The 228,928-nt window shown below is 66.6% G+C and carries 199 protein-coding genes, 1 tRNA gene and 1 pseudogene (2 of these 201 running past the window's edge); 107 read left to right on the plus strand and 94 right to left on the minus strand.

Features of this window, described 5'->3' with window-relative positions:
* Window positions 1–484, minus strand: the 5' end (the start) of a protein-coding gene (locus E6C72_RS14075; protein WP_158280231.1) for an EAL domain-containing protein. It extends 2,006 nt beyond the left edge of the window; only the first 484 of its 2,490 coding nucleotides appear in the window; its start codon is at window positions 482–484; its stop codon lies beyond the left edge, outside the window.
* Window positions 485–1,023: 539 nt separating this feature from the next.
* Window positions 1,024–1,116, minus strand: a tRNA-Ser gene (locus tag E6C72_RS14080).
* A gap of 282 nt (window positions 1,117–1,398) precedes the next feature.
* Between E6C72_RS14080 and E6C72_RS14085 the strand changes: the two genes are divergently transcribed.
* A complete protein-coding gene (locus tag E6C72_RS14085; RefSeq protein ID WP_014188024.1) occupies window positions 1,399–1,635 on the plus strand; it encodes a hypothetical protein in 237 nt (78 codons plus the stop codon).
* Between the two features lie 42 nt (window positions 1,636–1,677).
* Here the strand turns inward: E6C72_RS14085 and E6C72_RS14090 are convergent, their stop codons facing one another.
* Together E6C72_RS14090 and gatB are read right to left on the minus strand one after the other, a co-directional pair.
* Complete coding sequence (locus E6C72_RS14090; protein ID WP_109443808.1) at window positions 1,678–3,474, minus strand: PAS domain-containing sensor histidine kinase; 1,797 nt, start codon at window positions 3,472–3,474, stop codon at window positions 1,678–1,680.
* A 176-nt stretch (window positions 3,475–3,650) separates the two neighbouring features.
* Window positions 3,651–5,102 (minus strand): Asp-tRNA(Asn)/Glu-tRNA(Gln) amidotransferase subunit GatB, encoded by a 1,452-nt coding sequence (gene gatB / locus E6C72_RS14095; protein ID WP_109443807.1) that lies wholly within the window; start codon window positions 5,100–5,102, stop codon window positions 3,651–3,653.
* A 276-nt stretch (window positions 5,103–5,378) separates the two neighbouring features.
* Here gatB and E6C72_RS14100 point away from each other — a divergent pair, with 276 nt between their 5' ends.
* Complete coding sequence (locus E6C72_RS14100; RefSeq protein WP_247876032.1) at window positions 5,379–6,092, plus strand: hypothetical protein; 714 nt, start codon at window positions 5,379–5,381, stop codon at window positions 6,090–6,092.
* On the opposite strand, the gene E6C72_RS14105 is transcribed toward E6C72_RS14100, so the two are convergent.
* Window positions 6,073–7,332: a diaminopropionate ammonia-lyase gene (locus E6C72_RS14105; RefSeq protein WP_109443817.1), complete on the minus strand. Its 1,260-nt coding sequence runs from the start codon at window positions 7,330–7,332 to the stop codon at window positions 6,073–6,075. The genes E6C72_RS14100 and E6C72_RS14105 overlap by 20 nt on opposite strands.
* 149 nt (window positions 7,333–7,481) lie before the next feature.
* Window positions 7,482–7,784, minus strand: coding sequence for a flagellar motor switch protein FliN (gene fliN, locus E6C72_RS14110; RefSeq protein WP_109443806.1), 303 nt, complete (start codon window positions 7,782–7,784; stop codon window positions 7,482–7,484).
* A 239-nt stretch (window positions 7,785–8,023) separates the two neighbouring features.
* On the opposite strand from fliN, the gene E6C72_RS14115 reads away from it, so the two are divergent.
* Window positions 8,024–8,866 carry a sulfurtransferase gene (locus tag E6C72_RS14115; protein ID WP_109443805.1) on the plus strand — a complete coding sequence of 281 codons (843 nt, stop codon included), beginning with the start codon at window positions 8,024–8,026 and terminating at the stop codon, window positions 8,864–8,866.
* A 1-nt stretch (window position 8,867) separates the two neighbouring features.
* Here E6C72_RS14115 and murJ read toward each other — a convergent pair whose 3' ends face one another.
* Window positions 8,868–10,418 carry a murein biosynthesis integral membrane protein MurJ gene (gene murJ / locus E6C72_RS14120; RefSeq protein WP_109443804.1) on the minus strand — a complete coding sequence of 517 codons (1,551 nt, stop codon included), beginning with the start codon at window positions 10,416–10,418 and terminating at the stop codon, window positions 8,868–8,870.
* Between the two features lie 131 nt (window positions 10,419–10,549).
* Between murJ and E6C72_RS14125 the strand changes: the two genes are divergently transcribed.
* Both E6C72_RS14125 and eno read left to right on the plus strand, forming a co-directional pair.
* On the plus strand, window positions 10,550–11,335 hold the full coding sequence (locus tag E6C72_RS14125) for an alpha/beta fold hydrolase (protein WP_109443803.1): 786 nt from the start codon (window positions 10,550–10,552) through the stop codon (window positions 11,333–11,335).
* Between the two features lie 147 nt (window positions 11,336–11,482).
* On the plus strand, window positions 11,483–12,760 hold the full coding sequence (eno, locus tag E6C72_RS14130; RefSeq protein ID WP_136700761.1) for a phosphopyruvate hydratase: 1,278 nt from the start codon (window positions 11,483–11,485) through the stop codon (window positions 12,758–12,760).
* A 72-nt stretch (window positions 12,761–12,832) separates the two neighbouring features.
* On the opposite strand, the gene E6C72_RS14135 is transcribed toward eno, so the two are convergent.
* From E6C72_RS14135 to E6C72_RS14145, 3 genes are all read right to left on the minus strand, one after another.
* Complete coding sequence (locus E6C72_RS14135; RefSeq protein ID WP_109443854.1) at window positions 12,833–13,897, minus strand: plasmid partitioning protein; 1,065 nt, start codon at window positions 13,895–13,897, stop codon at window positions 12,833–12,835.
* Between the two features lie 8 nt (window positions 13,898–13,905).
* Complete coding sequence (locus tag E6C72_RS14140) at window positions 13,906–14,853, minus strand: PHB depolymerase family esterase (RefSeq protein WP_247882140.1); 948 nt, start codon at window positions 14,851–14,853, stop codon at window positions 13,906–13,908.
* 332 nt (window positions 14,854–15,185) lie between these two features.
* Window positions 15,186–15,713, minus strand: coding sequence for a peroxiredoxin (locus E6C72_RS14145; protein WP_109443856.1), 528 nt, complete (start codon window positions 15,711–15,713; stop codon window positions 15,186–15,188).
* Between the two features lie 296 nt (window positions 15,714–16,009).
* Between E6C72_RS14145 and E6C72_RS14150 the strand changes: the two genes are divergently transcribed.
* Window positions 16,010–17,779, plus strand: a complete 1,770-nt coding sequence (locus tag E6C72_RS14150) for a type I secretion system permease/ATPase (RefSeq protein WP_247876040.1) — start codon at window positions 16,010–16,012, stop codon at window positions 17,777–17,779.
* 70 nt (window positions 17,780–17,849) lie between these two features.
* The gene (locus E6C72_RS14155) at window positions 17,850–19,265 is read left to right on the plus strand and encodes an HlyD family type I secretion periplasmic adaptor subunit (protein ID WP_109443858.1); all 1,416 of its coding nucleotides are present in this window, start codon (window positions 17,850–17,852) and stop codon (window positions 19,263–19,265) included.
* Between the two features lie 93 nt (window positions 19,266–19,358).
* Here E6C72_RS14155 and E6C72_RS14160 read toward each other — a convergent pair whose 3' ends face one another.
* A complete protein-coding gene (locus tag E6C72_RS14160; RefSeq protein WP_247876041.1) occupies window positions 19,359–19,649 on the minus strand; it encodes a hypothetical protein in 291 nt (96 codons plus the stop codon).
* Between the two features lie 437 nt (window positions 19,650–20,086).
* Between E6C72_RS14160 and E6C72_RS14165 the strand changes: the two genes are divergently transcribed.
* From E6C72_RS14165 to E6C72_RS14180, 4 genes are all read left to right on the plus strand, one after another.
* Complete coding sequence (locus E6C72_RS14165) at window positions 20,087–21,922, plus strand: alpha/beta hydrolase (protein WP_109443859.1); 1,836 nt, start codon at window positions 20,087–20,089, stop codon at window positions 21,920–21,922.
* 169 nt (window positions 21,923–22,091) lie between these two features.
* The gene (locus E6C72_RS14170; protein ID WP_247876042.1) at window positions 22,092–24,137 is read left to right on the plus strand and encodes a serine/threonine protein kinase; all 2,046 of its coding nucleotides are present in this window, start codon (window positions 22,092–22,094) and stop codon (window positions 24,135–24,137) included.
* A gap of 20 nt (window positions 24,138–24,157) precedes the next feature.
* Window positions 24,158–24,649, plus strand: coding sequence for a hypothetical protein (locus E6C72_RS14175; RefSeq protein ID WP_109443861.1), 492 nt, complete (start codon window positions 24,158–24,160; stop codon window positions 24,647–24,649).
* A 91-nt stretch (window positions 24,650–24,740) separates the two neighbouring features.
* On the plus strand, window positions 24,741–24,929 hold the full coding sequence (locus E6C72_RS14180) for a hypothetical protein (RefSeq protein WP_109443862.1): 189 nt from the start codon (window positions 24,741–24,743) through the stop codon (window positions 24,927–24,929).
* Between the two features lie 22 nt (window positions 24,930–24,951).
* Here the strand turns inward: E6C72_RS14180 and bla are convergent, their stop codons facing one another.
* Complete coding sequence (gene bla, locus E6C72_RS14185; protein WP_109443863.1) at window positions 24,952–25,857, minus strand: class A beta-lactamase; 906 nt, start codon at window positions 25,855–25,857, stop codon at window positions 24,952–24,954.
* Window positions 25,858–26,019: 162 nt separating this feature from the next.
* Between bla and E6C72_RS14190 the strand changes: the two genes are divergently transcribed.
* Together E6C72_RS14190 and E6C72_RS14195 are read left to right on the plus strand one after the other, a co-directional pair.
* Window positions 26,020–26,256: a hypothetical protein gene (locus E6C72_RS14190; protein ID WP_109443864.1), complete on the plus strand. Its 237-nt coding sequence runs from the start codon at window positions 26,020–26,022 to the stop codon at window positions 26,254–26,256.
* A 178-nt stretch (window positions 26,257–26,434) separates the two neighbouring features.
* Window positions 26,435–27,058, plus strand: a complete 624-nt coding sequence (locus E6C72_RS14195) for a glutathione S-transferase family protein (RefSeq protein ID WP_109443865.1) — start codon at window positions 26,435–26,437, stop codon at window positions 27,056–27,058.
* A 45-nt stretch (window positions 27,059–27,103) separates the two neighbouring features.
* Here the strand turns inward: E6C72_RS14195 and E6C72_RS14200 are convergent, their stop codons facing one another.
* From E6C72_RS14200 to E6C72_RS14230, 7 genes are all read right to left on the minus strand, one after another.
* Window positions 27,104–28,333 carry a phenylacetate--CoA ligase family protein gene (locus E6C72_RS14200; RefSeq protein WP_109443866.1) on the minus strand — a complete coding sequence of 410 codons (1,230 nt, stop codon included), beginning with the start codon at window positions 28,331–28,333 and terminating at the stop codon, window positions 27,104–27,106.
* An 85-nt stretch (window positions 28,334–28,418) separates the two neighbouring features.
* The gene (locus tag E6C72_RS14205) at window positions 28,419–29,273 is read right to left on the minus strand and encodes an ABC transporter ATP-binding protein (protein WP_371298444.1); all 855 of its coding nucleotides are present in this window, start codon (window positions 29,271–29,273) and stop codon (window positions 28,419–28,421) included.
* Between the two features lie 89 nt (window positions 29,274–29,362).
* Window positions 29,363–30,655 (minus strand): ABC transporter substrate-binding protein, encoded by a 1,293-nt coding sequence (locus E6C72_RS14210; RefSeq protein WP_109443867.1) that lies wholly within the window; start codon window positions 30,653–30,655, stop codon window positions 29,363–29,365.
* A 53-nt stretch (window positions 30,656–30,708) separates the two neighbouring features.
* Window positions 30,709–31,782 (minus strand): branched-chain amino acid ABC transporter permease, encoded by a 1,074-nt coding sequence (locus tag E6C72_RS14215; RefSeq protein ID WP_109443868.1) that lies wholly within the window; start codon window positions 31,780–31,782, stop codon window positions 30,709–30,711.
* A 7-nt stretch (window positions 31,783–31,789) separates the two neighbouring features.
* On the minus strand, window positions 31,790–32,677 hold the full coding sequence (locus E6C72_RS14220; RefSeq protein WP_012975679.1) for a branched-chain amino acid ABC transporter permease: 888 nt from the start codon (window positions 32,675–32,677) through the stop codon (window positions 31,790–31,792).
* A gap of 159 nt (window positions 32,678–32,836) precedes the next feature.
* Entirely contained in the window at window positions 32,837–34,777 is a 1,941-nt protein-coding gene (locus E6C72_RS14225; RefSeq protein WP_109443869.1) for a long-chain fatty acid--CoA ligase, read from the minus strand.
* Window positions 34,777–35,673, minus strand: a complete 897-nt coding sequence (locus E6C72_RS14230) for an ABC transporter ATP-binding protein (protein ID WP_199228928.1) — start codon at window positions 35,671–35,673, stop codon at window positions 34,777–34,779. Before E6C72_RS14230 ends, E6C72_RS14225 begins: the two co-directional genes overlap by 1 nt.
* 200 nt (window positions 35,674–35,873) lie before the next feature.
* Here E6C72_RS14230 and E6C72_RS14235 point away from each other — a divergent pair, with 200 nt between their 5' ends.
* A complete protein-coding gene (locus E6C72_RS14235) occupies window positions 35,874–37,613 on the plus strand; it encodes an AMP-binding protein (RefSeq protein ID WP_247876044.1) in 1,740 nt (579 codons plus the stop codon).
* Window positions 37,614–37,697: 84 nt separating this feature from the next.
* A complete protein-coding gene (locus E6C72_RS14240) occupies window positions 37,698–38,261 on the plus strand; it encodes a TetR/AcrR family transcriptional regulator (protein ID WP_109443870.1) in 564 nt (187 codons plus the stop codon).
* 4 nt (window positions 38,262–38,265) lie between these two features.
* Here E6C72_RS14240 and E6C72_RS32625 read toward each other — a convergent pair whose 3' ends face one another.
* The 13 genes from E6C72_RS32625 to E6C72_RS14300 form a co-directional block, all read right to left on the minus strand.
* Window positions 38,266–41,232, minus strand: a complete 2,967-nt coding sequence (locus E6C72_RS32625) for a methyl-accepting chemotaxis protein (protein ID WP_109443871.1) — start codon at window positions 41,230–41,232, stop codon at window positions 38,266–38,268.
* A 274-nt stretch (window positions 41,233–41,506) separates the two neighbouring features.
* The gene (locus E6C72_RS14250) at window positions 41,507–42,001 is read right to left on the minus strand and encodes an Lrp/AsnC ligand binding domain-containing protein (protein ID WP_109443872.1); all 495 of its coding nucleotides are present in this window, start codon (window positions 41,999–42,001) and stop codon (window positions 41,507–41,509) included.
* 132 nt (window positions 42,002–42,133) lie between these two features.
* Window positions 42,134–43,768, minus strand: a complete 1,635-nt coding sequence (locus E6C72_RS14255) for a HAMP domain-containing sensor histidine kinase (protein ID WP_109443873.1) — start codon at window positions 43,766–43,768, stop codon at window positions 42,134–42,136.
* On the minus strand, window positions 43,749–44,573 hold the full coding sequence (locus E6C72_RS14260) for a response regulator transcription factor (RefSeq protein ID WP_109443874.1): 825 nt from the start codon (window positions 44,571–44,573) through the stop codon (window positions 43,749–43,751). Before E6C72_RS14260 ends, E6C72_RS14255 begins: the two co-directional genes overlap by 20 nt.
* Before the next feature lie 28 nt (window positions 44,574–44,601).
* The gene (locus E6C72_RS14265) at window positions 44,602–45,189 is read right to left on the minus strand and encodes a hypothetical protein (RefSeq protein WP_247882141.1); all 588 of its coding nucleotides are present in this window, start codon (window positions 45,187–45,189) and stop codon (window positions 44,602–44,604) included.
* The gene (locus E6C72_RS32270) at window positions 45,186–45,332 is read right to left on the minus strand and encodes a hypothetical protein (protein WP_247882142.1); all 147 of its coding nucleotides are present in this window, start codon (window positions 45,330–45,332) and stop codon (window positions 45,186–45,188) included. The genes E6C72_RS14265 and E6C72_RS32270 overlap by 4 nt, the downstream gene beginning before the upstream one ends.
* A 757-nt stretch (window positions 45,333–46,089) precedes the next feature.
* A complete protein-coding gene (locus tag E6C72_RS14270) occupies window positions 46,090–46,989 on the minus strand; it encodes a hydroxymethylglutaryl-CoA lyase (RefSeq protein ID WP_109443876.1) in 900 nt (299 codons plus the stop codon).
* A 2-nt stretch (window positions 46,990–46,991) separates the two neighbouring features.
* The gene (locus E6C72_RS14275; RefSeq protein ID WP_109443877.1) at window positions 46,992–48,995 is read right to left on the minus strand and encodes an acetyl/propionyl/methylcrotonyl-CoA carboxylase subunit alpha; all 2,004 of its coding nucleotides are present in this window, start codon (window positions 48,993–48,995) and stop codon (window positions 46,992–46,994) included.
* Between the two features lie 5 nt (window positions 48,996–49,000).
* Window positions 49,001–49,783, minus strand: a complete 783-nt coding sequence (locus E6C72_RS14280; protein WP_109443878.1) for an enoyl-CoA hydratase/isomerase family protein — start codon at window positions 49,781–49,783, stop codon at window positions 49,001–49,003.
* A gap of 11 nt (window positions 49,784–49,794) precedes the next feature.
* Window positions 49,795–51,402: a carboxyl transferase domain-containing protein gene (locus tag E6C72_RS14285; protein ID WP_109443879.1), complete on the minus strand. Its 1,608-nt coding sequence runs from the start codon at window positions 51,400–51,402 to the stop codon at window positions 49,795–49,797.
* A 42-nt stretch (window positions 51,403–51,444) separates the two neighbouring features.
* On the minus strand, window positions 51,445–52,578 hold the full coding sequence (locus E6C72_RS14290; protein WP_109443880.1) for an acyl-CoA dehydrogenase: 1,134 nt from the start codon (window positions 52,576–52,578) through the stop codon (window positions 51,445–51,447).
* Window positions 52,579–52,647: 69 nt separating this feature from the next.
* On the minus strand, window positions 52,648–53,829 hold the full coding sequence (locus E6C72_RS14295) for an acetyl-CoA C-acyltransferase (RefSeq protein WP_109443881.1): 1,182 nt from the start codon (window positions 53,827–53,829) through the stop codon (window positions 52,648–52,650).
* Window positions 53,830–53,897: 68 nt separating this feature from the next.
* A complete protein-coding gene (locus E6C72_RS14300; RefSeq protein ID WP_109443882.1) occupies window positions 53,898–55,070 on the minus strand; it encodes an isovaleryl-CoA dehydrogenase in 1,173 nt (390 codons plus the stop codon).
* Between the two features lie 300 nt (window positions 55,071–55,370).
* On the opposite strand from E6C72_RS14300, the gene E6C72_RS14305 reads away from it, so the two are divergent.
* Window positions 55,371–56,378, plus strand: a complete 1,008-nt coding sequence (locus E6C72_RS14305) for a bile acid:sodium symporter family protein (protein WP_109443883.1) — start codon at window positions 55,371–55,373, stop codon at window positions 56,376–56,378.
* A gap of 6 nt (window positions 56,379–56,384) precedes the next feature.
* Here E6C72_RS14305 and E6C72_RS14310 read toward each other — a convergent pair whose 3' ends face one another.
* Window positions 56,385–57,815 (minus strand): hypothetical protein, encoded by a 1,431-nt coding sequence (locus E6C72_RS14310; protein WP_109443884.1) that lies wholly within the window; start codon window positions 57,813–57,815, stop codon window positions 56,385–56,387.
* Complete coding sequence (locus tag E6C72_RS14315; protein ID WP_109443885.1) at window positions 57,812–58,918, minus strand: hypothetical protein; 1,107 nt, start codon at window positions 58,916–58,918, stop codon at window positions 57,812–57,814. Before E6C72_RS14315 ends, E6C72_RS14310 begins: the two co-directional genes overlap by 4 nt.
* A gap of 401 nt (window positions 58,919–59,319) precedes the next feature.
* Here E6C72_RS14315 and E6C72_RS14320 point away from each other — a divergent pair, with 401 nt between their 5' ends.
* On the plus strand, window positions 59,320–59,724 hold the full coding sequence (locus E6C72_RS14320; RefSeq protein WP_109443886.1) for a 6,7-dimethyl-8-ribityllumazine synthase: 405 nt from the start codon (window positions 59,320–59,322) through the stop codon (window positions 59,722–59,724).
* Between the two features lie 6 nt (window positions 59,725–59,730).
* Here E6C72_RS14320 and E6C72_RS14325 read toward each other — a convergent pair whose 3' ends face one another.
* A complete protein-coding gene (locus tag E6C72_RS14325) occupies window positions 59,731–60,942 on the minus strand; it encodes a benzoate/H(+) symporter BenE family transporter (RefSeq protein WP_109443887.1) in 1,212 nt (403 codons plus the stop codon).
* 95 nt (window positions 60,943–61,037) lie between these two features.
* On the opposite strand from E6C72_RS14325, the gene E6C72_RS14330 reads away from it, so the two are divergent.
* A complete protein-coding gene (locus tag E6C72_RS14330; protein WP_109443888.1) occupies window positions 61,038–61,748 on the plus strand; it encodes a GntR family transcriptional regulator in 711 nt (236 codons plus the stop codon).
* 32 nt (window positions 61,749–61,780) lie between these two features.
* Here E6C72_RS14330 and E6C72_RS14335 read toward each other — a convergent pair whose 3' ends face one another.
* Both E6C72_RS14335 and E6C72_RS14340 read right to left on the minus strand, forming a co-directional pair.
* Entirely contained in the window at window positions 61,781–64,252 is a 2,472-nt protein-coding gene (locus E6C72_RS14335) for a PAS domain-containing protein (protein WP_109443889.1), read from the minus strand.
* Window positions 64,253–64,373: 121 nt separating this feature from the next.
* Window positions 64,374–65,261: a LysR family transcriptional regulator gene (locus E6C72_RS14340; protein ID WP_109443890.1), complete on the minus strand. Its 888-nt coding sequence runs from the start codon at window positions 65,259–65,261 to the stop codon at window positions 64,374–64,376.
* 75 nt (window positions 65,262–65,336) lie between these two features.
* On the opposite strand from E6C72_RS14340, the gene E6C72_RS14345 reads away from it, so the two are divergent.
* Both E6C72_RS14345 and E6C72_RS14350 read left to right on the plus strand, forming a co-directional pair.
* A complete protein-coding gene (locus tag E6C72_RS14345; protein ID WP_109443891.1) occupies window positions 65,337–66,572 on the plus strand; it encodes an MFS transporter in 1,236 nt (411 codons plus the stop codon).
* A gap of 5 nt (window positions 66,573–66,577) precedes the next feature.
* The gene (locus E6C72_RS14350) at window positions 66,578–67,123 is read left to right on the plus strand and encodes a GNAT family N-acetyltransferase (RefSeq protein WP_109443892.1); all 546 of its coding nucleotides are present in this window, start codon (window positions 66,578–66,580) and stop codon (window positions 67,121–67,123) included.
* 35 nt (window positions 67,124–67,158) lie between these two features.
* Here E6C72_RS14350 and E6C72_RS14355 read toward each other — a convergent pair whose 3' ends face one another.
* Together E6C72_RS14355 and E6C72_RS14360 are read right to left on the minus strand one after the other, a co-directional pair.
* Window positions 67,159–67,425, minus strand: coding sequence for a hypothetical protein (locus E6C72_RS14355; protein ID WP_109443893.1), 267 nt, complete (start codon window positions 67,423–67,425; stop codon window positions 67,159–67,161).
* Between the two features lie 131 nt (window positions 67,426–67,556).
* The gene (locus tag E6C72_RS14360) at window positions 67,557–69,428 is read right to left on the minus strand and encodes a histidine kinase (protein ID WP_158280232.1); all 1,872 of its coding nucleotides are present in this window, start codon (window positions 69,426–69,428) and stop codon (window positions 67,557–67,559) included.
* Between the two features lie 166 nt (window positions 69,429–69,594).
* Here E6C72_RS14360 and E6C72_RS14365 point away from each other — a divergent pair, with 166 nt between their 5' ends.
* From E6C72_RS14365 to E6C72_RS14445, 17 genes are all read left to right on the plus strand, one after another.
* Window positions 69,595–70,254, plus strand: coding sequence for a response regulator transcription factor (locus E6C72_RS14365; protein WP_109443895.1), 660 nt, complete (start codon window positions 69,595–69,597; stop codon window positions 70,252–70,254).
* Between the two features lie 162 nt (window positions 70,255–70,416).
* The gene (locus tag E6C72_RS14370) at window positions 70,417–71,577 is read left to right on the plus strand and encodes an ABC transporter substrate-binding protein (RefSeq protein ID WP_109443896.1); all 1,161 of its coding nucleotides are present in this window, start codon (window positions 70,417–70,419) and stop codon (window positions 71,575–71,577) included.
* Window positions 71,578–71,660: 83 nt separating this feature from the next.
* A complete protein-coding gene (locus E6C72_RS14375) occupies window positions 71,661–72,536 on the plus strand; it encodes a branched-chain amino acid ABC transporter permease (RefSeq protein ID WP_109443897.1) in 876 nt (291 codons plus the stop codon).
* Complete coding sequence (locus E6C72_RS14380) at window positions 72,533–73,567, plus strand: branched-chain amino acid ABC transporter permease (protein ID WP_109443898.1); 1,035 nt, start codon at window positions 72,533–72,535, stop codon at window positions 73,565–73,567. The genes E6C72_RS14375 and E6C72_RS14380 overlap by 4 nt, the downstream gene beginning before the upstream one ends.
* On the plus strand, window positions 73,564–74,307 hold the full coding sequence (locus tag E6C72_RS14385; protein WP_109443899.1) for an ABC transporter ATP-binding protein: 744 nt from the start codon (window positions 73,564–73,566) through the stop codon (window positions 74,305–74,307). The genes E6C72_RS14380 and E6C72_RS14385 overlap by 4 nt, the downstream gene beginning before the upstream one ends.
* A gap of 14 nt (window positions 74,308–74,321) precedes the next feature.
* A complete protein-coding gene (locus tag E6C72_RS14390; RefSeq protein WP_109443900.1) occupies window positions 74,322–75,086 on the plus strand; it encodes an ABC transporter ATP-binding protein in 765 nt (254 codons plus the stop codon).
* Window positions 75,087–75,196: 110 nt separating this feature from the next.
* Entirely contained in the window at window positions 75,197–75,430 is a 234-nt protein-coding gene (locus E6C72_RS14395) for a hypothetical protein (protein ID WP_109443901.1), read from the plus strand.
* Between the two features lie 254 nt (window positions 75,431–75,684).
* Window positions 75,685–76,872, plus strand: a complete 1,188-nt coding sequence (locus E6C72_RS14400; RefSeq protein WP_169055206.1) for an MFS transporter — start codon at window positions 75,685–75,687, stop codon at window positions 76,870–76,872.
* A gap of 153 nt (window positions 76,873–77,025) precedes the next feature.
* Window positions 77,026–77,904 (plus strand): transporter, encoded by an 879-nt coding sequence (locus E6C72_RS14405; RefSeq protein ID WP_158280216.1) that lies wholly within the window; start codon window positions 77,026–77,028, stop codon window positions 77,902–77,904.
* Window positions 77,905–77,928: 24 nt separating this feature from the next.
* Complete coding sequence (locus tag E6C72_RS14410; RefSeq protein WP_109443353.1) at window positions 77,929–78,723, plus strand: SDR family NAD(P)-dependent oxidoreductase; 795 nt, start codon at window positions 77,929–77,931, stop codon at window positions 78,721–78,723.
* 25 nt (window positions 78,724–78,748) lie between these two features.
* Window positions 78,749–79,069: an NIPSNAP family protein gene (locus E6C72_RS14415; protein ID WP_109443354.1), complete on the plus strand. Its 321-nt coding sequence runs from the start codon at window positions 78,749–78,751 to the stop codon at window positions 79,067–79,069.
* A 287-nt stretch (window positions 79,070–79,356) separates the two neighbouring features.
* Entirely contained in the window at window positions 79,357–80,328 is a 972-nt protein-coding gene (locus E6C72_RS14420) for a VOC family protein (RefSeq protein WP_108548096.1), read from the plus strand.
* 88 nt (window positions 80,329–80,416) lie between these two features.
* Window positions 80,417–81,538, plus strand: a complete 1,122-nt coding sequence (locus tag E6C72_RS14425; RefSeq protein WP_109443355.1) for an FAD-dependent oxidoreductase — start codon at window positions 80,417–80,419, stop codon at window positions 81,536–81,538.
* A 33-nt stretch (window positions 81,539–81,571) separates the two neighbouring features.
* The gene (locus E6C72_RS14430) at window positions 81,572–82,576 is read left to right on the plus strand and encodes a fumarylacetoacetate hydrolase family protein (protein ID WP_109443356.1); all 1,005 of its coding nucleotides are present in this window, start codon (window positions 81,572–81,574) and stop codon (window positions 82,574–82,576) included.
* Window positions 82,573–83,529, plus strand: a complete 957-nt coding sequence (locus E6C72_RS14435) for an NAD-dependent epimerase/dehydratase family protein (protein ID WP_109443357.1) — start codon at window positions 82,573–82,575, stop codon at window positions 83,527–83,529. Before E6C72_RS14430 ends, E6C72_RS14435 begins: the two co-directional genes overlap by 4 nt.
* A gap of 18 nt (window positions 83,530–83,547) precedes the next feature.
* Window positions 83,548–84,705: a S9 family peptidase gene (locus E6C72_RS14440; RefSeq protein WP_109443358.1), complete on the plus strand. Its 1,158-nt coding sequence runs from the start codon at window positions 83,548–83,550 to the stop codon at window positions 84,703–84,705.
* Between the two features lie 14 nt (window positions 84,706–84,719).
* Complete coding sequence (locus tag E6C72_RS14445; protein WP_109443359.1) at window positions 84,720–85,238, plus strand: cupin domain-containing protein; 519 nt, start codon at window positions 84,720–84,722, stop codon at window positions 85,236–85,238.
* Window positions 85,239–85,269: 31 nt separating this feature from the next.
* Here the strand turns inward: E6C72_RS14445 and E6C72_RS14450 are convergent, their stop codons facing one another.
* The gene (locus E6C72_RS14450) at window positions 85,270–86,184 is read right to left on the minus strand and encodes a LysR family transcriptional regulator (RefSeq protein WP_109443360.1); all 915 of its coding nucleotides are present in this window, start codon (window positions 86,182–86,184) and stop codon (window positions 85,270–85,272) included.
* A 131-nt stretch (window positions 86,185–86,315) separates the two neighbouring features.
* On the opposite strand from E6C72_RS14450, the gene E6C72_RS14455 reads away from it, so the two are divergent.
* Both E6C72_RS14455 and E6C72_RS14460 read left to right on the plus strand, forming a co-directional pair.
* The gene (locus E6C72_RS14455) at window positions 86,316–87,104 is read left to right on the plus strand and encodes a cyclase family protein (RefSeq protein WP_109443361.1); all 789 of its coding nucleotides are present in this window, start codon (window positions 86,316–86,318) and stop codon (window positions 87,102–87,104) included.
* A gap of 81 nt (window positions 87,105–87,185) precedes the next feature.
* Entirely contained in the window at window positions 87,186–87,944 is a 759-nt protein-coding gene (locus E6C72_RS14460) for a hypothetical protein (protein WP_247875981.1), read from the plus strand.
* Between the two features lie 13 nt (window positions 87,945–87,957).
* Here the strand turns inward: E6C72_RS14460 and E6C72_RS14465 are convergent, their stop codons facing one another.
* The 8 genes from E6C72_RS14465 to E6C72_RS14500 all read right to left on the minus strand — a co-directional run bounded on the left by E6C72_RS14465 (window position 87,958) and on the right by E6C72_RS14500 (window position 96,278).
* The gene (locus E6C72_RS14465; protein ID WP_109443363.1) at window positions 87,958–88,770 is read right to left on the minus strand and encodes a tetratricopeptide repeat protein; all 813 of its coding nucleotides are present in this window, start codon (window positions 88,768–88,770) and stop codon (window positions 87,958–87,960) included.
* 100 nt (window positions 88,771–88,870) lie between these two features.
* Window positions 88,871–90,334, minus strand: coding sequence for an FGGY-family carbohydrate kinase (locus E6C72_RS14470; protein WP_109443364.1), 1,464 nt, complete (start codon window positions 90,332–90,334; stop codon window positions 88,871–88,873).
* Window positions 90,335–90,337: 3 nt separating this feature from the next.
* Window positions 90,338–90,679, minus strand: a complete 342-nt coding sequence (locus E6C72_RS14475; RefSeq protein WP_247875982.1) for an L-rhamnose mutarotase — start codon at window positions 90,677–90,679, stop codon at window positions 90,338–90,340.
* Window positions 90,676–91,743, minus strand: a complete 1,068-nt coding sequence (locus E6C72_RS14480) for an ABC transporter permease (protein WP_199228892.1) — start codon at window positions 91,741–91,743, stop codon at window positions 90,676–90,678. The genes E6C72_RS14475 and E6C72_RS14480 overlap by 4 nt, the downstream gene beginning before the upstream one ends.
* Window positions 91,740–92,741, minus strand: a complete 1,002-nt coding sequence (locus tag E6C72_RS14485; RefSeq protein ID WP_109443366.1) for an ABC transporter permease — start codon at window positions 92,739–92,741, stop codon at window positions 91,740–91,742. Before E6C72_RS14485 ends, E6C72_RS14480 begins: the two co-directional genes overlap by 4 nt.
* Window positions 92,738–94,219, minus strand: a complete 1,482-nt coding sequence (locus E6C72_RS14490; RefSeq protein ID WP_247875983.1) for a sugar ABC transporter ATP-binding protein — start codon at window positions 94,217–94,219, stop codon at window positions 92,738–92,740. The genes E6C72_RS14485 and E6C72_RS14490 overlap by 4 nt, the downstream gene beginning before the upstream one ends.
* Window positions 94,220–94,409: 190 nt before the next feature.
* On the minus strand, window positions 94,410–95,423 hold the full coding sequence (rhaS, locus tag E6C72_RS14495) for a rhamnose ABC transporter substrate-binding protein (RefSeq protein ID WP_109443368.1): 1,014 nt from the start codon (window positions 95,421–95,423) through the stop codon (window positions 94,410–94,412).
* Between the two features lie 45 nt (window positions 95,424–95,468).
* On the minus strand, window positions 95,469–96,278 hold the full coding sequence (locus E6C72_RS14500; protein ID WP_109443369.1) for a DeoR/GlpR family DNA-binding transcription regulator: 810 nt from the start codon (window positions 96,276–96,278) through the stop codon (window positions 95,469–95,471).
* Between the two features lie 223 nt (window positions 96,279–96,501).
* On the opposite strand from E6C72_RS14500, the gene E6C72_RS14505 reads away from it, so the two are divergent.
* The 3 genes from E6C72_RS14505 (at window position 96,502) to E6C72_RS14515 (ending at window position 101,005) form a co-directional block, all read left to right on the plus strand.
* Window positions 96,502–98,604, plus strand: a complete 2,103-nt coding sequence (locus E6C72_RS14505; RefSeq protein ID WP_109443370.1) for a bifunctional rhamnulose-1-phosphate aldolase/short-chain dehydrogenase — start codon at window positions 96,502–96,504, stop codon at window positions 98,602–98,604.
* Window positions 98,605–98,649: 45 nt separating this feature from the next.
* Window positions 98,650–99,948, plus strand: a complete 1,299-nt coding sequence (gene rhaI / locus E6C72_RS14510; protein WP_109443371.1) for an L-rhamnose catabolism isomerase — start codon at window positions 98,650–98,652, stop codon at window positions 99,946–99,948.
* Window positions 99,949–100,087: 139 nt separating this feature from the next.
* Window positions 100,088–101,005, plus strand: coding sequence for a hypothetical protein (locus E6C72_RS14515; RefSeq protein ID WP_136700763.1), 918 nt, complete (start codon window positions 100,088–100,090; stop codon window positions 101,003–101,005).
* Between the two features lie 16 nt (window positions 101,006–101,021).
* Here E6C72_RS14515 and E6C72_RS14520 read toward each other — a convergent pair whose 3' ends face one another.
* The 4 genes from E6C72_RS14520 to E6C72_RS14535 all read right to left on the minus strand — a co-directional run bounded on the left by E6C72_RS14520 (window position 101,022) and on the right by E6C72_RS14535 (window position 107,226).
* Window positions 101,022–102,410, minus strand: coding sequence for a protein kinase (locus E6C72_RS14520; RefSeq protein WP_169055207.1), 1,389 nt, complete (start codon window positions 102,408–102,410; stop codon window positions 101,022–101,024).
* Window positions 102,400–104,397: a protein phosphatase 2C domain-containing protein gene (locus E6C72_RS14525; protein WP_109443374.1), complete on the minus strand. Its 1,998-nt coding sequence runs from the start codon at window positions 104,395–104,397 to the stop codon at window positions 102,400–102,402. The genes E6C72_RS14520 and E6C72_RS14525 overlap by 11 nt, the downstream gene beginning before the upstream one ends.
* 28 nt (window positions 104,398–104,425) lie before the next feature.
* Window positions 104,426–105,061: a vWA domain-containing protein gene (locus tag E6C72_RS14530; protein ID WP_109443375.1), complete on the minus strand. Its 636-nt coding sequence runs from the start codon at window positions 105,059–105,061 to the stop codon at window positions 104,426–104,428.
* Window positions 105,062–105,156: 95 nt separating this feature from the next.
* Entirely contained in the window at window positions 105,157–107,226 is a 2,070-nt protein-coding gene (locus tag E6C72_RS14535; RefSeq protein ID WP_158280219.1) for a protein phosphatase 2C domain-containing protein, read from the minus strand.
* 441 nt (window positions 107,227–107,667) lie between these two features.
* On the opposite strand from E6C72_RS14535, the gene E6C72_RS14540 reads away from it, so the two are divergent.
* Window positions 107,668–108,507, plus strand: coding sequence for a hypothetical protein (locus E6C72_RS14540; protein WP_136700764.1), 840 nt, complete (start codon window positions 107,668–107,670; stop codon window positions 108,505–108,507).
* A 23-nt stretch (window positions 108,508–108,530) separates the two neighbouring features.
* Here E6C72_RS14540 and E6C72_RS14545 read toward each other — a convergent pair whose 3' ends face one another.
* Genes E6C72_RS14545 through E6C72_RS14555 form a run of 3 tightly spaced genes read right to left on the minus strand, consistent with a single transcriptional unit; the run spans window position 108,531 to window position 111,084 of the window.
* Entirely contained in the window at window positions 108,531–109,040 is a 510-nt protein-coding gene (locus tag E6C72_RS14545; RefSeq protein WP_109443378.1) for a hypothetical protein, read from the minus strand.
* 8 nt (window positions 109,041–109,048) lie between these two features.
* Window positions 109,049–109,807 carry a hypothetical protein gene (locus E6C72_RS14550; RefSeq protein WP_109443379.1) on the minus strand — a complete coding sequence of 253 codons (759 nt, stop codon included), beginning with the start codon at window positions 109,805–109,807 and terminating at the stop codon, window positions 109,049–109,051.
* Window positions 109,808–109,809: 2 nt separating this feature from the next.
* Complete coding sequence (locus E6C72_RS14555) at window positions 109,810–111,084, minus strand: hypothetical protein (RefSeq protein ID WP_136700765.1); 1,275 nt, start codon at window positions 111,082–111,084, stop codon at window positions 109,810–109,812.
* On the opposite strand from E6C72_RS14555, the gene E6C72_RS14560 reads away from it, so the two are divergent.
* Together E6C72_RS14560 and E6C72_RS14565 are read left to right on the plus strand one after the other, a co-directional pair.
* Window positions 111,083–111,343: a hypothetical protein gene (locus E6C72_RS14560; RefSeq protein WP_136700766.1), complete on the plus strand. Its 261-nt coding sequence runs from the start codon at window positions 111,083–111,085 to the stop codon at window positions 111,341–111,343. The genes E6C72_RS14555 and E6C72_RS14560 overlap by 2 nt on opposite strands.
* Window positions 111,344–111,946: 603 nt before the next feature.
* Window positions 111,947–114,079, plus strand: a complete 2,133-nt coding sequence (locus tag E6C72_RS14565; protein WP_109443381.1) for an ATP-binding protein — start codon at window positions 111,947–111,949, stop codon at window positions 114,077–114,079.
* A gap of 27 nt (window positions 114,080–114,106) precedes the next feature.
* On the opposite strand, the gene E6C72_RS14570 is transcribed toward E6C72_RS14565, so the two are convergent.
* The 11 genes from E6C72_RS14570 to E6C72_RS14620 all read right to left on the minus strand — a co-directional run bounded on the left by E6C72_RS14570 (window position 114,107) and on the right by E6C72_RS14620 (window position 128,976).
* The gene (locus E6C72_RS14570; protein WP_109443382.1) at window positions 114,107–114,895 is read right to left on the minus strand and encodes a YkgJ family cysteine cluster protein; all 789 of its coding nucleotides are present in this window, start codon (window positions 114,893–114,895) and stop codon (window positions 114,107–114,109) included.
* Window positions 114,896–114,911: 16 nt separating this feature from the next.
* Window positions 114,912–115,385, minus strand: a complete 474-nt coding sequence (locus E6C72_RS14575) for a YchJ family protein (RefSeq protein WP_109443383.1) — start codon at window positions 115,383–115,385, stop codon at window positions 114,912–114,914.
* Between the two features lie 112 nt (window positions 115,386–115,497).
* A complete protein-coding gene (gene flgK / locus E6C72_RS14580) occupies window positions 115,498–116,904 on the minus strand; it encodes a flagellar hook-associated protein FlgK (RefSeq protein ID WP_109443384.1) in 1,407 nt (468 codons plus the stop codon).
* Between the two features lie 58 nt (window positions 116,905–116,962).
* Complete coding sequence (locus tag E6C72_RS14585; RefSeq protein ID WP_136700767.1) at window positions 116,963–119,377, minus strand: flagellar hook-basal body complex protein; 2,415 nt, start codon at window positions 119,375–119,377, stop codon at window positions 116,963–116,965.
* Between the two features lie 25 nt (window positions 119,378–119,402).
* A complete protein-coding gene (locus E6C72_RS14590) occupies window positions 119,403–121,262 on the minus strand; it encodes a flagellin (RefSeq protein WP_136700768.1) in 1,860 nt (619 codons plus the stop codon).
* A 502-nt stretch (window positions 121,263–121,764) separates the two neighbouring features.
* The gene (locus E6C72_RS14595; RefSeq protein ID WP_109083985.1) at window positions 121,765–122,997 is read right to left on the minus strand and encodes a glycosyltransferase family 87 protein; all 1,233 of its coding nucleotides are present in this window, start codon (window positions 122,995–122,997) and stop codon (window positions 121,765–121,767) included.
* A gap of 47 nt (window positions 122,998–123,044) precedes the next feature.
* Entirely contained in the window at window positions 123,045–123,386 is a 342-nt protein-coding gene (locus tag E6C72_RS14600; RefSeq protein WP_109083984.1) for a multidrug efflux SMR transporter, read from the minus strand.
* Window positions 123,383–124,552 (minus strand): SDR family oxidoreductase, encoded by a 1,170-nt coding sequence (locus E6C72_RS14605; protein ID WP_109083983.1) that lies wholly within the window; start codon window positions 124,550–124,552, stop codon window positions 123,383–123,385. The genes E6C72_RS14600 and E6C72_RS14605 overlap by 4 nt, the downstream gene beginning before the upstream one ends.
* Window positions 124,553–124,902: 350 nt before the next feature.
* Window positions 124,903–126,132, minus strand: coding sequence for a porin (locus tag E6C72_RS14610; protein ID WP_109083982.1), 1,230 nt, complete (start codon window positions 126,130–126,132; stop codon window positions 124,903–124,905).
* A 338-nt stretch (window positions 126,133–126,470) separates the two neighbouring features.
* A complete protein-coding gene (locus tag E6C72_RS14615) occupies window positions 126,471–127,868 on the minus strand; it encodes an MFS transporter (RefSeq protein WP_247882143.1) in 1,398 nt (465 codons plus the stop codon).
* A 175-nt stretch (window positions 127,869–128,043) separates the two neighbouring features.
* Entirely contained in the window at window positions 128,044–128,976 is a 933-nt protein-coding gene (locus E6C72_RS14620; RefSeq protein WP_109083981.1) for a dihydrodipicolinate synthase family protein, read from the minus strand.
* Window positions 128,977–129,145: 169 nt separating this feature from the next.
* Between E6C72_RS14620 and E6C72_RS14625 the strand changes: the two genes are divergently transcribed.
* The 7 genes from E6C72_RS14625 (at window position 129,146) to E6C72_RS14655 (ending at window position 137,114) form a co-directional block, all read left to right on the plus strand.
* Window positions 129,146–130,201 (plus strand): LacI family DNA-binding transcriptional regulator, encoded by a 1,056-nt coding sequence (locus E6C72_RS14625; protein ID WP_109083980.1) that lies wholly within the window; start codon window positions 129,146–129,148, stop codon window positions 130,199–130,201.
* Window positions 130,202–130,513: 312 nt separating this feature from the next.
* The gene (locus E6C72_RS14630; RefSeq protein WP_109083979.1) at window positions 130,514–132,661 is read left to right on the plus strand and encodes a hypothetical protein; all 2,148 of its coding nucleotides are present in this window, start codon (window positions 130,514–130,516) and stop codon (window positions 132,659–132,661) included.
* A gap of 36 nt (window positions 132,662–132,697) precedes the next feature.
* The gene (locus tag E6C72_RS14635; RefSeq protein WP_158280100.1) at window positions 132,698–133,996 is read left to right on the plus strand and encodes a glycosyltransferase family 1 protein; all 1,299 of its coding nucleotides are present in this window, start codon (window positions 132,698–132,700) and stop codon (window positions 133,994–133,996) included.
* Entirely contained in the window at window positions 133,996–134,769 is a 774-nt protein-coding gene (locus tag E6C72_RS14640) for a methyltransferase, TIGR04325 family (protein WP_158280099.1), read from the plus strand. The genes E6C72_RS14635 and E6C72_RS14640 overlap by 1 nt, the downstream gene beginning before the upstream one ends.
* The gene (locus E6C72_RS14645) at window positions 134,766–135,197 is read left to right on the plus strand and encodes a hypothetical protein (RefSeq protein ID WP_109083976.1); all 432 of its coding nucleotides are present in this window, start codon (window positions 134,766–134,768) and stop codon (window positions 135,195–135,197) included. The genes E6C72_RS14640 and E6C72_RS14645 overlap by 4 nt, the downstream gene beginning before the upstream one ends.
* Window positions 135,198–135,231: 34 nt before the next feature.
* Window positions 135,232–136,335 carry a DegT/DnrJ/EryC1/StrS aminotransferase family protein gene (locus tag E6C72_RS14650; RefSeq protein WP_109083975.1) on the plus strand — a complete coding sequence of 368 codons (1,104 nt, stop codon included), beginning with the start codon at window positions 135,232–135,234 and terminating at the stop codon, window positions 136,333–136,335.
* Window positions 136,332–137,114 (plus strand): class I SAM-dependent methyltransferase, encoded by a 783-nt coding sequence (locus E6C72_RS14655; RefSeq protein ID WP_109083974.1) that lies wholly within the window; start codon window positions 136,332–136,334, stop codon window positions 137,112–137,114. Before E6C72_RS14650 ends, E6C72_RS14655 begins: the two co-directional genes overlap by 4 nt.
* Before the next feature lie 6 nt (window positions 137,115–137,120).
* Here the strand turns inward: E6C72_RS14655 and E6C72_RS14660 are convergent, their stop codons facing one another.
* Window positions 137,121–137,936: a sulfotransferase domain-containing protein gene (locus E6C72_RS14660; protein WP_109083973.1), complete on the minus strand. Its 816-nt coding sequence runs from the start codon at window positions 137,934–137,936 to the stop codon at window positions 137,121–137,123.
* 283 nt (window positions 137,937–138,219) lie between these two features.
* Here E6C72_RS14660 and E6C72_RS14665 point away from each other — a divergent pair, with 283 nt between their 5' ends.
* The 3 genes from E6C72_RS14665 (at window position 138,220) to E6C72_RS14675 (ending at window position 141,471) form a co-directional block, all read left to right on the plus strand.
* Window positions 138,220–139,482: a tetratricopeptide repeat protein gene (locus tag E6C72_RS14665; RefSeq protein ID WP_109083972.1), complete on the plus strand. Its 1,263-nt coding sequence runs from the start codon at window positions 138,220–138,222 to the stop codon at window positions 139,480–139,482.
* A 2-nt stretch (window positions 139,483–139,484) separates the two neighbouring features.
* On the plus strand, window positions 139,485–140,408 hold the full coding sequence (locus E6C72_RS14670; RefSeq protein ID WP_109083971.1) for a radical SAM/SPASM domain-containing protein: 924 nt from the start codon (window positions 139,485–139,487) through the stop codon (window positions 140,406–140,408).
* 169 nt (window positions 140,409–140,577) lie between these two features.
* Window positions 140,578–141,471, plus strand: coding sequence for a hypothetical protein (locus E6C72_RS14675; protein ID WP_136700769.1), 894 nt, complete (start codon window positions 140,578–140,580; stop codon window positions 141,469–141,471).
* Between the two features lie 91 nt (window positions 141,472–141,562).
* Here E6C72_RS14675 and E6C72_RS14680 read toward each other — a convergent pair whose 3' ends face one another.
* The 7 genes from E6C72_RS14680 to E6C72_RS31780 form a co-directional block, all read right to left on the minus strand.
* A complete protein-coding gene (locus E6C72_RS14680; protein WP_158280098.1) occupies window positions 141,563–142,171 on the minus strand; it encodes a phosphatase PAP2 family protein in 609 nt (202 codons plus the stop codon).
* Between the two features lie 133 nt (window positions 142,172–142,304).
* Window positions 142,305–143,672, minus strand: coding sequence for a sigma-54 dependent transcriptional regulator (locus E6C72_RS14685; RefSeq protein ID WP_109083968.1), 1,368 nt, complete (start codon window positions 143,670–143,672; stop codon window positions 142,305–142,307).
* A complete protein-coding gene (locus E6C72_RS14690) occupies window positions 143,669–145,456 on the minus strand; it encodes a HAMP domain-containing sensor histidine kinase (protein WP_109083967.1) in 1,788 nt (595 codons plus the stop codon). Before E6C72_RS14690 ends, E6C72_RS14685 begins: the two co-directional genes overlap by 4 nt.
* A complete protein-coding gene (locus E6C72_RS14695; protein WP_109083966.1) occupies window positions 145,453–146,616 on the minus strand; it encodes a GNAT family N-acetyltransferase in 1,164 nt (387 codons plus the stop codon). Before E6C72_RS14695 ends, E6C72_RS14690 begins: the two co-directional genes overlap by 4 nt.
* Window positions 146,609–147,415 carry a carboxylesterase gene (locus E6C72_RS14700; protein ID WP_247875457.1) on the minus strand — a complete coding sequence of 269 codons (807 nt, stop codon included), beginning with the start codon at window positions 147,413–147,415 and terminating at the stop codon, window positions 146,609–146,611. Before E6C72_RS14700 ends, E6C72_RS14695 begins: the two co-directional genes overlap by 8 nt.
* 56 nt (window positions 147,416–147,471) lie before the next feature.
* Window positions 147,472–148,509 carry a hypothetical protein gene (locus E6C72_RS14705; protein ID WP_247875456.1) on the minus strand — a complete coding sequence of 346 codons (1,038 nt, stop codon included), beginning with the start codon at window positions 148,507–148,509 and terminating at the stop codon, window positions 147,472–147,474.
* Window positions 148,487–149,200 (minus strand): HAD-IB family phosphatase, encoded by a 714-nt coding sequence (locus tag E6C72_RS31780; protein WP_158280097.1) that lies wholly within the window; start codon window positions 149,198–149,200, stop codon window positions 148,487–148,489. The genes E6C72_RS14705 and E6C72_RS31780 overlap by 23 nt, the downstream gene beginning before the upstream one ends.
* A gap of 426 nt (window positions 149,201–149,626) precedes the next feature.
* Here E6C72_RS31780 and E6C72_RS14715 point away from each other — a divergent pair, with 426 nt between their 5' ends.
* The 6 genes from E6C72_RS14715 (at window position 149,627) to E6C72_RS14740 (ending at window position 154,593) form a co-directional block, all read left to right on the plus strand.
* Window positions 149,627–150,970: an aspartate aminotransferase family protein gene (locus tag E6C72_RS14715; RefSeq protein WP_109083962.1), complete on the plus strand. Its 1,344-nt coding sequence runs from the start codon at window positions 149,627–149,629 to the stop codon at window positions 150,968–150,970.
* Window positions 150,967–151,782, plus strand: a complete 816-nt coding sequence (locus E6C72_RS14720) for a MipA/OmpV family protein (RefSeq protein WP_247875455.1) — start codon at window positions 150,967–150,969, stop codon at window positions 151,780–151,782. The genes E6C72_RS14715 and E6C72_RS14720 overlap by 4 nt, the downstream gene beginning before the upstream one ends.
* Before the next feature lie 25 nt (window positions 151,783–151,807).
* On the plus strand, window positions 151,808–152,161 hold the full coding sequence (locus E6C72_RS14725; protein WP_109083961.1) for an EamA family transporter: 354 nt from the start codon (window positions 151,808–151,810) through the stop codon (window positions 152,159–152,161).
* Window positions 152,161–152,544, plus strand: coding sequence for an EamA family transporter (locus tag E6C72_RS14730; RefSeq protein WP_109083960.1), 384 nt, complete (start codon window positions 152,161–152,163; stop codon window positions 152,542–152,544). Before E6C72_RS14725 ends, E6C72_RS14730 begins: the two co-directional genes overlap by 1 nt.
* A 73-nt stretch (window positions 152,545–152,617) precedes the next feature.
* Complete coding sequence (locus E6C72_RS14735; RefSeq protein ID WP_247875454.1) at window positions 152,618–153,130, plus strand: TRAP transporter small permease subunit; 513 nt, start codon at window positions 152,618–152,620, stop codon at window positions 153,128–153,130.
* Between the two features lie 2 nt (window positions 153,131–153,132).
* Entirely contained in the window at window positions 153,133–154,593 is a 1,461-nt protein-coding gene (locus E6C72_RS14740) for a TRAP transporter large permease subunit (RefSeq protein ID WP_109083959.1), read from the plus strand.
* Window positions 154,594–155,010: 417 nt separating this feature from the next.
* Here the strand turns inward: E6C72_RS14740 and E6C72_RS14750 are convergent, their stop codons facing one another.
* Window positions 155,011–155,358 carry a hypothetical protein gene (locus tag E6C72_RS14750; protein ID WP_247875453.1) on the minus strand — a complete coding sequence of 116 codons (348 nt, stop codon included), beginning with the start codon at window positions 155,356–155,358 and terminating at the stop codon, window positions 155,011–155,013.
* Between the two features lie 54 nt (window positions 155,359–155,412).
* On the opposite strand from E6C72_RS14750, the gene E6C72_RS14755 reads away from it, so the two are divergent.
* The 14 genes from E6C72_RS14755 to hpaI all read left to right on the plus strand — a co-directional run bounded on the left by E6C72_RS14755 (window position 155,413) and on the right by hpaI (window position 168,065).
* A protein-coding gene (locus tag E6C72_RS14755; protein WP_109083958.1) for an IS5 family transposase occupies window positions 155,413–156,218 on the plus strand; the annotation gives its coding sequence in 2 pieces (ribosomal slippage) (window positions 155,413–155,740 and window positions 155,740–156,218; 807 coding nt in all).
* Window positions 156,219–156,507: 289 nt separating this feature from the next.
* A complete protein-coding gene (locus tag E6C72_RS14760) occupies window positions 156,508–157,497 on the plus strand; it encodes a TRAP transporter substrate-binding protein (RefSeq protein ID WP_109083957.1) in 990 nt (329 codons plus the stop codon).
* 50 nt (window positions 157,498–157,547) lie between these two features.
* Entirely contained in the window at window positions 157,548–158,318 is a 771-nt protein-coding gene (locus tag E6C72_RS14765) for a class II aldolase/adducin family protein (protein WP_109083956.1), read from the plus strand.
* Between the two features lie 95 nt (window positions 158,319–158,413).
* The gene (locus E6C72_RS14770) at window positions 158,414–159,505 is read left to right on the plus strand and encodes an AraC family transcriptional regulator (RefSeq protein WP_109083955.1); all 1,092 of its coding nucleotides are present in this window, start codon (window positions 158,414–158,416) and stop codon (window positions 159,503–159,505) included.
* Between the two features lie 40 nt (window positions 159,506–159,545).
* Complete coding sequence (locus E6C72_RS14775) at window positions 159,546–160,532, plus strand: 2-dehydropantoate 2-reductase (RefSeq protein ID WP_109083954.1); 987 nt, start codon at window positions 159,546–159,548, stop codon at window positions 160,530–160,532.
* Between the two features lie 171 nt (window positions 160,533–160,703).
* Window positions 160,704–161,738, plus strand: coding sequence for a TRAP transporter substrate-binding protein (locus E6C72_RS14780; RefSeq protein ID WP_109083953.1), 1,035 nt, complete (start codon window positions 160,704–160,706; stop codon window positions 161,736–161,738).
* Window positions 161,739–161,760: 22 nt separating this feature from the next.
* Window positions 161,761–162,312, plus strand: coding sequence for a TRAP transporter small permease (locus E6C72_RS14785; RefSeq protein ID WP_109083952.1), 552 nt, complete (start codon window positions 161,761–161,763; stop codon window positions 162,310–162,312).
* Window positions 162,309–163,640, plus strand: a complete 1,332-nt coding sequence (locus E6C72_RS14790; RefSeq protein ID WP_109083951.1) for a TRAP transporter large permease — start codon at window positions 162,309–162,311, stop codon at window positions 163,638–163,640. Before E6C72_RS14785 ends, E6C72_RS14790 begins: the two co-directional genes overlap by 4 nt.
* 4 nt (window positions 163,641–163,644) lie before the next feature.
* Window positions 163,645–164,325: a fumarylacetoacetate hydrolase family protein gene (locus tag E6C72_RS14795; protein WP_158280096.1), complete on the plus strand. Its 681-nt coding sequence runs from the start codon at window positions 163,645–163,647 to the stop codon at window positions 164,323–164,325.
* The gene (locus tag E6C72_RS14800; protein ID WP_109083949.1) at window positions 164,322–165,095 is read left to right on the plus strand and encodes a fumarylacetoacetate hydrolase family protein; all 774 of its coding nucleotides are present in this window, start codon (window positions 164,322–164,324) and stop codon (window positions 165,093–165,095) included. Before E6C72_RS14795 ends, E6C72_RS14800 begins: the two co-directional genes overlap by 4 nt.
* 59 nt (window positions 165,096–165,154) lie before the next feature.
* Window positions 165,155–166,003, plus strand: coding sequence for a 3,4-dihydroxyphenylacetate 2,3-dioxygenase (gene hpaD / locus E6C72_RS14805; protein WP_109083948.1), 849 nt, complete (start codon window positions 165,155–165,157; stop codon window positions 166,001–166,003).
* Between the two features lie 15 nt (window positions 166,004–166,018).
* On the plus strand, window positions 166,019–166,408 hold the full coding sequence (locus tag E6C72_RS14810; RefSeq protein WP_109083947.1) for a 5-carboxymethyl-2-hydroxymuconate Delta-isomerase: 390 nt from the start codon (window positions 166,019–166,021) through the stop codon (window positions 166,406–166,408).
* A 15-nt stretch (window positions 166,409–166,423) separates the two neighbouring features.
* Complete coding sequence (gene hpaH / locus E6C72_RS14815) at window positions 166,424–167,227, plus strand: 2-oxo-hept-4-ene-1,7-dioate hydratase (RefSeq protein ID WP_109083946.1); 804 nt, start codon at window positions 166,424–166,426, stop codon at window positions 167,225–167,227.
* A gap of 19 nt (window positions 167,228–167,246) precedes the next feature.
* A complete protein-coding gene (hpaI, locus tag E6C72_RS14820) occupies window positions 167,247–168,065 on the plus strand; it encodes a 4-hydroxy-2-oxoheptanedioate aldolase (RefSeq protein ID WP_109083945.1) in 819 nt (272 codons plus the stop codon).
* 7 nt (window positions 168,066–168,072) lie between these two features.
* Here hpaI and hpaR read toward each other — a convergent pair whose 3' ends face one another.
* A complete protein-coding gene (hpaR, locus tag E6C72_RS14825) occupies window positions 168,073–168,564 on the minus strand; it encodes a homoprotocatechuate degradation operon regulator HpaR (protein WP_199228651.1) in 492 nt (163 codons plus the stop codon).
* A 284-nt stretch (window positions 168,565–168,848) separates the two neighbouring features.
* On the opposite strand from hpaR, the gene hpaE reads away from it, so the two are divergent.
* Window positions 168,849–170,372 (plus strand): 5-carboxymethyl-2-hydroxymuconate semialdehyde dehydrogenase, encoded by a 1,524-nt coding sequence (hpaE, locus tag E6C72_RS14830; RefSeq protein WP_109083943.1) that lies wholly within the window; start codon window positions 168,849–168,851, stop codon window positions 170,370–170,372.
* 161 nt (window positions 170,373–170,533) lie between these two features.
* Here hpaE and E6C72_RS14835 read toward each other — a convergent pair whose 3' ends face one another.
* The 7 genes from E6C72_RS14835 to E6C72_RS14865 form a co-directional block, all read right to left on the minus strand.
* Window positions 170,534–170,794, minus strand: coding sequence for a hypothetical protein (locus E6C72_RS14835; RefSeq protein ID WP_109083942.1), 261 nt, complete (start codon window positions 170,792–170,794; stop codon window positions 170,534–170,536).
* A gap of 136 nt (window positions 170,795–170,930) precedes the next feature.
* Window positions 170,931–171,233: a hypothetical protein gene (locus E6C72_RS14840; RefSeq protein ID WP_136700770.1), complete on the minus strand. Its 303-nt coding sequence runs from the start codon at window positions 171,231–171,233 to the stop codon at window positions 170,931–170,933.
* A 59-nt stretch (window positions 171,234–171,292) separates the two neighbouring features.
* On the minus strand, window positions 171,293–172,648 hold the full coding sequence (locus E6C72_RS14845; protein WP_109083940.1) for a cell wall metabolism sensor histidine kinase WalK: 1,356 nt from the start codon (window positions 172,646–172,648) through the stop codon (window positions 171,293–171,295).
* Window positions 172,649–172,651: 3 nt separating this feature from the next.
* On the minus strand, window positions 172,652–173,410 hold the full coding sequence (locus E6C72_RS14850) for a response regulator transcription factor (protein ID WP_109084000.1): 759 nt from the start codon (window positions 173,408–173,410) through the stop codon (window positions 172,652–172,654).
* A gap of 137 nt (window positions 173,411–173,547) precedes the next feature.
* A complete protein-coding gene (locus E6C72_RS14855) occupies window positions 173,548–176,619 on the minus strand; it encodes an efflux RND transporter permease subunit (protein ID WP_109083939.1) in 3,072 nt (1,023 codons plus the stop codon).
* Window positions 176,620–176,621: 2 nt separating this feature from the next.
* Window positions 176,622–177,836 carry an efflux RND transporter periplasmic adaptor subunit gene (locus E6C72_RS14860; protein ID WP_199228650.1) on the minus strand — a complete coding sequence of 405 codons (1,215 nt, stop codon included), beginning with the start codon at window positions 177,834–177,836 and terminating at the stop codon, window positions 176,622–176,624.
* Window positions 177,833–179,284, minus strand: a complete 1,452-nt coding sequence (locus E6C72_RS14865; protein ID WP_109083938.1) for an efflux transporter outer membrane subunit — start codon at window positions 179,282–179,284, stop codon at window positions 177,833–177,835. The genes E6C72_RS14860 and E6C72_RS14865 overlap by 4 nt, the downstream gene beginning before the upstream one ends.
* Before the next feature lie 161 nt (window positions 179,285–179,445).
* Between E6C72_RS14865 and E6C72_RS14870 the strand changes: the two genes are divergently transcribed.
* Complete coding sequence (locus E6C72_RS14870) at window positions 179,446–180,135, plus strand: response regulator (RefSeq protein ID WP_109083937.1); 690 nt, start codon at window positions 179,446–179,448, stop codon at window positions 180,133–180,135.
* A gap of 2 nt (window positions 180,136–180,137) precedes the next feature.
* On the plus strand, window positions 180,138–181,487 hold the full coding sequence (locus E6C72_RS14875; RefSeq protein WP_109083936.1) for an ATP-binding protein: 1,350 nt from the start codon (window positions 180,138–180,140) through the stop codon (window positions 181,485–181,487).
* A gap of 52 nt (window positions 181,488–181,539) precedes the next feature.
* On the opposite strand, the gene E6C72_RS14880 is transcribed toward E6C72_RS14875, so the two are convergent.
* Window positions 181,540–182,778 carry an amidohydrolase family protein gene (locus E6C72_RS14880; protein WP_109083935.1) on the minus strand — a complete coding sequence of 413 codons (1,239 nt, stop codon included), beginning with the start codon at window positions 182,776–182,778 and terminating at the stop codon, window positions 181,540–181,542.
* A gap of 81 nt (window positions 182,779–182,859) precedes the next feature.
* Between E6C72_RS14880 and E6C72_RS14885 the strand changes: the two genes are divergently transcribed.
* Window positions 182,860–183,258 (plus strand): hypothetical protein, encoded by a 399-nt coding sequence (locus E6C72_RS14885; RefSeq protein WP_109083934.1) that lies wholly within the window; start codon window positions 182,860–182,862, stop codon window positions 183,256–183,258.
* Window positions 183,259–183,291: 33 nt separating this feature from the next.
* Here E6C72_RS14885 and E6C72_RS14890 read toward each other — a convergent pair whose 3' ends face one another.
* The gene (locus E6C72_RS14890; protein WP_109083933.1) at window positions 183,292–184,008 is read right to left on the minus strand and encodes a GntR family transcriptional regulator; all 717 of its coding nucleotides are present in this window, start codon (window positions 184,006–184,008) and stop codon (window positions 183,292–183,294) included.
* 234 nt (window positions 184,009–184,242) lie between these two features.
* On the opposite strand from E6C72_RS14890, the gene E6C72_RS14895 reads away from it, so the two are divergent.
* The 4 genes from E6C72_RS14895 to E6C72_RS14910 are packed head-to-tail and all read left to right on the plus strand — an operon-like array spanning window position 184,243 to window position 188,560.
* The gene (locus E6C72_RS14895) at window positions 184,243–185,109 is read left to right on the plus strand and encodes an ABC transporter ATP-binding protein (protein ID WP_199228649.1); all 867 of its coding nucleotides are present in this window, start codon (window positions 184,243–184,245) and stop codon (window positions 185,107–185,109) included.
* 3 nt (window positions 185,110–185,112) lie between these two features.
* Window positions 185,113–185,886 carry an ABC transporter permease gene (locus tag E6C72_RS14900; protein WP_109083932.1) on the plus strand — a complete coding sequence of 258 codons (774 nt, stop codon included), beginning with the start codon at window positions 185,113–185,115 and terminating at the stop codon, window positions 185,884–185,886.
* A gap of 25 nt (window positions 185,887–185,911) precedes the next feature.
* The gene (locus tag E6C72_RS14905; RefSeq protein WP_109083931.1) at window positions 185,912–186,934 is read left to right on the plus strand and encodes an ABC transporter substrate-binding protein; all 1,023 of its coding nucleotides are present in this window, start codon (window positions 185,912–185,914) and stop codon (window positions 186,932–186,934) included.
* 60 nt (window positions 186,935–186,994) lie between these two features.
* A complete protein-coding gene (locus tag E6C72_RS14910) occupies window positions 186,995–188,560 on the plus strand; it encodes a gamma-glutamyltransferase family protein (RefSeq protein ID WP_109083930.1) in 1,566 nt (521 codons plus the stop codon).
* A gap of 66 nt (window positions 188,561–188,626) precedes the next feature.
* Here E6C72_RS14910 and E6C72_RS14915 read toward each other — a convergent pair whose 3' ends face one another.
* The 3 genes from E6C72_RS14915 to E6C72_RS14925 all read right to left on the minus strand — a co-directional run bounded on the left by E6C72_RS14915 (window position 188,627) and on the right by E6C72_RS14925 (window position 192,469).
* Window positions 188,627–189,622 (minus strand): enoyl-CoA hydratase, encoded by a 996-nt coding sequence (locus E6C72_RS14915; protein WP_109083929.1) that lies wholly within the window; start codon window positions 189,620–189,622, stop codon window positions 188,627–188,629.
* Window positions 189,623–189,660: 38 nt separating this feature from the next.
* Entirely contained in the window at window positions 189,661–191,067 is a 1,407-nt protein-coding gene (locus E6C72_RS14920; protein ID WP_109083928.1) for an L-serine ammonia-lyase, read from the minus strand.
* Window positions 191,068–191,194: 127 nt separating this feature from the next.
* A complete protein-coding gene (locus E6C72_RS14925) occupies window positions 191,195–192,469 on the minus strand; it encodes a serine/threonine transporter (RefSeq protein ID WP_109083927.1) in 1,275 nt (424 codons plus the stop codon).
* A gap of 373 nt (window positions 192,470–192,842) precedes the next feature.
* Here E6C72_RS14925 and E6C72_RS14930 point away from each other — a divergent pair, with 373 nt between their 5' ends.
* The 3 genes from E6C72_RS14930 to E6C72_RS14940 all read left to right on the plus strand — a co-directional run bounded on the left by E6C72_RS14930 (window position 192,843) and on the right by E6C72_RS14940 (window position 195,620).
* Window positions 192,843–194,537 (plus strand): sensor histidine kinase, encoded by a 1,695-nt coding sequence (locus E6C72_RS14930; RefSeq protein ID WP_109083926.1) that lies wholly within the window; start codon window positions 192,843–192,845, stop codon window positions 194,535–194,537.
* Complete coding sequence (gene btsR / locus E6C72_RS14935; protein ID WP_109083925.1) at window positions 194,534–195,253, plus strand: two-component system response regulator BtsR; 720 nt, start codon at window positions 194,534–194,536, stop codon at window positions 195,251–195,253. The genes E6C72_RS14930 and btsR overlap by 4 nt, the downstream gene beginning before the upstream one ends.
* An 82-nt stretch (window positions 195,254–195,335) precedes the next feature.
* On the plus strand, window positions 195,336–195,620 hold the full coding sequence (locus E6C72_RS14940; RefSeq protein ID WP_136700771.1) for a hypothetical protein: 285 nt from the start codon (window positions 195,336–195,338) through the stop codon (window positions 195,618–195,620).
* Between the two features lie 40 nt (window positions 195,621–195,660).
* Here the strand turns inward: E6C72_RS14940 and E6C72_RS14945 are convergent, their stop codons facing one another.
* From E6C72_RS14945 to E6C72_RS14960, 4 genes are all read right to left on the minus strand, one after another.
* Window positions 195,661–196,560, minus strand: coding sequence for a LysR family transcriptional regulator (locus E6C72_RS14945; RefSeq protein WP_109083924.1), 900 nt, complete (start codon window positions 196,558–196,560; stop codon window positions 195,661–195,663).
* 156 nt (window positions 196,561–196,716) lie between these two features.
* Window positions 196,717–196,959: a hydrogenase maturation nickel metallochaperone HypA gene (locus E6C72_RS14950; protein WP_083897092.1), complete on the minus strand. Its 243-nt coding sequence runs from the start codon at window positions 196,957–196,959 to the stop codon at window positions 196,717–196,719.
* A gap of 142 nt (window positions 196,960–197,101) precedes the next feature.
* Window positions 197,102–199,273, minus strand: a complete 2,172-nt coding sequence (fdhF, locus tag E6C72_RS14955) for a formate dehydrogenase subunit alpha (protein ID WP_109083923.1) — start codon at window positions 199,271–199,273, stop codon at window positions 197,102–197,104.
* Window positions 199,274–199,342: 69 nt separating this feature from the next.
* Complete coding sequence (locus E6C72_RS14960; protein WP_109083922.1) at window positions 199,343–199,888, minus strand: 4Fe-4S dicluster domain-containing protein; 546 nt, start codon at window positions 199,886–199,888, stop codon at window positions 199,343–199,345.
* 564 nt (window positions 199,889–200,452) lie between these two features.
* On the opposite strand from E6C72_RS14960, the gene E6C72_RS14965 reads away from it, so the two are divergent.
* Genes E6C72_RS14965 through E6C72_RS15020 form a run of 12 tightly spaced genes read left to right on the plus strand, consistent with a single transcriptional unit; the run spans window position 200,453 to window position 212,792 of the window.
* Window positions 200,453–201,046, plus strand: a complete 594-nt coding sequence (locus E6C72_RS14965; protein ID WP_042694852.1) for a 4Fe-4S dicluster domain-containing protein — start codon at window positions 200,453–200,455, stop codon at window positions 201,044–201,046.
* The gene (hyfB, locus tag E6C72_RS14970; protein ID WP_109083921.1) at window positions 201,043–203,070 is read left to right on the plus strand and encodes a hydrogenase 4 subunit B; all 2,028 of its coding nucleotides are present in this window, start codon (window positions 201,043–201,045) and stop codon (window positions 203,068–203,070) included. The genes E6C72_RS14965 and hyfB overlap by 4 nt, the downstream gene beginning before the upstream one ends.
* Before the next feature lie 12 nt (window positions 203,071–203,082).
* Entirely contained in the window at window positions 203,083–204,021 is a 939-nt protein-coding gene (locus tag E6C72_RS14975; protein WP_109083920.1) for a respiratory chain complex I subunit 1 family protein, read from the plus strand.
* A 19-nt stretch (window positions 204,022–204,040) separates the two neighbouring features.
* Window positions 204,041–205,504, plus strand: coding sequence for a hydrogenase 4 subunit D (locus E6C72_RS14980; RefSeq protein ID WP_109083919.1), 1,464 nt, complete (start codon window positions 204,041–204,043; stop codon window positions 205,502–205,504).
* Between the two features lie 14 nt (window positions 205,505–205,518).
* On the plus strand, window positions 205,519–206,172 hold the full coding sequence (hyfE, locus tag E6C72_RS14985; RefSeq protein WP_109083918.1) for a hydrogenase 4 membrane subunit: 654 nt from the start codon (window positions 205,519–205,521) through the stop codon (window positions 206,170–206,172).
* Entirely contained in the window at window positions 206,169–207,803 is a 1,635-nt protein-coding gene (locus E6C72_RS14990; RefSeq protein ID WP_109083917.1) for a hydrogenase 4 subunit F, read from the plus strand. Before hyfE ends, E6C72_RS14990 begins: the two co-directional genes overlap by 4 nt.
* Window positions 207,800–209,515, plus strand: a complete 1,716-nt coding sequence (locus E6C72_RS14995; RefSeq protein ID WP_109083916.1) for an NADH-quinone oxidoreductase subunit C — start codon at window positions 207,800–207,802, stop codon at window positions 209,513–209,515. Before E6C72_RS14990 ends, E6C72_RS14995 begins: the two co-directional genes overlap by 4 nt.
* A gap of 12 nt (window positions 209,516–209,527) precedes the next feature.
* Window positions 209,528–210,118: a formate hydrogenlyase complex iron-sulfur subunit gene (locus E6C72_RS15000; protein ID WP_109083915.1), complete on the plus strand. Its 591-nt coding sequence runs from the start codon at window positions 209,528–209,530 to the stop codon at window positions 210,116–210,118.
* Window positions 210,115–210,918 carry an NADH-quinone oxidoreductase subunit B family protein gene (locus tag E6C72_RS15005; RefSeq protein WP_136700772.1) on the plus strand — a complete coding sequence of 268 codons (804 nt, stop codon included), beginning with the start codon at window positions 210,115–210,117 and terminating at the stop codon, window positions 210,916–210,918. The genes E6C72_RS15000 and E6C72_RS15005 overlap by 4 nt, the downstream gene beginning before the upstream one ends.
* Entirely contained in the window at window positions 210,915–211,385 is a 471-nt protein-coding gene (locus E6C72_RS15010) for a formate hydrogenlyase maturation HycH family protein (RefSeq protein WP_109083914.1), read from the plus strand. Before E6C72_RS15005 ends, E6C72_RS15010 begins: the two co-directional genes overlap by 4 nt.
* Window positions 211,382–211,840 (plus strand): hydrogenase maturation peptidase HycI, encoded by a 459-nt coding sequence (gene hycI / locus E6C72_RS15015; RefSeq protein WP_109083913.1) that lies wholly within the window; start codon window positions 211,382–211,384, stop codon window positions 211,838–211,840. Before E6C72_RS15010 ends, hycI begins: the two co-directional genes overlap by 4 nt.
* 43 nt (window positions 211,841–211,883) lie before the next feature.
* Window positions 211,884–212,792, plus strand: a complete 909-nt coding sequence (locus E6C72_RS15020; RefSeq protein ID WP_109083912.1) for a formate/nitrite transporter family protein — start codon at window positions 211,884–211,886, stop codon at window positions 212,790–212,792.
* A 74-nt stretch (window positions 212,793–212,866) separates the two neighbouring features.
* On the opposite strand, the gene fdhD is transcribed toward E6C72_RS15020, so the two are convergent.
* Window positions 212,867–213,733: a formate dehydrogenase accessory sulfurtransferase FdhD gene (gene fdhD, locus E6C72_RS15025; protein ID WP_109083911.1), complete on the minus strand. Its 867-nt coding sequence runs from the start codon at window positions 213,731–213,733 to the stop codon at window positions 212,867–212,869.
* A 505-nt stretch (window positions 213,734–214,238) separates the two neighbouring features.
* Here fdhD and hypA point away from each other — a divergent pair.
* From hypA to E6C72_RS15040, 3 genes are read left to right on the plus strand one after another with little or no spacing between them, the layout of a single operon-like run.
* Window positions 214,239–214,580 carry a hydrogenase maturation nickel metallochaperone HypA gene (gene hypA / locus E6C72_RS15030; protein WP_109083910.1) on the plus strand — a complete coding sequence of 114 codons (342 nt, stop codon included), beginning with the start codon at window positions 214,239–214,241 and terminating at the stop codon, window positions 214,578–214,580.
* A 23-nt stretch (window positions 214,581–214,603) separates the two neighbouring features.
* Window positions 214,604–214,885 carry a HypC/HybG/HupF family hydrogenase formation chaperone gene (locus E6C72_RS15035; protein WP_109083909.1) on the plus strand — a complete coding sequence of 94 codons (282 nt, stop codon included), beginning with the start codon at window positions 214,604–214,606 and terminating at the stop codon, window positions 214,883–214,885.
* 43 nt (window positions 214,886–214,928) lie between these two features.
* Window positions 214,929–215,474: a HupE/UreJ family protein gene (locus E6C72_RS15040; RefSeq protein ID WP_109083908.1), complete on the plus strand. Its 546-nt coding sequence runs from the start codon at window positions 214,929–214,931 to the stop codon at window positions 215,472–215,474.
* Between the two features lie 79 nt (window positions 215,475–215,553).
* Here the strand turns inward: E6C72_RS15040 and E6C72_RS15045 are convergent.
* A pseudogene (locus tag E6C72_RS15045) lies at window positions 215,554–216,367 on the minus strand (IS3 family transposase); the annotation flags it as partial.
* Between the two features lie 765 nt (window positions 216,368–217,132).
* On the opposite strand from E6C72_RS15045, the gene E6C72_RS15050 reads away from it, so the two are divergent.
* The 6 genes from E6C72_RS15050 to E6C72_RS15075 all read left to right on the plus strand — a co-directional run.
* Complete coding sequence (locus tag E6C72_RS15050) at window positions 217,133–220,162, plus strand: BPTD_3080 family restriction endonuclease (RefSeq protein WP_109083907.1); 3,030 nt, start codon at window positions 217,133–217,135, stop codon at window positions 220,160–220,162.
* Complete coding sequence (locus tag E6C72_RS15055) at window positions 220,162–222,042, plus strand: DUF262 domain-containing protein (RefSeq protein WP_109083906.1); 1,881 nt, start codon at window positions 220,162–220,164, stop codon at window positions 222,040–222,042. Before E6C72_RS15050 ends, E6C72_RS15055 begins: the two co-directional genes overlap by 1 nt.
* Window positions 222,042–225,059: a site-specific DNA-methyltransferase gene (locus E6C72_RS15060; RefSeq protein WP_109083905.1), complete on the plus strand. Its 3,018-nt coding sequence runs from the start codon at window positions 222,042–222,044 to the stop codon at window positions 225,057–225,059. The genes E6C72_RS15055 and E6C72_RS15060 overlap by 1 nt, the downstream gene beginning before the upstream one ends.
* Window positions 225,060–225,114: 55 nt before the next feature.
* Window positions 225,115–225,822: an EcsC family protein gene (locus E6C72_RS15065; RefSeq protein WP_109083904.1), complete on the plus strand. Its 708-nt coding sequence runs from the start codon at window positions 225,115–225,117 to the stop codon at window positions 225,820–225,822.
* A 251-nt stretch (window positions 225,823–226,073) separates the two neighbouring features.
* Window positions 226,074–227,183, plus strand: a complete 1,110-nt coding sequence (locus E6C72_RS15070) for a hypothetical protein (protein WP_136700773.1) — start codon at window positions 226,074–226,076, stop codon at window positions 227,181–227,183.
* A 13-nt stretch (window positions 227,184–227,196) separates the two neighbouring features.
* On the plus strand, window positions 227,197–228,928 hold the 5' portion of the coding sequence (locus E6C72_RS15075) for a 3'-5' exonuclease (protein ID WP_109083902.1). The gene runs 368 nt beyond the window's last position; the window shows 1,732 of its 2,100 coding nt (coding positions 1–1,732); the start codon lies at window positions 227,197–227,199; its stop codon lies beyond the right edge, outside the window.

Here is a 228,928-nt window from a genome sequence, read left to right on the forward strand (position 1 = left end):
GGGTCAGGAAGATCTGGACCGGTTTGGCGGGATCCGGCGGAAGCTGGGCGTGCCCTTTCTCATACTCGATCACCCGGGCACCGAAAACGAAGGGCGTCTGCCCGACATGGACGATGCCGCCGGTCGGTTTCCCGGCGGTGCGCGCCGCCACCAGCACCTCATGCAGATCGACCACCTCCTGCGCGGCCACTTCCATATCCTCGCGCAGGGCGCCGTCCTTCGAGGCGTAGATCAGCCCGTCCCCTCCGTTCCAGGCGTAGGAACGGTCGAGTCCCCAGAGCCGCTCCGCATAGGGGCCGACATTGGCGTAGGCCCAGTCTCTGTCAAACGCGACGACCAGATGATCGACGGCGTCGTTCCACAGGCTGTATTCCTCGGCCTTCTTTCCCATAGCCGTGGTCAGATCGGCAACGGCGTCGGCGATCTCGGCCTTCGTCCGCTCGGCCGTTGCCGCATCGATCCGCCGCGCCGTCTCAAGCGTCATGAACAGCACAAACGCAACGGTAAATACAACCATGACGACAAAAAGCAGGCCGACGACATTAAGTCGACGCGCATCGCCCGTGGCGTGACAGAAGGTTCCTGGAGTTGGGGGCGAGATCATCGCGACGCTTACCAAATTCCGGATATCACAATTATTCTACCCAGCTTCCTGTTAATTTTCCGCTTATAGGAACAGTTTGCAGGCACAGCGTATCAATCTTTCCCCACCTCCGCCGCTTATCCGCTGCGGAGTCCTGCCTGTCCTTGAGTGAACACAAACAGGCAGCCGCCCCCCGGAATCCCGCGGCAATCGGAACGGTGCAAGGAAATGGCGCCGGGCTCGTCAGCGACAGGAAGCACATCCGCGGCCAACCCACCCCACGAAGCGGCGTTCAGCAGCGGGACTTGCGAAGCCAAGAGGTCGGAATGCAGACGCTCAGCCCGACAGCACGAAGCAGCCGCAAGATTGCTCTCTCGCCGCCGCAGGTCGGTGCATCAAGTTTTCATGGAATTCAATGGCTTGGCGCCCGCCAAGCAAGGTGGCGGAGGGGATGGGATTCGAACCCACGATAGGGCTTTAAACCCTATGACGGTTTAGCAAACCGTTGCCTTCAGCCACTCGGCCACCCCTCCAGCCAGTGCGGTTTCCCGTGGGTCACCGCTGGCGTGGGGAGCGTTCTAACGGCCGGCCGTACCCTTGTCAACGCTTACAAAGCCACAAATCCGCTTTTCCCGAAAATCATCGGGAAGAGACAAATCTGTATAAAATTTTAGCCTATTTTTAACGGAAGGCGGTTATGATGCCACCATGAGCAATAAAAAGCTCGGGTGACGAACGACTCGGTCGCGTGGGGGTTGAACCCGTCAGAGCCCCGCCGGTCAGTGACGCCGCACCCCGTCGCCGTGGAGGATGCCATGACCCTGTCACGCCGTTGCGCCGAAACACTGATCGACCTCGTCGAGATCAAGCTGAGCTGCCTGGAAATCACCGACCGCGAAGACCAGCGTGAAAAGGAACTGCTGCAACGCTGCGTGCAGGAACTGAACGCCGAACTGCGCGGGGAAAACGGCGCGCTCGCCAACTTCGCGGCTCCCAAGCGCCGCGGCCGTCGGCCCAAGCATCTGCAATTCCACGAACTGCACGTCGCCTGAGCGGCTTCCGGCAGGACGGCGTGGCGGGATTGCGGTCCGGCGTCAGTTCAGCGCCGGCTCGGTCGCGGTGGCCGGCTGCATCGCCGGCGCCTCGCGCGGCAGCTGGATGGTGAAGCGGGTCCCCTGCCCCGGCCAGGATTGGACGGTCACCGTGCCGCCCAGCGGACCGGTGACCGTGTTGAAAACGATATGCAAGCCCAGGCCGGAGCCACCCTGCCCGCGCTTGGTGGTGAAGAAGGGGTCGAAGACCTTCGACAGATGTTCCGGCGCGATTCCGGCGCCGTCATCGATGAAGTCGATCCGGACGCGGTCAGCCCCGTCCGCCTGCGCGGTGATCCTGATCGTGCCGATCGGCTTTTCGGCCACACGGTCGGCCACCCTGTCGCAGTCACCATAGGCATGGACGATGGCGTTGATGACCAGATTGGTCAGCACCTGCCCCAGCGCGCCGGGAAAGCTGTCCATCGTCAGATCGTCATCGCACTCCACCACCACCTTCAGGTTGGTGCGCTTCAGACGCGGACGCAGCGAGAACAGCAGCTCGTGGATATAGCTGCCCAACTCGAACACCCGCCGGTCTCCGGACGACTGATCGACCGCCACCTGCTTGAAGCTCTGCACCAACGACGCAGCGCGGTCGATGTTGGCCATCAGCAGACGGCTGCTTTCGCTCAGGCCATCCAGGAACTCCAGGAATTCCGACCGGCGCAGCGCATTGCCGGTGAAGCGCTCCCGCAGAATCTGCGCCTGTTCGCCGATGTGGCTGGCGGCGGTCAGTCCGATACCGATCGGCGTGTTGATCTCGTGCGCCACCCCCGCCACCAGCTGCCCGAGCGAGGCCATGGTCTCGGCCTGGATCAGGCTTTCCTGCGCCTCGCGCAGGTCGGCCAGCGCGCGCTCGGCCTCTTCCCTGGCCTCGATCATCGCCGATTCGGCAGCCTTGCGGTCGGTGATGTCGTAGAGCCAGGTCAGCAGCGCCGATTCGCCATCCAGCTCGATGCTGTTCCACGAGGACAGAACCCAGACGACGCTGCCGTCCAGGCGGCGGAACCGGATCTCGGCATTGCGGAAAGCGCCTTCCCGGTCGAATCGGGCGATCAACTCATCGCGATCGGCGGGGTCTGCATAGAGGTCGGCCACCGGGGTGCGCATCAGTGCTGCCCGATCACGGCCCATCAGCCGTGCCGACTGGGCGTTGCAGAACAGCCAGCGACCGTCCCGCGTGGTGACGTTCACCGCGATGGGCGCCGCCTCCATGATCTTCAGCAGCCGTTCCTCGCTGGCGCGCAGCCGCTCCTCCTGCCGACGGGCTTCGGTAATGTCGGTCATGATGCCGGCATAGCGCACCGCCCGACCACTCTCGTCACGGAAGGCACGGCCCTTGGCGGCGATCCACACCCAGCCACCGCCCTCATGGCGAAGCCGGTAGCTGTAGGCATAGGCCGGGGTCTCACCCGCCAGATGAGAGGCGATGTGGGCCAGCACCCGTTCGCGGTCCTCCGCGTGCAGCCGCCGCTCCCAGAAATCGGGGGGCATGGCCGGCCGCGTGCGATAGCCCAGCATTCGCGGAAAGGTGTCCGACCACCAGCAGGTCCCGGCCACCAGATCGGCGTCCCACACCGCGGCACCGGTCGCCTCCAGCGCCATCTCCAGCCTTTGGCCGATCTCCGGCTCATGCAGGGGGTGCGGCGGCTGGGCGTTGGCGGGATCGGCTGACTGCTGCAATGAAGGTGGCGAACGGTGGAGCGCCCGGCGACCGGCATACCGGCCCAGCAGCACCCCGAGCAGTCCGCCGACGGCACCAGCCGCCAGCGCCACCGTTACCGGCTCCGCCGCCATGGTTCCTCCACCGTTTCCAGCACTGTGACGGCGGAAACCGGGAAAATTCAACTGTGGCTTTGCCTTAGGGAGCGGCTACACCCAAGAAAAAAGCCCCTCCGCCGGGCGGAGAGGCTTTCCTCAAACATTCTTTCGGACGGGACGGAGATTTCCATCCGCCGACCGGGAAAAGCCGCTTAGCCTTTCAACTTGTTCATCAGGATTTCGTTGACCATGGCCGGGTTGGCCTTGCCCTGGGTCGCCTTCATCACCTGACCGACGAAGAAGCCGAACAGCTTGTCCTTGCCGCTGCGGAACTCCGCGACCTTGTCGGCGTTGGCGGCCAGCACGGCGTCGATCGATCCCTCGATCGCGCTGGTGTCGGTGACCTGACGCAGGCCCTTCTTTTCGACGATGTCGGCGGCCTTCTCGCCGGTCTCGAACATCGTCTCGAAGACCTCCTTGGCGATGCGGCCGGAGATGGTGTTGTCGGCGATCAGGTCGATCAGGCCGCCGAGATTCTCGGCCGACACCGGGCTCTCCTCGATCTCCTTGCCAGCCTTGTTCAGATAGCCGAACAGCTCGCCGGTAACCCAGTTGGAGGCCAGCTTCGGATCGCGGCCCTTGGCAACCGCCTCGAAATAGTCGGCCTTCGACTTCTCCGAGACCAGCACGCCGGCGTCATAGACCGACAGCTTGTAGTCCTCGATGAAGCGGGCCTTCTTGTCGTCCGGCAGTTCGGGCAGCGTCTTCTTGATGTCTTCCACCCACGCTGCGTCGAGTTCCAGCGGCAGCAGGTCGGGATCGGGGAAATAGCGGTAGTCGTGCGCCTCTTCCTTCGACCGCATGGAGCGGGTCACGAATTTGGTCGTGTCCCACAGACGGGTCTCCTGGTCGATCTTGCCGCCTTCCTCGATGATCTCGATCTGGCGGCGCGCCTCATACTCGATCGCCTGCATGACGAAGCGGATCGAGTTGACGTTCTTGATCTCGCAGCGGGTGCCGAAGGGCTCGCCCGGCTTGCGCACCGACACGTTGACGTCACAGCGCATGGAGCCTTCCTCCATGTTGCCGTCGCAGGTGCCGAGATAGCGCAGGATCGAGCGCAGCTTGCGCACATACGCGCCGGCCTCTTCCGAGCTGCGCATGTCGGGTTCCGACACGATCTCCATCAGCGCCACGCCCGACCGGTTCAGGTCGATGTAGGTCTTGGACGGGTGCTGGTCGTGCAGCGACTTGCCGGCATCCTGCTCCAGGTGCAGGCGCGTGACGCCGACCGTGCGGCTGGTGCCGTCCGGCAGGTCCAGCACGATCTCGCCCTTGCCGACAATCGGCTGCAGGAACTGGCTGATCTGGTAGCCCTGCGGCAGGTCGGCGTAGAAGTAGTTCTTGCGGTCGAAGACCGAGTGCAGGTTGATCTCGGCCTTCAGGCCCAGACCGGTGCGCACCGCCTGTTCGACACAATATTCGTTGATGACGGGCAGCATGCCGGGGAACGCGGCGTCGACGAAGCTGACCTGGCTGTTCGGCTCGGCCCCGAATTCGGTGGCGGAGCCGGAGAACAGCTTCGCGTTCGAAATCACCTGGGCATGGACCTCAAGCCCGATCACGACTTCCCAATCGCCCGTTTCACCCTGGATGTACGACATCGTTCCGCTCTTCGACGTTCACGGCACGGGACTGGACAGGCGTCGCCCTTGGAAAGGACGCCCCGGCCATACCCTTGGAATCCTGTTTCTTCTAACGCCCTTTGCGGCCGCGCGCACGCTTTATCGCGACGCGGCTTTCCCGGCCTCTTTCCCGGCCTCCTCGTACCTCCCCTCCTACCTCCCCTCCTACCTCCATTGTGCGGCCCGCCACAGACAGGCCGTTAACCCTCGGGCAAGCTTTGACCGCCACGCTGAACGGATCGGGCGCGGGAGGGTATGATGTCGGTGCAAAAGCTGCTGCGGAAGGTCGGGTTCGGGTTCGGTCTGGGTGCGCTGCTGATCGCGGGTGCAGCCCTCGGCCATGCCGCCACCCAGCCCGACGGCCTGTCGCTCAACCCGGCCAGCGCCGCGCCGGTCGCCGTCAATCCGGTGCCGGCGGCTCCCGCCTCCTCCGAGTTTCCCGATGCAGCGATGTCACGCAACGACCAGGGCGACGTCACCGTCCTGCGCCTGGACGGCATCATCACGCCTGGAGCGGAGCGCAGCTTCGTCGACACCCTGCACGCCCTGCCGGCCCGCCGCCCGCTGGTGATCGAACTGTCCAGCCCCGGCGGTTTCACCGCGGCTGGCTACCGGATGATCGACGCCGTGCTGGCCGAACGCCAGGGCGGACGGCCGGTCGCCACCCGGGTGCGCGACGGCGACTCCTGTGAAAGCATGTGCGTCGGCCTCTATCTCGCCGGTTATCCGCGCTACGCGGCGCCGCGGGCGGAATTCATGGTGCATGCCCCACGGATGGCGGAAAATGGCCGGATGACCATGCGCTCCACCCAGACGATGGTCGAGCGTCTGGTATCGCTTGGTGCCTCGCCAGCCTGGATCCGGCGCGTGACCGCCGAAGGCGGCTTCTCCGGCGCCCGCGACTATCGCGAAACCGCCGACCGCCTGACCGCCGACGGAGCCAACATCGTCACCGACCTGCTGCGCTGAGCAGTCCTTCGGCCACCATCTCAGCCGACCGGCCGACGATCCGCTCATATACTTCGGGATCGGTCGCCCCCTCCGTCCCAAACACGAGCACGCGCGCGTCGGGCACGAGGCCCAGCGCCAGCCGCACCTCCTCATGGGCGGCGGCACACAAAAGCCCAGCCAGCCCGGCGACGCCGGATTCGCCGCCCACAACCGGCCGCCCGCCATGCCCGCCTTCCGCCAGCTTGCGCATGGCGGTCACGGCGCCTTCGTCAGGGATGGTCAGGAAATCGTCGGCGCCGCGCTCCAGGATCGCCCAGGCCAGCAGCGAAACCTCGCCGCAGGCAAGCCCGGCCATCACCGTGTCGAGATCGCCCTGCGCCCTCACCGGCCGGCCGGCGACGGCGCTCTGGTACAGGCAGTCGGCGCTGTGCGGCTCCACCACCACGAAGCGTGGGCGCTGGCGGCCCCAGCTTTCCCACAGATGCCCACAGACCGCGGCGGGCAGCGCACCGACGCCCCCCTGCACGAAGACGTGGGTCGGCCGTTCGCTGGCGGGAAGCTGCGAGATCGCCTCCTCCACCATCACGGTATAGCCCTGCATGACGTCGCGGGGCACGTCCATATAGCCCGTGTAGGAGGTGTCGGAGACGACGAACCAGCCCTGTTCCGCGGCGTCGGCGGCGGCGTAGCGCACGGCATCGTCATAGGGCCCGTCCACCACCACCACCCGCGCGCCGTACGCCTCGATGGCGGCGCGGCGACCGGGCGAACAGGCGGCTGGCACATACACCACGCAATTGCAGCCGAACACCTGCGCCCCCCAGGCGACCGACCGGCCATGGTTGCCGTCGGTCGCGGTGGTGACGGTCAGCGTCCGCGTCACCTTGGCGTATCGGCCAACGACGAGGTCCAGTGCCGTCACCGGCACGCCGGGCACCCGCACCGTCACCTCCCGCGCCAGCAGCCGCAGCACGGCATAGGCCCCGCCCAGCGCCTTGAAGCTGCCGAGCGCGAAGCGGGTGCTTTCGTCCTTGTACCAGAGGCGGTCGATCCCGGCCTCCCGTGCCAGTCCGGGCAGGGAACGCAGCGGAGTGGGCGCATAGCCCGGCCAGGCGCCGATCTCCGCCATCGCCTCCTCGAAGGCGGCGCGGCTGAGGATCGCGCGTTCCGACGGGCCATAGACCCGTTCATGGTCGGCGTTGGGATTGGAGAAATGACGAGGCAGGCAGGAGGAGGGGGAGACGGCGGTGTGCGGCATGGCTTCGCTCTCCGGGCCGGCGACGCCGTCGGCGACGGCACTTCCCACGACCGCCGTCAACGAGACCAGAAGCCATCGCCCGCCGTCAAGACGCCAGCGCAAGCACGGCTGCTACCGAATGAAGCATCGATAAAGGCAAAGCGCCGGGCTCAGCGCTTCCATTCGCGGCTGGACTTGATGAAGTCGGTCAGGGTGACGCCGATCTTGTCGTCAATGATCGCCACCTCTCCGCGCGCGACCAGCACGCCTTCGACATAGACGTCGGTCGGGTCCTTCAGGTGGCGGTCGAGTTCCACCACGGCGCCGCGGCCCAGCTTCAGCAGATCGCGGACGCGGAGCATGGCGGTACCGATCACGACCTTGATCTCCACCGGCGCGTCGCCGATGGCGAAGGCCGAGGCATCGCCGTCGTTGGGATCGGGCGCGCCGAGCAGGTCGTCGATGTTGGCCATGGCTGTCCAAGCTCCCGCGCCGGAATGGGCGCCTTCTTACACGAATGGAGCATCCTACACCCCGGACGGGCTGGCCGGCAACGCCACCGACCGGTGGGGCCTTGCGACAAGATTGGGCTTTTCCCGCACCGGCGCTTCGCCCACACTGTCGGCCCGCCAACCTGCCGGCCTTTTCGTTGCTGATACGCAACAATCCCGGCAGGTCAGGGTATCGACCAACCGGAACCGGGTTCATCCTGATGACCGACAGCAGCATTTCCCCGCTTGTGGACGCTTTCTGGCTGAAAAGCCGGCTCGACAGCCCCGGCATCATTGTCCTCGACGTGCGAACCCCGCCCACTGGCGGCTTTGTTCCGGGAGCGGTTCATTCCGACTACGCAACGGCCGGCTGGCGGACTGTGGTCGGTGGCGGGGCCGGAATGCTGCCGGACTCTGGAGTTCTGGCGGGGCTGATCGGCGGCCTGGGGATCGGCAACGGCGACCATGTGGTGCTGGTTGCGGCCGGTGCCAATGCGTCCGACATGGGCAATGCCACCCGCGTCTACTGGACCTTCAGGATGCTGGGCCATGATGCGGTATCGGTGCTGGACGGCGGCTTTGCCGGCTGGATCGCGGCCGGCGGCCCGCTCGATCCGCTGCCGGCGGAGCGCAAGCCGGTGACCTTCTCCGTCCACCCCCGCACCGACCTGCGCGCCACCCTGAACGATGTCGACGCCGCCGTGAAGGCCGGTACCGTTCCGCTGCATGATGCCCGCTCGGCCGAGCAGTTCGCCGGCAAGGCCAAGAGCCCGCAGGCCCGCGCCGCCGGCACCATCCCCGGCGCGGTGAATCTCGATATCACCCCGCTCTTCTCGGCGGCCGAACATCGCTTCGCCTCGCCCGACGCGGTGAAGGCGCTGGCCGGTCGGGCCGGTTTGCCCCTGCGCGACCAGCCGATCACCTTTTGCAACACCGGCCATCTGGCGTCCGTGTCCTGGTTCGCGCTGAGCGAGATCGCGGGTGTGCCGGGCGTGCGGCTCTATGACGGCTCCATGTCGGAATGGAGCGCCGATCCGCAGCGGCCCTTGCAGACCGAAGGCTGATCTACGCCTTCGCCCGGCGGCGGCGCAGACGGCCGAGGTCGCTGCGCCGCACCAGCCCCAAGAGCACCGCGGCGACGGCATAGACGACCAGTCCGACCACCACAAGAATTGTCAGCCCGCCCAGCCGCTCGATCAGGCCGGCCGCGCCCAGCCAGGGAGAAAGCCGCTCCGTCGCCAGCCACAGGGCGCCTGCCATGGCGACGGCGGCGATGGTCATGCGCGGCAGATTGCGGGTCAGCCGCGCGTCGGCGCAGAACAGGCCGCGGCGATGCAGCAGCAACGCCAGCAGACCGGCATTGACCCAAGCGCCGACGGAGGTGGCGACCGCCAGCCCGACCTGTGACAGCGGCCCCATCAGCGCCAGCTTCAGCGCCACATTGATGCCGACCGCCGCCAGCGCGACCCGCACCGGCGTTGCCGTGTCATGACGGGCGTAGAAACCGTTGACCAGACTGCGGATCACCACGAAGGCCGGCAGCCCCAGCGCATAGGCCTGCAGGGTCACGGCGGAGGCCGCGGCGTCCGACGGGCCGAAGGCACCGCGCTGGAACAGCACCGACAGGATCGGTGTGCCCGCCACCAGGAAGGCGATGGCCGCCGGCAGGGTCAGCACCAGCGACAGCTCGATGGCGCGGTTCTGGCTGTCGACCGCGCCGGCCTCGTCACCGCTCTTGATCCGCTTGGACATTTCCGGAAGCAGAACGGTCCCGACCGCGATGCCGATCACCCCCAGCGGCAGCTGGTTCAGCCGGTCCGCATAATAGAGGTAGGACACCGCACCGGTCGGCAGGGCCGAGGCGATCAGCGTGTCGGCGAACAGGCTGATCTGCGTCAGGCCGGACCCCAGCGCCGCCGGCCCCAACACCTTGAGGAAGCGCTTCACGTCGGGCGAAAGGCGCGGCAGCACCGGCCGCAGGGTCATGTCGGCCCGCCTTGCGTCCCAGGCCAGATAGAGAAACTGCGCGATACCCGACGCCAGCACACCCCAGGACAGCGCGTGCCCGGCCGTCGGCATCAGCGGCGTGCCGACCACCAGCGCCGCGATCAGGCACAGATTCATCAGAATCGGGGCTGCGGCGGCGGAGCCGAAGCGGCTCATGCTGTTCAGCACGCCGCCATAGAGCGACACCAGCGAGATCAGCAACAGGTAGGGAAAGGTGATGCTGGTGAACAGCACCGCCAGCCGGAACTTCTCGGGCTCGTCGGCGAAGCCGGGGGCGAAGACGGTCATGAATTGCGGCATGAAGGCCAGCACCGCCAGCAGCAGCGCCAGCTGCACGATGACCAGCAGGGTCATCACCTCATCGGCGAAGCGGCGGGCGGATGCGGCGCCGTCCTGCACCAGCTTGCCGGAGAACAGGGGCACGAAGGCGGAGTTGAAGGCCCCCTCCGCGAACAGGGCGCGGAAATGGTTCGGCAGCCGGAAGGCGACGAAGAAGGCGTCAGCGACCGGCCCGGCGCCGAGCAGCGCCGCGGTCAGCACGTCGCGCAGGAAACCGAGCACCCGGCTGGCCAGGGTCAGGCCGCCGACAGACAGGATATGACGGAACACGATGGCAGGGTCGCTCTTGTGGTGCAGAATTGGCCCGGCGGCATCCTAGCGGCACGGCCGTGTTCGTCATAGGATCGCCGCCCGCATTCGTCCAGAACGCATCTCCACTCCTCACGGTCGAAGGCCCCGACATGGCGCAGCAGCAAGCCCTCCCCCTGACCTATCTGGAAGCCGGCGAAGCCAATGGCGGAACGCCGATGCTGATCCTGCACGGCCTGTTCGGATCGGCCCGCAATTGGCAGACGCTGGCCCGCCGCTTCGGCGAATCGCGTCGGGTCTATGCGCTGGATCTGCGCAACCACGGCGGCGCGCCTTGGGCCGACGGCATGAGCTATCCGGAGATGGCGGCCGACGTGCTGCGCTTCCTCGACGACCGCGGCTTCGCCCGCGCCACCATCGTCGGCCATTCGATGGGCGGCAAGACCGCCATGGCGCTGGCGCTGGCCCATCCCGACCGCGTGGAGCGGCTGGTGGTCGCCGACATCGCCCCCGTCGCCTACACCCACACCCATGCACCCTATGTCGCCGCCATGAAGGGCGCGAAGCTGGAAGGCGTCAGCCGCCGGCCGGAGGTCGAGGCCCAGCTGGCCGACGCCGTGCCGGAGGCGCCGCTGCGCTCCTTCCTGATGCAGAATCTGGTGTTGGAGAACGGCGTCTTCTCCTGGCGGATCAACCTCGACTCCATCGGGGCGAACATGGCGGGGCTGATCGGTTTCCCGGATTTCGGCGCCGCGCGCTATGACGGCCCCGCCCTGTTCATCGGCGGCGGCGCGTCGGACTACATCCGGCCGGAGCATCACGATGCCATCCGCCGCCATTTTCCCAAGGCGGAAATCCGCATGATCGAGGGGGTCGGACATTGGCTGCATGCCGAACGCCCGGCCGAATTCGCCGCGATGGTGGAGGGATTCCTGTGATGCCCGGCACCGATCCCCGCATCCGCACCGGGTTGTAAGCCGAAGCAGATATTGCATCGCCCGGACGTCGGGGCTATCAAGCCTGCGCGCCTTAAAACGCGGCCTGCGAGACAACGCGGCTGCCATTCCTCGAAGGATCGACCGATCATGAGCGTCATCACCGAGATTCACGCCCGCGAAATCCTGGACAGCCGCGGCAACCCCACCGTGGAAGTCGACGTTGCGCTGGACAGCGGCGCCTTCGGCCGCGCCGCGGTGCCGTCGGGCGCCTCCACCGGCGCCCATGAGGCGGTCGAGCTGCGCGACGGCGAGAAGAACCGCTTCGGCGGCAAGGGCGTGCTGAAGGCGGTCGAGTCCGTCAACGGCGAGATCTATGATGCGCTCGCCGGCCTGGAGGCCGACGACCAGCGCGCAATCGACCTCGCCATGATCGACCTGGACGGCACCGAGAACAAGAGCCGCCTTGGCGCCAACGCCATCCTGGGCGTGTCGCTGGCGGTCGCCCGCGCCGCCGCCGAGGATGCCGGCCTGCCGCTCTACCGCTATGTCGGCGGCGCCTTCGCCTCGCTGCTGCCGGTGCCGATGATGAACATCATCAACGGCGGCGCCCATGCCGACAACCCGATCGACATCCAGGAATTCATGATCATGCCGGTGGGTGCGGAGACCGGCGCCGACGCCATCCGCATGGGCTCGGAGATCTTCCAGTCGCTGAAGAAGAAGCTGAAGGACGCCGGCCACAACACCAATGTCGGCGACGAGGGCGGCTTCGCCCCCAACATCGGTTCGACCGACGAGGCGCTCGGCTTCGTCATGAAGGCGATCGAGGCCGCCGGCTACAAGCCGGGCGACGACGTCATGCTGGCGCTGGATGCCGCCTCCACCGAGTTCTTCAAGAACGGCAAGTATGAGCTGGCCGGCGAAGGCAAGTCGCTGTCGCCCGAGCAGATGGTCGCCTATTGGGCCGATCTGGCCGGCCGCTACCCGATCATCTCGATCGAGGACGGCATGGCCGAGGACGATTGGGAGGGCTGGAAGGCGCTGACCGACGCCATCGGCAACAAGGTGCAGCTGGTCGGCGACGACCTGTTCGTCACCAACCCCAAGCGTCTGGCCCAGGGCATCAGGCAGGGTGTGGCGAACTCCATCCTGGTGAAGGTCAACCAGATCGGCACGCTGTCGGAAACGCTGGAGGCGGTCGACATGGCGCACAAGGCCGGCTACACCGCCGTCCTGTCGCACCGCTCGGGCGAGACCGAGGACAGCACCATCGCCGATCTGGCGGTCGCCACCAACTGCGGCCAGATCAAGACCGGCTCGCTGAGCCGTTCGGACCGCCTCGCCAAGTACAACCAGCTGATCCGCATCGAGGAACAGCTCGGCGTCGCCGCGCGCTTCGCCGGTCGCGGCATCCTGAAGGCCTGATCGGTCTAATTTAAGAGAAAGCCCCTCTCCGGTCCGCCGGAGAGGGGCTTTCTCATTTTTGAAGCGCTGCCTTTATTCCCCGGCCAGCGTGCCGATCATTTTGCGGACGGCGGTCATCTGGAAGCCGCTCTTGCGGGCGAAATCGTAGCCGGTGTAGCCAAACCAGTCCCAGCAGGCCTTCGGGTTGGAGGTCGGCTTGGCGGCGCCATCGATCTGCGGGTACAGCACGACGATGTTGTTGACATCGGCCCAGCGATTGTAGCCGGCATTGACGGCGAAATGGTCGCCGATCAGGTTAGACGGCATCTGGCAGCCGTGGAAGGCGACATGGATGCGGCAGGTCTGCTGGCCGCCTTCACAGGCTTCCGGAACATAGACATAGCCGGTCTTCGCCATACCGCTGCGGCTGGTGTCGCCGACGAAGGGCGCCTGATTGAACAGCTGCGGCTGGCGGGCCGCGACGGAAGCGTTCGGGATCTTGGCGTCGGCATAGAAGAAGCGGACGATGGCGCCCGCTTGATCATACTGACAGTTGTTGATGTATTCGCTCTTCTCACCCTCCTTCGGGATGAAATCGCAGGCGGCGCCGTAGCCGTCGGTGATGTAGGCGTGGGCCGCCTTCGGCAGCTTCACATAGGAGAAATTGGCTTCCGTTACCCCCAGCGCCCGATAGAACTGCTCGGTCGCATCGGCGACCGGCCGTTTCACCGTCACATCATTGTCGCCGTTGAACAGGTAGATCTTCGACTGTGCCATGTTGGACAGCGGATCGATCTCCTTGGCCTTCTCACGCGCCTTGGCGTTGGCGACCAGGGCGCCGACATCGGGCGCGCCCATCGCCACGTCCATGCAGCGCTTCAGCGCCACGATCGCGGTGGCGACGCCGCCCGTCGACACCTCGGCGCAGTCGTAAGGCCCCCCGGCGACGAGCCCGGCCGCCTTGACCAGCCCCGAATAGGCGACCTGGAACTGCCCGGCCATGTAGGCGCCGGAGGAAATGCCCGACACCGTGGTCTGCGCCGGGTCGATCTTCAGCTTCAGATCCGACAGCTTGATTTGCGCCGCGGCGGGAAGCGGCGCCAGGACGACGAGCGCCGCCAGGGCGGCCTTCAGAATGGCTTTGTTTGAAATCATCATGAGTGGGGTCACCTTTGCCCTGCAAGGGTTGTCAACATCGCTTGGACAGCGGCGATCTGCGCCCCGCCCTTCGTCGCGTATTCCGTCCCCGTCCTGCCGACCCAGTCCCAGCAGGCCACCGGATCCGCGGAACGGCCCGGTGACAGCTGCGGGTAGAGCACGATCAGGTTGTTGTTGACCGCCCAGCGGTTGAATCCGGCGGCGGTGGTCACAGCGTCGCCGACATCCGTCGCGGACTGGCGGCATCCGTGGAAAACGATGTGCACGGCACAGGCCGCCCCGCCCGCGCAGGCCGGCGGCACATAGACATAGCCGGTGGGCGCCAGCCCCGTGCGCTCCGGATCGCCGAACGGCGTCTGGTCGAAGGGGCTGGCCGCCGGCAGGTCCGGAGCCGGCGGATTGAGGCCGCCATAGATGTGCGACAGGATTCGCCCGGCCTGGTCATAGTCGCCGCAGGCGTTGACATACGGGCTGCGGTTGGCAGTGCAGTCGTTGGAACCGCCCGGCGCGATGAAGCCGTTGCCGGCCTCCAGCCCGGTTTCCATCCGGATCTGGTTCGCCGGCACACGGGCGGCACGGTAGAAGGCCTCCGCCTCCTCCACCGCCTTGCGGTTCACCACCATGTCCGACTGACCGCTGAACAGGTAGACCTGCGCGCCCGCCAGCCGGTCGAGCGGATCGATCGCCCCGGCCATCACCAGCGGCTGCGTCGCCTCATAGAGGGACTGGCCGCGCGGCCACAGCGGATTGCCCTGCATGCAGGCGGCCGCCAACAGAGGATTCTCGGCGGCACAGAGATAGGGACCGCCGGCGACCAGACCGACGCCGGCCATCTCGGCCGAATGGGCGACATGGAACTGCATCGCCATGAAGGCGCCGGCCGCCAGCCCCGATGCCGAGGATTTCGCCAGAACGACGGTGCGCGGGACGAGCGGCGGCGCGGTGGACTGGGCCATGACCGCATCGGAGCCGAACGGCGACACCGGCGCCAGGATCACCGCGAGGCACGCAACCAGAAAACACCGGACCAGCCGACTCTTTGCCACCTGCTGAACCCCATCCACCCGAACCAGCTCGGAAGGTAGCAAGGCACAGGGGAATGTCTAACAAAAAGCCTTAAGAAAACTCTGATGCACGCGGATGCTGGACCGGCTGCAACCGCGCCCGGATCGTACCGGCCCCGGGAGCGCCAGGCGGGCATGGAAAAAGGCCGGCGGAGCCCATATCCCGCCGGCCTTTCGCCGTCAACCCGCCGACCGGCATCGGGCGGCGTGCCGAATCGGGCCGCTCAGCTCCGCAGATAGGCGAGCACGGTTTCCGGCGAGGATTCGCCATAGGGATCGCCGTTCTCGCCCTCGTCGTTGATGCCCGGCTCCTCGAACCATTTCTCGACGACGCCGTCCTTCACGACCATGGCATAGCGCCAGGACCGGAAGCCGAAGCCGAGATGATCCTTGTCGATCAGCATTCCCATGCGGCGGGTGAAATGGCCCGACCCGTCGGGGATCAGCTTCACCTTCTTCAGGTTCAGGCTCTTGCCCCACTGGTACATGACGAAGGCGTCGTTGACGCTGAGGCAATAGACCTCGTCGATGCCCAGATCCTTGAACTCGTCATGGAGACGCTCGAAGGCCGGGCACTGCTCGTTGGAGCAGGTCGGGGTGAAGGCGCCGGGCAGGGAGAACAGCACCACCCGCTTGCCCTGGAACAGCTCGTCGCTCCGCACATCCTGCCAACGGAACGGGTTGGGTCCGCCGACGCTCTCGTCGCGCACGCGGGTCTTGAACACCACCGAGGGAACCTTGCGCCCTTCCATCGTCATCTCCGGCTGTCGTTGGGAATGGACCGGCGGAACCGGCGTCCGGGCACGATAGCGGTAATGCCCAGTCCCTCCAACCGGCCATAGGTCATGCCCCTCCTGGCGGCAGCGGGCGCAGAGTCACCCATAAAGAGCAAACAATACTGAGGTAATTCAGCGCAAAAGCGGTGGCATCCGGTGGCAATCCTGTGACGTCCCTGAATATTAATGTCCCATTTACCAGGATCGCGTTCCCTGACCTCGCCTGCATCCAGTGGGCACTGCGCCGAACGGTGACAATTGGAGGGCTGTTCATGCCTATTTCAACCAAGTCCAACTCTTTGCGACAGCCCGGCAACGATAAGCCGGAAGCGTCTTTCAACCGTGGTTATTTCACCAGGGTACTTGTTAGTACATTTGTCTTCAGCGCCACCATCAACGCGCTGATGCTGGCGATGCCGCTTTATTCGCTTCAGGTGTTCAGCCGCGCCATTCCGTCCGGCAATTACGACACGCTGGCGATGCTGACCGTCATCGTGGTGATCGCGCTGACGCTGAGCGGCCTTCTGGAAATGGTGCGCTCGCGCCTGCTGGCCCGTGCCGGCAACGCGCTGGAGGTGCGGTGGCGCCGCCGGCTGACGGCCGACGCGCTCGACGCCGCCGGACGCGGACGACCGGACAATGGTCCGCTCGCCGACCTGATGGAACTGAAGGCAGCCTTCTCGCGCCCCTCGCTGCCGGCGCTGATGGATCTGCCCTGGGCCCCGCTCTACGTCATCGGCATCTACGTCATCCACCCGATGCTGGCGCTGGTGCTGGTGGTGTCGATGCTGATCATGGCGGTGATGGGCTGGATCGGCTATGTCGCGGTCAAGGACATCAACGACGAGAGCAAGCTGCCGGCCAGCCGCGCCCAGAAGCTGTTCGAGGCGCTGGCGTCGCGCTCCGACACGGTGCGCGGCCTGCGCATGGGCAACGCCTCGCTCGACGCCGTCAACCGCGACTTCCTGACCGCCAGCGCCATGCAGGGCCACGGCTACGAGCGCAGCGCCGCCATCGGCGCCGCCACCAAGTGGGTCCGCATGGTCCTGCAGATCGCCGTGACAGGCATCGGCGCTTGGCTGGTGATCGAGCAGCACCTGTCCTTCGGTGGCATGATCGCCACCTCGATGCTGGTCGGCCGCGGCCTCGCCCCGATCGAGCAGACCGCCGGCGCCTGGGGTGGGCTGGTCCGCTCCGCCCAGGCCGTCCGCCGCCTGCTGCCGCTGCTGAAGCGCCTGTCGCGGGAGCCGGAGCGTCCCTCCGTGCCCGTCGAGAGCGAGCGCCTGACCGTCGAGAACCTGCTGTTCGTCTCGCCCCGCGACCAGAAGCCGATCCTGCGCAGCGTCACCCTGTCGGTCGAGCCCGGCGAGACCGTCTGCATCGCCGGCCCCAACCGCTCGGGCAAGTCGGTGCTGGCCCGCCTGCTGGCCGGCGTCGCCCTCCCCTCGGCCGGCACGGTGCGCCTGGGCGGCCTGTCCGTCGCCACCCTGACCCCCGACAGCCCCGACCAGGGCATCGGCTACCTGCCGCAGCAGGTCGACCTGCTGCCCGGCAGCATCGCTGACAACATCGCCCGCTTCACCACCGCCACCCGCGAAGAGGTGGAGGAGGCCGCCCGCGCCGTCGGCATCCACGAGTGGATCGAAAGCCTTCCCATGGGCTACGAGACCGAGGTCAACGACCCGCTGTCCCCGATCACCGGCGCCAGCGCCCGGCTGATCGGCCTTGCCCGCGCCGCCTTCGGCCAGCCGCCACTGCTGGTGCTGGACGAGCCGACCGCCGGCCTGGACGAACTTGGCATCAAGGCGGTCCGCGCCTTCGTCGCGGCCAGCAAGGAGCGCGGGGCGACCACCATCATCATGACCCACGCCCCGATCTTCGTGGATATGTCCGACCACACCTATGTCCTGAAGAACGGCATGGCGATGGAACTGCCGCGTCCGGAGCAGCAGCAGGCCCAGCCCGGCGCCGTCAACCTCGCTCGCCTCCGCAATCTCGGCCCTCAGGGTCCGTCGACCGCCACGGCAGGGGCCGCCGGCTGACCGCCGGCACCGCCCTCGAGACCGACCATCCGGCTAACGACACCCGACCCGACAGAGCCAAGGAAGTCCCATGACCACGATGACCACGACCTTTCCCGCCCCGCTGTCTTCCGATAATGGCCCCGAAAACCCCACCGGCAAGCCGTCGCGCAAGACCGCGACCATCACCTCGATCCATGCGCTGCGGGCAACCATGCCGGAAACCGGTGTGCGCGGCCTGCTGCTGGGCGGCTTCCTGGTCCTGGCGGTCGGCTTCGGCGGCATGGCCGGCTGGGCGGCGGTGGCCCCCCTGCACAGTGCGATCAGCGCCTCCGGCTCGCTGGCGCCGGAGACCGGCCGCAAGGTGGTGAAGAACACCGAGGGCGGCGTGATCAGCGCCATCCTGGTCAATGAGGGCGACCGGGTCCAGGCCGGCCAGGTCCTGATGCAGCTGGACAGCACCGAAGCGCAGACCCGGCTGGAGATGCTGAACGCCGCCCTGTTCGACACTCTGGCCTCCGAAGCGCGCCTGTCGGCCGAGCTGTTCGAGAAGCCCGCCATCGAATGGCCGGCCGAGTTGGCCGCCCGCCGCGCCAAGGAGCCGGCGGCCGAGAACGCCATGGTGAACCAGGAGAAGCTGTTCCAGGTCCGCCGCAACCAGCTGGATACCGAAGCCAAGCTGACCCATGACCGCATCGCCACGCTGGGCGACGAGGTGCAGAGCCTGGAGAAGCAGCGCGCCTTCCTGGCCCGCGAGATCAAGCTGTCGGACGAGGACATCCAGATCACCCAGGGCCTGCTGGACCGCGGCAACTCCACCCGCACCAAGCTGGTGGCGGCGCAGAAGGAGAACGCGCAGCTCCACGCCCAGGACCATGAGCTGGAAGCCCGCATGTCGCAGTCGCGCCAGCAGGCGGTCGACGCCCAGGGCGATCTGGTCCGCCGCCGCAGCGACTTCCGCGAGAAGGTGCTGGTCGAACTGGACAAGGCCCGCGGCGACGCCCAGAAGCTGGCCGAGCAGATCCGCGACGCCAGGAACCGTCTGGACAACCGCACCATCAAGGCGCCGGACGCCGGCAACGTCGTGATGTACGGCCACCCGGCCGTCGGCGGCACCATCACCGCCAACGAGCCGGTGCTGGACGTCGTCCCCGACGACAAGGCCCTGCTGGCCGAGGTCCGCATCCAGCCGAAGGACATCAAGTCGATGGCCGTCGATCTGCCGGTGAAGGTGCAGCTGACCGCCTATGACAGCCGCGTCGTCGGCACCATCGACGGCACCGTGTCCTACGTGTCGGCCGATCGCCTGACCGACAATGCGACCCGCCAGGAATATTATCTGGCCCGCATCCGCCTGAAGGACGCCGACAGCCATGAAGTCCGCAACCTGAAGATCAAGGCCGGCATGCCGGTGGAAGCCCGCATCGTGCTGTCCGCCCGAACCCCGCTGGACTATCTGATCCAGCCGCTGCGCCAGTCCTACGTGAAGGCGTTCATCCAGGAGTGATCAGTTGGCGGGTGAATCGGTCTCCCGACCGCCGATCTCCTTACGAAAAACCCCCGACCAACCGGTCGGGGGTTTTTTCTTTGCCTGGAAGCCTCAGCTCTTGCCCGGCCGCAAATCCGGCTTGGGCGGAATCGGCAGGGGTTCCGGCACCTGGATCGCCTCCGTCTGCTCGCGCGTGCGGCGGGAGGCCGCGCGGTCCTGGGCCAGACGGTCCATCGCCTGCTGGCGCTGCGCCTCGGTGGTCAGGTCGGTCGGGCGCGGCGGCACGGTGCCGAGATTCGGGTACTCGTCATTGTTTCCGCTCATGCCGCGAACCGGCGACGAATTGTCGCTGACCGGTGATGGATCGCCCAGGACGGCACCCAGCGGACCGGTGTCGAGCATCCGGTCGCTGCAGGCCGACAGCCCGAAAACCATTGGCAACGCTACGGCAAGCGCGCCGAACGCCCGCCCGGCCCCCGCAATGCCCCGACCGTTTCCCTGACTGCCCGTCACCATCATCCTTCCCCGTGTCTGGCCGATACGCCACACTTGTGCGACGATCCGTGAAATGAAATGTTCATATCTGCGGTGTATGAGAGGTTTCGGATTTCTCCCGCACCGCACCAATAAGGCCGGACCGCCGCACGCAACCCACAGCGACATGGTGCAGACCTCCCGAATGCCCCCCTAGAGAACACCGCCCGCAAGCCTGTATAGCCGTCCGTCCGCAAGGCCCAAAGCCCAATCTGGCGCAAGCCCGATCCGGCGGACCCAAGGCGACGCAGGCAGCCCTAGACCGAGACGACGCGACACCCGCCCAAAGAAGAAGGACCGTGCTCATGGCCGAGACCAAGGCCCCCCCTCAGGCTTCCAACCCGGCTTCCCCCCAGGTGCCCGACGTCAAGCTTCCCGATCCGGTCGAGATGTCGCGGGCGATGACCCGCATCGCCGAACAGAGCCAGCGGCTGGTGTCCGAGTTCCTCGCGCGGCAGGCCGCCGACGGCGCCGGCCCGAAGAGCCCGGATCCGATGGGCGTCGGCCATGCCTTCCTCGAGATGACCACCCGCATGATGGCCGACCCGGCCAAGCTCATGCAGGCGCAGATGTCGCTGTGGCAGGACTATCTGACCCTGTGGCAGCGCACCACCCAGCGCTTCTTCGGGCAGGAGACCCAGCCGGTCATCGCCCCGGCCAAGGACGACCGCCGCTTCAAGGACGCCGCCTGGGACGAGAACACGCTGTTCGACTTCATCAAGCAGTCCTACCTGCTGAGCGCCCGGTGGATGCAGTCGACCGTCAATCAGGTCGAGGGGCTGGACGACCACACCGCCAAGAAGGTCGATTTCTACACCCGCCAGTTCGTCGACGCGATGGCGCCCTCCAACTTCGTCATGACGAACCCGGAGGTGCTGCGCGCGACCATCGAGAGCGGCGGCGAGAATCTGGTCAAGGGCCTGGAGCATCTGCTGAAGGATCTGGAGCGCGGCAAGGGCGAGCTGCGCATCTCCATGACCGACTATGACGCCTTCCAACTGGGCAAGAACATCGCGGTCACGCCGGGCAAGGTCGTCTTCCAGACCAGCCTGATGCAGCTGATCCAGTACACCCCGACCACGCCGGACGTGAACAAGCGTCCGCTGATGATCGTGCCGCCCTGGATCAACAAGTTCTACATCCTCGACCTGCGCGAGAAGAACAGCTTCATCAAATGGGCGGTCGACCAGGGCCACACCGTCTTCGTCCTATCCTGGGTCAACCCGGACGAGACGCTGGCGGCCAAGGGCTTCGAGGACTACATGGTCGAAGGCCCGCTGGCCGCGCTCGACGCCATCGAGAAGGCGACCGGTGAGAAGGACGTCAACGCCATCGGCTATTGCCTGGGTGGCACGTTGCTGGCATCGACGCTCGCCTACATGGCGGTCAAGAAGGACGACCGCATCAAGTCGGCCACCTTCTTCACCACCATGCTGGACTTCGCCGAGGCCGGCGAGCTGTCGATCTTCATCGACGAGGAGCAGCTGACCTTCATCGAAGGGCAGATGGCCGAGCAGGGCTATCTCGACGGCGCCAAGATGGCGACCACCTTCAACATGCTGCGCGCCAACGACCTGATCTGGTCGTTCGTCGTCAACAACTACCTGCTGGGCAAGGATCCCTTCCCCTTCGACCTGCTGTACTGGAACAGCGACAGCACCCGCATGCCGGCGGCGATGCACAGCTTCTATCTGCGCAACATGTACCAGAAGAACCTGCTGGCGCAGCCGGGATCGGTGACGCTGAAGGGCGTTCCGGTCGACCTGACCAAGGTCAAGGTCCCGGCGCTGTTCCTGTCGGCCCGCGAGGACCACATCGCCCCGTGGAAGAGCACCTACAGCGGCGCCCAGCTGTTCAGCGGTCCGGTCAAGTTCGTGCTGGGGGCGTCCGGCCACATCGCCGGCGTCGTCAACCCGCCGGCGGCCAACAAATACTGCTACTGGACCAGCGAGAAGCTGGCCAAGACGTCGGACGAGTGGCTGGAGAAGGCGACCCAGACCCCCGGCTCCTGGTGGCCGGAATGGAACAAGTGGGTCGGCCAGTACGCCAACGGCAAGGTTCCCGCCCGCCAGCCCGGCGACGGCGCCCTGCCCGCCTTGGAAGACGCGCCGGGCTCCTACGTCAAGGTCAAGAACGAGTAGTCGCTTCCTTCGCGCTTATCCGCACGGAAAACCCCCGCCCGTCCCGGCGGGGGTTTTCCTTTTGGGGCCAATCCGATAGTGTTACGCACGTGCGCGTTAAGGGTTTGTTTGCCCTTTTCGCGCCAGCTATCGCCTGCGCATATTCGCACGCTCCGGGGATCCGCCGTCCATGCCATCCGACGCCCAGACAGGTACGATGGGAGCCGCCACGGCAGCGATGGCGAATGCCGAACCGGTAAAGCTCGCCGAACGCTACGAGATCCAGCCGGGCGCACCGATCCCGCTGCTGAACGCCGTCGGCGGCAACGCCTTCACCGCCAAGGCGCTGCGCGAAAAGCGGATCGAGCCCTTCGCCATCATCTGCCACGCCGCGGTGCTGCCGCGGATTGACATCTGCTCCACCGTCGGCAGCCTCGACAACGCCGCCCATATGCGGCTGCTCGACTGGGGGCTGGTGGATTGGCCGCAGGATCGCGGGCGGCGCTTCTGCCTGGTTTTCGAGCGGCCGGGCGGCAAGCGGCTGATGGGGTCGCTGACCGACACGCTGGACCCGATGCCGGAAGACCAGCTGACCCGGCAGATCGTCCATCCGCTGGTGTCGGCGCTGAAGGAGCTGTCGAGCCGCGGCGTCGTTCATGGCGCGATCCGCCCGACCAACCTGTTCTACCGCGATCTCGCCTCGGGCGGGCTGATGCTGGGCGACTGCGTGTCGACCCAACCCGGCTATGGCCAGCCGGTCCTGCTGGAGACGATCGAGCGCGGCATGGCCAACCCGGCCGGGCGTGGCACCGGCACCATGGCCGACGACCTCTATTCACTCGGCGTCACCCTGCTGATCCTGGCGCTGGGCCGCAACCCGCTGGCCGGCCTCGACGACGAAGCGGTGCTGCAGGCGAAGATGGAGCGCGGGTCCTACCCGGCGCTGGTCCAGCAGCACCGGCTGCCGCTGGCGATCAACGAAGTGGTGCGCGGCCTGCTTGTCGACGACCCCAAGCAGCGCTGGACCCTGAACGACCTGGACCTCTGGGTGGCCGGCCGCCGGCTCAGCCCGAAGCAGCCGCAGATTTCACGCCGTGCCGCCCGTCCGCTGGAGTTCCAGGGCTCGGAATACTGGCATTGCCGCACGCTGGCCCGCGCCTTCGCCCGCCATGCCCCCGCCGCCGCCTCCGTGATCGAGAGCGGAGAGCTGGACAAGTGGCTGCGCCGGTCGATGGGCGACGAGGTGCGGGCGGAAGCGGTGAGCCACGCCATCCAGACCGCCTCCAGCGGCAAGGGCGGCAGCCAGGGCGACCGGCTGGTGGCGCGCGTCTGCATCGCGCTCGACCCCGCAGCACCCATCCGTTACCGCGGGCGGGCGATGATGCCGGACGGCATCGCCACCATGCTGGCCGACGCCTTCATGCGCGGCGAATCTCCCCAGGCGGTGGCGGAGGTGCTCGCCAACCAGCTGCCGATGTTCTGGGTCAACGTCCAGTCGGACTTCAAGCCGGAATTCGTGCCGCTGGTGCAGACCTTCGACCAGCTGCGCGGCTTCCTCGACCGCTCCAGCCATGGGCTGGGGGTGGAGCGCGTGCTGTACGAGATGAACCCGACCATGCCCTGCATGAGCGGGCTGGTCGCCAAACAACTGCCCACCACCCCGGCCGAGCTGCTGCGGGCGCTCGACTGGATCGCGGCAGGGGGCGAGCGGCACAAGGACCCCATCGACCGCCAGATCGCCGCCTTCCTCGGTGCCCGCCACAAGCGCGGGGATGAACTGCTCTACACCCAGCTCGGCAGCGGTGTGGAGCCGATGCGGCGCGTCATCGCCATGCTGACCATCCTGTCCGACATCCAGGCCCGCACCGGGGTGGACGGGCTGACCCATCTGGCCAGCTGGGTGGTGGCTCTGCTCGACCCCGCCTTCCGCCGCTTCCACAACCGGCCGCAGCAGCAGGAGGTCCGCAAGATGGCGGACGCCGCCGCGCACAACGGCCGGCTGACCGAACTGCTGAAGGTGGTCGACGACCCCGAATCGCTGCGCCGCGACCGGCTGGAGTTCGAGGCGGCACAGATCGCCTATCGTGAGGCCGATGCGGAGATGGACAAGATCCGCCACACCATCGCCGACCGCAACTCGATCATCGAAACGTCGGGACGGCAGGTCGCCGCCATCGTGTCCAGCCTGCTGTCGACCGTGCTGGTCGCCGGCATCATCCTGTTCTTCGCCTTCTGACCGGACAACGGGGGATCGCCATGGCGCGCAAGAAGAAGAAAAAGGGCGGTGCCCTCACGCTGATCCTGCTGATCGTGCCGGCGGCCCTGATCGTGCTGCCGACCACCATCCTGTTCGGCATTGGCATGATCCCGACCATCGTCGCCTATGTGGTCGACCGCGATCCCGACAAATCGGCGCCGATCACCGTCGGCGGGCTGAATTTCTGCGGCTGCATGCCCTTCGCCATCGATCTGTGGAAGCACCAGCACACCATCGGCGCCGCCGCCAAGGTCTTCGCCGACCCGCTGTCCTGGCTGGTGATGTACAGCGCCGCTGCCGTCGGCTGGGGCATCTATTACGGCATTCCGCCGATGGTCGCCGGCCTGGAGGTCACCCGCGCCGAAAAGCGGGTCGAGGTGCTGAAGCAGAAGAAAGTGGCACTGGTCCAGGAATGGGGCCCCGATGTCGCCGGCGATTACTTCGACGAGTCCGGCGGCATGGAGCCTGAGGCAGAAATGGAAAGCGCCTGACCAGCAAACAGACCGACCGCAGGACTTGCAACCGGGCTCCCGGCCAGGGCATGATCGGGACGAGGGCCGCCGGGTCGGCCATGAGGTTGGAATGTTCAGCGTCAGCCAGGATGAAGCCGCCGCGATCCAAAGGGCGTTTCACGAGAGCGGCGAGTGGGCGGCCGTCGTCGAGTTGCGGCGGCACTTCCACATTCAGGACAATGTGAACGCCCTGAACGCCGTTCGCTCCATCGTCCGCTGGGCCCAGCCGCCACACCCCTCGCCCATATCTCCCGTCTAGATCCTCTCCCGCCCGAACAGGCTCAGCCGATCAGGCCGGTCACCGCCCGCGCAACGTCGGCGTGGATCGCGTCCTGCTGCCTGAAGCCTTCCGCGGTCTGCGTCAGGTAGCTGGCGACCAGCAGCGGCGCACGGCCCTCCGGCCAGAGAATGGCGATGTCGTTGGCGGTGCCGTTGGTGCCGGTCCCCGTCTTGTCCCCCACGCGCCAGCCGGCCGGCAGTCCGGCGCGCAGCCGTTTGTCGCCAGTCTTGTTGGCGACCATCCAGTCGATCAGCAGCCGGCGGGAGTCCGGCCGCAGGACATCGCCGACCAGCAGACGCTGCATGCTGCGCACCATGGCAGCAGGCGTGGTGGTGTCGCGCGGATCACCGGGGATGGCGGTGTTCAGCGTCGGCTCGTTGCGGTCCAGGCGCGTGGTCCTGTCGCCGATGCCCCGCAGGAAGGCAGTGAGGCCGGCCGGGTTGCCGACGCCGGGCAGCAGCAGGTTCGCCGCGACATTGTCGCTGAGCGTCATCGCTGCCTCGCACAGTTCGGCCACCGTCGGCGGCGTGCCGTTCAGCCGCGTCTCCGAAAAGGGCGCATAAGGCACCAGATCGGCCTTGGTCACCGGGATTTGCCGGTCCAGCAGGTCCTTGCCCTGGTCCACTGTCTTGAGGACGGCAGCAGCCAATAGAAATTTGAAGGTGCTACACATCGGGAACCGTTCGTCGCCGCGCCAGCCATGCAGCCGGCCGCTACCGCTGTCGAGCATCGCAACGCCCAGCCGGCCGCCGGTGCGGCCCTCCAGATCCGCCATCCGCGCCGCGAACGCGTCGTTCCCGGCCCCTTTTGTTGCTTTGTTTTTGCTGGCTTCCGCAGCTTGCGCGCCGGCCGCCGACAGCAGCAGAACCCCGCCCGTCGCCGCCAGAAATCCCCGTCTTCCAATCATCCCATCCTCCCGTTGAGCTGTTGCGATGACCGGACGATAGAAATCCCGGCGGAGGCCGGCAAACGAGCTTTCCTCGCGGAAGACCCAAATAAAACTTATGCCTTTCCGGATGATCGCCATGGCAGGCTATGGGCCGCTGCAGATACCGGAAGGAGCAGGCCGATGCCTTTGCGTCAGGAGATGGAAACCGACCGCTTTGCGGCGACGGCCGAGGATGGCAGCGTCCATGCAGTGGTGGAACTGACCAGCTTCATCCAGATGGTGACTTTCCGCGGTCCGGCCGGCTGGGTGCCGGAGGACAAGAGCTATCGCTTGGACAACGGCGACGCGGTGGAGCAGACGCCGGACGGCGGCTTCCGCATCGCCGGGTCAGGGCTGGTGCTCAGACGGTCCGTCTAAATCGGGTCGCGTAAATCCGGAAGGGATTTGGACCGTGAATCCAATCGCCAAATTCTAAGTACACCCATGCTGAACCAGCCCGCGCTTTCCGCTGGCGCGGTCAGGGCGGTTGAGGCCATCCTCCCTGCAACAATCGGCCCCAACTCTCTTGGAGCCACAAATGAGGGAGACAGAGACCGTGACCGCGCCGTTCATCCTCTATGGCAATGTGAATTCCCAGCCTGCGACCCGCATCGCGCTGTTCTTCCGGCTGGCCGGCATCCCCTTCCAGTACCGCCATCTCGATCTGCGCGCCGGCCAGCAGAAGTCGCCGGAGTATCAGGCGATCAACCGCTTCGGCCGGGTGCCGACGCTGGTACACGGTGACCATTCGATCTCGGAATCCAGCGTGATCCTGACCTATCTGGCCGAACAAACCGGCCAGTTCGGTGGCCGCGACGAGGCCGAGAAGCTGCGCCTTGCCGAATGGCTCAGCTGGCTGGCCGACGTGCTGCTGCCGGTCCAGCGGGCGCGCGCAGTGCGCAAGTTCAACGGAGACGCCAACGCCCTGCCCTGGCTCGACGCGTCGGCGGCGAGCGGGCTGAAACTGTTCGATCAGCATCTGGCCGGTCACAGCTACGTCCAGAGCGAACGGCTGACCATCGCCGACATCTTCGCCTTCCCCTGGATCGACCTGCTGAGCGAATCCGCGGTCGATGAGAAGGACTATCCCAACGTGAAGGCCTGGGCGGATCGCATCCGCGCCCTGCCCGGCTACAAGCCGCAGTATGAGCTGATGCCTTCGGCGGACGCGGAGTGCTGACGTAACGGATAGGGTGATCGCGGCGGGCATCCCGCCGCGACGCTCTCACCCCCGCGTGTCGTCGATCACCTTGCCGTCGTTGGGCAGACTGCCCGGTGCCACGAACTCCACCGCCCCCTTCAGTTTCGTCACCGACGCCAAAGTCTCGCGGATGGCGGCGGCGAGCCCCTCGCCGGTCTCCTCCGCTTCGCAACGGAGCGTCATGGTGTCGCTGGCGTCCTGACGGCCGACGACCAGACGGGCGCGGGCGAGCTGGGGATGGCGGCGCAGCACCTCCGCGACCTGGCTCGGGTGGACGAACATGCCCTTGACCTTGGTGGTCTGGTCGGCGCGGCCCATCCAGCCCTTCAGCCGCATGTTGGTCCGGCCGCAGGGGCTGGCGCCCGGCAGCACCGCCGACAGGTCGCCGGTGGCGAAACGGATCAGCGGATAGGCCGGGTTGAAGATGGTCACGACCACCTCGCCGACCTCGCCGTCGGGGACCGGGTCACCGGTGCCGGGGCGGACGATCTCGACGATGCAGCCCTCGTTCACCACCAGCCCCGAGCGCGCCGTGGTCTCATAGGCGACGATGCCGAGATCGGCGGTGCCGTAGCACTGGTAGACTTCCAGCCCGCGCGCCTCGTAGAAGGCCCGGGCGTCGGGCAGATAGGGACCGCCCGACACGCTGGCGATGCGGATCGACGACACGTCCAGCCCCAGCGCGTCGCCCTTCTCCAGGATGACCTTCAGGAAGTCGGGCGTGCCGATATAGCCGCGCGGCTTCAGGCTGGCGACGACCTGGGCCTGCATCTCGGTGTTGCCGGTGCCGGCCGGGATGACGGCGCAGCCGAGGGCATGCGCGCCGGTCTCGAACATCGAGCCGGCGGGAGTCAGGTGATAGGCGAAGCAGTTGTGGGCGAGATCGCCGGCACGGAAGCCGGCGGCGAACAGCGCCCGGGCGCTGCGCCATGGGTCGGCGCCATGCGGCTCCGGATCATGGATCGGGCCGGGCGAGGCGAAGACGCGGGCCAGCCGGCCGACCTCCATCGCCGCCAGACCGCCGAAGGGCGGGTTGGCCTGCTGGAGCGCGATCAGGTCGGCCTTGCGCGTCACCGGCAGGGTGGCGAGCGCGTTGCGGTCGTGGATCGCCGCCGGGTCGATGTCGGCCAGCAGCTTGCGGAAATAGGGGGCCGCGTCCCTGGCATGGTGCAGATGGGCCGGCAGCGCCGCGAACTGCTCGGCATCGCGCCGGTCGGAGGAACGGGTTTCAAGGTCGTCGTAGAAATCGGTCATGGTCGCTCGTCCGTTCAGGGGTCGGCCGATCAGGTGGCGGTATCGGCGGCGCGGGCATCGCAAAAAGGACGCCCCGCCACCCCCCTCAAATCCAGCGCTTGCGGCGCTTAAAGCTCTTCAGGTTCTTGAAGCTCTTGCGCTCTTCATTGCCGCCGCCGAGGTAGAATTCCTTCACGTCCTCGTTGTTGCGCAGCTCTTCGGCGGTGCCGTCCAGCACGACCTTGCCGTTCTCCATGATGTAGCCGCGGGTCGCGGCCTGGAGCGCCATGCGGGCGTTCTGCTCCACCAGCAGGATGGTGACGCCAAGATCCTTGTTGATCTGCTGGACGATGCTGAACACCTCCTTCACCATCAGCGGCGACAGGCCCATGCTGGGCTCATCCATCAGGATCAGCTTCGGCCGTGCCATCATCGCGCGGCCGATCGCCAGCATCTGCTGCTCGCCGCCGGACAGGTAGCCGGCGAGGCCGGTGCGCTCCTTCAGCCGGGGGAAATAGCTGAAGACCATGTCCAGGTCGTCCTTCACCCCGTTGTCGCGGCGGGTGTAGGCGCCGAGACGCAGATTTTCCAGGCAGGTCATATCGGCGATGATGCGCCGGCCCTCCATCACCTGGAAGATGCCCTTGCGGACGATCTGGTCGGGGTCAATGCCGTTGATGCGCTCGCCGTTGAAGGTGATGTCGCCGCGGGTGACTTCGCCGTCCTCGGTCTTCAACAGGCCGGAGATCGCCTTCAGCGTCGTCGACTTGCCGGCGCCGTTGGCGCCCAGCAGGGCCACGATCTCACCCTCGGGCACCTCCAGGCTGAGGCCGCGGAGCACGAGGATCACGTCGTTGTAGACGACCTCGATGTTGTTGACGGACAGCATCATCCGCTTCGCAGCCGTGACGGGCGGTGCGACTGGAGCGTTGGTCGAAGCGGCCGTGGCGGTGTTCAGCATGCGGCACCTGAGCTTTTCGGAAGATGACCGGTCGAAAGAAAGGAGGCGCCCCCGCCGATACGGGACGGAGGCGCCGCGTGCTTAGGGGCTTACCAGCCCAGCCATTCCGGCTTGCGCGGGACGTCGACGGTGGTCAGCTTCTCCAGCTTGATGGTGCCGGCATTGACCAGATCGGCGACGCTGGCGCCGGTGTCGCCCGTAACCTGCGCACGGTAGATGTTGACCGCCGTCATGCCACGGTGGTCGCTGTCGGTCCAGGTCGAGGGGACACAGACGCCCTCCAGCCCGGCCGGGACCCAATCCTTCTTCTGGTACATCGCCTTGCGGATGTTCGGGCCGGTGACGCCGCCGTTCTTCGACGCCCAGTCCATCGCCTCCTTCATGTAGAAGGCGGTGCAGACGCCAGCCATGTAATGCACCGGACGATAGGCGTTGCCCGACGCGTCGGAGATCTTGGAGATGTCCTTCAGCGTCTTCATGCCCGGCACTTCGGCATTCCAGGTCACCGCGGTGCGCATCGGGAACACCACGCCGTTGGCGGCCGAGCCGGCGGCCTTGGCGGCGTTCTCGTCCATGCCCCAGACATTGCCCATGAACTGCACCTTGGCGCCGACCGTCTGGCAGGCCTTCAGCACCGAGATGTTGGACCCGGCGGTATTGCCGAGATAGGCATAGTTGGCGCCGGCCTCCTTCAGGGTCAGGCACTGGGCGGTGTAGTCGCCGGGGGTCAGCGCGAACTGCACGGCCGGCAGGACGTCAAAGCCCAGCTCCTTGGCCAGCTGCTCGCCGGCATCCTTGGGCGCGTTGGGATAGGGGTGGTTGGCGCCCATGTGGACGTATTTCGGCTTGCCCTGGCCGCCCTGCTTCTTCCAGTCCTCCGCCGCCCACATCAGCATGCCGCGCAGCGCGTCGGAATAGGAGGGACCATAGAAGAAGTTGTAGGGCGCCGGCTTGGAGCCGTGCGGGCCCTTGCCGGTCGGGTCGGTCAGGTGGCCGGAATAGGAACCGGAATAGGCCGGGATCTCGTCCTTGCCGACGAAGCCGGTCAGCGCCTCGGTATCGGCGGTGCCCCAGCCCTGGAGCGCCGCGATCTTGTCGCTGCCCGACGACCATTTCTTGTACTGGCTGATGGCGCGCGGCGCCTGATAGCCGTAGTCGACGGTGTCGACCGCCAGCTTGGTGCCGTTGATGCCGCCCTTGGAGTTGATGTAGGCCAGCGCGTCCGCGACGCCCTGCGCGTAGGGCACGCCGACGTCCGAGGTGGCGCCGGACTGGTCCGCCAGATGGCCGACCGGGATGTCGGCATAAGCGGTGGCGGAGGTCGCCAGCAGGAGGGCCCCGGTAATGGCCGAAGTCGCGAAGAGCGCGGTCTTGATCGACATGGTGCGTTTACTCCCCAGTCTGTTCTGTTTGTTGATCGGCAAAAGCGTACGCATCAGTGCGAGAAGGGATAGAGCTTCCAGTAGGCCTTGATCTGCTTCCAGCGGTGGGCCAGCCCGTCGGGCTCGAACACCAGGAACAGGATGATGACGAGGCCGATCGACATCTCGCGCAGGAAGGCGATGTTGTCCTTCAGGTTCAGCGCGGTATCGAGCGCGGTACCGCTCACCAGCTTGGTAAGCGCCTGCATCGCTTCGGGCAGGAAGACCATGAAGGCGGTGCCCATCAGCGTGCCCATGATCGAGCCCAGCCCGCCGATGATGATCATGCCCAGGAACTGGATCGAGAAGAGGATGGTGAAGCCCTCGACCGACACGAACTGGAGATAGTGGGCGTACAGCGCGCCGCCGATGCCGGCATAGAAGGCGGAGATGCCGAAGGACATCGTCCGGTACTTCGTCAGGTTGATGCCCATGATCTCGGCGGACAGATAATGGTCGCGCACCGCCACCAGGGCACGGCCGTCGCGGGTCCGCATCAGGTTGGTGGCGAGGATGTACATCACCACCAGCGCCACCAGCGCCACGTAGAAGAAGCGCTCGTCGGTGTCGAAGGCGAAGCCGAACAGGGTCAGCGGCTCGGCAATGGTGCCGGCGGTGCCGCCGGTGAACCAGTCGGCGCGGGCGAAGAAGTCCTGCAGGATGTACTGCGCCGCCAGCGTGGCGATGGCGAGATACAGGCCCTTCAGCCGCGCCGCCGGCATGCCGAACAGCAGCCCGACCAGCGTGGTGACGACGCCGGCCAGCGGGATGGCCAGCGCAACCGGAACGCCCAGGCTGTTGCTGAGCCAGGCGGAGGCGAAGGCGCCGAAACCGAAGAAGGCGGAATGGCCGATGGAGATCTGACCGGTGAAGCCGACCAGGATGTTGAGGCCGAGGGCGGCGATTCCGAGATAGCCGATCTGGATCAGCAGGCTGAGCCAGTAGCGGTCCATGAAGGCCGGACAGGCCAGCAGCAGGACCACGCCCAGGATCGCGAAGTTGCGGCTGGTCCTGGTCGGGAAGATGGTGGTGTCGGACCCGTAGGACGTCTTGTAATCGCCGCTCGGGATGATGCTGACGGATGCCATGGGGGCCTCACACGCGCTCGATGTCTTTGGTGCCGAACAGGCCGTACGGCTTGATCATCAGGATGGCGATCAGGACGTAGAAGGGCGCGATCTCGTACATGTTGCCCCAGTTCAGCCATTGGCTGTCCAGGTAGTGCGCCATGTTCTCCAGCACGCCGACGATCAGGCCGCCGACCACAGCACCGATGACGCTGTCGAGACCGCCGAGGATGACCGCCGGGAACACCTTGATGCCGAAGAAGGACAGCGCCGACGACACGCCGTTGACCACGCCCACCGTGACGCCGGCCACCGCCGACACCATGGCGGAGATCGCCCAGCTCATCGCGAACATGTGGCGGACCGAGATGCCCAGCGACTGCGCCACCTGCTGGTCGAAGGCGGTGGCCCGCATGGCGAGGCCGACCCGCGAGTATTTGAAGAACCAGCCGAAGCCCGCCATGATCAGGATCGAGATGACCAGCGACATGACGTAGACGGTCTGAACCTCCAGCCCGAACAGGTTCATGGTTGGGCTGGCGAAGATCGGCGGGAAGGGCTTGGCGAAGACGCCGAACATCCACTTCATCGCCGCCTGGAAGACGATCGACAGGCCGATCGTCACCATGATGACGGAGATGATCGGCTCGCCGATCATCGGCCGCAGCACGACGATCTGCAAGATGACGCCGAAGGCCAGCATGAAGGCCAGCGTGATCGGGAAGCCGATCCAGAAGGGCAGCTGCCAGCTGGTCAGCAGCCACCAGCAGGTCCAGGCGCCGATCAGCAGGAATTCGCCCTGCGCGAAGTTGACGATGCGGCTGGCCTTGTAGATCAGCACGAAGGACATGGCGACCACGCCATACAGCGCGCCGACGATCAGGCCGTTGACGAGAAGCTGAAACAGAAGGGTCATGGCGTGGCCTCGCCCGTGAATTTCATGCGGTTCCCTCTCCCCCCCGGGGAGAGGGTTAGGGTGAGGGGGACGCGTGGCGAGGAGCGTCCGGCGGACGGATCCCCCTCACCCATCCTCTCCCCGGGGGGGAGAGGGGCTATTCTTGTCTGCATGGGCCGATCACGCCGCAACCGGCTGCCGCGGCGCCTTGGCGGCGGGGGCCAGATCGATGACGGTCAGCGTCGTGCGGATGCGCTGCTTGGTGCCGTCCTGGAAGGCGATCGTGGTGTCCACGTCGATCTTCGGCTGGCCGGCATAGATGCTGTCGATGATGGTGCCGTACTTTTCGGCGATGACGCCGCGGCGCACCTTGCGGGTGCGGGTCAGCTCGCCGTCGTCGGCGTCCAGTTCCTTGTAGAGCAGCAGGAACTTGGAGATGCGCTGGTAATCCGGCAGCGTCTGGTTCACCCGCTCCACCTCCGCCCGCAGCAGGTCGTAGACCTCCTGCTTCGACGACAGGTCGGAGTATGTCGTAAACGCGATGCGGTTCTTCTCCGCCCATTTCGACACGATGGGGAAGCGGATGCAGATGATTGCCGACAGATAGTCGCGCTTGTCGCCCAGGATCACCGCCTCGGCCACGTAGGGGCTGAACTTCAGCTTGTTCTCGATGTATTGCGGGCTGAAGCGGTCGCCCCCGGCGGTGGTGGCGATGTCCTTGATGCGGTCGATGATGACCAGATGGCCCTTCTTGTCGAAGAAGCCGGCGTCGCCGGTGTGCATCCAGCCGTCGCGCATGTCGGCGACGGTCGCCTTCTCGTTCCGGTAATAGCCGGCGAACATGTTGGGGTGGCGGGTGACGATCTCGCCGACGCCGTTGTGGTCGGGGTCGATCACCTTCACCTCGATGCCGCTGTCGAACGGCACGCCGACCGTGTCGAAATCCACGTCGGTGCCGCGATGGACGGTGTAGGCGCCCATCGTCTCGGTCTGGCCGTAGATCTGGCGAAGCGGCACGCCCAGCGCCTGGAAGAACTTGAAGGTGTCGGGGCCGAGAGCCGCACCGCCGGTCGCCGCCGATTTCAGGTTGGTGAAACCGAGCCGGTCGCGCAGCGCCTTGAACAGGATGGCGTCGGCCATCGCCGACCGCTCCCCTTTCGCCAGCGCCTCCAGCCCCAGCTTCATGCCGAGATCGTACATCTTCTGTTTGAAAGGCGAGGCGTCCATCATGCGGGCGCGCACGTCGGCAGCGATCTGCTCCCACAGGCGCGGGGCGAACAGCACGAAGGTCGGCCCGATCTCGCGGAAGTCGTGCATCATCGTCTCGGCTTCCTCGACGAAGTTCACGCGCATCCGCGACACCATGCCCATGCCGACCGCATAGACCTGCTCCATGATCCAGGACAGCGGCAGGACGGAGACATACTCGTCCTCCGGCCCCTTGGGATCGGCGGACAGGTAGCTGGCGACATGGCGGATCAGCCGCCCGGCCGGCAGCATCGCCATCTTCGGATTCGATGTGGTGCCCGATGTGGTGCAGAGGATGGCGACCTCGTCACCCCTGGTCGCCGCGACCATGCGGTCATAGAGGTCGGGCTGCTGCGCATGCAGCGCCTCGCCCATCGCCACCAGATCGGTGACCGGCATCAGGCGGGGATCATGATATTTGCGCATGCCGCGCGGGTCGGAATAGATGATGTGCTGCAGGGTCGGCAGCCGGTCGGCGAGGTTCAGCAGCTTGTCGACCTGCTCCTCGTCCTCGGCGAACACCACCTTCACGTCGGCATAGGTGATGAGGTACGCGACCTCCTCGTCCAGCGCGTCGCGGTAGATGCCCAGGCTGTAGCCGCGCACCGCATGGGTGGCGATCTCGCCCATCACCCAGTCGGGACGGTTGTCGCCGAGAAGCCCGACCACCTCGCCCGGCACGACGCCGAGCTTGGTCATGCCGAGCGCGAAGGCGCGGACGCGGGCATGGACCTGGCTCCAGGTGAAGGTGCGCCAGATGCCGAAATCCTTCTCGCGCATGGCGATGTCGACACCATGCTCGCGGGCGTGCAGGGCCAGCAGCTTCGGCAGGGTGTCGTTGATGGCCAGATCGGGAAGAGTAGAAGCGGACATCACGCGACCTCCTTGCGGGCCGGCGGAATGGCGGCGGCCGGGGCATCCTCCTCGTCATCCTCGCCCAGATAGGCGCGGCGGACACGGGGATCGGCCAGGACCTCCTCCGGCTTGCCTTCGGCGATCTTCTTGCCGAATTCCAGCACCATCACCCGGTGTGAGATGTCCATGACCACGCCCATGTCGTGCTCGATCATGACCACAGTCATGCCGAACTCCTCGTTCAGGTCGACGATGTAACGGGCCATGTCCTCCTTCTCTTCCAGGTTCATGCCGGCCATCGGCTCGTCCAGCAGGATCAGGTCCGGCTTCAGCGCGATGGCACGGGCCAGCTCCACCCGCTTGCGCAGGCCGTAGGACAGGGTGCCGGCGGTCGCCTTGCGCACATGCTGGATTTCGAGGAAGTCGATGATCTCCTCGACCTCGCGGCGGTGAGCCAGTTCCTCCTTGCGCGCGCCGGTCAGCCAGTAGAGCGATCCGGTCAGGAAGTTGTTCTTCAGCAGGTGGTGGCGGCCGACCATGATGTTGTCGAGCACGGTCATGTGCCCGAACAGCGCCAGATTCTGGAAGGTACGGCCGATGCCGAGCGAGGCGCGATGGTTCGGGGTCATCCCCGTCACGTCGCGGCCCTTGAAATAGACCTTGCCGTCGGTCGGTCGGTAGCGGCCGGAGATGCAGTTGACCATCGAGGTCTTGCCGGCCCCGTTGGGACCGATGATCGAGAACAACTCGCCCTTACGGATGCCGAAACTGACGTCGGTCAGCGCATGGACGCCCCCGAAGCGCAGATTGACGCCCCGAGCCTCGAAGATGGTCTCCGCCTGGGTTGCGGGCGAATTTTGGCCACGGGAATTTTGGCCAGGGCCGGGGTGTGGTGCGACGGGCGCGCCGGACATTTCCTCCTCCGTTGCTGTTGGTACCGCTTCTCGGGGTCACGATCCGGCTCTTTGGCGGCCGGCGTGGTCCATATTGTGGACCGTTTCATGAGCAACTTCCGCACTATATACCGTACCCCCGTCTGTTTTCAACACTGACATTCCGTCAGCGCATGTTTTTTGTTGCGGTAAGCCGCCGCAGGGTCCATATGATGGACCTCATGAGCAGCCATGCCGACATCACTTCCCCATCAGCCGCCCCGAACGCGGCAGGCGGCACCCAGAGCCTGGAGCGCGCCATCGCCCTGCTGCGCGCCGTCGCCGACGCTGAAACCGATGGCGCGCGGCTGGCCGACCTGATGACCGGGGTCGGGCTGTCGAAGGCCACCGCCCACCGGCTGCTGATGGCGCTGGCGCGCGACGGGCTGGTGGAGCGGGACGGCCGCAGCAAGCGCTATCACCTGGGACCCGATCTAGTGACGCTGGGCGATCTTGCGGCGCTGCGGCATCGTCCGCCGGCAACGCCTCCCTCCCCTGACCTGACCCGGACGTCGGAGGAAGCGCCGCAGGCGGTGCAGCCTTCGCCACCGGTCCTGATGGTGAGGCCGTCGGCCTTCCTGCGACCGGAGTATCGCGGTCAGTCGATTGCCCTGGCGACGCTGCTGTGCGACCGCCATGCCCGCGCCGCCGACGGCGCGCGGGCGGCATTGCTGCATGAAAGCGTCGCCGGCCAGACGACGGAGCTGAGCTTTGCCCGACTGGCCCGTGATTCGGCCCGTTTCGCCAGCGTGCTGGCCGGCATGGGGGTGGGAGCCGGTGACCGGGTGGCCGTCCTGCTGCCGAAGGGGCCGGAACTGCTGATCACCGCGCTGGCGATCTGGCGGCTGGGCGGCGTCTACATGCCGCTGTTCACCACCTACACCGCCTCGGCCGTGGCCTACCGGCTGGCCGACAGCGACGCGCGGGCCATCGTCACCAACGGCTTCCTGCGCCGCAAGGTGCCGCGCGACAACAGCCGGCCGGTGGTGACGGTGGAAGGCGACGAGGCCTTCGGTCCCGATGCCGTGCCCTTCTGGTCGTCGCTGCACGAGGCCGCCGCGCTGGCAGAGGTCGCCTGCTACCGCGAAAGCGATGCCTTCGCCCTGATCTACACCTCGGAGTCGGAGCCGACGCCCCTCGGCGTCTCGCTGCCGGTCAAGGCGCTGTCGGGGATCGAGCAGTACATGCGCATCGGCCTCGACCTGCGCGACGACGACATCTACTGGAACATGGCCGACCCTGGCTGGGCTTATGGCGCCTATTACGGTCTGGTCGGGCCGCTGCTGCTGGGGCGGACGACGATCTTCTGCGATGGGCCGTACGACGTGCGGCAGGGCTATCGCATGCTGACCAAGTTCGGCGTCACCAACCTGACCGCCGCCCCGTCGCAGATCCGGGCGTGGCATGGCGCCGATCCCGGCGTGACACACCAGTTCGCCCTGCGCATCCTGTCGGTGGTGGGCGAGCCGCTGCCACCCGACCTGATCGCCTGGGCCAACCGCACGGTGAAGGTGCCGCTTCTCGACCAGTATGGCCAGCGCGAGACCGGCATCTTCATCGTCAACCGCTATGATCCCGAAGGGATCGGACGTTCCGAGTCCGAACGGTTCGATGGCGCGGATTTGGTCCAGGCGGCCAGCGGCTCGCTGGGTCGGCCGATGCCGGGCTTCCGCGTCGTCATCCTCGACCCCGACGGGGGCGAGGCGCCGGTGGGCGGGGCCGGCGAGATCGCCATCGACGTCGACCATTCCCCGCTGTTCTGGTTCGAATCCTACGCCAACAACCCGGAGCGCACCGCCCAGCGCTTCCGCCACGGCCGGCGCTATTACCTGACCGGCGACCGCGCCTTCCTGGACGCCGACGGCAACATCCATTACCGCGGCCGGGCATCCGACGCGATCCAGATGCAGCAGGGCGAATAGGCAGCAGCCCCCCTTTTCGGGTATAGATCGCCTCCGGAGCAGGACGCCCAGGATGCGGCAGCCGGAAAAGCGCGAAGGACGGGCATGGAATCCAAGACGAAGAACCGCGAATCCTGGCTGGCCGCCGCCTTCACCGCGCTGGCCGAAGGCGGTGTCGACAAGGTGCGGGTGGAGGTGCTGGCGAAGGCCCTGAAAGTCACCAAGGGCAGCTTCTACTGGCATTTCCGCGACCGCACCGACCTGATGGACGCGCTGCTGGAAAGCTGGAAGCTGGGCCGCATCGCCGCCATCAAGGAGCAGACCCGGCTGGACGGGCGCGAGCCGGCGCAGCAGCTGCGCGACATGCTGGCGCTTTATGGCGGCAGCAAGCCGCGCGGCATGGCGATCGAGCTGGCGGTGCGCGACTGGGCCCGCCGCGCCCCGGAGGCTGGAAACGTCATCGCCGAGGTCGACCGCGAACGGCTGCACAGCGTCGCAGGCCTGTTCGTGGCGCTCGGGCTGCCCTCCGATCAGGCCTTCGCCCGCGCCTACCTGTTCTACGCCTTCGCCTTCGGCCAGGGGCTGCTCGCCCCCGGCGCCGCCGCCGACCGGGCCGAGGTGGTGCGGGCGATCTGCGCCGACGTGCTCGTACCGGCGGCGCAGCCCTGAGGCGTCAGGGCATGTAGGCCAGCCGCACATTGCCCCAGTGACGGCCGCGCACCACGATCGGCGCATCGACCTCCTTCAGGCGGACCATCTGGCCGCCGCCCATGTCGCGGCGGTAGGACTGCAACAGGAACGGACGGGTGTTGCGCGCCGCGGCAAGTCCGGAGCGGTCGGCGAAGACGCGACGGTTGCGGCAATGGGCCGCGTTCCACACGGCGTCGCCTGGCCGCTGCGGTTCGGAATAGCGGCTGTTGTGGGTCGGCAGATAGCCGACGGCATTGACCGCCACGCAGAACTGGAAGCGCGGATTCGTAGCGAGCACCGGCTCCTGGATCGCCGGGAACAGACGGTCCGTCAGTTCGGTGAAGGGGGCGAGGCACTGCTCCGGTTCGGTGCCGGGAATGGTGGACAGTTCGGTGGAGAACAGCGCCTCCTCGCCGATGGTGCCGTTGGACAGCGCCCCTTCCAGCGCCTTCGCCATGGCCGCGGCGGCGTCCTGCGCGCTGCGGATGATGGCGGAATCCGCCTCGATCATCGCGTTGTAATGTTTTTCGAGCCGGTTGCTCTGCGCGTCCGACAAATCGTCGAAAGCCAGATGCAGGCCGAGATCGCTGGTTCCCGCAACGACGGCCGACAGATCGCTGACGTCGCGCAAGGTCACGGTCAGCCGCGTCTGTTCGGCAAGCTCCGGCAACCCCTTGCCATCCACCAGCAGCCCGTCCAGCGACAGGTCCAGCATGGTGACGGTGCGGCGGTCGCCGCCAACAGTGACGGTGATCGGCTCCTCGCAGGGGATGCGGTTGGAGATGCGGCGGTCGCCAGCCACCGACTGGCGCAGCGCGATGACCAGCCGGCGCTTCAGGTCGGACACCGCGGCCTGGGTGTCGGACAGGCGACGGCTGACATCGGTGGCGATGCCGGTGATCTCGTCGGTCTGGTCGCGGATATGCAGCACGCTGCCCGACACCTGGGAGGCCCCCCCGGCCGAGTTGGTGGCGCTGCGCCCGATCTCCGCATTGGCGGCGGATTGCTCCTCCACCGCGGCGGCGGTGGCGGCGGCGGCTTCGTCGATCTCCTCGATCACCGAGATGACGGTCTGGATCGCCGAGACGCTGCCGCCGACCGCCTGCTTCAGCTGCTCGATCTGGCGGGCGATGTCCTCGGTCGCGCGCGCGGTCTGGTTGGCGAGGGCCTTCACCTCGCTGGCGACGACGGCGAAGCCCTTGCCTGCTTCGCCGGCCCGCGCCGCTTCGATGGTGGCGTTCAGGGCCAGCAGGTTGGTCTGGCCGGCGATCTCGTTGATGAGGTTGGCGACCTTGGCGATCTCCTCCGTCGCGATCTCCATCTGGCCGATGGCGGAGGCGGAACCGCGGGCGCTGTCCACCGCGCGCCGCGCCACCTCGCTGGAGCGGGCCGCCTGCCGGGCAATCTCGTGGCCGGCCGAGTTCAGTTCCTCCGTCGCCGCGGCGACCGACTGGGCGTTGGAGCTGGCCTGCTCCGAGGCGGCCGACACCACCACGGTGTTCTCCCGCACCACCCCCAACGACTGCATCAGATGCTGGATGCCGTCGCCGGCCCGACGGCTCGCCAGCTCCACGCCCATCCAGGTGGAATCGAGGTCCCCTTCGATCGACTTGCAGGTTTCCAGCAGGGCTTGGCGGGTCAGAGACTTCTGGCGCAGTTCCGTCTCGTGCTTCTCATGAATGCCGTAGGCCAGCTTCGCCTTCATCGCATTCAACTCCGACGCCACCCGCCGGAACTCGGGCACACCGATGGCCGGCACCGCTTCGGTCAAGGCACCGCGGGCGATACTCTCGAAGGTGTGTTCCAGCACCGCCAGCGGCCGACGCAGGTTGCGCAGGATCGCCCAGCCGAACAGGAGGGCGAGCAGCCCGCTGAGCATCATGGCCGCCGCCACCTGGAAGACGCGGCTCGCGTAGTCCCGTTCCGCCTTCTCGAACTCCTCGCGCGCCACCCGGACCTGAAGCTCCAGCAGGGCGTCGGACACGCGGCGCAGGTCGGCGAAGACCGGACGCAGGGTGTTGCGCAGATGGGTGTCCAACCCCGCCGCGTTCTTCTCCCGCGCCAGCGCCAGCGCCGGGGTGATGCCGGTCTGGAGATAGGAGCCGACCAGCGGCTTGAACTTCTCGGCGAGGATCGCTTCCTCTGGCGTCAGGTAGGTCGCCAGATAGTCGGACAGCAGGCGCTGCATCGTTGCGACGTTGCCGACCACCTCCTTCTCGACCGCGGCCGGATCGCCAGCGCCGCTTCCGGCCCGCAGGTCGGCCGCAAGGTCGGTCAGGCGTTGCCGGCTGTCGCGGGCGAGATTCTGGATTTCGCCGATCTGATAGGCGGGAACGGTACGATCCTCATACACCGTGCGCAGGGACTGGTTGGAGTCCGCCATGCCGTCCAGCCCGAGCCAGCCCGCCAGCAGGATGGCGAGGGTCAGCAGCGCGAACACCGCGGCCATGCGCCCGGACAGGCTGGCCCAGGCCAGGGCGGCGGCACGACCGGCACGGCTGCGGCGGACGAGAGTCCCTTCCGCCAGTTTCACGGCGGCGCGGCCGTCGCGCATCTCCGCATACAGCGTCTCGGCCATCGCGATTTCCTCGCGTGACGGCTTGGAGCGGATGGAGATGTAGCCGGTGACCTCGCCATTCTCCATCACCGGCGTGACGTTGGCCCGCACCCAATAGAAGTCGCCGCTCTTGGTGCGGTTCTTCACCAGCCCTTCCCACGGGCGCCCGGCCTTCACCGTCGCCCACAGGTCGGCGAAGGCCTCCTTCGGCATGTGCGGGTGACGGACGATGTTGTGCGGGGCGCCGATCAGCTCATGTTCGTCAAAGCCGCTGATCTCGACGAAAGCCTGATTCACGAAGGTGATGCGCCCGCCGGTGTCGGTGCGCGACACCAGGGGAATCCCTTCGGTCAGATGGACCTCACGGTCGGTGATCGGTGTATTGACGCGCATGACGCGGTTCCGCTCCAGCCAAAGCCTTGAACAAGACGGTCGGGCATGGAGACGAAACGAAAGCCGCCGCATGACAGCATTGGTCGCCCCACCGGACCGGACCTTTCGCTGCAATCGGCATGCCGGTCATTTTGTCGGTAAACGAACAAGCCACGCTCAAGCTCACAACGGCGACGCGAAACACCTCGCACCATCTCGTCGCAAAATGCATCCGGAAACGCAGGCCGGTCCCAAAGTATTATGCAATTTGGAAATTCCTATGCACTCCGACCATTCAGCCTCGCAACGATCCTGCGGACAGTCCGTCCAGCGGGATGGCGGTGACGCTTTTCACCTCCTCCATCACCGCGTAGGTGTGGGTTTCCCGCACGCCGCGGGCGGTGGACAGCAATTCGCCCAGGAACAGGCGGTATTCGTTCATATCGCGCACGCGGGCCTTGACCAGATAGTCGAAGCCGCCGGCCACCATGTGGCATTCCATGATCTGCGGCATGCGCAGGACGGTGGCCTTGAAGTCGTCGAAATTGTCGGGCGTCGTGCGGTCCAACACCACCTCGACGAAGACCAGCATCCCGGCTTCCAAACGGTGCGGGTCGAGCAGCGCCACATAGCGCTGGATGATCCCGTCTGCCTGGAGGCGCTTCACCCGCTCCAGGCAGGCGGCCGGGCTGAGGTTGATGCGGCGCGCCAATTCCACATTGCTGAGGCGTCCGTCATCCTGAAGTTCGCGCAGGATCTTGATGTCGGTGGAATCGAGGCTGCGGTCCATCGGCGGCTCGGAATGCTGTTCGGCTGGTAGCCCCAATCCTAACGGAAAAAACGGGATCAGGCCATGCCGGACCATGATCGGAGCGGCCAGGACCACACGGATCCGAAGCCTGTTCGCCCGCAAGGACGTCGCTCACGCCGACAGTGGCAGGATCACCGTCATGCGCAGGCCGCCGGTCGGGCGGTTCTCGGCGCGGACACGGCCGCCGAAGGCTTCGATGTTGCGACGCACGATCCACAGCCCGATGCCGAAATGCGCCGCTCCGGCCTGATGCGCTGCCGCTTCGTCCTCCGGCATGCCGCGGCCGGGTTCGCGGTGGGAGAAGTAGCGCTCGAAGATGCGATCCAGGTTGGCGGGATCGACGCCCGGCCCTTCATCGTCCACCACCAGCTCCGCCATCGACGCCCCCGGAGAGCCGGCGCGGGCCAGGCGGACGCTGACCGTGCCGTCGGGCGGCGAGAAGCTGACGGCGTTCTCCACCAGATTCTCAACGATGGTTTCCAGCGTCTCCTCGCTGGCCCGCACCACCAGCCCGGCCTCGATGCGCGAGCGCATGTGCAGGCGGCGTTCGGCGAGCAGCCCGGTATAGCCGCCGGCCATCCGCTCCACCAGGGACGACAGGTCGACGCGGCGGCGGGCGGGGGCCAGCAGGTCGGCCGCCGCCTCGTCCATCCGGCGGGCGAAGGAGACGAGACCGTCCAGCTTGTCCAACGACTTCTCGATCATGGTCAGGGCGCGCTGGCTGCGGGCGTTCTCCGCCGGCATGGCACGGCGCAGCGGCTCCACCGACTGGCGGATCACGGCGATCGGCGTCTTGAAGGCATGGGCATTGTCCTCCGCTGCCCGGCGCAGCGACTGTGCGCTGTCACGCAGGGTGGAGACCAGCCGGTCGAAGTCCTCGGCGACGCCGGCCAGTTCCGGCACGGTGTTGCGCGCGGCGAAGGAGGCATCGCCGTTTTCCTGGTCGGGCACATCCTCGCCTCCGACGATACGGCGGGCCAGATCGCCGAAGCGGTTCAGGTTGCGCCAGATACCGGCCAGCACGGCCAGCACCAGGGCGGCCATCGCCAGATAGATCGCCGCGGCGGCCTGGACCGCCGGCGTGCTCCAGTAGGGCCGGCCGATCGAGGAGGAGATGTAGGCCTCTGTCGCGTGGCTGGTCACCAGCGCCCAGCAGCCGAAGCTGGTCTTGATCGGGGTGATGGAGGACAGCACCTCCTCCCCACCTTCGACATGGGGAACGCGCATCGCCAGCGTCGAATTGCCGGCGCAGCTCGACCCCAGGCGGTCGAGTACCCCCTGTTCGAGCAGCAGGCGCCGTTCGGCGTCGATGTCAGCAGTCGACAGGCTGGGGGCGGCGGCGACGTAGAAAAAGGGTTCCGGCCCGGCCTTGGCGCCGGACGGGGTGGTGGCGGCGGCGCCGGTGGCGGCCACCCGCGGGCGCACCAGCAGCTTCAGCCGCGTGCGGTCGTCGCCGTAGCGGGCAAGGGCGATGCTCAGGCTGGGCAAAGCCGTGCGGTCGACCCCCAGCAGTTCGGGCTCCAGCGCGCGGGCGATCAGTTCGCCCTGGCGCTGCGCACTTTTCAGCAGGAGCTGCTGGGACGCCTCGTCGGCGCGCTGGAACTGGTCATAGAGCAGGACCGGCACCGCGACGAAGACGAGGGTGAGCAGCAGCAGGCGGCTCGCCATCGAGCGCCAGAGCCAGAGCAGGCGGGCGGACGCCCGTCGGGGCGCCCGCATCGCCAGGTCAATCGGCAGCAGCGCCATCGATCAGCATATCCTCGCCCATACCATCCTCATCACGGCCCTGGTTGGCCGCGTTCTCACCCTTGCCCCAGCGATAGCCGAAGCCCGGATAGTTCTCGATGCAGGCGAAGCTGGCGTCGACCGAGCGGAACTTCTGACGGATGCGCTTGATGAAGGCGCGGACATTGGCGCGGTAGCCCGACGGGCCGTAACCGGCGACAAAGCCCTTGCCGTGGACGAGATCGTAGATCTCGCGATAGGAGACGTCCTCCTCCGGGCGGGTCGACATCAGCTTGACGATGTTGAACTCGGTCAGCGTCAGGTCGATGCGCTTGCCCTTCCAGAAGGCGCGGCTGTTGTCGAGACGCAGTTCCAGCTCGCCCAGGCGGTGGCTTGTGCCGTTGCCGCCGGCCTCCGCATCTTCCGAGCCCTTGGTCGCGTCGCCCTTGATCCCATCGAGGATCAGGCGCATGCGCTTCAGCAGGATCGACAGGCTGCGCGACTTCTCCACGAAGTCCAGGGCACCGCCAGCCAGCGCCGCCTCTTCATAAATCTGGTCGGACAGAACGGTCAGGAAGATGACCGGCGTGGCGATGCCGCGGGCGCGCATCTGGCGCAGCACGTCGATGCCGTCCAGCTTGGGCATGCGCCAGTCCAGGAGGACGATGTCGACCGACCCGCCTTCGGCGAAGAAATCGAGCGCCGGTTCGCCGCGGTCGAAGGTGATGACCTCGTAGCCCTCGTCACCGAGGTTGAGGCTGAGCGACTCACGGAACAGGTCGTCGTCGTCCACCAGAGCGATGCGGGCAATGGTCGGTTCAGTCATTGCGGACATTCCCTTGTTCGACTCCGCCTTACTGAAGCCCGGGGCGGACAGGGCGCCCTGCGTCAGCTTGAGCGAGGAGTTGGGCGAAGCATCGGTGGTCGGCGTCAGGGACATTTTGGCTGCTCTTCATGTCGTAGGAGAGGGCGCGGAAGTCCTGGGACGAGGTCATATCCATGAAGAAGAAGACCTTGAGGGTACAATCGCCCTTGGCATACCGCCAAATCTTGGCGGGAGGCGCCTCTTCCCGTGCAACGGGGGACCCCAGGAGTTTGAGAGTCTGGACTTCGTCCAGCCCGACAAGGCTGTCGGGGTCGGCGTTGGTGGTTGCGGGCGGGGTGGACATGCCCCCCATGGACGGAACCGCCGCGGCATTCGCCGAAGCAGTCGCCGTTTGGGGAACCGTATCGGGCGCGATGGCCGCCAGTTGGGTGGAGGCCTGAGGAGAATTCTGGCCGGCATTCTGGCTGACCGCCAGATCGCCGGTGGTGACCGGTGGACCCGGCTGCGGCATCGGCAGGGCCGGCGCCAGCGCGGCGGCATCGGCAATCTTGCGGACCGGCTTCTGCCTTGGCACCGGCGGGGTCGCCGTGCGGGCATTCGGATTGGCCGCCGTCACGTCCGCTCCCCCCACGGCCCGGCCGTGTTGGCCGGGCAACCGGCCAGCAGCAGGACCGCGACCAGCAGGCCCGCATGTCGGCTCCGGCCGGCGGCGTAGGCGCCATACTGCGCCACATCGCGGAGGACTGCCGGCACGGTCATGGGGGCGGGCCTTTCAAATCCAGGGGGAACGGGCATAACGGCATTAACACGGGACGAACCATTTCCATCTAGCCTGGAAGTCAACTTCGCGTGCTGGTTGGAGTTGGCCGCGTCTGATGTCTCTAAACTCAATCCAGTCTGGTTAATGGCGCGTTAAAGCCACAGCCCTTACCCCCATTTTGCGAAAGTCCATCAATATTTTCGGAGGTTTCGTTTGATTTTCGAGCAAATCCACCCGGATTCGTCGGGTTCTTTGCTCAAAAGTGGTATGAATTCCGGCCAATCCATTATACGTCGATCGCGTCCTTGATGTTATGCGGAGCACGACAGGACGTGACAGAAATGAGGCGGGAGGATGGCCCGGATGGGACGGGACTGTGGCGATTGCCCAAAAAGCACTCGGCACAAAAACAATCGGCGGCGGAGCCACCCGGGTATGGCTCCGCCGCCGTTCAGCCGGACGGGCAACAGGTCATATGGCGGCGCGCAGGTAGCGGCCGTGGGTCGTTGCCACTGGAACTCCAGCCGTGGTTCCGGCCGGCCGTCAGGCCGGTCGGCGTCGTGGGAACGCTGCGTTTTCTGCACCATCCATCACGGAAATCATGATGCGCCGACCAAGCAGGATCGTCAAGTTTGTAGTACGTACAATTTAGGATGCCGCATATCCGGAGGATGGGGGGAGAGGGAGAACCTCCCCCCAAACACGAAGGGCCGCGCCTCCTGCAGGAAGCGCGGCCCTTCGTTGCCGAAGATTCCCTCACGCACAACCACGAGCGCGGGCCACCTTCGATGCGGTTGGACGACCGATGGCGTCGCTGATGAACGCACCAGCTGTGATCAGCTTGTCCAGATCGACCCCGGTCTCGATGCCGAGACCGTTCAGCATGTACAGCACATCCTCGCTCGCCACGTTGCCGCTGGCACCCTTGGCATAAGGACAGCCGCCAAGCCCGGCGACCGAGCTGTCCACCACCGCCACCCCCATCTGCAAGGCCGCCAGGATGTTGGCCAGCGCCTGCCCGTAAGTGTCGTGGAAATGGACGGCGATTTTCTCAACCGGTACCCGCTCCGCCACCGCAGCGATCATTGCTTGCGCCTTGGTCGGGGTGCCCGTGCCGATGGTGTCGCCCAGCGAGATCTCGTAGCAACCCATGGCAAACAGCCGTTCTGCCACGTCGGCCACCGCCTTGGGCGCGATTTCCCCCTCATAGGGGCAGCCGAGCACGCAAGAGACGTATCCGCGCACCGGCACGCCCGCCGCCTTGGCCTGCGCCATGACGGGTGCGAAGCGGTCCAGACTCTCGGCGATCGAGCAGTTGATGTTCTTCTGGCTGAAGCTCTCCGAGGCGGCGCCGAACACCGCCACCTCGTCGGCCCTGGCCGCCAAGGCACCCTCCAGCCCCTTCAGGTTGGGGGTGAGGGCGGCATAACGGACGCCGGGCTTGCGGGCGATGCCGGCCAGAACCTCGGCGCTGTCGCCCATCTGCGGCACCCATTTGGGCGAGACGAAGCTGGCCGCCTCCACCACGCTCAAACCGGCGTAGGACAGGCGGTCGACCAGTTCCACCTTCACCGCCGTCGGCACCATGGACTTTTCGTTCTGGAGGCCGTCGCGCGGGCCGACCTCCACCATGCGGACGAATTTCGGCAGCTGCATCGTCAGGACTCCGCGATGTCGAGAACCAGCAGGTCGACGCCTTCCGACACCTGATCGCCCGCCGCGAAATTCACCGCGCTGACGGTGCCGGCGGCCGGAGCCTTGATGGTGTGCTCCATCTTCATCGCTTCCAGCAGCATCAGCGGCGCGCCGGCCTCGACGCTCTGGCCCGGCTCGACCAGCACGCGGACCACGGTGCCGGGCATCGGCGCGGTCAGGCGGCCGGAGCCGCCCTCCTGCTCCGCCGCGCGGGCGCTGGGGTCGTCCAGCGTCAGGCGCGACACAGCACCATCGATCAGCACGGTGATGTCCAGCCCCTGCCGCACAACGGTGGCGCGGGTGCGCATGCCGTCCAGCGTCGCGGTCAGCAGCCCGTCCAACAGGCTGACCCCGGTCACCGGCATCGGCTTGCCGCCATCCACCGCGATCTCGTAGCCATCGCTGCGGAAATGCAGCGTCACCTCGCGCGCGGTGTCGCCATCCATCAGGCGCAGGTCGTAATGGTTCTCCTCGTTCAGCCGCCAGCCATTGGCGAGCAGCCACGGAGAATAGCGGTCTGAGCGGGCGCGCAGGGCGGCCTGGGCCTCCTCCCGCCGTGTCAGCAGCACCGACAGCGCGGCCGCTGCCAGCGCCCTGTCGGCCACCGGGGCCGGCGGCGGCAGCAGGTCGGCGCGGTGGCGCTCGATGAAGCCGGTGTCGATCTCCACCGCCTTGAAGGCCGGATGGCCGGCGATGGCGCCGAGAAAGGCGACGTTGGTGGTGACGCCGACCACCTCATAGTCGGCGAGTGCAACGCGCAAGCGGCGCAGCGCGCTGTCGCGGTCCTCGTCCCAGACGATCAGCTTGGCGATCATCGGGTCGTAATACATCGTCACCGAATCGCCCTCGCGGACGCCGGTGTCGACGCGGACATGGTCGCTCTCGGCCGGCGGGCGCAGACGCACCAGCTTGCCGATCGCGGGCAGGAAGTCGCGCTGGGGATCCTCGGCATAAAGCCGCGCCTCGAAGGCATGGCCCCGGCGGGTCAGCTGCTCCTGGCGCAGCGGCAGCTCCGCCCCGGATGCCACGCGCAGCTGCCACTCGACCAGATCGAGGCCGGTGATCTTCTCCGTCACCGGATGCTCCACCTGCAGACGGGTGTTCATCTCGATGAAGTAGAAGCCGCCATCCTCATAGAGGAACTCGACGGTGCCGGCACCGACATAGTTCACCGCCTTGGCGGCGGCGACCGCCGCCTCGCCCATGCGGCGGCGGAGGTCGTCGGGAAGGTTGGGGGCCGGCGCCTCCTCGATCACCTTCTGGTGGCGGCGCTGGACCGAGCAGTCGCGCTCGAACAGATAGACGCCGTTGCCGTGGGTGTCGCAGAAGACCTGGATTTCGACATGGCGCGGCCGGCCGAGATACTTCTCCAGCAGCAGGCTGTCGTCGCCGAACGCGGCCTTGGCCTCGCGCTGGGCGCCGGCCACCGCGTCGGCCAACTCGCTGGCGGCGCGCACCACGCGCATGCCCTTGCCGCCGCCGCCGGCCGACGCCTTGACCAGCACCGGATAGCCGATGCGCGCGGCCTCCGCCGACAGGGTGGCGAAATCCTGGTCGGTGCCGTGATAGCCCGGCACCAACGGCACGTCGGCATTCGCCATCAGCCGCTTGGATTCCGCCTTGGAGCCCATGACGCGGATCGCCTCGATCGGCGGGCCGATGAAGACGACACCGGCCTCGGCACAGGCGGCGGCGAAGCCGGCATTCTCCGACAGGAAGCCGTAGCCGGGATGGATGGCCTGTGCCCCCGTGCGCTTCGCCACGTCGAGGATGACGTCGCCGCGCAGATAGCTTTCGCCGACCGGGGCCGGGCCGATGCAGACGGCTTCGTCGGCCATCTGGACATGCATGGCCTTGGCGTCGGCCTCCGAATGGACGGCGACGGTCTTGATGCCCAGGCGGCGGGCGGTGCGGATGACCCGGCAGGCGATTTCGCCGCGGTTGGCGATCAGGATCTTGTCGAACATGTGGATCAGCTCCGCCAGGACGGGGTGCGTTTGTCGAGGAAGGCGCCGACGCCCTCCTTGCCTTCGGCGCTGGCGCGCTGGCGGGCGATGCGCTCCGCCGTGTCGCGCATCACCTCTTCGGTCAGCGGCCGGCGGGCGACGGCACGGATCAGCTCCTTGGCGGCGGTGACCGCCGTCGGCGCGCTGTCCATCAGGTTCTTCACCGTCTTCGCCACCGTCTCTTCCAGCCCGTCGGCGTTGGTCAGCTCATGCAGCAGGCCGATGCGATGGGCCTCCGCCGCGCCGAAGCGCTCGCCGGTCAGGAAATAGCGCCGGCAGGCGCGCTCGCCGATTGCGGCGATGACATAGGGGCTGATGGCGGCGGGGATGATGCCCAGCCGCACCTCCGACAGGGCGAAGGTCGCCGTCTCGACGCCGATGGCGATGTCGCAGGCCGACACGAGGCCCACGCCGCCGCCGAAGGCCGGCCCCTGCACCACGGCAACCGTCGGCTTCGGGCATTCGTCCAGCGTCCGCAGCATGCTGGCGAGGCCCATGGCGTCGGCCAGATTCTCCTCGCGCGAATAGCCGGCCATCCGCTTCATCCAGGACAGATCGGCCCCGGCCGAGAAGCTCTTGCCCACCCCGCGCAGCAGCACGACGCGCACAGCCGGATCCTCGCCCACCCGGCGGAAGGCGGCGGTCAGGTCGGCGATGACCTGCTCGTTGAAGGCGTTGTGGACGTCGCCGCGGTTCATGGTGATGGTGGCGACGCCGGTGTCGGCAACCTCGATAAGGATGTCGCTCATGGTCGCCTCCCTCACATCCGGAAGACGCCGAAGGGCGTCTTCGGCACCGGGGCGTTCAGCGAGGCCGACAGGCCCAAACCCAGGACCATGCGGGTGTCCGCCGGGTCGATGATGCCGTCATCCCACAGCCGGGCGCTGGCGTAATAGGCGTGGCTCTCGCGCTCGAACTGGGCGCGGATGGGGGCCTTCAACGCCTCCTCCTCCTCGGCCGACCAGGGCTTGCCCTGGGCTTCCATGGCGTCGCGCTTGACCTGGGCCAGCACGCCGGCCGCCTGCTCGCCGCCCATGACGGAGATGCGGGCGTTCGGCCACATCCACATGAAGCGCGGGCTGTAGGCACGGCCGCACATGCCATAATTGCCGGCGCCATAGCTGCCGCCGATGATGACGGTGAATTTCGGCACCTTGGCGCAGGCGACCGCCGTGACCAGCTTGGCGCCGTCCTTGGCGATGCCGCCGGCCTCGTATTTGCGGCCGACCATGAAGCCGGTGATGTTCTGCAAAAACACCAGCGGGATGCGACGCTGGCAGCACAGCTCGACGAAATGGGCGCCCTTCAGCGCGGATTCGCTGAACAGGATGCCGTTGTTGGCGATGATGCCGACCGGATAGCCGAAGATATGGGCGAAGCCCGTCACCAGCGTCGTGCCGTAGAGCGGCTTGAACTCGTCGAAGCGCGACCCGTCGACCACCCGCGCGATCACCTCGCGCACGTCGAAGGGCTTGCGGGCGTCGCTGGGGATGACGCCGTAGAGTTCGCGCGGGTCGAAGGCCGGCTCCTCCGGCTCGCGGAGGTCGAGGTCGATGTGCTTGGCGCGGTTCAGGTTCGACACCACGCGGCGCGCCATCGCCAGGGCGTGGGCGTCGTTCATCGCATAATGGTCGGTGACGCCAGAGGTGCGGGAATGCACGTCGGCGCCGCCGAGATCCTCGGCCGACACCACCTCGCCGGTCGCCGCCTTCACCAGCGGCGGGCCGCCCAGGAAGATGGTCCCCTGGTTGCGGACGATGATCGCCTCGTCCGACATCGCCGGGACATAGGCGCCGCCGGCGGTGCAGCTGCCCATCACCACGGCGATCTGCGGGATGCCCTCGGCCGACATGTTGGCCTGGTTGTAGAAGATGCGGCCGAAATGGTCGCGGTCGGGGAAGACCTCGTCCTGGTTCGGCAGGTTGGCGCCGCCCGAATCCACCAGATAGATGCAGGGCAGGTTGTTCTGTTGGGCGATCTCCTGCGCCCGCAGGTGCTTCTTGACCGTCAGCGGGTAATAGGTTCCGCCCTTCACCGTCGCGTCGTTGGCAACGATCATGCACTCCTGCCCGGCGACGCTGCCGATGCCGGCGATGATGCCGGCCGACGGGATGTCCTCGGCATAGACGCCGTCGGCGGCCAGCTGCGACAATTCCAGGAACGGCGAGCCGACGTCGAGCAGCTGGCGGATGCGCTCGCGCGGCAGCAGCTTGCCGCGCGCGAGGTGCTTTTCACGAGCCTTCGCCCCGCCGCCCTGCTGGATGGCGGCAACCTTCCGGCGCAGATCGTCGACCAGCGCCTGCATGGCGTCGGCGTTGGCCTGGAACTCGGCGGAGCGCGCGTTCAGGGCGCTCTTCAGGACGGTCATGCCGTCTTCCTCCCGGTTTGGCGGTCTTGGTTGTTGGACGTGTTACTGGACGAGCGCGCGGCTGATGACCAGCCGCTGGATGTCGCTGGTGCCCTCGTAGATCTGGCAGACCCGGACGTCGCGATAGATGCGCTCGACCGGGAAGTCGTTGAGATAGCCATAGCCGCCATGGATCTGGATGGCGTCGGAGCAGACCTTCTCCGCGATCTCGGAGGCGAACAGCTTGGCCATCGCCGCCTCCTTCATGCAGGGCACCCCGGCATCGCGCAGGCTCGCGGCGTGCAGCACCATCTGGCGCGCGGCCTCCACGCGGGTCGCCATGTCGGCGAGGCGGAAGGCGATGGCCTGATGCTGGATGATCGGCACACCCATGCTCTGGCGTTCCTGGGCATAGCGGATGGCGTGGTCCAGCGCGGCGCGCGCCATGCCGACCGACTGCGAGGCGATGCCAATGCGCCCGCCTTCCAGATTGGCCAGCGCCACCTTGTAGCCGGCGCCCTCGGCCCCGAGCATCAAGTCGGCGGGAACACGGCAGTCCTCGAAGACGATCTGGCAGGTATCGGAGCAGTGCTGGCCCAGCTTCTCCTCGGTCCGCGCCACCTGATAGCCCGGCGTGCCGGTCGGCACGATGAAGGCGCTGAGACCCTTCTTGCCGACGGCCGGATCGGTCACGGCGAAGACGATGGCGACATCGGCCTGCGAGCCGGAGGTGATGAACTGCTTGGTGCCGTTCAGCACCCAATGGTCGCCGTCGCGGCGGGCGCGGGTCTTGATCGCCGAGGCGTCGGATCCCGCCTGCGGCTCAGTCAGGCAGAAGGCGCCCAGCATCTCGCCGCGCGCCATCGGCTTCAGGAAGCGGTCCTTCTGGGCATCCGTGCCGAACTTCAGGATCGGCATGCAGCCGACCGAGTTGTGCACGCTCATGATGGTGGAGACGGCACCGTCGCCGGCGGCGATCTCCTCGATGGCGAGCGCGTAGGCGACATGGTCGGTGGCAGCACCACCGAACTCCTCCGGCACCAGCATGCCCATCAGGCCGAGTTCCCCCATCTCGGCGAGTTCGGCCTTGGGAAAGGCACCGCTGCGGTCGCGCTCGGCGGCGGTGGGCGCGAGCCGGTCCTGCGCGAAGGCGCGGGCCATGTCGCGGACCATGGTCTGTTCTTCGGTCAGGTGCATCGGGCGTTTCCTCATTTATTTAAGATCCCCTCTCCCTGGGGGGAGAGGGGGAATAGGGGCGGGAATGCCTTACACCCGCTCCACCGCAATCGCCGTAGCCTCGCCGCCGCCGATGCAGAGCGACGCGACGCCGCGCTTCAAATCGTACTTCTCCAGCGCCGCCAGCAGCGTCACGATGATCCGCGCCCCCGACGCGCCGATCGGATGCCCGAGCGCGCAGGCGCCGCCATGGACGTTCACCTTGTCGTGCGGCAGGTCCAGATCGCGCATCGCCGCCATCGTCACCACGGCGAACGCCTCGTTGATCTCGAACAGGTCGACGTTGCGGGCGGACCAGCCCACCTTCTCGAACAGCTTCTGCATGGCACCCACCGGCGCGGTGGTGAACAGCGCCGGCTGCTGGGCGTGGTTGGAGTGGCCCTTGATCTCGGCGATCACCCGCAGGCCGAGGCGGTCGGCCTCGCTGCGGGTGGTGACGACCAGCGCCGCGCCGCCGTCGGAGATCGACGAGGCGTTCGCCGCCGTCACCGTGCCGTCCTTGGCGAAGGCCGGCTTCAGCGTCGGGATCTTCTTCGGATCGCCCTTGCCCGGCTGCTCGTCGGTGTCGACCAGCACGTCGCCCTTCCGCCCCTTCACCAGCACCGGCGCGATCTCCGCCTTGAAGGAGCCGTCCTCCACCGCCTTGCGGGCGCGGTTCAGGCTTTCGATGGCGTAATTGTCCTGCGCCTCGCGGGTGAAGTTGTAGCTGCTGGCGCATTCCTCGGCGAAGGTGCCCATCAGGCGGCCCTTCTCGTAGGCGTCCTCCAGCCCGTCGAAGAACATGTGGTCCAGCACCTTGCCGTGGCCCATGCGGTAGCCGGCGCGGGCGCGGTCCAGCAGGTAGGGGGCGTTCGACATGCTCTCCATGCCGCCGGCCACCACGATTTTGGCCGAGCCGGCCTTGATCGCGTCATGGGCGAACATCACCGCCCGCATGCCCGAGCCGCAGACCTTGGAGATGGTGGTGCAGCCGACGCCTTTCGGCAGCCCGGCGCCCAGCGCCGCCTGGCGCGCCGGGGCCTGGCCCAGACCGGCCGACAGCACGTTGCCCATGAACACCTCGTCCACCGCGTCGGTGGGCAGGCCCGAGCGCTCCAGCGCCGCCTGGATGGCGACGGCGCCCAGCTGCGGGCCGGTCAGGCCCATGAGGTCGCCCTGGAAGCCGCCCATCGGCGTGCGGACGGCGGCGGCGATGACGATGCTGTCGGTCATGGTGGTCGGTCCCTTTCCCTCGATGCTCTCTATGCTTTGCCGAACCGCTTCACGCGGTCTTCCGGCCTTCAGGCCGTTTCCTTGAACAGCTCGCGCCCGATCAGCATGCGGCGGATCTCGCTGGTGCCGGCGCCGATCTCGTAGAGCTTGGCGTCGCGCAGCAGGCGGCCGGTCGGGTATTCATTGATGTAGCCGTTGCCCCCCAGCGTTTGAATGGCCTCCAGCGCCATCCAGGTCGCCTTTTCGGCGGAGAACAGGATGGCGGCGGCGGCGTCCTTGCGGGTGGTCTCGCCGCGGTCGCAGGCCTTGCAGACGGCGTACACATAGGCCTTGGCAGCGTTCATGATCGTGTACATGTCGGCGATCTTGCCCTGCATCAGCTGGAACTCGCCGATGGACTGGCCGAACTGCTTGCGGTCGTGGACATAGGGGATCACCACGTCCATGCAGGCCTGCATGATGCCGAGCGGACCGCCGGACAGCACCGCGCGCTCGTAATCCAGGCCGGACATCAGGACGTTCACGCCGCGGCCGACGCCGCCCAGGACGTTCTCCTCCGGCACCTCGCAATCCTCGAACACCAGCTCGCCGGTGTTGGAACCGCGCATGCCCAGCTTGTCCAGCTTCTGCGCCACCGAGAAGCCCTTGAAGCCCTTCTCCACCAGGAAGGCGGTGATGCCGCGCGGGCCGGCGGCGAGGTCGGTCTTGGCGTAGATCACCAGCGTGTCGGCGTCGGGGCCGTTGGTGATCCACATCTTGGTGCCGTTCAGGACGTAGCGGTCGCCCTTCTTCTCGGCCCGCAGCTTCATCGACACCACGTCCGACCCGGCATTAGGCTCCGACATCGCCAGCGCGCCGATATGTTCGCCGGAGATCAGCTTGGGCAGATAGCGGCGCTTCTGCTCCTCGTTGCCGTTCTTGCGGATCTGGTTGACGCAGAGGTTGGAGTGGGCGCCGTAGCTGAGCCCCACCGAAGCGGAGGCGCGGGACACCTCCTCCATCGCCACGACATGCTCCAGATAGCCCATGCCGGCGCCGCCATACTCCTCCTCCACCGTGACGCCGAGGATGCCGAGGTCGCCCATCTTGCGCCACAGCTCGTTCGGGAACTCGTTGCTGTGGTCGATCTCGGCGGCGCGGGGGGCGATCTCGTTGGCGGCAAAGCTGCGGACCGAATCGCGCAGCATGTCGGCCGACTCGCCGAGGTCGAAATTCAGGCTGGGGTACTGGTTGGACAGCATGGACGTATCGCTCCCCTGGGAAATCATCCGTTCTTTGACCATACGTTACCGTATGGCAGGGCGCATGGCAAGGGGCAAGGGGAGCAGGTCAAAAACCCATTCAGCCTCAGGGAATTAGCACCCGATCGCCAGCGCGGTGTATTTCCGCATCGTGGAAAAATCGCGGGGCGTGCCGGATTTCCCCAATCTTTTCAAAGCTGCCATGCATCGTGGATACTGTATTCCAGAACCCCAACGGCGGTTATATCAGGTGGTGCCGCGTTATATCCGGCCCGCACCATCGATTTGAGGGACCAACCAATGATCCGCGTGCCGCGCCCGAACATGGACGGTTTCACCATGGCCCTGGTGGCGACCGTCGGTCTGGCGACCGTGCTACCGGTGCAGGGGCAATTCGCCCAGGGCGTGCACTGGCTGGCGGAAGCTGCCATCGCGCTGCTGTTCTTCCTGCACGGCGCCCGGCTGCCGCGGGAGGAGGTGGTGGCGGGTATCGCGCACTGGCGGCTGCACCTGCTGATCTTCTGCCTGACCTTCGTCGCCTTTCCGCTGATCGGCTGGGCGGTGGTGGAAACGCTGCCGCACAGCCTGCTGCCGCCGGCGGTGGCCATCGGCGTGCAGTTCCTCTGCCTGTTGCCCTCCACCGTCCAGTCCTCCATCGCCTTCACCTCGATGGCGCGCGGCAACGTGGCGGCGGCGGTGTGCAGTTCGACCCTGTCCAACATCTCCGGCATCCTGATGACGCCGCTGCTGGTGGCGCTGTTCCTGAAGGTGCAGGGGTCGGCGCTGTCGCTCGACACGCTGGAGACGATCGCCGCGCAGCTTCTGCTGCCCTTCGTCGCCGGACAGCTTCTGCGGCGCTGGATCGGCGCCTGGGCGGCCCGGCACAGGACGATGCTGAAATTCACCGACCGCGGCTCGATCCTGCTGGTCGTCTATCTCGCCTTCAGCGAGGCGGTGGTGAACGGCCTGTGGCATCAGGTGCCGCCGGCGGCGCTCGGCATGGTGGTGCTGATCGACGGCGCCATCCTGGCGGCCTTCCTGATCGGCACGACCCTGCTCAGCCGCCGCCTGGGTTTCTCCCGCGCCGACGAGGCGGTGATCGTCTTCTGCGGGTCGAAGAAGTCGCTGGTCAGCGGCGTGCCGATGGCCGGCGTGCTGTTCGCCCCCGCCACCGCCGGTCTGGTGCTGCTGCCCGTGATGGTGTTCCACCAGATCCAGCTGATGGTCGGCGCCGTACTCGCCCGCCGCTATGCCGACGAGAGCGCGGCGAAGGACGAAGCCAGGGACGCCCTGCCGGCGACGTCGTGAGCGGGGCTATTCCTCCTCGCCCTCCGCAAACTCTCCCGTCGCGGCCATGATGGCGGCGCGCAGTTGGTCGGCCTTGGCCGGACCGGCAACCAGCTCCAGCAAGCGCAGGGCGTAGAACAGGGTGATCTCCGCCGTTTCCGCGTCTTCCGGGTCGCCGGCGGCATTGGGATACTGCGCCAGCAGCGCATGCGCCCGCACCAGCAGCCCCTTCTCCATCGACGCCATCGCGTCCTTCAGCGGCTCGTGCAGGCCCAGCGCCTCAGCCAGCCCTTCACAGCGGCGCAGGGCGCGGGCGTGATCCTCGGCTGCCTCCTGGGCGTTCTCGTCCACCGGGGCGGGACGGCCATCCTCGGCCGGGGCCGGGACGGCGGTCAGGATGCCGGCGGGTGCGGTGTCCAGCACGGTGCCGGCCACCATGGTCCGCACCGCCGCCTTCACCGCGTCCAGCCGCTCGCGATAGACAGGATCGGCCAGGAAATCCATGACGGCGGAGGTGGTGTTGACGCTGGCGACCAGCCGCTCGGCGATGGCGATGGCTTCCTCCGGCGCCATGGCGACGGCCGCCCGGTCCGGCCCGGCGCTGTAGCCGTTGCCGTCGAGCCTAGCCGAGCGCTCCTCCAGATTGGTGACGACCAGCCCGCTCAGCTGGGCGAAGATCACAGGCTGTTCGCGGCGCGCCTTGCCAAAATCCAGATCGCTCAGCACCGTCAGCAGGTCGGCCGGGCTCGCCATGCGCGAGGCCGCGACCAGCAGCAGGTAGTAGACCAGCCCGGTCGATTGCCGCGCCACCGCCTGGGCCGCCTGTTCGATGGCGACGACATGCCGGTCCTCCAGCACAGTCAGCGGCTTCGGCGCCAGCGCGTCCTTCAATGATTCGACCGTCAGCCCCATTTCCAGGAAGGCGGCGACGTCCAGCACCTGCCGCTTCATCTCCTCGTCGCCGTTCAGCACGCGCCACAGAGCCTGCCGGCCCGCGCCCTGCTCCACCGCAGCCCGGATCGCTTGGGCGGCCATCGGCCACAGCCGGCGCCCGATGTTGCGCAGGGCGTTCAGATTGCCGGGAGCGGTTTCCTGCACCTGCCGGTCGAGCTGGTCGATCAGGGCGGTGTCGCCGCACTCCGTCACCAGCCGCCACACCGGGTCGATCACCCGCCGCTCGATGCGGCCGAGCGGCACGTCGACACCGCCGAAGCTTTCCAACACATCCTCGAACGGCATGCACAGGACACGCTTCAGCGTCGGCCGGCGGCCGGGGCGCACCTGGACCAGACGCGGACGGATGGCGGCGAAGGTCTGGCGCACGTCCGGATGGTCGCGCACCCGCTCCAGCAGCCGGACCACCTCGATGAACTTCTCCTCGGGGATGTCGAACAGCCGGTTCTCCAGCCCCGGCAGGCGGTCGACCTTGCCCCGTTCCGCCGCCGCGCGCTCGATCATGGCGCGCGCGCCTTGACCGCCTCGATCCGGCGGATGGCGTCGATGTCCATCTGGCCGGTGCGCCAGTCCTCCAGCATGCGGACGGAACGGCGATGGGCCAGTTTGACCTGCTTGGAATCCTCGACGAAGTTGCGGCTCGACTCCCTGCGCGGCAGCAGCGGCAAGATGCGGAACAGGTCGTTGACGGCGGCGGCCTGCTGGTGATGGTCTTCCGCCTGCGCCATCTCCCAGGCGCCGGTGATGTGGCTCCAGCCGTCCAGCAGCCAGGCCATGCGGGCGGCCTGGGCCCGGATGCGGACGATCTCGCTCTCCCAATCGCGCATCAGCGGCCCGATGGCGTCGATCCGGCGGTGGAAGTCACCCATCACCGCGTCGCCGATGGCGATGGTGTGCTGCGCCACCTCCGCACAGAACTCCGCCACGGGGGCGGCATCGCTCGGCACGTCGCGCGCCCAACCGGTCATGCTGTCGCGAAACCCCTTCAGATCGTTCAGCCCGCGCGTCAACCGGCCGGGCCGAGGCGAGTGCGCCAGCCCCACCGGGGCGGCGACGACAGCGATGTCGGCCAGCCGGGCATAGAGCAGCGTGGCGTCCATGCGCAGGCTTTCCGCCGCGCGCGTCATCATCTGCCGGGTCAGCCGCTGACCCTCGTCGGTGTCGATGCCGGCCTTCAGCATCTCCGGCGATTCCAGCCCGACCGCCTTCAGGATCGCCAGAATCAGCAGGTAATGGGTGAGGGTGCCCTGCTCCTCGTCCTCGTCCAGCGCCCGGCGCGCGGCCTGCGCGGCTTTCGGCCCGGCAAGCCCGCGCCGCGCCGCCCTCAACGTCGCCCGCCGGATATCGTAGGGAGAGCAGGCCTCCTCCTTCACGATCAGATTGTGCAGGTAGCGGTCGTGCATGGTCATCGACACCATGTCCGGCACCGCTTTCCAGGCGACGACATAGATGCCCATGCCCTGCGACAGGCTGGGGATCAGCACCTCGAGCTTCGACCGCTCGCCGCGGCGCACGCGGGTCTGTGACAGCAGCGGCGTGGTGAAGGCCACCGCGGCTCCCCGCTCCTCGAAGGTCGATGGCGCGTATTCGATCGCACCTTTCAACATGACTGCCGTTCCGGAATCGCCTGCTCGTTCTCCTGCCGAAACCACGTCCCCATTCTGCGGGTCGCTCATTTCGGCCACGCCCATATTATTACATAGTCGTAAGAAATACGGCGGCGACCAATTTGTTCTGAATTGTAGCGCCGTGCGACGGCCTGTCGCACTTGGCAACAGTCCACCCGACAAGCCCGGGCCTGTCCATAAGGTTTTGTCCTAAGCTTGCTTGCCCGAAGCTTGGGTATTACCGCAAAGCGGCGGAATTTATGCAGGAAACTTTATGAAGATCAGAGGAAATCTTCGAACACGCAAGCCCTGCAATGCTGCCGCGCGACAGCCCTTGCGCTTTGCGCGGCGACGCGACAGTTTGGGTGAAGGTTACACCGCCAACATGGGAGACGCAGAGGGTGAGCAACATCGGCATCGTGCTCGGACGGTTCCACCGCAAAGAGGTGGAAGAGATGCTGGACGAGGCGCGCACCGTCGCCGCCAGCCGTGGCCTCGGTATCGTGGCGGAGGTCTGGGTTCCCGGCTCGATGGAAAAGCCGCTGGCGATCAAGCGCCTGCTGATGCGCGACGACGTCGCCGGCGCGGTGGCGCTGGGCATCATCGAGCGGGGCGAGACCGAACACGGCAACGTCATGGGACATGCGGTCATCAGCAGCCTGATCGACCTCCAGCTTCAGTTCATGAAGCCGGTCGGCGTCGGCATCCTCGGGCCGGGCATCAACCCGTCGCAGATCCCGCCGCGCATCCGCCCCTACGCCGCCGCCGCGGTGAACGCCTGCGCCGACCTGATCGAGCAGGGCTGACGTTTCTTATGCTCCGGCGGGGCGCCACCGGTGCACCACATGCATCGCCCCGCCGAACAGCAGGCCCCAGAAGGCCGACCCGACCCCGAAGAAGGACAGGCCCGATGCAGTCACCAGCAGCGTGACCAGGGCGGGAATCCGCTCTTCCTCCGCCTGCACCGCCGCCAGCAGCGAGCCGCCGAAAGCGCCGATCAGCGCCAGCCCGGCCACCGCCTCGATCAGGATCGGCGGGGAGCGGGTGACCAACGTCGCGGTGATCGCCGCCAGCGCCGTCAGCGCGATGTAGCCGAAACCGCCAGTGACAGCGGCCTGCCAGCGCCGCTCCGGCCGGGGATCGGCATCGGGGCCGGCGCACATGGCCGCGGTGATTGCCGCCAGATTGACGGTCGGCGCCCCGAACGGTGCGGTCAGGGCCGAGGCGAAGCCGGTCGCCAGGAAGGCCGGCGGCACCCGCGGCGTGTAGCCGAAGGTCGCCAGCACCGCCAGGCCGGGGATGTTCTGCGACGCCATGGTGACGACGAAAAGCGGCAGGGCCAGGCCGACCAGCGCCTCCCAGGTGAAGGCCGGGGCGACCAGCGACAGCGTCGGCCAGGGATCGGCCGGCAGCGCACCAGAGACCGGCGGATTCATCGCCATCGCCGCCAGCGCCACCGCGACCGCCGCCGGCACCGCATAGAGCCGGGCGACGCGCCCGACCACCGCCCAGGTCGCCAGCACCAGCAACCCCAACCCCGGCGCCTGCCCGATCGCCATGAAGGGCGCCAGGCACAGCTTCAGCAGCAGCCCGGCCAGCATGCCGTTGGCGAGTGGCTTCGGGATCGCCCCGATCCAGCGTCCGAGCGGCCGCCACAGCCCCGCCACCATGATCAGCGCGCCCACCGTCAGGAAGGCCCCCACCGCCGCCGGAAAACCGCCGGCCACCGGGCCGGTCGCCGCCAGCAGCGCCATACCCGGCGTCGTCCAGGCGACGCTGATCGGCTTGCGCTGCGTCCAGGCCAGCCAGATCGCCGACAGCCCCATGGAGAAGCCGACGGCCACCAGCCCGGAGGTGATCTGCGCCGTATCGGCCCCGACCGCCGCCAGCCCCTGGATCACCACCGCGACCGAACTGGCATAACCGACCAGCGCCACCAGCCCGCCGGTGGCGAGCGCCGAGGGCGACAGGCCGCGGCCCGGAGCGGTGGAAACGGTCTGCTCGGCGGATGACGAGCCGGTCATGGCCGGTCCTTTCGCATGCATGGACAGGAGAGGACTCGACAGGTAAATTGGATCCAATATCCAGGCAAGCGTTTTCTCACCTCTCAGGCCGCCCTATGCCCCACTCCACCGACAGCCCCGCTCCCGACCTGACCGTGCTGATCGCGCGCAACCGGCCGCGCTTCCGCACCGCGACCGAATTCGTCGAGGCGGCGATGCGCGAGGCGATCCTTGAGGGGGCCCTTCCGGCCGGCGCCCCGTTGCGGCAGGAGGATCTCGCCGCCGCCTTCGGCGTCAGCCGCATGCCGGTGCGCGAGGCGCTACGCCAGTTGGAGGCCCGCGCCCTGGTGGAGTTCCATCCCCACCGGGGCGCCGTGGTGGCGGAGATCTCGGCGGAGGATTCGGCGGACATTGGCGCCATCCGGGCGGCGCTGGAACCAGCGGCACTGCGGCTGTCGCTGCCGCATCTGACGGCGGACGATTTCGCTCTGGCCGCCGACCTGATCACGGAGATGGATGCCGAGGCCGATCCCGGCCGGCCAGGAGAGCGGATGGGGGAATTGAATCGGCGCTTCCACATGACGCTCTACGCCCGCGCCGGCCGGCCGCGCCTGCTGGCGCTGGTGGAACAGCATCTGGCCGCCGCCGACCGCTATCTGCGCTTCCAGTTCTCGGCGCTCGGCTACCATCCGCGCTCCCAGGACGAGCATCACGCCCTGCTGGCGGCCTGCCGCGCCGGCGATACGGAGGGCGCCTGCGACATCGTGGTCCGCCATGTCATGCAGGCGGCGGAACAGCTGAGCGCCTTCCTGGACGGGCGGGGCTGAGAGGGCGGCGTGCCCCCTTCCTGCCCCGCCCTTCAGGACGCTCCCAGCAATTCGCCCAGGGCGTGGCCGAGCTGGCGCGGCGTCACCGGCTTGTGGATGATGCCCAGCCCATGGGCGGCAGCATCGCGCTCGCACTCGGGACCGGTCTCGCCGGTCAGAATCAGGCCGGGGATCGGGCCAGAGACAGAAGGATTGCCGGGGTTGTCGTACAGCGCGCGGATGCGGGCCACCGCCTCGGTGCCATAGCGGCCTTCGCGCAGGCGGTAATCGGCGACGATCAGATCCGGGCGGCGGCCCATGCGGCTCAACCCCTCCACCGCCTTCTGGGCCGAGCCGGCGACCAGCACCTCATAGCCCCATTCGCGGAAGATCGTCTCCAGCCCCAGCAGAACGATGGCGTCGTCGTCCACCACCACGGCGAAGCGCCCGCGGCCGGCGGTCGCCGCCTCCGCCGCGGTCGCCGCCAACTCGACCGCGCGGCCGACCGGCAGCGCGATGACGAAGCTGGTTCCCTGCCCCGGCTTCGAGGTGACGTCCACCGGATGGTTCAGCAGCAAGGATAGCCGCCGCACGATGGCCAATCCCAGACCGAGCCCGCGGTTGCGGTCGCGCTCCGGGTTGCCAACCTGATGGAACTCCTCCCAGATGCTCTCCAGATGATCGGGCGGAATGCCGATGCCGGTGTCGCGCACCTCGATCAGCAGCCGCCCGCCGGCCCGCCGGCATTCGATGTCGATCCGGCCGCTCTCGGTGTAGCGCAGGGCGTTTTCCACCAGATTGCGCACCATGCGGGTCAGCAGGGTGCGGTCGGTGCGGGCGGCGGCATTGCAGGAAAGAACGTGCAGTTCCAGCCCCTTGGCCGCTGCCACTGGCCGGTAGGAAGCGGCGATGTGGTCGAACAGCGGCATGATCGACACGTTTTCGATGTTCGGCTGGACCACGCCGGCATCCAGCCGCGACATGTCGAGCAGGCTGTCCAGCAGCTCCTTCAGCGCGTCCAGCCCGCGGCCCAGATGCATCAGCGCGTTGGCGCCCTGGCTACCCTGCACATGCGGCTTCAGCACGTCGACGAACAGCAGCAGCGCCTGAAGCGGCTGGCGCAGATCGTGGCTGGCGGCAGCCAGGAACTTGCCCTTGGCGAGGTCGGCAGCCTCCGCAGTCTCCTTCGCCTGCAACAACGCCTGCTGCGCCTGCCGGCGGGCGGTGATGTCGCGGAAATAGACCGAAAGGCCGTCGGAACTGGGATAGATGCTGGCCTCCACCCAGTTGCCCATGGTGGGAGACACCACCTCGATAGTCATTTCCCGGCCTTCGCGGACCGCCTGCTTCTGCGCCTCGAAAGCTTCGCTGCCCAGCACCTTGGGGAAGGCCTCCCAGACAAGGCGGCCCAGCAGGGTGTCGCGCGACCGGCCCCAGACCTGCTCGGCCTTGCGGTTGATGTAGGTGAAGCGCCACTGGTGATCGACCGCATAGAAGGCGTCGCTGATGCTTTCCAAAATCTTCACCGCCCGCTCGTGCGAGGCGCGGGCTTCCTCTTCCGCCCGCTTGCGCATGGTGATGTCGCGGAAGAAACAGCCCACCCCCTCCGGCGTCGGCAGGAAGCGGACCTCCAGCCACAGGGTGGTATCCTCGCCGTCGAACCGCTTTTCGATGGCGGTCGGCTGCCGTTCGTTCATCGTCCTGCGGCACAGCGTCTCCAGATCAGCCCCGGCGAACTGCGGCCACACCTCCCACAGCCGGCGGCCGCGCATCGCCGACAGCGACTGGTGGTCGAGCTGCTCGGCGCGACGGTTCTGGTAGATGACGCGGTAATCGCCATCCAGCGCCACCAGAGCCTCGTCGATGCTGTCCAGAATGTCGGTCGCGCGCCGCCGCGCGTCGGCGATGGCCTCCTCGATCCGCCGCTCGTCGGAGCGGTCGTGCAGGATCCACAGGAATCCCTCCTCGTCACCCTGGAGCGGCAGGATGGTCAGCGCGGCCCAGACGGTGAAGCCGTTCCGGTGGCAAAAGCTGCGCTCTTCCTGGACTCGGCCCTCGGCCAGCGCGCGAAGCCGCAGCGCGTCGGGCATGCCGGCGGCGGCCTCCTCCGGCGGAAACAGAATGTCGACCGGCTGGCCCCGCGCCTCCTCCTCCGTCCAGCCCAGGATGCGGACGGCACCGGGGTTCCAGCTGGTCATCCGGCCGTCCGGAGCCAGGGTGAGGATGGCGTGACCGACGGCGCTGTCCAGAATTGCGCGCAGCCGCCTTTCGCTGTCGGCGTGGGCGGCGCGGCTGCGCTCCAGCGCGCTGAAAGCGCTGCGCAGATCCTCGTTCAACGCCGTAACCGTCAGCAGGTCGTCGCAACTGGTGGAGGAGGCGGACAGTGCCGACTGGAGCCGGGCATTCTCCTCCTCCAATACCGCCAGCCTTGCCCGCAGCTCCGCCTCCGATTGGGCAGGCCGGTCCCACCCGTCTCCCGTTCGGTCGTCGGCGGGCTCATTCGGGACGGACTTCTGTTTGGTCATAGGCGCCCAAAGAGAAATAAAAATCTCGAACGTCGAGAGTGCGCAATGCCTAAAGCCGCTGTAAACCTTCCAAAAGCAATATTCCGGACGATTTTGATACCTCGAAATTTTACTGACTTTGCTACCGCATATCGGTGATCGCCTTCACCATCGCCCGCACGCCGACATCAAGCACTTTGTCACGCCGCAATACCAACCCAAGCGTGCGGATTAATGGCGGCGTCAAAGCTTGGACTGCGAAACGGTCACAATCCTGCGGACCGGCCACAGTGACAGATGGCAGGATCGACCGGCCAAGCCCGGCGGCGACGAGGTTCTTGATCGCCTCGACATTGCCCAGCTCCATCGCGGGACGTGGCTGGATGCCGCCGGCCATGAACCAGCCGTCGATCACCGCCCGCATGGTCCCGCCACGCTCGTAAAGGATCAACGTTTCATCCGCCAGCGCCGCCGGGGCGACGGCCGGCCTCAGTGGATCTCCATCGTCGCGGGGACCGACGCAGACCAGCTCTTCGTCACAGACCGCTTCGATCGACAGTCCAGGCCTGCCCGCCGGCAGCGTGACCAACGCCAGATCGAGCGTTCCACCCTCCACCGCATCCAGGATGTCAGGCGTGTTGCCGGTGACGACGATGATCTCCAGCCCGGGATGGGCGGTGCGCAGTGCCGTCAGGATCGGCGGCAGGCGATAGATGCAGGCGGTGGCACCGGTGCCGATGCGCACGCGCCCGACCTGCCCGGCACGGTGGCGGCCCATGGCGGCCGATGCCGCCTCCACTTCCTCGCGCAGGCGGCGGATGAAGGGCAGCAGGTCTCGCCCGGCGGCGGTCGGCAGGGCACGCTTGCCCACCCGCTCCACCAGCCGCACGCCGAAGCGCTCCTCCAGATTGCGGATCTGCATGCTGACCGCCGGCTGGGTCAGGCCGAGCCGCCCGGCCGCCTCGGTGAAGCCGCCATGCTCGACGACGGTGGCAAAGGTAATGAGCTGGTCGAGGTTCAGGCCGCGCATACCCATAGTTTTCCTTATGATTGGGATCAAATCAATAAATTTGCCTTTCCTTCGCCAGTCCGCGACGGTGTGCCCATGACGACCGCCGCCATCACCACTCCCGCCCCCGCGCCGCGCCCGATCTGGCTCGTGCTTCTGTGCGCCAGCCGCTTTGCCACATCGCTGTCATTCATGGTCTATGCCGGCGCGCTGGGGCCGGCGATGCAGGCCTGGGGCATGTCGGCGGGAGAGGCCGGCTCGATCCAGACCGCCTTCAACGTCGGTTATGCCTTGTCGCTGGTGGGCTCCTCCTGGTTCGCCGACAGCCTTGGAGCCAAGCGTGTCTTCCTATGGGCAAGCTGGGCGACGGCACTGACCGGGATCGCCTTCGCCTTCTTCGCCCGCTCGGCGGAAAGCGGGTTGCTGCTGTTCGCGCTGATGGGGCTGACCCAAGGCGGCACCTACGCCCCCTCCATCATGCTGGTGGCGCAGGGTGTACCGGCGGCGCGGCGCGGCGCGGCGGTGGGCTGGCTGTTGGCGGCCGGGTCACTCGGCTATTTCGCCTCCATCGCGCTCGCCGCCGGGCTGGCGGAGCGCATGGGCTACGAGGCCGCCTTCATCGCCTGCGGCCTGGGACCGCTGCTGGCGGCGCTGCTCGCCACGCCGGGGCTGCATGGCCGGCCCAATCTGGTTGCGGGCGGATCGACGCGGCGGCTGCGCGGCGCCTTCCGTTTCCTGGCCGACCGCCGTTCCTTCCTGCTGACCGCCGGCTACACAGCCCATTGCTGGGAGCTGCTCGGCATGTGGGCCTGGCTGCCCGCCTTCCTCAGCGCAAGTCTGGCTGGATCGGGTGGGGCCGGCGTGCGCGGTCTGTGGATCGCTGGGGCCATCCATCTCTCGGGCTTCCTGTCCTCGCTGCTGATGGGGCGCGCATCGGACCGGCTGGGCCGGCGACTGGTGCTGGTGGCGATGGGCGTGCTGGGAGCCGCCTGCTCCGTCTCCATCGGCTGGATGGACGGAATGCCGCTGGCGCTGGTGCTGGCGGTGGCGGCGCTTTACGGATTTTCCGCGCTTGGCGATTCACCCGTGCTGTCGACGGCGATGACCGAATCGGTCGAGCCGGGCAGCCTGGGGGCGGCACTCGCCGTGCGCTCCATCCTGGGTTTCGGCGCCGGCGGTGCAGCCCCTCTGGCGGTCGGTCTGGTGCTGGATCATGCCGGTGGGGCCGGCGGCTCCGGATGGGGATGGGGTTTCGCGCTTCTCGGCGTCGGCGGCGGGTTGGCGACCGTCTGCGCCCTTCTTCTTCCCGCCGACCGTCCTGACCGGAGCTGAAAATCATGGTTTCCACCGCTGGGTCCGCCATCACCGTGCGGGCGTCCGCCGATGCCGATATTCCCGCCATCACCGCGCTCTATGCCCGCCACGTGCTGCACGGCACCGCCTCCTTCGAGGAGGTTCCGCCGGACGAGGCGGAGATGGCCCGCCGCCGTGCCGACATCCTGGGACGCGGCCTGCCCTATCTGGTGGCGGAGTGCGACGGGCGGCTGGCCGGCTACGCCTATGCCGGTCCCTACCGCACCCGCAGCGCCTACCGTTTCACGCTGGAGAATTCCGTCTATGTCGCCGACGGCATGGGCCGGCGCGGCATCGGCCGGGCGCTGATGATCCCGCTGATCGAGATGTGCGAGGCGGCCGGCTACCGCCGGATGATCGCGGCGATCGGCGATAGCGCCAACCACGGTTCCATCGGCCTGCACAGCGCCTGTGGCTTCCGTCCCGTCGGCATCCTGCCGGCGGTCGGCTTCAAGTTCGGCCGCTGGCTGGACGGCGTGCTGATGGAACGCCCGCTTGGCGACGGCGGCGAAACCCCGCCGGTCGGCTGACCCGAATCATTTGGCCCGCATCATTCTCACCGGGATCAGTCCGCCCCAAGCAGCTCGTCCGGGCGCGGGCTTGGCGCCGTCGCCATCGGCACCGTCCGCGGCAACTCCACCGAGGGCAATTGCCAGTCCACCGGCACCGCCGATCCCGGCGTCGGCCGGTACTGGTCCAGCACCGCCAGCAGGGTCAGCAGCGTCAGGGCCAGCACCACCACCAGCAGCCGGCGGTCGACCCCGTCCATCAGGCCTTTCCCGTCATGTCCGGCCTTCTTGGGTCCGGCATTGTCGCGATCCAGCAGGGCCATGCTTCGTCCTTCCCCTCCTGTCGGCCTCGTCGTCAGGAACAAGCTTGATCGATGCGGCGGATCGTCACAATGCGGCTTTGCCACAGCCTGCCTTCGGCCGGGGCGAAGGCAGGCTGTCTTCCTCCCGCCTGTCAGCCCAGGTGGGGGGCGATCCCCAATGAAGCCAGTGGCATGCTGATGGTGACGCAGGTGCCCTGGCCCGGGGTGCTGTCGACGGACAGCCCGGCGTCAATCAGTTCGGCCTGCTCCCGCAGGCCAATCAGGCCGAAATGGTCGGAGGGGTTGGCCACGACGTCGAAGCCGCGCCCGTCGTCGCGGACGATCGTCACCAGTCCGCCCTCCCCGCCATTCGGGTCCATGCCGGACATCCGGTCCACGGCGACCTCGACATGGATCGTCGCCGCATCGGCATGGCGGACGGCGTTGCGCAACGCCTCCTCGATCATGCGGTAGAGGGTTTCGGCGGTCTGACCAGTCAACGCCTCCACCTCCGCCGCCACGGTAAGGACCAGCCGCGACGCCGTCCGGTCCTGAAGGAGCGAGACCAGACGGCGCAAAGCCGGCCCGAACCCGTCGTCGCGCACGGGGGAATAGCGCAACTGCGACACCGCGCTGCGGGCATGGACCAGCCCCTCCTGCGCCGCCGCCTCCGCGTGGCGGATTTCGGCGGGAAGGCGGGACGGGTCGGCCTCCGCCAGCCGGCGGATCAGGCGGATCTGGGTCAGCAGGCCCAGCAGGGTGTGGGCAACGGTGTCGTGCAGATCGCGAGAAATCCGCAGCCGCTCCCGCACCAGCGCCGCCGCCCGCGCCTCGTTGCTCAGCCGCTCGATCTCGCGCGTGCGCTCCGCCACGCGGGCGTCCAGCACCTCGTTGACGGCCGACAGATCGGCATTCGCCTGCTGCAAGGTGCCGATCAGCGAGGCGATGGACCGGCCGATCCGGCCGGCTTCGTCGCGGCTCCCGCCTTTCCCACCTGCCACGTCGTCACTGCCCGGCGCCTCGAACTGGGTTTTGCGGCCGGTCCGCAGATCGTCGGCCGCTGCGGCCACGGCGGCCAGCCGTCGCATGATCCGGCCGGTGACGAGGACGCTGACCAGCGTGGCGACCAGCCCGCCCAGCGCGATCGCGGCGAAGATCGACAGGGACGCCCGGTCGGCGGCGCGGAAGGCGAGCGCCGCCGGTTCGCGGACCATCACGCTCCACCCCAGGCCGGGAAAGTCGGCGAAGCCGGTGCTGCGTGCCAGGCCGGCCAGAAGCCCGCGGTCGACGCGGTGTGAGGTGCCGAACGGATAGGCCGACAGATCGATCTGGCTGCGGCGCGGCGTCTGCGGCGAGCCGAACAGCACGGTGCCGTCGATCCCCAGCAGCAGGATCTCGGCGCTGGGCCGGTCCCTCAGCGCGGCGAGCGTGCCCCGCTGCAAGGCTTCGATCCAGGACCAGCCCAGCGTGACCGCCAGCACGCCGCGGATGTTGCCGGCGCGGTCGAGGATCGGCGCCGACAGCTCGACGAAGCGGCGAGGTTCGCCGTTGCGCGTCGGCGGAAGCGCCTGGTCCAGCAGCAGCTCGTTCTGCACGTCGCCGATGTAGGGGCCGACAAAGGCGCCGGTATACCAGGGCCGGGAACCGACCGAGCGCCCGACCAGCAGCCCATCGGTGCCGGCGACCACCACGCCGTTCAGATCGACGATGCCGGCCCACTCCACCTCATTCAGCGCCGCCTTCAGGTCGGTCAGCGCCTGCTGGCGGTCGGGGCCGGACAGGTCGCCGTCGCGGAAGCCGACCAGCTTCGCCGATGCCGCGATCCAGTCGCGCCGCCCGGCCAGATTGGTGTCGATGGTGTCGATCAGCCGTTGCGCGTGGGTGGCGTAAAGCTGGCCGATCTCACGCTCCAGCGCTTCGCGCGCCTCGCGCATGGTCAGCAGCCCGACGACCAGCGCCACCGCCAGCGACACCAGGGCGATCGACCAGCCGACCGCCGCCGCCAGCCGCAGGCGGGGGTCCAACTCCCGCATAATCCGGACGAACACCGGCGGGGAAGACCTGGTCACAGTGACAGCCGACATGCCCACCTTCCGCCCCAATTCCTCTCGACACCACACCCAGCCCAGTCAATAAAGCGGATTGCTGCGGCTCCAAAGCAATTCCGCGCGTCCGATTTCCGGGAACCCAATGACCGTCATCCGCATCGTGATCGTCGAGGACCAGCAGTTGATCCGGCGCGCATTCGCCAGCCTGCTGTCGCTGGAGCCGGACATCGAGGTGGTCGGTCAGGCGGCCGACGGGATCGAGGCGGTGGAGATGTGCCGCCGCTTCCGCCCCGACGTCATTCTGATGGACATCCAGATGCCGCGGCTGGGCGGCATCGCCGCAACCACCCGCATCCTGGCCGAATTTCCCGGAACACAGGTGGTGATCCTGACCACCTTCGACACCGACGACCTCGTGTTCGGCGCGATCTCCGCCGGTGCCGCCGCCTATCTGCTGAAGGACGCGTCGGAAGCCGAGATCCTCGACACCATCCGCGGCGTCATGCGGGGAGAGTCGCGGATTTCCCCCAATGTCGCCCGCAAGCTCTTCGACGAACTGCGGCGGTCGCGGCCGGCCGATCCGCAGCGAGGCGACGCCCCCTGCGATCTCGCCGCGCTGACCGAGCGGGAACAGGCGATCCTCGACCTGATCGCCCAGGGCCAGAGCAACCGCCAGATCGCCGCCACGCTGTTCCTGGCCGAAGGCACGGTGAAGAACTACGTCAGCCGCATCATGGAGAAGCTGGGCGTCCAGTCGAGGACGGAACTGGCGGTCAAGGCGGTGCGGAGCGCAAGGCGCTGAGCCCCGATTGCACCGTTTCGCTGACAATTCGTTATAATGACTTTCGTCACCGCGGAAAGTGACGATCATCAGCTTTTAACAGATATCCCTTTCTCCATACTGCCCCGTCGATCAAAGCCCGTGGAAAACCGGGGAAACAAGGCAACAGGGAGGACAGAGACCATGATCACCGGGACCTTCACCGCCGCCATCGCACTCACAGCCTCAGTGGCCGCGTCGCTGCTGGCCCTTGGCGGACCGGCGCAGGCGGCCGATCCCGTCAAGCTGATCGACGTCATCGAGCTGTCCGGTCCGGGCGCCCCCGCCGGCACCAACTGGAAGAACGGCGTCGATCTGGCGGTGAAGGAGATCAACGCCAAGGGCGGCATTCTCGGCCGTCCGATCGCGGTGACCCATTACGACAGCCAGACCAATCCGGGCGCCACCCGCGCCGCCGTCCAGCGCGCGGTGGACGAGGACGCCTATGTCGTGCTCGGCCCGATCTTCTCCGGCCCGATCAGCGCGTCGATGCAGATCACCCAGCGGGCCGCCGTGCCGCAGATCGTCGGCGGCGAGGCATCGGCCTTCACCAAGCAGGGCAACCCCTACATCTTCCGCACCTCGCTGAACCAGGCCGACGCGATGCCGAAGCTGGCCAACTACCTGCGCGACGAGGTGAAGGCGAAGTCGGTCGCGGTGGTCTGGATCAACAACGACTTCGGCAAGGGCGGCCGCGACGCCATCATTCCCGAGCTTCAGAAGCGCGGGATCCAGGTCGCCGCCGACATCGCCACCGAATCCGGCCAGGCCGACTTCGCCGCCGATGCCATCAAGGTGAAGAACGCAAACGCCGACGCCGTCTTCGTCTATCTGAACGAGGAGGAAAGCGCCCGCTTCCTGCGCGCCGCGCGCCAGCAGGGCATCGCGAAGCCGATCATCGGCGAGACCACCCTGCTCGGCGCCAAGGTGATCGAGCTGGCGGGCGAAGCGGCCAACGGCGTCAAGGGCCATGTCGGGCTGCTGGTGGACGCGCCCAAGCCGGGCTTCGCCGCCTTCGGCAAGAAGTATCAGGATGCCTACGGATTCACCTCCGACCACAACGGCATCAAGGGCTACACGGCGGTCTACACGGTCAAGACCATCACCGAACGCGTCGGCAAGTTCGACCGCGAGGCCTTCGCCAAGACCCTGCACGGCGCCCGCATCGACGTGGCGCAGGAGCCGGGCATCCTGATCGACACCAAGTGGCTGGAGAACGGCGACGTCGACCGCGAGAGCTTCCTGGTCGAAGTGACCGACGGCAAGCCGGTGGTCAAGGCCACCCTGCCGATGATCAATCCGTAAGCCAGCATCCCTAAGGCGCGCGGGACGGCCCCCGGCTGGAGGGCCGTCCCCTTTTCGCCGCGCTCATTGTCCAGGAGGCTGACTTGGACCAGTTCCTTCAGCTCGTCGTCGCCGGTCTGGCGACGGGCGCCATCTATGCGCTGGCCGCCATCGGCTTCACCCTGGTCTGGCAGACCTCACAGACCATCAATTTCGCCCAGGGCGAATTCGTCATGCTGCCGGCCATCCTCGTTCTGGTCGGCACCCATGCCGGACTGCCGGTCTGGGCCGCCTTCGCGGTCGCCAGCGTCGCCTTCGTCCTGCTGTTCGGCTTCGGCTTCAAGCGCTTCCTGGTCGAGCCCATGCAGCGCCACGGCGTGCTGCCGCTGGCCATCGCCACGATGGCCCTGTCGGTTCTGGTGAAGGAGGCGGCCAAGAACGGCTTCTCCGCCGAGGCCCAGCCCTTCCCCTCGCTGGTTCCCGACGGCATGCTGTCCGTGCTGGGGGCGGCGATCTCCGCCCGCGACCTCGCCATCGTCGTCGTGGCGGTGGTCGCCATCGTCGGGCTCCAGCTGTTCATCACCCGCACCCGCACCGGCCGCACCATGCAGGCCACGGCGCAGAACCCGACGGTCGCCCGCATCCTCGGCATCCCGGTGGAGCGGATGATCCTGCTCACCTTCCTCATCAACGCGGTGCTGGCGCTGGTCGCCTCCTATCTCGTCTCGCCGGTCTATCTGGCGAAATTCTCCAACGGCGAGAGCATCGGGCTGGCCGCCTTCATCGCCGCCATCGTCGGCGGCTTCAACCAGATCCGCGGCGCGCTGGCCGGCGGCTTCCTGATCGGGCTGATCGACAACCTGACCGCCGCCTACGTGTCGAGCGCCTACCGCACGGCGGTGCCGCTGGTGGTGCTGGTCGTCGTCATCCTGGTCAAGCCGGAAGGGCTGCTGGGCCGCAAGGAGGAGCGCACGGTATGATCCGCCGCTTCGACCCCACCCTGCTGATCCTGCTGGTCGCCTTCCCGATCCTGTGGGTCCTGCCGTCCGGGCTGAAAAGCTACGGGCTCTACGTCGTCTCGCTGTGGCTGGTCATGTCGATCGCCGCGATGGGGCTGAACCTGACGCTGGGCTATGCCGGCCTCACCTCGCTGGCGCAGGGCGCCTTCCTCGGCATCGGCGCCTATGCCACCGCCATCCTGACCACCAAGGCCGGCTGGCCGTTGCCGGCGGCCTTCCTCGCCTCCAGCGGGCTGTCCTTCGCGGTCGGCGTGCTGCTGGGTTTCCCGGCCTTGCGGGTGAGGCACCATTACCTCGCCTTCGTCACGCTGGCCTTCACCGTCGTCGTCTTCCTGATCGCGCGGAACGAGCAATGGCTGACCGGCGGCGTCTTCGGCATCGCCAACATCCCCCGCCCGGTGCTGTTCGGCAGCGACCTGGGTGCGGCCCTGCCCTTCTACCGCCTGCTGCTCTGCGTCACGCTGGTGCTGGCGCTGGCGATGTGGTGGCTGCTGAAATCGCCGTGGGGACGTGCCTTCCTGGCTCTGCGCGAGAATCCGCTGCGTGCCGCCAGCCTGGGGGTGGACATCCGCGCCTACACCCTGCTGGCCTTCGCCATCGGGTCCGCCTATGGCGGCGCCGCCGGTTCGCTCTACGCGCCGCTGGTGGAGTTCATCGACCCGGCGCCCTTCGCCCTGTCCGCCTCCTTCGTCCTGCTGCTGACGGTGGTGGCCGGCGGCGCCGGGTCCTTCTTCGGCCCCTTCGTCGGCGCCTTCTTCTCCTACATGTTGCCGGAGCTGCTGCGGGCGACCGGCGGCTGGTACCTCATCATCTACGCCGCCGTGGTGCTGGTGATCGTCATGATCAGCCCGACCGGCCTGCTCGGCCTGATAGAGCGCTGGCGCGACCACCGCTCGCAGGCGAAGGCCGCGGCGGCCCGCGCCGCCGCCGCGCCGACACTGGGCACCGCCGCCGGCGGGACCGACAGCCTCGGGAAAGGGGCGACCCAATGACTCATGTTCTCGACGTCAGCGGCCTCAAGAAGCATTTCGGCGGAGTCAAGGCGGTGGACGGCGTGTCCTTCACTGTCGAGGAGGGCGAGATCCTCGGCCTGATCGGCCCCAACGGCTGCGGCAAATCCACCCTGTTCAACTGCATCCTCGGCCAGCTGACGCCGACGGAGGGCGAGGTGAAGCTGGACGGCCGCGTCGTCACCGGCCTCTACCCGGCGCAGCTGAACCGGCTGGGCGTCTCCCGCACCTTCCAGCTTCTCCAGGTCTTTCCCAACCTGTCGGTGCGGGAGAACCTGATCCTGGCGGGGCAGGAGCACAAGGGCAGCATGATCGGCCGCCTGTTCGGCGCCCGCGATGCCGGGCTGACCGCCGAGGCCGACCGGATGATCGCCTTCTTCAAGCTGGAGCATCTGGCCGACCAGAAGGCCGGCGGCCTGTCCTACGGCCAGCAGAAACTGCTCGACGCCGCGATGGCCTTCATGGCCGGACCGCGGCTGGTCCTGCTCGACGAGCCGGCGGGGGGCGTGAACCTGACGATGCTGGCGAACCTGAAGGAGCGCTTGCAGACCATCAACCGGGAGCTGGGCGCCACCTTCGTGGTGATCGAACACAACATGGATTTCGTGATGAGCCTGTGTTCGCGCGTGGTGGTGATGGCGGAAGGCAAGGTGCTGGCCGAAGGCTCGCCCGCGGCCATCCGCAGCGACCCGGCGGTGATCGAAGCCTATCTGGGCCATTGAGGGAGACGCCGACCATGAGCCCTGCCATAACCCTTGCGGACCAGCCGATCCTGACCCTGTCCGGCGTGGTTGCCGGCTATGGCCAGATGACCATCCTGAACGGCACCGCCTTCTCGGTGCCGCGCGGCTCGATCACCACGGTCATCGGCCCGAATGGCGCCGGCAAATCGACCGTCTTCAAGACCATCTTCGGCCTGCTGCCGGCGCGGGAGGGAAAAATCCTCTTCGACGGGCGCGACATCACCAACCGGACGCCGCGCGACCTGCTGGAAGCCGGCATCTGCTACATTCCCCAGGGCCGCAACATCTTCCCCGAGCTGTCGGTCCGCCACAACATCGAACTCGGCGCCGTCGCCGCCGGGCGCGGCATCACCGACATGCCGCGGCGGATCGAAGCGGCGCTGGACCGCTTCCCCGTGCTGCGCCTGAAGGCCGGCCAGCAGGCCTCCACCCTGTCGGGCGGACAGCAGAAGCAGTTGGAGATCGTCCGCGGCCTGCTGCTGGATCCCAAACTGATCCTGATCGACGAGCCCTCGATCGGCCTGTCGCCGGCGATGGTGGCGGAGACCTTCCAGATCCTGCTGGAACAGCGGGCCAGGGGCGTCTCGGTGCTGATGATCGAACAGAACGCCCGCTCGGCGCTGGCGATGTCGGACTATGGACTGGTCCTCGAACTGGGCCAGACCCGCATGTTCGACAGCGCGGCGGCAATCCTGTCCGACCCGCGCGTCGGACAGCTGTTCCTCGGCGGCAGCCTGGAAAAGACCACCGCACCCTGAGCGCCGGGTTCCGCCGCCGACCACCGTATATGGACGCTCCTTCCGGCACCCGGACACCCAGGTCCGGGCATTGGATTTTCTGCGGGAATGCGTCCATGATCACACAATCTATGACCCGGACCATCTTGGCGGGCGGCATCCTCTTCGCCGTCCTGTCCTTCGCCGTCCACGAATCCGGTTTGGCCGACATCCGGTTCCATCCGGCATCGCATCAGCCCGGTGATGCGTCGGAAATCGCCCAGCCCCTCCCCACCAACGGGAAACTGTCGGCCCGGGCCTTCGACCAGGCCCATCAGACGCTTCGCCCGGACGGCACCCGGCAGTCGCCGATGGCGTGGCCCTGATCGCACGCTGACCGGCAGCGCACCTCCCTTCCAGCCCGCTCCCAACCATCCGTCCGGGCGATAAGACGCATCGGCAGGAAAGATTTTACGCCTGACGAACTGATTTGTAGGCTGACGGTATGACGGTCGCACAACAAGACGACCGCGGAACTCCAAGAACGGCGTTTCCGCCGCTTGCCAACAACAATTGAGTTCGACCGCCATGGCCGCTGCTGCCGGCCATGCGCGGGACCGCGTCCTTGGGAGGGTGCAAGATGTCCGATGCCGTGGTGCGGGTGGTGCCGTCGCGCGCCGCCACCGCGCAATCCGTATCCTTGATTCTGCCGGTCATCCTGCCGGTTATGGCGGCGGTTCTCGTCGCTCCGGTCATTCCCGACATCAGCCGGGCCTTCGCCGCAGAGCCGAACGCCGGACTGCTTGTTCCGGTCGCCATCACGATCCCGGCGCTGATGCTGGCCCTGTTCTCGCCGCTCGCCGGGTGGCTGGCCGACCGGTTCGGGCGCAAGCGCCTGCTGGTCGCCGCCCTGCTGGTCTATGCGGTGTGCGGCGTGGCGCCGATCTGGCTCGACCATCTGCCGGCGATCATCCTGGCCCGCGCGCTGCTCGGGATTTGCGAGGCGGCGGTGATGACCTGCTCGACCACGCTGATCTGCGATCACAATCAGGGCCGCGAGCGCGAGCGCTGGCTGGCGATGCAGTCGGTGGTGGCCTCCCTGTCGGCGATTCCGCTGATCGCCGTGGGTGGCCTGCTCGGCGAACAGGGCTGGCGCACGCCCTTCGCGATCTACGGACTGGCGGCCTTCCTCGCGCCGGTCATCCTGTTCCTGGTGGAAGAGGCGCCGAAGGAGCTTCACAAAACGGTGGAGACCGCGTCCGCCCTTCCCTGGCGGCGCTTCGCCACAGTCAGCCTGCTGGTGCTGACGGCAAGCCTGCTGTTCTACATCGTGCCGATCCAGATGGGCTTTCTCCTGGCGATCCAGGGCATCGCCTCGCCTCAGATGATCGGGCTGGCGACCGCCACCGGCAGTCTCGCCATCCCCGTCGGCGCCCTGCTGTTCCGCCGCCTGTCGCGCAAATCCACGCCGCTGATGGCCGGGCTGGCCTTCGCCGGCATGGGGCTGGGGCTGCTGGTGATGGCGATGGCCGGCGATTTTCCAAGCATCGTCGCCGGTGCGGTCCTGCACGGCTTCGGCTGGGGCATCGCGCTGCCGCTGCTGCTGACGGTGGCGATGGCCGGACTGCCCTTCGATCTGCGCGGACGCGGCACCGGGCTGTTCATGGGGGCGGTGTTCATCGGCCAGTTCCTCAGCCCGCTGGGCGTGGCCGCCGTCGACCGTCTGGCGGGCGGACTGCTTCCCGCGATCGAGATCTTCGCCGTCTGCGGCCTTCTGCTTGCCGCGACCGCCACGCTGACCCTGCGCGGCACCCAGACAGGGCAGTAACAAGAGACCGGCCAACACCACGAAAAGCCGGACCGAACCGCCTCCGATCCAGAGGGGCGGCAAAAACCCGAACATTCAAAAAATGACAGGAAGGGAACGATGACTGTAATGGCGTACTCTCGCGAAAGCCGCGTTTCCGGTGGAGTTTCATCATTGGCCATCGCCGTGGCCGTGGCGGGATGGCTGGGCCTCGCAACCAGCCCCGCCGAGGCGACGGAAGGGGGAACTTCGCAGTATATCGGCGGTTCGGCGCAGTTCTACGGCGCCGGCATTCCGCCCTTTCCCGGCACCTATATATTGTCGCAGACGAACTTTTACGCGGCCAACCGCCTGAATGACGGCAATGGCAACAAGATCCCCATCGATTTTTCGCTGAAGACCTATTCCAACACCTTCCGTCTCCTGCATGTCAGCGACCTCAAGCTGGCAGGGGCGGACGTCTGGGGGCAGCTGGTGCTTCCCGTCGTCCATGGTGATCTCAGCATCATGGGCCGTGGCGACACCCAGACCTCCATCGCCGACGTGACCGGCACGGCCGGACTGGTCTGGCACATGGACGGCCATTCCCTGGTCGTCGGCCTGGACATCGCCGCCCCCACCGGCCGTTACAAGAAGGAGAACATGTTCAACATCGGGGCCAACCACTGGGCGATCCAGCCCGTGGTGGGCTACAAGTATTTCGACCCGCAAGGGCTGGATCTCTCCCTGGTGCCCCGCGTCGTTTTCAACACCAAGAACACGGCGACCGACTACACGTCCGGCAACGAGCTGTATGTCGATTACGCGGTCGGCTGGAATTTCGGCCCGACCAAGGTCGGTTTGGTCGGCTACGCCTATCAGCAGCTCACCGACGACAAGGGACGCGGCGTCGGTTCCGATGGCAACAAGGGCAAGGCCTTCGCCATCGGCCCGTCGCTGACCTACAGCTTCAGTCCCGGACTGCATGTCAGCGGATCCTGGCAGCGCGATCTGGTGGCCGAACATCGGACCCAGGGCAATAACCTGTGGGTCAATGTGGGCTTCAAGCTCTGACGGTCCCAACAAGGAAGCATCGTCATGACATCGCAGCATGAAGGGGCTGGCGGAAGCCCGCTGTTCCGCCTGGACGGTCGGGTAATGGTCGTCACCGGCGCCGGCCGGGGCATCGGGCTGGCGGTGGCGGAGCAGGCGGCGCTCGCCGGGGCGGCGGTCGTGCTGTCCAGCGAGGATGCGGCGGCCTGCGAAACCGCGGCGGCCGGGCTGCGCGACCGGGGCCTGACGGCTCTGGCCGTGGCCTGCGACGTCCGCCGGCCGGAACAGCTGTCCGCCCTGCTGTCGGCCACGCTCGACCGCTTCGGCCGCCTCGACAGCCTGGTCGCCAATGCCGGCGTCACGCTGGAGGAGGGGCCGAGCGCCCGGGTGTCGGACGATGCCTACCGGACCATGATGACGATCAACCTGGACTCCACCGTCCGGCTCTGCACGCTCGCCGCTCCCCTCATGGCGGAGCGCGGCGGTGGGTCCATCATCGTCATGTCCAGCCTCGCCGGGCTGCGCGGCAACCGCAATCTCGGCGTCTATGCGCTGACCAAGGCGGCCAACGCGCAGCTCGCCCGCAATCTGGCGGTTGAATGGGGGGCGGCGAACATCCGCGCCAACGCCGTCGCCCCCGGCCTGATCGACACCGCCTTCGCCGGGCCGCTGAAGGAGAAACCCGAGGCGCTGCGCCGCCGGCTCGACCGCACGCCGCTCGGCCGCATGGGACGGCCGGAGGAGGTGGCCGGCGCCGTCCTGTTCCTCGCCAGCCCGGCGGGCGCCTTCGTCACCGGGCAGACGCTCGTCGTCGACGGCGGTACGCTGATCGCCGATTGACCCACAGCCACCCAAAGGACCAGCCATGTTCCAACTGCGCACCTACACGCTCGCCAGCGCCGAGGCGGCGGACCGCTACCTGTCCGTCCATTGGCCGCGCCATCTCGACAGCCTGCCCGCCTTCGGCATCACCGTCCATGGCGTCTGGCGGTCGGTCGATCCCGACGCGCCGGCCCGTGTCTTCGCCCTGGTCTCCTTCGCGCCAGGGGCCGACATCGCCGCGGTGAACGCCGCCTATATGCAAAGCGACGCCTTCCGCGCCGACATGGATGGCTTCGACATCAGCGCCATCCGTGGCGTCGAGGCGCAGCTGCTCGCCACTCTGCCCGGCCTCCCGCCGCTCTGATCCGGCTGGGCCGATGCATCGTGGACGACGAGCCTTCGCCGACGATGCATCGGTCCCACCGATGCAAGACATCGCAACAGACCATTGGTCAGCGCTTCGGCCAATGTGCAGTATGAAATAACAGTCCGGCCAACGAACGATCTTCACCGACCTTTCCGACCGCCGCTTCCCGAATTCATCCCTGCTGATCCGTGCGCCGCCGCGCGCCACGCCCCCGGCTTGCCCGGACGGCGCCCCGGTTCCGGATCCCGCAAGGGCGCACGCCATCTGATCAAGAGGCTTCCATCATGGCCATCGTCGGCATCGATACCGTCCTGTATGGGGTCGAGGATCTCGATCTCAGCACCCGCTTCTTCGAGGATTTCGGCCTTCCGCTGCTGTCGCGCAGCGCGGAGGAGAGCGTCTTCCGCCTCGATGAGGGCTCCACCGTCCTGCTGCGCCCCTACGGCCATCCCAGCGTTCCGAAGGGAACCTACCAGGGCTATGGCGTCAAGGAGACCATCTGGGGCGTCGACAGCCAGGAGAGCTTCGACCGGCTGGTCCGCGACATCGGCAGCGACCGCGAGGTGACGGTTGGGCCGGACGGGGCGGCGCGCTTCCGCACCGACTGCGACCTGCCGGTCGGCCTGCGGGTCTTCAACCGCAAGAAGGTGGTCTACGCCCCCGATCCGCTGAACGCGCCGGGCCATGTCGGCCGCCTGAACCAGCACCGCAAATGGAAGCGGCGCGCCCGGCCGAAGACGCTGAACCATGTCGTCTTCGCGGTGGAGGATTACTGGAAGAGCTTCGCCTTCTTCCGCGACCGGCTGAAGTTCCGCCTGTCCGACCACCAGAAGCAGGTCGGCATCTACAGCCGCTGCGACGGCGCCAACGACCACCACAACATGTTCCTGGCCGATTGCAAGCTGCCGGGCATGCCGGGCCACCCCGCCTTCCACCACTGCAATTTCGGCGTCGAGGACATCGACGAGGTGATGGTCGGCTCCAACTACATGACGCGCCAGGGCTGGAAGCACGGCTTCCTCGGCACCGGCCGCCACCGCATCGCCTCGGCCCTGTTCTGCTACCTGCTGTGCCCGGCGGGCGGCGAGGCCGAATACGGCGCCGACAGCGACTATCTCGACGACAACTGGATCCCGCGCGAGTGGGAGTTCCGCTTCGGCACCGCGACCTGGATGCACTCCATGCCGCATTTCATGCAGGAAGAGGTGCCGTGGGACGTCGAGTTCTACAAGGAGTTCCTGCCGCCGCGGAAATGACGCGGCAACAGGCGAAGCAAGAACCGGGAAAACACGGATTGGGAAGGACCGGCGGCCGATCCGCCGGCCTTCGGAGGGAACGAGCAGCATGAAACCTGTCGAAAAGATCCTGGTGGTGGGCGGCGGCATCGGCGGACTGGGCGCCGCCATCGCGCTGCGCCGCCGCGGCTTCGCCGTCGATCTGGTGGAGGTGAAGCCGGACTGGACGGTCTACGGCGTCGGCATCATCGTGCAATGCAACGTGGTGCGGGCCATCGCCCAGCTCGGCATCCTCGACCGCTTCCTCGATTCCGCCTTCAGCTTCGACAATGTCAGCATCTACCGCACCGACGGCGGGCGCCTCGCCACCATTCCGGGGCACCGGCTGGCCGGTCCCGATTATCCGGCCAATGTCGGCGTGTCGCGCCGCGCCCTGCACAATGTGCTGGTGGCGTCGGCGGCCGAGCTGGGCGCCTCGCTGCGTCTCGGTGTCACCGTCGAAACGCTGAAGGATGATGGGGACGGGGTGGATGTCCTGTTCACCGATGGCCGGCTCGAGCGCTACGATCTGGTGATCGGCGCCGATGGGCTGTTCTCCAAGATCCGTGGCCTGTTGTGGGGCGACGCGGTGCGGCCACGCTTCACCGGCCAGTCGGTCTGGCGCTACAATTTCCGCCGCCGGCCGGAGGTCGACCACCTGATGTCCTTCACCGGGCCGGAGGCGAATGCCGGGCTGGTGCCGCTGGCCGACGACCTGATGTACATGTATGTGACCTCGGTCGAACCGGGCAATCCGCGCATGGAGACGGCGCAGCTGCCCGCTCTGATGCGCGAGCGGCTGGCCGGCTTCGGCGGCCTCATCGGTGAGCTGCGCGAGGAGATCACCGACCCCGAAGGCGTCGTCTACAAGCCGCTGGAGGTGGTCTTCACCCCGGAGCCGTGGCATCGCGGCCGTGTCGTGCTGATCGGCGACGCCGCCCACGCCACCACCCCGCATCTGGGCCAGGGCGCCGGCATGGCGATCGAGGATGTGCTGGTGCTGGCCGAGGAGCTGGAGCGCGGCGGGCCACTGGAGCGGGTCTTCACCGCCTACATGGACCGCCGCCTGCCGCGCTGCAAATACATTGCCGAGACCTCCATCCAGATCGGCGAGTGGGAGATGAACAAGGTCGACATCGACCGCTCCCCCATCGTCCGGCAGATGCTGGAACTGACCGCCCAGCCGATCTGATCCCCCCTTCCGACCGGCAGGAGGCCGGATGTCATGAAACTTGCCAGCTTGAAGAACGGGCGGCGCGACGGCCGGCTGGTCGTGGTGTCCCGCGACCTGACCCGCGCCATTGATGCCGCTCCCATCGCCGCCACCTTGCAGGACGCCGTCGAACGCTGGGCGGACTGCGAGGAGCCGCTGCGTACGCTGGCCGCCGAACTGGAGGCCGGAACGGCGGACGGCGCCTTCGCCTTCGATCCGGCGCAGGCCCATGCGCCACTGCCGCGCGGCTACCAGTGGGTCGACGGATCGGCCTTCCTCAACCATGGCCGGCTGTTGCAGCTTGCCTACAAACTGCCGCCGATCGAAGACGCCGCCACCATCCCCCTGATGTATCAGGGCGCCTCCGACGATTTCCTCGGCCCGCATGACGATCTGCCGCTGCCCGACGAGGCGCTGGGCATCGATTTCGAGGGCGAGTTCGCGGTGATGACCGACGATGTGCCGATGGGCTGCACCGCCGCCGAGGCCGCCGGCCATGTGAAGCTGGTTCTGCAACTGAACGACGTCAGCCTGCGCGCCCTCGGCCCGCGCGAGATGAAGACCGGCTTCGGCTTCCTCCAGACCAAGCCGTCGACCTCCTTCGCGCCGGTGGCGGTGACCCCGGACGAGCTTGGCCGGGCCTGGAGCGACGGACGGGTCCATCTGCCGCTGCGGGTGGACTGGAACGGCGACTGGTTCGGCCATCCCAACGGCGGCGGGATGAATTTCAGCTTCTTCGAGCTGATCGCCCATGCCGCCCGCACCCGTCGGCTGCATGCCGGAACCATCGTCGGCTCCGGCACGGTGTCGAGCGCCGAGCCCGGCGCCGGATCGGCCTGCATCGCCGAGCGCCGCGCCATCGAGACCATCGAGCATGGCGCGCCGCGCACCGGCTTCCTGCGCTTCGGCGACCGGGTGCGGATGGAGGCCAGAGGCGACGACGGCGGCCCGCTGTTCGGCGCAATCGACCAGCGTGTCGTCGCCGCCGCAGCTTCGCGGCAGGGGACTGCGCGATGAGGGTTCTCGTCACCGGTGCGGGCGGTTTCGTCGGACGGCGGCTGGTCGCCCGGCTGCTCGAAGAGGAAGCCTTGGGTGCGCTGGTCGAGCGGATCGACCTGATCGACCTGAGCTTCGACGGGCTGCCGGAGGATGCCCGGCTGCGCCGCCATCGCGGCAGCTTCGGTGACGGGGAAATGCTGGAGGCGGCACTCGCGGATGGTGGTGGGGACGTCGTCTTCCACCTCGCCAGTCTGGCTGGAGGAGCGGCGGAGGCCGATTACGAGGCGGGCCGGCGGGTCAATCTGGACGCGACGTTGGCCCTGTTCGACAGGCTGGGCCGCCGCTCCGCCGGTGGACAAGCCGCTCCGGTCGTCGTTTTCGCCAGCAGCATCGCCGTCTATGGCGCGCCGCTGACGTCGCCGGTGGATGACCGGACCCTGCCGCGCCCGGTGCTGAGCTACGGCACGCACAAGCTGGCGGCGGAGCTGGTGTTGCAGGATCTCAGCCGCATCGGCCGCATCGACGGCCGCGCGCTGCGGCTGCCCGGCATCGTCGCCCGGCCGCGCACCGCCTCCGCCGGCCTGCGCTCCGCCTTCATGAGCGAGCTGATGTGGGCCGCCGCCGCGGGAGACTCCTATGTCTGCCCGGTATCGCCCCAGGCGGTCGCCTGGTGGATGTCGGCGGACTGCTGCGTCGACAATCTGCTGCATGCCGCGCGGCTCGACCATGACGCAGTGGAAGCACAGCGCGTCTGGCCGCTGCCGGTCCTGCGCCTGACCATCGCGGAGGTGGTGGAGGCGCTGGCCCGCCGCTTCGGCGCCAGCTGCCGCGACCGCATCGCCTATGCCCCCGACGCCGGGCTGGAGGCCGTCTTCGGCAGCTTCCCGCCGCTGCTGGCGACGGCGGCGGAACGGCTGGGATTTCGCCATGACGGATCGGCCGACGCGCTGGTCCGCAACGCGATGAAATGATCAAGAAAGGGATGGGTTATGTTCCGTTACTTCCCGACCAACTATGTCTGGAACCTGTCGGTCGATCTGGCGCTGGAGATGGGCGCCAAGATCGGCGAGATCGAGGAGATGTGCGCGCCGCTGCTCGACGTGTCGAAGCAGGGTGACGACGCCGGCACCCGCCTGTTCATGCAGTCCTGGGTCGCCATGGCCGACAAGCTCTGCGAACTGGCGGCGGAGGACGAGGCGCAGGGCCGGCTGCTGTCGGCCGGCGACAAGCTGAACCGCGCCGCCAGCTACCTGATCACCGCCGAGCGGATGCAGGGGTATGGCAGCGACGGCCGCGCCGCCCTCTATGCCCGCTTCCAGGAGGTGTTCCGCAAGGGCGTCCGGCTGGCAAAGGAGAATTGCGAGCGGGTCGAGATCCCCTATGGCGACGCTCACATCGCCGGCCTCCATGTCCGGGCCGAGGGCGTTGAGGGGCCGGCGCCGATCCTGGTGCAGGTCAACGGCCTCGACAGCACCAAGGAGATGAAATACCGCGTCGGTCTGCCGCGCATGCTGGCCAAGCGCGGCATCGCCTCCCTGATCATCGACCAGCCCGGCACCGGCGAAGCGTTGCGCTTGCACGGCATGACCGCCCGCTACGACAGCGAGGTGTGGGCAAGCAAGGTCGTCGACTGGCTGGAGGGCCGGGCCGACGTCGATCCCAAGCGCATCGGGCTGGAGGGCGTGTCGCTCGGCGGCTATTACTGCCCGCGCGCCGTCGCCTTCGAGCCGCGCTTCGCCATGGGCGTGGTGTGGGGCGCCAACCACAATTGGGGCGAGGTTCAGAAGCGCCGGCTGGCCCGCGAGGGCGAACGCCCGGTGCCGCATTACTGGGACCATGTCCGCTGGGTCTGGGGCGCCAAGAACATGGACGAATTCATGACGATCGCCGAGAAGGTGACGCTGGACGGCGTGCTCGACCGCATCCGCGTGCCCTTCCTCGTCACCCATGGCGAGGCCGACAAGCAGATCCCGCTGGAATACGCCCACCGCAGCTATGAACAGCTGGTCAACAGCCCGAAGCGTGACCTGAAGATCTTCACCCCGCGCGAGGGCGGCATCCAGCACAGCAGCTTCGACAACAGCGACAACGCCGCCAACTACATCGCCGACTGGGTGGCCGAGACCCTCGGCGGCCGAACCGCCTGAACCGGGAGCATGCCGTGAGCCAGGAAGACACAGCCTATCGGGGCCGCCGCATCGTCACCGGCCATGATGCCGCCGGCGCCTCCATCGCGCTGGCGGTGGAAGCGCCGCCGCACAGCCGGACCCTGCCGGGCGCGCACTTCTACGAGATCTGGGGCACCGGCCGCAGCCCGGCGCCGATCACCTCGGTCGAGGCGGAGGAACCGACCAGCGACCGCCCGGCCATCCACCCCAGGGAAGGCGGCAGCGCCATCCGCATCATCGACTTCCTCCCCGCTGGCGGCGGCGGGGTGCGCAGCCCGATGCACCGCACCAGCACGGTGGATTACGGCATCGTGCTGGAAGGCGAGATGGTGCTGATCCTGACCGACAGCGAGGTCGCGCTGAAGGCCGGCGACGTGGTGGTCCAGCGCGGCACGGACCATGCGTGGGAGAACCGCTCCGACCGCATCGCCCGCATGGCCTTCGTGCTGCTGCACGGGGAGTTCAGCGAGGAGCTGCGCGCGAAGCTGCCCGACCTGTACCTCATGCCGTGATCGGGCGCGCCGGCCGGATCAGCAGTCCGGATCAGCCGTCCGGCCGCTCGGCGCAGGAGGCGAGCAGGTCGCGCATCCAGCGGTTGGCCGGGTCCCTGTCCTGATACTGGTGCCATTGCAGATGCTCGGCCAGCCTGGGCATCGGCAACGGCAGCGGCACCAGACGGATCGGCAGGAAGCGGGCCTGCCGGTCGGCCAGGCGGCGATGGGCGGTGACCACCCGCTCGGTGCCGATCACCAGCTGGATCGCAGAGTTGAAATCGTACGTTACCACCTCCAGCCGGCGGGCGCGGCCGCCGTTGGAGACGAACCACTCCTCGAAGGAGGGCATGCGCTTGGTGTTGCCGAACCGGGTGGTGATGTGGCCGAGCGCCAGATACTCCTCCTCGGTCAGGCTGTCGCCGACCAGTTCGTTGTCCGTCCAGACGACGCAGACGTAATCGTCCTCGAACAGCTGGCGGGAGGGATGGTCCGGCGACAGGTAGGGGTGCGGCATGATCAGGAAATCGGCCTCGCCGCGCTCCAGCAGGTCGGTCGGCTGGGCATATTGCGACAGGAACTCGCAGGTGATGCCGGGGGCGAGCTTCGCCAGCCGGGTTACGGTGGGCACGCCCAGCACCGCCAGCACATAGTCCGACGCAATGATGCGGAAATGGCGCTTGGCGGTGGCGGGATCGAAGTCCAGCCGGGTTTCCAGTGTCGCCTGGATGTCCAGCAGGATGGTGCGGATGCGGGGGCGTAGAAGCTCCGCCAGCGGGGTCGGCACCATCTTGCGGCGGACCGACACCAGCAGCTCATCGCCGAAATAGTCACGCAGTCGGGCCAGCGCGCCGCTCATCGCCGACTGGCTGAGATGCAGCCGTTCGCCGGCACGCGTGATGCTCTGTTCCTCCAGCAGGGCGTCGAGGGCAACCAGCAGATTCAGGTCCAGGCGGTTGAAATGCATGCGGTCACTGCCGGCGCTATCGATAGGAAACAGATCATCTGTATCGCCGATTGTCATGATCGTGACAATCGATTTCTCAAATGGAATCGGGTGGTTAACACTCAGCACACCACCTGTGGGGAGGAACAGCCATGGCACGACGCCTGATCGATCTTTCCATTTATCTTGAAAACGATGTCTTTTCCGATCCTCCGGGTCTGCGCCCGACGATCGAATACGAGACCCACGACGAGTCCGTCACGACCTTCGAGCGGCTGATCCCCGGCCTGAAGGGAGAGGATCTGCCGGACGGCAAGGCGGCGGCGGCGGAATGGGTGCGGCTGACCACCCACAACGGCACGCATCTCGACGCGCCCTACCATTTCCATCCGACGATGGACGCCAAGCTGGGCGAGCCCCGCCGCTCGATCACCATCGACGAGGTGCCGCTGGACTGGTGTTTCCAACCCGGCGTGAAGCTGGATTTCCGCCACCTGCCCGATGGCCATGTCGTCACCGCGGCGGAGGTGGAGGCCGAACTGGCCCGCATCGGCCATGCGCTGCAACCGCTGGAGATCGTGCTGGTCAACACCCGCGCCGGCTCGCGCTACGGCCATGACGACTTCATCAACGCCGGCTGCGGCATGGGCTATGACGCGACGATGTATCTTCTCGAACGCGGCGTGCGGGTGACCGGGACCGATGGCTGGAGCTGGGACGCCCCCTTCTCCTACACCGCGAAGAAATATGTCGAGACCGGCGACAAGAGCCTGATCTGGGAGGGGCACAAGGCCGGACGCGACATCGGCTATTGCCATCTGGAAAAGCTGCACAACCTCGAAACCCTGCCCGCCGACGGCTTCCTGGTTTCCTGCTTCCCCCACAAGATCCGCGGTGCGTCAGCCGGCTGGACCCGCGCGGTCGCCATCATCGGGGAGTGAGCCACATCGCGGGAGGCGGCGGCGCCCTCCCCTTGCATCGCCCACCATTCTGGGCTCTGCTGGGAACGAGGTTTCCGGCTTTTGCGGGAAACGGCGCCGTCACCGTCATCAGGCCCTCCGATGCGTATCGTGTTCCGCTGTGATCCTGTGCTTTCCGACCATTTGCCCCGCCCTGTCCCGGCCCGCGGCATTCTGCCGGACTGGCTGCGTTCCATGCCCGCGAAGGCGCATTCGGAAATCCATGGCCGGGAGATCCGCACGGTCAAACAGTGCCCGCCTTTCGTCGACGCCATGTCGCACGGTTTCATGATCCTGCTGCCGTGCGACGTGACCGTTCGCGATGGCGCCTTCTCCTGGGATTGGGACATCCCGGAGCCGTCAACCGAAGGCCATCCGCGCTCGCCGCTCAGCTTCCACGTCACGGAGCAGCTTGCCGGAGCGCCCTTTTCCAACGGGCTGGCGGCGGTGAAGTTCAACAGCTTCTGGACGATCGAGCTGGAAGCGGGCTGGTCCCTGTTCGCCACCCATCCGGTCAACCGCCACGAGCTTCCGTTCAGGCTGGTGACCGGCGTCGTCGATTCCGATCGCTTCACCGATGCGGGGATCAATTTCCCGGCGATCTGGTCCGATCCCGATTTCTCCGGCGTCCTGCCCAAGGGCACACCGATCGCACAGTGTTTTCCGGTGCCCCGGGCAGCCCCCGATCTGGTGTACGAACCGTTCGACGAGGCGCACAAGGCGGCCTACCAGCAAACGGTGACAGAGGTGCTCGCTGGCCCCGGCGTCTACCGCAAACGCTTCCGCGCCAAGCGCCGCCATACGCCGGCGCACACCGTCTGACCATAATCGGGTGTCAGGATTTGAGCATCCGCTTCAATGCCTCGCGGTCGAGCCACAGCTGGCCCTGCGGTGCCGAGGTCAAGGACATGGCGATCACGCCGAAGGTTTCGGGCTGCGCGCCATAGGCGGTCCGATAGGCGGCAACGGCACCATCAATGTCGTGCATGTCCTGAAGCACGATGCCCAGATTCACCGCCGCCTGGGCGTTGTCGGGTTGCAGGTCGAGCACCTTGCGGTAGGCCTCGGCCGCGCCGGACAAATCCCGCAAATCCTGCTTAACAAGGGCAAGGTCGAACCAGAGCGAGGCCGTCCGGGCGGTCGCCGGGACGGCTTCCAGCGCGGTGGCCGCATCACGCAGCAAGCCGTCTTCAAACAGCAGCCGGCCGAGGCGCGCGGCGGCCTCCGGCAAGGCGGGATTGGTGTGGTTCACCACCCGCCAAGCCTCGGCCGCCCGGCTCCGGTCGCCGGCGGCATCCAAGGTGCGGGCCTGTTCAATCAGGATTTCGAGGCTGGGGGAGACTGCGGCGGCACGACCGAGGTGACGCATGGCCCGGTCGAACGCGCCGCTGGACCGCGCGATGCGGCCTGCCAGCAAGTGAGCGGGCGCGTTGTCGGCCCTCGCCGCCAGACTGGCCTGGATATGGATGTCCGCCCTGGCCGCGTCGCCCTTGGCGAACAGAACCGCCGCGAACAGGTGGTTGAGGACCGGATCGTTCCGGCTCCGCCGCAGGCCGGTCTCGCACAGGGATACCGCCTGCTCCAAGCGTCCGGCATTGAATTCAGCCACGATCTGCCGCACCAGATCTTCGGTCGTCGCGACGCGCATGCCTCGTCCGCCTTTATCCTTGCCGCTTCGGAAGCCGGCCGGTGCAGCAGTCTTAGGGGCAGACAAATGGGCGCGCCAGACAAATTTCCGGCGTCCCGTATCACGCCGAACTGACGGGATCGAGGTCCGGCCGGCCGGCCATCCGCGAGCTTCGCTTGGCAGAGGCCCCGTCGAGCAGGCCGCGCCATCGCACTCCATAGCCCAAGATTCGCCGCGCGACATCCGGGGGTGCCGTGGTCTGGCGATAGGCAACCTCGTCCCGGCCGTGATCCGCCTCGCCGGCCGCCAGCAGCGCGGCCCCCGCACTGGTCCCTGTCGTCCCGCTGGAGGCGAGGACCGGACGGCCGGTCAGCGCGCCCAGCGCCTCCAGGAACAGGTCGTTGCGGGCGAACGGCCCCTCGACGATGGTCGGGCCGCCGGCCGCCATCGCGCCCAGCATCTCTCCCGTCATCAGCGCCAGATAGAGGCTCGCCGCCGCCGCCCGCTCGCCGGGGGACAGGCTTGCCGGATCGGCGGTCCACCGCCCGGTGTGCGAGGGAAACGGCCCGGTTCCGGGGGAGAAGGTGGGAAGCGCCATCACCGCTCCGTCCAGCACCCGCCCGGTCTCCGCCGGCGATGGGACGGCACCGCTGCGTCCGGTCAGCAGATCATACTCCCGGCCCCCCATGAAACGGGATGAGGGAACCGGCCGCCCCAGGGCATCGACATTCGCCAGCATGTCGCGCGCCGGGTCGAGCCTCGCCAAAGCCCCGCCCATTGCCCCGCCAACGGAAAGGGCGATCACCCAGGTGCCGGTCGACACCACCGACAGCGGCGCCTGCCGTCCCAGGATGTGCGGCAGCAGCGACGCGTTGGAATCGTGGATGCCGCAATGAACGGGAACCGGCCGCTCACCCAGCCCGGCCTGCGCGGCGATCTCCGGACGGAGCATGCCGACCGCGGCGAAGGCGCTGTGCAGCGGCGGGAACTTCATCCGCCAGCCGGCCCGTCGGACCAGGGAGGAGAAGGTGCCGGACGCCGGCGCCCACAGATCGGTGTGGCAGCCGAGGGAGGTGACCTCGCTCGCCGCCACGCCGGTCAGCCGCCACACCCAATATTGCGGATAGAGAAGGATATGGCGGGCCCTGGCAAAAGAGTCGGGATGGAGGCGTTCCAGCCAATACAGCTGCCGCCCGAGATTCAGGCCGCAGGGCAGCCCCGGCGAGAAGCTTTCCTCGAAGCCGGGACGCAGCCGCTCATAGTCCGGGCCGGTCTCCTCCGGCAGCGCGCTTTCGTAATCGAGGACGGGAAGAACCAGCTCCCGGTCATCGACCAGTGCGGCGCAGGCGCCGTGCGTGGTGACGGAAATCGCATCCACCCGATGCTCAGCCGCGCAGGCCGCCAGCGACGCCAGCAGGAAGGACCAGAGCCTGTCGGTGTCGTAATGGGGATAGGGGCCATCGTGGCGGACGGCGTTCGGCTCGCTGGCGACGAACAGGTCGGCCCGCTGCGCCAGATCATGCAGAACAAGCTTGGCGTTGGTCTTGCCGACGTCGAAGACGGCGATGAAGCGGGGCTCCGTCATGCGTCAGTCCATGTGGAAGAGGGTGACGAGCGGCGTGACCGCCGGCTCGTTGTCCGGCTTGGTTTCCATGATGTCGGCCATCATCGCCCACCAGCGCCGCATCACCGGATGCTGCGGCAGCGCGTCCATGCCATGGTCGCGGCGGCGCCACAGCACGCCGAACAGATGGCCGGTCTCGCGGTCGAGATGGATCGAGTAGTCGGTGACCCCGGCCTCCCGCAGCAGCTCCACCAGTTCCGGGAAGATGCGGTCATGCCGCGCCTTGTACTCCGCCTCCATCCCCGGCTTCAGGTTCATGCGGAAGGCGTATTTCTCGTGCGTGTCGCGATTCATTGTGGGGGTCATGCCGCCGGCCTCCGCAGCCGGGCCGACAGCCGGCGCAGCAGGATGGGCAGGGCGACGACGGTGATCAGCATGGCGCCGACCACGATCGACATGATGATGCCCGACACGTTCAGCAGGCCGAGCCCGAAGGTCAGCAGCCCCATGACCAGCGCCGCCAGCACGACGCCGGGGATGGTGCCGGTCCCGCCGGTGATCGCCACGCCGCCCAGCACCACCATGGTGACGATATCGAGCTCCCAGCCGGTGGCGATCGACGGCCGGGTGGACCCGAGCCGGCTGGTCAGCATGACCGAGGCGAGCCCGGCGGCCAGCCCCGCCGCCAGGAACAGCCAGAACTTCACCCGCCGGACGCGCAGCCCGGAAAACTCGGCGGCGGCCGGATTGTGGCCGATCGCCCGCACCGTCCGCCCGAAGGCGGTGCCGTGCAGCACGATGCCGGCAAGCAGTGCCAAACCGAGGAAGACGGTGAACTCGAAGGACAGCCATTCCCAGACATAGCCCTGGCCGAAATAGGCGAACTCGGCGGGATAGCGGGTGTAGGCGCCGTCGCCGAGGATGCCGTAGGCCAGCCCGCGGAACAGGCTCATGGTGCCGATGGTGGCAACGATGGAGGGCAGTTCCAGCACCGTCACCAGCACCCCATTCAGCGCGCCGCAGGCCAGCCCGGTGGCGAGCCCGACCGCGACGATGACGGCGGCCGGATGGCCGGCGGCGGCGGTCATCCCCATCATGGTGGAAGCCAGCGCGATGATCCCGGCGACCGAGATGTCGATCTCCGCCGACAGGATGACGAAGGCCAGCGCCAGGGCGACGATCGCCTTTTCCGTGAAATTGAAGGTGGCGTCCGACAGGTTCCAGATGTCGAGGAAATAGGGCGAGGCCAGACTGGCGGCGGTGACGATCGCCGCGATCAGGGCGAGCAGCAGCGTCTCCCAGCTGCGCAGCAGCGCCAGCGCCGGCGCGTCGCCGCGGTCGGGGATGAAGCGGACCGGCCGGGCGTCGCCATCCCGCTTCGCCGCGTCGTCCTGGGCGCCCGACGGCACCTTGGCGTCCAACATGGTCATGCTCCGGTCTCCTGCCCGGCGGTCAGGCGCCGGAGGATGATGCGGCCCTTGGTCCGTTCCGCCCGCGTGTTGAGGATGACGGCGGCGATGATGATCGCGCCGGAAATGCTCATCTGCCAGAAGGGCGAGATGCCGACGACCGGCAGGGCGTTCTTGATGATGCCGAGGAACAGCGCGCCGAGAACCGCGCCGCCGACCGACCCCAGCCCGCCGGAGATCGACACGCCGCCGATGACGCAGGCGGCGATCACGTCCAGCTCGAAGCCGGCGGCGATGTCGACATAGGCGACGGCGAAGCGCGACACCCAGAGATAGCCGCACAGCCCGGCCAGCAGGCCCGAGAAGCAGAAGGCGCGGAACACCGTGCGGCCGGCGTCGATCCCGGCATAGGCCGCCGCCGCCGGATTGCCGCCGACGGCGTAGAGCGCCCGTCCAGCCGCCGTACGGGTGAACAGCAGCGCCGCCAGCGCGATCACCGCCACCGCCGCCCAGGCCAGCAGCGGCAGGCCGAACAGCATCATGCGCGGCAGGTCGAGATAGGCGTGCGACATCTGGAAGGTGTTCACCCACTCGCCGCCCGACAGCACGAAGGCCAATCCGCGGAAGATGGTCAGCGTCCCCAGCGTCACGACGATGGCCGGAAGCCCGACCTTCCACACCAGCAGCCCGTTCACCGCCCCCAGCGCCAGCCCCATCGCGGCGGAGCCGAACACCAGCAGCGGCACCGGAATGCCGGGATAGGCGGCGTTCAGCATGGCGCCCGCCATGCCGGTCAGCGCGAGGTTGGCCGCCACCGACAGATCGATCGAGCGGGTCAGGATGACCGCCGTCTGGGCGATCGCCAGGATGATGAGGATGGCGCTGTCGGTGAACACCCCGGCAAGGTTGGCCGGCGTCACGAAGTCCGGCGCCCGCAGCGCGATCAGCCCCAGCAGCAGCAGTCCGACGACCAGCAGCAGCGCCTCGCGCCGCTTCGGCAGGTGAGTGAGCGGGCTCATGCCGCGACCTCCATGTTTCCGGTCGCCGCGCGCACCAGCGTCTCGGCGGACAGCCCGTCGCGGTCGTGGATGCCGGCCTGCCGGCCTTCGCGCATCACCAGCACGCGGTCGCTCATGCCCAGGATCTCCGGCAGCTCGGACGAGATCATGACGACCGCCAGCCCCTGCGCCGCCAGTTCGCTGATGAAGGCGTGGACCGCCGCCTTGGACCCGATGTCGATGCCCTTCGACGGCTCGTCGAGGATGATGACCTTCGGCCCGGTGGCCAGCCACTTGCCGATCACCACCTTCTGCTGGTTGCCGCCGGACAGCGTGCCGACCGGCTGCGACAGCGACGCCGCCCGCAGATCGAAACGGTCGGCATAGGTGCGCGCCATGGCGAATTCGGCCTTGCGGCGCAGGAAACCGCCACGGCTGACGGCGCCCAGCGACGCCAGCGTGACGTTCTCGGCGATCGGCATGGCGAGCACCGCGCCGTGCCGGCCGCGCTCCTCCGGCACATAGACCAGCCCGGCCTCGATCGCCTGACGGGGAGAGCGGATGACCACCTCGCGGCCGTCGATCGCCACCCGCCCGCGCGACGGCCGGGTGATGCCGAACAGCGACTGGCAGAACTCCGACCGGCCGGCGCCGACGAGGCCGTACAGGCCCAGGATCTCGCCCCGCCGCAGTTGGAACCCGATGCCGTCGAATTCGGTGGGATGCGAATAATCCTCGACCTCCAGCACCAGCTCACGCGGGACCACGGCGATCTTGGGGAAGGTCTGCTCGATGGGCCGGCCGACCATCAGGCGGACGATCTCCGCCTGATCGGTGCCGGCCAGCACCCCCGCCCCCACCGACCGGCCGTCGCGGAAGACGGCGTAATCGTCGGCGATGCGGAAGACCTCCTCGAACTTGTGGCTGATGAACAGGATGGCGCGGCCCTGCGCCTTCAGCGCCTCGACGATGGCGAAGAGTTCCTCCGCCTCCTTCTGGGACAGGGCGGCGGTCGGCTCGTCCATCACGATCACCCGCGCCTCGATCGACAGGGCGCGGGCCACCGCCACCAGATGGCGCTGGCCGATCGACAGATCCTTCAACCGGGTGCGCGGCCCGAACGGCGCGTCGAGCGAGCGCAGCAGCGCGGCGGCGCGCTCGTTGGCGGCCTTCCAGTCGACCAGCCCGAACCGCGTCTTCGGCGCATGGCCGAGGAAGATGTTCTCGGCGACGCTCAATTCGTCGAACAGCACCGTCTCCTGGTGGATGGCGGTGATGCCGGCGGCTTCCGCCACGGCGGGCGAGCCGAAGACGACCGGCCTGCCGTCGATCAGGATGTCGCCGCCGTCCGGCCGGTAGATGCCGGTCATGGTCTTGACCAGCGTCGATTTGCCGGCGCCATTCTCGCCGATCAGCGCGGTGACCCGCCCGGCGCGCAGGGTCAGGGTCACGTCCGACAGCGCCCGCACGCCGGGAAACAGCTTGGTGATCCCGCGCATCTCCAGAACGGGCGTATCCGGTGCGGAGGATGGTCGATCGGCTGTGGTGGGATGGAGTTGGGCAGGACGGAGGGTTGACATCGGACAAGCCTGCCTGTCGTTGAGCCGCAAAGGTCGGTCGCGGGGAGCGCGATGCAGGGGATGGCCGGCGGACCGCAGCGGGGCCCGCCGGCCGCTTCAGCGCGTCCGATCAGAAGATCTTGGCGAACTGGTCGATGTTGGAGGCGTCATAGGTGAAGGGATCGCCCATGGCCGCCTCGCCGCCCTTGCCGACGGTGATCTCGCCCATGCGGCCGGCCTTCAGCTTGGCACCTTCCGGGACCGAGGTCATCTTGCCCTTCACCAGATCGTAGGACAGCATGGTGGCGGTGTAGCCGAGGTCGATCGGGTTCCAGATGGCGAAGGATTTGCTGGCGCCCGACTTGATGGCGCCGGCCATCTCCGACGGCAGCCCGAGCCCGGTGACGTAGACCTCGCCGATCTTGCCGGCGTCCTTCACCGCCTGGGCGGCGGCGACGATGCCGACCGAGGTCGGGGCGATGATCGCCTTGACCTGGGGATAGGTCTTCAGCAGCGCCTGGGTCTCGCGATAGCTCTTGTCCGACAGGTCGTCGCCATAGACGGTGGTGACGATCTTCAGGCCGGGATAGTTGGGCAGCGCCTTCTTCATCTCCTCGATCCAGATGTTCTGGTTGGTCGAGGTGGCGGTCGCCGACAGGATGGCGGCGTCGCCCTTGCCGTCCGGCAGGGCGGCGGCGGCGAGCTTCAGGTTGATGTTGCCGATCAGCTGGTTGGACGACGGGTTCAGATGCATCAGCCGGCCCTTGGCCGACACGCCCGAATCCCACGAGATCACCTTGATGCCGCGCTGCATCGCCTTGCTCAGCGCCGGAACCAGCGCGTCGGGGTCGTTGGCGGACACGGCGATGGCGTCGACCTTCTGCGAGATCAGCGCGTTGATGACCTCGATCTGGCCTTCGGCCGAGGTGGTGGTCGGGCCGGTGTAGATGATCTCGACGCCGCCGAGCTCCTTCGCCGCCTCCTGGGCGCCCCGGTTGGCCGCCTCGAAGAAGCCGTTGCCGAGCGACTTCACCACCAGCGCGATGCGGACCTTGTCCTGCGCCGCGGCCGGAGTGATGGCGCAAACGGCGGTGAGGCCGACCGCCATCGCGACCGGCAGAAGCATTTTGCTGAACACCGACATTCTTTGTTTCCTCCCCATTTCGTGTTTGCTTGCAAGCTTGGCGGGTCAGGCGACCTCCGACGGTTCCTCCAGCGCCCTGCGGTCGGCGGGGGCGACGATCAGGCGGACGCCGGCCGCCTCGATCGTCCGGGCGGCGGCGTCGCTGATACCGTCGTCGGTGATGATGGTGTGCGCCCGCTCCAGCGGAACGATGATCATCGAGGAGCGGGCGTCGAACTTCGAGGAGTCGACCAGCACCACCAGCTCGTCGGCCTGACGCATCAGCCGCTGTTCGGACTGGATGATCAGCGGATCGCCCTCGCCGATGCCGTAGGCGGAGATGCTCTGCGCGCCCATGAACATCCGCCTTGCGCGGAAATGAGCGATTCCGTCGCTTTCGAACGGGCTCAGGATCAGCCCCTGTTCGCGGTACACCGCGCCGGCCGGCAGCAGCACCGTGCATTTCGAATGCTTGATGAGATGCTCGGCGATCATGAAGGAGTTGGTCATCACCTGCATCTGGCGGTCCGCCATGTGGTGGACCATCTGGAAGGTGGTGGTGCCGCCATTGATGACGATGGCGTCGCCGGGCTCGCACAGATCCACCGCCGCCCGGGCGATCAGGCGCTTTTCCACCTGCTTGACCGTTTCGGCCATGCGGAAAGGCCGGGCGGTGATGGTGCCGTAGGGCGACGGCGTGATCGCCTCGGCGCCGCCGCGCACCTTGCGCAGCTTCTTCTGAAGCGCCAGCGCCGCGATATCCCGGCGGATCGTCGCCTCCGACGCGCCGGTCAGCTCCGCCAGATCGCCGACCGAGGCCACCGACCGGCTCTGCACCAGCCCCAGAATGATCCGATGGCGTTCGCTTTCCAGCATTCGATCCTCCCTTTCGCAAACTGTTGCCCTAACGAACCATATCCGTCAATCATTTTCGATCATGTACGCGCAAATTTTGATCGGAGATGATTTTTTATGATCGGAATTGTTGACTTCCGACCGATCGATCGGCAATACGAATGATCAGCGGCACAGCCTATTGCCCGCCGATGTGATTGGGGCAGGCGTGATTTGGGCAGGCGTGACCAAGGAGGACTCGAACATGACCGACACGAACGGCGCCCGGCGCCTGGAGAACCTGTGGGACGACAAGGTCGCGGACGCGCTGGACGAGCCGGGGCGGCTCCTCTACCGCTCCAACCTTCTCGGATCGGACAAGCGGATCACCAATTACGGCGGCGGCAACACGTCGGGCAAGATCACCATGCCCGACCCGCTGAGCGGCGAGCCGGTGCCGGTCCTGTGGGTGAAGGGATCGGGGGGCGATGTCGGCACCATGAAGCTCGACGGCTTCTCGACGCTCTACATGGACAAGCTCCTGCGCCTGCGCGACCTGTACCGGGGCGAGGCGCACGAGGACGAGATGGTCGGCTACCTGCCCCATTGCACCTTCAACCTCAACCCGCGCGCCGCCTCGATCGACACGCCGCTGCATGCCTATCTTCCGCACCGCCATGTCGATCACATGCATCCCGACGCGGTGATCGCCATCGCCGCGACGGCCAACAGCCGCGAGATCACCTGCAAGGTCTATGGCGACGAGATCGGCTGGCTGCCCTGGCGCCGTCCGGGCTTCCAGCTCGGGCTGGAGCTGGCGAAGTTCGCCGCGGCGAATCCGGAAGCCAAGGGCGTCGTGCTGGAAGGCCACGGCCTGTTCACCTGGGGCGACAGCTCGAAGGCCTGCTACGAGACGACGCTGCGCATCATCAACGCGGCCATCGCCTGGTTCGAGCGTGAGACTGCGGGCAAGGCGGCCTTTGGCGGAGCGGTGGTGCCGACCCTGCCGCCGGCCGAACGGCAGGCCGTCGCCGCAAGGCTGATGCCGGCCATCCGCGGCCTGATCGGCGGCGACGAGAAGAAGGCCGGCCATTTCGACGACAGCGCCGCCGTGCTGGAGTTCGTCGGCTCGCGCGATCTGGCGCCGCTGGCGGCGCTCGGCACCTCCTGCCCCGACCATTTCCTGCGCACCAAGATCCGGCCGCTGGTGCTGCCCTTCGATCCGGTCGCGGGCAACCTCGACGCCGTGCTCGCCAGGCTGCCGGATGCCGTCGCCGCCTACCGCGCCGACTACGCCGCCTATTACGGGCGCTGCCGCCGTCTGGACTCGCCGGCCATGCGTGATCCGAACGCCATCGTCTATCTGGTGCCCGGCGTCGGCATGCTGACCTTCGCCCGCGACAAGGCGACCGCCCGCATCGCCGGGGAGTTCTACGTCAACGCCATCAACGTCATGCGCGGCGCCTCGTCGGTCAGCAGCTACTGCGGCCTGCCGGAACAGGAAGCCTTCGACATCGAATACTGGCTCTTGGAAGAAGCCAAACTCCAGCGCATGCCGAAGCCCAAGGCGTTGGCCGGACGCTCCGCCCTGGTGACCGGCGGCGCCGGCGGCATCGGCCGCGCCACCGCCGAGCGCATGCTGCGCGAGGGGGCCTGCGTCGTCCTCGCCGACATCGACGGACCGGCGCTGGAGGCCGCCTCGCAGGAGCTTGCCCGCGCCTACGGCAAGGATCAGGTGCGTTCCCTCCTGCTCGACGTGACCGACGAGAGTGCGGTGCGCGACGGCTTCGCCAAGGCCTGCGTCGAGTTCGGCGGCTTGGACATCCTGGTGTCGAACGCCGGCATCGCCTCCTCCGCGCCGATCGAGGCGACCGAGCTGTCGGTGTGGACGCGCAACATGGACATCCTGTCCACCGGCTATTTCCTAGTGGCGCGCGAGGCGTTCCGCCTGTTCCTCGCCCAGGGGATCGGCGGATCGGTGGTGTTCGTCGCCTCCAAGAACGGGCTCGCCGCCTCGCCGAACGCGGCGGCCTACTGCACGGCGAAGGCGGCGGAAATCCATCTGGCCCGCTGTCTGGCGCTGGAAGGCGCGCCGGCCGGCATCCGCGTCAACGTCGTCAACCCCGACGCCGTGCTGCGCGGCTCCAAGATCTGGAACGGCGAATGGCGCGAACAGCGCGCCGCCGCCTCCAACCTGTCGGTGGAACAGCTGGAAGACCATTACCGCAACCGTTCCCTGCTGAAGCGCTCGGTCTATCCGGAGGACGTCGCCGAAGCGATCTATTTCCTGGCCTCCGACGCCTCCGCCAAATCGACGGGCAACATCGTCAACGTCGACGCCGGCAATGCCCAATCCTTCACGCGCTGAGTCCGGCGATAAGGCCCGTACAAAAAATCACAAGGGACGTGCGACATGATCCAGTATCCGATCGGCCGGGATGTCATCGAACGTTCGAACGAGGCGCAGCGGGCCGCGCTGTCGGCCGATTACGCGTCGCTGGGCGAGCGTCTGGCCCGGCGCGGCGTCGACATCGACGCCGTCACCGCCCGGGCGGCGGCATTCCACGTCGCCGTCCCCTCCTGGGGGGTCGGCACCGGCGGGACGCGCTTCGCCCGCTTCCCCGGCATCGGCGAGCCGCGGACCATCTTCGAGAAGCTGGACGACTGCGCCGTCATCCAGCAGCTCGGCCGGGCGACGCCGGCGGTGTCGCTGCACATCCCCTGGGACGCCGCCGACCCGCGCGAGCTGAAGGCGAAGGCGGACAGCCTCGGCCTCGCCTTCGACGCCATGAACTCCAACACCTTCCAGGATCACCCGAAGGATCCGCGCCAGCCGCTGTCCTACAAGTACGGCTCGCTGTCGCACACCGACCGGGCGGTGCGCGATCAGGCGGTGGAACACAACATCGCCACCATCGAACTGGGCCGGGCCATCGGATCGAGCGCGCTGACGGTCTGGGTCGGCGACGGCTCCAACTTCGCCGGACAGTCCGATCTGGGCCGTGCCTTCGAGCGCTATCTCGACTCGATGAAGCGGATCGCCGCGGCATTGCCGGAGGATTGGCGCATCTTCTCCGAACACAAGATGTACGAGCCGGCCTTCTACTCCACCGTCGTGCAGGACTGGGGCACCAGCTACATGACGGCGCAGGAGTTGGGGAGCAAGGCCTTCTGCCTCGTCGATCTCGGCCATCATGCGCCGAACGTCAACATCGAGCAGATCGTGTCGCGGCTGATCCGCGCCCGCAAGCTTGGCGGTTTCCATTTCAACGACTCCAAGTACGGCGACGACGATCTCGACAGCGGCTCCATCGACCCGTTCCGCCTGTTCCTGGTCTTCAACGAACTGGTCGGCGCCGGCGAGGCGCTGGAGGCCTTGCGCCCCGCCCACATGATCGACCAGTCGCACAATGTCACCGACCCGATTGAAAGCCTGATCCGCTCGGCCAACGAAATCCGTCGCGCCTATGTCCAGGCGCTGCTGGTCGACCGGGTGGCGCTGGCGGGTCATCAGGAGGAGAACGACGCGCTGATGGCGTCGGAAACGCTGAAGCAGGCTTTCCGCACCGATGTGGAGCCGATCCTCGCCAAGGCCCGTCTCGATGCCGGCGGCGCCATCGACCCGATCGCCGCCTACCGCGCCAGCGGCTACCGCCGCAAGGTGGGGGCCGAACGCCCCGCCGCCATCGCCGGCGGCGGCGGCATCGTCTGATCGCTCCCTGATCCGCAATGGTCGACCGCGCTTGCTGACCGGAAGCTCGTAGAGATCGCGTCGACATGATTGCAGGACGTCATGCATGGGGCGATGCCGGAAACTGACTTCCACCTTTATTGCGAGTGCGATAGCCTGCATGACGCATCCCAGGATGCATCATGCGGAATGTCTTTCCCTGAAAAAGACAAGCTTTCTGGCTCTCATCTCGCTAAAGGTGGCCATGAGCGACGAAAACAAAGCCATCGAGGCACTTTATGCCGAAGCCCTTCGCATCAGGGTGAGCGCAGGGCCGCGACGGCCGTCGTCCGCTCCCAACACGGCGTCGCCAACGGCAGTTCCGCCAGTGGCCGGCCCAGCTCCGCTCCGGGTCTTCGCGACCGTCAGGCGCGCATATGGATCGGTGATTTCAGAGATCGCGGAGTTCGGCAGGCGATCCTGGCTGTTCATCGCCATCATCGTGGCGTTGTTCGCGTTGATGAAGCGGAACTTCGCCTCTGATCCCGGTCTGCCTCCCTATTTCGTCGCGCTCAACCTCGTTGCGTATGCAAGCCTGTTCACCTGCTGGGTCCGACGACACAGCGGGCTGCCGCCGGGCGGCTTCGCGGCACTGCATCTGCGCTGCGGCTTGCGCGAACTCAAGGTGCTCGGTGTGCTGCTGCTTGGGCTGGTGCCATCCACCATCGCCTTTGGTATCGTGTTCGCCGCGGCGAACAGCGCTATCGGCGAGCTTGCCGGACTGCTCGGCGGCATTCTGGTCTTCGCCCTGATCTATGTGAGAGGGCCACTGATGATGGCGGTGGCAATCGCACAGGACCGTTTTCAATCGATCGACCAGACCTGGAAGCGCGGACGTGGAAGGATGTGGAAATCCGTGGCGATTGCGGTGCTCACCCTCCTTCCGGTGACCTTTGCCTGCATGGTGCTGAGAAGTCTGCTTGGTGGTCATGCGACGACCGAGGGCGCCGTGTTCGGTTTTGCGGCTGAGCTGACCGTCCGGTTGGCCGGGATGGCGATCCTTGCCGTGGCCCTTCAGGAGATCGACAGCTCAGCCTGAAGCCACGGCGGGCCGGTCAACCCGACGGCTGACCATCGAAGGCGCGGATTTCCCAGAAATTGGAAATCAGAGAGTCAGCCGGGTTGAGAGGCACATCCTGCGGGCCGTCCCCCAGAGAATGGCTGCGCCCGTCCTGAATCAGGAACAGCGGATGGCCCCATCCCACCTTAAGCAGGAGCTTCTTGCCCGAGAACTGATAGCCGATTTCCGAAAGTTCGCTTGAGACGCTTGCGAAATTGCCGGTGTCCGACATGGACAGCTGGACCTTCTGCACCAGCTTGGTGCGCGTTCCGGAGCGCTTGTGGAACTCGAAGAACGGCCGGTTCTGAAACTCCTTATGCAGGCGGACGCCAATCCCGAGCGCTTCGAGCCAGTCTTCCGGGCTCGGCATGTCAGCGATGCTGCCGGCCTTGAGCGCGCGCTCCAGCAACCGGAAGCCTTTTGGCCAGAGCTGGACGATGCGGTCGGGAAGTTCGGAAATCGATTGAGCGCGGACCATCTCCGGAGTCAGCAATTCATGGCGGTCCAGCAGCGCTTCCGCATCGGGCGACCATGTCATCAGCTCACAGATGATGGCGCCGAGAGCAAAGCGATCCGTCTGGACCAGGATGCTGCCGTCCTTCGCGCCGGGGTCGGCGGCGATGCGGTTCAGGATCTCCGGATACTGGTACCCCGTGGTCCCCAGGGGCCGGCAGGCGATGCCGCCGACCGTGCGGGGCAGCGGCTGGATCGAAGGGTGATAGAAACCATCAAAATCGCACAGGCTGCACACCCGCTCGCCTTTTGGTCCGGGCCCGATCATGATGTTGGCGGCGGAGAGGTCGCCATGCACGATCTGCATGCTTTCCAGCGCCGCCACCGCGCAGCAAAGCTGGGCGGCGAAGGTCTTGCGGAGCTTGGGATCATAGGTTCCGTTCCAGGCCCCCTGCTCCTTCAGCCGGCTGAAATCCTCGGCACAACCACCAAACCGGCCGCCGATCTGCAATGCGACGTGTCCGATGATGGTGTGGCTGTTGATGGTGCTGCCGGGCAGCCACGCATAGGGCACACCCTGGAAAAGCCATTCATGGCTTTTCGTCAGCCCGGATTGGATCAGGAACTCGGTCCTTTCGCGCCTCTCCGGGATATCGACTTTGAATATCTTCAGGAACGAGGGGAGGTCACCCAGTGACGGATGGTGGCAGGACACCAGAATTCCGTACGCCTCCAACCCGGTCCGTGGCCGTGCATTGCTTTCATTATGAATGGAGAAGGTGATATTACCTCCGCCAGCCATGTTGTTTGCATAGAATTTCTGGCCATAAATTTTTTTAAGATTGGACGCAGAGAAGGAATAATTTGTCATTTCATATTTGCCTTTTTGGGAAATCAAGATCCGATCCGGTTGGGCTTCATCAACGCCCACCTCTGAGCGAATAGCCCGGGGGCGGCCAGCCTCCCGAAGGACCAGGCGGAATGTTCGGCGAAGCGCCATCCTCCGCCGGCGGTGTCTGATTAGGAGACGTCATGATCATATCCACGACGGTGCGGATCTCCGGACCGTCAGGGCCACGGACGCTATATGCGAACTGATCGGCCACTTTCCCGAGAGGCGGCACGGCCGGCGGGCGATAGACGATTTTCCCCTGCACACGATCCACCGTCACGCTGCCCGAGGTCTTGGCAAGATCAAGAGTGATGGCCGCCAAGGACGGGCCGACATCCAGGCGGGCGGCGCCATCCGGCAGGACTTCGATCCGCTGGGTGCGGGCTTCGGAGCGCAGCGGCTTCGGCTTGGTGCCCCGCACCGCCAGGACCAGATCTCCGGTCCCGTCACGGCGCTCACCATCGGCCCTGGTATCGGCAAAGGAGTAGGACAGCGCCATTTCCCGCCGTTCCCCGGACGGAAGCTCGGCAAACCCGCTCGCCTCGTACCGGAAAAGGCCCCGCTGCGGGTCGAACCTGATGTTCCCGACGATGTCTGCGGACGACACGGCCGTGAGGCGGAAGCCCTGCGCTCCGGCTTCACCACGGATGGCTTTCATCAGGTCGACCGTATCGCCCGCATCAAGTTCCACATGCCGGGTCTCCCGAAGGAGAACAGGACGGTTGGCGGCGGCCATCCAGCCTTGCAGCCGGTTCCGGAGCGTGTCGCTCGCGGTCAGCCCCAAGGCAACGGCCACCAGCATGGCCGCGGCCCCCCCGGCGGCGACCGCCAGATCATGGACGAGCCTCCGGCCCGGATCACGGCCGGCCCCCAGGCCGGGCTCCTCACCGGAACCGCGACCGAGTTCATCGTGAAGCGGAGCTTTCGGCGCAGGGGGGGGATGTAGAACCGGCTGTGCGGTGTCTGGCGTGGGCCAGGAGGCCCCCGGCGGCCATGTCAACCTCGCCAAACTGTAGTTGTCGAGCTCCCGGTCCGGTCCGCCGGCCAAAACCAACATCTCTTTCCTGATCGCTGCGCTGGATGCCAGGTCGAGACAACGATAGTCGGGATGCTTTGCCTCGGGATGCCGGCGCTGCAATGTGCGGTCGACACCGTCGCTCGCCAGGATGACGTCGACCCGCGACAGAGTGCCGATGTCCGACAGCCAGGCCGCCTGGAAGTCAGCCTCTGAAACCGCCAGGGATACGAAGCTGGAGATCGCGAGCGCTTCGGTCGACGCGAGCGGCACCCGAACCTCCGCCGGCACGCCGGCTGCCTTCTTGACGACGTTGATGCCGCCGTCGCCGGCGAACAGCAGAAACCCTTTTTCCTGCGACAGGACGGCGAGGAGCAGGGTGCTGTTGTACCAGTGCTCGGACCGGTCGAGGTGGCGGCGGAAGACCTCCACGCTCCAGCCGGCAGGGATCACGTTTTCGGCGAGCAGGTGGCGCCTGTCCGCCTCAAGTTCCACACGCAGGGCCGACGCCAGCCCGCGCCGCATGTCCGCAAGATCGGCTTCCGAGAAAATCGGAGCCGTGCGCATCCGATCCCTGATCACACGGAATGCCACCAGACACGCGATCCGCGCCGTGCGTGCCGCCCAGAAGGTCCGCGTGCTGACGCCATCGGCAACCGCCGCGAAGAGGAAATCCTTACCGCCGACGCAAAGGCGGGCGGTCAGGGCGAAATCCTGGTTTGACGTCTTGTCCTGGTCGGCCGGGCCGTACCATGTCGCCGCCGCCGCCGCCGCTCCCGGATCCCGTCTGAGGTCAGCCACCTCCTCGTCGGTGAGTTGCAGGTGCAGCGGTGGTTCGTCGGCGACGCTGTCCTCTTCGGCCCCACCCAACAGCACATGGGACGCGGTGCCCGGACGAAACAGCGCCCCCGGCCGCACCGGCGGTGATCCCGCCGGTGCGATCAGCAGGCCTTCACGGCAGACCCAACACGCCCAGAGGCCGGCCCTGGTTTGGCTGAGGGTGGCATCCATTCAGGGCGGCCCCTTGGACGGTCGGTGACTAGAGCTGCATGATGGCCTGGGCCACGCCGTCGGCACCGGTGTTGGTGCCGGCGACAGTGCCGATGGCCGGGAGGAAGGCCCTGATATCGCTGCTGACCTGCAGCCGCTTGTAGAGTTCCGGCGTCGTCGCCAGCGCCGTCATGAACTGGTCGTTCGGCTGCCCGAACCCGATGGTGACGATGCGCGGCGTTCCCGCTGCAACGGACAGGGCCTTGATGCGCCGCCCGGCTTCGAGAGCCAGCGCCTCGTTGTCCGGAGCACCGTCCGACAGGAAGAAGACGAACGGCTCGAAGTCGTTCGCCGCTCCACCGTTGGAGCTGAGAAGCTGGCAAGCGTCGGACAGTGCGGCCGCCGCGTTCGTGCTACCGCTGTTCCCTGCAAACTGCATGACGGCGTCGAGATTGATCTGGGTTTCCGGCTCAACCTTGGCGAGGATCTTGCTGTCCGACCCGAAGGAGATCACCGATACCTTGAAGTATGGCTTCTTTCCTTGAGACAGAAGACGCATCTCCTCAATCATGGTTTCCATGGCTTGGTTGACGTCGCTCGAAGGCTGCCCGGACATTGAGCCCGAATCGTCAATGATGAAGACTACATGCCAGGGCGACTTGCTGGTAACGCGTTCTGCCGGCATTGTGGTATGCTCCCCTTTTGTATGTGTCCGAAACTGATAAGATATTGATCAAAGTTTGAAAGGAGGCTGCAACGCCTCTATTTGTTTTCTGGCATTCAGCGCAATGAAACTGAATTACGCTTTTCCGAATCAATCAACCTCTTTAGCGTCTCGAAGTTTTCATCCTTATCAAACATATTTAGTTTCCCTGCAATTCTTGGAAGATCAGAGCCTCCCTCCCTGAGAAACCAAATTCCTTTTTTATAATAATCACTTGATTTTACTTTCCTATCATAATTTCTTACCAGATTGCACACATCATTTATTGATCTCCCCGCTGTCATCGTATATTTTCTAACCAATGAGCAACACTCAGCATTGGCAACATCCAATGAAAATAGATTACTCGAGAAATATTCTTCAAAAAATATCCAACGCGACGCAATTCTAAATTCATAATCTTTTGCAAATAAATAATCATAGCTGCGCTCTATGTCTTTTATGACATTACCAATTTCGGTGAGCAGCCGGCGAACGTCTTCAGGTGTTGGCCTCGGTTGCGAGCCCACCATACCCTGAGCTTTTGCGTAAGCTGTCGCACCAACCCGATGACTCTTGGCCTGAAGTGGTTGTCCGGACTCCACCGGCGGGGCCACACCGACATGTGTGCGCGGCCGGATGTCGGCCTTCGCACTGACGGGCGTCGGCTCCGGCGAAGCCGCGGAAGCAGAAGGCTCTGGACCTGAACCGTCACCGCGCTGCAACTCGGAGAATACGCCCTCGACAGAGGCCGGAATCATCCCCAACGGCCGCCCTGGCTGAGTCGGCGGGACAACGACAGCCTGCGCCTCCGGCCGCAAGTCGGCTTGCGGACCAACGGGAAGCGGTTCCGGTGAAGCCGCGGAACCGGCGGACTCCACAGTCGGCTCTCCAGCCGGTACGTCGCCCTGTCCCGGCACTGCCAGTTCCGTCTCAACCGTAGCCGGAGCAGTGTCCTGGGCGGGCAGCAACGGCTCCGGTGCAGGCTCCACCCGCACGCGCCGGGGTTGAAGCATCTCCTGAAGGGGCGCTGATCTTTGCGGCGGCAATCCGACCGACGGCGGCTCGAAGGGCCAGGAGAGGCAGGCGACGCTGTAATTGTCCTTCTCCGCCTCTGGCGTTTCCCACAGCGTCGCCATGGCACGGCAACTTTGCAGGGGGCCGGTCTCGGCCTCGGCCCAGAACTCCTCCGTCTGATCGCGCCGTTGCAGGGTTCGGTCGAGACCATCGCTCCCCAGAAGGACGCGGACCCGCCCGGCGTCGGTTCGCTCGCCGCCGCCCTGGTCGATCGCATATTCGATCGACCCGCCGACGAAGTTCATGGGGACCGCCAGAGACACGTAACTGGTGATTTCCAGGTTGTCGTTCGAGCGCAGGGGGCAATTGAGGCTGCCGCCCCCCGTCTGGTCCATCGGCTGCTTCGGATGTTTGCTGATCAGGACGGCGCCGTCACCGGCCCAGAAGGCGATCCCGCGCCTCGGCCCCAGACAGGCGGTGATCAGGGTCGAATTGTACCAGAATTCCGTGCGGTCGCTGTATTTCCCGTAAAGGTCCGGCGCCCAGTCGGGCGGTGTCGCGTCGGGATGGTCCAGAAGCCATTCACGGTCCGCCTTCAGCAGGTCGAGCACGGCTTGGGACAGGCGGTCGCGGAAGGACTGGCGGACGGCTTCGCCATTCTCCAGCAGCCCATCCCAAATGAATTCACGCGTCGTCCGATAAGCCGCGACGCAGGCCAGCCGGGAAGCCCGTTCCGCCCAGAAGGTCCGCGTGCTCACGCCGTCGGCGACGGCGGCGAAGGAATAGCATTCGTTGTCGGGGCCGCGGATGACCGCCGACAATGCGGCGTCTTCATTGCGGCTCTTGTCCTGCGGCGGCCCGAAGCATGTTACGGCAAGCGGCCGTCCGGCCACTCCGTCCGACATTTCCCGCAGTTCCTCACCGGACAGCCGGATCACAAGCGGGGGCTGCGGCAGCAGAATGTCGGTGCTGCGGCAATGAGGCAGCAGAAGCCCGCCGGTGGTTTGGTCTGGAACCGGGTACCCGTCCGCCTCCCGGGAGTAAGCTGGACCTGCCCCCGTCCTGGCCGCCAACAGTCCTTCGCGGCAGCAGAAGAGGTCGAAGAGGTCGGTTGGTTCGACAGTGGGCATGGAACTGCCTGCCGTCATAACCCGGACCTCGCGATCGGAGGGCCGGCGAAGAATGCTGAGCGCCCGCCCGCCACGATCTGAACCATGGGTTTGGCCATCCTCCCATTGCGGAGTTGCCGACAGCAAAATCCGTCGGGACATTTGCGATGGCGGTCGTGACTTCCGCTCCCGAGATTCTTACTGCTTCTGGTCACCGGAAAATGACGCGGCCCTGCGGAAGCGGCCTTCGTTTGCAGCCACAACCTCAGAACACCCTTCCGCACCGGCAGCCGCCCCATTGCGCTGTCCCCTCCGCAGTCATCGTCGAAACTCGGGAAAAATTGTCAGGTTGCCTGCCGTTCGTCAATTGCAATGCGACGCACAAACGCTACCATAGGAAAAATGATTTATTGCTAAATACAATTTTATGAGATGAAGCGGGATGAGGCAGAGGAGCGGTCGATGACCATGGTCCTGGGGCTGATGGCTCAACTGGTCGGCCGTTGGCTGATTCTGTTTTCCCTATCAACGGCTGTGCTCTGGGTGACAAAAGCCTATCAATCCTTTGGTTTCACGATGAACGGTGCGGTTTTCAGCGAGATCCTGAAATGGCCGCAAGCAGGGCCGGCCGGCCTCTTCCATCGGATCGTCTGTGGAACCCATTGGTTCGTCTACAGCACGACGTTCCTCAGCATGCTGGCGTTGTATGCAGTGATCGTCGTCGGACTGAGGATTTTCCTGCTGGTGTCTTGCGGGCGGATTTCCCATTGGGAGGATTGGGATCACGACGTTGTTGAATCCAGCCGCAGGTTCGATCTGCTGCACCTTTCGACGAAAGGCAGCTTCCGGGCATATATTCTACATTGGCTGGGTTCGCCCAGCTGGGAGCATCTCCAGTCATGGCAAAGCGAACGAATCATTCGGCTTTCAAGCATAATGATGTCAGTGATTGCCATCTACGCAATATTGATCGCCTACATATATCGGATCGCCGATTCGCTGCCACTTGGTGGAATGCAATCTTTTTTTGTGATGGCGAAGTCCTTCCTGATCATGCCGGTGTCCTTCAGGATCATCTTTGCGGATGGTGCCTTCCTTCTGTGCGCAGCGTGGATCTACAGGCGTGCGCACTTGCATGGGTATGTGCAGGGAAGCAGCGACGGCGATCACGGCTGGTGGGAGATCCGGGAAGGGATCTGGCGCACCCTGTGCAATGCCTTGCTTTTCGTTGCCGGGATGCTTGGCATTTCCGTGGCGGTGCGCCTCTTCTGTACGGTCATGCTGACCGGCCAGCCCTGCTGACCGGTCGACGGCCCTGATAAATGTCAACGCCAGACCAGGATGCCGGCGGCGATGATGGCGGACGCGACCATCAGGATAAGGCCCGCGGACCGGATCAGGCGCTTCGAAGGGCGCGGGCCCGGCAACCGGCCACGCCCCATCGGCCTTTCCGCGACGAGGATGCCATGGGCCGCCTCAGGATCGGTTCCCCCACCGCTATCGCCCTCGTCTGCGACTTGCCGATCCCGCCCCGGACGTGCCTGAAACGCGACGGCCATGGCCGAATGGTAAAGCGCGGCGAGCGCCTCGTCGTCCGTCGGAACCGTACCACCGGGCTGCGTCGGTGCCGCCGTTTCCGGTGCAATGTCGACGGGCGTCCGGTCACTCTCCGCCAGGGCGATGGAACGCGACAGGAGTTTCTGATAGCTGCCCCTCAGGGTTCCATCGGCGGTCAGTTCCCGGCAGATTTCCTCCGTCGGCACCGGATAGCCTTGACGGCGAAGCGCCAAGCCCACAATCGACGCCCGCACGTCCTTCCATCGGTCAAGCGGCATGATTGGGCCTACCGCTTCGGCTTGCGCACATAGAAGTACGTCTCAAGCGTGTTCAGCATACGGAGGAACATGTCCAAATCCATGCGCTGCACCTTGGTGCTCACATGGAATCGACACGGCACCTCCTGGGCATTGCCCCAGTCGAAGAGCGCCTGGGCGTGAAGCCGGACTTCGTCAGAAGCGATCCGGCCGCCTGAGAGAAGGCCCGTGATGCCGGGAAGGGCAAGCACGGCCTCGTCGTCCTTGGGCTCCCAAGCCTTCTGGAAGGAATAGCCACCGTCAGCGAGAAGCGTCGCCTCGACAAGAAACCCGGCGGGTGTCGGACAGCGCGGCAACCCCGTTCCCTTCCCTTCCTTGGCAAGTTTCTTCGACAGTTCCTCGATCAGCCTCTTCTGCTCGACGACGGATTGCTGTTTTCTGGCCAACTCGCTGTTCAACTGGTCCAGTTGGGACGCCGGCAGAATGACCAGCTTGGCGTGATCGCGGTTGTCCTGCGGGGGAAGCTGCGCGACTAGACGCTCCAGATCGGCCAGAGACTTTTCAAGATCATGGATTTTTTCGGTCAGCGTCAGATTTTCCGCGGCAAGACGGTCACGCTCGGCCTCCAGCACCGACACTTGCGCCCGCAGCCGGTCCGCCTCCCTCATCCCCTCCTCCCGCGCGAGGAACGAGAAGGCCATTGCGGCGAAGACCATGAGAATCATGACCTCTGTCATGGTCAGGTTGATGATGTCGTTGCGCCGCCCCTGGCGCGCTCCGGACAACATGGTCAGACATCCCCACGGCCGGTGCCCGGAACATCTCCGGATACAACCTCACGCAGGAAGGTCACACTCTCGTCCATGGTCTTTTCAAAGGCGGAGACATCCGCCTCCACCCGTCCGATCGCCTGTCGCAGCTTATCTGCCTCCTGTTCGAGGCGCTGCTGGTATGCGGTGAATTCGCTTTTGGTCGCCTTCTGAAGCTGGCTGACCGCGACGACCATGTCCTCGGTGGTCTGCTTGAGTTCCCGCATGGTGCGCGATGCCTCGGCCGCATCGCTGGTGAATTGCTTCGTGGCGTCCGCCTGTTGCCTCGCGGCGTCCGCACTGAGCGTCACGTTGTCGCGCCCGACCTCGGCGGTTCTCGCGACCACATCCGACACCTCGTCCAACAGTTCCCTCACGCGGCCCAGATCGTCCGACACGCTGCACAGCTTGGCGATGCCCTCGTTGAAGGCTCCGATACCTCCATCGAAGGAATCGGCAAACGTCGCGCTGGATTGCTGCAAAGTGGAGCGCATCTTGTGCAACTCGCTCGCGACCTCGTCCACCGCCGCGTTCAGCCGGGCCGTGATGATGTCGCTTGGAAGCTCGACAGCCTCCAGGCGCCGGGCGATGTCGATGATTGCGGGCTCCAAGCTCGCGATATGCTGTTTGACCAGCTCGCCGAAGTCCTTGTCCGTTTCATTGAGGCGGCTCTTCACCTCACTGCTGATGGTGAGCAGCTCCTCTCCCATTTTGGAGGAAATTTCGGCGGTTTCCTGGACCATCCGTGTCCGCGTTTCCCGAAGAACCCTCAGCGATTCTTCCGACTCGCGGGTGATTGCCTCGACATACTTGGCGATGGTCTCGCGCGCCTCGTCTTCCTGATCCAAAGGCGTGTCGCGCGCTTGCAACAGGAAAATACGCAGCGTCATGCCGCATGCCGTCGTGATGAGTGCGATGCCGAACTGCACAATGACGGCACTGCTGGTCATCGTGTCGAGAGACGCTCCAAATGGTCCAAGCGACAGAATCAATGCCCAGATCGTGAGAATAAATCCCATATAATACAGATTGTCGCCAAGCCTCTCCCTTGGGCTGCCCTTCTTTGTCAGCATCAACCCGATGCAGAAGTAAGCCGTCATCGCGACAACTGCGAAAATCCAATTGCCAGCCAGCTCGGAAGCCACCCCGGCAGCGGTGCAGATATAGAAGCTTGGTGCAAGATACCGATGATTCTTCTCAGTTTTACTGACTGTGACAGTTCCGGCAAGCGCCAAATCCGAAGGGGTCTGTGTCATGTCGCTCGGTCATCTGTTGAAAAATGGCGGAATTGCCGATGTATCAATCAATTCGGGATATCAGCGCCGGATGCCGGACGAGCGAAGCTGCTGCATCAGGAAAAAATCCTGTCATCGCGCAGGCTGCATCCTGCCAAGTTTTCAGGCGCTGCCCCATGCAATAGGCACAATCGGAAGATTGGCGCACACCACCCTGAGGAAATTGCGAGCGATCACTACTCTTCCTTCCCCATCAATCCACAGCATCGACGGGAATTGACCCGTTAACAATCGGACAAAGCCGACCATATGCACAATCATAGATGACAATTTTTTGCAACATTGTCTTATTTACGAGAATGACATATTTCATATATAGACCTTTGGTAAACACTTGGTAAAGCAATTTGCTTTTTTGGATGAGTTTCCGAGCACTCATGCTTCCTGATGGTAGACGGCGGCAAAGGCTTTCCCACCGTGCCCCAATCCACTCTCGCTTCAGGCAACTTCCGCGTTTGGCCGCGGCAGTCCGCAGTCATCGCCAGCTTAAACAAGGCTGTTGTCGTGGTTCTTGGGTGGAGTGCGGCTCAATCTGACCGAAAAAGCCAACAGCCGACGGCTTCCGGAGAAGCCATTCCGCAACATAGTGAGGTTGCGCAACAAAATCTTAGGCAGCGGGTTGGTTTCATCTATAGGGTGGACAATCCGAAGCCCAAGGAGGGGAGGAGAAAATGTCTCTGCGCTCTGCCCAGCCGGATGCTTCGCTTCCACCAGCCGCTCCATTGACGTGAACGCGGCGCCGAGTTTGTCCTCCCCCGCCCCACCGGGCCCTTCATGGCTTTCCCGCCCCCGCCGGGTGCGGACGTGGCTGATTCTGCTGGTGATGGCGGTCGCCCTGCCGCTCGTCCTGTTTTCGTCCGTCCTTCTGCTGCGGAATGTCACTGCCCAAGCCGAACAGGCGGAGTGGCTGGTGCGCGACCGGGTGCGCCTGCTGGCCGAAGACGTCGACCGGGAGGTGGCGCGTCACATCGCGGCCGTTGAGGTTCTGGCCACCTCCGAGAGTCTGGCGAAGAATGACCTCGCCAGCTTTTACCAACGGGCCGTCGAGGTCCGCGATCGCCTCGGCACCAATGTGGTGCTTCGCGATCTGTCGAACCGGCAGCTCGTCAACAGCAGGCTGCCGTGGGGGGCGGTCCTGCCCGTGAATGCGGGATTCGAGGTGGACCATCGGGCCATCGAAACGGGGCGACCGCAGGTCTCGGGCCTGATCACCAGCGGGGTTGCACGGCCACCGCTCGTCTTCGTGGTGACGCCGGTCATCCGTGACGGCGTGGTCCGCTATCTTCTCAGCCTGACCATCGCCCAGGAACGGCTTCAGGCCATCCTGTCACCCGACCGCCTCCCGCCGGACTGGGTGGCGGGAGTGCTCGACGGCGACGGCGTCATCGTTGCCCGCTCGCGGCGAACCGATCAGGTCGTCGGAACCCGCCTTCCGGGCGAAGTCTGGGAGAGGATCAGGCAGCTTCCCGACCGCATCCAGCACGCCGCAAACCTCGAAGGCGAGATCACCCTCCAGGCATACGCACGGTCGCAGTCGTCCGGCTGGGTGGTGGGCGCCAGCGTGCCCGAGGAGCATGTCGCCGCCCCGGCGCGGCAGGCGCTGCTGCTCTTCGCAGGCGGCGGCACGGCCCTCTTCCTGATCAGCGTCGGCGCCGTCATCGTGCTCGCCCGCCGCCTGACACATCCGTTTGCGGAACTCGCCCGGGCGGCGGAGGCGGTGGGGGCGGGCGACCCGGTTCCGCCCCTGGCCGGGGGCGTCATCGAGATCAACACGGTCGGCGGAGCGATCCGCAATGCAGCGGATCTCATCCATCGCCGGGAAGTGGCCCTGCGCGCGGCCAAGGCCGAAGCCGATCGGGCCAATCTCGCCAAATCCAAGTTCCTCGCCGCGGCCAGTCACGACCTGCGCCAGCCTGTTCAGGCCATGATGCTCTTCCAGTCGGCGCTCGAAGAGCGCCTTGGCGAGCATCCCGCAGCTCCTCTGCTGGGTTCCCTGGGCGATGCCATGGGTGGGCTGCGCATGCTGCTCGACAGTCTGCTCGACGTGTCGAAGCTGGATGCCGGACTGATCGTTCCCCAACCCAGGGATATTCAGCTGGGGCAGCTCCTCGACCGGCTCGCCGCCGAGTACCATCTCCAGGCCGCGGCCAGGGGGCTGCGCCTGCGCGTTGTCCGCAGCGGCGTCACGGTTCGCAGCGATCCGGCCCTGCTGGAACGGATGGTGCGCAACCTGATCGAGAATGCACTGCGTTACACCGAATGCGGCGGCGTCCTGATCGGATGCCGGCGCCAGGGCGGTTGGGTCCGCATCGAGGTCATCGATACCGGCATCGGCATCGAACCGGACAAGCAGGACGAGGTCTTCGAGGAATTCATCCAGGTCGGCAACCCGGAACGCGACCGCGCCAAGGGGCTGGGCCTCGGCCTGGCCGTGGTGCGCCGCCTTGGCCATCTTCTCAGCCACGAAATCACCGTCCGCTCGACACCCGCGACGGGATCGGCCTTCGGCATCAGGGTGCCGATGATCGCGCAGTCGACCACCGAGCCCGAACAGCCGAAGCCGGGCCCGGTCAAGGGCGACAAGCGCCACATGATTCTTGTGATCGACGATGAGCCGCTGGTGCGCACGGGCTTGCAGGCGATGCTGGAAGGCTGGGGCTACCGGGTTCTGACGGCGGGATCCGTCACGGAGGCGGTGAGCCATGTCGAGAGCGGGGAATGGCCCAGCGCCATCCTGGCCGACTACCGCCTGCGCGGCGGCGAGACCGGCCTGGACGCGATCCGAGCCGTGTACCGGCGCCTCGACATGCCGGTGCCCGCGGCCGTCATCACCGGCGACACCGCGCCGGAACGCCTGGCCGAGGTGCGGTCGGGTGGCCACATGCTGCTCCACAAGCCGATCGCCGCCCAGCAGCTGCATGACGTCGTCGTGGAAATGGTGCCCGCGGCGGAATGAACCGCCCTGCCGGGGCTGCGACCGGGGTCAAGGTGACGGTGGGCTTGATTGCCGACTGTCACGCCGCGCGAGCCCTTCCATCTCCTTGGCCCATCCGCTGTAGTTGCGGTGGTACTCCCGCAATGCCGGGTCGTCCTTCGTCCGCTCGGCCATCACCCGGAACAGCGGCGCCTGGGCAGCAGCGATCTCCGCGGCGTCCGGCCGGCGGGTGGCGGTGAGGAAGGAGGAGAGGCTGGTTGCAAGATTGCCGCCGGTCGGCTTGGCGGCCAGCTTCGCCAACTCACCAGCGATCCATGGCATGTATTTCAGCATATACTCGGCATAGCGCTGGATCACCGGGGCCTGTTCGAGCAGGTCGGCGCGCTCGCGGTCGAAATCGGTGCGGTCGAGGATGGCGTGACCGCTGTAGACGACCGGTGCCGCCGAAGACGTATCGCACTGCCAGCCCTTGCGCGGCACCAGCAGGTCGGCCTGGTCCTTCTCCTCGCGATAGGGATAGAAGGGCATGGTCCGGCAGCGCGACGGCTTGTCCTCATGGATGCCGCACAGCCCATCATCGCGCAGTTCCGGACAGGGATGGGAGGTTGGCAGATAGGCGGTCGGCACGATCAGAACCGCGACCGTCTTGCGGTTCGGCAAGCGCACCGTCGCGCCCAGCCGGGTCGCCAGTTCATAGGACCGGGCGTTCGACCGCACCGGCGTCCACACCATCGCCAGCGGAAAACGGCCGGCATGGGTCACCGCGTCCTTCAGCGTCAGCGGCAGCCAGCCATGACAGCATTTGCCGCAGGCGGTGCAGGAGAAACGCGGTTCCATGACGGCCTTCCTTCGCTCACTTGCCGCAGCAGGCTTTGTATTTCCTGCCCGATCCGCAGGGGCAGGGCTCGTTTCGTCCGACCTTGACCACACGGCGCGGCTCCCCCTTCGGGTTCACCTCGCCGCTGACATAGAGCCACTGCCCGTCCTCCCGGCGGAATCTGGCGCGCTCGTGGTGGCGCATGTCGTTGCCGTCCCGGCGGAAATGGATCAGGAACTCGACCGTTCCGGCATCCCCCTCCTCGCTGGCACGCAGGATGTCCAGCCGCTGCCACTCCGACTCCTCCGCCACCCGCTCCGCCTCGCCGCGATTGAAGTCGTCCCGGATCTCCGGGGCATGCGAGCGCTCGACATGGTCGAGATCCTGCCGGACGAAGGCGGTGTAGCGCGACCGCATCATCGCTTCGGCGGTCGGTGCCGGTCCTCCGGCCAGGATGGGGCCACAGCACTCTTCAAAGGGGCGACCGGAGCCGCAGGGGCAAGACGACATGATTGGTCCTTCTGCACATCTCGAGAGCCTTATATTACAGATTGTCGTTTCATCACAGAGAGATGCTGGCGTACCCGGGGCTCGCCGGCCAGGGCGGCGGCGTTGGACAAGGTCATTTGATCAATGCTTCCAGCGCTTCATGCATCGATTTCACCACCTGCATGACGCGCGCCGAAGCGGCATAGGCGGTCTGGAGCCGTTGCAGATCGGCGATCTCCTCATCCAGGTTGACGCCGGTCTTCGCATGGTAACGCTCATCGACCAGTTGGCGGGCGGCCTTTTCCTGGCTGTGCTGGTCGTTGACGATCTTTGCCGCGCTCATCCACGTTCCGGTGATGGCGCTGGCCATCCCGCCATAGGAGGCGTCGGTCAGCGTCAGCCCGTCGGCGTCCAGCCGGCGGCCGACCGCGTTCAGCGCCCGCACCGTCGGGGCCAAGGCGGATTGCTTGATGGTTTCCTTATCCTCCAGCAGCCTTCGGTTGACCGACAGCGTGAAGCGGTCATTGCCCTCGAAGAAGCCGGACGATGTTTCCCCGACCTTCGCGGGCTTGGCGTTGTCGTAGGCGTCGCGGAAACTCGGCGGCTGCCCGGGCCTCGTTCCGCCGGTGAATTCCTTCGCCAGCGCATCGAGTTGGGATCGCAGCTTGCGGATGATTTCCGCCGTCGGTGCACCGTCTGCCGGGATCGGCGGCGTGGTTGCCGAACCATCCCGCAGCATCGACACCAGGGCGCCGATCCTGCCATCGAGCAGATGACCGTTGGCCGGGGTGGAATGTCCCGCACCGGCCAACGTCACGCCGTTGCCCTCCACCGACAGCGAGGCCGGCGTCGCGTCGAGCAGCGCCATGCCGGACTTGGTAAACAGGACGACGCGACCGTCGGCGCGGGCGAGACTCCGCACACCGATGTAGCCGTTCAGTTCCTTGATCAGTTGATCGCGGCGATCCGCAGCCGACAGGGCGGCCTCTCCCTGCTTCAGGGCGCCGACGGTGTCGTTGAGCGCACCGATCTCCTTCAGAAGCCCGTTGACCGTCGTGACGCTGCGCCGGAGGTCCGACTGCATGGAGCGGCCGAGCACCTCGACACCGTCCGACACCCGGCGGATCTCGCCGGCGAAGCGATCGGCGGACTGGACCAGCTGGAGCCGGGCGACCCGGCTTTCAGGCGACGTCTCCAGCGTCTTCCAGGCGGCCTGAAAGCTGCTGGCATACTCGTTCAACAGCGGTTTGCCGCCGGTGGTGCGCAGCAGGCTGCCCAAATCCCGCATATAGTCGGTCTGGACCGCGGTTCCCCCCTCGCGGGCGGTCAGCGTTTCAAGCTGGTCCCGCAGGGCATCGTCGATCTCTCGCCGATAGGTCGCCGTCGTTTGGCCGCTGCCGTCGATCTGCTGCTGGGCGGTGTGACGGGTCCGGGTCGGATCGTTCGCTTTGGCGATGTTGTTGGTGACGAGGTTCAGATTGGTCTGGACGGTGCGCAGACTCGCCGTTGCGCTGTTCAGAGCCGACAGGAGTGAGGACATGCTGCAAGACCTCTCGGCCGGGACGGTGGGGATAACCGACTGCGCGCGAACCGAAGCCTTAACGCTTGAGCCCAAGCACCTCCTGGAGCATCTCGTCCGACGCCGTCAGGACTTTGGCGTTGGCGGAGTAGCCGCGCTGGGTGACGATCATCTTGGTGAACTCGCTGGCGATATCGACGTTGGAGGCTTCCACGCTGCTCGCCACGATCGCCCCGGCGCCATTCGTCTCCGGATCGTTGACGTTCGGCTTGCCGGCCCCCTCGCCTTCCTGGAAGACGCCGCCGGTTTCACGATGCAGGGCATTGGGGTTGTTGAAGGTGATGATCGGAACCTTCGCGATCATCTTCGACCGGCCGTTGTCGTAGTTGACCATGACGGTGCCGTGGTCGCCGAACACCACATCCTTGAACTGTCCGCGCGGTGCCCCGTTCTGGACCAGCTGCGTGACGTTGATCTCCTTCCCGGCATACTGCGTCAGACCGCCCGGCTTCCGGTACCTGCCGAGATTCAGCGTGATCTGCTGCGGGCCGAAGCCATAGTCCACGGTGAAGCTGATGGCCGCCGGCGACCCTGCCGAGTGGGCGGCGGCGCTGACCGCAGTGCCGGTGCCCACCAGGGCTGTGGAGATGTCGGTCAGCGTGCCGATCGTCTCCGGGGTCTTGCCGAAGGTCAGGCCGATATGGGCCGGCGTCTGGCCGGCGACCGCACTCTGCACCAGAGTGAACTGGCCGACGGGAACGCCGGTGCCGGCCATCGCGCCGGTCGGGCTGGCAGCGGTCTTTGCGGTGACGGTGATGACGCCGCCCTGGGCGGTGGCGGTCACCGGCAGCGAAGTGTTGGAGTTGATCTTGTTGGCCAGCGCCGCGGTGATGTCCTCCATCGTCATCTCTTCGCCGGTGGTGCTGTAGGTCACCGCCGTGCCGTTGATGCTGAGGGTGTATTGCGTGCCGATGTCGCCCGGCGTGCCGGTCAATGTCACCGTACGGCTCTGGCGCACGCCGGCCACGCTCGACACCGACGGCAGCGAACTCATCGTATTCACGGAAGCGCTGGAATTGGTCACCGTCGCGCTGGAGGTGACGTTGGTGTTCACCGCGTTGGCCTGGATCGACAGGATGTTGCCTGCCGACGACGCGGTGACGGTCGTGCCAAGCGCCTGATTGATCTTGCCGGCCAGCTGCGAGACGACGTCGCTCACCGTCGAATAGCTCTGGTAGGTGGCGGCGGTCACCGTGTAGCTGATCGGCGTGCCGTTCACGTTGATGGTGAAGGAGTCACCGACTTCGACCTGGGTCTGCGGAAACTGGAACTTGTCGATCTCGCCGGCGCTCGCGGTCGCCGCCGTCGAGGTCTGGGTGACGATGGTGTTGGTGGTGTTGGTGCCGGACACCACGTCGGTGTTCAGCTTGAACGGCGTGCCGGGGTTGCGGGCGGTGACGCGGATGGTCTGGCCCGACGAGGTGGCGAGCACCGACGCCGCCGGCGAGGCGGAGTTGATCTGGTTGGCCAGCGCGCCGGCCAGGCCGGAATATGTGCGGATCGAGCCGATGTTGTCGGAGGTGACCTTCAGGCTGTAGGTGGTGCCGTCGACCTTCACCGAGTAAGTGTCGCCGATGCGCAGGTTGTCCTGGCCGTTGGTGTTGTTGCCGGCAATGGTGATGACGTTGACCTGTGCCACCGCCGTCTGGCCCGGAATGTTCTGGCCGAAGGTCACGGTGGCGGGATTGCCGGAGAAGGTGCCGTCAACCGGCTTTGTGTTCGATCCCGGCGCGTCCAGGACCATGCGCCAGCTGCTGTCCGCCTGCTGCCGCCACTTGAAATTGACGGTGCGCGGGTTGCCCTGGCTGTCGAAGATCTGGATGCTGCTGTCGGGGATCTTCTCACCCGCCTTCGGCGTCGCCGGCAGGTTGGCGGACAGGTCGATCGTGTTGGTCGCCACCGGCTTGTCGATCAGCGAGTTGACCTGGATCGGCGCGACCTGGTCCTTTTGCAGGACGCCGGTCACCGGATCAACCAGCCAGCCGTTCAGGGCATAGCCGGAGCTGTTGACCAGATGCCGGGTTCGGTTGAGCTGGAAGTCGCCGAGCCGGGTGTAGAGGGGGGCATTGTCGGTCGCGGCGCCCGACCGTGGAGCGCCGGTCCGTGAAGCGCCGGGCTGCGGGCCGCTTGACGATGGCGGTACGGCCAGCCTGGAAACGCTGAAGAAGCCCTGCCCCTGGATGGCGGCGCTGGTGTTGTTCGCCACCTGCGTCAGGTTGCCTTGCACGTCGTTCATGAAGGCGGGCTGGGCGACGACGCCGCCCGGTGCATGATGCCGTTGCCCCGATTGCAGCACCAGAGATCGGAACGTCGTGTCCACCCGCTTGTAACCGAGGGTCGAGGCGTTGGCGATGTTGTCCGAAATGTTGCCAAGTGCCTTCGACTGAGCGTTGAGTCCCAGGAGGGCGCTCGATCTCGCTCCGAAGATGCTCATGGTGCTGCCCTTTCATCGGATGGGATCAGAACAGGCGCAGGATCGATTGCTGCGACTGGTTGGCCAGCGAGAGGGCGATGGTGCCGAGCTGCTGGCGGGTCTGCAGCATCAGCAGGCTGGCGCCTTCCTCGTTTTGGTCGGCCAGCGTCAGCTTGCTGGCGCCTTCCGTCAGCACGTCGCTGAACTCCTTGGTGAAGCTTTCGCGGGTCGTGATGATGTTCAGGTTGGTCGACAGCTGCTGAGATGCGGAGCGGATCGTCGCCTTGGCGTTGTTGAGACCAGATACCGCCTTGTCGATGTCGGCGCGGTCCATCCAGTCGTTCTGGGCGGCGTCCAGCTTCAGGCCCTGGCCACCGGTGGTCAGGTTGACCGCGGTCACGGTGATCGAGTTGGTGTTGCGCTCGTTCAACTGAACGGTCAGGTCGTTCGCCGTGTTGGCGTCGGAGATCTGCTTGGTGACGATGTTGGCCGAGCAGTTGGCCGAGGCCGCCTGCTTGATGGTTTTCTCGTCGATGTTGAGACGCACCGTCCCGCTGTCGAAAGTGAAGGCCTGTTCGCCGCCGGCCAGCTTGCCGTCGCCGCGATCGGACATTGCGTTGCGGGTGACCTGGGCACCGTTGGAATTGCTGACCTGGACTTGCAGGTCGATCTTCTTCTGGATGACCGAGACACCGTTGCCCTGGTTGTTGGCCGCTTCCAGCAGCTTGCGGTCGACCGTGAAGGACACCACCGTGCCCGAGGCGAAGCTTTCCGAGATCCTCTTGGTCAGCGCATTGGTGGTGCCGGAGGTCAGCGTGAAGTCGCGCACCACGCCGGCAGTGGTGGCGCCGGTCAGAGTGATCGTACCGCTGGTGCCGACAGTTGCGCTCGCCACGTCCTTGCCCTGAAGGCGGCCGCCGGCGATGGCGGTGCTGATCGACGATTGCAGCTTGGTCGCAACGTTCTTCGCGGCGTTCTGCCCGACGGCGACGTCGGCGGCGCTCGCGGTGTAGTTGAAGGTCTGGCCTCCCACCGTGACGGTGAAGATGTCGCCCTCTTCGATCGTGCCGCCGACATTGATCGTCGAAACCTGGGCCTTGCCCGACGTGGCGGCGGACGACAGGTTCGACTTGATGGTCTGGGTGTTGTCGAAATAGGAGACGGTGCGGCTTTCCTTGCCGTCAGAGACGATGAAGTCGCGGCTGCGGCCATTGGCACCGCGCACCTCGATCTGAACGTCGGAGAAGTTGCCCAGCGAGGTCGACAGGGTGCCCGACAGCTTCAGGCCCGTGAAACCATGGCTGTTTTCCGCCTTCGAGATATCAGCAGTCTTGCCCTCGATCGAACCGTTGCCTTTGATGCGGATCGAGTAGGTGTCGGCGGAGATGACGTTGGTGACGCGAGCGTTGTCGATGCCGGCGATGGTGTTGACGGCGGCGCGGGACGCGCTGGTGCTGTCCATGCTCATGCCGTTGCCGGCGATCAGGTTCTTGCCGCCATAGCTGCTGTCGGCGGCCATCTTATCGATCTGGTCGCGCAGCGTGTTGAACTGGGCGGCCAGCGCCTTGCGGGTGGCGACCGATGCCGCATCGGTGCCGAGCGCGGCATAGGCGGCGGTGGCCAACCCCTTGGCCTGGTCGACATAGTCGGAGATCTTGGTCAGGCCCTTGTCGGCGCTCTTGATCGTGCTGATCGACTGTCCCATGGCGTCCTTCAGCGAGGAGAGGTCGCCGGCCCGTTGCGACAGGCCCTTGGCCGCGAAGAACTCCGTCGGTCCGTCGAGGGCGCTGTTGATCTTGTTGCCGGTCGCCAGGATGTTCTGCTTCTGGGCGATCGTCTTTTGAACGTTCTGCAGCTGAAGCAGATTTGTCCGCATGGACGCGCTGAGAGAGACTTCGTTTGACATGACTTCACCTCATTTAAGGCGCAGCAATTCAACAACGGCCACCCGTTGTCGGTGATGGCAAGTTTCATCGAAGATGATTCAGGAGTTGACCGCGTGGTATTTCTTGGAAATTTACTGAAAATTCCCAATTTTTCGCGCAAATAGTGCGGGATTCAACCTAGCGATATTTTTATCATTATCACTCATCTCAATTTTTTAAGAACACGACACCTCCTGCTGCGAAAGAGCCGTGCTCTTGTTCGATGCGATGCACCGTCAGAACTCACCCGCGATATAAATAAAATTTACGCTAAATACATTTTATATTTGTTGCGTCGGTGAAGTGGGCAGAGGAAATCCGGAATGGGCGAAGATGAAAAATCCGCAGCCCCTTGCCTGCCTTCCTAGTTATTCCAATATGTTTACAATATTTGTCGGATTTTTCCATAATATCCTGACAGCAACCTCCAGACACCTCCCGTTATCAATCAATTGCGATGAGGCATATAGTTCATCAACTCTGTCAATTTCCCATGGAGAGAGCATGGATGTTTTGTGGAGACCGGCGATAATTTTTTGAGGCGAGGATGTTCCACGCCAGCGTCGCCATATGGATGAGCGCCACCACCTGTTTGATCCACGCCGCGGTCGGCCGGTAAAGCCAGTCGCCATACATGTGCGTTCCCAACGCAAGGCACAGGCATATGGCAATCAGCGCCTGCCTTCCGTGGCCGGGGGTTCTGGCGGCGATGGCGGCCTGACCGCCGAGAAGCAGGGCGAGCATGACGTACGACCCCTCCTCGACGCGGGGGTTCCACAGCAGCAGGTAACAACAGCCGAGATGCAGACAGCAGACCGCGGCGATCCGGGTCGGGAATTTGCGCGCCGCCAGCAGCGCCAGGAACAGGGTGGACAGGGCGGCGGCAAGGCGCAGCCCGAAGAGAGACTCCGTCGGTTCGATCAGCCTCAACCGCTTGAGCAGCGCGCCGATGTCGAACCATGTGCCACTGTCCGGCGATGCGGCGACGCGCAGCTTGTCGATCATCGCCACCCATTGCGCCATCGCGTAATCGGGATGAGGATGGAGCATGCCAACCGTCACCCCGATCAGCAGACCGGCGGCAAAACTCAAGCCGGCTCCGGGAAGCGCCACGATGATCAGCACGGCCGGCACGAGTGCCAGGGGCTTCACGAAGACCGCCAAGGCCAGCCAGAAGCCGGCACGCCGATGGTGGCCGTCCGCCGCATCCGCAGCGGCAACCAACAGGATCGCGGCCATCAGCAAGGTCATCTGTCCGCGCAGCAGGTCGATCACCGCCGCCGGAACGGCGAGTGCCAGGACCATCCCGGCGGCTGCGACACCGGCCGCCGGAGCCAGCGTACGGGCGTAGCGCCGCACCGCGAGAACCAGTGCGGCCGAGAGGAAGAGGCGCCATGCATGGCTGTCAAACGGTTGGGGAAGCAGGGCGAAAGGCCCATACACCAGGGTGCCGGTCGGGAAATACAGGAACCCGTGCAGTCCGGGCGCGTAGAGCGGGGAGGCGGTCGCCCAGGCTTCGGCCGCCTGCCGGTAGATCCAGGAAATGCAGCGGTGCGGCTGGATCACGGCGATGATCGAGATCACCGCGGTCATCATCGCCCAAAGCCAGAGCCCGGGGTGAGGCGTGGTGCGACCGGCCGTGACGGGCTGGCTCAGGGTATCGGGCAAGCACAAGGGCAGCCGGAGAGGCTGGGGCGCGGCAAACAGTTTCAGCATGATGGCCGATCGGTGAAGCGTGGTCTTGAGCGGTCACGCCGCGGGCCTCAGGCCGCGGACGGTCCCATGGCGCCCGCCAGGATGAAGACACCCAGGGCGATGACAGCGATGCCGATCAGCGCCGATGGCGCCAGGGCTTCGCCGAACAGCCACCAGCCGCCGATGGCGGCGCCGGCCATGCCGAACCCGGCCCAGACCGAATAGACGAGCGAGATGGGAAAGCGTTGGAGAGACACCGACAGCAGCCAGAAGGACAGAGCGTAACCGATGGCGACGACCATCATCGGGCCGATCCGGGTCATGCCGTCCGCCGCCTTCAGCGCGATCGTGGCGGCGATCTCCGCCAGGATCGCGATGGCGAGAAGCCCATAGGCGCCGGCCGCGGTCATGCCGCCACCGGCTTCGCCTGAACCAAATTCTCCTGTACCATGGGGGCTCCGTCGAACATGCCGAGATCGTCGGCGAACTGGTCGAGGATGGAGAGGTTGGCGGGGGCCGACAGGCAGACGGGCAGATAGTCCGACAGCGTCGGCGGCAGGGCGAAGCCCTCGTCGGTCAGCCGCCGGTTGTCGAAGGCGACGCCGAGCGTGCTGAACTGGTAATAGGCGCGCATCGCCCGCAGCATGGCGACCTTGATCGGCTGGTCGAGACCGAAGACAGCCTGGAACCGTGACCGCAGCGTCTTCCAGTCGCCATCGTCGAACCGGCCGTAGCGGCGGGGGCTACCCTGCGGGTCGCAGCGCTCGAACGCGGCGGCCAGACTGTCCCAGGTCGTGCGCTTCGCCTCGCCGGCCGAGAGATGATAGACGTCATAGGCCAGCGCCGGCTTGGTCAGCAGCCCGACGAGAACCTCGGCGGTCCAGTCGACCGGCACGACATCGATGCCCCCCGCCAGTTCGCCCGCCACCAGACGCAGCCGGTCGCCGGCACGGAACATCCAGAAGATGCTGCTGCTGGGGATGCAGCCGAGCGTCCGGTGCCCGGTGACGATCGACGGCCGTACCATGACGACGGGCAGGTCGGCGAACTCGTGCCGGAGCATCGTCTCGGCGGCGACCTTGGTGCGGGTATACGGAACGAGATGCTGCGCCGCTTCGGCCGGTGCGTCGGATTCCCTGACCAGGGGCGGAGGGTTGCCGCCGCAGATCATCGCGGTTCCACCATAGAGGAAGCGCTGCAGGTGCGGCATGCGCCCCGCCCTTGCGGCCAGCGCCCTGGTGCCCTCGACATTGACGAGATGGCAATGCTCCTGCGCGCGGAAGGAGGTGTCGGCGGCGAGGTGCAGGATGTGGGTCACGGCGTCCAGGCGCCGGTCCTCCAGGCTCGCCGGAACGGTGATGTCGCCGACGACGATCTCGACCCGCAGAATGGCCTCGCGGGCGGCTTCGGCACCCAGGAACCGGACCAGATTTTCCAGCAGCCGGGTGCGGGCCTGCGCCATCCCGTTGCCACGGACAAGGCAGATCCAGCGGATGTCCGGGTCACGGGACAGGCCGTAGGCCAAAGCGGCGCCACCGATGAAGCCGGTCGCGCCGGTCAGAAGAACGGTTGTCATTTTCAATGGGTCCTTGGGGGATTGCCTGTGGGATAGGAGCTGCGTCGCGCAGTGGCGACCTCTGCTGGCCATGAAGCTTCCATCCCTGTGTGCAGATTTCGTGGAGCTTCCATTGAGGCCGGGTCGGTCCGCGAATTTCGCCCCGGCCTTCCCTCGTCTCTGCACGATCCCGACAAACGATGGACCATCCCTCCACCGCAAGGTACCAGCGTGTCCTGCGCGGCTCGCGTGCTCCAAAATCGCGCCGAAAAGCAAAAGGCCGGAGTCCATCAGGATGCTTCAGGATGCATCCGATGGACTCCGGCCAGCAATGCGGCCACGATGGGGACAGACCGGGCCCTGCGACGATGTCAGAAGGCCAGAAGTGTCCTGGCCAGCACCACATGCGTCCGATCGTCGGGAGACCCCGATGCGACCGTCACGGCCTTGTCGCTCCTGGTGTCGAACCGATCGTATTGGAGTTGGAGCCTCAGGCCCGGTGCCACGGTGTAGCCGGCACCCACCTCGTAGATGTTGGCGGTCCGCTTGCCGGGCCGGTTCACTTGCCCGGGGTCTTCGGTTCGGATATAGGCGGCGCCAAGCACATAGGGTCCGCTGACATACTGCGCGCCGATCTGCCAGGTCCAGGTGTCGTCTGTGTAGGCATAGCGCGCATTCTGCCCGCTCTTGCCATAATTCAGATAGTCGCCGCCAAGTGAAAAACCCTCATACTCTACGCGGAAGCCGCCGATATAGCCCCGGAGGTCCCTGAAGGAATCCGCGGCGGCACCGCTGCCGGTCGCCTTGCCCCCCATGTAGGCCGCCGACAGCGTTGCCTTGATCGGACCGAGTGTCGTCTTGTAGTTGGCACCGACCTCGACGATGTCCTGGAAGTTCCCGGTGAATTGCGCCGCCGGGACCGATCCGGTCTTGCTGCGGTTGATATCGGTGTTCGAGCTGTCGTTGCGCGGCGTGTAGCTGCCGCCGACTTGCAGCCCGGCGAACCGTGGCGAGGCGTAGAGGATTTTCGTGGCGCCGGCATCCGCATTGAGCCACGGCCACATCAGGGTGGCGGGGGGCTGGAGCGCATCGCCGACACCGCCGCGGAAATCGCCACCGGTGTAGCGCCCGGTCGCCGGGTCCGTTCCCTGGGCGCCGCCGGCCGGTCCGACCCAGGCCGCCGCATGATCGTACAGACCGAAGGGAAGATAGGCGATGGGCCGGCCGGTGCCGTTGGTCAGATGGGAAATCTCGCCGTCGAAGCCCGGCGTGACGCCCAGCCGAACCGTGCCGAAGGACCCTGACGAGAACAGGTAGCCGCGATCGATGTCGACCGCCCGGCTGCCGAGCGCGCTGCGCAGGCGCAGGTTCGCGCCGTACTCCAGGCCGTTGTCGGCCTTTGCCAGCGGAACGACGGTCAGGCGGAAGCGGTTGCGGGCTTCGGTGGATCGCAGGTTGCGGTCGTTGGTCTGCGAAACGAGGCCAATTTCAAAATAGGCGTCACCGCTCAGCTGGATGTCGAACCGGCTTTGCGCATCGGCCGGTCCGGCGATGCACGCAGCCAGGAGTCCGCACAGAGCAATCGTCTGCGTCTGATTCATGGAAGTATTCCGCCGATGAGAAAGAGGTGGAGGGAAATCCCACGGCGCGCCGACGGAAGAACCGCTGCGGCGATCCTGCCTTGCGAGCGCAAGTCTCCGTTCCGGAAGGTCGTGCATCCGGTTTGAACCGCGCAAAGCCCTGGTCTTCAAATCCGGCAATCGGAGTCGGGATTCAAATCGGATCGGAGAACTGCGCCGACGACCGTGACGGATTTCCGGATGTGATCGATGGCGAGGCCTGGGGCCCATCGGTGGCAACCGGAACCCGTCCGATGCCTGATCCGCATCGGCGTGCATCCGCTTGCCACCCCGTGACTTGCCAGTTCAGCGGGCTCCGTTCAGGGAGACAGTTCTTCCAGAACCCGGCCCTTGGTCTCGATCGCGAAAAGAGCGGTGACGATGGCGCCGACCAGCGACACGGCGGCGAAGGTCGCGAAGACATATTGAACGCCGGCCGACCCCATCAGCACACCGACCAGAATGGGGCCCGTGGAGGAGCCGAGCCGCAGCCATGCGCTTCCCAGCCCGGTACCGAGCGCCCTCATGCGGGTGGGATAAAGCTCCGCAGAGTAAAGGTAGAGCGAGAAGGTGATGGTTTGCAGAATCGCGTAGGCCAGTCCCGCGAGGATCAGCACTTCGAGCGGCGACGTTGCACCGAGGAAGGCGAGCGCCAGAAGCGGCAGCGGGGCGGCAAAGAAGGCGATCATGTACCAGCGCTTGCGCCCGACCCTGTCGATCAGCAGGGCGCAGGCGACCGATGCGACGACGCCGGCGATCGACGTCAGCAGCCCGTACAGCAGGCTGGTTTCGAGCGGCAGGTTGAAGGTCTGGCGATACAGCGTCGGCAGCCAGGTGATCATGCCGTTGGCGACGAGATAGGAACAGAACCACATCGCCCAGATGGTGAAGGTGCGGCGCCGGTAGAAGCTGGAGAACAGCTCGCGCCAGTTGGAGCCGGCCTTCGCACGGGTGGCGACGGGCTTCGGCGGCTCCAGGCTGTGGCCCGAGGCGACGGCGCTCGCTTCCAGCTGGCCGACGATCCGGTCGGCCTCCTCGTAACGGCCCTTGGAGGCAAGCCAGCGCGGCGACTCCCTCATGAAGAAGCGGAAGGGGATCAGGATGATGCCGGGAATGATCCCGACGAGGAACATCGCCTGCCAGCCATAGACCGGAACCAGCGCCCGCGCGATGAGGCCCGCGCCGACGAGGCCAAGCAGGAACATCACCTCGTAGAGCAGAAAGAAGCGGCCGCGCCCCTTCGATCCGATATATTCGTTGATGTAGGCGCTGGCGACCGGCACCTCGCCGCCCGTTCCGATGCCCTGGATGAAACGGAACGCCATCATCGATGCCGCGCCCCAGGCGAACAGACAGGCGACATCCATGCTGACAAACAGCAGGATGGTGAAGAGGAGGACGCTCAGCCGGCCGATCCGCTCGGCGAGCCAGCCGAAGAAGACCGCGCCGATGAGCTGGCCCAGATAGCCCATCGACAGGATCAGGCCGGTCTGTTCGGGCCCCAGGCCCCATTCGCGAACCAGCACCGGCATGGCATAGGCAATGGCGATGACGGTGTAGCCGTCGAAGAAGGTGGCGGCGCCGATGATGTTGCGGGTCCAGAACACCCGCCGGGTGATCGGAAGCCGTTCAAGCCGGGCACTGATGTCGGCCTGTCCATCGAACGTGCCGGGCGCGCTGTCGCGGGGATGGGTGGCGACATCCTCGGATGTCTGCATGAGCATGGCGTTTCCTCTCAAGCCTGGTTTTTCTATTTTTTTTTAATTGCCGGAAGCCCTTGGCTGCCGGAGGCCCCCCGAAGTTGGGTCCGCGGCGGCGATCCCGACGATCCCGGATCGCCGCCCATGGCGGAACAGGACGAAGAAGAGGCCACCGTCATGGTGGCCCCGGCCTTCAAGCGGCGAGAGCGTTCTGGATCACGGTCAGGCCCGACGCCTTCACCGCGGCGCGGATTTCCTCATCGGCGCCATCCCCCAGCGGCTTCAGCGGCTCGCGGACATTGACGTTGTCGATGAGGCCGCGGGCACGCAGGGCATGCTTCAGCGCGACCGACCCTTCCATGTGCGAACCGCGATGATAGACCGCCCGGGTGATCGGCAGCAGCTGCTCGTGATACTTGCGGGCGAGCGGATAGTCCTGCGCCTTGCCGGCGGCGAGATACTCGATCAGCAGTTCCGGCGCCATGTTGCCGTAGCCAACCAGCAGGCCGTCGACGTCGAACATCGTCGGCAGCAGCCATTCGTCATGGCACGACATAATGGCGAGATCCGGGAAGGCGTTCTTCAGCGCCGGGATTTCGTTGTACCAGCGCTTCATGTCGCGGACGCCGTTCTTGGTGGCGGTGACGCCCGGCACGGCGGCGATCTGCAGCTGGGTATCCAGATCATAGTTGGCCTTGGTCACGGCCGGATACTGGAACAGGATGCACTCCAGGCCGGACTGGGCGACCGCCTTGTAACGGTCCACCGGGGCGCCCTTCTGATAGCCGAAGCGCAACCAGCCGTGGTTCGGGTAGACCAGGGCGCCGGTGGCGCCGGCCTCGAACTTCTCCTTGGCCTCCAGTTCGGCGACCTTGGTGCCCTCGCCGGTGATGCCGGCGACGACCGGCAGCGGGGTCGCATCCTTGTAAACGCGGATAAGCTCCAACTGCTCGTCGTGGGTGAGGAAGGTGCCTTCACCGGCATGGCCAAGAATGACCAGGCTCTTCACGCCGGGAATCGAGGCCAGCCACTTGGCCAAACGTGCGTTTCCATCGAAGTCGACGTCGCCGTTGTCCTTGAACAGCGTGACGGGCGCGGGGTTCAGCCCCTTCCAATCAATAGCCATGATTGCAATGCTTTCCCTAGAGGATCGTTGTCTGTGTGGGGACTCCCGGTAACGACGCCGGTTTGAAGGCTCTTGGATCGTTACCGGGAACGTTCCCACGGTATGGCTTGAACAATTAGGGAGTCAAGCGTTATCTTGTTTATCCAGGACGATTCATGAAGGACACGCTGTGTTCACCCGCGATGAGCCACAAGAGAAGCAGAGCCGTGTGACGCTGCATGACGTCGCCGCCGCGTCGGGCGTGTCGAAGTCGACGGTGTCGCGGATCCTCGACGAACGTCTGCCTCGATCCGACAACGAAACGGCCCGCCGTGTCCGGCAGGTCGCGGCGGAGCTCGGCTATGTCCGCGATGTTTCGGCGGCCAGCCTGCGCCGGGGGAACACCGACACGATCGGCGTCATCGTGCCGAGGCTGACGGATACGGTGATGGCGATGCTCTATGAGGCATTGGCGCACGCCTGCGCGCGCACCGGACGCTTTGCGATCGTGGCGACGACCGATGACGAACCGCAGGCGGACCGCGCGGCGGCCAAGAGCCTCCTCCAGCGCGGCGTGGACGGGTTGGTGCTGTCGACGGCGCGCGAGGACGACGACTTTCCCGTCCAGCTGGAAACCCGCGGCGTTCCTTATGTTCTGGCTTTGCGGAGTGACGGCCGCAGCATGTCGTCGGTGGGGGATGACAAGCTTGGCGGTTATCTGGCCACTCGGCATCTTCTGGATCTCGGGCATCGCCGCATCGGCATCATCGCCGGTCCGAACTACGCTTCCAGCAGCCGGGGCCGGCTCGCCGGCTACCGCTGGGCGATGACGGAGGCCGGCGCGGCGATCGAGCCGGACTGGATCGTCGAGTCGACCTTCGGGATCGACTCCGGCGCCGAGGCCGCCGAACGGCTGATGAACTGCGCTGCGCGGCCGACCGCCATTTTCGCCATGAACGACAACACGGCGATCGGCGCATTGTCGGCGCTGGTCAAGCTTGGCCTGTCGGTGCCGGATGACGTTTCCCTGGTCGGCTACAACGACATTCCCATCGTCAGCCGGCTATCGGTACCGCTGACGTCCGTTCGCGTTCCCTTCGACAGGATTGCGGCGGAGGCCCTGGATCTGCTGTCCCGAGGCGCGAAATCGGACAATGACCGTATGCGGGTGTCTCCTCCCACCTTGATTCCCCGCGCTTCGACGGCGCCTTACCGGTCCGTCGCCCGGAAGGCTCGGTCTCAGTAGGCCGTCTTCGGCTTCCATGGTCTGGAATTGCCACGCCGTGGCCGCGGCAGGCGGCCCCTCTGGACGGCCCCTGCGACCGCCTTGTCACCGGCGCCCGTTGTCGGAGGATAAGCCCAGGCCGAATAGCCCGGCATTCAGTTTTTGTTAACACCCCGTGCCGAGCATGTTCGTACGCCCACGGTTGCCCCCACCGCCGATCGGGCTCAACAGGTGAGAGCCCGCCCGGTTCATGCAATCGATCCATCCAGCGACGAGTCCGGCCACGGACAGCGCAAGGCGCGCGCGGTGACCGGCGGGCGCCCCAGGGGCGGAATGCGCGTTGCGCTGTTGGAACCTTTCGCCATTGACGCCGAGTGGGCCGAACGCGAACTGTCCTTGCGCATGCTGTCCGCCCTGCGCGCCAAGGGATGGGAAGCCGCCATCGTCCGCCGGGCGGCCGAGATCGAGACCTTCGACCCCGATCTGGTCGTGTCGCTGCATCCCCAGGTGACGCCGAAGCTGACCGGGCACCTGACCATGGCCTGCGACTGGAATCCGCCGCAGCTTCATGCCTCGCACCGCTTCTTCGCCCGGAACGAACGGTCCTACGACGGTTGGCTCACCGCCAACGAGGGGATGCGGCGACGGATGGCCGACCTGTTCTGGCCGACGGCGCGCCCGCTGGTGACCGCCCCGATGTATCCCAGCTCTCCCGCACTGGCGCTGGAGCCAAGGCTGGCTCCGGACAGCCGTCTGTTCTACATCGGCTCCAACTGGGACGGCCGGCGTTTCCCGCTGATGCTGAGTCTGCTGGCGCAGGAGGGCGTGCTGGCGCTGCATGGCCGCCGCGACCGGTGGGAGCATCTGGCCGATGCCTTCACCGGCGAATTGCCGTTCGACGGGCATTCGGTGATCGAGCGTGCCAATGCCTGCGGGATGGGGCTGTGCCTGCATCTCCAGCCGCATGTCGAAACCGGCATCCCGAACATGCGCATCTTCGAACTGTCGGCGGCCGGAGCGCTGACCATCGCCGGCCATCATCCCTTCATCCTGGAGGCGTTCGGCGACAGCGTCCTTTATGTCGACACCGCCGCCGGCGAGTTGGAAACCGCCGAGCAGATCCTCGCCCATGTCGCCTGGGCGCGGGCCAACCCGGCGCGTGGCCGGGCGATGGCGCGCGCCGCACAGGCGATCTTCCTGGAGAAATTCAGCCTCGAGGTGCTGTTCGATCCCCTCCCCGACCTCATCGCGGAAGCACGGCCCAGGCTTGGCCTGACGCCCGCCGGCAATGGCACGCCGCCAGTTCCCGTCGATCTGGTGCTGCCGGTGGATGAGGGCGGGTGGGACGACGCCGTGCAGCGACTGGAGGCGGTGGCTGGACAGACAGCCGGGCGCGTCGGCGTGGTGCTCGTCCTGCCGGACGGCATGCGGGAGAGCGTGCCGGACGGGCTGGCCCGCCGGCTTGCCTCGCTGCGAATCCTGACGACGGCGGCCGAACAGCCGTCGGGGTCCCGGCTGTGGAGCGGACTGCGGGCGGCGGATGCCGAGTGGGTCGGCATTCTGCCGCCAGGGGCGCGGCCCTTCCCCAACCACGTCGCGACGTTGCTGGCCGCAGCGCGGGACCTCGGCGTCGACGGCGTCCATGGCGGCGCGTTGCAGCCGATGCTGCCGGAAGAGATGGTCGAGCTGTACCAGGCGGAGCTGCGGCCGACCGCCATCGGCTTCGACGCCGTCGACGCCGCCAGCCCCGCCTCCACCGCGGCCACCCTGCATCCGGCGAGCCTGCTGGTGCGGCGGGCGCGTCTGACCCCCCTCCTGCGCCGTGATCCGGAGCTTGGCGACGCTGCCGCCGCTTTCCTGGCAAATCGGATCGCCGCCCAAGCGCCCCTGGGGTGCAGCGGTCTGCTGACCATGCGGGTCGCCGACCGCGCTGAGTCGGGGCTGGCCGCCGAGCAGGAGCGGCTTTCCCGCCTGACCACCCTCACACCCGTGCCCTACGCCGCGATGACCGCACCATCGCCACCGCCGCCGCCGGAGCAGGTGACCTGCTATTTCGACTTCGATCCGAAATTCGCCGCACGCCTTCCGCGCCTGAGCCGGGAGTCGGACTTCGCGGCTCTTCCCGACGACCGGCCCATTTATCTCTACGGCGCGTCGCGCGGCGGGCGCATCCTGCAGATGGCGCTCGGCAAATGGGAAAACCTGACGCTGGCCGGTTTTCTGGACGGGGTGCGCAAGGGCAAGGCCTGGGACCTGAGCGTGACGACACCGGAGGCCGTGGCCGACGCGCTGCGCAATGCGACGGTCATCATCTCCAGCCAATATGTCTCCGAGATCGCCAAGCGCCTGCTGCGGGTCGGCATCGCCGATCCCTACAACGCCTACCCGTTCATCGTGCAGCACATCTGGTCGGAGGCCCAGTCGAAGGCCCGGCGGGAGGAGGCGCGGAGACCGCGGGACACATGCATGCATCCGGTCTGAAGAGCGATGCCGCCGGGGCCGAAGAGGAGTGCGCACATGCGCGTCGGTGTCTACAGAGGGTTTCCCGCATCGGCGGGGGGTGGCTTCCAGTACGAGGCATCCCTGCTGGACGCCCTGTCGGACCTGACCCGGCATGTCCCCTATGATCTGGTTTGCGTCAATCCCGCGGGCGAAAGCCTGCGCGGGATCCTGCAGTCCCGCCATCTCCAGTACGGCCGGCTGCCGATCCTGCCGCTGGGCGACCTGGACATCCATCAGGGGCCGCCCGAATCCTACCTGTCCACAGATGGCGAGGGCGGGCGCCCGCCACCCCCGACGGATGAGATCGTGCTGAATACCGCCATGGGATGGGCCCTGCGCGAGGAAGACGTCGACCTTCTGCTCACCCTTCACCCCTCGCTGATCGGGCCGGAGGCGCTGCTTCCCTTCATCGTGCCGATCCACGACCTGCAACACCGTCTCCAACCGGAATTCCCCGAGGTCAGCGCCGACGGGATCGCCGCCCTGCGGGAGCAGGTCTACCGGACGATCTGCCGCTACGCGACCCTGGTCCTGGTCGATTCCGAGGCGGGGCGGCAGGATGTGCTTCGCTTCTACGGCGACCTGATCGACGGCGACCGCATCCGGGTGCTGCCCTTCTTCCCGCCGGTCCGCCGCTCCCGCCCGCCGACTGAGAGGGACTTCGCCAGGGTCCGGACGCGGTACGGTTTGCCGGAGCGCTATTATTTCTATCCGGCGCAGTTCTGGATGCACAAGAACCACCGCCTGATCGTCGAGGCGCTCGCCCAGCTCGCCGATGGCGGGGACGAAGCCGTCAGGGTGGTGTTCGCCGGAAGCTACACGGAGAAATGGCGGGCGCGGAATTTCATCGATGTGATGGCCCTGGCCGACAGGCTGGGGGTGCGCGACCGCATCCACTATCTGGGATTCGTGCCCGACCGCGACATGCCGGCGCTCTACAGCCTGTCGGCCGGACTGGTCATGCCGACCTTCTTCGGTCCCACCAACATGCCGCCGCTGGAAGCATGGAGCGTCGGCCGGCCGGTCATCGTCAGCGATCTGCCCAGCATCCGCGACCAGCTCGGCGACGGCGCCCTCTACATCGATCCGCGCGACGCGGCCTCGCTGGCCGGCGCCATGCGCGGGCTGTGGCATGACGACGCCCTGGCCGCCACCCTGGCTGCCAACGGCGCCTGCCGCCTTGCCGGCTACCGGCATGAGGATTTCCTGTCGCGCCTGCGGAGCATCCTGGACGAGGCGGTGGACCGTGTCCGCACCCGCCGCACCCCCGCCTATCCGATCGCATGGCCGCAAGAGGCTGGAGGAGTGGGCTGATGGGGTTGTTCAGCGGCCTCTACGGCGACCATGCCGCCGCCCAGTCGGGGACCCGGACCTACGACGACCCGCAGGTGGTGACGAGGCTGGTGGAGGCGCGGTCGGCCTTCCGCTGGGACGGGGTCCTAATGCCCCTGTACCAGCAGCTTGCCGCCGCGCTTCTGGCCGCAGCGATGCGCGGGGGAGGCTTCGACGGCCGGCTGAGCGTCTGCGACTTCGGCGGCGGGCTGGGAAACGGGCATGCCGTGCTGTCCGCCATCCTGGGGGAGGCCGTCCGGCTGGAGTGGGACGTGGTGGAAACCCCGGCCCTGGCCCAGGCCGGCAATGACCGTTTCGCCGGCGGCGGCCTGCGCTTCCATGACGAGCTCGACGCGCTGGAGGGCCGGGAGCACGACCTGATCCTGGTTTCGGGCGTGCTGCAATATCTGCCCGATCCGCAAGCGGTCTTCGCCCGGTTGGCGAGCCGGCCGCACCGCCACATGATGATGAACCGCTTTCCCGTCCGGCAGGGGGCGGAGCCGGCGACGACCGACCTTTGCACGGTGCAGGATCTGGCGCTTCTCCAACCCGGTGTGTCGGTGCCGCACTGGTGCTTCTCAGAGGAGCGTTGGCGTCGCATCATCGGCGCCACGCATGGCACCGTCATGAGCTGGAGCGACGATTTCGACGGGCGGCACCGGCTGGACGACGGCAGCGAGCTGTCGTTCATCGGCATGCTGCTGTCCCGCCATCCCGCCCCGGGGCCCACCCCCGCCCGGATGCCGCAGCCATGATCGAGACCATCGTCCATGACGACCGCACCCTGGCGATCATCGTCCGCGCCGAATTCCGCGAGCCGGGCATCACCTTCTTCACGCCCTCCAGCTTCTCACAGCAGCTTGCCTTCATGCACCATCCCGCGGGAAAGACCATCACGCCCCACCTGCACAATCCGGTGCACAGGGAGGTTGATTACACCCAGGAGGTCCTGCTGATCCGGCGCGGGCTTCTGCGGGTCGACTTCTACGACGGCGGACGGACCTATCTGCACAGCCGGCTTCTGCGGGCGGGCGACGTCATCCTTCTCGCGGCGGGCGGACACGGTTTCCAGGTGATCGAGGAGGTCGAGATGGTCGAGGTCAAGCAGGGTCCATTCGCCGGCGGCGCCGACAAGAGCTGCTTCGAGGGAGCCGGCCCCGAGCGGATCGTGATGGAACAGTGAACGCCGCCGGCCGGCAGGAAAAGGACAAGTCTCCGTGATCGTCGTGAGCGAGCCGTTGCTGAACGGCAGGGAACTGGATTACGTCCGCGAAGCCGTCGAGACCGGCTGGATCTCCTCGGAAGGCCGGTTCATCGCGGAGTTCGAGCGTCGCTGGGCCGAGTATTGCGGCGCGGCACATGGCGTGGCTGTGTCCAGCGGCACCGCCGCCCTTCAGCTCGCCATCCGCGCGCTCGATCTGGAGCCCGGGTCGGAGGTCATTCTGCCGAGCTGCACGATCATCTCCTGCGCGGTGGCGATCATCGAGGCCGGCTGTGTGCCCGTCCTGGTCGACAGCGACCCGGAGACCTGGTGCCTCGATCCCGATCAGGTCGCGGCGAAGATCACGCCACGCACCCGCGCCATCATGCCGGTCCATCTCTTCGGCCATCCCTGCGACATGCCCCCACTGTGGGATTTGGCGGAGCGGCACGGGCTGCATATCGTCGAGGACGCCGCCGAAGCACATGGCGCGGAATACCGCGGACGCCGCTGCGGCGGGTTGGGGACGCTCGGCTGCTTCAGCTTCTACGCCAACAAGATCGTCACCACCGGGGAAGGCGGCATGGTCACCACCAACGATCCCGCCCTCGCCGACCGGCTGCGCTCGCTGCGGAACCTGTGTTTCCGCCGGGACCGGCGCTTTCTGCACAGCGAACTGGGCGTCAATGCCCGGCTGACCAATCTCCAGGCCGCCATCGGTCTGGCCCAGGTCGAGCGCATCGGCGACCATATCGCTCGCAAACGCCACATCGCCGCGCAGTATGGCGCGCGGCTGGCGGGACTGCCGCTCGCCTTGCCGGTCGAGCGCCCCTGGGCACGCAGCGTGTACTGGATGTACGGGATCGTGCTGGACGACGAGGTGCCGTTCGATGCGGCCGAATGCGCGCTCCGCCTGCGCGCGCTCGGGGTGGACAGCCGCCCCTTCTTCCTCGGCATGCATGAACAGCCGGCCCTGCTGGAGCGCGGCCTGTTCCGGGGGGAGCGCTATCCGGTGGCGGAACGGCTGGCACGGCGGGCGCTCTATCTGCCATCCGGCCTTGCCCTGTCCGACACCGATCTGGAACTGGCCGCCGACGCGGTGCGGAGGGTGCTGGCATGAGCGGCATATTCGGACCCGCCTACGCGGCGGTCTATGACGCGCTGTATGGCGAGAAGGATTACAGCGGCGAAAGTGACCTGATCGCGCGCCTGTTCGACCTGCATGCGGACGGCCCCGTCGCAAGCGTCCTGGACCTCGGCTGCGGCACCGGCGGGCATGCCCTGCCACTGGCGGCGCGTGGGCTGCGTGTGACGGGGGTGGACCGTTCCCCGGCCATGCTCACCCACGCCCGCGCGAAGGCGGCGGAGATCACCTCAGCGGCCGTCGCCCCTCCCGAATTCATCGAGGCCGATGTCCGTACGCTTCGCCTCGGCCGGGTCTTCGACGCCGCGATCATGATGTTCGCCGTGCTCGGCTATCAGCAGGACGACGAGGCGCTACTGGCCACCCTGGCCTCGGTCCGGCGCCATCTGCCGCCGTCCGGTCTTTTCCTCTTCGACATCTGGTACGGCCCCGCCGTCCTCGCCCAGCGGCCGGGAGATCGGGTGAGGATGATTTCCCGGACGGACGAGCGGATTCTCAGGACCACGCGGTCGGACCTCGACATACGGGCCCAGACTTGCCGGGTCGATTTCCATGTGCTCAGGCTTGCCGGGGACCGGATCGTCGGCGAGGACCGGGAGACGCATGCCATGCGCTTCTTCTTCGACCGGGAGCTCGGTCTGGCGCTTGCCGCCGGCGGTTTCCGGCTGGAAACGCTCCGCGCCTTCCCGGACATCGGCCGCGAGCCGGACGAGACGGCATGGACCGTGATCGGTGTCGCGCGCGCGCTGCCGTGACGCCGGTCAACCCACCGCCGCGCCAGCACCGGGGAAATAGGCGGACAACTCGGCCCCGAAGGTTTGGTCGGCCAGCCCCCGCTCCTCATCGGTCAGCAGGGTCGCATAGCAGCCGCGATGGCCTTTGTTGATGAAACGGCGACCGCCTTCATAGCTGCGCGCGAGTTCCGGCCGGTAGAAGACGCCGGTGCGCCGGTGGCGGACCTCCTCCGCTTCCAGCGCGGCCATCGCCGCCATTCCGCTGCTTTCGACTGCCATCGCCTGCCGCTCGGCCGGAACCGGCAGGTCGAGGAAGCGCAGAATGGCCGCCAGTTCGCGGCCGGGATGATCGACCAGATCGGTGTAGGTGACGAGATGCACCGGGATCTCGCGCTGGTCGAGCCAGGAGCGGACATGCCGCAGCCAGCTTCCGGCAACCTCGAACCCCTCCCCGCCGGTCGCCAGCCAGCGACGGACGAAGTGTCGGAACGCGGGACCATCGGCCGGGCCACCGTCCACGTCGTCGGTCGCACCGGGGTTCAGGAACCGGCGGTAATCCCACGCCGACATCATGACGTCGATGGGGTGACGGATCAGATACACCGCCTTGGCCGTCCGCCCGACGCCGGGACTGTCTGGTCCGAACGGAAAATGCGACTTGACGATCCGGGGCCCCTGCGGCACTGCGAACCGCAGCGCCGGCCATGCATGAATATCGATCACGTATTTCCTTTCGAGGTCACCGATCTCGGCCACGTCGCCGAACAGGCAATGGAACATCAGGAACCCGAGATATGTCACTCCCGACTTCGGGAAGGCCGAAAGGCTGATCACGTCGCGCATGGATCGACATCTCCCTGTATCGGATTCCCACTCGCCCCAACGCACATCAAGAGAAAAATAAATGATCCATAACAACTTTTGGTGACGGCAACTTCTCGGCTGGATTTTGCGATGGCTTGCGCATCCACAATCTCAGGTTTTCAAATATTCCGCATGAAGATCGCCACCGGCGGCATCTCCTGAAATTTGATTATGCGGGCTGAGTTGCTCTGATGTACTAGAATTGTTATATCCATCAGCATTTTGGTGCCTAACGTTGCGGCGAAGGGGGGCGAGGACGCGGATGATCCGACCGGCATCGTCATTCCCAGACGACAGGACTGAGGAGAGCAGGTTCGACCGGATCGCCGTTGGAAATTGGCGGGAGGAGATCCGCCGGTCCACCCTCTCCCACTATCATCACCGGATGGGGGTGGCGCATGAGGCCTCGGGAGACCGCGATGCCGCCATCAAGGCGTTCGAGCTTGCGGTGGCGGTGGATCCCGGACGTTGCGCGTCCGTCCTGCGACTGAACCGCCTGCTGCGGGACGCGGGCGACCCGGTGCGCGCGGGATCCGTTCTGGCCCATGGAATGCTGGCCCGTGGCGGCGACCCCGATGCCCTGGCGCGGGCGCTGATCGACGAAGCGGAGGCCGCCAGGGATGACGGAATGAGCGACGATGCGCTCGCCCTCGTCGCCCATGCGCTTGCCACCAGTCCGCATGCCGCCGCCGCCCATCTGCCCGATCTCGTCGTCGAGGCGGCCGGCCTGCTGCGTGATCGCCAGGAGGAGGCCGTACGCTGGTGCGATCTTGCGGCCCCCCATGCGCAGGACCGTTACAGCCTTCACCATCAGCGGGGCTTTTCCCTGCTGCTGCTGAACCGTCCAGACGAGGCGAGGCGGGAGCTGGCGGTTTCGATCGCCCTGGCGCCGGAGCGGATGCCGTCCTGGTATGTGCTCGGCCAATATCACCGGCTCCGCTTCGAAACCGAAGCCGCGCTGGCGGCCTACCGGCGCGTTTGGGAAAGCGATCACGATCTGCGCTGGTGGGCCGGCCTGATGATCGCGCAGACTCTGCTGCTGGACGGCCGCCTTGCTGAGTCGATGGCCGCCTGCGACGCCGTCCGCCTGCGGAATCCCGCCATGGGCTGGGCGCGCATGATCGGGGGGCTGGTGCAACTCCATGCCGGCGACCTCGACGCCGCCGCCCGCGCGTTCGACCGGGAGCGTCTGAACCATCCCGATACAGGCAGAGCGCGCGTCTTCCGCGGCATGCTGAGGCTCGCATTGAGCCGGCCGCAGGAGGCATTGGAGGATTTCGACGGCAGGCCCGGGGACTTCACCTGCCTTGCCATGTCCCGCCTCGGACGGGCGCTGGCTCTGCTGGAATTGGGCGACACGGCGGAGGCCAGCCATCTGGTTGGCGCTGCCGCGCGGGAGGAGGGCCAGTGGGTCGCCGCCACGCTGCGGCTGCTGGGGCCGCTCGGCCAGGCGCTGGCACCGCTGCTCGCCGCCGTCGGGAACCACGCCCCGGCCGGAGCCGCCGGCCATGGGGGGCCGAATTGACGATGGACGCACTCCCCTCCCCGGCCGCGGCCATACCGGCCGACCCGACGGTGCTCGACACGCCATTCTCGGTTTTCAACATCGAGCTGACCAACCGTTGTCCCTTCAAATGCGTCATGTGCGCGCGCACCGGCAACATGACGCGCCCGCAGGGACTGATGGACTTCGGCCTGTTCCGCAAGGTGATCGACGAGTATGTCCGGGAGAACCCGAAGCACGCGACACAGGCCGATTGCTGGCTGCATCATTTCGGCGAAAGCCTCGTCCATCCGGACTTCGACCGCTTCATCGCCTATGCCTCGGCGCGCGGCGTGTTCACCGCCCTGTCGCTGAACCCGCTGATGCTGAAGCGGCCGACGGCGTTGGCGCTGCTGCGTGCCCGTCCCGCCAAGCTCTATCTGTCGCTCGACGGCCACGACGACGCGTCGTTCGAGCGCATCCGCGGCGTCGCAGCTGCCTATGACGCCTCCGTCCACAACCTGCTTGATTTCCTGGCGCTGAAGAGGTCCTTCAAGTCCAAGGTCCAGGTCATCGTGTCGATGATCGATTTCGGTCTGAACGGCGACAGCATCGCCCGGATGCGGGACTATTGGTCCAACCTCGACGGCGTCGATGCCTTCTTCGCCAAGGAGTTCGTGACCTGGGACGGCAATGCGCCGGACGTGACCTGCCTTGCCAGCGAGCGGCCGCCGCAGCGGGACCATGTCACCTGCCGCTTTCCCTGGAGCAGGATGACCGTCACCTGGGACGGTGACGTCGTGCCCTGCTGTTACGACCACGACAAGCGCTATGTCCTGGGCAATGTGGCGAAGCAGTCGCTGAAGGAGATCTGGAACGGCGGGCCGATGCGGTCGCTGCGCCGGGAATTCCTCGACAACCGCGTCTCCAATCCCTTGTGCCGCAACTGCGATTACCTCCGGGCCTGACCCGCGTCCGCCGCCACACGCAAAGCCAAGCTACACAAGGCAAGCTACACTAGGAAGGACACCGCCGATGCCTGCCGAGTTGGAGGATCTGGTTCCTCTTTTCCGTGCCGGACGCGCCCTGGCCTGGGACCATCACCGCCAGCATCAGCGTTGGGCGGAGCGTCAGCTCATGCTGACCGCCCGCGCCCTGGGCGAGTCCCTGCGGGCGCGCAAGAGCATTCCCCACCTGTCAGACGTCGAGTTCACGGTTTTCTCGCAGACCGGTGAGGACGGCATCATCGAATGGCTGATCCAGAACCTCCCGATCCGCTCCGAAAGCTTCATCGAGTTCGGCGTGCAGGACTATACGGAGAGCAACACCCGCTATCTGATGCGCAACCGCAACTGGCGGGGGTTCGTTCTCGATGCGAATGTGACGCATATCGAGACGATCCGGAACGACGACATCTATTGGAGGCACGATCTGGTCGCGATGTCGGCTTTCATAACGAAAGAGAACGTGAACGAACTGCTTTCACGCAACGGCGGTGGCGGTGGCGGTGGCGGCGAAGTCGGCCTGCTGAGCATCGACATCGACGGCAATGATTACTGGGTGTTCGACGCGATCGACGTGGTTCGTCCGGACATCGTGATATGCGAATACAATGCGGTCCTGGGCGACCTGCATGCCCTGACGATCCCCTATGATTGCGCATTCCAGCGCTCCATCGCCCACCCGTCCTGGCTTTATTTCGGGGCCTCGATCCGGGCGCTCGAACAGGCGGCGGCGCGCAAGGGCTATGTTCTGGTCGGCAGCAACGGGGCGGGGCACAATGCCTTTTTCGTCCGTGCCGAGCTAGCCTCGCATCTGTCCATCGCGGATCGGAGCGCCCGCCCCTCCCTCTTCCGGGAATCCCGGGCCGAGGACGGCAGCCTGTCCCATGTGGGGGGAGTGGAGCGGGCCGCCCTGATCGCCGACATGCCGGTACTCGATCTGGAGACCGGCCGGACGGCACCGCTCGCCGGCCACGGTCAGCTCTACAGCCGCGACTGGCAGACCCGGATGGGAGGCCGTCGTGGCTGACCGCCCGCTTGCCCCAACCGCTTCACGAGAGTGAAGGCATCGGTTGGCAGATTGCGCCGGGTGCCGGTTCCCGATCGGCACGAGAATGCCCTCACTTGCGGTCCAGCGGGAACAGGGCGGTGGGCAGATGCAGCAGCCTCAAGGCCCCCTCGTAGAGCCGGACGACGGCTGGCGTCAGCATCCGATCGACGATGGGGCGTGCCGGAATGACCAGCAGGGACGCGGTGGCGGAGATCAGAAGCGCGCCCGCCATGTCCAGGGGAAAGTGAACGCCGAGATAGATGCGCGCCCAGGCCACGCCCAGTCCGAAGGCCATCATTCCCCATCCCAGCCGCTGCCATGCGCCCCGCAGCAGCAGGCTGATCCCGATCGTCCACATGAAGGTCGCATGGTCGCTGGGGAAGGATGAATTCGCGGCATGCGGGATCAGTTGATGACCCAATCCGATCATGAACGGACGCGGGTGATGCCAGAGGGCGCCGATCGCCGCATTGAGCAGCGCCGCCGTCAGCAGGGCACAGCCGGCACCGACCAGCGCGGCGCGTCCGTCGCGCCGTCCCCACACCCACAGTGCCGCGATCAGGGCCGCGACCAGCACCACCACGTCGTCCGCCAGAAAGCGGGCCAGCATCAGAAGGCCGGCCGGCGGATCGGGCGGAGCGTTCAGCAGAAGGAAAAGATGTTGGTTCAGAGCTTCCATACGTGAGGTCCGATCATTTCGATTCGATGACAGGCAGGGCAGACAGATGGGCCGTGACGTCCGCTCGCGCGCGGGCGCGAACGGCCAGGACGGGTGCATTCGGCTGAATTCGGGAGATTGATCAGGAGTGCCGTCAGTCCATCTGCCTGCGGACCCGGATCCCGAATTTCTTCACCCTGTGCCACAGGCTCCGTTCCGTGATGCCCAGCCTCTTGGCGGCATTGGCCTGGACGCCGCCGCTTTCCTGCAAGGCATCGGTCAGGAACTTGCGTTCGATCCGCTCCAGTTCGGCATCAAGGTCGGCCGGCAGTCTGGCGGCCTGGGCCAGCGGCGGCCGGTCCTCGAAGATATAGGTCGGCAGATCGCTCACCTCCACCATCGATCCCCGGGCAACGATGACCGCGCGCTCCACGCAGTTCTGCAGTTCGCGGATGTTTCCCGGCCAGTGATAGGCCATCATCGCGGACAGCGCCGGACGGCTGAAGCCGGTCAGCCGCTTTCCCATCGATTTCGCGTGCCGGCCGAGGAAATGGCCGGCCAGATCCTCAAGGTCGTCGCCGCGCTCGCGCAGGGCCGGAAGGCGGATCGGAAAGACGTTCAGGCGGTAATACAGATCCTCGCGGAAGGCCCCGCGTTCCACCTCGCGGCGCAGATCGCGATGGGACGCCGCGATGAACCGGACATCGACGCTCAGGGTCCTGGTGCTGCCCACCATCTCGAAGCTCTGCTCCTGGATGGCGCGCAGCACCTTCACCTGCAGGGGAAGCGGCATGTCGCCGATTTCGTCCAGGAAGAGCGTTCCGCCATCCGCGGCGGAAAAGCGCCCTTCCCGATTGGCGACCGCTCCGGTGAAGGCCCCCTTCACATGGCCGAACAGCTCGCTTTCCAGCAAATTGTCCGGGATCGCCGCGCAATTCACCGCGATGAAGGGTTTGTTCCTCCGCGGGCTGTTGTCATGGATGGCTCGGGCGACCAGTTCCTTTCCGGTGCCGCTCTCGCCTTGGAGCAGGACGGTCGCCCGGCTGTCGCAAACCTCCGTGATCTGCCGGAGGACCGCCCGGAACGCATCACTGGTCCCCACGAGGCTGCCGAAATCGTATTTTTCCCGCAGCTCTTCGCGCAGGCGCCGGTTATCGGCCTCAGCTTCCTTAAGTTTCAGCGCGCGCTCGATGGTCGCGACCAGATCGTCGATCTCGAAGGGCTTCGAGATGTAATCGAAGGCCCCCTCGCGGACCAGCGCCACCGCATCGGGCACGGAGGCATAGGCGGTGACGATCACCACCGGTATCTCCGGCCGTGCCGACTGGAGCGCGGCGAGAAGTGCCCGTCCATCCATTCCCGGCATGCGCAGATCGGTCAGGATCAGGCTGACCCGGTTGTCTTCCAGCCAAGCCAGGGCGGCAGCGGCGGACTCAACGAAATGTGCCGGAAATCCACGGGCTTCGAGGGCCACCGCCGTCACTTCGGCCAAACGCACCTCGTCGTCGACGATCAGGATCACGATGGCTCCTCCTCGATCTCGGGCATCAGGGGCAGCCGGAGGACGAAGGTGCTGCCGACGGCGGGCGCGCTGACGAACCGTATGCTTCCGCCATGGCGTTCCAGTATGTCCTGCACGCGCGCCAGCCCCAGCCCGGTTCCCCGCCTTTTCGTCGTGACGAAGGGCTCGAAGATGCGGTCGCGCAGGTCTTCCGGAATCCCGACCCCGGTGTCGCCGACACTGACGACCGCCTCATCCCCCTCGCGCAGGGCCGTCACGGTCAGCGCCCCGCCCTCGGGCATCGCCTCCATCGCGTTCAGCAGAATGTTGAGGAGCGCCTGATGCAATTGGGCGGCATCGCCCTGCACCGGCAGCCTCCTGGCTGGCAGTTCCACCTGCGGAAGGATCTGCCGGCGGGTCATCTCGCCGGCGGTGAATTCCAGGATGTCGCGCAGTTCGGCGGCGAGATCGACGGCCTGCCGCATGGCGGCCTTGGGCCGTGCATAGTCCAGCAGTTCCTGCACCAGGGCCTCCATGCGGCCGACCTCGTCCAGCACGAAGCCGATCAGCCGGTCGGTCGCCTCGGGCGGCTGCGATTTCATGCGCAGGACCTGGCTGGAGGTCTTGATGATGCCGAGCGGATTGCGGATCTCGTGCGCGATCACCGCCGCCGCCTCGCCCAGGATCGCCAGCTTCTCGCGCCGCCGGACCAGCTCCTCGCGTTGCCGCAGCGTATCGAGCTGTCCGGTCATGCTGTTGAAGCCCACGGCGAGCTGTTCCAGTTCCCGGCCGCCCCGGACCGGCACGCGCGCCGAGTAATCGCCTTCATGCACGCGGCGCAGGGCCTGGGTCAGGCTGTTGAGGGGACGGGAGATCAGCTTGGACAAGGACAGGGCGACGATCAGGGAGATCACGCCCGCGACCACCACCAGCAGGACGAAAAGCTCAAGGGTGCGGACGTGGGACAGCAGGGAGACCTGGTCCGATATGCGGCAGGCGACCACCCCCATGAGACTGCCGTCGGTATCGCGGAGCGCCGCGAAGCCGGTGGCGAAATTGTCCGATGCAAACATCCTGGTGGTGACGCTGCGCGCCCCGGCGGCAAGCTGCTCCAGAACGGTCGGCGGAAGCTGGACATCCTCGTCGCGGCCGGCGCTGACGATGGCGGCCTTCCCGTCGGAAATCGCGAACACCTGGACCTTCAGCGACGGGCTGGCGCCGGCGATGTTGATCATCGTCCCGTCCCAGCGGTCGCCGACGAAGACGAAATAGGTCTGCCCCTCATGCTGGAACCGTTTGGCCGATCCAAGCAGCAGAACCGGATGGCCCCCGTCGTCGACAACGAAGAAGCGGCTGCGTTGCCGGCGCGGCAGCCACGCCCCGTCGCCAAGCAGGCCATGGGCGAACAGGATCTGCCCGTCGGCACGATAGACCGCGACGGCATCGTAGCCGACCGAGGTCAGCAGGCCGGTGGACATCTCCATCAGCCTCTTGTCAAGGTTGCCTGCATCGTTGGCCAGACTGGCCGCGACGATGGATGCTGCCTGCCTCGCCTCGTTCTGCTCGTCGGCCGAACGCTGGGTGACGAAGATCGCCGCATCCTGAAGCCAGCGCTCCATGTTCTCGCCGAACAGGCCGGACACGAGATCCGCCATCACGAGGCTGGCGAGGAGCACGGGAAAGATGCTCACCGACAGGAAAGCGATGACCAGCCGCCAGCGCAACGTGAGGGCACCGAACATCGAATAGGCGCGCCTGCCCCCGTCGCAGGGCTTCACCGCCGTGCCTCCCCCGGTCGCCGTCATGGTGACTGCGGTCGTTGCGGCCTGTCCGCCGCCCGCTCACGCCGAAGGCGCAGATCGGGATCCCAGCGGTCGAAGGCCAACCAGGGCGCGGCCAGACGGATCAACCGGTCGAGCAGACGGTTGCGGCAGCGCACGTAATTCGTGGATGGCACCAGGGCACTTCCAAAGCGCAGCTTCGCGGCATAGGCGGTCTGCCCCGTCTGCAGCGTCGTCCGTCCGGTCCCGATGGCCCAGCGCACGTTCTCCATCCAGCTCACCGCATAGAGATTGTGGTCGCGCGCCAAGGGATAAGCCATGCCGAGGAACTTGTCGATCACCCGGTTCCGCTGGAGGAAGAGGAGATTGAAGGCGGCCAGACGCTCCCCCACCCAGTACAGCACGAATTCGACCTGTCCGGGCATGGCCTCCGCCACTGCACGGAAATATCCCTTCGGCAGCTCCTCGAACTCGCCGTAGCGCAGCTGGCTGTTGGTGCGCGTGCTGTCATAGAGCGTCTCGATCCGGTCGGCCACGTCGTCGATCCGCTGGCGATGCTCCACCCTGACCGCCGCCCGGCCTTTCAGCTTCCGGCGCAGATCCTTGCGGGTCGCTACCGAGAGGGTGGCGAGATAGCCGGCTTCGTCGAGGCCGGCCAGATCGAGCTGCGCCACCGGCAGCCCGGCGACGGCGGTGAAACGCCGGGCTGCCAGCAGCGGCGTCAACCAAGGTGCTTCCGGAGCCGATACATCCTTGAACACGATCAGCAGGGCGCCCGAACGTGCCGCTTCCTCCTCCAGCAGGGCAAGCATCGCCTCGACGGCGCGGGCACGCTCCTCGGGCGTCAGCCCCGGCCGGACCGACAGGTGGCAGCGCTCCGCCAGCGGCGAGCCGACACCCAGCATCCCCCACCGCATCAGCCGGGGAAAGCAGCGGTCGAGCAGGCGTCCGACTGTGGCCAGCCGTCCCTGAAAGGGGGTGTCGAGCCGGTATTCCATGCGGAAGAGCGGAAGACCAAGAACAAGCCCCTGCTCGTCGAAGACCGCGGCGGCGAGATCGTTGCCACAGGCCCGGTAATAGTCCCAGCCTTCGGCCTCCCCCGGCTGGCCGGCCGCCCAGCCGTCGGCCGGCAGCGCCACGATGCCCGGAACGATCCGTGCCTGCAACCCGCCCTGTTCAGCCATTGCCGCCCTCCCCGCTCTGATGGAGGTGCAGGGCGGCATCCGGACCGGCGGCGAGTGCTGCGACGAACGAGGCGGTGCGCCGGGCGACGAGATCGCGCTGCCGGTCGACCGTCACCAGATGGTAGGAATCCTCCAGGATCAGCGCCTCCACCCGTCCGCCCAGACGCTCCTGCAGATGAAAGGCGTTGGACAGGCCGGCGGTGTCGTCCTCCCGTGCATGGACCAGCAGCGCAGGTTGCCGGATGTCGGGCAGCAGCGGGCGCAACTCGGCCGTCAGACGCCACATTTCCCGGATGGCGACGGCGGGCGTGGACAGCAAACCGGCACCATTCGGATCGCCGCTCTGCATCGCCCGCAGCACCAGCGCCCGGATGCGCGGATCCTTCACGCCGTAGGGCTCCCTCTCCACGAAGGCGTAGCGCTCTCCGAAGGGCAGGTGGATCACCAGCTTCAGAAGAAAACTGTAGAAGGGAATCGCCCAGCCGTCGTACCACAGCGTCGGCGCCAGCATGACGAGGCCCCGCACGCGCTGCGGCTGCGCCCAGGCCAGACGGGCAGCGAGCAGGGCGCCCATCGACAGGCCGCCAACGGCCACCAGATCGCAGACCGTCTCCAGCCGGTTCAGGCCGGCCTCCACGCTGGCGTACCAGTCGCGCCAGCCGGTCGCCGTCAAATCCTCCGCTGTGCCGCAATGGCCGGCGAGCTGGCAGCACAGCACGGTGATCCCGGCCTCCTGCAACCGGCGGCCCAGGGTCTTCATCTCCACCGGCGTGCCGCCCAGCCCGTGAACCAGCAGCATGCCCGGACGATTTCGGCCGATGCCCGCCCCTTGCAAAAAGATCGTCCGGTCCGCCGTCATGATGTCCAAAGCCCCATTGCCGCCATCTCGTCGGCGGCCTGCATGATCCGCAGGTTGGTGGTGTCGTTGACCGCCGCCGTGACGCGGGCATCGGGTTCCGGCAGACGCGGCCGGTCCGTCGCCGACAGCAGGGTGCGGAAAGGATCGGAGAAGACGGGGCGCGAATAATCGCCGCAGACGTCCATCCCGAGAATCCGCCGGCGTTCGGCCAGCCGCCACACCAGCGCCAGCACCGCATCCAGCGTCAGGCCGCCCTGGTCCCAGTTCGTGACCGCCTCCGCCGGGATCAGCGCATCCTTGTCGAGCGAGATCCACAGCGGCAGAAGCGGAAGCCGGGCGTCAAACCCCTTCATCACCTCGTCCCAGGGTTTCCCTTCCAGGCAGTCCCAGACGATGCGCCCGTCGCGGGTCGTACAGCCCGGCCCCTCCACCGGCCGACCCCACAGGCGGCTCGGCGCCGCGCGCCAGGGATGAACCTCCAGCCTGCCCTGGCGGATCGCCTCCAGATTGGCGAAGGCCAATTGCGGGCGGACGAAATCGTCGCTGGCCGGGCCGATGGTGACGACCCGGTGCACGGACGGCAGCTCCAAGGCCCGATTGACCCAGGCTCCGCAGTTCCAGGTGGCGGGCCAGCCGGTCCAGTCGGGATGGTTGTCGATGTGCAGCACCAGGACGGGACCGGACAACATCTCCAGGAAAAGCGTTGCAAGATGATGGAAATCGCCTGACCCGTAGAAGATAAGCGGCGGCAGGCCATGGGCGATCGGGTCGGCGATCGGGTCCGCCATCGGACAGGCCCCGGCGATCCGCTCCCGCAGGCTGGACAGCGCCGCCTTTCCCGCGACGATGCGCAGCCGGGACGCAAGGTCGCGCGCGTCGATCCGCGTCATCGATCGACCGGCCAGACGCCGTTGCATGCCGGGCTGGGCGGTGAGCGAACCGTCCAGATCGATCAGCAGGGAGCGCACCGGCGCTGTTCCGGCATCGCATTCCATACGGTCGAGAGGCAAGTCAGGCACGGTGGCGAAGTCCATTCCGCACCTCGCCGGTGGCCACGGGACGGACCCGGTCCAACCAGTCCTCGAAACGCGGGGCAAGGTCGCCGAAGCCCGAAAAAGCGGTGTGGGGGATGCCGGTCTCCCGGCAATGGTGCGCAAGCTTTCCCTTCGCGAACACCGCGTCCGCTTGCTCCGCCGCGCAGAAATCGGAACGCCCGTCCCCGATGAGCGCGGCGACACGACCATCCGCAGCCTTGCCCGGAGGAACAGAGAAGCGGCTGCACTTGCAGTTCCCGGCGGCACTCGCGCAGTCAGGCCGGGCATGGGGAAACTCCAGCTGCCAGCGGTCGTCGCCCTGCCAGCGCAGACGGTTGGACAGGACCGGCACATCGAACTCCAGCCGGCGCAGAACGCTGCGCGCCACCCGGTCCAGCCCGTCCGACAGGACGGTCACCGCAATCCCGTGCCGGCGGCACAGCGCCATGAAGGCGGGAAAATCCGGATCGACCTCGATTCCGCCGGCGAACCCGTCAAGATCGGCCGGAAGTGCGCGCAGCAGCGCGACCTGCCGGGCCATGCAGTCGCGTGAACCGATCTCGCCACGCGCCCAGGCCTCCTCCACCGCCTCCCAAGCGGGATCGGCGAAACGTTGCAGGATCAGGTCGGTGGTGTCCTCGCGGGAAATCGTGCCATCGAAGTCGATGAACAGGGTGATCGGCTGGTGCAAGGCGATGGTGTTCCGTTGTCCGCACGCCGGGCGGTGGGCCGGCGTCGCCAACCCTCCCGATAGCAAGCGGCGGGCCACGAGCGAGCCGCCAGCGGGAGATGGCCGGAAGCACTGGCTTCGCGTCACCGGGCATCCGCCTCCCGCCGGAACGCGAGCTACAAATTTTGTAGCTTCCCCCGCGTTTTGATGATCCTGGCCACTGGCAAGGCGTCGCGGTCCGTTACCGGACATAGTTGATACGGCAGGGCGGCCAGAACCCCTGCGGTCCTTGCACCGCAAGGGATCGAGGGCATCCGACGTTGCTGCGGTCGGCGGTCGGCGCCGTCCGCTGCGACGGTGGCGGTCAAGGTGGAACGCTGGATGCAGAGGAAGGCTGGCCGGTCTCTTCCGGCGAACCATCAATTGGCCACAGCAGGCAGTCTTTCGATGACGTCAAGCTATCAGCAGCCGGACCGCACCCGACGGAGCGCGGCCCTGTTCGAGCAGGCCCGCAGCCTGATCCCGGGCGGTGTCAACAGCACGGCACGCGCCACCTGGTCCGGCTGGGATCCCTATCCCCTGTTCGTGGAGCGGGGAACCGGGTCGCGCGTGACCGACGCGGACGGCAACGAGTACATCGACTATCTCCTGGGGCTCGGGCCGATGCTGCTCGGCCACCGGCCGCCCGCCGTCACCAGGGCCGTGGTCGAGTGCATCGAACAGCGCGGCACCGTCTTCGCCCTGCCCAGCGCCGACGAGATCACGCTGGCCCAGAAGATCGTCGCCGCCGTGCCGGGCCTGGAGCGGGTCCGGCTGTGCAACACCGGGACGGAGGCGGTGCTCTATGCCGTCCGTCTCGCCCGCGCCTTCACCGGTCGCCAAAAGCTGATCCGCTTCGAGGGGATGTATCACGGCTTCTCCGACGGGGTTTACTGGAGCAAGCATCCCAAGCTGGAGACCGCCGGCCGCGACGACGCGCCGGTGGCGGTGCCGCAGGGTCCGGGGCTGCCGCGCGGCGTCGGCGACTCCCTGATCATCCTGCCGTGGAACGACGTGGAGGCGCTGCGCAGCACGCTGGAACGGGAGGGCGACCAGATCGCCGCCGTGCTGAGCGAGCCGATCATGTGCAACACCGGCTGCATCCTGCCGGAGCCGGGTTATCTGGAGGCGATGCGCGAGCTGACGCACAAGCATGGCGTCCTGATGATCCTCGACGAGGTCATCACCGGCTTCCGCATCGCGCGGGGCGGCGCCCAGAGCCATTACGGCATCACCCCCGACCTGTCGGTCTTCGCCAAGGGGCTGGGCGGCGGCTTCCCGGTGGCGGCGATGGGCGGGCGGCGCGACGTGATGGCGCTGGTCGAAAACGGCACCGTGTCGATCGCCGGGACCTACAACGCCAACATGATCGCGGTTTCCGCCGCCAACGCCACGTTGGACGAGCTGGCGAAGCCGGGCATGTACGAGAGGCTCCATGCCGTCTCCGACCGGCTGCGCGAAGGGCTGGACCGGCTGGTCCGCGACCTGCGCATCCCCGCCCATGTCGTCGGCCTTGGCCCGGTCTTCCAGCTGTGGTTCGCCGACAAGCCGATCCGCAACTACCGCGATGCAGTCCGCCATGCCGACCATGACGCCTTCCGCCGCTGGTGGGAAGGGATGCTGGGCCGCGGCGTGCTGTTCCATCCCGGCGCCTACGAGAACCTGTTCGTCTCCTTCGCCCACAGCGAGGAGGATGTCGACCGGACGCTGGCGGCCGCCCGTGAAACGCTCACCGAGATGATGGTCGCGTGAGACGGCTGACAGCCTGCGCCCTGGCCGCCGCCGCGTTGACCGGAGTGGCGGCCGGCACACCCACGGTGGCGCTCGCCGACAGCGCCGCCGCGGGGCCGGCGGCGGGCGGTTCCACCCTGGCGCTCGGCGCCGGGGTGGTCGCCCAGCCCGCCTATCCGGGGGCCACCCGCACCGACTGGTCGGCGGCGCCCTATGTCAGTGCGGAGTTCGGCCAAAGCCTCGCCATCGACTCGCTCGACGGCGTCCGGGTGACGGTCCTGCATGAGGGCGTCCTCAGCCTGGGCGCCATCGCCCGATACCAGCCGGGACGGTCCAGCCGGTCCCTGCCGGCCCGGCTGCGCGGTCTGAACGGACTGTCCGACACCGCCGAACTGGGCGGTTTCGCGACGGTCGAAAGCGGCCCACTCTCGCTCGATCTGATCGGGACGGAAGAGGTCAGGCACGGCCGGCGCGGTGCCGTTCTGGAAGCCCATGCCGCCCTGTCGCTTCCGCTGGGCGATCCGGCGGCGCAGCAGGGCTTTTCCCTGGGTCCCTTCGTCAAGGCGGCCAACCAGTCCTACCTGCAACGGAATTTCGGCGTCGATGCCGGGCAGGCGGCGGCGACCGGCCTCGACGCCTTCAGCCCGCATGCCGGCGTCGATTTGGCGGGACTGGAAGCCAATGGCGCGGTGACGCTGATCGACCGCTGGTCGGTCCGGGGCTTCGCCAGCTGGGGCCGGATGCTCGGCAGCGCCTCCAACTCCCCGATCCTGCGGGACGGGGGCCGCAGCAGCCAGCTGTCCAGCGGCCTGTTCCTGGTCTTCACGCCATGAGAATGTTGCCTGTGAGGTTCCGTCCATGACCGGTCTCGCCGTGATCGCCTGGCTGGTGAACATGCTCTGCGACACGCTGGGGCAGCTGTCCTTCAAGGCCGCCGCCGCCCATCCCGGCGATGGCTGGGCGCGCTGGCGGGGAATGGCGTCCGGTCCCTGGCTGTGGGCCGGGATCGGCTGCTTCGTCGTCGAGTTCTTCGCATGGCTCGCCTTCCTGTCGCTGGTGCCGCTGTCCACCGGGGTGCTGCTTGGTTCCATCAACATCGTGCTGGTGATGGTCGCCGGACGGCTGCTGTTCGGCGAGCGGATCACCCGCCTGCGCTTCGCCGGAATCCTGCTGATTGCCGCTGGGGTGACCGCAGTGGGGGCGGGAAGCTGATGCGCCGCGCAATCGCCCTTGGCTTCCTGTGCCTGCTCGGCTTCGACGCGATGGGGCAGCTCAGCTTCAAGGCGGCGGCGCTTGCCGCCCTGCCGATGTCGCCCGACGCCGACTGGATCCTGCGGGTGCTGGCGGAGCCGGTGCTCTATCTGGCCTTTCTCGGCTATCTCGGCGCCTTCGTCACCTGGATGTCGCTGCTCAAGCATGCGCCCATCGGCCCCGCCTTCGCCGCGTCGCATCTGGAGGTGGTGGCGGTGATGCCGCTGGCCGCCCTGCTGTTCCATGAGGCCATCGGCTGGCCGCAGATCGTCGGCGCCGCTGCGATCCTGGCGGGAATCCTGTGCCTCGCCTTGGAGGAATCCGAATCGGAGTCGGGTATTTGATATAAATTCACTCCTTATAAAACAGTGCGCGGCACGAATTGTCCTGCCTTGCGCCACCAGCCATGCGGATGCGATGACACCTGGAGACCACCCGCCGCCCTTCCCACCCGGCTCCCTGCTGTTCCACGCCGACCGGCTGCTCGGCCGGATCGTCGGGGCCGGGCGCTGGCTGGTCTTCGCCGTCACCCTGCTGCTGTTCCTGCAATGGCCGCTGCGCGACCTGTTGCAGGCCTATTCGCGCGAGGCCAACGATCTGGCGCAGTGGCTGTTCGCGCTCTACGTCTCGATGGCCGTGCCCTATGCCACGCGGGCCGGCACGCATCTCGCCGCCGACAGCCTGGGGCACCGGCTGCCGAAGGCGTTGCGGGCACGGATGAACATGCTGGGCGCCCTCCTGGTGCGGCTTCCCTGGTCGCTGTTCATCCTGGTCACCGGCTGGGGGATGATGTCCCGCTCCGTCCTGCAACTGGAAACCTTTCCCGACACCTTCAACCCCGGCTATTTCGTCGTGAAGGCCGGTGCCTGGCTGATGGCCCTGCTGTGCCTGGCCCAGGCCCTGCTCGACATCGCCCGAGGGAGACATTGAGCATGGAGGCTGCCGGCCTGGTGATGCTGGTGCTGGTCGCGGCGCTGCTGACGACCGGCCTGCCGGCCTGGGTGGTGCTGATCGGCGTGTCGCTGTCCGCCGCAACGGTGGGGGTGGCGACCGGCGGACTGGACGGGGGGCTGCTCGTGGCGCTGGCGCCGCGCCTCGTCGGGCTTTTGGAAAACGACCTGCTCCAGGCGCTGCCGCTCTACGTGCTGATGGGCGCGCTGCTCAACCGCCTGCCGCTGGCGGGCATCCTGTTCCGCGCCGGAACGGCGGCGACGGGCGGGCACCGGTCCGGTCCGCTCGTGGCCGCCATGGGGCTGGGAGCACTGCTGGCGCCGATGAACGGGTCGGTCGCGGCCAGCGTCGCCACCTTGTCGCGGGTGGTTCTGCCCCGCCTGCGCGCCCATGGAGTGCCTGCCGGCAAGGGGTTGGCCGTGGTGTGCGTGGCGAGCACGCTGGGGGTTGTCGTCCCGCCGTCGCTGGTGCTGATCCTGCTGGGCGACGCGATGATGCGCGCCCACACCGAAGCCGCGAACACCGTCGGCCGCGTCGCCGGGCAGATGGTCCGCGTCATCAACACCCAGGACGTCTTCCGTGGCGCGCTGGCCCCGGCCGCCCTGTTCCTTCTGCTGTGCCTGATCCTGTCCTGGTGGAGCGGCCGGCGCCAACCGGCTCCTGAGACCGTGGAAACGCAAACGCTCGCCGCCGAGCCGCCGCTGGGCATCGCCGGCTGGGTGACGGCGGTGGCGACGCTGCTGTTCGTCGGCGGGCTGCTGGCGGCGGTCGCCGCAGGGTACATCTATGCGGTCGAGGCGGCGGCGATGGGGGCGGTGACGTTGCTGGTCTTCGGGCTTGCCAGCCGCTCGCTGGACCGCGACGCGATGGAGGCGGTGCTGCACGACACCATGGCGGTGACCGGCGCCCTGTTCGCCCTGTTCGTCGGCGCCACCAGCTTCACCCTGGTGTTCCGCGGCTTCGGCACCGACCGCCTGCTCGACGGGCTGGTCGCCGCCCTGCCCGGCGGGGCGGCCGGGGCGACGCTGGGCGTCATGGCGATGATCGCGGCCTGCGCCTTCGTGCTGGACGCCTTCGAGATCATCTTCGTCGTCATCCCGGTGCTGATGCCGCCTTTGCTGGTTCGGGTGCCCGATGCCGTCTGGGTGTCGGTGCTGGTGCTGCTGACGCTTCAGGTCAGCTTCCTGATTCCGCCGCTCGGCTATGCGGTGATGATGGTGCGCAGCGCCGCCGGGGCCGGCGACATGATGCGCGGGCTGATCCGCGCGCTGGCGCCCTATCTGGCCGCCCAGGCGGTGGTGCTAGGCATAACGCTGGCGGTGCCGTCCTTCGTCCATGTGATGGAGCCGCCGGACGATCCCAACGCCACCCCGGCGCTGAGTGACGAGGACGCCAAGGACCAGCTCCGCTCCATGATCCCGGTGCCGCCGGAGAACGATTGACCATGCCGGACGGCGGAACCTCAAATCGCATCGTTCATTGCATCACACAATACCGAGATATTACCCCCCACAGGCTTTCGTCAGCTCATCGCCAGCGGCATTCAATTCCAGCCGGATTTCTTCGGCATAGTCCGCGGTCAGCCGGGTGACCGGCCCGGATATGGCCAGAGCGCCGAGGAGGCCGCCGCCCGGCCAGAACACCGGGGTTGCCAATGCGGCGGCATGAGGATCGGGTTGGCTCTCTCGACGCGGAACAGGCAGAACCGCTGTTCACCGCGCCTCGTGGAGAAGGAGGCGGTCTCCCCGGTCGAGCGCGCCAGCTGCTCCAACACGGGCGTCACATGGTTGGCAAGGCCGAGGGCATGCTGATAGCAGGCGGCGAGCCGCATCACCTCCGCATCGAGGCGGTAGCCACCGTCATCGACCCAGGACCGATCGATCGTTGCGCCCTGCCCGGATCGCATCCATCTGGGCGGTTTCGACGTCGTGCTTCTTCTTGGTCCCGGCGTAGATCGCCTCCGCATCCGAGAGCGGGACGCAGACGAGGCCGTCGTCGTCGCCGAGCATCAGGTCGCCGGGAGTGATGATCATGCCGTCGATGGAAATCGGCACGTTGATCTCGCCGGGGCCGTCCTTGTAGGGACCGCGATGGGTGACGCCAGCGGCGAAGATCGGGACGCGGCCTTCCCGCAGAGTCGCCGCGTCACGGATCGCTCCGTTGATGACGATGCCGACGCCGCCGCGCTGCTCGGCGTGCGCCACCATCAACTCGCCGATAAGAGCACCTAATAAAACGGCGTTTGATCTGTTGAGAGGTGTATGGCTTCCCCTCTGGTATCCGACGCCCTTTGGGCGCTGATTGAACCATTGCTCCCGCCAGAGCCGCCCAAGCCGAAGGGCGGGCGGCCTCGGCTGGACAACCGCGCCGCGCTGACCGGCATCCTGTTTGTGCTCCGCACCGGCATTCCTTGGGAACTGCTGCCGGTGGAGATGGAGTGCGGTTCGGGCATGACCTGTTGGCGCCGACTGCACGACTGGCAGCAAGCCGGCGTCTGGGAGCGGCTGCATCGCGTGCTGCTCGACCGGCTTGGCTACGCCAACGCCATCAACTGGGATCGCGCTGCGGTGGACAGCGCCAGCGTTCCAGCAAAAAGGGGGGCGAGGAGACCGGGCCGAACCCGACAGACCGCGGCAAACCGGGCTCCAAGCGCCATATCCTCGTCGATGCCAATGGCATCCCCCTCGCCCTGAGGATTTCGCCGGCCAACCGGCATGACAGCAAGTTTCTGGAGCCGCTGGTCGATGCCGTGCCGGCAATCCGCCAATGTGCGGGCCGGCCACGGCGCCGACCGGCCAAGCTGCACGCCAACAAGGGCTACGACTTCGCCCACTGCCGGCAGGCGCTGCGTCGGCGGGGGATCGTTCCACGCATCGCCCGGCGTGGCATCGAGAGCAGTGAGCGCCTTGGCCGACACCGATGGGTGGTCGAGCGGACACTCGCCTGGTTTGCGCGGTTCCGCCGCATCGCCGTCCGCTATGAACGGCGCGCCGATATCTTAACCGCCTTCCCCCATATCGCCGCCGGCCTCATCTGCTGGCGTTTCGTCCAGAGATGGTTCTGTTAGGCGTTCTAAGACAGGAACCTGCTGCGGATGTCGGGCCAACTCCGCCATCTGTTCGGCTTCCTGCACGACCCCGACCACCCCACCTCCCGGTGCTTCGCCCGCCGCCGATTTCCGCCTGTTCCGGACAGCGCCTGCCCGACGCGGATAGAGCAAGACGCGAACCCCGCCTACCCTGCGCGAACACCGTCGTGAACACCACCGGCGGACAGAAAAGCCAAGCAAACGGGAGGGTCAGGGGATGAGCAATCCGCGCAAGTTCACGTCCGCAATCGTATTTGCAACAGGACTCATGGTGTCGGCCACCACCCAGGCGGCCGACACGGTGACGCTGAAGATCGCGCATTTCCTGCCCGGCGTGGCGCAGGTGCAAAGGCAGGTTCTGGAGCCGTGGTGCGACGATCTCGGCCGGGAGTCCGGTGGCCGCATCCGTTGCCAGTTCTATCCCGCACTGCAATTGGGCGGCACGGCGGCCCAACTGGTCGATCTCGCACGCAACGGCGTGGCGGACATCGTCTGGACGGCTCCCGGCTATTCCGCCGGGCGCTTCCCCAAGACCGAAGTGCTGGAGCTTCCCGGCATGCTTCCGGTCGGTGGCCTCGCGGGCGGGCGGGCGATCTGGACCTTCTACCAGGCGCATCTCCAGGACGAATACGCCGCCTACAAGCTGCTCGCCCTGCATGCCGACGGCGGCATGACCGTCCACACCGCGAACAAACCGGTTGCCAAGGCGGCCGATTTCGCCGGATTGAAGCTGCGCGCGCCGAACCGCACCATCGCCCGCACCCTAACGGAGCTTGGCGCCACCCCGGTCGCGATGCCGCCCGCCCAGATGACCGAGGCCATCTCCAAGGGCGTGGTCGACGGTGCGTCCGCGGTCTGGGAGGTGATCGGCCCGACCAAGCTGGACGAGGTCACCCGCTTCCATCTGGAAACCTCACCCGACGAGCCCGTCCTGGGCGCCACCGTCCTGGCCCTGCTGATGAACAGGAAGAGCTTCGACGCCATGCCGGCGGACTTGCAGGCGATCCTTGAGAAGAACAGCGGCATGGTCCTGGTCGAGCGCTTCGGGCGGGCCTGGGACGCCACCATCGCCACGACGCGCGACAGAGTGAAGGCACAGGGGCAGTCGGTCACCGTGCTGTCGCGCAGCGCCTATGACGAGGCGCTGAAGAAGCTGGAGCCGGTCACCACCGAATGGATCGCCCAGGCATCGGCCAAGGGCATCGACGCGGCCTCCCTCGCCGCTGCGGCCCGTCAGCTGGCCTCGCAGCCGCACTGACGGCCCCACCGATTTCGGCGCACCACCAACCATGAACAACGAGACCGGACATGAGCACCGCCCCCCGCTATTTCGAACAGCCCGCCCGTTTCAGCCCGGCCGAATGGCAGGCCCGCGTCAAGCTGGCCGCGGCCTACCGCATCTTCGACCATCTCGGCTGGTCGGAACTGATCTACAACCACATCTCGCTCCGGGTTCCGGACGAACCCGGCCACTTCCTCATCAACCCGTTCGGCCTGCATTATTCGGAGGTCCGCGCCTCTAACCTCGTGAAGGTCGATGTGGACGGAACCATTGTCGGCCATTCTGACTGGCCGATCAATCCGGCCGGCTTCACCTTCCACGGCGCCATCCATGCGGCCCTGCCGGACGCCCACTGCGTGATGCATGTCCATACCACCCAGACGCAGGCGGTCTGCTGCCTGGAGGACGGGCTGGCCTTCACCAACTTCTACGCCGCCCAGCTGTACGGCAAGATCGCCTACCATGAATTCGAGGGGATCACCGTCCATCTCGACGAAGGGCGGCGCATCCTGGCCAGCGCCGGCGACAAGCCGGTCCTGCTGCTGCGCAATCACGGCCCGGTGGTGGTAGGATCCACGCTGGCCCAGGCCTTCTCGCTGATGTGGCTGGTCAACCGCGCGTGCGAGATCCAGATGGCCACCCATTCTATGGGCCGGGCACGGCAAATCCCGGTGGCGGTTCTGGAGAAATGCGTCGCCGACAGTCTGAATTTCGATCCTAAATATGGGGCCGGCGAAGATGCCTTCTCGGCACTCACCCGCATCATCGACCGCATCGACCCGACCTACCGGTCGTGACGGACAAAGTCCAAGGAACCCGCTCCAAGGACCTTGACTGATTAACATGTTAATCGCTTCATTGTTCGCATGCTCCACAAGGGGGGTTGCGAACAATGAGCGGATGCGGTCGGGACGAAACGAGCCGGTCGGCCACCGAAGCCCGGCTGCTGGGGCTGGAGGCTGAACGGGCCTTGGCAACTCAAGCCGGCGACCAGGGGGAAGACTGGATCACCAGCGACCCCGACTGCGCCTCGGAGCGTCTGTTCCGCAACTACACCCCGCACCGGATGCGGGTGATCGGACCGCCGCGCGATTTCCGCATGCGGCTGCGGGTCGGCTGGTCGGGAGGCATGGCCCTGCTGCGTTTCAACACCGGGGTGGAACTGTCTCAGATACCGACCGGCCGCTTCATCCTGGTGACGACGCAGGTCAGCGGCTGGTCCGAGATCGACACGCAGGGGCGGAGCTTCAGCGGCGGACCGGGATTGATAGTGGTCGATTCCGCAAGATCGCCGGTGAGGAAGCGCTTCAGCGCCGACAGCGAGCGGCTCCATCTCCGCCTCGGCACTGCGGCGCTGGACGGCCTGTATGAACGGCTGGTCGGCACCCCCCCTGTCCGGCCGCTGGAATTCGCCCCCTGCATCCGGCCGGGAACCGCCATGCACGCCCGCTGGCAGTCGGTGGTCCGGATGGTGCTGTCCTGTACCGCACCCTCCGCCGGACCTGATCCGGCCCCGGCTCTGCCCGACCTTCTCCGCAGACAGCTGGAGGAGACCGCGATGCTGATGCTGCTGACCGGGCATGAGCATAGCGGGGCGGGGCAGATGGCGGGCACACCCGCCGCCCCGTCCCCGCGCCATGTCAGGGCGGCCGAGGAGTTCATGCGCGCCAACGCCGGGGAGCCGCTGACCCTGGCGGAGATCGCCGAGGCGGCGGGCGTCAGCATCCGGACCCTGACCGCCGGCTTCCGCAATTTCCGCGACCTGTCCCCGATGCAGCAGTTGCGGGACATCCGCATGGCCGCCGCGCGGGACGATCTGCTGCAAGGCCCAAAAGCCGGGAGCACGCGAGCCGGGGGCGCTGGAACCGGGGGCGTGGCCGATATCGCCCTGCGCTGGGGCTTCGGCAATTTCGGACGCTTCGCCGGCGACTACCGCCGCCGCTACGGCGAGACGCCATCGGAAACGCTGCGGCGCCGCCGATAGTCATCATCAGGATAACCCGAGCAACGGAGACGGGACGTCGATGAAGACCTGCATCATCGGGGCCGGCGCCATCGGCGGCCTCATCGGCATCCGTCTGGCCCAGGCCGGCTGCGACGTGTCGGTCCTGGCGCGCGGCGCCACCGCCGACGCCCTGCGCACCGGTCCCTGGAGGCTCGCCACCGCGGATGGGGAGGTCACGGGGTCCGTCCGGGTGGCCGATGACCTGATGGCGCTGGGACCGCAGGATCTCGTCGTCATCGCCGTGAAGGGACAGTCGCTGCCCGGCCTCGCCCCGTCGCTGGCGCCCCTTATCGGGACGGAGACCATGGTTCTGCCGGCGATGAACGGCGTGCCCTGGTGGTTCTTCCGCCGCTTCGGTGGACCGCTCGCCGGGATGCCGTTGGACAGCGTCGATCCCGGCCGGCGGATCGCCGCCGCCATCGCCGATGAGGCGGTCGTCGGCTGCGTCGTCCATGCAACCTGCTCGGTCGCCGAACCGGGTCTGGTGCGCCACGGTTTCGGCAACCGGCTGATCGTCGGCGAACCGGACGGTAGCCTGTCGCCCCGCCTCGGCAGGCTGTGGGACTGCCTGACCGCGGCGGGGTTCGAGGTCCAGTCCTCCCCGCGGATCCAGACCGACATCTGGTACAAGCTGTGGGGCAACATGACGATGAATCCGGTGTCGGCGCTGACCGGCGCCACCTGCGACCGGATTCTCGACGATCCGCTGGTCAGCGGCTTCTGCCTGTCGGTGATGGCCGAGGCGGCCGAGCTGGGCCGCCTCATCGGTTGCCCGATCGAGCAGAGCGGCGAGGACCGCAATGCGGTGACCCGCCGGCTCGGCGCCTTCAAGACGTCGATGCTCCAGGATGCCGAAGCCGGCAAGCCGCTGGAGATCGACGCGCTGCTGGGGGCGGTGAAGGAGATCGCCGGGCGGCTGGGACAGGCGACCCCCAACCTCGACGCCCTTCTCGGCCTGACCCGGCTGATGGCGGGCACCCGCGGCCTCTACCCGTCAATGGATTGATCTTCCGACGCGGCCGGCGTGCCAAGCGACGCACATCGCACTTGACTGTTTAACATGTTAATGTTTAACTCGTTAACAGCATCACGCACCATCAATGAACAACGCGCCGACAAGAGGACGGGCGGCCCCTTCGGGCCGCCCAGTCCCCCGCGCATCGGTGGAGGAAACCCCATGCTGAAAACGATCCGGCCGGCGGCGCTCGCCCTGGCCACGCTGCTGCCGCTTGCCGTCTCCAACCCTGCGACCGCCGCGGACGGCGTCTCGCTGAAGATCACGCATTTCCTGCCGCCGGGTGCGCCGGCGCAGAAGCAGGTGATGGAACCCTGGTGCAAGGCCCTGGGCGAGCAGTCGGGCGGACGCATCACCTGCCAGTTCTATCCGGCGATGCAGCTCGGCGGCACGCCGGCGCAGCTGGTCGATCTGGCGAAGAACGGCGTTGCCGACATCGTCTGGACCGCCCCCGGCTATTCGGCCGGTCGCTTCCCGGTCATCGAGACGATGGAACTGCCCTTCGTCGTGCGCGACGGGCTGTCGGGCAGCCGGGCGGCCTGGGACTTCTACCAGCGCCACGCGGTGGAGGAGTTCGCCGCCTACAAGGTGCTGGCGGTCCATGTCGACGGCGGCGTCGCCTTCCACACCGCCGGCAAGCCCATCGCCGCGGTGGACAGCCTGAAGGGGCAGAAGCTGCGCGCCTCCACCCGCATGGTTTCCAAGCTGCTGACCGCGCTGGGCGCCACCCCCGTCAACATGCCGCCCGCCCAGGTGACGGAAGCGATCTCAAAGGGGATCGTCGATGGCGCCATGGGTGCCTGGGAGGTGGTGACGCCGACCAAACTGCAGGAAGTGACCAGGTTCCACACCCAGCCGCCGGCCGGCCAGCCCTACTATTCCACCACGGTCCTAGCGCTGCTGATGAACAGGGAGCGCTACCAGTCGCTGCCGGCCGACCTGAAGGCGGTGATCGACCGCAACAGCGGCCCGGCGCTGGTCGAGAGCTTCGGCCAGGTCTGGGACCGTGTGACCGCCGACACCCGCGCCCTGGTCGCCAGGGACGACGGCACCATCCAGAACCAGAATCCCGCGGATTACGAGGCGATGCGCGCCGCCGCGGCGCCGGTCGAAGCCGAATGGCGCCAGGACATCGCCAAGCGCGGCATCGACGGCGCCGCCCTGGCGGCCGACGCCCGCGCGCTCGCCGCCCGCTGACCCCTTCGCGGAGACCGTCATCATGCATGAACCCATCGCAAGCCCGGACTTCCGGCCAAGGAGCGCGGGCGAGCGCGCCCTGCTGCTTGCGGCGAAAGGCTTCGCCCTGGCCGGCGGCGGCATCTTCATGGCGTTGATCGGCATGTCGCTGCTGTCCATCTTCGGGCGCAAGCTGGCCAACCTGCCGATCACCGGCGACGTGGAGCTGATGCAGGTCGGCACCGCCGTGGCCGCCTGCGCCTTCCTGCCGCTCTGCACCATCCTGGGCGAGAATCTGCGCGTCGATTTCTTCACCGAAACCGCTCCGGCCTGGATGCGCCGGCTGCTCGACGCAGTGGCCGACCTGCTCCTCGGCGCGCTGGCTCTGCTGCTGGTCTGGCGAACAGGCCTCCAGGTGATCGACATCCGCGAGGCGGGAGAGGTGACGCCGCTTCTGGGCCTGCCGGTCTGGATGCCGATGCTCGCCATGCTGCCCAGCCTCGTCCTGACGGCGCTGTGCGCGCTGAGCCGCGGCTGGCGCGACCTGACATCCAACGAACGACAAACGGCCGGCACGGCGGAGGTGGCACGATGAGCGGGACCGCGATCGGACTTGCCGGCTTCGCCGGGTTGATGGGCATGCTGGCGCTGCGCGTCCATATCGGCGTGGCGATGTTCATCGCCGGTACCGCCATCTACCTGACCATCAACGACGGCCAGACCGCCGCCCTGCTGTTCACCCTCAACAACCTCGCCTTCGCCCGGCTGTCGAACTACGACCTGTCGGTCATCCCATTGTTCCTGCTGATGGGCCAGTTCGCCACCCATGGCGGGCTGTCGAAGGCGCTGTTCCGCGCCGCCGGCGCCCTGATCGGCCATTGGCGCGGCGGTCTGGCGATGGCCTCCACCGCCGCCTGCGCCGCCTTCGGAGCCATCTGCGGATCGTCGCTGGCGACCGCGGCCACCATGGGTCAGGTGGCACTGCCGGAATTGCAGGCGCGCGGCTATTCCGGGAGGCTGGCGACCGGAACGCTGGCGGCCAGCGGGACGCTGGGCATCCTGATCCCGCCCTCGGTGCCGCTGGTCGTCTATGCGGTGCTGACGCAGGAATCCATCGGCAAGCTGTTCGTCGCCGCGGTGGTTCCCGGTGTCATCGCAGCACTCGGCTATCTCGCGGTGATCGCGCTGATCGTGCGGCGCAACCCGGCCGCCGGCCCGGCCAGCGCCCCGCTGCCCTGGTCGGAGCGGCTGCGCGCCCAGCTCGGCGTGCTGCCTGTGCTGCTGGTCTTCCTGGTGGTGATCGTCGGCATCTATGACGGCTGGGCCAACCCGACGGAGGCCGCCTCCATCGGCGCCGCCGCCTGCGGCCTGATCGCCGTCGCCTCTGGCGGCATGCGCTGGCCGCAGCTGATCGCCAGCATCCACGGCACCGCCCAGGCGACCGCCATGATCTTCGTCGTGCTGATCGGCGCCGATCTGCTGAACTCCGCGCTGGCGGTGTCGCAGATGCCGGTGGAGCTGGCCGCCTGGGTGCGCGACAGCGGCATGCCGCCGCTGCTGGTCCTGTTCAGCATCATCGGCATCTACATCCTGCTGGGATGCGTGATGGATTCACTGGCGATGATCCTGCTGACCATCCCGATCTTCTACCCGGTGGTCATGGGCCTCGACTTCTTCGGCATGGACGGGACCGACAAGTCGATCTGGTTCGGCATCCTGGCCCTGATGGTGGTTGAGATCGGGCTGGTCCATCCGCCGGTCGGCATGAACCTCTACGTCATCAACCGGCTGGCGCGCGGCGTGCCGATGCGCGAAACCGCCTGGGGCGTCATGCCCTTCCTGGCGTCCGACCTGTTGCGCATCCTGCTGATCGTCTTCGTGCCGGGCATCTGCCTGTGGCTCGTCCATGCCTTCGGAGGCTGACACCATGCAAACCGCTTCCCCCCATGGAATGGCCCGGGGAATGGTCTACGGGGTGATCCTGAACGACCGCCCCACCCTGGACCGCCTCGGCCCGGCCCTGTCGCAGCCGCCCTACGGCGCGCCGCCGAAGGCGCCGATCCTCTACATCAAGCCCTACAACACCCATGCCGGCAACGGCGCCACGGTGCGACTGCCGCGCGGGGCGGAACGGATGGAGGTGGCGGCGACGCTGGGCCTCGTCATCGGCCGCGACGCCACCGCCCTGGACGAAGCCACGGCGATGGACGCGGTCGCCGGGCTGCGCCCGATGCTGGACGTCAGCCTGCCCAACCCGTCGGTCTACCGGCCGCCGGTGCGCGAACGCTGTTTCGACGGCTCCTGCCCGATGGGCCAAATGCTGCCCTGCGCGGCGGTGGCGGGGCCGGAGGCGCTGACCCTGCGCACGCTCGTCAACGGCACCGTGGCGGCGGAACGCAGCCTGTCCGATCTGGTCCGTCCGCCGGCCCGGCTACTGGCTGAGGTGACCGGCTTCATGACCCTGCGGGCCGGCGATATCCTGCATCTCGGCATTGCGCTGAACGGGCCGCAGGCTGGGGCCGGCGACCGCGTCCGGCTGGAGATCGACGGCTTCGCCCCGCTGGAGATCGTCATCGAAGACGCCGCGGCGGAAGGAGAAACGCCATGAAGCGCGCCCGCATCCTGCTGGACGGCACGGTCCATGCGGCCGTGGAGGAACAAGGACGGCTGCGGCTTTCCGACGGCCGGCTGGTCGCCCTGGATGGAGATGGCCCCGAAGCGGTCACCTGGCTGCCGCCGGTGGAGCCACGCACCATCTTCGCCCTCGGCCTCAACTATGCCGACCACGCGAAGGAACTGGCGTTCAAGGCGCCGGAAACGCCGCTGGTCTTCCTTAAGGGGCCGAACACCATCACCGGCCATCAGGCCCGCACCCGGCGCCCGGCCGACGCCACCTTCATGCATTACGAATGCGAACTGGCGGTGGTGATCGGCCGCACCGCCCGCGACGTGCCGCGCGACCACGCCTACGAGGTGGTGGCGGGCTACAGCGTCGCCAACGACTACGCCATCCGCGATTATCTGGAAAACTACTATCGCCCGAACCTGCGGGTGAAGAACCGCGACGGCTGCACGCCGCTCGGCCCCTGGCTGGTGGACGCGGCGGACGTGCCCGATCCGATGAGCCTCCCGCTGCGCACGCTGGTCAACGGCCGGGTGACGCAGGAGGGCAGCACGCGCGACATGATCTTCGACGTGCCGCACCTGATCGCCTACCTGTCGTCGATCATGACCCTGTCGCCGGGCGATGTCATCCTGACCGGAACCCCGGAAGGGCTGGCGGACGTGGTGCCGGGCGACATCGTCACGACCGAGATCGAGGGCATCGGCAGCCTCGTGAACCACATCGTCCCCGACAGCATCGCCGCCGACCGCTGACACCCTGTCGGACGTCCATCACCAAGCCGGGACGAACCGGCCGCATTCCGGAGGAAAGCATGGGCAAACTCGCACTCGCCGCCAAGATCACCCACGTCCCGTCCATGTATCTGTCGGAGCTGGACGGCCCGCACAAGGGGTGCCGCGACGCCGCCATCGCTGGTCACAAGGAGATCGGCCGTCGTTGCCGCGACCTCGGCGTCGACACCATCGTGGTGTTCGATACCCACTGGCTGGTCAATTCCGGCTACCACGTCAACTGTGCCGCCCATTTCGAGGGCGTCTACACCAGCAACGAGCTGCCGCACTTCATCAAGAACCTGCCCTACGCCTATGATGGCAACCCGGCGCTCGGCCATCTGCTCGCCCGGACCGCGACGGCGGCCGGGGTCAATACCCGGGCGCATTCGGAAACCTCGCTGACGCTGGAATACGGCACGCTGGTGCCGATGCGCTACATGAACGAGGACCGCCGCTTCAAGGTGGTGTCGGTCTCCTCGCTCTGCACCGTCCACGACCTGAAGGACAGCGCCACGCTGGGCCGCGCCGTCCGCCGTGCCATCGAGGAGGAATACGACGGCACCGTCGCCATCCTCGCCAGCGGCTCGCTGTCCCACCGCTTCGCCCAGAACGGCGTGTCGGAGCAATACCTGCACAAGATGTGGGACCCCTTCCTGGAGCAGGTCGACCTGCGCGTGGTCGATCTGTGGCAGCGCGGCGACTGGGCGACCTTCACCGCCATGCTGCCGATGTATGCCGAGAAATGCTGGGGCGAGGGCTACATGCACGACACCGCCATGCTGTTCGGCGCGCTGGGCTGGGACCGCTACGAGGGCAGCGTGGACATCGTCACGCCCTATTTCGCCTCCTCCGGCACCGGCCAGATCAACGCCGTATTCTCGGTCTGAGGCGGGAGACGGACCATGCCGCATCTGACCGTCGAATACACCGGCAACCTCGGCGCCCAGGCCGACATCCCGGCACTGCTGCGCAAGGCCAACGCCGTGCTGATCGCCCAGGGCGGCGTCTTTCCCACCGGCGGCATCCGATCCCGCGCCATCCGGCTGGACGATTTCTGCGTAGCGGACGGCACGGCCGACGACGCCTTCGTCCACCTGACTCTGAAGATCGGCGCCGGACGCGGCGCCGAGCAGAAGAAGACGGCTGGCGACGCGCTGTTCGCCATGGTCAGGGACCATTTCGCCGCGCTCTTCGCCAGCCGCTTCCTCGCCCTGTCGCTGGAAATCCAGGAATTCAGCGAAGCAGGCACCTGGAAGCACAACAACATCCACAGCCGCTACAAGGCCGCTTGAGACGAGGCTTTCCCCATGCTCAGTTCCGATGCCGTCCGGGCCGCCGCCGCGCGCCTGCACGAGGCGGAGAAGACCCGCGTTCAGACCCGCCAGATCTCACTGGACCACCCCGAGATAACCATCGAGGACGCCTATGCCATCCAGCACTGTTGGGTGGCGGCGAAGATCGCCGGGGGGCGCAAGATCATCGGCCACAAGATCGGCCTGACCAGCCGGGCGATGCAGCAATCCTCGCAGATCGACGAGCCGGATTACGGCACCCTGCTCGACGACATGCTGTTTCCCGACGGCGGCGAAATCGCCATCAACCGCTTCATCGCCCCGATGGTGGAGGTCGAGCTGGCCTTCATCCTGAAATCGCGGCTGGAAGGTCCGAACGTCACCCTATTCGACGTGCTGTCGGCCACCGACTATGTCGTGCCGGCGCTGGAGATCATCGACGCCCGCTGCCACCGCGTCGATCCCGACAGCAAGCGTCCGCGCAAGGTGATGGACACCATCTCCGACAATGCGGCGAATGCCGGCATCGTCATGGGCGGCCGGCCGATGCGGCCGCTGGACACCGACCTGCGCTGGGCCGCCGCCCTGCTCTATCGCAACGGCATGATCGAGGAGACCGGCGTGGCGGCCGGCGTGCTGAACCATCCGGCAAACGGCATCTGCTGGCTCGCCCGCCGCTTCGCGCCGCATGGCGTGGCGCTGGAACCGGGACAGGTCGTGCTCGCCGGATCCTTCACCCGTCCGGTGCCGGTCAAGGCCGGCGACACCGTCCATGCCGATTACGGCCCCTTCGGCTCCATCGCGCTGCGCTTCGTGTAGAGATTCAAGGAGGGCTTCGATGACGAATCCTGAAAACGCCTTCAAGCGGGCGCTGGCGGCGGGGCGGCCGCAGTTCGGCCTGTGGCTCGGGCTGGCCGACGCCTATTGCGCGGAGATCGCGGCAGGGGCCGGCTTCGACTGGCTGCTGATCGACGGCGAGCATGCCCCGAACGACCTGCGCGGAATCCTGGCGCAGCTCCAGGCAATCGCCGCCTATCCCAGCCATCCCATCGTCCGCCCGGTGGTCGGCGACGCGGCGATCATCAAGCAGATGCTGGACCTCGGCGCCCAGACCCTGCTGGTGCCGATGGTGGAGACGGCGGAACAGGCGGCGGCGCTGGTCGCCGCCACCCGCTATCCGCCCGGCGGCGTCCGCGGGGTGGGCAGCGCGCTCGCCCGCGCCTCGCGCTGGAACCGCATCGGCGGCTATCTGGACGAGGCCGATGGCGAGATCTGCCTGCTGGTGCAGGTGGAATCCGCCCGCGGTCTGGAAAACCTCGACGCCATCGCCACGGTGGAGGGGGTGGACGGCGTCTTCTTCGGCCCGGCCGACCTGTCGGCGTCGCTGGGCCTGCGTGGCCAACCGGGGCATCCGACAGTGCGCGCGGCAATCGAGGACGGCATCGCACGGACCCGCAAGGCGGGCAAGGCCGCCGGCGTGCTGGCGACCGACGAGACGCTGGCCCGCGCCTATCTGGCGGCCGGCGTCCTGTTCGTCGGGGTCGGAGTGGACACCACCCTGTTCGCCCGCGCCACCTCGGATCTGGCCGCCCGCTTCCGCCAGCCGCCATCCGGTACCTCTCCAGCGACGACCGCTCCGGCGCCCGGCGGCTACTGACCGCCCCCTACTCCTCGTCGCCGTCGCCGCCATCCGGACCGCCCAGGCAATCGGCCAGTTCGTCAAGCAGCCCATACAGCGTCGCCAGCCGGTCGGCGCCGAAAGCCGCGGTGATCTCGGCATAGCGCCGTTCGCTGTGGGGGGCGATCAGCGCGATCATGTCGCGGCCGGACGGCGTTATGGAAATCTGGGCTGCCCGCAGATCCTTGTCCTCGATCCCGCGCTGGATCAGCTCGCGCTTTTCCAACGTTCGCAGGATGCGCGACAGGCTGGGCATGCTGATGCTGCTGACCCGTGCCAGTTCGCCTGCGCGGAATCCGTCCGCCGTGGTAAGGGCGCGCAGCACCCGCCACTGCTGTTCGGTCAGGTCATGTTCGTGCAGCAGCGGACGGAAGCGCGCCATCACCGCCTCGCGCGCCTTCAGCAGCGCCATTGGCAGGGACCGGCGGAAGGCCCGCATCTCGCCGCCGGCGTGCCCGGCCGCCTCTGTGGGGTCCACCGCCGTGGGTGCTGTCGCCGCGGCTTTTCTGGAAGGTCTGCCCAAGGCTTCGGCCTCATCTGGAAAGAGTCGACGCATGTCTGGAGGTTTCCCGCACCATAGCGCGGCGGCCCTGCGCAGGGAAAGCGCTTGACAGCACCGCAGCCCGATTTATATAACATGTTAAATATTAACAAATCAAGTTTTGTGCCGGAGCACACCGCCCTTTGCGCACCGGCCTGCCATACGCCGGCTCACCACGGCTCCGCCCGACAAGCGCCAACCAAACCCTGGAGTGAAACGCCATGGCATCCGTTTTTGAAACGAATCTCGCAACCGCGGAACGGCTCCTGCCCCGGTTCCGGGACCGTCCGCTCGGCCATTTCATCGACGGGCGGGAGGTGCCCGGCCAGTCGGGCAAGCTGTTCGACAACCTGTCCCCAATTGACGGCGGGATCATCAACCGGGTCCATGCCGGCAATGCCGCCGACGTCGATGCCGCCGCGACCGCGGCGCTGCGCGCCTTCCCCGCCTGGGCCGCCCTGCCGGGCACCGAGCGCAAGCGCATCCTGCACCGGGTTGCCGACGGCATCCTGGCGCGGGCGGAGGAGATCGCCGTGCTGGAAAGCCTGGACAGCGGCCAGCCGATCCGTTTCATGAGCAAGGCCGCCGAACGCGCGGCGGAGAATTTCCGCTTCTTCGCCGACCGGGCGCCGGATGCCGCCAACGGCCTGTCGCTGCCGGCCAAGGACCATCTGAACTTCACCGTCCGGCAGGCGCTGGGACCGGTGGCGGTCATCACGCCCTGGAACACGCCCTTCATGCTGTCGACCTGGAAGATCGCCCCGGCGCTCGCCGCCGGCTGCACGGTGGTCCACAAGCCGGCGGAGTGGAGCCCGCTGACCGCCATGCTGCTGGCCGAGATCATGGCGGAGGCCGGGGTGCCGGACGGCGTCGCCAATCTGGTCAATGGTCTGGGCGAGGAGGCCGGCAAGCTGCTGACCGAGCATCCGGCGATCAAGGCGGTGGCCTTCGTCGGTGAATCGACCACCGGCAGCCACATCATGGCCCAGGGCGCTCCGACGCTGAAGCGCGTCCACTTCGAGCTGGGCGGCAAGAACCCGGTCATCGTGTTCGAAGACGCCGATCTGGACCGGGCGCTGGACGCCGTGGTGTTCATGATCTACAGCCTGAACGGCCAGCGCTGCACCTCATCCTCGCGCCTGCTGGTGCAGAGCGGCATCCACGACGTCTTCGTCGAAAGGCTGGCGGAGCGTGTCGCCCGCATCCGCGTCGGCCATCCGCTGGATCCCGCCACCGAGGTGGGTCCGCTGGTGCACGAACGTCATCTGAACAAGGTTCTGGGTTACTCCGCCATCGCGCGGGAGGACGGCGCGACGGTGAAGGTCGGCGGCGTCCGCGCCGGGGAGGCCGGCGCCGGCGGCAACTACGTCCGTCCGACGCTGTTCACCGGCGCGCACAACCGCATGCGCATCGCCCAGGAGGAAATCTTCGGTCCGGTCCTGACTGCCATTCCCTTCAAGGACGAGGCTGAGGCGGTCGCGGTGGCGAACGATGTCGCCTATGGGCTGACCGGCTATGTCTGGACCAGCGACGTCGGCCGTGCCAACCGCGTGGCGCTGAAGCTGGATGCCGGCATGGTGTGGATCAATTCGGAGAACAACCGTCACCTGCCCACCCCCTTCGGCGGCATGAAGGCCAGCGGCATCGGCCGTGACGGCGGCGACTACAGCTTCGATTTCTACATGGAGACGAAGAATATCTGCGTGGCGCTCGACACACACATGGTGCCGAAGCTCGGCGCCTGAGTCACCGCGCTCATGCGATGGAGACCGGTGCGATGCGGCGGATGATCCCTCCGCCGCATCGCACCGGGGATTCTGAAGTCGGCATAGCGAAAAAGGGTTGCGCGGACCTGCCGATCAACCGTGCGATCGATCATGTGATCAGCGGCGCGCTCACCGGACGATCACGGCCAGGCGACCGGCGACTGCCGGGTGCCGTCCGGTCGAAGCGTCTGATGGGCGCGGTCGAGCGCTTGGACAGACTGTCCGTCCGGCCGCTCCCGGTCGGCGGGACGGGACCGGACGATGCCCAGTTGTTCGCCGAGCTGGTGCGACGCCTGACGGAACCAGACATCCGCCGAACCAGGATTGAGATCGGCGAATGACAGGATGGCGAAGACGACCCCGCCCACCATCGCCGTCCGTGCCAGCAAACGTTCGCTCATGGCTGCATCTCCACAGCAATTCCGATGCCCAGACCTTAGCGGCGGGATCGACGGAGTTGTGTCGAGTTGGATCGAGTGCTGGCGACTCTGGTGGAGACGGAATGGAGGGCGACTGTCTTTGGACCTGCGCCGCGCGTCAGCCGCGGAACAGATCCTCGATCGTCTGGCGCAGCCGGTCGAACCAGGAGCGGTCATTCTGGTCTTGCTGCGGCCGGCTGCCTTGCGCGCGCGGGGAATCGTCGTCGTTCGTCGGCCGGCTGATCGAGAAATTGAAGCCTTTGCCGGAGAAATTATACTCGGCATCGCGCCCGCCCCGTGCCCCAGCGGCAGGGGCATTGCCGTAGTCGTGACTGGCGGAGACAGCCCATGCGGGAGCGCTGACCGGCAGGCCCGCGATGGTTCCCGCAACGATGGCAACGGCGATGGCGATCAGCCTCACGATCATGGCTCCCGGCTTTTGCGTCCGACAGGCTGGCGGCACCCGACGTCCTGTAAACACTAGACCAGGGATTTGTGGAGTTGTGTCGAGTCCTGCCGTGCAGCGATCTCGGCAACGATCTGTGGCAGTTCGATCACAACGGACAAGCCGTGCGGCGCCAGATTGGACGCGGCGACGGTGCCGCCATGCAGCAGAACGGCGCTGCGGCAGATCGCCAGACCGATGCCAGTGCCGCCGGTGCGGCGGTTCCGGGCGTCGTCTGTCCGGTAGAACGGGTCGAACAGGCGCGGCAGTGCCGGTTCGGGCACGCCAGGCCCCTGGTCGGCGATGACGACGCGGCTCCGCCCCGCCTCACTGGTGCAGGACAGGCTGATGCGGGCGCCGGGCATCGTGTAGAAAACGGCGTTGCGCACCACATTGCCGATCGCCCGCCCCATCAGGCTGCGGTCGCCCCGCACCGGAACCGGCTGGTCGACGGAGTCGAGCGCAAGGTCGCCGGCCCGGTCCGGCATTTCAAAGGCGATGTCGGCGGCGACGTCGGCCAGCAGATCCCCCAGATCGAACCGTTCGTCGGGCAGGCTGGCGCTGGCGGAATCGAGCCGGGCCAGGGTCAGCAGTTCTTCGACCAGACGTGCGATGTTGTCGATTTCCCGCCGCATGCGGTCGAACTGCCGGGGAGCATGGTCACCAGCCTCCCGCTTTCCCAGTTCCAGCGCGATGCTGAGGCGCCCGAGCGGCGATTTGATCTCGTGCGAGACATCGCCGATCAGACGCCGCTGGGCGGTGACCAGGGCGCCGATCCGATCGGCCATCAGGTCGAACTCGCGGACCAGATCGGCGGCCTCGTCGCGGCGGCGGGCGAAGCGCGGACCGACGCGGGCCGACAGATCGCCCTTCGCCAGCCGCCCGGCGGTCCGCCGCAATTGGGAGATCGGACGCGACAGATAGCGGGCGATGGCATAGCTCAGCGCGAGGCAGGCCGACAGTTCCACCAGCAGGAGGATCTGCATGCGGGAGCGCCGGTCCTCGGCCGGAGACGGCAGGTCGCCGCCGGTCTTGGACCGGACGGTCAGGCAATAGGCCCCGCCATGGCCGCGGGCGAGGATGCGGGTTTCGCGCTCGCCGTGCGGGCCGCAATCCGTGCCGGTCCCGCCGCCGGAACCGGTGTCCGACGCCGACAGGTTGAGGTGCAGAAGTGTACTCTCCCCGCTGCTGGCGAGGAAGTTGTCCACCGCCTCCGGCCCGAACCGTTCGTAAAGCGCAACCGCCGTGTCGGCATACAGCTGAAAGGCGTTGTCCACCGCCTGCTGCGATTCCGGCAGGTAATAGGTGACGAGCGTCAGGATGGTGCCGACGGACAGCAGTTGCACGACCACCGACCACAGCAGGATCTTGGCGAACAGGGACCGGGCCAAGGCTCAGCGTCCGGCCTGGATCGACAGCACATAGAGATAGCCGGCGTTGCGGACCGTCTTGATGCGTTCCTCGCCCCCGCCGTCGGGATCGAGCTTGCGGCGAAGCTTGCTGACCAGACCGTCGACGTTCCGGTCGAGCTTGTTGCTGATCTGGCGGCCGAAGGCGGCGAGCGACAGGTCGTCGCGGCTGACCACCTGTCCGGGCTGCCGCAGGAACCGGTCAAGCAGGTTGAACTCCGCCGTCGTCAGCTCCAGCGCCGCCGCCCGGCACCAGGCTTGCCGTGCCGCCGGATCCAATTCGACGTCGCCGACGCGGAGCCGGGGCGTCGCCGTGTCGGCGTGAGAGGAAATGGCCGCTGACGTGCCAACCGGTTCCGGACCCGTCCGTTCCGCCCCCGTCCGGCGTAGCACCGCGCGGATGCGGGCGACCAGTTCCCTCGGGTTGAAAGGCTTGGAGACGTAATCGTCGGCGCCGATCTCCAGCCCGACCACGCGGTCGACGTCATTGTCCTTGGCCGTCAGCATGATGACCGGCACGTTCGACAGGCGGCGGAACTCCCGCAGCAGGTCGAAGCCGGACGCGGCCGGCAGCATGACGTCGAGCAGGATCAGGTCGGCGCTTTGCGGCATCAGCGAACGGAACATCCGTCCGTCATGGGCGGCATCGACCCGGAACCCTTCCGGTTCGAGATACTCCTTCATCATCTCGACGAAGTCGACGTCGTCGTCGACCAGAAGCAGGCGTGGAAGGGTCGTCGTCATCGCACCGCCAAAGCCGGGACGGGATGCGGCGCCCTGAAGATTTTCCGTCGTGAACACTGTGCGGGCTCCGGTTGGCAAAGGGGGCGTCCATATACGGTTCCCGGCGGCCGAACCCGGCGGTGCGCCGCCGCCGGACTTCAGGTCGTCGTTGCCGCCGCCCTCGGCGCGAACCAGCCGGCGATCCAGCGCGACAGGTCGTCGACCAGAAGGAACAGGGCGGGGATGACCAGCAGGCTGAGGATGGTCGAGGTCAGCAGCCCGCCGATCACCACCACGCCCATCGGCTGGCGGAAGCTGGGATCGGCGCCCAACCCCAGCGCGATCGGCATCATGCCGGCGCCCATGGCGATGGTGGTCATCAGGATCGGGCGGGCCCGCTTATGGCAGGCGTCGATCAGCGCATCCACCCGACCCAACCCATGGTCCCGCCGCGCCATCACCGCATATTCCACCAGCAGGATCGAGTTCTTGGTGACGATGCCCATCAGCATCAGCAATCCGATGACGGTCGGCATGGAGAAGCTCATCCCCGCCACCAGCAACGCGAACAGGGCGCCCCCCACCGACAGCGGCAGCGCCGCCAGGATGGTCGCCGGTTGCAGGAACTCGTGGAACAGCAGCACCAGCACCGCATAGATGCAGAAGATGCCGACCGCCATCGCGGTGCCGAAGCTGCCGAACAGCTCGCTCATCCGTTCCAGCTCCCCCTGCTCCACCAGATGGACCGAGGCGGGCAGCGCCCTCATCGACGGCATCGCCTTGGCTTCCCGCATCACCTCGCCCAGAGCACGGCCGGCCAGTTCCACCGACAGGGTGACGTTGCGCGAGCGGTCGATGCGGTCGATCTGCGACGGTCCGCTGCCGAAGCCGATCCCGGCGACGGAGGCGAGCGCCACCGTTCCGTTGCCGCCCTTCACCCGCAGCTGGCCCAACGCCGACAAGTCGGTGCGGACCGCCGGGTCGAGCCGCACCCGCACGGCGATCTGGCGCTGCGGCAGGTTCAGCTTGGCGATCGACGAGGAATAGTCGCCGTAGGTCGCCATCCGCACCGCGTCCGCCATGTCCTGCGAGGTCACGCCCAATGCCGCCGCGCGGGCGAAATCCGGCCTGATCTGGACCTCCGGGCGCTGGAGGGCCGCGCCGGAGGTGACGTTGCCGATGCCGGGCAGGCGGCGCAGATCGGCCTCGACCGCGTCGGCGGCCTGTTGCAGGGCGGTCGGGTCGTCGCCGGCCAGCGTGATCTGCAACTGTTCGCCGTTGCCGCCGCGCCCGACCTCGATCCGCCCGCCGGGAAGGGTGCGCAGCAGGCTGCGCATCTCCGCCTCGATCGCCGCCTGGCTGCGGCGCCGCTCCGACCGGGCGACCAGATCCACCGTCAGGGACGCGGTGCGCGGGCTGGTCGTGGTGGTGGCGTCCATGCCGCCGCCGCCCATCGTCGCCGTGCCGACCGCGGTGAACACGCTCCTCACCTCCGGCATGCGGCGCAGCAGCGCATCGGCCCGCAAGGCGAGGCCGGTGGTGTCGTCCAGTTCGGCGTCCGGCGGCAGGGTCAGCGTCACCTGGCTCTGCGCGTCGTCCTGGGCCGGCAGGAAGCCGGTGGGCAGCAGCGGGATCATCGTCACCGACAGGGCGAGAAAGGCGAGTGCGGCGAAGGCCGTCCGCCAGGGATGGCGAAGGCAGGCCCGCACCGCGGCGAGATAGGTCAGCATCAGCCGGCCGTCGCGCTCGTTCGCCGGGTGTGCCTTCATGAACTGTGCCGCCATCATCGGGGTCAGCAGCCGCGCCACCAGCAGCGAGGCGAGCACAGCCACCGCCGCCGTCACGCCGAACTGTCGGAAGATGCGGCCCGGAATGCCGCCCATGAAGGCGGTCGGCAGGAACACCGCCACCAGGGTGAAGGTGGTGGCGATCACCGCCAGCCCGATCTCGTCCGCCGCCTCCATCGCCGCGTCGCGGGCCGATTTGCCCTGAAGCATATGGCGGGCGATGTTCTCCACCTCGACGATGGCGTCGTCCACCAGGATGCCGACCACCAGCCCCAGCGCCAGCAGTGAAACGATGTTCAGGCTGAAGCCAAGCAGATGCATGACGCCGAAGGCCGGCAGGATCGACAGCGGCAGGGCCACCGCGGCGATCAGCGTCGCCCGCCAGTCGCGCAGGAACCACCAGACCACCACCACCGCCAGGACCGCCCCTTCCAGCAGCAGATGCATCGAGCCGTGGTAATTCTCCAGGATCGGCGTGACCGTGGTGCTGGCCTCGGTGATCGTCACCTCGGGGTGGGCGGCGGCGAAGGCGGACACCGCCTTGCGCGCCGCCTCCGCAACGCCGACGTCGGAGAAGCCCTTGCTGCGGGTGATCTGGAAGGCGATCACCGGCTGGCCGTCGAGGAAGGCGCGGGTGCTGCGGTCGGCATGGGCGTCGCTCACCCGCGCCAACTGGTCGAGCCGGATGTGCCGCCCGTCCGCCAGCGGGACGGCGATGGCGGCGACCTCCTCCACCGTGCCGACGGCGCCCAGCGTGCGCAGGGACTGCCGCTTGCCGCCGACCTCCGCCTGCCCGCCGGAATTGTCGGCCTGCACCGATTTCAGCACGGTCGCCACGTCGGCCGGCGTCACCCCCAGCCCGGCCATCAGCGCCGCATCGAGATCGACATGGACCTCGCGGGCGATGCCGCCGATCCGGCTCACGCCGGCCACGCCCTTGGCCGACAGCACCGCCTTGGTCACGTCGTTGTCGATGAACCAGGACAGGTCCACCTCGTCCAGCCGGTCGGAGCGGACGCTGTAGGTCAGCAGCCCGCGGGTTTCCGCCGTCACCTTCGACACGCTGGGCGAGGCCATGCTCCCCGGCAGGTCGGCCTTGACGCCGTCCACCGCGTTGCGCACCTCGTTCAGTGCCTCCTCGCCGTTCTTGTCGATGTCGAAGGAGACGCTGATGGAGACGGAGCCGTCGGTGATGGTGGAGGTGATGTGCTCGACCCGGCTCAGCGAGGCGAGCTTGTCCTCGATCTTGCGGGCGACCTCCGTTTCCAGCTGCGCCGGTGCCGCCCCCTCCAGCGAGGCGCTGACGGTGACGGTGGGCAGGTCCATGTCGGGGAACTGCTGGATGCCTAGCCGGTTGAAGCCGATCAGGCCGAGCAGGCTCAGCAGTATGAACAGAAGCAGCGACGGAACCGGGTTGCGGATCGACCAGGTGGACAGGTTCATGGTCAGCGTTCCCCGGTAACGGGTGCCGGCAGGGCGGCGACGTCGGTCGGGCCGCGTCCGGCGCCGGCGGATGGCGGCGTCGCGATGGTGACGGTCGCCCCGTCGGACAGGAAGGCGCCGCCCGATTCCACCACCTGCGCGTCGGCGGACAGGCCGGACATGATTTCCACCCGGTCGGCCTGCCGTCGTCCGGTGGCGACGATCCGCCGCGTCACCCGGTTGTCGTCGCCGATGGTGAAGACCTGCGACCGGCCGTCGCGCAGAACCACGGCGGATTGCGGCAGGGTCAGCGCCGGGCTGTTGCCCAGGTCGATGCCGCCGCTGGCATAGCCGCCGGCCAGCGCGCCGCTTCCGGCGGGCAGCGCCACATAGACGATGCCACGGCTGGTGCCGCTGTTGAGCGCCGGGGCCGCCTGCCGCACCGTTCCCTCCACCGTCCGCCCGTCGGGCAGGATCACCCGCGCGGTCTGGCCAAGCCGGACCTGCGGCACCTGACGGGCGTCAAGCTCCGCCTGCCACTCCACCCGGCTTTGCCGTTGCAGGCGAAACAGCTCGGTCCCCGCCGACACCACGCTGCCCAGCGTGGCGGAGCGCGAGGTCACCACCCCGTCATCCACCGCCCGGATGCTGGTCCGCGCCAGTGTGATCCGGCTGCTGTCCAGATCGGCCTCCGCCGAAGCGAGGCTGGCCTTGGCCGTCTCCTCGGTGATCAGATAATCGGTCACCTGCTGGTCCGACAGCGCGCCGCTGCCCTTGACCAGCCGGGCGCGTTTGGCGTTCGCCTGGGCCTGGGCGAGCGATGCCCTGGCCTGGGCCACCAGCGCCTCCTGCTTGCGGATGTCGGCCTGCACGCTGTCCTGCGCCAGCCGCGCCAGCTCCTGTCCGCGCTTGACCTCGGTGCCGACGTCGGCGAACAGCTGGGTGATGCGCAGGTTGCCGGTCTCGGCGCCGATCACCGCCTCCTGCCACGCCGCCAGGGCGCCGCTGGCCGGCAGGGTCCGCGGCCAGTCCTCCCGGCTTGGAACGGTGGCGGTGACGGTCAGCACGCTGTTGCGCGGGGCGGATTGCGTGACGGTACCCTCCTGCGCCGTCCCGCTCTGGGGTCCGGCCGGGGCTCCCGACTGTGTTACGGCCCACGCGGCGGCAAGGCCGGCGATGGCGGCCAGCCCGAGTCCGGCCGCAAATCCGATGATCTGCCTGCGGGTGAGGAGGCTCACGATGCGTCTCCGCTTTTCCGGGTGTCTGCTGGGGCGGCCTGGACGGGGCCCCTGGCCGGCGTTCCCGCCTGCCAGCCGCCGCCCAGCGCCTTGTAGAGGGCGATCCAGTATTCGATCTGGTCGCGCTGCACGGTGATCAGGGAAATCTCGGCGTTCAGCGCGTTGCGCAGCGCCTCCTCGCGGTCGAGCAGGCTGGCGCCACCGGCCCGCCAGTTGCGGTCGGTCGCCTCGAAATATGTGCGATAGCCCTGGGCGGCGGTGCGGACGTCGCCGGTGCGCCGGGTGGCGGCGTCGAGCCGGACCAGCGCCTGCTCCACATCACGGATGGCGGTGCGCACCCCGCTGCGGTAGGCGGCCAGCTGGTAATCGTAAGCCGCCTGCGCGCTGTCCACCGCGGCAGCCCGCTTGCCGGCGTCGAACAGCGGCGCCGTCAGCGAGGAGCCCAGCAACCATGTCGTCATCAGGCTGCCCAGCGCCGTGCCGGACCGCGCGATCTCGCCGCTGAAGGACAGGCTGGGATAGCGGTCGGCCTCCGCAACGCCGATCTCCGCGCTGGCCGCCGCCAGTTCCCGCTCCAGCGAAGCAAGGTCGGGCCGTTGCGCCAGCGCCGCCGCCGGCACGCTGTCGACGGCGAAGCCCTCCGGAGCGGGCAAGGGCGGGGGTGCGTCGGCCGGCTCCCGCATCCGGCGGCGCAGGTCGGCTTCCTCCAGCCCGGTCAGCGACACCAGCGCCTTCACCAACAAGTCGCATTCGGCCTGCTGCGCGACGGCGCTGGCGCGCAGGCTGGCGGCGCTCGCCTCGGCCAGCGCCCCGTTGATCGGAGAGGTGAAACCGGCCCGCATGCTGGTGGCGGTGGCGTGCGCGGTGTCGGCCTGCGATGCCGCCTGATCGGCATAGGCGCGGGCGAGCAGCCGGCAGGCGCGGTACTGCACATAATCGTCGGCGACCTCGGCGGCCAGCGAGACGCTGGCGTCGTGCCAGTCGTCGGTCCGCGCCTCGACCCGCGCCTCGGCGGCCTCCTGGGTGCGGCGCAGCTTGCCGAACAGGTCGAGTTCCCACGAGGCGTCGAGCGTCCCGGACAGCGTGTTCGTGGTGGCGGTCCCGCCCAGCGCCGACTGCTTCGCCCGCTGCGCCGACCCGCCGGCAGTCACGGTGGGCAGCCGGCCGGCGCGGTCCTGTGCCACCGTGGCGCGCGCCTTGGCAATCGACGCCCACGCTTGGGCCAACGTCGGGCTGTCCGCCTCCGCTGCGCCGAGCAGTCCGGTCAGCACCGGGTCGTGGAAACTGTCCCACCACCCCACCAGCGATGCGGTGCCCAGGCGGGCCGGCAGCGGCGCCGACCATGCGGTCGTCGCCGCCACCGGCGTGCCATAATCCGGCCCGACCGCGCAAGCCCCCAGCATCAGGACCGCGGCCAACGCCGCGGCGTTTCGAAACAGACTGCCCATCCCGCACAAAGATCCATCAGCATATCGGTCGGCCCGATATAGCGCGGCCTCGTGTCAAGCTGGGTTAAGTGAGCGTAAAGTTGGGTAAAAGTCGCAGGATACCGCTTTTCCGGAAGTTCATCGCCGTTGACAGCCCCGCCTTGCCGGATCGAGTGTGTGGCATGATCAAGGTCTTGCTTGTCGACGACGACGTCGAGCTGACGGCGATGCTCGTCGAATATCTGGCGCAGGAGAACTTCGAGGGCCATGCCGTCCACAATGGCGAGGACGGCGTGGCCGCGGCGCTTGGCGGCGGCTATGCCATCGTGGTGCTGGACGTGATGATGCCGCGCCTCAGCGGGATCGAGACGTTGCGCCGCATCCGCCAGTCCAGCCGCGTTCCCGTGCTGATGCTGACGGCGCGCGGCGACAACATCGACCGCATCACCGGTCTGGACCTCGGCGCCGACGACTATGTGCCGAAGCCCTGCACCCCGGGCGAGCTGGTGGCGCGCCTGCGCGCCATCCTGCGCCGCACCGAGCCGCAGCCGGCACCAGCGGCGGCCGGCGCCACCGTCGAGGCCGGGCCGCTGCTGCTGTGCCCTGGCAGCCGCACGGCGACGCTGGACGGCCGGACGCTCGACCTGACCGGCACCGAATTCAACCTGCTGGAGGTTCTGGCCCGCGGCGCCGGCCATCTGATCAGCAAGCAGGAGCTGTCGCAGCGGGCGCTCGGCCGCCCGCTCAGCCCGTTCGACCGGCGCATTGACGTCCATGTCAGCAGCATTCGGCAGAAGCTCGGCACCCGCGGCGACGGCCGGTCCTGGATCCAGACGGTGCGCGGCATGGGCTATCAGCTGGTGACCGACTGACCATGGCCAATCCCGTTTCCCGCCTGCTCCGCCCCGGCCGGGGCGGTCTGTTCTGGAAGCTGTTCCTGTCGCTGTGGCTGGCGATGCTGCTGTCCTTCGTCGTCGGCGTCTTCTACCTGCATCTGGCCGGCTATCGCGATGCGATGGACAATCTGGACTCGGTGCGGACCGGGGTTCTGCTGTCGACGGCGGAAGGCCTGCTCAAGCGGTCGGGCACGGACGCCGCCGTGGCCACCATCGCCGATTGGAACGCCGATCCGGCGGCCCCCCCGGTGGCCCTGCTCACCGATGACGGCCGCCGTCTGGTCGGCTCCCCCGCCGCGCTGACCGGTTATAGCCGCAGCGTGCAGGCCGATGACGGCCGCCGTTTCACGCTCGTCACCGCACTGGACTCGGTTTGGACGCTCAAACCCCAGCCGTCCATCCTGATTCCGCTGGTGTCGGGCGGCCTGGTGGCCTTGCTGTTCAGCAGCGTGCTCGCCTGGTATCTGTCGCGTCCGCTGCGCACGCTGAGCTGGGCCTTGCATGCCGTGTCGCGCGGCGACTTCACCACCCGCGTCCGCCACCGCATGGGCGGGCGGCGCGACGAGATCGCCGCACTCGGCAGCGATTTCGACCGCATGGCCGACCGGCTCCAGCAGCTGGTGGAGGGGCGCCAGCGCCTGCTGCACGACATCTCGCACGAGCTGCGCTCGCCGCTGACCCGCATGCAGGCGGCCATCGGCCTGCTGCGTCAGAATCCGGGCAAGACCGCCGCCATGGTCGAGCGCATCGACCGCGAGGCGGACCGGCTAGACGCCATGGTCGGGGAGCTTCTGACCCTGGCGCGGCTGGAGGTCGGCTCCGAGGTGATTTCCCGCGAGCGCGTCGATCTGATCGAGCTGCTGGCCGCCATCGTCGACGATGCCGCCTTCGAGGCGGAAGCCTGCGGCCGCGGCGTCCGGCTGACGGCCGACGGTCCGTTCGTCTGCACCGTCGCGGCCGAGGTGCTGTGCCGGGCCTTCGAGAACATCATCCGCAATGCGGTGAAGTTCACCGCCGAGGGCACTGTTGTCGAGGTCACGGCCGCCACCGGCCAGGGAGGCCTGCGGGTCAGCGTCGTCGACCATGGCCCCGGCGTGCCGGAGGACATGCTCGACAAGATATTCGAGCCTTTCCTGCGCCTGGATGCCACGGCCCCGGCGACGGCGGGTTTCGGTCTCGGCCTCGCCATCGCCCGCCGCGCCGTCGAATCTCACGGCGGAATGGTCATGGCCACCAGCGCCCCGCAGGGGGGGCTGGCCATCGAGATCGGGTTGCCGCAAGACCTTCTGGCCGACGCCCCGACCCGCGCACCGCTGATGCAGGACTGACCGTCCCCTCCCCGCATCCAGTTCCGGCAACCAGTCGGGCGCCGGCTCAAGGCTACGGTCTGACCAGCATGGCGGCAGGCCTGACGAAACTCCTGCGGCCATGCTTGAACCCCATGAGAGGGGGCGCTATGCCGCCGAAGGCATCGGCCTCGTCATCGGCATCGAGCACGATCAGGTCCGCCCGCCCGCCGACCATGATCCCGTAATCCGCGATCCGCATCAGCCGGGCGGCCCCGGTCGAGATCATCTCCAGGCAATCGCCGAAGCTCTCGGGCCCCAGATGCATGAGGTTGGCGTAGAGATTGCCGATCCGGAGCAAAGAGCCGTCGCCGAAGGGCGTGAAGGGATTCAGGACATTGTTGGTGGCGACCGAGACGGTGACGCCGCCTTCCGCCAGCAGGTGGACCGGCGCCACCCCGCGCGGCGCGCGATGGCCGGCATCGCGCCCATTCAGATAGAGATCCGTCGCGGGCAGGGCCGTCACCCCCACCCCGGCATCGGCCAGAAGGGCGATCATCCGCGCCAGTGCGGCATCGTCGATAGCCGCGAGCTTGGTGGCGTGGCCGACGGCGACCCGCCCCTGCCAGCCCGCCGCCATCGTCCGTCGGCAGATTTCCTCCAGATGGGACCAGCTGGGGTCGAGATCGAAATCCAGATGGAAATCGAGATCGACGTCATGCGCCACCGCCAGGGCGAAGATCCGCTCCATCTGCAAGGACGGATCGGCATCGGTGTAGGGACAGCCGCCCAGCAGATCGGCCCCCTCCGCCAGGGCCTGGGTCAGCAACCCTTCGACCGCCGGGTCGTGGGTCATCCCCTCCTGTGGGAAGACGCAGATGGACAGATCGACGGCGAAGGCATACTCCCGCTTGAGCCGCTTCATCGCCTCGAAACTGCGCAGCCCAACCAGGGGATCGAGTTCCACATGGGCCCGCAGGAACATGGTGCCTTGCGTGATCGCGCGTTCCAGGGTGCGGGCACCGCGGGCGTAGACATCCTCGGTCGTGAAGGCCCTCTTCAGGCCGGAAACCGCAGCGATCGCTCCCCTCAACCCGCCGCCGGCATCGCGGCAGCGGCAGAGCAGGCAGGACTTGTCGAGATGGATGTGCGTGTCGACAAGCCCCGGCAGGACGAGGCGCCCGCCGACATCCTCATCAAGGGCAGCGGTGCCGGCCAGGGCGGGGCCGATGGCGGCGATCCGTCCGTGACGGACGGCAATGTCCTGCAAGCCCTCCCCTTCCCTCAGGCGGGCGTTGCGCAGGAGGAGATCGAAGCTCTGGTTCTGCGTCATCTCAAAATCCGGCGTGTCGTTTGCATGCGAAAATCGCATGCACTTTTGATACCAATGTGAAGACACTTACGGAGGCCCAAAATGAACGAGACGACCGAACGCGATCTGCAAGCCGTGAAGGAGTATCTGGCGGCGTCGATGGCCCCCGATCCCGTACGCGCGGCCAAATACGTGGCGCCGGGTTTCATCTGCCGCTTTACCGGGCATCGCGTCTTCGACACCCCCAGCGGGCCGACTGGCTTCAACGCCGCCCGCTACAAATGGGTGAAGAAGCGGATCGAGCGCTATGACGTGGTGCCGGGGGAAACGGAAACCATCGTCTACAGCCTCGGCTACCTGTACGGCGCCTGGCCGGACGGCACGCCCTTCGACAACAACCGTTATGTCGACCGCTTCCTGGTGCGGGACGGGCTGATCGTCGAAACCGATGTCTGGAACGACAGCGCCGAATGGATCCTCGATCCCTCCTGCGCCCGCTGACCCGGAACCCGCCAACCGCTGACCCTGGCGCCCTTATTCGGTATAGGGCGCCAGGATGTCCATGAGGTCGCGGCTCCTGGCGCCGGAGCTTTGCAGCAGCGCGCGGGAGGCCACGGCCTCCAGATGCTCGTCCATCAGGGCGCAGGCCTTGTCGGCAGGGCCGGTCCGGATCGCCTCGATCAGTTCCAGATGCTCGTTGACTGCGCATTCCGACGAATGGGGCCGGCTGAAAACGGCCAGCGACAGTCCCGCGCGGTAACAGATCTCCGTCACATAACGGATAAGAACCGGCTTTCCGGTCATTTCCGCCAGCCGGACATGGAACTCCGTCGCAAGGCGGATCGAAATCCCCTCGGCACCGTGCCGGGCCTGATGTTCGGCCTCGACGATGGCCTTCAGCTGCTTCACCTGGGCCTCGGTCAGCTTGCCGGCCAGATGCCGGACGACCTGACGCTCCAGATCGACGCGGATGTCGAAGATGTCGCGGGCATCCTCGAAGGAGGGCACCGCGACCACGGCGATGCGGTTGCGGCGCAGATCGACGAGCCCCTCCGCCGCCAACTGCCCGAGCGCGCTGCGGGCGATAGTCCGGCTGACGCCGAAACGTTCGCCCAGCGAATCCTCGGGCAGCCGGTCTCCCGGCGACAGCGCCCGCTCGATGATCGCACGCCGCAGGGCCGTGCAGATCGCCGCGACACGGTCGCCTCCGGTTTTCCTTGAACGCTTTTGCTCGCGCTTTTCCTCGGTCATCACTGCCCCCGCCTGCTCCGCCTTCCATAAGCGAGGCCGGATGGGAATGCAACTCGCCAGATGCCGCATTTGAATGCAGGGGCGACACCACACTGCATAAAATAAATGCATGCAAAAACTGTATGCACTTTTATCGGCGCAATGCCTGACCTCTCTCCCATGAAGCTTAAGCTGTCAGGAAAACTGGCGCACTCGTTGCATACAGTTTCACCGATCCGTCACGAGGTGCGCCGCATGTCCCCATCCCACGCCAGCCAGCAAGGCCACTCTTCCATCGCCCCTTCCATTGCCCCTTCCATTGCCGTCGAGCTTTCGCAGGCCGCCGTTTCGTTCGGCAAGCCGGGCAGGACGGTCGCAGCCTTGCAGGAGACGAACCTGCGGATCGCCGAAGGTGACTTCGTCGCCCTGGTCGGCCCGTCGGGCTGCGGGAAGTCGACGATCCTGCGGCTGACGGCCGGCCTGCTGAACCCGACCCGGGGGGCCGTGATCGTCGGCGGGCGCGAGGTGGGGGCCAAGGCCCTGCGCATCGGCATGGCCTTCCAGAACCCGACCATGCTGCCCTGGCTCACCATCGAGCGGAACGTCATGCTGCCGCTGAAGATCGTACGCCCCTTCCGCGCCGACTACCGTGCCAAGCGCAGGACGGAATACCGCGACCGCGTCCATGCCCTGCTGGCCGATGTCGGGCTCGACAAGTTCGCCAACCATTACCCCTGGCAGCTGTCGGGCGGCATGCTGCAACGCGCGAACCTCTGTCGCGCCCTCGTCCATGAACCGAGCCTGCTGCTGCTCGACGAGCCGTTCGGCGCGCTCGACCAGTTCACCCGCGAGGAGCTGTGGGGGACGATGCAATCGCTGTGGCTGAAGCGCAGGCCGACCGTCCTGCTCATCACCCACGATTTGAAGGAAGCCGGCTTCCTCGCCTCGCGCATCTGCGTGATGAGCGCGCGTCCCGGCCGCATCATCGACGACAGCGCCGTCGATTTCCCCCGGCCGCGCACGGTCGAGATGACCTTCGACGCCGATTTCGTCGCCCTCAACCAGCGCCTGCGCGATCTCATCATCGATGCGCGCAGCGACACCGCCATCCGGGGGGCCTGAGCCATGAGCTACGAGCTGCGCCGCCGTCTGTGGGCGGCGATCCTCATCCTCGGCTTCTTCGCGGCCTGGGAGATCCTCTGCCTCGTCCTCCAGGTCTCCGATCTGGTCCTGCCCCGCCCGACCCAGGTCCTCGCCACGCTGGCCGCGCGCTTCGGCATCCTCTGGCCCCATGTGCTGCAAACCCTGTGGACCACCATGATCGGCTTCATCCTCGGCGTCACCGTCGGGGTGGTCATCGGGGCGGCCATCGGCGTCTCGCGCACCGCCTACGACACGGTCTATCCCCTGCTGATCGGCTTCTCCTCGATCCCCAAGGTCGCCGTGGTGCCGATCTTCGTGCTGTGGTTCGGATCGGGCGCTACGCCGGCCATCCTCACCGCGCTCGCGATGTGCTTCTTCCCCATCGTCGTCAACATCGCGACCGGCCTCGCCACCACCGAGCCGGAGCTGGAGGACGTCCTGAAGTCGCTCGGGGCCAGCAGGCTCGACATCCTGTGGAACGTCGGCCTGCCCCGCACGATGCCCTTCTTCTTCGCCTCGCTGAAGATCGCCGTCACCTTCGCCTTCGTCGGCAGCGTGCTGTCCGAAACCGTCGCCTCCAACAAGGGCATCGGCAACGTGATGATGACGGCCTCCTCGAACTTCGACGTGCCGCTCGTCTTCGCCGGCCTCTTCCTGCTCGCGACCCTCGGCATCCTGCTCTACGTCGCCTTCTCGCTCGTCGAGGCGCGCGTCACCGGCTGGGCGACCCGCCGGCAGGGCTTTGCTTCCGCCTGACCATTCCCCCGAAACGGAGCCTGCCATGTTGAAAAAGCTTCTCGCGACGCTTGCGCTCGGCCTTTGCCTGAGCGGGCCGGCGTTGGCCGACACCCCCATCAAATTCACGCTCGGCTGGAAGACCCAGGGCTCCGACGCGCCCTTCCTGCTGGCCTTGCAGAAGGGTTACTTCAAGGCCGAAGGGCTGAACGTCACCATCGACCAGGGCGAAGGGTCGGCGGCCACCGTGACCCGCATCATGTCGGGCGCCTATGACGCCGGCTTCGGCGACATCAACGCCATCATCCAGAATGCGGCCACCCGACCCGGCGACGTGCCGGTCATGGTCTATCAGCTGTGGAACAAGCCGCCCTTCGCCATCGTCTCGAAAAAGGCGACCAACATCGCGACACCTGCCGACCTCCTCGGCAAGAAGCTGGGCGGCGCGCAGGGCACGCCGACGACCCGCCTCGTGACCGTGCTCGGCGCACTCAACAAGGTCGACATGACCAAGGTCGCGATCGAGAACATGGGACCGAACCTGCAGGAGCCGATGCTGATCAAGGGCGACATCGACGGCGCCCTGGTCTTCAACATCACCAGCTGGTTCAACCTGATCAACAACCGCCAGGATCCGGCCAAGGACTACAACTGGCTGCTGTTCGGCGACTTCGGCCTCGACCTCTATTCCAACGGGATGATGGTTTCCCAGAAGCTGATCCGGGACAACCCGGCCGCCGTCGCCGGCCTCGTCCGCGCGGTCAACAAGGCGGCGGTCGAGATCGGCGGAGATCCTGCGGCCGGGCTGAAGGCGGTCCTTGCCTACGACAATCTGGCCAAGGAAGACCTCGAACGCGCCCGCATGATCTTCTCCTACGAGCATCTCATCCTTTCGCCCGAGGTCGACAGGCTCGGCCTGGGGGATGTCGACGACGCCCGCCTCGCCCGCTCGATCGGCATCGTGGTCGAAGGCTATCAGCTGACCGCCACGCCCACGCCGGACCAGGTCTTCACCCGCCGGTTCCTGCCGCCACTGGCCGAGCGCAGGCTCGCCTACAAGACCAACTGATTGCACGGAAACAGGCCCGGCCGGACCGACGGCCGGGCTCCAGTCGATGGGGGAAGAGATATGAACGTCGCCCGGCCCGGAATGGTCACCAGCCCGCATCCCCTGGCCTCCGAGGCCGGAGCCGCCGTTCTGGCGCGGGGCGGCACCGCCATCGAAGCGGCGGTCGCCGTCGCCGCCTGCCTGTCCGTCGTCATGCCGCATTTCTGCGGAATCGGCGGCGATGCGGTCTGGCTGGTGGCGGACCGGCAGGGACGGCAGCGCTGCTTCCTCGGCATCGGTCAGGCGGCGGAAACCCTGCCCGTTTACAACGCCGCCATTCCCCTGCGCGGCCCCGCCTCGACAGTCACCTCGGCCTGTGCGGTCGACAGCTGGGGCCATGCCCTTTCCTACAGCGCCGCTCACTGGGGCGGCACCCAGCCTTTCGCAGACCTCCTCGCCCCCGCCATCGCCCTGGCGCGGGACGGCTATGTCCCCAGCCACTCACAGCATTTCTGGTTCGACTTCCGCCGCGACGAGATCCCGCAATGGGGCAGCTTCGTGGATCATTTCAGCGCTGTCGCCGGCGCTCCGTTCACCCAGCCCGGCCTCGCCCGCAGCCTCTCCCTGCTGGCGGAGGACGGTCACCGGTCCTTCTATGACGGACGGCTCGGCAAGCTGCTGGCCGAGGGATTGGCCGCCGCCGGCTCCCCCCTCGGTGCCACGGATCTGGCGGCGACCCGGACGCGGGAAGAGACACCGGCCAGCCTGGACTATCGCGGGCTGACCCTGCTGGCCCCACCGGCGCCGACGCAAGGCCTGTCCACGCTGGCGATCATGGGCATTCTCGCCCATTTCGATCTGGCGGCCCTGTCCCCCACCAGCCCGCTGCGCTATCATCTGCTGGTCGAAGCGGTGAAGCAGGCCTTCCTCGACCGGCCACTCATCGCCGATCCCGATTGGTCGGAGCCGGCGCCCTGGAACTTTCTCGACCCGCAGCGTCTCGCCGCCAAGGCTGCCGCCATCGAACCGGGGCGCGCGCTGGACTGGCCCCACCCCTACCGCCATGGCGACACGGTCTTCTTCGCCGCCACCGACGAGCAGGGACGCTGCGCCAGCGTTCTCCAAAGCACCTATTTCGACTGGGGCAGCGGGATGCCGGTCGGTGACACCGGCATCCTCTGGCAGAACCGCGGCGCGGCATTCTCGACCGTTCCCGGCGACCGCAACGAGATCGCACCCGGCAAGCGGCCCTTCTACACCCTGAACCCCGGCATCGCCCTCAAGGCTGGAAATCCCCATCTTCTCTATGGGACACAGGGTGCCGACGGTCAGCCACAGACCCTATCCGTGCTGCTCACCGGCCTGATCGACCACGGCATGACGCCGGAAGAGGCGCTCGGCCAGCCCCGCTTCCTTCTGGGAAAGACATTTTCCGACAGCCGGGACAGCCTCAAGATCGAGGCGTCCCTGGGCAAGGCCGCGATCGAGGTGCTGGCCGCCCTGGGGCATGAGGTGGCGCCGCTCCCGGCCCTGTCGCCGATCTTCGGCCAAGCAGGCGCCATCAGCCTCGCCGATGCGGCCAGCCCATCCGGCGCCCATGATCCGCGCGGCGAAGGCAAAGCGGTTCGGCCCCGGACGAACCGCTGAGTGCGCGGAACAGGCGTCACCCCTTGCACCGCCTTGGCAGGGGCAACCACGATCATTCCGCGGCGATCATTCCGCGCCCAAGAGCCGGCCACAGCGCGAAGCGGCGAGCTGGGAGACGATCGCGCAGCAGGCGAGGCGGGCGTCCATATCATCCGCATTTCCGGTGAGGAGGATCGGGACCTCGGCGCCCTGCAGGATGGTCGCCTCAAGACCGAGAACGCGCAGACTGTCGGGAGAGCGGGGCTGAGTCTTCATGAGCGCATTCGCCGCGTCCCCGTCATCCACGCCTCCCACCATGATCGCTTCGACCTTGCCGGTGTGGGCCAGGGCGGAGGCCACCTCCGCCGCGGCTTCATGGTCGACGCCGATCAGGTGAAACGGCCTGATGTCGAGGTGGCAGAGGGCTGCCACCGAACAGATTCGCGCTGCGGGGCCGATCAGAACCGGTTCGATCAAGCCGGCTTCGGCTGCGGTCACCGTGGATGTCAGTGTGTCCGCGTCGCACGGATCGACAACCGCGATCCGCAACGGCGGCAGGCCCGCGCATTTGGCACGAAGGGCCTGGTAGCTGCGGCGACGGCTCGCTTCGCTTGGCACCTGTCCTCCTCTCTCGACGGAGATCGTGACCTCCACGCTGCCGCTGGCAACGACGGTGCCATCACCGTCGGTGCAAGCGCAGGCCAAGGAGATGCCCCGAGAGGTTCTATCGACAACGGTGACGGTTGCCGTGATGACCTCCTCCAGCCGGACAGTCCGTTCAATGTCGAGATGCAGGGTCCGGCACAGTCGGCCGCCACCAGGCAGGATGGTTGCGAGCACGCTGCAAACCAGGGCATGGAGCCATGGATCGGAGACGGACTGCACCCCGGCGGAGCGGTTGCCGGCCGTGGTGCCACGATCGAGCTGGATGACGTCGTCAGCCAGGATACCGCACAGCGCGGCCTCCATCGCGGTGAACCGGCACGACTGGCTGGCTGTCTGCCCGATGACCGTCTCGCCAAGGGTGACGCTGACGGCCCCGGCATGGCCGTCAACGAGGGTTGCGGTTTCTCTTGAGTTCATCTCGCGATCCTCCGATCGGCAGCTCGGTGCGTGCGGCGTCAGGCCGCCCAGTTGGTGCTGTCGCTGTCCTGCGCCCGGCGCGAGGGCAACGCGACCACCTTGACCGCAAGGCCGCCGCAGGAGGTCTCGCGGTATTTCGGATCCATGTCCTTGCCGGTCTCGAACATCGTCTCGATGACCTTGTCGAGCGAAACGAGCGGTTCGCTTGTCCGGTGCAGGGCCATGCGCGTCGCATTGATCGCCTTCATGGCGCCCATGGCGTTGCGTTCGATGCAGGGAATCTGCACCTGCCCGCCGACCGGGTCGCAGGTCAGGCCGAGATTGTGCTCCATGGCGATCTCGGCAGCCACGCACACCTGTTCCGGACTGCCGCCCATCAGGTCGGCCAAGCCGCCGGCCGCCATCGAGCAGGCGACGCCGACCTCGCCCTGGCAGCCGACCTCGGCGCCGGAGATCGAGGCGTTCCGCTTGTACAGCGCGCCGATGGCGGCGGACGCCAGGAAGAAGCGGACACAGGCATCGTCGTCCAACGGCTTGATGAAATTGTGATAGTAGGCGAGCACCGCCGGGACGATCCCGCAGGCGCCATTGGTCGGCGCGGTGACGACACGGCCGCCCGCGGCATTCTCCTCGTTCACCGCGAAGGCGAACATGTTCACCCAGTCGACCACATTCATCGGATCGCGCGACAGCGCCTCTGACGACGCCAGCTGGCGGCGCAGCAGGGCGGCCCGGCGGGGAACCCGCATCGGCCCCGGCAGCACGCCCTCGGTCGTCATTCCACGGTCCATGCAGGCCCGCATCGTCTGCCAGATGGTGGAGAAGTAATCGCGGATTTCCTGGTGGCTGTGCAGGCTGAGTTCGTTCTGCAGGATCAGGCCGGAGAAGGACAGGCCGGCCTTGCGGCAGTGGGCCAGCAGATCGGCGGCCGAGGCGTAGGGATAGGGAAGCTCCACCTCCGCTTCGCTCTGCTTGCCGAAATTCTCCTCGTCGACGACGAAGCCGCCGCCGATGGAATAATAGGTCTTGCAAAGCAGGAGCCGGTCGCCGTCGAAGGCCTGGATCGTCATGCCGTTCTCGTGCCGGGGCAGGTTGGACCGGTGAAAGGTGATGGCGGTCGGCGGAAAATCGACCGGCCTGCCCTCCTGGCCCAGCGGCAGGCGATGCGAATTGCGCACCTGCTGGAGAAAGGCGGGGATGGTGTCGATGGCAACGCTGTCCGGCAGGTTCCCGGCAAGGCCCAGCATGAGGGCGACGTCGGTGTGATGGCCTTTGCCAGTCAACGCCAGCGAGCCGTAGATGTCGACAGCGACGCGGGTGGTGGCGTCGATGCCGCCCAGGGAACGCAGATCGTCCACGAACTGCCTGGCTGCCCTCATCGGTCCGACGGTGTGCGAGCTTGAGGGGCCGATACCGACCTTGTAGAGGTCGAACATGCTGATCATGGCTTGCTTCCTTCCTGTGGACGGCCCTGAAAACCTTGAGGGGGTGCTTGAGCGGTTCCGCTTCGCTGCCTCCGGCGGCGCCCGTCGCCTGGACGGAGCGCTGCTGGAGGCGGAAGCGGTGTGGGCGTCAGAGGCTGAGCAGGGAGTAGAGGATGGCGGAGATCGCGACGCTGCCGATGAACATCACCACCACGTTGCCCGGCTGGCCGGCATATTTGCGCATCGCCGGCACCTTGCGGATCGCGTACATCGGCATGATGAAGAGCAGGGCGGCAATGATGGGACCGCAGAGGGATTCGATCATGCCGAGGATGCTGGGGTTCAGGGTGGCGGCGATCCAGACGGCAGCGACCATGAACAGGGCGCTGAAGCGGTTGATCGCCTTGTCGTCGACCGGTTTGCCCTGGCCGCGCAGATGCTGGGAGATCAGCCCGTTCAGACCTTCACGGGCGCCGAGATAATGGCCGAAGAAGGATTTGGTGATCGCCACGAAGGCCACGGCCGGGGTCAGCAGCGCCATCAGCGGGTTGTCGAACTTGTTGCCAAGATAGGACAGGATGGAGATGTTCTGGGCCTTCGCGTCGGCCAGTTCCTGCGGGCTCAGGCTGAAGACGCAGCTGAAGACGAAGAACAGGACGACCAGCACCATCATGACGACCGCGTATTTCTCGATGCGGGTGGTCTGGGATTCAGCCTCTTCGCCATAGTGGTTCTGCTGAGCGACGACGAACCGCGAGATCGCCGGGGAGTGGTTGAAGGAGAAGACCAGGGCCGGGATGCTGAGCCACAGCGTCAGGCTGAACTGTCCGGCGGTCGGGACCTGATCGAGGATCGCGCCGTTCCAGTCGGGGGCCAGATACAGGCCGATGCCCATCAGCACCACGACGAAGGGATAGACGAGCCAGCTCATGACCCGGACGACCATCTGTTCACCCAGCTTGATGACGGCCATCAGCCCGAGGATCAGGCCGAGCGACAGCAGGATGCGCGGCGGCGGAACCATGCCCAGCTGATGCACCATGAAGCTCTGGACCGTGTTGGTCAGGCCGACGCCGTAGATCAGCAGGATCGGCAGGATCGTGAAGAAGTACAGCAGGGTGATGAGCTTGCCCGCGGTGCTGCCGAAATGCTCGGTCACCACCTCGGTGATGTCACTGCCCGGCTTCGACGAGGACAGGATGAAGCGGCACAGCCCCCGATGGGCCAGATAGGTCATGGGGAAGGCGATGACCGCCATGACCGCCAGAGGCCAAAAGCCACCAAGGCCTGCGTTGATGGGAAGGAAAAGCGTTCCCGCACCAATGGCGGTTCCGAACAGCCCAAGCATCCACATGGTATCATGCTTGGTCCACGGCAGTGGAGGATTGCCGAGTCTTGTGGATTCCGTTGAGATGCTGACCATTTTGTGCCTCCAGCATGCCTTCCATCGTGGATTTTCAAGCCATCACGGTAAGGCCGCGCTTTGTTGACCTGGAGAAAGCCTATCAACACCCCGCTGGCAATTCCCGGCTGAACTCAGGAGCGGTGGAATAGCGAAATGAGCGGCGGAATGGAAAAATGAGCGGAGGCCGCCGGAGGGGAACGGCGGGATCCGGCGGCGAGCGGCGGAGCCGTCGGCGCGTTTCGCCGCATCTCCGGCCCGGTCCCTGCCGCCGCTTCTCCCTGGCCTTTCGCCCGGGAATGGGTCAAACCAAGCGCCTCAACCGAGCAGAATCCGTTTGTACGCCTGCCCGCACCGGACGGCCCGGACGCGCAGGTGCAGGGAGCCTTGACCGATGCAGATTGATCCCGTGGGCCTCTCGCTGGTCCTTCTCCAGCAGATGTGCGTCTATCTGGTGGTGGCCTATCTCCTCAGCCGGACGAAGATCTTCATTCCGCTGACGCACGCCACGATCCGGCCGCCGCACAAGCTGGCCTGCTACGTCATTTTCTCCCTGTTCTGCATCATGGGGACCATCCTGGGCATGCCGGTGATCCAAGCCATCGCCAACACGCCGGCGATCGGTGCGGTGCTCGGCGGTCTTCTCGGCGGTCCGCTGGTCGGGCTGGCGGTCGGCATCACCGGTGGACTGCACCGCTATTCGCTGGGCGGGGCTTTCGCGCTCGCCGCCGGCATCGACATCGTCGTACAGGGGATGCTGGGCGGTCTGATGCACCGCCATCTCATCCGCAAGGGCAAGGCCCGCACCCTGTTCGATCCGGTCAAGGCCGGCACCCTGACCTTCGTCGGGGTGCTGCTGGAGTTGCTGATCGACCTTGCGGTGGCCAAACCCTTCGACCAGACACTGGAAATCGTGAAGCTGATCGCGATACCGGAACTGATCGCCAATTCACTGGGGGCCGCGCTGTTCATGGGCATCCTGATCGACCGCCGGGCCCTTATCGAACGGCAGTCCAGCCTGTTCTCGGCCAAGGCGCTGGCCATCGCGGCACGCGCCGACGGCGTGCTGCGCCGCGGCTTCAACCAGGAAAACAGCATGACCGTCGCGCGGATCATCTATGAGGAGACCGGGGTGGGAGCGGTGGCGATAACGGATCGCGAGAAGATCCTGGCCTTCATCGGCATCGGCGACGACCACCATCTTCCCGGCACGCCGATCTCGTCGCTGAACACGCTGGAAGCCATCGCGCACAACGAGGTCACCTATGCCGACGGCAACGAGGTGGCCTATCAATGCTCGATCAGCCCGACCTGCCCGCTGGGGGCGTCGCTGGTCATCCCGCTGGTCGGCGAGGACAGCCACGTCATCGGCACGATCAAGCTGTACGAGCCCAAGACCAAGCTGTTCTCCACCATCAACCGGACGCTGGGCGAGGGAATCGCGAAGCTGCTGTCGAGCCAGATCCTGGCCGGCCGCTACGAACAGCAGAAGGCGCTGCTGGCCCAGGCGGAAATCAAGCTTCTGCACGCCCAGGTCAATCCGCATTTCTTGTTCAACGCGCTGAACACCATCGCCGCCGTCACCTGCGACGAGCCGGAGAAGGCCCGTGACCTGATCGGCGACCTGTCCACCTTCTTCCGCATGAACCTCAAGCGCCCCAATGAGATCGCATCGCTCGCCGAGGAGGTCGAGCATGTGAACGCCTATCTCCAGATCGAACGGGCGCGCTTTTCCGACAGCCTGACGGTCGACATCGACATCCCCGACAGCCTCGGCCGCGTCCGGCTGCCGGCCTTCTCGCTTCAGCCCGTCGTCGAGAACGCGATCAAGCATGGCACGTCGCAACAGCTCCGTCCGGGCCATGTCACGATCAGCGCCCGTGAGGACGGCGATGCGCTCGTCATCGATGTGCAGGACAATGCCGGTCTTTACGAGCCGAAGCCGGCCGGACAAGGGCTCGGCATGAGTTTGGTGGACCGCCGCATCAGGAACTGTTTCGGTCCGTCCTATGGTGTTACCGTCGCGTCAGACCGGGATGTCTTCACCCGCATCACGATCCGGGTTCCGCTGGAGGCAGCGTCCAAATGATCACCGTCCTCATCGTCGATGACGAGCCGTTGGCCCGCAAGGAGCTTCGCCGCGTCCTCTCGAAGGCTGACGACATCGTCATCGTTGCGGAATGCAGCAATGCCATCGACGCCGTTGGTGTGATCAACCGGGAAAAGCCCGAGGTCGTGTTCCTCGACATCCAGATGCCGCGGGTGAGCGGCATCGAGATGTTGAGCATGCTCGATCATGAAAAGATGCCGCACGTCGTCTTCCTGACGGCTTACGACGAATATGCCGTGCAGGCGTTCGAGCAGCATGCCTTCGATTACCTGTTGAAACCTGTCAACCAGGCACGCCTCGACAAGACGCTGGAGCGGCTCCGCCGCGACCGGGGACCGCAGAACATCGCCCAGCTTCCGGGGGCCCGCCAGCTCCGCCAGCTCCCCTGTTTCGGACAGCACCATGTCCAGCTGGTGAGGATGGAGGAGGTCGAGTATGTGGCTTCCGGCGTCAGCGGCGTCTGTGTGTTCACCATCGACGGCAGCGAGCTGCCGACCGAGTTGCCCCTGCACATCCTGCAGGAGCGAACCTCTCTCCTGCGCTGCCACAGGCAATATCTTGTGAATACTGATTTCATCGAGAAGATCAATTTTCTTGAGAATGGCTTGGCCGAGATCAAAACGAGACGCGGGCAGAACATTCCCGTCAGCCGGCGCTTCTTCCCGCAAATCAAGGAACGGCTCGGTATCCTTTGATCTGAACGTCGGAGTCGCGAGCTGGAGCGGATTGCCGCGCGGCGGCGGCAGGCTTCGAGAGGGGGTTTCCTCGGCAATCCGCTTGGTGGCTGGTGCGCGACCACGCGGTGACCTGCAGCCGGACAAGCGCGGTGGCAATGTCCGCTCGCATCGGATCGACGAATACCGGGACCTCATTCTGGGCTGGATCGAAGAGAAGCACGACCTGACCTTGGCAGAACTGGCCGAGCGTCTGGACAAGGCGATGGGGTATCGGCCGCAGCCCAGCGTGCCGGAAATCCGGCGCCAGCTCGTTCGAACCACCTTCGGTAGCCGTATCCGTTGCCCGTGCTGCCGCGCCCTCTTCTCCCGATACCCACGTCTATAGGGGTGGCAGAGTAGCGCTGGAGTTCACTGCCATGCTGCCCTCAGGCGACCGTCGCCAGTTCGGGCGCCAGACGGCGGGCGTCGGCGATCAAGGCCGCGGTCAGCGGCGGCTGTGGATCGCGCCGGGCGACCACCAGGCCGATCAGGGTCGACAGCTCCGGCGCCACGATGGGAATGGCCCGGATCGTGGGGGGAAGCAGCAGCGACTCCGCCATGATCCGCGGCATGATCGTCGACCACATGCCGGTGCAGAGATGATTGGTCAGCACCACGATGGAGTTGGATTCAAGCATCGGCTCAGCATGCACTCCGGCTTCGGCAAAGGCGCGGTCGATGATCCGCCGGTTCTGCATGGTGGTGTTGAGCAGACAGAGCGGCAGGGTGGCCGCCTCCTCCCAGGTGACGCTGTCGCGCGTGCCGAGCGGACCGTCGGCCGCCGTGATCAGATGGTAGCGCTCATGATAGAGCGGCACCTCGTCCACATTGCCCAGCGGTTCGTTGTCGAGATAGGTGATGCCGGCTTCGGCCTCCAGATTCTCCAGCCTGGACAGGATCTCGGTGGAACTGTGGGAGGCGATGGTGATCTTGATGCCAGGATGCATCGACCAGACGGTGGCGGTCAGCCGCTGGACCATCGGCAGCGCCGTCGGCACCACGACCAGCCGCAGCGTGCCGGTCAGCCCCTGCTTCATCGTCTCGACCTCGGCGCGCATCGCCTTGTAGTCGCCGACGATGCGCCGCGCCCAATCCAGTACCCGCTCCCCTTCGGCGGTGAATCCGATGAAACGGGCACCACGGTCGACCAACGGCACTCCGAGGGTCGATTCCAGCTGCTTGATCGCCGCGGACAGATTCGGCTGCGACACGCCGCAGACCTGCGCCGCACGGCCGAAATGCTTCTCGGTCGCCAGAGCGATCAGAAACTCAAGCTTCTCCTGCATGTCGGGCCTCCTCCCACCACGTCTTTCGAAGCGTGGATCGGGAACTTATCGATCACGACCCGAGCAACATCATTGATACGAGTCACATGTCGGCGTCGCCGCGCGGGCTGCCGCAGCGGCAATGCGACGCATCGTAGGCGCACAAATCTTTTTCAGTCAGGACACCTCCATCTCCACGAGCCGGAACGCCTCGCCCGGCGGCTGGTCGATCCGCAGATCGGCCCCCTCCAGGAAGGTATCGCGGCTGAGCAAGTCGAAGGCGTGACGCAGGGCATCCGGCTGTACCCGGCTCTGCTGCCCGACCGACAGGCTGACCCGGACCACCCTGGCGAAAGGGCTGGTCTCCCGCGCCTTCATCGCCTGTTCCAGCAGGGATTGGCAGAGAGCGATCTCATGCATGGGCTGAAGCCTTATGAAAACCGTCAGGGTTCCCTCCCATGACAGGGTTAGGGTGAGGGGATCGCACGGCGCCCTTTACCGAGAATCCACGCCACGCATCCTCCTCACCCCTACCCTCTCCCCGGGGGGAGAGGGGGAGACATTACGCGAAGGCCGGGGCCTTCTTCGCCGCACGGGTCACCGCGTTGCTGAGACCGCCCTTCAGCTTCGCGTATTCCTGCTGGACGTAATTCTCGGCCCAGACCTGATCGGCGATCGCCTCGACCCGGACGGCGGCGTATTTGTATTCCGGCGTCTTGGCAATGGGATCAACGGCGTGGATGGTCAGCTCGTTGCAGGCACCGATCCACCACTGGTAGGTCATGTAGACGGCCCCCTTGTTGGTGCGGTCGGTGACGCTGGCGCGGGTGATCACCTTGCCGCGGCGCGACGACACCCAGACCAGCTCCTGGTCACGGATGCCCAGGGCCTTGGCGTCCTTCGGGTTGATGGTGACATAGCCGGGCTCGTCGGCCAGCGTCTGCAGGGCGGCGCAGTTGCCGGTCATCGAGCGGCAGGAGTAATGGCCGACCTCGCGCACCGTGCAGAGGATCAGCGGGAACTCCTCGGTCAGCTGGTCCTGCGGCGGACGCCATTCGGTGGCGAACAGCAGGCCCTTGCCGCCCGGCCGCTGGAAGACGTTGCCCTCATAGAGATACTTGGAGCCGGCCGAGTCGAGGTCGCGGCACGGCCACGGAACGGCACCCAGCCCCTCCATCTTCTCGTAGGTGACGCCGTAGAAGATCGGGCACAACTCGCGCAGCTCGTCCCAGATCTGCTTGGTGTTGTCGTAATGCATGGGATAGCCCATCGCCGTGGCGAGCAGGCTGATGATCTCCCAGTCATGCTTGACGTCGCCCTTGGCATCCACCGCCTTGGTGAAGCGCTGGAAGCTGCGGTCGGCGGCGCTGAACACCCCCTCATGCTCGCCCCAGGAGGTCGCCGGCAGGATCAAATCGGCAAACATCGCCGTCTTCGTCATGAAGATGTCCTGGACGATGACGAACTCCATCGCCTCGAAGCCCTTGCGCACCTGGGTCAGGTCCGGCTCGGTCTGGGCCGGATCCTCGCCCATCACATACATCGCCTTCAGCTTGCCGGTCTCCGCCAGATGCGGCACGTCGGTCAAGCGGTAGCCGATCTCGCCGGGCAGCGAGTCGACACCCCAGACCTTGGCGAACTTCTCGCGGATCTCCGGGTCGGTGACCTTCTGGTAGCCGGGGAATTCGGTCGGCAGGACGCCCATGTCGCAACTGCCCTGCACGTTGTTCTGGCCGCGCACCGGGCCGACGCCGACATTCGGACGGCCGAGATTGCCGGTCAGCAGCGCCAGCCCCGACAGCCCCTTTACCACATCGACGCCCTGGCCCCATTGGGTGACGCCCATGCCCCACAGGATGGTGGCGGAGGGGGCGACGGCATAGATGCGCATCGCCTCGCGGATGTCGTCGGCCGGCAGGCCGGTGATCGCCTCGGCGTATTCGGGGGTGTATTTGTCGACGATCTTCTTGTACTCGTCGAAGCCCTCGGTGTAATTGGCGACATACTCCTTGTTGTAGAGCCCTTCATTGATCAGGACATTGGCGAAGGCGTTGACCAGCGCCATGTTGGAGCCGTTGTTCAGCGGCAGCCACAGATCGGCCAGACGGGCCGTCTCGATCTTGCGCGGATCGCAGACGATGATCTTGGCGCCGCGCTCCTTCGCCCTGATGATGCGCTTGGCGATCACCGGATGACTGTCGGCGACGTTGTAGCCGAAGACCAGGACGCATTTGGTGTGCTCGATCTCGGGGATCGAGTTGCTCATGGCGCCGTTGCCCAGCGTCACCTGCAACCCGGCGACCGAGGGGCCGTGGCAGACGCGCGCGCAATTGTCGACATTGTTGGTGCCGAGAACCGCGCGGGTGAATTTCTGCATCACATAATTGGTCTCGTTGCCGGTGCCGCGCGACGAGCCGGTGGTCATGATCGAGTCGGGGCCGTATTTGGCCTTGATCTCACCCAGCTTGGTCGCGGCGTACCGGATCGCCTCGTCCCACGACACCGCCTCGAACGCGGCGTCGCGCGAGCGGCGCAGCATCGGGTTGCGCAGGCGCGGCGTCAGCAGCTTGGTGTCGTTGATGAAGTCGTAACCGAAATAGCCCTTGAGGCAGAGTTCCCCTTCATTGGTGACGCCGTTGAGGGGCTCGGCACCGACGACCTTCCCGCCCTCGACCAGCAGATTCAGTTTGCAGCCCGTACCGCAGTAGGGGCAGACCGCCATATGCTTTTCCATCTCGACCTCGGTGTTCGCTCGATTGTGCCGGCTGTGCGCCGGCCGCAGTGATGGGGTGGTGACCGTGGATCAGGCCGCGACTTCGGCGGCTTCCAGCGCGGCGCGCTCGCGGCGGCGGCGCAGGGTCTCGTCCATCGCCTCCCGGTCCATCAGGGTCAAGGCGCTGGTCGGGCAGACCGACACGCAGGCCGGGCCGGCGTCGCCACGCTCGATGCACAGGTCGCATTTGTGCGCCTGCGCCTTGACCCCCAGGCTGAGCGTCAGGCCGGCGAATTGCCGGACCGCCGGCACCGTCACCACGTCCATGACGCCGAACGGGCAGGCCAGCACGCAGTTCTTGCAGCCCAGGCAGCGCTCCTGCTCCACCTGCACGCTGTGCTGGCGGTAGACGATGGCGTTGTTCGGGCAGGCGTTGACGCAGGGCGCGTCCTCGCAATGGTGGCACATCACCGCGGTGCTGACGTCGGCCGTCTTCACCATGCGGATGCGCGGCTTGAAGGTTTCCGGCGCCAGTCCTTCGACGCCGGCCCCCTCGGAATGGGCAAGCGCACAGGCGACCTCGCATGTGCGGCAACCGATGCACTTGCTCGGGTTGGCAGTGACGAATCTGTTCATTCCCGTCGTCCTTGTTGGCAGCCGGAGGGGGCCGTCGGACGGCCCCGCCCCGGCATCGCTTCACTGTTCCCTGGCGTTACGCGCCGGTTGGCCGCTGCGGGCACCGGTGGCTTCACGTCCGATTGAAATCGCTTATCGCCCGATCTTTAAAAGTAATCGATGCCGATAAGCTGATCCTATCGAGTATATTCTCTTTCTTATCAGAGTTTCTGGGAAGCCATTCGACAGTCAAAACGATCTCTGGCGCCCGGTCTTTGTGTCGCGCACCTTATACCCACTTTTTTTATGTGTCTAGTTGACATCGCTTCTCCTGGAGGAATAGCGTAGCCAAGTCAACGGCGATCATAAAAAAGACCGCCATTTTGACAAAGATTCGCAACAGCTGGCTCTCCTTCTGCCACACCGCCCGTGACAACAGGCGGCGTGGGGGCGTGCGCGAGCCAATACTGTCTTCTTATTGGACGATCAGTTTTTCTTATTGGGCTTTCCCTGTTACCGGGTTTTGCCAAGAAACTCCTGATCGACCGATTCGACGCACCCGCCCGGGAAGCCGGAGGTCTGGACATGAATCGCTTCGTTATCGCGGAACCGAGAAAATGCATCGGGTGCAACACCTGCATGGCGGCCTGCACCGAGGCACATAAAAAACAGGGGCTGCAGGCGCATCCCCGGCTGACCGTCATGCGGATCGGCGACGACACCGGCCCCGTCCTCTGCCATCAGTGCGAGGACGCGCCCTGTGCCCGCGTCTGTCCGGTCAACGCTATCACCCATGCCGCCGACAGCATCCTGCTGGATGAGCAGGCCTGCATCGGCTGCAAGATGTGCGCGTTGGCCTGCCCCTTCGGCGCCATCACGCCCAGCGGCACTGGCATCGCCGGGGTCGCCGGCATCGCCACCGCAACGCCCAGCCACTCGGCGGCGCTCGATCCGCTGCTGGCCTGGGACATCGGCGTGCGCAGCGTGGCGGTGAAATGCGACCTTTGCGCCTTCTCCGGCGACGGCCCGGCCTGCGTGCGCGTGTGCCCGACCGCCGCCCTTTACGCGGCCGACGCCGATGCCACCCGCCAGGCTGCCGCCGTCAAGCGCACGCTGGCCGCGGCGGCACCGGTCAGTCCTGAAACGCCGCTCGCCTCGCTGGAGGGGCTGGACCCATGATTCCACTCTCCCTGCTCATCATGTCGCTGCTGCTGTCCTGCGGCGGCGCCATCCTCTGCCTCCTCCTGAAGCATCGGGAGGGGGACATCCGTCTTGGCGGCAGCGGCGTCGGCATCGCCGCGGCACTTGCCGGGCTCGGCGCCGGGCTGACGGCCATCGGTGCCGGCCAGCCGGCCGTGCTCGACGCCGCCGGCCCCTACCCCTTCGCCCATTTCGTCCTGCGGCTCGACCCGCTGGCCGGCCTGATGATCGCGGTCATCTCGCTCTTGTCGCTGGTCGCCTGGATCTACGGCTTCGCCTATGTGCGCGAATATGCCGGGCGCGGCGTCGGGGCGATGGGCTTCTTCATGAACGCCTTCATCGCCTCGATGATGCTGGTGGTGGCGGCCGACAACGGCTTCTGGTTCCTCATCTTCTTCGAGATGATGTCGCTGGCCTCCTATTTCCTGGTCATCTTCGACCAGGACGACGAGGCGGTGGGCGCCGGCTTCCTCTATTTCCTGGTCGCCCATGGCGGCTCGGTGCTGATCATGGCCGCCTTCTTCCTGATGGCGAACCAGGCCGGCAGCTTCGATTTCGCCGCCTTCCGCGCCCATCCGCTGCCGGCCCCGCTGGACAGCGTCGCCTTCCTGCTGGCCTTCATCGGCTTCGGCGCCAAGGCCGGCATGATCCCGCTGCACATCTGGCTGCCGCGCGCCCATCCGGCCGCCCCGTCGCACGCCTCGGCGCTGATGTCGGGCGTGATGATCAAGATCGGCGTCTTCGGCATCGTCAAGGTCGGCGTCGACCTGCTGGGCGCCAGCGCAGGGCCGGCGATGCTGGGCTGGGGCCTGCTGGTGCTGGCCTTCGGCGCGGTGTCGTCGGTGCTGGGCGTGGTCTATGCCCTGGCCGAGCACGACATCAAGAAGCTGCTCGCCTACCACTCGGTCGAGAATATCGGCATCATCCTGCTGGGCGTCGGCACCGGCATGATCGGCATGGCGCTGCACCAGCCGGTGCTGGCGGTGCTGGGCCTGATGGCCGGCCTCTATCACCTGCTGAACCATGCGGTGTTCAAGGGCCTGCTGTTCCTCGGCGCCGGCTCCACCATCTTCCGCATGCACACCAAGGACATGGAGGAGATGGGCGGGCTGGCCCGCAACATGCCCTGGACCGCCCTGTCCTTCCTGGTCGGCGCGCTGGCCATCTCGGCGATCCCACCGCTGAACGGCTTCGTGTCGGAATGGTACACCTATCAGGCGCTGTTCGCCGCGGCGTTGGACGGCACCCCGCTGGTGAAGTTCGCCGCCCCGATCGCCGCCGTCATGCTGGCGCTGACCGGCGCGCTGGCGGTGATGTGCTTCGTCAAGGCCTACGGCATCATGTTCGCAGGCGCACCGCGCAGCCATCATGCCGAGGAGGCGCGCGAGGCGCCGGCCGCGATGGTCGCCGGCATGGTGGTGCTGGCCGTCGCCTGCGTGGCACTCGGCCTGCTGGCGCCGCTGGTGGCGCCGGTGATGGGCCGCATCGCGGCGGCGACCATCGGCACCGCTCCGGTCACGCTGGCGGTCGGCGCCACCCTGCTGCCGGGCGACGCCCGGCAGGCGACGCTCTCCACCCCGCTGATCGCCATCCTGCTGATCGCCATGGCGTTCCTGCCGATCGGGTTGAAGGCGGCCTTCGCCGCCAAGCGCGGGGGCGACCGCAAGGTGGCGGCCCCCTGGGCGGCCGGCTATCTGCCGGACCATCACATGTCCGCCAGCGCCGGCGGCTTCGCCCAGCCGATCCGCATGTTCTTCGCCCCGCTCTACGGCATGCGCCAGGCGATCGCCGGGCGCTGGACCGGCATCGCCCACGGCTTCGAGCGGGTGGTCACGCTGGCACGGCGCACCGAACCGCTGGCCGACCGCAGCGTCATCGCCCCGATCACCGGTGCGGTCGATGCAAGCGGCAAGTGGCTGCAAGTCATCCAGGCCGGCGATTTCCGCATCTACTGCCTCTACATCGTCGCGGCGCTGATCGTGCTGCTGGCGCTGGCCGTCTGACGGGAGGACGCCATGCTGACCCTCTCACATCTCATCCTGGGACTGTTCCAGGCGCTCCTCCTGCTCGCGGCGGCACCGCTGGTTTCCGGCCTGTCGCGCATGGTCCGGGCGAAGCTGCACACCCGCCACGGGCCGGGCCTGCTGCAAGACTATCGCGACATCGCCAAGCTGCTGACCCGCCAGGATCTGGCCCCGCCGAACGGCGGCTTCGCCTTCCGATCGATGCCGGCGGTGATGCTGACGACGGTGCTGGTCATCGCCATGGGCATCCCGATGCTGACCCGCTTCACGCCGGTGGCGCCGATCGGCGACCTGATCACGGTCATCTATCTGTTTGCGCTCGCCCGCTTCTTCTTCTCGCTGTCCGGCATCGACAGCGGCAGCTCCTTCTCCGGCATCGGCGGGAGCCGCGAGCTGACCATGGGCGTGCTGGTGGAGCCGGTGATGCTGCTGTCGCTGTTCGTCGCCGCCCTGCTGGCCGGCTCGACCAACCTCGGCGCCATCGGCAGCGCCATCGCCGACGGCCATGTGCGGTCGGCGACCGCGACGGTGATCGCCGCCCTGTCCTTCGCCTATGCCATCTACATCGAACTGGGCAAGCTGCCCTACGACATGGCGGAAGCCGAACAGGAGCTTCAGGAAGGCCCGCTGACCGAATATTCCGGCCCGTCGCTGGCGCTGATCAAATGGGCGATGGCGCTGAAGCAGACGGTCGTCGTCGCCTGGTTCGTCGGCGTCTTCCTGCCCTTCGGCAGCGCGACCGGGATGACATTCTTCGGGCTGCTGTTCGGGTTGATCGCCTTCGCCATCAAGCTGGTCCTGATCTTCGCCGCCGTCGGCGTGGTCGAAAACAGCGTCGCGCGCGTCCGCTTCCGCCTGACCCCCCAGCACAGCTGGATCGGGGTCGGCGCCGCCTCGCTCGCCTTCGTCTTCTATCTGGTCGGCCTGTGAGCCGGCGAGGGGCAGCATCATGATAACACTCCCCACGGAACCGCTCGGGCTGTTGGCGCTGGCCGCCATCCTCGTCCCCTTCGGCGGCGCGGCGGCCATCGCGGCATCGGAACGGGCATCGGCCAAATGGCTGTGCCAGGGCTTCGCCGCCGCCACCGTCGCGGTGATCGCCATCCTCGTCCTGTCGCTGCTCGGCGACGGCAAGGTCGGCGGCACCTATGAACTGATCTCCTTCGGATCGGTCTCGATCCTCGGGCTGGTGGTGGACAGCGTCAGCGTGCTGATCGCGCTGGCGGTGATCGCCATCGGCCTCTTGGTGGCGGTCTATTCCGCCGCCTACCTGAACGCCGGCAACCGCGAGCATCCCGACATCGGCCGGCGGCGCTACTACGCCTTCCTGCTGGTGTTCATCGGTGCCATGACCGGCCTGGTCTTCAGCTCCACCGTGGTCGGCCAGCTCGCCTTCTTCGAGCTGACGGGCGCCTGCTCCTGGGCCCTGATCGGCTATTACGAATCGCCCAAGGCGCTGCGCTCGGCGGCCAAGGCGCTGCTGGTCACCCATGTCGCCTCGCTTGGCCTTTATGTCGCGGCGGCGCTGCTGTTCCTGTCGACCGGCACCTTCGCGCTGACCGCCATCGCCGATCTGGCGCCGGGGATGAAGGCGGCGGTGCTGCTGGCGATCCTGGTCGCCGCCTGGGGCAAGTCGGCCCAGCTGCCCTTCCACATGTGGCTGCCCGACGCCATGGAGGCCCCGACCCCGGTCAGCGCCTACCTGCATGCGGCGTCGATGGTGAAGGTCGGCGTCTACATCTTCGCCCGCGGGCTGATGTCGGCCGGCGGCGCGCCGGAGATCGTCGGCTGGGTCGGCTCAATCATGGCGGTTCTGACGCTGGTCTACGGCTTCTTCATGTATCTGCCGCAGGTCGACCTGAAGCGCCTGCTCGCCTATTCGACCATCACGCAGCTGGCCTACATCCTGCTGGCGCTGTCGCTGTCGGTCTTCGGCTCCGACCTCGCCTTCAAGGGCGCCATCGCCCACATCTTCAACCACGCCTTCGCCAAGACGCTGTTCTTCCTGGTCGCCGGTGCGCTGAGCTACACCGCCGGCACCCGGCTGCTGCCGTCGCTGCGCGGCATCGTCACCAAATCGCCGCTGCTGGGCGTCGCCTTCGTCTGCGCCGCCCTGGCGATCACCGGCGTGCCGCCCTTCAACGGCTTCTTCAGCAAGTTCGCCATCTTCGCCGGCGGGTTCGAGGTCGGGGCGCATCACTGGGCGCTGATGCTGCTGGTCGTCATCGCGCTGGCGGAATCGGTCGGCTCCTTCGCCTGGTTCCTGAAATGGCTGGGCCATTCGGTGCCCGGCAAGCCGTCCACCACCATGGCCGCGGCAGCACCCCTGCCGGCCGGCATGAAATTCGTGCTGGTGGCCCTGGTGGCGATGACGGTGGTCTCAAGCTCCATCGCCGCCTCGTGGCTCGGTTGAGGGAGGGAACGGTCATGAACGGATTTCTCATCGTCAACGGCCTGTCGGGCCTGCTGATCGTCAGCTCCCTTCTGGTCACGCTCGCCGGCAATCCGGCCAACTCCGCCCGCTTCTACGCGCTGCAAAGCTTCATCCTGGTGATGCTGTTCGTGGCGCTGGCCGGGGCCACCGGGTCGGGCGAGCTGTATCTCTGGTCCTTCACCGCGCTGCTGACCAAGGTGATCCTGGTCCCGGCCATCATGTACCGCGCCTTTCGCCGGCTGAGCGATCCCGCCATCGGCACCGGTGCGGTGATGCCGACGGCGCTGTCCATCGTCGGTGCGGCGGTCGCCCTCATCCTCTGCTTCGTCGTGGCGTCCAAGGTGATGCTGCCGGCGGCCGACGCCATCAAGCCGGCGCTGGCGGTGTCGCTCGCCCTGTTCTTCATCGGCCTCGCCTGCATCGTGGCGCAGCGGAACATCCTGAAGCAGGTGTTCGGTTATTGCCTGATGGAGAACGGGTCGCACCTGACCCTGGCCCTGCTGGCCCCCAACGCGCCGGAGCTGGTGGAGATCGGCATCGCCACCGACGCCATCTTCGCGGTGGTGGTGATGGCGGCGCTGGGATCGCGGATCTTCGACACGCTGCACACGCTCGACGCGCGCCAGCTCACGAGCCTGAAGGGATGACCGCCATGGTACCCTCGATCCTTCCCCCACTTCTGCTGATCGGTCCGCTGGCGGTGGCGCTGTTCCTGCTGACCCTGCCCTGGTTCCGGGACTCCCTGCCCGAAGCCTTCGCGACCGACAAGGGCAGCGTGACGCTGCTGGAGCGCATCCATCTGGGCTCCATCGGCTATGTCTTCCTGCTGAGCATCGCGGCGCTGATCCAGGTGCTGTCGAGCGGAGCCATCTCCGCCTTCGGCGACTGGCTGTTCGTCGACGCGCTCGGCGCCGTCTTCATGATGCTGATCGGCGTGGTCGGCTTGATGACCGGCCTCTATTCCATCGCCTACATCCGCCATGACCTCGAAGCCGGCGTGATCGACGCCAGCAAGGTCCGCATCTATTACGGCTTCTTCAGCCTGTTCCTGTTCACCATGCTGCTGGCGGTCACCGCCAACAACATCATCATGATGTGGGCGGCGATCGAGGCGACGACGCTGGGATCCGCCTTCCTGGTCGGGCTGTACGGGCAGAAATCCTCGCTGGAAGCGGCCTGGAAATACGTCATCATCTGCACGGTCGGCGTCGCCTTCGGCCTCTACGGCACGGTGCTGGTCTTCTCCAACGCCGCCGACGTTCTGGCCGACCCGCATCAGGCGGTGCTATGGACGGCCCTGGTCGGCCATGCCGCCGAGCTGGACCCGATGCTGGTCAAGCTGGCCTTCGTCTTCGCCCTGATCGGCTTCGGCACCAAGGCCGGCATCTTCCCGATGCATGCCTGGCTGCCCGACGCCCACTCCGAGGCGCCGAGCCCGGTGTCGGGCCTGCTGTCGGGCGTGCTGCTGAAATGCGCGCTGCTGATCGTCATCCGCTTCTACGTCATCACCGTCGGCACGGTCGGCACCGGCTTCCCGCAGATGCTGCTGCTGACGCTGGGCCTGCTGTCGGTCGGCGTCTCGTCGCTGCTGTTCTTCGTGCAGCAGGATCTGAAGCGCAAGCTGGCCTATTCTAGCATCGAGAATGTCGGGCTGATCGTCGTGGCGCTCGGCGTCGGCGGGCCGCTCGGCATCGCCGCCGCCCTGCTGCACGCCATCAACCACAGCGTCACCAAGGCCCTGTTCTTCTGCAGCGCCGGCAACGTCCTGATGAAATACGGCACCCGCGACCTGCGGGCGGTGAAGGGCGTGCTGCGGGTGGCGCCCGCCACCGGCCTGCTGATGATGGGCTGCGCCCTGGCGCTGGCCGGCTTCCCGCCCTTCAACATCTTCGTCAGCGAATTCATGGTCTTCATGGCCGGGCTGAACGAAGGCTATGGCTGGATCATGGCGCTGTGCGCGCTGTTCCTCTGCATCACCATCGCCGGTCTGGTGAAGATCGTCGCCGACAGCGTGCTGGGCAAGAGCCCGGAGACGATGGCCAAGGGTGACGTGGGCTGGAAGGCGCTCGCCCCGCTCGGCGTGCTGGCGGTGCTGGTGCTGACGCTGGGCTTCGCCGTGCCGCAGCCGCTGTCCACTCTGGTGCAGCAGGCGACGACAGTGGTGATGAACGGCGACAGCCGCCCGGTGGTGGCCGCCCCCTGGCAACAATACGACACGGTCCGCGCTGACGGTTCTTTGGTGACCGGCAGCCTCTCGCAGACGGAGATTTCAAAATGAACCTCATCACTCCGGACCGGGTCGGGAGCGGCTACATCGCCTCCCTGCGCGAGAGCCTGCCCCATGCGATCATTGACGAATCCTGGCAGACCGAGTCCCAGGTCACCATCACGGTCAAGCCGGTCTCGCTGCCCGACGTCGTCGCCAGCCTCTATTACGACCACAATGGCTGGCTGTCGGTGGTGGTCGGCAACGACGAACGGCCGCTGAACGGCGGCTACGCCGTCTATTACGTCCTGTCGATGGAGGGCGGCGACAAGTGCCATGTGGTGGTGCGCTGCGAGGTGCCGGCCGACACGCTGGAATACCCGTCCGTCACCCCCAGGGTGCCCGCCTGCGTCTGGGGCGAGCGCGAGGCGCGCGACATGTTCGGCCTGCGCCCGGTCGGGCTGCCGGACGAACGCCGCCTCGTCCTGCCCGACGACTGGCCCGACGAGCTGTATCCGCTGCGCAAGGACTCGATGGACTACCGGCTGCGCCCGGCGCCGACCAGCGACGACGAGACCTACCAGTTCATCAACGAGGCCAAGCAGGAGACCCGCGTCGTCCCGCTGGGGCCGCTGCACATCACGTCGGACGAGCCCGGCCATTTCCGCCTGTTCGTCGACGGCGAGGACATCATCGACGCCGATTACCGCATGTTCTACGTCCACCGCGGCATGGAGAAGGTGGCCGAGACGCGGATGGGCTACAATGACGTCACCTTCCTGGCCGACCGTGTCTGCGGCATCTGCGGCTACGCCCACAGCGTCGCCTATGCCAGTTCGGTGGAGAATGCGCTGGGCATCAAGGTGCCGCCGCGGGCCCAGGCCATCCGCTCCATCCTGCTGGAGACGGAACGGATGCACAGCCATCTGCTGAACCTCGGCCTCGTCTGCCATTTCATCGGCTTCGACACCGGCTTCATGCAGTTCTTCCGCGTGCGCGAGAAGGCGATGACTCTGGCCGAACTGCTGACCGGCGCGCGCAAGACCTACGCGCTGAACCTGATCGGCGGCGTGCGCCGCGACATCCTGGGCGACCAGCAGGCCAAGACCCGCGAACTGGTCGCCGAGCTGCGCGACGACGTGACCCGGCTGGTCGACGTGCTGCTGTCCACCGCCAACGTCAGCGGCCGCGTCAAGGGCGTCGGCCGGCTCGACCCGCAGATCGCCCGCGACTACAGCCCGGTCGGGCCGGTGGTGCGCGGCAGCGGCCACCGCCGCGACACCCGCGCCGACCATGCCTTCGCCGGCTACAGGCTGCTCGACATGCCGGTCCATGTCGAACAGGGCTGCGACGTGCTGTCCCGCACGCTGGTGCGGGTGGCGGAGTTCTTCGACAGCCTGTGGATCATCGAGAAGCTGCTGGACAACGCCCCGGCCGGCCCGGTGCTGACCGAGGATTTCACCTATGTCCCGCACAAGTTCGCTCTGGGCTTCACCGAGGCGCCGCGTGGCGAGGACATCCACTGGTCGATGACCGGCGACAACCAGAAGCTCTACCGCTGGCGCTGCCGCGCCTCGACCTACAACAACTGGCCGGTGCTGCGCTACATGCTGCGCGGCAATACGGTGTCGGACGCCCCGCTGATCGTGGGCAGCATCGACCCCTGCTATTCCTGCACCGACCGCGTGACCGTGGTGGACGTCCGCAAGAAGCGCTCCAAGACCATCGCCTACAAGGAGATGGAGCGCTACTGCCGCGAACGCACGGATTCACCGCTGAAGTGACGGGGGCCAGAGATGCTCAAGCTACTCAAGGAAATCTTCCGCACGGGCGAGGCGACGGTCAAATACCCCTTCGCCCCGATGCCGGTCTGCAAGGACTTCCGCGGCAAGCCGGAACACAAGGCGGAGGACTGCATCGCCTGCGCGGCCTGCACCGTCGCCTGTCCGGCCAACGCCATCCAGATGGAGACCGACACCACCGCCGGCAGCCGCACCTGGTCGATCAATTACGGGCGCTGCGTCTTCTGTGGCCGCTGCGAGGAATCCTGCCCGACCGGCGCCATCCGCCTGTCCGACGATTTCGAGCTGGCGGTCGGCAGCAAGGCCGACCTGACGCGCAAGGCCGTCTTCACGCTGGCCGACTGCGCCTGCTGCGGCAAGCCCTTCGCCCCGGCCAAGGAGGTCGATTACGTCGCCCGCCTGCTGAGCCAGTCGGCCCGCAGCGCCGAGGAGGCGGACCGGCTGCGGCTGACCGCCGCGACCTGCCCGGCCTGCAAGCGCGCCCAGGATGTCCACCACATCGCCGGCATGGGCATCGCCCGGCAGATGGAAGCCGGCCTCTCGAAAACCGGAAAGCCGGCCAAGGAACTGGAGACCACGCCATGAACGTCCCCGTAGACCCCAAGACCCTGGTGGCGGAGATGTCGCCGGTCTCCACCAGCGAACAGATCGCGACGATGAAGAAGGCGCTGCTGAAGAACATCCAGCGCTCCGCCTACGTCTATCGCGTCGATTGCGGCGGCTGCAACGGCTGCGAGATCGAGATCTTCTCGTCCATCACCCCGGTATTCGACGCCGAGCGCTTCGGCATCAAGGTGGTGGCCTCGCCCCGCCATGCCGACATCCTGCTGTTCACCGGGGCGGTGACCCGTTCCATGCGGATGCCGGCGCTGCGCGCCTACGAGGCGGCCCCCGACCCGAAGATCGTCGTCTCCTACGGCGCCTGCGGCTGCACCGGCGGCATCTTCCATGACCTCTACTGCGTCTGGGGCGGCACCGACAACATCGTGCCGGTGGATGTCTACATCCCCGGCTGCCCGCCGACGCCGGCCGCGACCATCCACGGCTTCGCCGTGGCGCTGGGCCTGCTGGAGCAGAAGCTGAAGGCCGAGACCCATGTCGAGGCCGCCGGCGAGACCGCCGCCCTGCCCCATCCCGACATCCCCTATGCCTTGCGGGTCCGGCTGGAACGCGAGGCGCGGCGGATGGCCGGCTACCGCCAGGGCCGCGACATCGCCGAGGAGTTCATGGCCCTGCTGGAGGGGCACGCGCACACGCCGGGATCCTTCACCCTGTCCGAACGGATGCTGGAGGCCATCGGCGAGGAGCGCGATCCGCGCCGCGCCGAGATCATCGGCCGGCTGGCCGAGGTGGTGCAGCAGGCCATCCGGGGAGAGACGCCATGAACAGCCTCGCACAGGCCGCCGATCCCGGCTCCATCCCCGGCCTGCGCGCCGGCCGGGGTGCCGCACCGGAGGTGATGTTTTACCAGCTGAACGCCAAGGTGCTGGAGCGCAAGGAGGATATTCCGGAGGATGCCCGGCAGGTGGTCTATTATTCGCTGGCCATCGGGCACCACATCGGCGTGTTCGACTGCTTCAAGCCGGCCTTCCGCTGCACCACCGCGGTGTTCGACCGCGTTCTCGACACGCTGAAGGACAATGAGGAGGCGCACCGCAAGCTGTCGGGCCTGCTGCGCTTCGGCGAGATCACGGTGGACAGCACCCACATCCGGCCGCTGATGACGGCCATCGACGCGGCGCTGCCCACCGCCCCGCCCGACGTGGCGGCCTGGCTCGACCGGCTGCGCACCGCACTGGACGCCATCCGGCGCGAGCCCGCGATCTATCTGATGGGGAGACGGCTGTCATGACCGATGTCGTATTCACGGTTGGGAACGTCCTGCGCGGCGACGACGGCGCCGGCCCGCTGCTGGCCCAGCTGCTCGACGAGCAGCCGGCCCCCGGCTGGACCGTGGTGGATGGCGAGGATGTCCCGGAAAACCACACCCACCACATCCGCTCGCTGGCGCCGCATCGGGTGCTGATCGTCGATGCCGCCGACATGGAGCTGCCGCCGGGCGAAGTCCGCCTGATCGAGCAGGACAGCGTCGCCGAGCAGTTCATGGTCACCACCCACGCCATCCCGCTGAATTTCCTGATCGACAGCCTGCGGGAAACCGTGCCGGAGATCCTGTTCCTCGGCATCCAGCCGCAGGACACCAGCTTCTTTGCGCCGGTCACCACGACCGTCCGCAGCTCCGTGGAGGCCGTGCATGCTCAGCTGGTCCGCGGCGAAGGTTTCGATGCCTACAAAACGGTGGGCTGATGCAAGTATCGAGGCAACTCAAGACAAGTGGAGGAATTTCGCCATGACGGATCCTGCATCGAAAGACACGCCGGTTCTCGGCATGGACGCCTATTCGCCCGCCGAGATTCAGGACAAGGTAGAAAAGCTGGGGGTGAAGAAGGCGACCATGCCCTTCCTGCCCAGCTTCATGCTGGCGGTGGTCGCCGGTGGCGGCATCGGGTTGGGCGGCATGTTCTTCGTCATCGTGCTGGCCGATCCGGCGCTGAGCTTTGCCATCCAGCGACTGCTGGGCGGGCTGGTCTTCTCGCTCGGCCTGTCGCTGGTCATGGTCGGCGGGGCGGAGCTGTTCACCGGCAACTGCCTGATCGTGATGGCGCGGGCCAACGGCCAGATCAGCACGGCACAGGTGCTGCGCAACTGGGCGACGATCTGGATCGGCAACGCCGTCGGGGCGATGGGCCTCGTCTTCCTGATCTATATGTCGCACCACACCGAGATGAACAACGGCGCGGTCGGCGGCGCCGTCCTGAAGCTCGCCATCGGCAAGATCGCGCCCGACGCGGTGACGATCTTCTTCAAGGGCATCCTGTGCAACCTGCTGGTCTGCCTCGCCGTCTGGCTCGCCTATGCCGGCCGCACGGTGACCGACAAGATCGTGGCGCTGACCCTGCCGGTCGCCGCCTTCGTCGCCGCCGGGTTCGAGCACTGCATCGCCAACCTGTATTTCCTGCCGCTGGCCTATCTGCTGAAGGTGACGGGCCATGTGCCGGCCGGGCTGGACGTGTCGGCGATCACGGCGGGCGGCATCCTGCACAACCTGCTGTTCGCCACGCTCGGCAACATCGTCGGCGGTTCGGTGTTCGTCGGCGGCATCTATTGGCTGATCTACCGCAAGGGGCTGGGCGGCCTGACCCCGCTGCCGTCGCGCAAGCCGCTGTCCTCGATGGGGCAGCCGGCGGCGACGCATTGATGGCGACCCGCTGAATCACAAAGCCCGCGGGCCGGCGACGAACCGGCGCGCGGGCTTTGTCTTTCAGGCCTGAGTCAATCGGGCATCGCGACCCGCGACGGCACCGCATAGACGGTGAAGCGGCCGTCGCGCACGTAGGCGACCACCCCCACCCCAACCGTCCCGGCGAAGCCGACGGACAGCGAGGTCGGGGCGGAAATGGCGGCGATCAGCGGGATGCCGGCGGCGGCGGTCTTGTGGACCATCTCGAAGGAACAGCGGCTCGACACCACGACGAAGCCGACCGTCGGATCGGTTCCGGCACGGGCCAGCGCGCCGATCAGCTTGTCCAGCGCATTGTGGCGCCCGACATCCTCACGCACCGCCACCAGTTCGCCGTCGGGCATGGCGAAGCCGGCGGCATGGACGGCGCCGGTCTGCCGGTTCAGGGTCTGTCCGGATGGCAAGGCCGCCATGGCACGGCGGATCGCGTCGGGCGCGATGCGGGCGGTGGAGGTGACGGGATCGAGCGGCCGCAGCGTCTCCGCGAAGCTGTCGGTGCCGCAGCGGCCGCAGCCGGACCCGCCCATCAGGTTGCGCTTGCGCCGCAGCAGGGCGGCGAGCCGCTCCACCGGCAACTGCATGCGGATGCGGACACCGTCCGCCAGTTCGTCGATTGCGGTGACCGACAGCTCTTCGGCGCTGCCGACGATCCCTTCGCTGAGGGAAAAGCCGGTGGCGAAATCCTCCAGGTCGGTCGGCGTCGCCAGCATGACGGCGAAGAGATCGTCGGCATAGACCAGCCCGACCGGCGCCTCGTCGACGATCATTTCCTCCCGGCTGTCGATGCCCGATCCGGTGCAGACGGTCGCCGGCACCAGCCGGGCCCCGCCACGGCCCAGGGATCGGCCCAGGGAAAGCGGAGTCGGAAGCGGGGCCGTACAGGCGGTTGCATGGTCCATGATGTGGCCGAAACCCTGGCTGTGGCGACATTTGCGGACGGAAAGGCGCGGACGCCGCCCGGGCGGTCCGTCATGGCGTACCGCCGGTGCTGCCTGTTCTGAAGCATGGATCACGGCGGCAAGGTCAGGCAGGCGCCCGCTGACCGACTCTGCGCCAACGAATTACGGAAAGACATGCGACATTCCAGCCCATCAAGAAATAATCTGAGAGTTTACAAAGATAATATCTGATTATCGGTTCATAGAAATGAATTATCGTCATGCATCTCTAAGTCATTGCCATGTATATTCCATCCTTTTATGTTTGCGCCACCCCCGAGGCAGTGATATTTATTGAAGCCGATCTAAACAGTCCACCGACTGATCGGCATGTCATCGGACTGCCATATCCGCATTCCCGGCGATCACGCGCCAAGCGCCCGATTGATCCGACGGGACGTTGTTCACGCAGGTCCCAACAGGGCCATTGGCCCGCGACTGCCGGCTCCCAGAGCGGAGAAGGACAATGCATGAGCTGTCACTGTGCGAACGGTTGCTGGAATTGCTGCAGGAGGAGTCGCAACGGCACGCCTTCCGTCGGGTCACGCGGATCAAGATGGCGGTGGGTCGGTTTGCTTGTGTCGATCCGGAGGCTCTTCGCTTCGCCTTCGACGTGATCAGGCGCGATACACTGGCCGACGGAGCGATGGTAGACATCGACCAGCCGCCCGGCTTGGTCTGGTGTGAGGATTGCGCCTGCGAAAGGGAGGTCCCGACGCGGCTCGCTCCTTGCCCAGCCTGCGGCAGCCTCCGCCTGTCCCCTCGCGGTGGGGACGAGTTAACGCTGGTCGAACTGGAAGTGGCGTGACCGCCGCAATAAGGAGCCCTGCCATGTGCCTTGGAGTGCCGGCCAGGATCATCACTATCGCCGATGCCGGACGGATGCTCGCCGTTGCCGAGATCCTGGGCGAAAGTCGGGAGGTCAACCTTTCCTGCATCGCCGAACCGGGCAGCCCCCTTTCCAACGAGATCGGGCAGTGGGTCCTGGTCCATATGGGCTTCGCACTTTCCCGCGTCGAGGAAGCCGACGCACAGGTCACCCTCGACCTGCTTCGCCAAGTCGACGAGGCGGAGGCCGGGAGAGGGCACCTGAAAGCCTCTCTGCTCGCCTAACCGGGGCGACACGGCCGGCCAAACCCCTGAGGAGATCATTCAGATGAACAGGTTCCTATCCGCCGGCCTTGCCGGAATTCTCACGGCGACGCTGGCTCTGCCAGTCGCTGCCCATCCTGGCCATGCCGGGGACGCGATGTTCCTGCAGGGACTCCTCCACCCGCTGACTGGAATCGACCATCTGTTGACGATGCTGGCGGTCGGCGTTTGGGCGGCACAGAATGGCGGCCGTGCGATCTGGCTGCTGCCGACGGCTTTCATCGCTATGCTGTCCAGCGGTGCTGTGCTCGGCATGGCCGGGATCGAGTTGCCGGCCGTCGAGGCCGGGACTGCCGCCTCGATTGTCGTTCTCGGGCTACTGGTTCTGCTGAACAAGCGCGTGCCGGTGGCTGCTGCCACGATCCTGGTCGGAGCTTTTGCCGTCCTGCATGGGCATGCGCACGGCACGGAGATGCCGCAGACAGCAGACCCGCTTTTTTATGGCCTGGGCTTCGTTCTATCCACCGTGATGCTACACGGTATCGGGATCGCCATCGGCTTGGCTCGCCTTATCCCCTTTCGGCCGCACGCATTCCGTATGTTTCGGTGACTGCAGTCGACGGCACTATCAAGTCGCTGCCGCTGGAACGGTTCAGTCCGCCGGTCGAGCATGAATCCGCGGATCGTAGCTCGGCCTGTTCGGGCGTGATGTAGCCGATGGCCGAGTGGGTGCGCTGGCGATTGTAGTAGGTTTCGATGTAGGCGAACACCTCCCGGCGGGTCTGGTCGCGGGTTTCGAACCGAGTACGGTGGACCAACTCGACCTTGAGGGTGTGGAAGAAGCTCTCCATGGGAGCATTATCATAGCAGCAGCCCTTGCGCGACATGGATTGCCGCATGCAGGCCGCCTGCAGCAGGTCGCGGTAGTCCCGGGAGGCATACTGACTTCCTTGATCGGAATGCTGGATGAGGCCTACGGCTGGCCTTTGGCGCTGGATGGCCATGACCAGGGCCGAAGTGGCGAGTTCGGCGCGCATATGGTCGCGCATCGCCCATCCAACGATCTCTTCCGGGTCGCCAAGTCGAGGATAGCCGCCAGATACAGCCAAACTTCGCCGGTGGGAAGATAGGTGATGTCGGCAAGCCAGACCCGGTTGGGCTGGGCCACCCGGAAGGCTTGGCACAGCAGATCGGGAGCAACCGGCAGGCCATGGCGGCTGCCGGTCGTGACGGGCCGGAACCGGCGTGCGGCCACGCCCCGGATACCGTCCCGGCGCATCAGATGCGCCACTCGGCCCCGGCTGGCGGTGCCGCTCTCTGCACGAAGGGCGGCATGCACGCGCGGGCTGCCATAGCAACCATGGCGATGACCATGGATGCGTCGGACCTCGGCCAGAAGCTGCCGGTTGTGGCAGCAGCCCGACTACTTTCCGGACGCCTACGCCAAGCGTAGTAACCACTGGCGGACACCCCGAGCACCATGCACATGAGCCGGGCCGGGAACTCGTCCGTGAACGACCGCCTCGTCTTCATCATCAGACACCTTCCCGCTCCACGCGGAGCTTAGCTGAGGTGTCCACTGAACCGGGGACGAAGATCGGAAGAGATGCGACGGACCAAATCATACCGTCCACCTAGTACGCGAAGAAAGCGGTTCTTGGCGTTCGCAGCCATGGACACACAACCTTTCGTCATGTCCAGAGCGGCAGCGCCCAAGGCGGTAAACCGTCACCGGCTACGTGTCCGATTTCCCGCCCATTCGGGCTCATATCTGATAAGCTATTGAATTTCCTAGAGAGAGGTTGGTTGGGGGACTAGGACCCCCAACCGACATCTCCTGAAACCCTTGCCAGCCTTGGCCCGCAACGGTTTCGACACCGACCGACGGCACAGAGATGGCACAGTCGGATGGCACATTCAAGGTGGCGGATCGATGGGCGGAGAAACCCGCACGCCACTGAGAACTAGGAGAGGAAGTTTTATCAACACGCCTGGCCCGTCACTGTAGCGGCTGGTGATGGATGAGCGGTTCACTGCGTCCCCTTGTTGAAAGGATATGCTGCCCGTGATGCAGTTCGACGGCTCAGGAAATGGCATACCAAGATATGTCTCCGACCAGATATTGCACTCCTGATTGCAGGGTTTAGTGGATTCGCCGTCGCTACCTCGGTAGACTCCCCAAAACGAAGTGGGTAGGGGGAGTCGCGTGGGCCAGGAAGCGTACAATTGCGGCTGCTCCGCTGCTGCCCAGTGGGCGGAGGTGAGGAGATGAGTGAACGGTTCTTTGAGCAGCCGATCCTGAATTCCCCTTACGAGCCGCCCCGGTTCCATCACGATCTCGACGCAGACGGTCAGCCGACGGACCGTCCCCCGGTCGCCGGCAGGCGCCGGTCGGAACTGATCACGCCGGTTCCGAAGCCGAAGAAGAAGAAAGGCAAGGCGGCGCCTGCCGATCAGGCCGGCTTCGTCTTCGCCGACCAGCAGGGTCTGACGACAGCGGAGGTCGAGTACAACCCGACTCCGATCATCAACGAGATCCGGCAGCACGTCGACTCCTGGCGCAACCTGCCCAATCCCACTGACTGGAAGGTGACTCCGGCGACGGCGAGGCTGCTCCAGCACTGGCGCCATCACGAGTTCAACGGGGTCCGTCCCTTCTTCTGCCAAGTCGAAGCGGTCGAGACGATCATCTGGCTAACCGAAGTCGCGCCGAGCAGTGCGCAGTACAAGAAGTTCTTGGAACACGTCGAGGGCGCGAACCTCCAGGCGAACCCGGAACTGCTGCGCATGGCCATGAAGATGGCGACCGGCAGCGGCAAGACGACGGTCATGGCGATGCTGATCGCGTGGCAGACGGTGAACGCCGTCCGCCATCCCAACAGCAAGCGGTTCAGCAAGGGCTTCCTGATCGTCACCCCCGGCATCACCATCAAGGACCGCCTGCGCGTCCTCCAGCCGAACGACCCGGACAGCTACTACAAGAACCGGGAGCTGGTGCCGGCGGACATGCTGCCGGACATCGACAAGGCCAAGATCGTCATCACCAACTACCACGCCTTCAAGCTGCGCGAGCGCATGGAGGTGTCGAAGCTCGGCCGTGCCCTGCTGAAGGGACGCGACGGCGACCTGAACACCGCCGAGACGGAAGGGCAGATGCTTCAGCGCGTCATGCCCGATCTGATGGGCATGAAGAGCCTCGTCGTCCTGAACGACGAGGCGCACCACTGCTACCGCGAGCGGCCCGGTGTGGACGACGGGCTGACAGGCGACGAGAAGAAGGAAGCGGACAAGAACAACGAGGCCGCCCGCCTCTGGATCACCGGCATCGAGACGGTGAAGCGCCACCTGGGCGTCCGCGGTGTCTACGACCTGTCGGCGACCCCCTTCTTCCTGCGCGGCTCGGGCTACGCGGAAGGTACGCTGTTCCCCTGGACGGTCAGCGACTTCTCGCTGATGGACGCCATCGAGTGCGGCATCGTCAAGCTGCCCCGCGTCCCCGTCGCCGACAACCTGCCGACCGGAGAGATGCCGGTCTACCGGAACCTGTGGGAGCACATCGGCAAGAAGATGCCGAAGAAGGGGCGCGGCAAGGGCGGTGAACTGGATCCTCTCTCCCTGCGTTCCGAGCTTCAGACAGCGTTGCAAGCCCTCTACGGCCACTACACAAAGGTTTTCGACCTGTGGGAGGAGAAGGGCATCGGCGTGCCGCCGGTGTTCATCATCGTCTGCAACAACACGTCGTCGTCCAAGCTGGTCTACGAGTTCATCTCCGGCTGGACGCGGACGGACGAGAACGGCAACACCCAGTTCAACCAGGGCCGGCTGGAGCTGTTCCGGAACTACGACGACTACGGCAACCGCCTGCCGCGCATGCGCACCCTGCTGATCGACAGCGAGCAACTGGAGTCCGACGAGGCGTTGGACACGGAGTTCCGCGCCGCCGCCGCCGAGGAGATCGACCAGTTCAAGCGTGAGTTGGTCCAGCGCGACGGCGCAGGAGCCGCCGACAAGCTGACCGACAAGGACCTGCTGCGCGAGGTGATGAACACGGTCGGCCGCAAGGGCCGACTGGGCGAGCAGGTCCGCTGCGTCGTGTCGGTGTCCATGCTGACCGAGGGCTGGGACACCAACACGGTCACCCACATCCTGGGCGTGCGCGCCTTCGGAACGCAGCTTCTCTGCGAACAGGTCGTTGGCCGGGCGCTGCGCCGCCAGTCCTACGAGCTGAACGACCAGGGCCTGTTCAACGCGGAGTACGCGGACGTCCTCGGCATCCCCTTCGACTTCACCGCCAAGCCGGTCGTCGCCAAGCCGGCCACACCGCGGGAGACGGTGCGCGTGCACGCGGTGAAGGAGCGGGCGGACCTGGAGATCCTCTACCCGCGCGTCGAGGGCTACCGCGTCGAGCTGCCCAACGAGCGGCTGTCGGCGACCTTCTCCGAGAACTCGACCCTCTATCTGACGCCGGAACTCGTCGGCCCCTGCTCTGTCCTGCTCGAGGGCATCGTTGGAGAGGGCGTGACGCTGAACGTCGACCACTTGGAGAAGGTCCGCCCCAGCACGATCGCCTACAACCTCGCCAAGCACCTGCTGTTCAAGCACTTCCGCGATCCGGGGGAGGAGCCGAAGCTGCACCTCTTCGGCCCGCTGAAGCGCATCACCAAGCAGTGGCTGGACGCCGGCCACCTGAAGTGCGCCGGCGGCACCTTCCCGGCGCAGCTGATGTACCAGGAGATCGCCGACCAAGCGGCGGAGCGCATCTACCTCGCCTGCCAGGCCGGGCTGGAAGGGGAACGCCGCATCAAGGCGATCCTCGACCCCTACAACCCGACCGGCTCCACCCGCTTCGTCAACTTCACCACCAGCAAGGAACTGCGGTGGGAGACCAGCGCGAAGCACTGCCACGTCAACCTCGTCATCTGCGACAGCGAGTGGGAGGTGGAGTTCGCCCGCGTCGCCGAGGAGCATCCCAGCGTCCTGGCTTACGTGAAGAACCAAGGCCTGGGGTTCGAGGTGCCGTACCGCGACGGCTCCACGCCGCGCAAGTACATCCCCGACTTCATCCTGCACGTCGACGACGGGCACCCCGATCCGCTCAACCTGATCATCGAGATCAAGGGCTACCGGCGCGGCGACGCCCAGCTCAAGGCCGAGACGATGAACAATCTCTGGGTTCCGGGCGTGAACAACCTTGGCCGCTACGGCCGCTGGGCTTTCGCCGAGTTCCACCACGTCTTCGAGATCGAGCAGCGCTTCGGCGAGCTGATCCAGTCATTCCTGCAGGACAAGGCCGCCTGATGTTCGACTCCACCAAGGAAGACCTCCGGGACATCCTCCGTTCCGCCGAGGAGGGGCGCCTCCAACTGCCCGAGTTCCAGCGCGACTACGTCTGGGGCGACGCCGACGTGCGCAGCCTCGTCGCCTCCGTCGCCAAGGGCTTCCCCGTCGGGGCGCTTCTGACGCTCGAGACCGGCGGCGAGATCGAGTTCAAGCCACGCTTGCTCGCCGGCGTCCCGGCGAAGGATGTCCGGCCGGCGGAACTGCTCCTCGACGGGCAGCAGCGCATCACCTCCCTCTATCAGGCGACGCGGTCCATGCGGCCCGTCCGCACGCGGACGCCCAAGGGGACTGAGGTCGAGCGCTACTACTTCATCGACATCAAGAAGGCGGTCGCCGGCGGCGTGGACTTCGAGGAGGCCATCATCGGAGTGCCCGCCGACCGGGTCATCCGGCGCAACTTCGGCCGGGAGATCGTCTGCGACCTCTCCACCCCGCAGGGACAGTTCGAGGCCGACGCCTTTCCGCTGAATCTGGTCTTCGACAGCCGCAACTGGTTCTTCGATTGGCGCGACTATTGGCGGGCGCGCGGCCGCGACGTTGCTGATCTCGAACGGGATTTCGATCGCGGCGTGGTTGATCGCATCAGCCGCTACGAGATGCCGATCATCCGTCTCGACAAGCGCAACAGCCGCGAGGCCATCTGCCTCGTGTTCGAGAAGGTGAACGTCGGCGGCAAGAAGCTGGACGCCTTTGAGCTGGTCACCGCCATCTACGCCGCCAGCGGCGCCAACCTGCGGGAGGACTGGGCGGCCCGCCGGGCCCGCATCATCGGCTCGCCGAACCGGCGTGACGTTCTCAGCCAGATCGCCAGCACCGACTTCCTCCAGGCCTGCACGCTGCTGCACACCCGCGAGCTGCGCCTCGCCCGCGCCGCCGAGCTGATGCGGGACAAGGGCAAGATCGAGGTCAAGGAACTGCCGCAGGTCAGCTGCAACCGCGACGCCTTGCTGGGCCTTCCGCTGCACGCCTACCAGAAGCACGCCGACGCGGTGGAGCAGGGCTTCGTCGAGGCCGGCAGCTTCCTGAACGAGCACAAGATCATCTGGCACAAGGATGTGCCCTATCCCACGCTGATCGTCGGGCTGGCCGCGACCTTCGCCATCCTCGGCCGCGCGGCGCAGACCGCGGCGGCGAAGGAGAAGCTGGCGCGCTGGTTCTGGTCGATCACGCTGGGCGAACTCTACGGGTCGAGCACGGAGTCGCGCCTCGCCCGTGACGTTCCGGAACTGGCCGAGTGGCTGTCCGGCGCCGGCCTGCACCCGCGGTCGGTGGACGAGGCGCTGTTCCAGCGCGACCGCCTGGGCTCGCTCCGCCAACGCATCTCCGCCGCCTACAAGGGGCTGCACGCGCTGCTGATGCGCTCCGGCTGCCGCGACTTCATCAACGGCCGGCCCACCGACCTGATGACCTTCTTCAACGACAAGATCGACATCCACCACATCTTCCCGCAGGCCTGGTGCAAGAAGAAGGGCATCCCGCCCAACGTCTTCAACTCCATCGTCAACAAGACCCCGCTGTCCAAGGCGTCGAACATCGCCATCGGCGGCGACGCGCCGTCCGTCTACCTGCGCCGCATCGAGCAGCGGCAGGGGTTGAGCCCCGAGGCGCTGGACGACATCCTGCGCAGCCACCTGATCGAGCCGGCGCACCTGCGCAACGACGACTTCGAGGCCTTCTTCGCCGCGCGCATGGATGCGCTGGCCGGCGTCGTCGCCGGGGCGCTGGGCAAGGCGGTGGTTGACGAACACGGGGCCGATGAGGCCGAAGAGGAGGTCGCCGCCGAGGATACGGCTGAGGCCGGCGACACGGACAACACGGTTGAGCTGGAGACTGCGTGATGGCGCGCAACGGTAAGGACGTCGACTCCCTCGTCCACAAGAAGGCGACGCGGAAGAACATCCCGACGGCCGAGCAGCAATCCTTCGTCGAGGCGGAGGACGCGGCGCCGAAACCCGTGGTCTATCCGCGCGACACGCCGCTGGAACCCGGCGCCACCCGCCCGCGCAACCCCGACCTCGACCCGCAGCTCGTCTGGCGCGGCAAGGACCAGCAGGACTGGTCCGACCTCGTGGTGCAGGCGCCGCCGATCTACATCCAGGAGAAGATCCACCCCCAGGCCATCATCGACGACCTGCGCCGCCGCAGCGAGGCGGCGCGCGGCGAGGCGGCCGGCTCCCAGTTCGACTTCTTCAACGACTTCAACGGTCTGCCCGACGAGGAAGCGAAGCTGGAGTTCTACCAGCACGACAAGCACTGGGCGAACCGCATGATCCTGGGCGACAGCCTCCAGGTCATGGCCTCGCTGGCGGAGAAGGAGGGGCTGCGCGGGCAGGTCCAGTGCATCTACTTCGACCCGCCCTACGGCATCAAGTTCAACTCCAACTGGCAGGTGTCCACCCGGTCCCGCGACGTGAAGGACGGCAAGCTCGACCAGATCAGCCGCGAGCCGGAGCAGGTCAAGGCCTTCCGCGACACCTGGAAGGACGGCATCCACTCCTACATGACCTATCTGCGCGACCGCTTGACGGTGGCGCGCGACTTGCTGACCGAGAGCGGGTCGATCTTCGTGCAGATCGGGGATGAGAACGTCCATCGCGTGCGGGCAATACTTGAAGAAATATTTGGCGAAGAAAACTTCATTGCGGAAATTTACGCTAGAAAGTCAGGCGGCACTACATCTGGGTTTCTTGCGGCGCCTATAGACATTATTCTTTTCTTTGCAAAATCAAAAAGGAGCATGAAATTTAGACAGACTTTTACCGATAAACTTGCGGGTGGGGGCTATAATAGAGCTGTCAGTTTTGACCGCAGCCTTGCGCGTGGTCTAACCCGTCAGGAAACGGAAACTGGAAAAGCTGAAGAAGGTTGGCATATTTTTGCCCCTGACAATATTTTGTCTCAAGGATACCGCTCAAACACGACAGGAGTGTTTAGGTTCCGCGGGAAAGATTACGACTCAGGGGCGCAGTCAAATTACAAGACGCATTTTGCGGGTATGGAACGTCTTTCCAAGGCTTCTAGATTGTTTCAGGCAAGTAATAGTCTTCGGTATGTTCGGCTCTTGCAAGACTTCCCGGTGTCTCCAATAGATAACGTTTGGGATGATGTTGGCACAGGTAGCTTCACGGACGACAAGGTTTACGTTGTCCAATCCGGGAGTAAGCTAATTGCCCGTTGCATCCTGATGGCCACCGACCCCGGTGACATCGTTCTCGACCCCACCTGCGGGTCGGGCACGACGGCCTTCGTAGCCGAGCAGTGGGGGCGGCGCTGGATCACCATCGACACCTCGCGGGTGGCGCTGGCACTCGCCCGCGCTCGGCTGATGGGCGCCAAGTACCCCTACTACCACCTCGCCGATTCGCCCGACGGGCTGCTGAAGGAGGCGGAGGTGTCCGGTACCCCGCCGGCGCAGCGGGCGAGCTACGGCGACATCCGCCAGGGTTTCGTCTACCGCCGCGTGCCGCACATCACGCTGAAATCCATCGCCAACAACGCCGAGATCGACGTCATCTGGGACCGCTGGCAGGCGGTGCTGGAGCCGCTGCGCCACGATCTCAACGCCGCGCTCGGCCGGAACCAGGACTGGCAGGAGTGGGAGATCCCCCGCCGCCCCGCCGATCCCTGGCCGGAGGCCGCGCAGACCCTGCACGCCGCCATCCGCAAGCGCCTCGCCGACGGCGCCTCGGTCGCGCCGCAGCTCAAGAAGCTGAACGGCCTCCTCAAGCGCGACTACACGGCGGAGACCCTGCCGGAGTTCCCGGACGATCCCTGGACCGACGCCAAACCCATCGACCTGCACGGCCGCTGGTGGGAGGCGCGCATCGCCCGCCAGCAGGCGATCGACAAGTCGATCGCCGACAAGGCCGACCAGGAGTTCCTCTACGACAAGCCCTACGAGGACACCGACCGCGTCCGCGTCGCCGGCCCCTTCACCGTGGAGAGCCTGTCGCCCCACCGCGTCCTCCCCACCGAGGACGAGGAGCTGTGGGAGGAGCTGGTGGCCGCCGACGCCGTCGAGGCCGGCCGGCCGGAGCCGCGCCGGACCCAGGCCCCTGTTCGCAAGAAGGCTCCGCACCAGTGGGAGGAGACCGACTTCGCCACGGTCATGCTCGACCATTTGAAGGCCAGCGGTGTCCACCAGGGTGACAAGAAGGACCGCATCACCTTCACCAGCCTGACCCCCTGGCCCGGCGAGTACGTCGCCGCCGACGCTCGCTACATGGAGGGCGACCGCGAGCGCCGCGCCGCCATCTTCATCGGCCCGGAGTTCGGCACCGTCTCCCGCCCCGACCTGACCGCCGCCGCGCGCGAGGCCCGGGACGCCGGCTTCGAGCTGCTGATCGCCTGCGCCTTCAACTTCGACGCCCACGCCTCGGAACTGGCGAAGATGGGCCCGTTGCAGATCGTCCGCGCCCGCATGAACCCCGACCTGCACATGGCCGACGACCTGAAGAACACCGGCTCCGGCAACCTGTTCGTCGTCTTCGGCGAACCGGACATCGAGATCCGGAAGGAGGAGGACGGCGAACTGCGGGTGCGCATCCTGGGCCTGGACATCTTCGACCCGCAGAAGGGCGAAGTCCGCGCCGGCGGCACCGACGACATCGCCGCCTGGTTCATCGACACCGACTACGACGAGGAGAGCTTCTTCGTCCGCCACGCCTACTTCCTCGGCGCCCAGGACCCCTACAAGTCGCTGAAGACGACTTTGAAGGCCGAGATCGACGAGGAAGCCTGGGAAAGCCTCTACCGCGACACCTCCCGCCCCTTCCCGCGCCCCTCGAGCGGCCGCATCGCCGTGAAGGTGATCAACCACTTCGGGGATGAGGTGATGAAGGTGTATCGGGTGTGACGCAGCCGGAGCATAGCTCGTACAAGCAATACACATTGCACATCGGAGATTTGAAATGTCCAACACAGACGGTGGCGCCTTAGTCGAACAAAAGAATTGGATGTATGATCTCCTCGATTCCGTTTGGGATGGAGTCGTTCTTGCGGAAAGTGAGTGGAACCCTGAAAAATCCTGTTATCAGCTCTATGAAGAATACAAGAAGAGCGGACGCACGCCGGACGAGTGCGTAGAGAACTTTATTGATTGGCAAACGGCAAAGGCCGCAGGGTCAGGCTTTCTATTAGGATTGCCTGGCTTGGCCTTCGGCGTCGTGACCATACCGGCCGATTTGACCTTAAGCACTTACCTTCAGATGCGCATGATTGCGGTAATTGCTCTGCTGTACGGTTGGGACCCGAAGTCTGACCGGCTGAAGACGTTGGCGCTGCTCAGCATGCTCGGGTCCAGCGCCGCCGAAGCGGTGCGGGCTGCGGGTGTGAAGGTCGGCACCCGGCTGACCGCCAACGTGATCGCGAAAATCCCAGGCAAGGTACTGATCGAGATCAACAAGGCTGTGGGTATAAGGCTGGTCACCAAGGCCGGTACTTCGGGTGTGATCAACCTTACGAAATTTGTTCCAATTGTTGGCGGTCTTGTAAGCGGGGGGCTGAACGCGGTCACTACGCGCCAGATTGGCTTTGCTGCTCAGTCCATCTTGCGTGAAGGACCGGTGTGCGAACCCGATGAGTTGTCTGAGGAAGTCGCTGTGGTTCCGACTGTTTAGAAGGCGAGGGTGTCGCGGCCATACCTGCACCCGTCAACGAAATATAGCGGCGCTTCGCGGAACTTAACCGATGAGGCAAAGACCGCATCAGAGGGGCGAGAATCAATGGTAAATATCTGATCGATGGCTCCAGGGCACAGCTCAATACATTTGCCTATTGCGAAATCGCCGAGATGCCGAACTGCTGTGGCAGTGGCGCGATGAATGTGCATTGAGCATGGCATCCTAATCATAAGAATGGAGATAGCAGAATGAACATCCCTGAATCGTCCAGCAGATCTTGTTTATCTATTTGGTCTGCAGACGCAGCGGTTTCGTTTTTAAAGCCATGGAAGAAAACACTGACTGCGGAATTTATTTCTCGGGTAGAGGCTTTTGTTGAGTCATACATACTTTATGATTATGTCCTTCTTCCGGAGCGTTATGCTGATTACGACGAGATCAAAGAACTTGGTTCTGTCGATGGGGTATTTAAATTTTATGCGAAAACAGACATCGCTCATTCTTGCGATATCATTGATGGGATAAGTTTCAATCTTAATCTGAATTTTGAAAAATTTGAGAAGCTTAAAGAAGAAGACAAAAAGTGGTACCTTCAACACAATGGGGATGCTGCTGAAAACGATTGGGAGGAGATATCGTCATTCGGAGCGATATCAATGGCCAACTTGAGGCTCTGGCAGGCTTGTCTCTGCAATGAATTGACGGATAAATTTTCTGCAAACCAAGTTCTTCCGCTTTCCTTAAACGGATTGGACGATATTTTCGAAAAGCGGGATGTCACCCGATATTTCGTTGCAGAAAAGTACCATGAATTTTCTGCTTTCGTGAAGGCAACAAACGTTGAAATAATAGAGTACACCATCGACCAGTCAGATGAGATTATTAAGGACTTTCCTCCATTTACGGCGCTGATGGTCGATCAGACTCACGGAGGGCAAAGCGCGACCGAGATTCTTAAAAAGATGAGGAGCGACTATCGAGGCCTTCGAGAGCTTCAGTCGAGGTTCTCGATGGATATCGCTTCGGCTAATGAATTCTCAAAAAGGAAGGAAATCCTTTCCCAATGGAAAGAGGATTGGTCACGCTCCGTTGCAGGTGAGTTCAAAAAGCCATCACTATTGAGGAAAATATTTACCGCTTCAGAAGTTGGAAAGGCTGTTGGTAATGTTGCGACGGGTAAGCCTCAAGCCATCCTGGGCGGTTTGGCTGAGAAAGTCCTGGAGTACCCAAATTCGATGCGAGCATACAATAGATTTCAAGTGTTCTCAGATCTCCTAAGAGATTATGACTGGGCGCGCGATATGTCAAAGAAGTTGGAGGAAAACTTCGGCATTGAAGGTTTCAGAGATTTGAAATAGGAAAAAAGAGAAGATGAAATTTTCAATATCTGAAACTTTTACCCAGAGCCTAGCCCGCCTTCCGGGGAAAGAGCAAAAGGCCGTCAAGACGACAGCCTTTGACCTCCAGATCGACCCGTCGTCGCCGGGATTGAAGTTCCATCGGGTTGAGCGATCGCGGGATCCGCATTTCTGGACGGTGCGGGTGAACGACGATCTGCGGATCGTCGTCCACAAGACCGACGGCAACTTCCTGCTCTGTTACGTCGACCATCACGACGACGCCTACGGCTGGGCGGAGAAACGGCGCATCGAGGCGCATCCGACCACCGGCGCTGCCCAGTTCGTCGAGTTCGTCCACCATGTGGTGGAGGAGACCGCGTTCGGCGCCGCGGCGCCGCGCTCCGGCTACGGCGCCCAGGCGCCGCTGGCGCCGGCCGCGCCCGGCATCTTCGACCAACTGACCGACGAGACGCTGTTGAGTTACGGCGTCCCGCCGGACTGGCTGGACTGGATCCGCCAGACCGACGAGGACGGGCTGTTCGACTTGGAAGGGCATCTGCCGCAGGAGGCCCTCGAGGCGCTGCTGGAGCTGGCGGTCGGCGGCAAGCCGGCGCCGCCCGTCGTGGCCCCGCCCTCGGCCGATCCCTTTGCCCATCCCGACGCCCAGCGCCGCTTCCGCACCGTCGCCAACCTCGACGAACTCCGGCAGGCGCTGGAGTCGCCGTGGGACACGTGGACGGTCTTCCTCCACCCCAGCCAGCGCGAACTGGTGGAACGGCGCTACGGCGGGCCGGCGCGGGTCACCGGCTCGGCCGGCACGGGCAAGACGGTGGTGGCGCTGCACCGCGCGGTCCATCTGGCGCGCCGCTCCGACGACGCCCGTGTGCTTCTCGCCACCTTTTCCAAGGCGCTGGCCCAGGCGCTGAAGGTGAAGCTTTCCCACCTACTCGACTCCGGGGACCCGGCCGCGGGGCGCATCACCGTCACCTATGTGGACGGGGTCGCCCACCGCCTGTTCGAGGATGCCTTCGGGGTCACGCCGAACATCGCGTCGGTCTCGCAGGTCGAGGCCGCGCTCACCGCGGCGGCGAAGGAGCGGGGTGAGACGCGCTTCTCGCACCGCTTCCTGGTCAACGAGTGGCGCCATGTGGTGGATGCCTGGCAGCTCCGGACCTGGGAGGCCTACCGGGACGTCTCCCGCCTCGGCCGCCGCACCCGGATCGGCGGCAACCAGCGCGAGGCGCTGTGGGCGCTGTTCGAGCGCGCCCTGGCCATCCTGAAGGCGCGCAACGTGGTCACCTGGGCCGAGGCCGTCGCCCGGGTCGCCGAACACCACCGTGGTCGCGAGAAGAAGCCCTTCACCGCCGCCGTGATCGACGAGGCTCAGGACATCAGCATCCCGCAGCTGCGCTTCCTCGCCGCTCTGGTGCCGGACGGCCCCGACAGCCTGTTCTTTGCCGGCGACCTGGGCCAGCGCATCTTCCAGCAGCCCTTCTCCTGGCTGTCGCAGGGGGTGGACGTCCGCGGGCGTTCCTCGACGCTGAAGGTCAACTACCGCACCTCCCACCAGATCCGCCGGCGGGCCGACCTGCTGTTGCCGGCGCAGGTGCGCGATGTCGACGGCGTCGAGGACCAGCGCAAGGGCACGATCTCCGTCTTCGACGGACCGGAGCCGGATGTCGGCCTGTTCGACACGGCAGAGGACGAGACCGCCTACGTCGCCGCCTGGATTGCCGGCATCGTCGCCGATGGCATGGCCCCGG

The organism is Azospirillum sp. TSH100 (genome assembly GCF_004923295.1).
GTDB lineage: Bacteria > Pseudomonadota > Alphaproteobacteria > Azospirillales > Azospirillaceae > Azospirillum.

Coding starts and splice junctions, on each gene's coding strand:
- E6C72_RS14610 (WP_109083982.1), bottom strand. CDS start 126,132: ATGAATCAGACGCAGACGATTGCTCTGTGCGGACTCCTGGCTGCGTGC.
- hyfE (WP_109083918.1), top strand. CDS start 205,519: ATGAACGGATTTCTCATCGTCAACGGCCTGTCGGGCCTGCTGATCGTC.
- E6C72_RS14785 (WP_109083952.1), top strand. CDS start 161,761: ATGCATGAACCCATCGCAAGCCCGGACTTCCGGCCAAGGAGCGCGGGC.
- bla (WP_109443863.1), bottom strand. CDS start 25,857: ATGATTGGAAGACGGGGATTTCTGGCGGCGACGGGCGGGGTTCTGCTG.
- hpaH (WP_109083946.1), top strand. CDS start 166,424: ATGCTCAGTTCCGATGCCGTCCGGGCCGCCGCCGCGCGCCTGCACGAG.
- E6C72_RS14810 (WP_109083947.1), top strand. CDS start 166,019: ATGCCGCATCTGACCGTCGAATACACCGGCAACCTCGGCGCCCAGGCC.
- E6C72_RS14560 (WP_136700766.1), top strand. CDS start 111,083: ATGTCGCTCGGTCATCTGTTGAAAAATGGCGGAATTGCCGATGTATCA.
- E6C72_RS14735 (WP_247875454.1), top strand. CDS start 152,618: ATGACACCTGGAGACCACCCGCCGCCCTTCCCACCCGGCTCCCTGCTG.
- hyfB (WP_109083921.1), top strand. CDS start 201,043: ATGATTCCACTCTCCCTGCTCATCATGTCGCTGCTGCTGTCCTGCGGC.
- E6C72_RS14700 (WP_247875457.1), bottom strand. CDS start 147,415: ATGCTGCTGGTTCACGGGCTGGGCGGCACGCCGGTGGAGATGAAGACC.
- E6C72_RS14705 (WP_247875456.1), bottom strand. CDS start 148,509: ATGGACTTCGCCACCGTGCCTGACTTGCCTCTCGACCGTATGGAATGC.
- E6C72_RS14515 (WP_136700763.1), top strand. CDS start 100,088: ATGACGCATCCCAGGATGCATCATGCGGAATGTCTTTCCCTGAAAAAG.
- E6C72_RS14315 (WP_109443885.1), bottom strand. CDS start 58,918: ATGTTGAAAGGTGCGATCGAATACGCGCCATCGACCTTCGAGGAGCGG.
- E6C72_RS14090 (WP_109443808.1), bottom strand. CDS start 3,474: ATGGCGGCGGAGCCGGTAACGGTGGCGCTGGCGGCTGGTGCCGTCGGC.
- E6C72_RS15060 (WP_109083905.1), top strand. CDS start 222,042: ATGGCGCGCAACGGTAAGGACGTCGACTCCCTCGTCCACAAGAAGGCG.
- E6C72_RS14545 (WP_109443378.1), bottom strand. CDS start 109,040: ATGCCGCTTGACCGATGGAAGGACGTGCGGGCGTCGATTGTGGGCTTG.
- E6C72_RS15055 (WP_109083906.1), top strand. CDS start 220,162: ATGTTCGACTCCACCAAGGAAGACCTCCGGGACATCCTCCGTTCCGCC.
- E6C72_RS14145 (WP_109443856.1), bottom strand. CDS start 15,713: ATGGAAGGGCGCAAGGTTCCCTCGGTGGTGTTCAAGACCCGCGTGCGC.
- fliN (WP_109443806.1), bottom strand. CDS start 7,784: ATGGCCAACATCGACGACCTGCTCGGCGCGCCCGATCCCAACGACGGC.
- E6C72_RS15050 (WP_109083907.1), top strand. CDS start 217,133: ATGAGTGAACGGTTCTTTGAGCAGCCGATCCTGAATTCCCCTTACGAG.
- E6C72_RS14285 (WP_109443879.1), bottom strand. CDS start 51,402: ATGACCGTCCTGAAGAGCGCCCTGAACGCGCGCTCCGCCGAGTTCCAG.
- E6C72_RS14215 (WP_109443868.1), bottom strand. CDS start 31,782: ATGGCATCCGTCAGCATCATCCCGAGCGGCGATTACAAGACGTCCTAC.
- hpaE (WP_109083943.1), top strand. CDS start 168,849: ATGGCATCCGTTTTTGAAACGAATCTCGCAACCGCGGAACGGCTCCTG.
- eno (WP_136700761.1), top strand. CDS start 11,483: ATGAGCGTCATCACCGAGATTCACGCCCGCGAAATCCTGGACAGCCGC.
- E6C72_RS14800 (WP_109083949.1), top strand. CDS start 164,322: ATGAAGCGCGCCCGCATCCTGCTGGACGGCACGGTCCATGCGGCCGTG.
- E6C72_RS14180 (WP_109443862.1), top strand. CDS start 24,741: ATGTTCAGCGTCAGCCAGGATGAAGCCGCCGCGATCCAAAGGGCGTTT.
- E6C72_RS14660 (WP_109083973.1), bottom strand. CDS start 137,936: ATGCGCGACGTGATCAGCCTTTCGGCCTTCCCGAAGTCGGGAGTGACA.
- E6C72_RS14780 (WP_109083953.1), top strand. CDS start 160,704: ATGCTGAAAACGATCCGGCCGGCGGCGCTCGCCCTGGCCACGCTGCTG.
- E6C72_RS14875 (WP_109083936.1), top strand. CDS start 180,138: ATGGCCAATCCCGTTTCCCGCCTGCTCCGCCCCGGCCGGGGCGGTCTG.
- E6C72_RS14395 (WP_109443901.1), top strand. CDS start 75,197: ATGACCCGGACCATCTTGGCGGGCGGCATCCTCTTCGCCGTCCTGTCC.
- btsR (WP_109083925.1), top strand. CDS start 194,534: ATGATCACCGTCCTCATCGTCGATGACGAGCCGTTGGCCCGCAAGGAG.
- E6C72_RS14390 (WP_109443900.1), top strand. CDS start 74,322: ATGAGCCCTGCCATAACCCTTGCGGACCAGCCGATCCTGACCCTGTCC.
- E6C72_RS14160 (WP_247876041.1), bottom strand. CDS start 19,649: ATGCTCGACACCGGTCCGCTGGGTGCCGTCCTGGGCGATCCATCACCG.
- E6C72_RS14465 (WP_109443363.1), bottom strand. CDS start 88,770: ATGCGCGTCGCGACGACCGAAGATCTGGTGCGGCAGATCGTGGCTGAA.
- E6C72_RS14295 (WP_109443881.1), bottom strand. CDS start 53,829: ATGACCGACAGCATCGTCATCGCCGCCGCCGTCCGCACGCCGATGGGC.
- E6C72_RS14695 (WP_109083966.1), bottom strand. CDS start 146,616: ATGGCTGAACAGGGCGGGTTGCAGGCACGGATCGTTCCGGGCATCGTG.
- E6C72_RS14085 (WP_014188024.1), top strand. CDS start 1,399: ATGACCCTGTCACGCCGTTGCGCCGAAACACTGATCGACCTCGTCGAG.
- E6C72_RS14915 (WP_109083929.1), bottom strand. CDS start 189,622: ATGAACTCAAGAGAAACCGCAACCCTCGTTGACGGCCATGCCGGGGCC.
- rhaI (WP_109443371.1), top strand. CDS start 98,650: ATGATCCAGTATCCGATCGGCCGGGATGTCATCGAACGTTCGAACGAG.
- E6C72_RS14925 (WP_109083927.1), bottom strand. CDS start 192,469: ATGGTCAGCATCTCAACGGAATCCACAAGACTCGGCAATCCTCCACTG.
- E6C72_RS14920 (WP_109083928.1), bottom strand. CDS start 191,067: ATGATCAGCATGTTCGACCTCTACAAGGTCGGTATCGGCCCCTCAAGC.
- E6C72_RS14200 (WP_109443866.1), bottom strand. CDS start 28,333: ATGACCGATTTCTACGACGACCTTGAAACCCGTTCCTCCGACCGGCGC.
- hpaI (WP_109083945.1), top strand. CDS start 167,247: ATGACGAATCCTGAAAACGCCTTCAAGCGGGCGCTGGCGGCGGGGCGG.
- E6C72_RS14225 (WP_109443869.1), bottom strand. CDS start 34,777: ATGTCCGCTTCTACTCTTCCCGATCTGGCCATCAACGACACCCTGCCG.
- E6C72_RS14440 (WP_109443358.1), top strand. CDS start 83,548: ATGTTCCGTTACTTCCCGACCAACTATGTCTGGAACCTGTCGGTCGAT.
- E6C72_RS14585 (WP_136700767.1), bottom strand. CDS start 119,377: ATGAGCATCTTCGGAGCGAGATCGAGCGCCCTCCTGGGACTCAACGCT.
- E6C72_RS14350 (WP_109443892.1), top strand. CDS start 66,578: ATGGTTTCCACCGCTGGGTCCGCCATCACCGTGCGGGCGTCCGCCGAT.
- E6C72_RS14540 (WP_136700764.1), top strand. CDS start 107,668: ATGACCATGGTCCTGGGGCTGATGGCTCAACTGGTCGGCCGTTGGCTG.
- E6C72_RS14430 (WP_109443356.1), top strand. CDS start 81,572: ATGAAACTTGCCAGCTTGAAGAACGGGCGGCGCGACGGCCGGCTGGTC.
- E6C72_RS14240 (WP_109443870.1), top strand. CDS start 37,698: ATGGAATCCAAGACGAAGAACCGCGAATCCTGGCTGGCCGCCGCCTTC.
- E6C72_RS14620 (WP_109083981.1), bottom strand. CDS start 128,976: ATGGCTATTGATTGGAAGGGGCTGAACCCCGCGCCCGTCACGCTGTTC.
- E6C72_RS15035 (WP_109083909.1), top strand. CDS start 214,604: ATGTGCCTTGGAGTGCCGGCCAGGATCATCACTATCGCCGATGCCGGA.
- E6C72_RS14850 (WP_109084000.1), bottom strand. CDS start 173,410: ATGACGACGACCCTTCCACGCCTGCTTCTGGTCGACGACGACGTCGAC.
- E6C72_RS14210 (WP_109443867.1), bottom strand. CDS start 30,655: ATGTCGATCAAGACCGCGCTCTTCGCGACTTCGGCCATTACCGGGGCC.
- E6C72_RS14865 (WP_109083938.1), bottom strand. CDS start 179,284: ATGGGCAGTCTGTTTCGAAACGCCGCGGCGTTGGCCGCGGTCCTGATG.
- E6C72_RS32270 (WP_247882142.1), bottom strand. CDS start 45,332: ATGACCGTGCCGGCAGTCCTCCGCGATGTGGCGCAGTATGGCGCCTAC.
- rhaS (WP_109443368.1), bottom strand. CDS start 95,423: ATGTCGGTGTTCAGCAAAATGCTTCTGCCGGTCGCGATGGCGGTCGGC.
- E6C72_RS14425 (WP_109443355.1), top strand. CDS start 80,417: ATGAAACCTGTCGAAAAGATCCTGGTGGTGGGCGGCGGCATCGGCGGA.
- E6C72_RS14535 (WP_158280219.1), bottom strand. CDS start 107,226: ATGCCCACTGTCGAACCAACCGACCTCTTCGACCTCTTCTGCTGCCGC.
- E6C72_RS14980 (WP_109083919.1), top strand. CDS start 204,041: ATGATAACACTCCCCACGGAACCGCTCGGGCTGTTGGCGCTGGCCGCC.
- E6C72_RS14105 (WP_109443817.1), bottom strand. CDS start 7,332: ATGCCGCACACCGCCGTCTCCCCCTCCTCCTGCCTGCCTCGTCATTTC.
- E6C72_RS14380 (WP_109443898.1), top strand. CDS start 72,533: ATGATCCGCCGCTTCGACCCCACCCTGCTGATCCTGCTGGTCGCCTTC.
- E6C72_RS14855 (WP_109083939.1), bottom strand. CDS start 176,619: ATGAACCTGTCCACCTGGTCGATCCGCAACCCGGTTCCGTCGCTGCTT.
- E6C72_RS14300 (WP_109443882.1), bottom strand. CDS start 55,070: ATGCTGTCCAACCAGTACCCCAGCCTGAATTTCGACCTCGGCGAGTCG.
- E6C72_RS14400 (WP_169055206.1), top strand. CDS start 75,685: ATGTCCGATGCCGTGGTGCGGGTGGTGCCGTCGCGCGCCGCCACCGCG.
- E6C72_RS14945 (WP_109083924.1), bottom strand. CDS start 196,560: ATGCAGGAGAAGCTTGAGTTTCTGATCGCTCTGGCGACCGAGAAGCAT.
- E6C72_RS14595 (WP_109083985.1), bottom strand. CDS start 122,997: ATGCTGAAACTGTTTGCCGCGCCCCAGCCTCTCCGGCTGCCCTTGTGC.
- E6C72_RS14260 (WP_109443874.1), bottom strand. CDS start 44,573: ATGACTGAACCGACCATTGCCCGCATCGCTCTGGTGGACGACGACGAC.
- E6C72_RS14340 (WP_109443890.1), bottom strand. CDS start 65,261: ATGCGCGGCCTGAACCTCGACCAGCTCATTACCTTTGCCACCGTCGTC.
- E6C72_RS14415 (WP_109443354.1), top strand. CDS start 78,749: ATGTTCCAACTGCGCACCTACACGCTCGCCAGCGCCGAGGCGGCGGAC.
- gatB (WP_109443807.1), bottom strand. CDS start 5,102: ATGTCGTACATCCAGGGTGAAACGGGCGATTGGGAAGTCGTGATCGGG.
- E6C72_RS14345 (WP_109443891.1), top strand. CDS start 65,337: ATGACGACCGCCGCCATCACCACTCCCGCCCCCGCGCCGCGCCCGATC.
- E6C72_RS14470 (WP_109443364.1), bottom strand. CDS start 90,334: ATGACGGAGCCCCGCTTCATCGCCGTCTTCGACGTCGGCAAGACCAAC.
- E6C72_RS14630 (WP_109083979.1), top strand. CDS start 130,514: ATGCGCGTTGCGCTGTTGGAACCTTTCGCCATTGACGCCGAGTGGGCC.
- E6C72_RS14675 (WP_136700769.1), top strand. CDS start 140,578: ATGCTGACCGCCCGCGCCCTGGGCGAGTCCCTGCGGGCGCGCAAGAGC.
- E6C72_RS14605 (WP_109083983.1), bottom strand. CDS start 124,552: ATGACAACCGTTCTTCTGACCGGCGCGACCGGCTTCATCGGTGGCGCC.
- E6C72_RS14255 (WP_109443873.1), bottom strand. CDS start 43,768: ATGGCGCTGCTGCCGATTGACCTGGCGATGCGGGCGCCCCGACGGGCG.
- E6C72_RS14530 (WP_109443375.1), bottom strand. CDS start 105,061: ATGCCGGCAGAACGCGTTACCAGCAAGTCGCCCTGGCATGTAGTCTTC.
- E6C72_RS15005 (WP_136700772.1), top strand. CDS start 210,115: ATGAACGTCCCCGTAGACCCCAAGACCCTGGTGGCGGAGATGTCGCCG.
- E6C72_RS14885 (WP_109083934.1), top strand. CDS start 182,860: ATGAACGAGACGACCGAACGCGATCTGCAAGCCGTGAAGGAGTATCTG.
- E6C72_RS14870 (WP_109083937.1), top strand. CDS start 179,446: ATGATCAAGGTCTTGCTTGTCGACGACGACGTCGAGCTGACGGCGATG.
- E6C72_RS14665 (WP_109083972.1), top strand. CDS start 138,220: ATGATCCGACCGGCATCGTCATTCCCAGACGACAGGACTGAGGAGAGC.
- E6C72_RS14305 (WP_109443883.1), top strand. CDS start 55,371: ATGATCCGCGTGCCGCGCCCGAACATGGACGGTTTCACCATGGCCCTG.
- E6C72_RS14770 (WP_109083955.1), top strand. CDS start 158,414: ATGAGCGGATGCGGTCGGGACGAAACGAGCCGGTCGGCCACCGAAGCC.
- E6C72_RS14410 (WP_109443353.1), top strand. CDS start 77,929: ATGACATCGCAGCATGAAGGGGCTGGCGGAAGCCCGCTGTTCCGCCTG.
- E6C72_RS14310 (WP_109443884.1), bottom strand. CDS start 57,815: ATGATCGAGCGCGCGGCGGCGGAACGGGGCAAGGTCGACCGCCTGCCG.
- E6C72_RS14880 (WP_109083935.1), bottom strand. CDS start 182,778: ATGACGCAGAACCAGAGCTTCGATCTCCTCCTGCGCAACGCCCGCCTG.
- E6C72_RS14565 (WP_109443381.1), top strand. CDS start 111,947: ATGGCGGTCGCCCTGCCGCTCGTCCTGTTTTCGTCCGTCCTTCTGCTG.
- E6C72_RS14335 (WP_109443889.1), bottom strand. CDS start 64,252: ATGACCAAACAGAAGTCCGTCCCGAATGAGCCCGCCGACGACCGAACG.
- hycI (WP_109083913.1), top strand. CDS start 211,382: ATGACCGATGTCGTATTCACGGTTGGGAACGTCCTGCGCGGCGACGAC.
- E6C72_RS14690 (WP_109083967.1), bottom strand. CDS start 145,456: ATGACGGCGACCGGGGGAGGCACGGCGGTGAAGCCCTGCGACGGGGGC.
- E6C72_RS14325 (WP_109443887.1), bottom strand. CDS start 60,942: ATGACCGGCTCGTCATCCGCCGAGCAGACCGTTTCCACCGCTCCGGGC.
- E6C72_RS14165 (WP_109443859.1), top strand. CDS start 20,087: ATGGCCGAGACCAAGGCCCCCCCTCAGGCTTCCAACCCGGCTTCCCCC.
- E6C72_RS14355 (WP_109443893.1), bottom strand. CDS start 67,425: ATGGCCCTGCTGGATCGCGACAATGCCGGACCCAAGAAGGCCGGACAT.
- E6C72_RS32625 (WP_109443871.1), bottom strand. CDS start 41,232: ATGCGCGTCAATACACCGATCACCGACCGTGAGGTCCATCTGACCGAA.
- hypA (WP_109083910.1), top strand. CDS start 214,239: ATGCATGAGCTGTCACTGTGCGAACGGTTGCTGGAATTGCTGCAGGAG.
- E6C72_RS14795 (WP_158280096.1), top strand. CDS start 163,645: ATGCAAACCGCTTCCCCCCATGGAATGGCCCGGGGAATGGTCTACGGG.
- E6C72_RS14205 (WP_371298444.1), bottom strand. CDS start 29,273: ATGCTGAACACCGCCACGGCCGCTTCGACCAACGCTCCAGTCGCACCG.
- E6C72_RS14790 (WP_109083951.1), top strand. CDS start 162,309: ATGAGCGGGACCGCGATCGGACTTGCCGGCTTCGCCGGGTTGATGGGC.
- E6C72_RS14125 (WP_109443803.1), top strand. CDS start 10,550: ATGGCGCAGCAGCAAGCCCTCCCCCTGACCTATCTGGAAGCCGGCGAA.
- E6C72_RS14450 (WP_109443360.1), bottom strand. CDS start 86,184: ATGCATTTCAACCGCCTGGACCTGAATCTGCTGGTTGCCCTCGACGCC.
- E6C72_RS15070 (WP_136700773.1), top strand. CDS start 226,074: ATGAACATCCCTGAATCGTCCAGCAGATCTTGTTTATCTATTTGGTCT.
- E6C72_RS14750 (WP_247875453.1), bottom strand. CDS start 155,358: ATGGTGGCGCACGCCGAGCAGCGCGGCGGCGTCGGCATCGTCATCAAC.
- E6C72_RS14135 (WP_109443854.1), bottom strand. CDS start 13,897: ATGATGATTTCAAACAAAGCCATTCTGAAGGCCGCCCTGGCGGCGCTC.
- E6C72_RS14635 (WP_158280100.1), top strand. CDS start 132,698: ATGCGCGTCGGTGTCTACAGAGGGTTTCCCGCATCGGCGGGGGGTGGC.
- E6C72_RS14775 (WP_109083954.1), top strand. CDS start 159,546: ATGAAGACCTGCATCATCGGGGCCGGCGCCATCGGCGGCCTCATCGGC.
- E6C72_RS14280 (WP_109443878.1), bottom strand. CDS start 49,783: ATGAGCGACATCCTTATCGAGGTTGCCGACACCGGCGTCGCCACCATC.
- E6C72_RS14655 (WP_109083974.1), top strand. CDS start 136,332: ATGAGCGGCATATTCGGACCCGCCTACGCGGCGGTCTATGACGCGCTG.
- E6C72_RS14480 (WP_199228892.1), bottom strand. CDS start 91,743: ATGACCATGTTGGACGCCAAGGTGCCGTCGGGCGCCCAGGACGACGCG.
- E6C72_RS14835 (WP_109083942.1), bottom strand. CDS start 170,794: ATGAGCGAACGTTTGCTGGCACGGACGGCGATGGTGGGCGGGGTCGTC.
- E6C72_RS14435 (WP_109443357.1), top strand. CDS start 82,573: ATGAGGGTTCTCGTCACCGGTGCGGGCGGTTTCGTCGGACGGCGGCTG.
- E6C72_RS14930 (WP_109083926.1), top strand. CDS start 192,843: ATGCAGATTGATCCCGTGGGCCTCTCGCTGGTCCTTCTCCAGCAGATG.
- E6C72_RS14900 (WP_109083932.1), top strand. CDS start 185,113: ATGAGCTACGAGCTGCGCCGCCGTCTGTGGGCGGCGATCCTCATCCTC.
- E6C72_RS14330 (WP_109443888.1), top strand. CDS start 61,038: ATGCCCCACTCCACCGACAGCCCCGCTCCCGACCTGACCGTGCTGATC.
- E6C72_RS14765 (WP_109083956.1), top strand. CDS start 157,548: ATGAGCACCGCCCCCCGCTATTTCGAACAGCCCGCCCGTTTCAGCCCG.
- E6C72_RS14575 (WP_109443383.1), bottom strand. CDS start 115,385: ATGTCGTCTTGCCCCTGCGGCTCCGGTCGCCCCTTTGAAGAGTGCTGT.
- E6C72_RS14140 (WP_247882140.1), bottom strand. CDS start 14,853: ATGGCCCAGTCCACCGCGCCGCCGCTCGTCCCGCGCACCGTCGTTCTG.
- E6C72_RS14385 (WP_109443899.1), top strand. CDS start 73,564: ATGACTCATGTTCTCGACGTCAGCGGCCTCAAGAAGCATTTCGGCGGA.
- E6C72_RS15065 (WP_109083904.1), top strand. CDS start 225,115: ATGTCCAACACAGACGGTGGCGCCTTAGTCGAACAAAAGAATTGGATG.
- E6C72_RS14550 (WP_109443379.1), bottom strand. CDS start 109,807: ATGTTGTCCGGAGCGCGCCAGGGGCGGCGCAACGACATCATCAACCTG.
- E6C72_RS14640 (WP_158280099.1), top strand. CDS start 133,996: ATGGGGTTGTTCAGCGGCCTCTACGGCGACCATGCCGCCGCCCAGTCG.
- E6C72_RS14680 (WP_158280098.1), bottom strand. CDS start 142,171: ATGGAAGCTCTGAACCAACATCTTTTCCTTCTGCTGAACGCTCCGCCC.
- E6C72_RS14190 (WP_109443864.1), top strand. CDS start 26,020: ATGCCTTTGCGTCAGGAGATGGAAACCGACCGCTTTGCGGCGACGGCC.
- E6C72_RS14895 (WP_199228649.1), top strand. CDS start 184,243: ATGTCCCCATCCCACGCCAGCCAGCAAGGCCACTCTTCCATCGCCCCT.
- E6C72_RS14275 (WP_109443877.1), bottom strand. CDS start 48,995: ATGTTCGACAAGATCCTGATCGCCAACCGCGGCGAAATCGCCTGCCGG.
- fdhF (WP_109083923.1), bottom strand. CDS start 199,273: ATGGAAAAGCATATGGCGGTCTGCCCCTACTGCGGTACGGGCTGCAAA.
- E6C72_RS14740 (WP_109083959.1), top strand. CDS start 153,133: ATGGAGGCTGCCGGCCTGGTGATGCTGGTGCTGGTCGCGGCGCTGCTG.
- fdhD (WP_109083911.1), bottom strand. CDS start 213,733: ATGGACCATGCAACCGCCTGTACGGCCCCGCTTCCGACTCCGCTTTCC.
- E6C72_RS14670 (WP_109083971.1), top strand. CDS start 139,485: ATGGACGCACTCCCCTCCCCGGCCGCGGCCATACCGGCCGACCCGACG.
- E6C72_RS14250 (WP_109443872.1), bottom strand. CDS start 42,001: ATGGACCGCAGCCTCGATTCCACCGACATCAAGATCCTGCGCGAACTT.
- E6C72_RS14370 (WP_109443896.1), top strand. CDS start 70,417: ATGATCACCGGGACCTTCACCGCCGCCATCGCACTCACAGCCTCAGTG.
- E6C72_RS14555 (WP_136700765.1), bottom strand. CDS start 111,084: ATGACACAGACCCCTTCGGATTTGGCGCTTGCCGGAACTGTCACAGTC.
- E6C72_RS14990 (WP_109083917.1), top strand. CDS start 206,169: ATGACCGCCATGGTACCCTCGATCCTTCCCCCACTTCTGCTGATCGGT.
- E6C72_RS14150 (WP_247876040.1), top strand. CDS start 16,010: ATGCCTATTTCAACCAAGTCCAACTCTTTGCGACAGCCCGGCAACGAT.
- E6C72_RS15010 (WP_109083914.1), top strand. CDS start 210,915: ATGAACAGCCTCGCACAGGCCGCCGATCCCGGCTCCATCCCCGGCCTG.
- E6C72_RS14170 (WP_247876042.1), top strand. CDS start 22,092: ATGCCATCCGACGCCCAGACAGGTACGATGGGAGCCGCCACGGCAGCG.
- E6C72_RS14115 (WP_109443805.1), top strand. CDS start 8,024: ATGACCGACAGCAGCATTTCCCCGCTTGTGGACGCTTTCTGGCTGAAA.
- E6C72_RS14760 (WP_109083957.1), top strand. CDS start 156,508: ATGGTGTCGGCCACCACCCAGGCGGCCGACACGGTGACGCTGAAGATC.
- E6C72_RS14235 (WP_247876044.1), top strand. CDS start 35,874: ATGAGCAGCCATGCCGACATCACTTCCCCATCAGCCGCCCCGAACGCG.
- E6C72_RS14485 (WP_109443366.1), bottom strand. CDS start 92,741: ATGAGCCCGCTCACTCACCTGCCGAAGCGGCGCGAGGCGCTGCTGCTG.
- E6C72_RS14525 (WP_109443374.1), bottom strand. CDS start 104,397: ATGGATGCCACCCTCAGCCAAACCAGGGCCGGCCTCTGGGCGTGTTGG.
- E6C72_RS14100 (WP_247876032.1), top strand. CDS start 5,379: ATGATGTCGGTGCAAAAGCTGCTGCGGAAGGTCGGGTTCGGGTTCGGT.
- E6C72_RS14570 (WP_109443382.1), bottom strand. CDS start 114,895: ATGGAACCGCGTTTCTCCTGCACCGCCTGCGGCAAATGCTGTCATGGC.
- E6C72_RS14420 (WP_108548096.1), top strand. CDS start 79,357: ATGGCCATCGTCGGCATCGATACCGTCCTGTATGGGGTCGAGGATCTC.
- E6C72_RS14455 (WP_109443361.1), top strand. CDS start 86,316: ATGGCACGACGCCTGATCGATCTTTCCATTTATCTTGAAAACGATGTC.
- E6C72_RS15040 (WP_109083908.1), top strand. CDS start 214,929: ATGAACAGGTTCCTATCCGCCGGCCTTGCCGGAATTCTCACGGCGACG.
- E6C72_RS14290 (WP_109443880.1), bottom strand. CDS start 52,578: ATGCACCTGACCGAAGAACAGACCATGGTCCGCGACATGGCCCGCGCC.
- E6C72_RS14960 (WP_109083922.1), bottom strand. CDS start 199,888: ATGAACAGATTCGTCACTGCCAACCCGAGCAAGTGCATCGGTTGCCGC.
- hpaD (WP_109083948.1), top strand. CDS start 165,155: ATGGGCAAACTCGCACTCGCCGCCAAGATCACCCACGTCCCGTCCATG.
- E6C72_RS14950 (WP_083897092.1), bottom strand. CDS start 196,959: ATGCATGAGATCGCTCTCTGCCAATCCCTGCTGGAACAGGCGATGAAG.
- E6C72_RS14490 (WP_247875983.1), bottom strand. CDS start 94,219: ATGCGCGGGATCACCAAGCTGTTTCCCGGCGTGCGGGCGCTGTCGGAC.
- E6C72_RS14715 (WP_109083962.1), top strand. CDS start 149,627: ATGACGTCAAGCTATCAGCAGCCGGACCGCACCCGACGGAGCGCGGCC.
- E6C72_RS14500 (WP_109443369.1), bottom strand. CDS start 96,278: ATGCTGGAAAGCGAACGCCATCGGATCATTCTGGGGCTGGTGCAGAGC.
- flgK (WP_109443384.1), bottom strand. CDS start 116,904: ATGTCCTCACTCCTGTCGGCTCTGAACAGCGCAACGGCGAGTCTGCGC.
- E6C72_RS14270 (WP_109443876.1), bottom strand. CDS start 46,989: ATGCAGCTGCCGAAATTCGTCCGCATGGTGGAGGTCGGCCCGCGCGAC.
- E6C72_RS15020 (WP_109083912.1), top strand. CDS start 211,884: ATGACGGATCCTGCATCGAAAGACACGCCGGTTCTCGGCATGGACGCC.
- E6C72_RS14365 (WP_109443895.1), top strand. CDS start 69,595: ATGACCGTCATCCGCATCGTGATCGTCGAGGACCAGCAGTTGATCCGG.
- E6C72_RS14155 (WP_109443858.1), top strand. CDS start 17,850: ATGACCACGATGACCACGACCTTTCCCGCCCCGCTGTCTTCCGATAAT.
- E6C72_RS14475 (WP_247875982.1), bottom strand. CDS start 90,679: ATGACCCCCACAATGAATCGCGACACGCACGAGAAATACGCCTTCCGC.
- E6C72_RS14975 (WP_109083920.1), top strand. CDS start 203,083: ATGCTGACCCTCTCACATCTCATCCTGGGACTGTTCCAGGCGCTCCTC.
- E6C72_RS14890 (WP_109083933.1), bottom strand. CDS start 184,008: ATGACCGAGGAAAAGCGCGAGCAAAAGCGTTCAAGGAAAACCGGAGGC.
- E6C72_RS14730 (WP_109083960.1), top strand. CDS start 152,161: ATGCGCCGCGCAATCGCCCTTGGCTTCCTGTGCCTGCTCGGCTTCGAC.
- E6C72_RS14230 (WP_199228928.1), bottom strand. CDS start 35,673: ATGTCCGGCGCGCCCGTCGCACCACACCCCGGCCCTGGCCAAAATTCC.
- E6C72_RS14645 (WP_109083976.1), top strand. CDS start 134,766: ATGATCGAGACCATCGTCCATGACGACCGCACCCTGGCGATCATCGTC.
- E6C72_RS14905 (WP_109083931.1), top strand. CDS start 185,912: ATGTTGAAAAAGCTTCTCGCGACGCTTGCGCTCGGCCTTTGCCTGAGC.
- E6C72_RS14590 (WP_136700768.1), bottom strand. CDS start 121,262: ATGTCAAACGAAGTCTCTCTCAGCGCGTCCATGCGGACAAATCTGCTT.
- E6C72_RS15000 (WP_109083915.1), top strand. CDS start 209,528: ATGCTCAAGCTACTCAAGGAAATCTTCCGCACGGGCGAGGCGACGGTC.
- E6C72_RS14175 (WP_109443861.1), top strand. CDS start 24,158: ATGGCGCGCAAGAAGAAGAAAAAGGGCGGTGCCCTCACGCTGATCCTG.
- E6C72_RS14910 (WP_109083930.1), top strand. CDS start 186,995: ATGAACGTCGCCCGGCCCGGAATGGTCACCAGCCCGCATCCCCTGGCC.
- E6C72_RS14725 (WP_109083961.1), top strand. CDS start 151,808: ATGACCGGTCTCGCCGTGATCGCCTGGCTGGTGAACATGCTCTGCGAC.
- E6C72_RS14600 (WP_109083984.1), bottom strand. CDS start 123,386: ATGACCGCGGCCGGCGCCTATGGGCTTCTCGCCATCGCGATCCTGGCG.
- E6C72_RS14995 (WP_109083916.1), top strand. CDS start 207,800: ATGAACCTCATCACTCCGGACCGGGTCGGGAGCGGCTACATCGCCTCC.
- E6C72_RS14615 (WP_247882143.1), bottom strand. CDS start 127,868: ATGCAGACATCCGAGGATGTCGCCACCCATCCCCGCGACAGCGCGCCC.
- E6C72_RS14220 (WP_012975679.1), bottom strand. CDS start 32,677: ATGACCCTTCTGTTTCAGCTTCTCGTCAACGGCCTGATCGTCGGCGCG.
- E6C72_RS14965 (WP_042694852.1), top strand. CDS start 200,453: ATGAATCGCTTCGTTATCGCGGAACCGAGAAAATGCATCGGGTGCAAC.
- E6C72_RS14505 (WP_109443370.1), top strand. CDS start 96,502: ATGACCGACACGAACGGCGCCCGGCGCCTGGAGAACCTGTGGGACGAC.